This is a genomic window from Burkholderia sp. HI4860, assembly GCF_002223045.2.
Taxonomy (GTDB): Bacteria; Pseudomonadota; Gammaproteobacteria; order Burkholderiales; family Burkholderiaceae; genus Burkholderia.
On record NZ_NKFO02000003.1, the window covers coordinates 2368513 to 2594271 of the forward strand.

Sequence of the window (225759 nt, forward strand, 5' to 3'; positions counted from 1 at the left end):
GCACGGAGTTGTGGAAGCGCGTCGGCGACAACTGCCGATCGTCGCCGGCCAGCGTCTCGCAGATCGCGTGGCAATTCTGGCCGTCGCCGCCCGACGCGCTGAACACGGTTGCGAGCGTCGCGGCATCGCGTCCGCTCGCGGCCACCGCTTCGTGGCCGACCGCGAGCGCCGCGCGCACGACGGGGCCGGTGCGGCGCCGCTCGGCCGACGGCAGGCCGGCCGGCGGCGGCAGCTCGGTGCGGGCCGGCGCATACGGCACGCGGCCCGCGAGCACGTCGGCCGCGTGCGGCCAGTCGTTCAGTCCGGGCCCGATGAGGCCGATGCTTTCGATGAAGGCGGTGAGTGTCATGGCGGGCCTCAACGGCGGGCGTGGTCGGCGCGGCCGAGGATCAGGCTGCAATTCGTGCCGCCGAAGCCGAACGAATTGGACAGGACGGCGCGCACGCGCGTCGCGCGGCTCGCGAGCACATAGTCGGCGGCGAGTGCCGGGTCGGGCTGTGTCGTGTTGACACCGGCCGGCACGAACTGCTCGCGCAGCGCGAGCGCGGCGACGACGGCCTCGAGCGCCCCCGCCGCGCCGAGCGTATGGCCGGTCGCGCCCTTCGTCGAGCTGCACGGCGTGCTGGCGAACAGCGCGCCGATCGCACGGCTTTCGGCCGCGTCGTTGCTCGGCGTCGCGGTGCCGTGCAGGTTCACGTAGTCGATGTCGGTTGCGCCCAGGCCGGCGGATGCAAGCGCCTGCTCGATCGCGACGCGCGCGCCGAGCCCGTCCGGATGCGGCGACGACATGTGATGTGCGTCGCTCGATTCGCCGATGCCGAGCAGCAGGATCGCATCGGCGTCGAGTGCGGCGGGCGGGTCGGGCATGCGTTCGACGAGTGCGAACGCGGCGGCCTCGCCGATCGAGATGCCGTCGCGCGCGACGTCGAACGGCCGGCACGGCTGGCGCGACAGCAGCTCGAGCGAATTGAAGCCGTACAGCGTCGTCAGGCACAACGAATCGACGCCGCCGACGACCGCCGCGTCGATCAAGCCCGCCTCGATCATGCGGCGCGCGGAGCCGAACACTTTCGCGCCGGACGAGCACGCGGACGAGATCGCCATCGCCGGCCCGCGCAGTGCGAAGAACGCGCGCACGAACGCGGCCGGCGAATACGGGTTGTGCGTCTGCGCGTAGCGGAAGTCGGCGGGCAGCGCGCCGCTCGCCGGATCGCGGCGTTGGTATGCGTGTTCGGTCTCGAGGATGCCGGCCGTGCTCGTGCCGATGAACACGCCGACGCGCGCCGCACCGTAGCGCGCCACGGCCGCCGCGACGCGTGCGTCGAATCCGTCCTGCGTGAGGCCGAGTTGCGCGAGGCGGTTGTTGCGGCACGCGAAGTCGGCGAGATCGGCCCGCACGGGCTGCGCATCGACGCCGTCCACCGCGCCGATCCACGTGTCGAGATCCGCCCGTTCGAAGTCGCAGGGCTGGAGCCCGCCGCGCGCGTCGCGCAGCGCATCGAGGGTCGCATCGAGGCCGCGGCCGATGCAGCTGGTGGCGGTGAAGTGCGAGAGCAGGAGAGGTTTCACGAGGGTCGCATCCGGTGGCCGGAACGGGTGCCGCAGCAGGGCTGGCACGCGCGCCGTTCGAGGTCAGATTTTATCAAACGGGGGTGCCGAACCGGCCGGCTCGCCCGGCCCGCCGGGCGGCTCCGGCGCGAGCGCCGCGCGCAGCGTGGTCCAGTGCAATTGCGCATCGGCAGCCGCGCGCAGCGCCGCGTGCAGCACGTCGAGCACGACCGGTTCGCCGCGCGTGTCGCGCGCCGCGTGGCCGTCGTGCACGAGCAGGATGTCGCGTGCCGCGAGGCCGTGCAGCAGGCGGCGCGTGACGGTCGCGGCATCGCGCGCACGCGTGTCGAAGCCACGTCGCGTCCAGCTCGCCAGTTGCAGGCCGAGTTCGCACAGCACCGGCTCGAGAAACGGGTTGCGCAGGCCAGCCGGCGCGCGGAAGAACAGCGGGCGCGTGCCGGTGAGCTCGGTCAGCGTCTGCTGCGCGGCCGCGATCTCGCGCCGCAGCGCGGCGGGCCCCGACAGCGAGAACGTGTGGCGGTGCCGCTGGCTATGGTTCTCGATTGCATGACCGCGCGCGACGATCGCCTCGATCCAGCGCGGATGACGGCGCGCGAGATCGCCGATGCAGAAGAACGTCGCGCGCGCGTCGTAACGGTCGAGCAGGTCGAGCACGCGCGGCGTGACGTCCGGGTCCGGGCCGTCGTCGATCGTCAGCGCGATGCGGCGGCCGGCGTGGGCCGGCAGGCGCGTCCAGTTCGGGCCGAGCAGCGTGCTGCGCGGCCACAGGCCCGCGGCGGTCAGCGCGAGATGCGACGCGACCACGCTACCGACCGCCCACGGCCACGCGGCCGGCTGCGCGACGACGGCGGCCGCCGCGCCCGCATGCAGCGCGGCCGTGCCCGCGATCAGCGGCGTCGGCTTCCAGCGGCGCGTATCGCCGGGGCGTTGCGACGGAACGGTCGACGGCGCGTTCATGCGCGGCTTCCTCGATGACGGTCGATGGCCACAGCGTCAGCCGCGCGTGGCGCGAGAATCGCCGCGAACGCGAGCGCGAGCATCGCGCCCGGGCCGACGGTCAGCCCGAAGGTTTCGAGCAACGGCACGCGCGACAGCGCCAGCAGCCCGAAGCCGGCAACCGTGGCGAGATTCGCGATCAGCAGCGACACGAGCGTGTACGGCGTGACGGGCTGCGCGTCGTCGCGCTTGCAGAAGAACAGCGCGTAGTTCGAGCCGACCGCGACGATCAGCAGCATCCCGACGAGATGCAGGATCGTCAGCTGCACACCGGCGAGCGCGAAGCCGGCCGTCACGACCAGCACGGCCGCGACGAGCGGCGCGAGCGCGCGCATGGCGCGGCGCGGCGAGCGCAGCGCGATCAGCAGCAGCACGGAGATCGCGGCGAAACCCGCGAGCGACAGCCGGATGTCCTCGTGCACATAGCTCACGTACAGGCGATCGGCTTCGGCCTTCATGTCGACGAACAGCGCATCGGGCACGCCCGCGCGGGCGACGGCTTCGCGAATCGGCGTGGCATCGAGACTCGATGCCGGTTGCGCGGCGCGGGCGGCATCCGGCGCGCGCAGCGGCAGCATCGCGCTCCAGCGGCCGTCGCGTTCGGTCAGCAGCGCATCGACGGCGAGCGCCATCGACGTGCCGCGCAAGTCCGCGCGTGTCAGCAGCGGCGCGTGGCGCGCGGCCTCGACGTCGGTGATGAACGGTGCGAACAGGTCGGGCCTGACCGCGATCGGCTGGTTCGCGACGGCGTCGCGCATCCGCGCGGCGAGCACGTCGGCATCCGGCAGGCTCGCCTGGCGCGCGCGCTGCGCGGCGTCGCTCGGCAGGTAGCGCGCGGGGCTTTCGAAGCCGGCGAGTGCGCCCCGGTCGACCAGCGGCTGCAATTGCGCGGCGACCTTTTCGGCGCCTTCGAGCCCGGCCTGTTCGGTCGAGGCGGAAATCACGACGAGGTAGCGCACATCGGGTGCGCCGACATCGGCGCGCAGCCGCGCATCGAGCGCCTGCGCGTGCGCCGGCACGGGGCTGAGCGCGGCGAGTTCGCGGCTCCACAGGCCGTCCCGATGCAGCACGAGTGTCGCGACGGCGGCGATCACCAGCACGGCGAGCGGCCAGCGCAGCCGCGGCGCGGCGTCGGCCGCACGCGCGAGCACGGCGCTGACGCGCGACACGTCGCGGATCGCGACATGCTCGCCGCGCAGGTGCGGCAGCACGAAGCGCGTGACGAGCGCGGCGGCCGTCAGCCCGACGATCGAATACAGCCCGAGCTGCACGAGGCCCGGGAATCCGGAGAACAGCATCGACGCGAACCCGCACACGGACGTCAGCACGCCGAGCCGGATCGTCGGCCAGTACGCGGCGACCCATGCGCGCGTCGCGTCGGCCGGGCGCGCCGTGCCGCGCGTGCCGGCCTGCGCCGATTGCACGAACAGGTAGATCGAATAGTCGACGGCTTCGCCGATCAGCGTCGTGCCGAAGCCGAGCGTCAGCCCGTGGACCGTGCCGAACGCGACGCTGACGGCCGCAATCCCGGCCGCGACGCCCGTCAGCACCGGCAGCAAGCCAAGCGCGAGCGTGCGCGGCGAACGGTACAGCGTCAGCAGCAGCGCGACGATCAGCACGACGCTCGCCGTCGACAGCCGTTCGACGTCGTGCCGGATCGTGTCGCGCGTGTCGACCGAGAACACGCCGGGGCCGGTCATCGCGAGCGTGGTCGCGGCGGCATTCGGCACGGCCTGCTGCGCGGCGGCGAACGCGCGGCGCACCGTGTCGATCGCGCGGGCCTGCGCGTCGGTATCGGACCCGGCGGCGGCCGTCTGCACGACGAGCACCGCGCGCGTGCCGTCGCGCGATGCCCACACGCCGTCGCGGCTCGCCGGTTCCGCCGCGCTGTCGAACTGGTCGACGAGCGTGGCAACTTCACCGGTCGGGTCGCGCGGCAGCATCGCCTTGGCCACGAGGCCGGCCGACGAACTCAGCAGATCGAGGCTGTCGCCGAGCGCCTGATGCAGGCCGGCCGCGCTGAAGCGCTGCGGCGTGACGGCCGGGCTCAGCAGGTAGCGGTGATCGAAGATGAACTGGCGATCGCGCGCGTCGTTCGCGGCTTCGCCGTTGTGAACGGCCGCGAATTGCGGATCGGTGCGCAGCGCGCCGGCGACGCGTCGCGACAGCGCGGCGCGCGTCGTGGCATCGCCGCCGTCGATCGCGACCAGGATCAGCCGCGACACGACGCCGTCGCGCAACTGGTCGACGAGCACGCGCTGCCCGGCGCTCGGCGCGCTCGGCAGGAACGCGGACAGGTCGGCCGTGAAGTGCGCGCGCCCGATCGCGACGCCGCACGCGATGAGCGCGAGCAGCCACGCGAGCACGGCACGCTGCCGCAGCGCGGGCAGGCGGCGCGAGACCGGTGACGCGGGGGGCCGGGTGCGTTCGTCCATCAGTTCGGGTTCACCGGAACGGGTTGCAGCCGCATCACCGAGCGGTCGCCGTCCGCCTGCCGGATCGCGACGCTGCGCAATACGTCGCGCGTGCCGTCGAGCGTGATCGTGCTGACGACCTTCAGCATCCGCGAGTCGAGCGGTGTGAGCGTCAGCGTCCAGTCGTCGCCGCGCCCGGCGAGCGCGACCTTGTACACCTGTTCGAGCGCGAAGCGGTTGCCGGCGAGCGTCGCGCGGATGCTGTCGATGAACGCGCCGAGCTCCGGATAGCGTGCGAGCGCGAGCGTGAACTTGCGGTTGTTGCGCTCGACGGTGAGCATGTCGCCATCGACGACGAGGTGTTCGGGCTTCGGGCTTAGCGTGTGCTTCTCGAGATGATCGGGCGCGACGAACACGAGTTCGCCGGACGATTCGACCGGCTGCGTCGCGATCGACAGGGTCTTCGTCTCGGTGAACGTCGCGCGCCCCGACTTGTGTTGCGCAAGCGTCGACATCAACCGGTCGAGGTTCCACGCCGGCGCCGTGTCGGCCGGTTGCGCGGGCGTTGCAGCCAGCGCGGCCATGGCGGCGCCGGCCGCGACGGCGACGGCCAGCGTGCGGACGGCACGATGCAGCGTGGACGGGAGCGTGGGCAGGCAGCGGCGAACGGCGGTCATGCGTCGGAGTCCCTCGTGGCGGCCAGGCCGGCACCGGCGCATGCAGCGTCGCTGCGAGCGGTCACGGTTGCGGTCGCGGCATCGCCGCCTTGCCAGAAATCGAAATAGTTGAACCAGTTGTACGGCGCCGCGCGGCAGTATTTGTCGAGCAGCGCGACGTAGCGCGCGAGTGCCGCATCGACGGCCGCCGCGCGTGCGTCGCGCCGCACGTCGGAGAAATCGGCGAGCGTCTCGAAGTGCACATCGTAGCGGTTGCCGTCGCGATAGAGGCCCGTCATGAAGATCACCGGACGCTTCAGCATCGCGGCCATGTAGAGCGGCCCGAGCGGGAACGCGGCGGGCGCGCCGAGCAGCGGCAGCCGGCGCAGCGACGCGGCCGCGTCGTCGAGCAGCGTGCGGTCGGCGAGCATGCCGACCATGCAGTTCGCGTCGAGGCGCTCGCGCACCTTCAGCATCGAATCGACCTGCCCGAGCGGAATCACTTCCGGCTGCGCGGCGGGATTCACCGCGGCGAGCGTCGCGTTGATCTTGCGCGCGTTCTTCTCGTACATCGTCACGACCACGCGCAGGTCCGGGTGTGTGCGGCCGATCGCGCGCACGACCTCGAAGCTGCCGAGATGCGCGCCCATCAGGAACGCGCCGCGTCCGCCCGCGAGCGCGTCGTCGACGAGCGATTCACCGTGCAGCCGGATGTCGAACAGGTCGAAGCGCCCGTTCATCAGGTAGATGCGGTCGTGGATCGTCGCCGCGAACGTGAACACGTGCCGGTACACGTCGCGCCAGCGCGCGGGGCGGCCGAGCACGCGGCGCAGGTAGTCGCGCGACGCCGCGCACGCGACCGGCGAGAACAGCACGAAATACGTCGCGATCAGGTGCAGCACGACGCGCGCGCGCTGCCGGCCGAAGCGCAGCGAGATCCACGTCATCGCGCGCAGCAAGCCCGCATTGCTGCGTTCCTGGCGTTCGGCCCACGCGGTGTGCTTCATGGCTGCGCGCCATCCTGCGCGGCCGGCGGCGCGGACAGCACGCCGCTCGCGACTTCGCGCGCCCCGGTGCGCAGCGTGAAGCGGATCGAACCGCTCGCCGCGGCGTCGTACGCGAGATCGAGCGGCTCGCCGGGTGCGACCGGGCTCAGGAATTTTGCGGACCCGAGCCGCCACGTGTGCAGCGGACGGTTCAGCGCCGTGCCGATCGCATGGATCGCGTGATCGAGCAGCACGACGCCCGGCACGACGGGATGGCCGGGGAAGTGGCCGGGCAGTGCCGGGTGATCGGCGGGGATCGTGAACCCGAGCGCGGGCGCAGGCGTGCCGGCCGGGTTGCGGATGGGCGTCGGCGCGGCTGCGGTGCGCGCATGTTGCGCCACGAGCGCGGCGAGCACGTCGCGCGGCAGCTTGCCGGTTTCATTGCGCGGCAGCGCATCGACGAACACGAGCGGGCGCGGCATGAACGCGGGATCGATCCGCTCGCGCAGCGCGCGCTGCAGATCGGCGGCCGCGAGCGTCGGCGCGACGACCAGCGCGACGAGGCGCGTGACCGGTTCGAGGCCCGCGCTGGCGCGGGCGGGCGCGGCTTCGTCGGGCATGAAGAACACGCCGTCGATCACCTTCGGAATCGCATTGAGCTGATGGTTCAGGTACGCGAGCGACGTGCGCTTGCCGGCGATGTTGACGAGGTCGGCCTTGCGGCCGTGCAGCAGGAACCGGCCGTCGCCGAGCAGTTCGAGCGCATCGCCCATCGGCACCGGCGCCTCGACGTGCCCGCCCGACACCCAGATCGTCGGCTCGCCGTCGTCGCTCTCCGGTTCGTCGCGCGCATCGAGCCGGATGCCCGGGAACAACGCCCACGCCGCGCCTTGCGACGTGCGGCGGGTCGCGATCTGGCCGGTTTCGGTGCTGCCGTAGATCTCGACGAGCGGCGCGTCGAGCGCGGCCTCGGCTTCACACGCGAGCTTTTCCGACAGCGGCGCGGTGGCCGACAGCACGAGCGCGGCAGGCGGCAGCGCCTGGCCGGCCGCCAGCAGCGCACGCAGGTGGATCGGCGACGTGACGAGCACGCGCGGCTGCGGGATCGCGTCGAGTTCGTCGCGAATGTCGACCGGGTAGAACGGCTGGCGATTGCTGAACGCGAGGCCGCCGATCAGCGCGAGCAGCACCGTCGACTCGAAGCCGTACATGTGCTGCGCGGGCACCGTGCCGATCAGCGTGGCCGCGCGGCCGTCGAGCAGCCCGAGGCGGTCGGCCGCCGCGCGCACGCAGCCGACCAGGAAGCCCCAGGTCTTGCGGTGCGGCACCGGTGCGCCGGTCGAGCCGGACGTGAACACGTAGGCCATGATGCGCGCCGCATCGATCTGCGGCACGACGAACGGCGCATCGCTCGCGCGCTCGCCGCGGGCAGCATCGGGGTACGCGAAGCGCGGCAGGTCGATCGCGCAGTCGGGCGCGTCGTGCAGGCAGAACGCGTCGGGCGCGAACGATGCGAGCTGGCGAACCATTTCCGGCGTGTGCGTCGACGGCAGCAGGCTGATCTTGCCGGCAACGAGCGCCGCGCACAGGCTGACCGCGAAGCGGTAACGGTCGCGGCACACGTTGAACACATGGCCGCCGGCGGGCAGCGCGGCGGCCACGCGGGCGACGTCGGCGACGAACGCGCGCACGGTGACGGGCGCGCCGTCGCGCCAGGCGATCGTCTGGTCCGGCGACGAATGGAAAACCAGCGGGTGAGTCGGCATAAATCGGTCAAAACGGGAGCAAAGGCCGGCGCGCGGCGCCGGCCGTGAATTCATCGTGACGGCTGCGATGCGTGAGTCGTCGCGCGATACGCGCGCACCGCATCGACCATGCGCGGCCGCGGTTCGTGCGGCAGTGCGAAGCGCCGGCACGCATGCTCGGCGGCGAACATCACGGCGACGAGCGGCAGCGACAGGTAGTTCGCGAACGTCGACCACGTGACGATCGGCGCGGTCGCGAACAGCAGCGTCGACACGGCGGCGATCGCGACGAAGAACAGCGTCCACGCGAGCGTGATCTGCCGGGTGTAGCGCGCGACGGCCGGCGTGATCGCGCCGTGGATCATCGTCGCGAAGCGCGTGCACAGCGGCACCTGGCCGGCCGCGAGCGTGCGGCCGAACAGCAGCGCCATCGCGAGGTTGAAACTGGCGTGCTCCAGATACAGGCCCCATTCGAAATGCCGGGCGAGCGGCACGCGCGCGGCCCACAGCACGGCGGCGGCAAGCAGCCACGCCGGCACGAGCCATGCGCGATGCGGCGAGCGCAGTGCCGCGCCGAGCGCGAGCAGCAGCGGCGGCACCAGCGCCATCGCGAGGCCGAAGCCGTGCGCGCCGGGTGTCGCGGCCGCGTAGTGCGCGCCGGCCTGATATGCCGCGACGGCGCCGACTGCGGCGAGGCCGCGCGCGACGGGCAGCAGCCGGCTCATCGGCGGCCTCCGCGCGCGCGGCGCGCGAACGCGTGCCCGGCGGCCGGGCGGCAGCTGACGGACGGGCGAACCGGAACGGAGCGGAAGGACGGGCGCGGCATGACTGGCGACATCGGGCGGATCGTGGCCGGACGCGATGGTCGGGCCGTCAAACATCATATGAAAGGCGGCCGGGACGTAGGTCCGGGCCGGTGGTCGGGCACGCTCATTTTAGGGCCGCGGCACCGCGTGTTCGGGGCGGGCGCGAACGGGTTTTGTAACCGATTGTATGGCGCGGGACGAACGGTTTGGCGGGGTCGGTCCATTTCCATCCAAAGCGGCTCAAGCGTCTCGTGCATTCGGGTCCCGAAACGGGCCGCGGAGCCGGGTCGCCAGTCTGTAACCATTGGCGGTATACGGCCCGATACCCGTTCGTCTAGAATCCGCGTAACTTTTACAAACAATCCCCCAATAAAGCAGGCGGGGAAGCCGGCAGACGCCGGAGGGACGGAGATTCGCACGCGCCGGGCGTGCATGGCGACAGCCGTTTCCGGGCACCTTCCGCTGCCACGGGCCGCCTGCCCGCACGCATGATGAACGCACTGGAACAAGAGCTCGCCACGCTGATCATCGGCGAACTGAATCTCGAAGACGTCACGCTCGACACCGTGACGGCCGAGACCCCGCTGTATGGCGAGGGTTTCGGGCTCGACTCCATCGACATCCTGGAAATCGCGCTGCTGATCTCGAAGAAATACGGCTTCGAGCTGCGTTCGGACAATCCGGACAACCAGAAGATTTTTGCGACGCTCGGTGCACTGGCGGCGTACGTCGCCGCGCACCGCACGAAGTGACCGTGTCGCGCCACGGGCGCGACGTGCAAATGTGCAGATGATGACGGCAGGCGGCCGCGATCGGCAGACGATACGCGGCCGCGTCGATCGAGGTGGAACGCGATGAACGGAGCAATTCGATGCGCGCGCTCGTGACGGGCGGCAGCGGCGCACTCGGGCAGGCAATCTGCACGGCGCTCGCGCAGGCCGGCCATGAAGTGTGGGTGCATGCGAACCGCCATCTCGCGCAGGCGGAGGCGGTCGCGCAGCAGATCGTCGCGGCCGGCGGCACCGCGCACGCGATCGCGTTCGACGTGACCGACGCCGATGCGACGCTCGCCGCGCTGCAGCCGTTCATCGACGAGGCGCCGGTGCAGATCCTCGTCAACAACGCGGGCATTCACGCCGATGCGCCGATGGCCGGCATGTCGCGCCGGCAGTGGCACAGCGTGCTCGACGTGACGCTCAACGGCTTCTTCAACGTCACGCAGCCGCTGCTGTTGCCGATGATCCGCACGCGGCGCGGCCGGATCGTCAACATCGCGTCGGTGGCCGGCGTGACCGGCAATCGCGGGCAGGTCAACTATGCGGCCGCGAAGGCGGGGCTGATCGGCGCGACGAAGTCGCTGTCGCTGGAGCTCGCGTCGCGCGGCATCACCGTGAACGCGGTCGCGCCCGGCATCATCGAATCGCCGATGGCCGAGCACGCGTTTCCCGCGGAACGCATCAAGCAGCTCGTGCCCGCGCAGCGCGCGGGCCGGCCCGACGAAGTCGCGGCGATGGTCGCGTATCTGGTCTCCGACGCCGCGGCCTATGTGACGGGGCAGGTGCTGTCCGTCAACGGCGGGCTCGCGTGACCAAGCGCGCAGCGTCGGCGTGACGTAACGCAACGCGGCGCAGGCCGCGAGGTTGCGCGGCCTGCGCCGCATAGTGAGGAAATCGAAGTGTCCGTGCATCCAGTCGACGCCGAACGGCGCCCGTGTTCCCTGTCGTCCTCTGCCGCGCCCGTCGTGCGCGGGCAGACGGCGGCAGGGCCGGTCGCATCGCGATCGGGCGAAGCGCTCGCGCACGACGGCGAGGGTGCGCTGCGGCTCGTCCGGATGAGCCATGCGCGGCTCGCCGCGCTGCTGCACGATGCGCGTGGCCGTGGCGACGGATTCGAGCGCGCGGTTCCCGGCGCATTGGGTGCGGTATGCATTGGCGCTGGCACGGCATCGCATGCCGAATCACGCGCGGACGCGGCGGCACGGATGCTGGTCGAAGTCGTGCCCGACCTGCCGGTCGCCCCGGTGCCGATGACGCTGCTCGGCGCCGGCATCGCGCCGGACGACGCCGTCTGCGAAATCTGGCAATGCCGTGCGCGCGACCTGCGCAGCGAACGGCGCGGCGCGCTGCACTATCGGTACAGCGAAACGGCGGGCCTCGTGTTCGGCAGCATCGTCGTGCATGAAGCAGCACTCGAGGCGAACGAATCGCACGACAGCGGCACCCCGCTCGAACGCGCGACCCACGACGCGTACCGCGCACTGTTCGACGTGCTCGATTCGCTCGGCATGCCGCATCCGCTGCGCATCTGGAATACCGTGCCGGCGATCAATGCGGTGCAGTTCGGGATCGAGCGCTATCGTCAGTTCAATATCGGCCGCCAGCATGCATTCGATGCGTGCCGCCGCGCGCTGACGGGCGGCGTGCCGGCCGCATGCGCGCTCGGCTCGGTCGTGCCGGTCGCGGGGGATGCGTCGCCGGCCGCGCCGCTCGCGATTCATTTCCTCGCGAGCCGCACGCCGGCCGATCCGGTCGAGAACCCGCGCCAGGTCAGCGCGTATCACTATCCGGCGGAGTACGGCCCGCGTGCGCCGACGTTCGCGCGCGCTGCCGCATGGCCGCTACGCGATGCCGCGCCGGTGCTGTTCGTGTCGGGCACCGCGAGCATCGTCGGGCACCGCACCGTGCATCACGGCGACGTTCTCGCGCAAACGCGCGAGACGGTCGCGAACCTCGCGGCCGTGCTCGAGCAGGCCGCGCGCCAGGGGCACGGCCCGTTCTCGCTCGCCGATCTGAGCTATCGCGTCTACGTGCGCGACGCCGGCGATGCCGCGGCGCTGGCCGCGATCGAGCGCGTGCTGCGCGAGGCGGCCGGCCCCGGCGTGCGGCCGCTCGTCGTCCATGCGGACGTGTGCCGCGACGACCTGCTGGTCGAGATCGAGGCCAGCGCGGGTCATGAGGAGGCGTGGCTGTCATGAAGCGAGAAAACCTCACGATCGAGCCACCGGCCCCGCACCCGGGCGACGTCGACGAAGCCTGCCGACGGTCGCCGGCAAGTCATAAACTTTTGTCAGGATCCCCGTCTTCGCAATCGGCCGTTTCCATGTCCAAGCTGCACGCCTCGTCCACCCATCTCGTCCTGATTCCGAGCTACAACCCGGGCATCAAGGTCGACACGACCGTGCGCAATGCCCGCGCGCAATGGAATCCGGTGTGGGTCGTCGTCGACGGCAGCACCGACGGCAGCGCCGAACGGCTGCAGGCGATGGCCGAGCGCGACCCGGGCTTGCGCGTGATCGTGCTGCCGGAGAACCGCGGCAAGGGCGCCGCGGTGCTCGCCGGGCTCGACGCGGCGGCCGCGAGCGGCTTCACGCATGTGTTGACGATGGATTCCGACGGCCAGCATCCGGCCGACCTGATTCCCGCGTTCATGGCCGCGTCGCAAGCCGCGCCCGACGCGATGGTGCTGGGTGTGCCGAAGTTCGACGCGAGCGCGCCGCAGTTACGCGTGCAGGGGCGCCGGCTGTCGAACGCGTGGGCCGACCTCGAGACGCTGTGGGCCGGGATCGGCGATTCGCTGTACGGGTTTCGCGTGTATCCGGTCGCGCCGCTGGCCGCGATCATGCGCCGCCAGCCGTGGATGCGCGGCTTCGACTTCGATCCCGAGGCGGCCGTGCGGCTGTGCTGGGCCGGTGTGCGGCCGATCCGTATCGACGCGCCGGTGCGCTATTTCGGCCGCCACGAGGGCGGCGTCTCGCACTTCCGTTACGGCCGCGACAACGCGCTGCTCGCGTGGATGCACCTGCGCCTGTTCACCGGCTTCGCGGTGCGGCTGCCGATGCTGGTCGCGCGGCGGCTGACGCGCCGCCACGACCAGACGGCCTGAGCCCGCCCGTTTCCCGTTCCGGTCGTCGCCCGGTTGCGGCGATTGCTCCGTTTTCCGTCGTCAATCCCGTGCCGACGCGCCGCATCGTTGCTGTTCGTCGAGTAATCCGCATGTCATCGGATGTAAACATCTGGTAATTTTCTGCCGGATTATGCAAAATCGCCGCTCCCAAATACAACTATCGAGGGATTCCGGGATGCAACTCAAGAAAGCGGTGGCAGCGTGTAGCGTGGCGTTTCTGTTGAGCGCGTGCGGCGGGGTACAGAACCTTGACGCGAACAGCCTGACGTCGGCGGGGACCAGCCTGTACAAGGCAGCGACGCTGTCGGACAGCGACATCGCCGCACTGTCGAACGACTCGTGCAAGTCGAGCGATGCCGAATCGAAGATCGCGCCGGCGAACAGCGCGTACGCGAAGCGCCTGACGAAGGTGATGAAGGGCTTCGGCGACATGACGCTGAACGGCCAGAAGATCAACTACAAGGTCTACATGACCAAGGACGTCAACGCGTGGGCGATGGGTAACGGCTGCGTGCGCGTGTACAGCGGCCTGATGGACATGATGAACGACGACGAGCTGCGCGGCGTGATCGGCCATGAAATGGGCCACGTTGCCCTGGGTCACTCGAAGAAGGCGATGCAGACGGCCTACGCGGTCAGCGCGGCGCGCACCGCGGCCGGCGCGGCATCGCCGGGCGTGGCGGCACTGACGAGCTCGCAGCTCGGCGACATCACCGAGAAGTTCATCAACGCGCAGTTCTCGCAGACGCAGGAAAGCGCGGCCGACGACTACTCGTTCGACCTGCTCAAGCAGAAGGGCATGAACCAGAAGGGTCTGGTCACGTCGTTCCAGAAGCTCGCGAAGCTCGACGGCGGCAAGAGCTCGATGATGGATTCGCACCCGTCGTCGGCGAGCCGTGCGCAGCACATCGAGGATCGCATCGCGAAGGGCAGCTGATCGCGCAACCGGTCGCCTGCCGCGGCGGGCGATCCAGCGGCGACATGAAAAACCCCACGCTCTTCCGGGCGTGGGGTTTTGTTTTTGGGGCGGGCGCCGCTTACGGCACCATCCCCGGCAGCACGTAGGCCTGCGCGAGCGTAATCAATCCGACGATCACCGCGAACAGCACGCTGTGCCGCACCGTGAAGCGGAACAGCTCCGACTCCTTGCCGACGAGGCCCGTCGCCGCGCAGGCGACCGCGATCGATTGCGGCGAGATCATCTTCGCGGTCACGCCGCCCGTCGTGTTCGCGGCCACCGCCAGCGTCTCGGGCACGCCGAGCTGATGGGCCGTGGCCTGCTGCAGCGAGCAGAACAGCGCGTTCGACGACGTGTCCGAGCCCGTCAGGAACACGCCGAGCCAGCCGAGGAACGGCGAGAAGAACGGGAACGCGGCGCCGGTCGCGGCCAGCATCAGCGCGAGCGTCGACGACATCCCCGAGTAGTTCGCGACGAACGCGAACGCAAGCACGAGGCCGATCGACAGGATCGGGCGCGTCAGCTCCTTCAGCGTCTCGCCGAACGTGACGAGCGCGTCGCGCGGCTTCATCCGCAGCAGCGCCATCGAGATCAGCGCGGTCACGAGGATCGCGCTGCCGACCGCCGACACGAGATCGATCTTCAGCACCGCGTCGAGCGCCTTCGGCGTCGCGGCGATCGGCGCGGTCTTCACGACGAGCTGGTCGAGCCCCGCCACATGGAACTTCAGCACGGTCGACGCGAGTGCGCCGTGCGCGGCGAACAGCGCCTTGAACGGCGCGATGCTCCATACGGTGACGACGGCCGTCAGGATCAGGAACGGCGACCACGCGCGCACGGTCTGCGCGAGCGTGTACGGCGATGCCTGCCGGCTCGTGCCGGTGCCGAAGCCGCTGCGCGAGCCTGCGCCCGCGCCGCCGAAGCCCGCGAGCGCGGCGCCGCCGCCGGATGCGACGAGGCCGCCGGCCGTCTGCTTTGCGGTGCGCGGCTGCCAGACCTTCAGGAACGCGGCGAGCGCGACGAGGCTGACGAGCGACGACGTGATGTCCGGCAGCTCGGGCCCGATGTGGTTCGACGTGAAGTACTGCGTCACCGCGAAGCTGCCGCCCGCGACGAGCGCGGCCGGCCAGGTCTGCCGCACGCCGCGCAGCCCGTCCATCATGAACACGAGCCAGAACGGCACCGCGAGCGACAGCAGCGGCAGCTGGCGGCCGGCCATCGCGCCGATATGGAACGGGTCGATGCCCGTCACCTGCCCGGCGACGATGATCGGAATGCCCATTGCACCGAACGCGACCGGTGCCGTGTTTGCAATCAGACACAGTCCCGCCGCGTGCAGCGGCTTGAAGCCGAGCCCGACGAGCAGTGCCGCCGTGATCGCGACGGGCGCGCCGAAGCCGGCGGCACCTTCGAGGAACGCGCCGAACGAGAAGCCGATCAGCAGCATCTGCAGGCGCTGGTCGTCGGTGATCGACAGTACGGACGCGCGAATGATGTCGAACTGGCCGGTCTTCACGACGACCTTGTACAGGAACACGGCCGCGACGATGATCCACGCGATCGGCCAGATGCCGTACGCGAAGCCGAAGCCGGCTGCTGCGAGCGCCTGCGGCACGGGCATCCCGTACGCGAGGATCGCGACGCCGAGCGACAGCAGCAGCGTGATCGTCGCGGCGACGTGGCCCTTGAGCCGCAGCGCGGCCAGCGCGACGAAAAAGAAGATGATCGGGATTGCGGCGACGAACGCCGACAGCCCGAGGCTGCCGAGCGGCGTGTAGATCTGATGCCAGGCCTGCATGGATGTCTCCTCCATAGGTATTTGTCGATACGGCTTGAGAAACGAAACGGCTATTCGGGCTGGCCGCGTGCGCGCAGCAGGTCGGACAGGCTGCGCGGCGCCGGTTCGAGCGGCGTGCGGTGCTGCGTCCAGCCCATCTGTTTTGCGGGCGTCAGCGCACGCAGCCGCGTTGCGGTCCAGCGGAACGCGCGGTATGCACGCGGATGCGCGAACGCACCCGACCAGAAGCGCCACACGAGGTCTTCCGCGCGGTTGTAGTTCGCGCCCTGGCCGCGCAGCGGATGCGCGACGGGCTCGTCGGGCTTGCGGTTCGCTTCGGTGCGCAGCCGCACGAGCAGTTGCGGGATCGGGATCCGCACCGGGCACACCTCGCCGCAGGCGCCGCACAGCGTCGATGCGGTCGGCAGGTCGGCCGTCGCGTCGAGGCCGAGCAGATGAGGCGAGATGATCTTGCCGATCGGGCCCGGGTAGGTCGTGCCGTAGGCGTGGCCGCCGATGCGCGTATAGACGGGGCAGTGGTTCATGCACGCGCCGCAGCGGATGCACTGCAGCGTCGCGCGCAGCTGCGCGTCCGCGTAAGCCTGGGTGCGGCCGTTGTCGAGCAGCACGAGATGCAGCTCGCGCGGGCCGTCGCGCTCACCGTCGCGGCGCGGGCCCGAGATCAGGTTGAAGTAGGTCGTGATCGCCTGGCCGGTGGCCGAGCGCGTGAGCAGGCTCGACAGCGGCACGATGTGCTCCAGCTTCTCGACGACCTTCTCGATCCCCATGATCGCGACGTGCGTGTCGGGCACCGTCGTCGACAGGCGGCCGTTGCCTTCGTTCTCGACGAGCCACAGCGTGCCCGTGTCGGCCGCCGCGAAGTTCACGCCGGACAGGCCGATGTCCGCCTCGGCGAACGCGCGGCGCAGCGCGCGCCGGCCGGTCTGGATCAGCGCGTCGACGTCCTCCGTGTAGCGCGTGCCGGGGATGTGCGCCGCGAACAGTTCGGCGATGTCGCCGCGCGTCTTGTGGATCGCCGGCATCACGATATGCGACGGCTTCTCGCCCGCGAGCTGGACGATGAATTCGCCCATGTCGGATTCGATGCAGTCGACGCCGTGCTCGGCGAGGTAATGGTTCAGCTCGATTTCCTCGCTCGCCATCGACTTGCCCTTGATCACGCGGCGCGCCTTCTTCGCTTGCGCGATGCCGAGCACGATCGCGTTCGCGTCGGCGGCCGTCTCGGCCCAGTGCACGTGCACGCCGGCTTCGGTGAGCTTCGTTTCCAGCCGTTCGAGCAGGGCGGGCAATTGCGCGAGCGCGTGCTGCCGCACGGCTTCGCCGAGGTCGCGCAACTGCTGCAGCTCCGCGTCGTCGGGGAACTGCGTCGCGCGCTTGCCTTGCAGGAAGTCCATCGCGCCGCGAAAGCTCTTGCGCAGCGCGGGATCGTCGAGCGCGGCGCGCGCGCGGGCCTTGAAGTCGCCGGGGGCGACGAAGTGCAGCGTGTGATCGTTCATTGCGGGAGTACCTCGCTGGCGGTGGCGGCCGGGCCAGCGGCGGCCGTCTCGGTGACGATCACGACCCACAGGTGGCGCGGGCCGTGTGCGCCATAGGCGAGCGTCTGCTGGATGTCGGAGGTTTTCGACGGGCCCGAGACCAGCACGAGGTTGGTCGGCATGCCGGCGTGCCAGCGCTCCGCGTGCACGGCCGCGTGCAGGTCGGGGTGCAGCGTGCTCGCATGAACGAGCGCGACGTGCAGCGGCGGCACCAGCGACACCGTGCGCGGCGTGCCGGCATCGGGTGCGAGCACGACGGTGCCGGTGGCCGCGATGCCCGAGCGCGCGACGGTGAAGCCCGCGTCGATCGTGTCGAACAGTTCGGCCTTCCATGCGTCGATCGGCCGGTCGAACGGCACCGGCGCGACCGTGTCGGGCAGCGCGCGGGCGAGCGCCGCGGATTCGGCACGGGCCGGGTCGAGCAGCAGGCGGCGCACGCCGGCCTCGGCGAGCCGCGCGGCGAGCTGCGCGGGCCATTCGTCGCCGGTCGCGCACCAGACGTCTGCATGCGACGCGGCGAGCGCGGCCTGCATCGTGAGGGCAAGTGTGTGCGGATCGTGTGCCGCCTCGGCTTCCATGCGGCGTGCGTCGTAATGCGTGTCGATGCGCGCGTCGAGCGCCGGGGCGGCATCGGCGGCGACACCGGGGGCGGCGGCGCGCAGCCGCTGGAGGATGGCGTCGCGCGCGCTCATCGCTTGTCTCCGCGCAGCGATGCGGCGCCGGCCGTGCGCCGCCACAGGAAGCTGGCGAGGTGCTCGACCGGCAGCGGCGCGCCGGATTGGTCGGCCGCGTGGCCGATGTTCAGCAGGCAGCCGCAGTCGGCGGACACGAGCCGGTCGCAGCCCGTCGCGCAGGCCGATGCGACCTTGTCGCGCACCATCGCGCCGGAGATGTCGGGATGCTTCAGCGAGAACGTGCCGCCGAAGCCGCAGCACTCGGATTCGTGTTCGTGTTCGATGCGCGTCACGCCCGGCAGCGCGTCGACGAGCGCGACGCCGTGCACGCGCGTGCCCATCTCGCGGCGGGCCGCGCACGACGTGTGCAGCACCACGCGCTCGTCGGCGCCGGCCGGCGCGGCGAGCGCATCGAGCCGCACGTCGAGCACGTGTACGAGGAATTCGGTGAGTTCGTAGGTCCGTTCCGCAATCGCACGCGCCTGGGGGCCATGGACGGGATCGTCGGCGAACAGCGCCGGCCAATGGTGCCGGATCATGCCGCCGCACGAGCCGGACGGCACGATCACGGGCCACGGTTCGGCGAACAGGTCGAGCTGCGCGGCCGCGACGCGGCGCGCCTCGTCGGGATTGCCGCTGCTGTAGGCCGGCTGCCCGCAGCAGCTCTGGCCGCGCGGATAGTGGACGGTCAGGCCTTCGCGTTCCAGCAGGCGGACTGCGTCGAGCCCGGCTTCGGGGACGAACAGGTCGACCAGGCAGGTCGCGAACAGATAGACGTGCGCGGGGGCGGCGGGGTACTGCCTTGGGTTCATGTCTCGCTCCAGAGGCGCCGGCCCGGCATACGGATGCGGGACGACGATTTCGCTGCATAATTCCCGCGACGGCGCCGCAGCTCAAATTGGTTGGGCCAATCGGCGCGGAAGGCATTGCGCAGGGAGACGCGACGATGGCAGCGATGACGGCACGGGGCCGGACCGAAGTGGTGATGCGCAAGATCGAGACGGCGCTGCTCGACGGCACCTGGCCGGCCGGCGCGCGCCTGCCGGCCGAGCGCGTGCTCGCGCAGGAATACGGCGTGGCGCGCAATACGGTGCGCGAGGCGACCCAGCGGCTCGTCGCGCGCGGGCTGCTGCAGAGCCGGCGCGGCGCGGGTGTCTACGTGACCGACCAGTTGCGTGCCGGGATCGCGTCGCCGTGGGGCCAGCTGGTCGCCGATCATCCGGCGCTGCGCGACGACATCCTCGAGTTCCGCCGCGTGCTCGAAGGCGCGACCGCCTATTTCGCCGCGCTGCGCGCCGATGCGAATGACCGGCGCCGGATCCGTGCGCTGCTGCGCGAGCTCGAAACCGCGCATGCCAACGGCGCCGCGGCCGTCGAAGCCGCGACCGACGCGAAGCTGCACGAGGCGATCGCGCTTGCGTCGCACAACACGATGTTCCTGCACCTGCATACGAGCGTGATCGGGATGCTGCGCGAGCACATCTCGATCAACGTGGCGGGCATGACGACGCACGACGAGCAGGCGTCCGAGCTGCTGTTGCTGCAGCACCGCGTCGTGTGCGACGCGATCTGCGCGCAACGGCCCGAGGAGGCGCGCACCGCGATGCAGACGCATATCGATTATGTGCGCAGCCATTTCGAGCGCAGCGGCGATGGCACATGAAATTGGTTGGGCCGCTTTGGCGCGTGGCCCGTCCGGCGGGCGACTCCGGAAGGCGGGGGATCGGCGCCCGTCAGGCGGGCGGCCATCCGTGGCCTGAAGCTGCCGGCGGCGCCCCGCGCGATTGACCGGTTCATCGGGCGCCCACTAGAATCGGCCGGAACCGCGCGCCAGCCGCGCGCCGCGGCGCATGCGGGCCTTTTGTTCCGCCAGTCGAGGAAGTTTCCGTGTTCACCTCTTTGATCCGGCGCGCACCGGCCGCGCTGTCGTGGCGCGCCGCCTGCCGCCCGGCCCGCGCACTGGCCGTCGGTATGCTGTTGTCGCTCGTCGCCGCCTGCGCGACGCATCCGCCCGCCACCACGCTCGAGCGCCCGGTCTCCCACGCGTTGCCGCCCGATGCCGCGACGCCGCTGCGCGACGCGCTGGCCGCGCCCGAGGCCGCGCATCCGGGCCAGTCCGGTTTCCGGCTGCTGCCGGAAGGTGCCGAGGCGCTGCAGATGCGCATCGCGCTCGCGCGCGCCGCGACGAAGACGCTCGACATGCAGTACTACATCGCGACCGAGGACACGACCGGCAAGCTGCTGCTCGCCGCGGCGCTGTACGCGGCCGATCGCGGCGTGCGCGTGCGGATGCTGGTCGACGACCTGAACTTCCGCGACATCGATCGCATCATGGCCGCGCTGAACACGCACCCGAACATCGAGATTCGTGTGTTCAACCCGTTCGGCGCGTCGCAGCAGCGCATGGTCGAACGTACGGCCAATTTCTTCACGCGCATCGACAGCTTCACGCGCCGGATGCACAACAAGGCGATGATCGCGGACAACCAGATCGCGATCGTCGGCGGCCGCAATCTCGGCGACGAATACTTCAACGCGAGCCCGACGCTGCAGTTCCGCGATCTCGACGTGCTGGCCGCCGGCCCCGTGACGAACGACGTCTCGGCGAGCTTCGACGCGTACTGGTCGAGCGCGAGCAGCTATCCGCTGCGCGTGCTGAATCACCAGTCGTTCGATCCGAAGGACCTCGACGCGACGCGCGACGAGCTGCGCGCCCACTGGCGCACGAACGCCGATCCATACAACGCGAAGCCGCTGAACGCGACGCCGCTCGCGCAGCAGATCTCACGCGACGAGCTCGCGCTCGTGTGGGCGCCGGCCGAGTTCAAGGTCGACGCGCCGGACAAGGTCGCGCGGCCGACCGACGCTTACGTGAGCCCGCCGATGCAGCGCCTGGTGGACCTCACGCGCGGCGCGCAGCAGGAATTTCTCGCGTTCTCGCCGTATTTCGTGCCGCACGACGCGGGCGTGAAGATCCTCGGCGACGCGACCGCGCGCGGTGTGCGCGTCGCGATCCTGACGAATTCGCTCGCCGCGACCGATGCGGTCGCCGTGCAGGCCGGCTACGGTCCGTATCGCGTGCCGTTGCTGCGGCACGGCGTCGAGCTGTACGAGTTCAAGGCGCAGCCGGGTCAGCCGCGCGCGCGCCTGTTCGGGTCGCGCTCGCGGGCGAGCCTGCATGCGAAGGCGTACGTGATCGACCGGAAGATCCTCGTGATCGGCTCGATGAACCTCGATCCGCGTTCCGCGCACCTGAACACCGAACTGGCGCTCGTGATCCACAGCCCGGCGCTCGCGCAGCAGGTCGCGACGATTTTCGCGCGCGTGACCCAGCCGGATGAAAGCTACCGCGTGAGCCTCGTCACGCCGGCGGGCGGCGGGTCGCCCGAACTCGAATGGACGGGCATCGACAACGGCCAGCCGACCACCTATCACGTCGATCCGCACGCGGGGCTGCTGCGCAACGTGATGACCGGCATGTTCATGCTGCTGCCGGTGGACGACCAGCTTTAAGGGGACGGAAGCGCTCCGGCTAAACCCGCGTTTCCGGTGCGCGGGGAAGCGTGATATGGTTGTGTGCGCAACTAATGTGGCGTGCGCGACGGGGCCGCCGGGCGGCTCGCGCCACGCGTGCCGCGCACACCCGCAACCGGAGTTCCCCCATGCAACGTGTCCCGAACCAGCCGTTCACGCGTCCTGCCCGTTTCTCCGAAGCCGAATGGCAGGCGCGCGTGCAGCTCGCGGCGGCTTACCGCATCTTCGACCATCTCGGCTGGACCGAGCTGATCTACAACCATATCTCGCTGCGCGTGCCGGGCGAGGACGGTCATTTCCTGATCAACCCGTTCGGGCTCCATTACCGCGAGGTATGCGCGTCGAACCTCGTGAAGATCGACATCGACGGCAACGTGATCGGTCATTCCGACTGGCCGATCAACCCGGCCGGCTTCACGTTCCACAGCGCGATCCATGCGGCGCTGCCCGAGGCGCACTGCGTGATGCACGTGCACACGACGCCGACGATGGCCGTGTGCTGTTCGCGCGACGGGCTGTCGTTCTCCAATTTCTATTCGGCGCAGCTGTACGGGAAGATCGCGTATCACGACTTCGAGGGCATCACCGTGCATCTCGAGGAGGGGCGGCGCATCGTCGAGAGCGCCGGCGGGCGGCCGGTGCTGCTGTTGCGCAACCATGGGCCCGTGACGATCGGTGCGACGCTCGCGCAGACCTTCTCGCTGATGTGGCTGCTCAATCGCGCATGCGAGGTGCAGGTCGCCACGCATGCGATCGGCGACGCGCTGCCGATCGCGCCGCCGGTGCTCGAGGGGTGCGTGTGCGATTCGCTGAATTTCGATCCGAGGCATGGCGCGGGGCAGGACGCGTTCGACGCGCTGCAGCGGATCGTCGATCGCATCGATCCGGGCTATCGCGCGTGACGTGAAGCGGTGCGCTCGTATCGTCGTGCCTGATACGGGGTGAACCGGATCCGACGGCGGCGTGCGCAAAAAAAACGCGGCCGGGCGGCCGCGTGAATACTCGCAGACTCCTTCGGACGAAGGAAACAAGCAACTGTGAGACGAAGTGTAGCGAAAGGCCGCGCGTCGATTCAGTCATCCGGCTGCAAAGGTCCATTCCAGGTTGATGCAGACTGACGCGCCGTGGGCCGTGCGAGCGGGCCGGCCGGGCGCGGTGCGGCGATTCGCTGCATGGCCGTTCGGTCGACTCCCGGACCGGCGGCGATCGACTACCATCCTATCTGGCGCCCCCGTTCGGGCGGCGTACAACGTCGTACAAGGAGAGTCCATGCTCAAGCTGCGTTTGCTCCAGGTCGCGTTACTCGCGGGCGTGCTGGCCGCCGGCAGCGCCGCCGCCGAAACGGTGCGCCTGTCCGCCAATCTCCAGCCGTCGAGTGAGGTGCCGCCCACGGCGACCAAGGGCTCGGGCGACGCCGAGGCCACCTACGACACGGCCACGCACATGCTGCAGTGGAAGGTCACCTACGAGCACCTCACGGGGCCGGCCACCGCCGCGCACTTCCACGGGCCGGCGCCGGTCGGCCAGAACGCGGGCGTGCAGGTGCCGATTCCGAAGGAGGAGCTGGCGAGCCCGATCAAGGGCTCGAAGGAGCTCACCGACGCGCAGGTCACCGACCTGATGGGCGGCAAGTGGTATTTCAACATCCATACGAAGGAGCACCCGGCCGGCGAGATCCGCGGCCAGGTAATGCCGGCCAACTGAGTGCCGGCGTTTGATCCGTGAGCGCCGGAAACCGGCAACCGCAGGCGGCATTCCGCTGTGTCGGGTGCGGGCATGAGGGCCATGCCGATGTGGTCGATGCGATCAACATACTGGCGCGGGGGCACCGCGTTGCAGCCTGTGGAGAGCCGGTGCAGTCGGGCCGCTCCGTGAAGCAGGAACCCGCCGAGGCGATCTGAGACGAGCATCATCGTTTCAAACGCGGTAGGAATCCCGAGCCTTCAGGCGCGGGAGGATGTCAAGTAGAGGCACCTGTCGAGCGGTGCGGGAACGATCGCACGTACCATCGTCACACTGTGATTACGGAGTGCGTCCGATGAGTTGGCAAAGCAAGTTCGCCTGCTGGCTGCTGCGCCGGCAGTTTCGTCCCGAGACCACGCGTGAGGTACTCGATCCCGCCCGCGCACGGCGCTTTACCGACTTGAGAATGTATGTGCCGCGCCGTGCGCCGTCGGGCTACCGGCTGCGCCAGTGCTATGGCCCGGCCGATGCGCCGCTGCGCGGCGAATGGCTCGAACGCACCGACTCGGTTGCGGGCCGCGGCCCCGGCCGCACGCTGCTGTACTTCCACGGCGGCGGCTATTACTTCTGTTCGACGAAGACCCACCGTCCGCTCGTGTTCGGCCTGACGAAGCGCGCGGGCGTACGCTCGTTCTCGCTCGACTACCGGCTGGCGCCCGAGCACCGCTTCCCGGCCGCGCTCGACGATGCGCTGGCCGCGTACCGGCAACTGCTGGCGCTCGGCACGCCGCCCGAGTCGATCGTGCTCGGCGGCGATTCGGCGGGCGGCGGCCTTGCGCTCGCGACGCTTGTCGCGCTGCGCGACCGCGGCGAGCCGCTGCCGGCCGGCGCGATCCTGTTCTCGCCGTGGACCGATCTCGCCGCCACCGGCGCGACGCTGCGCACGAACGACGGCGCCGATCCGATGTTCGCGGGCGCGGCGCTGGCGAAGGCCGCGAAGCTGTACCTGGGCGACGAGCCGGGCACGAATCCGTACGCATCGCCGCTCTATGCGGATTTCGCGGGGCTGCCGCCGCTGTATATCCAGGTCGGCAGCACCGAGGTGCTGCTCGACGATTCGCGCCGCGTCGCCGAGAAGGCAAAGGCGGCCGGGGTCGCGGTGGAGATCGAGGTGTGGCCCGACATGCCGCACGTGTGGCAGCTGTACGCGCCGATGGTGCCGGAGGCACGTGACGCGCTCGACCGCGCGGCCGCGTTCCTGCGCCGCGTCGCGGTCGAGCGTGCGGTTCAGCGCGCCGGCGAGGCGTCGATCGCCTGATAGGCGGCCTTGACGGCCACCGAGCCGTACTTGCGCTCGAGCCGGCGCACGGTGAAGTGGCCGTGCGCCATCTGCTGGAAGTGGTCGATGAACAGCGTATTGACGGTCGCGCCGAGCACGGCGCCGATCGCCGGAATCGACTTCGCGGCCATCTGCTCGGTCACCTGCACCGAGAAGCGCGACGCCACCGTCTGCACGAGCTTGAACACGGCCGCCGAGCTGTGCGCGGCGATGCCCTTCGTCGTGATGTCGGACGACGCCTTCGAGATCGCCTGCGCGAGCGCGCCGCGCAGCACGAAATAGCCGAGATCGGCGTCCTCTTCCTGCTTGTCCGGGTTGCCGCCCATGCCAAGCACGGCCAGGCATTGCAACTGCGTATCGACCGAGCCCAGGTCTTCTCCCTCGCTGCGCGCGATGTCGCACACCGAGCGGAAGATCAGCGTCGTCGTCACCGGCAGCTCGACCGGCAGCGCGAGAAAGCCGAACGCGCCGCCCGCCGCGCCGGTCGTCGCCACCGCGAGCTTGTGCAGCAGGTTGCTCGGCTTGTCGGGTTCGGCGTCCGGCCCGGGCGGCTTGCCGAGTGTGCGCAGCGCGATGTTCAGGCACTTGCGCAGCGCGAGCTGCGTCGCGTCGTTGATCTTGCCGGTCGCGAAATCCGGCAGCCGGGCGATCATTTTCTCGACCGGCGCGCCGAGCATGCCCGTCAGCTTCATCGTCAGCGACGGGCTTTCCAGCACCTGCTTCGCGCGCCACAGCGCGTCCCGATCCTCCTGGGACAGCGTGGTCGCGGGGGTGATTGAAATCGGTTCCATCTTTCTCCTTGGCGGTCTGGTTCGGTTTGACCGTCGCCAGCCTAGATTACTCCGGCGTGCTAGAATTTTGAGATTGTTTGACTCGTCAAAAGTTGCGCCAACAAAAAATGGCCGTCCATACTGCCGCCCACCATTCGAGCGGGCAAGTCCTGCCGTTCCGCGAATCGCTGCTGGCGATGATCGGGATCTCATTTGTCACCATGCTGGTCGCACTCGACCAGACCGTCGTCGGCACCGCGTTGCCGACCATCGTCGCCGAGCTTCGCGGTTTCGACCTGTACGCATGGGTCGCGACCTCGTACCTGCTCAGTTCCGTGATCACGGTGCCGATCTTCGGCCGGCTCGGCGACTATTACGGCCGCAAGCCGTTCGTCATCGTGTCGATCGTCGTGTTCACCGGCGCGTCCGTGCTGTGCGGGATGGCGAACGACATGCTGATGCTCGTGCTCGCGCGCGGGCTGCAGGGGATCGGCGGCGGGATGCTGGTCGGCACCGCGTTCGCGTGCATTCCCGACCTGTTCCCCGATTCCGTCGTGCGCCTGCGCTGGCAGGTGCTGATGAGCTCCGCGTTTGGCATCGCGAACGCGGTCGGGCCGTCGCTCGGCGGCGTGCTGACCCAGTCGTTCGGCTGGCGCTCCGTGTTCTACGTGAACCTGCCGGTCGGCCTGCTGTCGCTGCTGTTCGTGTGGCGCTACCTGCCGCACCTGCGCCACGTCGAGCACGATCGCAAGATGCGGCTCGACTGGCCGGGCGCGCTGCTGATCGCGCTGTCGCTCGGCGCGCTGCAGCTGTTCGTCGAATGGCTGCCGAAGTACGGGGTCGCGAGCTGGGCGTCGCTGCTGCTCGTCGTCGCGGTCGCGGCCGGTTTCGGCCTGTGGCACTGGGAGAAGCGTTGCGCGCAGCCGATTTTGCCGTTCGACATGTTCGGCAACCGCGCGCTGTCGGCGCTCTTCGTGCTGGCGATCCTCGCCGGCTTCGCGATGTTCTCGCTGCTGTTCTACGCGCCGCTGCTGTTCCAGGGCGGGTTCGGGATGTCGCCGAAGGAGGCAGGGCTCGTGATCACGCCGCTCGTCGTGTTCATCACGATCGGCAGCATCATGAACGGCCGTGTCGTCACGCGCATCCGCAACCCGAATGCGATGCTGCACGTCGGCTTCGTGCTGTTCGCGATCACCTGCGCGGGCATCGTCGTGTCGACCCACACGACGCCGAAGTGGCTGCTGATGGCGCTGATGGTCGCGGGCGGCATCGGGCTCGGCTTCGTGCTGCCGAACCTCACCGTCTTCGCGCAGCAGACGGCCGGCCGCGAGCATCTCGGTATCGCGACGGCGTTGCTGCAGTCGCTGCGGATGGTCGGCGGGATGGTCGGTACCGCGCTCACCGGCACGCTCGTCAACCAGATGTATTCGAGCGGCGTGCGCGATGCGCTGTCGGCCGACCACGCGATGCAGTGGCATGCGCAGCTCGCCGATCCGCAGATCCTGATCGATCGCGCCGCGCAGGGCGGTCTCGTCGCGGAGCTGACGCGGGCCGGGCATAATGGCGCGCTGCTGCTGGAAGCGGCCCGCGAATCGCTCGTCGGCGCGATTCATCTGGGCGTCGCGATGGCGGCGGTCGTCGCCGTGGTGTCGGTGTGGCAGTGCCGCCGCGTGCCGCCGATCGCGCTGCGGCACAAGATCGAACCGCATGTCGCGGCCGACTGAACGATTGAACGAGTAGAACTGAGCGCATGGAAGAACAGGACCGCGTCGCGATCTTGCAGCAATTCGGACGCACGTATCGCGCGTTCATGATCGCGTTCGAGGCGCACGTCGGGCAACCGATGCCGCGCTGGCGCATCATGGTCGCGTTGCACACGATGGGCGGGCATTCGTCGCAGAAGAAGCTCGTCGAAGTGCTGCGCGTCGATCCGGGCGCGCTCACGCGCCAGTTGAAGTCGCTCGACGCGCTCGGCTGGATCCAGCGCGAATCCGACGCACGCGACAATCGCGTGACCAACGTGACGCTGACGGACGACGGCCGCGCCGCGTTCGACGCGTGCCTGCCGCGCCGCAAGGCGTTTCTCGAACAGACGATGGCGCAATTGCCGGACGACGTGCTGACTGCGCTGTCGGGTGCGCTGGCGATGCTGGAGTCGCGGATCGCGGACGTCGGCTCGACGCCGGTCGCACGCTGAAGCGCGGGCAGGGCGGCGCGCATCCGCCGCCGGCCCGGCCCTTCATCTCATCTCAATTCACTTACGGTCAGACGCGGGTTCAAAGCTCGATGCGCGTGCCCAGCAGCGCGAGGAACTGCGCGAGCCACGCCGGATGCGCGGGCCACGCGGGCGCGGTGACGAACGGCGCGTCGGTCACGGCCGCGTCGACCGGGATGTCCGCGTATTCGCCGCCGGCGAGCTTCACCTCGGGCGCGCAGGCCGGGTAGGCCGAGATGCGCTTGCCGCGGATCACGTCGGCGGCCGCGAGCAGTTGCGCCGCGTGGCAGATCGCCGCGATCGGCTTGCCGGCTTCGGCGAACTCGCGCACGAGCGAGATGACCTTCGGATCGAGTCGCAGGTATTCGGGCGCGCGGCCGCCCGCGATCGCGAGTGCGTCGTAGCGCGATGCGTCGACGTCGTCGAACGCCGCGTTCAGCGTGAACTGGTGGCCCGGCTTCTCGGTGTAGGTCTGATCGCCCTCGAAATCGTGGATCGCGGTCTTGATCTTGTCGCCCGCGCGCTTGCCCGGGCAGACTGCATCGACGTGGTGGCCGACGGCCTGCAGCGCCTGGAACGGCACCATCGTTTCGTAGTCTTCGGCGAAATCGCCGGTCAGGAACAGGATCTTCTTCGCGGCCATGGCTTTCTCCAGTGGAGCTGCGTTGAGGGCCCGCGCGACAGGCAAGTGCCACGCCCGCGTGGGGCCCCGAGGACGAAAGCGCAGTGTACTCCGGCCGCTTGAAGCGCGCGTGACGGCCGCCCCGCGCGAGCGGCGGGGCGGTTGTGCACGATATGTGCGATGGGCGTCAGAAGAAGGTTTCGACGACTTCCGTCACGCCGAACTGCGGATCGAGCACGAGCACCTGGCGCCACTTGTCGAACGTCAGGCACGGGTGCGAGATGTCGAACGCGACCATGTCGCCCACTTTCACGTCCGCGCCCGGCGGGATCTGCAGGTACGCGTGCTGGTCCATCATTCCGGTCACGGCCCAGCCTTCGGTGGCGGCGACGTCGCGCGGCGCGGTGTCGCGGCCCGGGCGGAAGTGGCGCGCCGGCTCCGGCAGCCCCGCGTCGAACGCCGCATCGCGCTTGCCGAGCGCGACGATCGCGCGATCCGCCTCCGGCACCGATTGCACGTAGGCCCACAGCTGCAGCGCGGGCTGCAGCCCTTCGCCCATCGTGCGTGCGATCGGGTTGCGCGCGAACACGTCGGTCTGCGCCTTCTTGTAGATGCCGACATCGTGCGTCAGGTAGCAGCCCGGACGCAGCACGACCTCCGCGAAGCCGGCGTTCGACGCCTTCGCGAATTCCTCCGCGACCACGTCGTACCACGCCGAACCGGCGCCGGACAGGATCGCCGGCGTGCGCGCGAAGCGGCCGGCTTCGGCCAGCTCGCGCGTGAGCGCGACCGCTTCCTGCAGGAACGTGCGGATCTCGCCTTCCTCCTTCAGCACGCCTTCGTAGAGTTCGATACCGGCCAGCTTCAGCGTGTCCGGATAGCGCGCGATCGCGGCGAGCACGGCCTCGCGTTGCGCGGCATCGCGCACGCCCGCGCGGCCGCCCGGCACGCCGAGCTCGAGCAGCACGTTCAGCGGCTTCTTCAGCGCACCGAAGAAGCGGCCGAGCTGGTCGACGCTCTCGGCCGAATCGACGAGACAGAAGAATTCGAAATCCGGATCGGACAGTAGCCCGGCGATGATCGTCATGTTCTGGCGGCCGACCAGCTGGTTCGCGAGCAGCACGCGGCGCACGCCGCCGTGATACGCGGCCTGCGTCTGGTGCGCGGTCGCGAGCGTGATGCCCCACGCGCCGGCGTCCAGCTGGCGGCGGAACAGTTGCGGCGCCATCGTCGTCTTGCCGTGCGGCGCGAACTTGACGCCGTACTTCTGGACGAAGGCCTGCATCCAGTTCAGGTTGTGTTCGATGCGGTCCTCGTAAAGCACGGCGGCCGGGAGGCTGACGTCTTCCGCCAGCAGGTTCCACTCGAGGCGGCCTGCGTCGCCGAGCGGCACGCTCGCGCTGGGCAGATTGCCGAGGCCCTTGCCGAACGGATCGATCGTCGCTTCCTGATAGTTTGTAACTTTCATGTCATCCCGCTCCATCATCACTATGCATTGCACTGAAGTTGACACGACGATGGTACAGAAAGTAGCATCGGCGCGGTGATGTTATTTAGTAACATCGAGCTTCGCGCCCTCGAGCTTCGCCCCTTTTTGCAGATGAATACGCCCGCCACCCCGTCCGCCCCGCTCGCAGCCGAGCTTCATCCGGCGCCGGCCGCTCCGCCGGTGCTCGACATCGTCGCGCGGATCGCCGAATGTGCGCCCGAGCTGCGCGAAGCCGAGCGCAAGGTCGCCGCGTTCATCCTCGCCGACCTGGCGCGCGCCGCGCATGCCAGCATCGGCGCGCTGGCACGCGACGCGGAGGTCAGCGTCGCGACGGTCACGCGTTTCGCGAAAGCGGTCGGTTGCCGCGACGTGCGCGAACTGAAGGTGCTCGTCGCGCAGGCGGCGGCCGTCGGCCAGCGCTTTCTGGTGCCGTCCGACGACGTGCCGGCCGACGACGCGAGCCCCGCGTCGATGGTCTACGACGAAATTCGCGTGGCGCTCGCGCACAACCATCAGTTGCTGCGCAACACGTCGTTCGACGCAGCCGCCGACCTGCTCGCCGCCGCGAAGATGACCTACGTGTACGGGCAGGGCGGCGGCTCGACCGCGCTCGCCGACGAGCTGCGCTTCCGGCTCGTGCGCTTCGGCCGGCCGGTCGCGAGCTACCAGGACAGCGTGCTGCAGCGGATGGTGGCCGCGACGCTGTCGCGCGACACCGTCGTCGTCGCGCTGTCGGTGAGCGGGCGTGTGCCCGAGCTGCTCGAAAGCTGCCGGCTCGCGAAGCGCTACGGCGCGAAGCTGATCGCGATCACCGCGCCGGCGTCGCCGCTCGCGAAGCTGGCCGACCACCTGATCCCGGTCGTCGCGTTCGAAACCGATTTCATTTACAAGCCGTCGACATCGCGTTACGCGATGATGATGGCGATCGACGTGCTCGTCACCGGAGTCGCGTTGCGGCTCGGCGATGCGGGCCGAGAATCGCTGCGCCGCATCAAGCACGCGCTCGATGCGCATCGCGGCGGCGGAGACCGTCAACCGGTAGGAGACTGACCATGCATTCGCATCCCGAAGCCGCCGATACGCTGATCGTCGGCGCGCAGCTTTACGACGGTACCGGCGCGCCGCCCGTCACGCGCGACGTCGCGATCCGCAACGGCCTGATCGCGGCGATCGGCAACCTGTCGAACTGGCTGGCCGAAAATGTCGTCGATGCGAACGGCCGCGCGCTCGCGCCGGGCTTCGTCGACGTGCACACGCATGACGACACGCACGTGATCCGCGCACCGGAGATGATCCCGAAGATCTCGCAGGGCGTGACGACCGTGATCGTCGGCAACTGCGGGATCAGCGCGTCGCCGGTGACACTCGCGGGCGATCCGCCCGATCCGATGAACCTGCTCGGCGAGCGCGGCGCGTTCCAGTACCCGACCTTCGCCGACTACGTCGCGGCCGTGAACGGCGCGCGTCCGGCGGTGAACGTCGCGGCGCTCGTCGGCCACACGGCGCTGCGCAACAACCAGATGGACCGCCTCGACCGCGCGGCGACCGACGGCGAGATCGCCGGCATGCGCGCGCAGCTCGAGGAGGCGCTCGCGAACGGCGCGCTCGGCCTGTCGTCGGGCCTCGCATATGGTTCCGCGTTCGCGGCGCCGGCCGAAGAGGTGATGGCGCTCGCCGAGCCGCTCGCGAATGCGGGCGCGCTGTACACCACGCACATGCGCACCGAGTTCGACGCGATCCTCGATGCGATGGAGGAGGCGTACCAGGTTGGCCGCCATGCACGCGTGCCGGTCGTGATCTCGCACCTGAAGTGCGCGGGCCCGTCGAACTGGGGGCGCAGCACCGAGGTGCTCGCGTCGCTCGAAGGCGCGCGCCGCTACCAGCCGGTCGGCTGCGACTGCTATCCGTACAGCCGCAGCTCGTCGACGCTCGACCTGAAGCAGGTGACGGGCGACATCGACATCACGATCACGTGGTCGGAGCCGCACCCGGAAGTGGCGGGCAAGCTGCTGAAGGCGATCGCGGCCGAGTGGGGCGTGACCGAGCAGGAAGCCGCGCAGCGCATCCGCCCGGCGGGCGCGGTGTACCACAACATGTCCGAGGACGACGTGCGCCGGATCCTGTCGCATCCCGCGACGATGGTCGGCTCCGACGGCCTGCCGAACGATCCGCTGCCGCACCCGCGGCTGTGGGGCGCGTTCCCGCGCGTGCTCGGCCACTACGTGCGCGACACGAACCTGCTGCCGCTCGAGGAAGCGATCCGCAAGATGACGTCGCTGTCCGCGCGCCGCTACGGGCTCGCGCGGCGCGGTGAGGTGCACGTGGGCTACCACGCGGATCTCGTGCTGTTCGACCCGGCGAGCGTGATCGACGCCGCGACGTTCGAGAAGCCGCAACAGCCCGCGCACGGGATCGACGCCGTGTGGGTGAACGGCGTGCTCACTTATGAAAACGGCCAGCCGACCGGCGAGCGCGCCGGCGGCTTCGTCGCGCGCGGCGAGCGCGTGCCGGCGAGTGCCGACGCCGCGTTCTGAACGCGGTGGTTGTTCCGATCTGCCGCGCGCGCCGTCGTCGGTGCGCGCATCCGTAACCGTGCGTTGCATGGGGCCGGAGCAGGCGCTGAAGCGCCGGCTCCGGCCGACAAACAAGGAGAGAAACGATGAAGCGATATGGCGTAGGCGAAGCGAAGGGCACGGGCGGCCAGGTGATGCCGTTCGCACGCGCGGTCGAGGCCGACGGCTGGCTGTACGTGTCGGGCCAGACGCCGATGGTGAATGGCGAGGTCGTCGAAGGCGGCATCGTCACGCAGTCGAAGCAGACGATCGAGAACGTGATCGCGATCCTGAAGGAAGCCGGCTACGGCCTCGAGCACGTCGTGCGCTGCGGCGTGTGGCTCGACGACGCGCGCGATTTCGCGTCGTTCAACAAGGTGTTCATTTCGTACTTCGGCGAGCATCCGCCGGCACGCGCGTGCGTGCAGTCGAGCATGGTCATCGACTGCAAGGTCGAGGTCGACTGCATCGCGTACAAGGCGCCGGCGAAGTAACGCGGCGAGGGCGGAAGCTGTACAACAAGGCCGGTGCATTGACGTGCACCGGCCTTGTTGCATTTGAGGCAGTCGATGCGAGGGCGAGCGGGCGGGCGAGGGCGTTCAAATACAACTCGGTTGAAGTAGGTATGGGCGGCACCGAAACTTTGCATTGTGTGACGAAGCTTTTCCGACGGGCCTCAACGTGACACGCCTGGCTGAGCGGGCTGCGACAGCAAGCCGCGGATGCATGGCGCGATTCGCCGGCTACAACCGCCTTTCAATCCAGAGGGCAAGGTGTTTTGATCGAAAACGTGCGTTGGGATGAGATCGAGGTCTTCGTCGGAGCAGAGGTAGGGCTTGGCAAATCGACGCCATTGTTCGTCGCCACGAGGCCTTGGGAGGATCTTGGCCAGACCGGCGACGAAGCAGACGATTTCATGGGTCGCTTTTTCGAGCGTTTTCCGTCGATGCCGGCGACTTCGATTTTCACTGGTATTTCCTGATGGAGGGCGAAGGGGGCCTCTATTCGTTGTTCCGTCGATGGGTGCTCCGAAAACCGCACGCTCTCGAACGGGAATCGATCACGCTGGCGATGCTGTACCGCGCAGCGGTTGAACGGAAATGGGATGCGCGGCAACTCACCGAGCTATCGTGAAGCGTCGAGTGAGCAGGTGCGCATGACTTCCGGAGAACTGAACGTAAGCGATAGGCGGAAAGCTCAAGGCGATATACCGTAATCAAACCGGAGAGTATTGGATGTTGTCGATTGATTCCAGCGGGATGGTTGTGACTCCGCGCGTAGTACGGGCCAGAAAAATCCAAATTGAGCGCGGTGCGATGCAGAGGATTAGTGGGATTGTCGTCCATCAAACAGGTGGTTCAACTGCGGCTTCTGCGCTCAGCAGCTATCAGAATGCGTCGGCCACTGGCGCGCATTTTCTGATTGAAAAAGATGGAACGATTTATCAGACGGCATCTTTGAAGAAGATGACTTGGCATGTTGGTCGGATCAAGGCGCGCTGTGTTGCCGAAATGCGTTGCACACCCGTCGAACTGGAGCAACTTCGCCGTTTTGACCCGCGTGGGGAAGACCGGCGGGAGATGCGCAAGGTGGTCCCGGACCGTTACCCTTCCAATACGGACAGCATTGGCGTGGAATTGGTCGGTGAAGCTCTGCCACTCAATGAGCCCAACCCTGATCGACGAACCTACGTCGCGGCGCCGGAAGCTCAGAACGATTCGTTGCGATGGCTCGTCCACGCCCTTTCCTAACGCTACGTGTTCCGGTGACAGAGGTTTTTCGTCACCCGGTAGTATCGCGGAAGAACCGGACGGAGGCGGCGAGAGTGCAATGGTGATTCGGATCGCAGTTTTGATGTTCGCGCTCGCGCTCAGCCACAGTGTGGCTGCGGGCACGCTGTCCAATAGGGTATCGCCTGGCGGCGCGGTACCCGCTGTTGTGCCGGAGTCAGTCGAAATCGTCAGGAACGGTGCATGGTCGGCTGACATCAGCGGGGACGAAACGGCGGATATGTGTCGTACGTTCGTTCTTCGGCATGCGGATGTCAGCGCATTTTTCAAGCGTGCGGACCGCGTAACAGAACGGGCGTACAGCCATGACCTGGACGCCGCGCGTTGCTATGCCGAAGGCGAAGCGCGTCTGGCGGGTGGTGGCGCGGCGAAATGGAGGATAGACCAGGCAAGGCGAGGCTTCATTTCCATGCACGATGGTCGAACAATCTACCTGTATTGTCCGAAGTGCCGGGCCGACGTATTCGCACCGAATTAGAGAAGCGCGCCTTCCGCAAGCAGGCAGTGTTGGCGGACCGAAAATGTCCGCCAACCCACTCATTTACTGCCGCGCATTACGCGCGTTATCCGGCATCGGCTGGTTGTAGTTGGTGCGGAACGGGTTGATGTCGAGCCCGCCGCGGCGCGTATAGCGCGCATACACCGCGAGCTTCACCGGTTTGCACGCGTGCAGGATGTCGAGGAAGATCCGCTCGACGCACTGCTCGTGAAAGCCCGTGTGATTGCGGAACGAGATGATGTAGCGCAGCAGGCCCGCGTGATCGATCTGCGGCCCGACGTAGTGGATCTGCACGCTGCCCCAGTCGGGCTGGCCGGTGACCGGGCAGTTCGAGCGCAGCAGGTCGGACACGAGCGTTTCCTCGACCGGCGCTTCGTCTTCAGCGGCCGACAGCAGCGACGGATCGGGTTCGTACACGTCGGTGTCGAGGTCGAGCCGGTCGAGCGACAGCCCGTCGAGCTCGTCCATCTCGAGCTTGCCGAAATCGTGCGGCGACACGAGCTGCACGGAGACGGTCGCGCCGCACGCGGCCGATACGTCGCGCTTCAGCACGTCGCGCACTGCGTCGATCGAATCGAATTTCGTCTGCGCGAACGAGCCGAGATACAGCTTGAACGACTTCGATTCGACGATGTTCGGCGATTCGGCCGGCACGTAGAACGTCGCCACCGCGATCTGCGGCTTGCCGCGCGCGTTGAGCCACGACAGCTCGTAGGCGTTCCAGATGTCGGTGCCGAAGAACGGCAGCGCCGACGTGATGCCGAGCTGCTCGCGCGCGCCGGCGCGCGGGATCGGGAACAGCAGCGACGCGTCGTACTGGGCGGCGTAGACGGTGGCCTTGCCGAGCGGGGAATGTTCGGGATTCATGCGTGACGCCTTTACGACAGGAAGAGGCGGTAAGCCGGGTTGGCGCTCTCCTCGACATACGGATAGCCGAGTGCCGCGAGGAAGCGTTCGAATTCGGCGCGATCCGCCTGCGGCACCTGCAGCCCGACGAGGATCGAGCTGTAGTCCGCGCCCTGGTTACGGTAGTGGAACAGGCTGATGTTCCAGTCCGGCGCCATCGACGACAGGAACTTCATCAGCGCGCCCGGGCGCTCCGGGAATTCGAAGCGGAACAGGCGCTCGTCGAGCGCGAGCGGCGAACGGCCGCCCACCATGTAGCGGATGTGTTCCTTCGACAGCTCGTCGTGCGTCAGGTCGACGCTCTTGAAGCCGTGCGATTCGAAGTTCGCGGCGATCTCGGCCGATTCGCCGCGGCGCTTGATCTGCACGCCGACGAAGATGTGCGCGGCCTGCGCATCGGCGATCCGGTAGTTGAACTCGGTGACGTTGCGGTCGCCGACGAGCGAGCAGAAGCGCTTGAAGCTGCCGCGCTCCTCGGGGATCGTGACGGCGAACACGGCTTCGCGCGCTTCACCCACTTCCGCACGCTCGGCGACGAAGCGCATCCGGTCGAAGTTCATGTTCGCGCCGGACGTGACCGCGACGAGCGTCTGGTTCTCGATGCCTTCGCGTTCCGCGTAGAGCTTCGCGCCCGCGACCGCGAGCGCGCCGGACGGCTCCAGCACGCTGCGCGTATCCTGGAAGACGTCCTTGATCGCCGCGCACAGTGCGTCGGTGTTCACCGTCACGACGCCGTCGAGGTATTCGCTGCAGAGCCGGAAGGTTTCCTCGCCGACCAGCTTCACGGCGGTGCCGTCCGCGAACAGGCCGACCTCGCTCAGCTCGACACGCTTGCCGGCTTCCAGCGACTGCGCCATCGCGCACGAATCCTCGGCCTGCACGCCGATCACCTTGATCTCCGGGCGCACCGCCTTCACGTAGGCCGCGACGCCGGACGCGAGCCCGCCGCCGCCGATCGGCACGAAGATCGCGTGGATCGGGCCCTGGTGCTGGCGCAGGATTTCCATCGCGATCGTGCCCTGGCCGGCGATCACGTACGGATCGTCGAACGGGTGGACGAACGTGAGGCCGCGCTCTTCCTGCACCTTGACCGCGTGTGCATACGCGTCGCTGTACGACTCGCCGGCCTGGATCACCTCGACGCTCGGGCCGCCGTGCGCACGCACCGCATCGACCTTCACCTGCGGCGTCGTGACGGGCACGACGATCACGGCCTTGACGCCCATCCGGGCCGCAGAGAACGCGACACCCTGCGCGTGGTTGCCGGCCGACGCCGTAATCACGCCGCGCGCGAGCGCTTCCGCCGGAATGTGCGCCATCTTGTTGTACGCGCCGCGCAGCTTGAACGAGAACACCGGCTGGTTGTCCTCGCGCTTCAGGTAGACGGCGTTGCGCAGGCGGGCCGACAGGTTGCGGGCGGATTCGAGTTCCGTCTCGATCGCGACGTCGTAGACGCGCGCGGTGAGGATTTTCTTCAGGTAATCGTGGGATGCCATGGGCGCTCGCGTGCAGTACGGAAAGCAGACGGTAAAGGATCAATGATAGCGCCAAGGGTCTGCCTGCACGCAAGCGGCATGCCGAGCGGGGGCTCGCGGGGCCGTGCGGGCGGGCGTCGGCGAGCGCGCGCCGCCTTTTTTACCGGCTTAACCGCACGGTTACCGACCGGACGGACGGCGAATGATCGCGCGAAATCGCGCCGAGCCAGGCCTGGCGCGGCTCGCGGGGATAGCCCCACGACCTGTCCGACGTGTCACGCGTGGCTCGATCATGGGTTAGAATTCCGTTTTGAATCAAGGATCGGAAGATGCAGAGGCACCCTCGGATCGCACCGTTGAAGCCGACGCCGCGCGCAGCCAGCCCCGCGGCCGAACGGCATGCGCGCCGCGCGCGATCGTGCTGATCGTTCCGAGTGCCGCCAGGCCCTGTCGCCGGCCAAGAGGGGCGAGTCGCCCGCTCCGGCCCCATGAAGGACAGCCGCGCGCCTGGTAACAGAACAGATTTCCCCAAGATTGCGCCCACGCGCTTGCCGACGCCCGTGCACGGTGTATCGGCCCTCCGAGTCGTCCGAACATGAACGCACCACAAGTTTTCGATCCGCATGGCGCGGCCGCCGCCGTCGCCGCCGACCCCGCGCCCCGCTTGCGCGAGATTCCCTACAACTACACGTCCTTCTCGGATCGCGAGATCGTGATCCGCCTGCTCGGCGAAGAGGCGTGGTCGGTGCTCGACGAATTGCGTGCCGAGCGCCGTACGGGCCGCTCGGCACGGATGCTGTATGAAGTGCTCGGCGACATCTGGGTCGTGCGCCGCAACCCGTACCTGCAGGACGACCTGCTCGACAACCCGAAGCGCCGCGCGCTGCTGATCGAGGCGCTGAACCACCGTCTCACCGAAATCGGCAAGCGCCGCAGCGCGGATCTCACCGAGCACCGCGACGATGCGGGCCGTGAGCGCGCGTCGCGCGTCGAGATGCTCGAAACCGCCGCGCAGCGAGCGGTCAACGAGTTCGCCGACGAATTCGAGAAGATGGCCGACCTGCGCCGCCGCGCGACCAAGGCGCTCGGCCGCTGCACGCAGAAGGACAACATCCGTTTCGACGGGCTGTCGCGCGTGTCGCACGTGACCGACGCGACCGACTGGCGTGTCGAATACCCGTTCGTCGTGCTGACCCCCGATAGCGAAGCCGAGATCGCCGGCCTCATCAAGGCCTGCTTCGAGCTCGGCCTGACCGTGATCCCGCGTGGCGGCGGCACCGGCTACACGGGCGGCGCGGTGCCGCTCACGCCGTTCTCCGCCGTCATCAACACCGAAAAGCTCGAGCAACTCGGCGCGGTCGAGCTGACCGAACTGCCGGGCGTTGCGCATAAGGTGCCGACGATCTTCTCCGGCGCGGGCGTCGTCACGCGCCGCGTGACCGAGGCGGCGGAAGCGGCCGGCTACGTGTTCGCGGTCGATCCGACCTCGCTCGACGCATCGTGCATCGGCGGCAACGTCGCGATGAACGCGGGCGGCAAGAAGGCCGTGCTGTGGGGCACCGCGCTCGACAACCTGGCGTGGTGGCGGATGGTCGACCCGGACGGCAACTGGCTCGAAGTCACGCGCCACGAGCACAACCAGGGCAAGATCCACGACATCGCGGTCGCGCGTTTCGAGCTGAAGTGGTTCGACGGCGCGTATGCGCCGGGCGAGAAGCTGCTGAAGAGCGAGATGCTCGAGATCGAAGGCCGCCGGTTCCGCAAGGAAGGGCTCGGCAAGGACGTCACCGACAAGTTCCTCGCCGGCCTGCCGGGCGTGCAGAAGGAAGGCTGCGACGGGCTCATCACGTCCGCGCGCTGGGTGCTGCACAAGATGCCCGCGCACACGCGCACCGTCTGCCTCGAATTCTTCGGCCAGGCGCGCGAGGCGATCCCGAGCATCGTCGAGATCAAGGATTACCTGTTCGAAACGTCGAAGCAGGGCGGCGCGATCCTCGCGGGCCTCGAGCACCTCGACGAGCGCTACCTGCGCGCGGTCGGCTACGCGACCAAGAGCAAGCGCAATGCCTTCCCCAAGATGGTGCTGATCGGCGACATCGTCGGCGACGATGCCGATGCGGTCGCGCACGCCACGTCCGAAGTGATCCGGATGGCGAACGGCAAGAGCGGCGAAGGCTTCGTCGCGGTGAGCGCGGAGGCGCGCAAGCGCTTCTGGCTCGACCGCAGCCGCACGGCCGCGATCGCGAAGCACACGAACGCGTTCAAGATCAACGAAGACGTCGTGATCCCGCTGAACCGGATGGGCGAGTACACCGACGGCATCGAGCGGATCAACATCGAGCTGTCGCTGAAGAACAAGCTGCAGCTCGTCGACGCGCTGGAAGCGTTTTTCCGTGCCGGCAACCTGCCGCTCGGCAAGACCGACGACGCGAACGAGATCCCGAGCGCCGAACTGCTCGAAGACCGGGTCCAGCAGGCGCTGGAGCTGCTCAAGCGCGTGCGTGCCCGCTGGGAATTCGTGCGCGACCGGCTCGACCAGCCGCTGCGCGAGGCGCAGCACTACCTCGTGCAGCTCGGCTACGAGGCGCTTGCCGAGAAGTTCGCCGATCGCGCGGACGAGCAGCCGGGCGCGACCGTGTTCCACGTCACGCAGGACCGCACGGTTCGCATCTCGTGGAAGCAGGAGATCCGCGCCGAACTGCGCGCGATCTTCAACGGCGGCGCGTTCAAGCAGATCCTCGACGAGGCGCAGGCGATCCACAAGCAGGTGCTGCGCGGCCGCGTGTTCGTCGCGCTGCACATGCACGCGGGCGACGGCAACGTCCACACCAACCTGCCGGTCAACTCCGACAACTACGAGATGCTGCAGGACGCCCACGCGGCGGTCGCACGCATCATGACGCTCGCGCGTTCGCTCGACGGCGTGATTTCCGGCGAGCACGGCATCGGCATCACGAAGCTCGAGTTCCTGACCGACGACGAGATCGCCGAATTCCGCGCGTACAAGCAGCGCGTCGACCCGAACGGCCGCTTCAACAAGGGCAAGCTGCTCGAAGGCGCCGATCTGCGCAACGCGTACACGCCGAGCTTCGGGCTGATGGGGTACGAGTCGCTGATCATGAAGCAGTCCGATATCGGCGCGATTGCCGATTCGGTGAAGGACTGCCTGCGCTGCGGCAAGTGCAAGCCGGTGTGCGCGACGCACGTGCCGCGCGCGAACCTGCTGTACAGCCCGCGCAACAAGATCCTTGCAACCTCGCTGCTGGTCGAGGCGTTCCTGTACGAGGAACAGACGCGCCGCGGCGTGTCGATCAAGCACTGGGACGAGTTCAACGACGTGGCCGACCACTGCACGGTGTGCCACAAGTGCGCGACGCCGTGCCCGGTGAAGATCGACTTCGGCGACGTCACGATGAACATGCGCAACCTGTTGCGCAAGATGGGCAAGAAGAAGTTCAACGCCGGCAATGCCGCGGGCATGTTCTTCCTGAACGCGACCAACCCGCAGACGATCAACGTCGCGCGCAGCGTGATGATGGGCGCCGGCTACAAGGTGCAGCGCTTCGCGAACGACATGCTGAAGAAGGTCGTGACGAAGCAGACGCAGCACCCGCCGGCAACGGTCGGCAAGCCGCCCGTGGTCGAGCAGGTGATCCACTTCGTCAACAAGAAGATGCCGGGCAACCTGCCGAAAAAGACGGCGCGCGCGCTGCTCGACATCGAGGACAACAAGATCGTGCCGATCATCCGCAATCCGAAGTCGACCACCGTCGATTCGGAAGCGGTGTTCTACTTCCCGGGCTGCGGCTCCGAGCGCCTGTTCTCGCAGGTCGGGCTGGCCACGCAGGCGATGCTGTGGGAAGCCGGCGTGCAGACGGTGTTGCCGCCGGGCTACCTGTGCTGCGGCTATCCGCAGCGCGGCTCGGGCCAGTACGACAAGGCCGAGAAGATCGTCACCGACAACCGCGTGCTGTTCCACCGGGTCGCGAACACGCTGAACTACCTCGACATCAAGACGGTGGTCGTGTCGTGCGGCACCTGCTATGACCAGCTCGCCGGCTACGAATTCGACAAGATCTTCCCGGGCTGCCGGATCATCGACATCCACGAGTTCCTGCTCGAGAAGGGGATGAAGCTCGATGGCGTGACGGGCACGCGCTACATGTATCACGACCCGTGCCACACGCCGATCAAGACGATGGACCCGGTGAAGCTCGTCAACGAGCTGATGGGCTCGGAAAAGGACGGCTACAAGATCGAGAAGAACGAGCGCTGCTGCGGCGAATCGGGCACGCTCGCGGTCACGCGCCCGGACGTGTCGACGCAGGTCCGCTTCCGCAAGGAAGAGGAGATCCGCAAGGGTGCCGCGAAGCTGCGCAGCATCCCGGTCGTGGCCGGCAACGCGCCGGCGCCGGCCGCCGCGGCCGCGAACGGCCCGGACGTGAAGATCCTGACGAGCTGCCCGTCGTGCCTGCAGGGCCTGTCGCGCTACAGCGAGGACGCGAACCTCGAAGCCGACTACATCGTGGTCGAAATCGCGCGCCAGGTGCTCGGCGAGAACTGGATGGCCGATTATGTCGCACGTGCGAACAATGGCGGGATCGAGCGCGTGCTGGTCTAATGCGGGCATGACGACCGCCCGACCGGGCTAGGGATGAGCGGGCGCCGGCGCGGCAATGCCGGCGCCCGTCCACATGGGAGCGACGATGGAATGCGTGTTTTGCCGTGAAGACGGCGGCGAAGTGCTCTGGCAGGACGATGCGTTGCGTGTCGTCCTCGCGACGGGCGAGCACGAGTATCCGGGCTTCTGCCGGGTGATCTGGGGCGCGCACGTCGCCGAATTCTCCGATCTCGGCGAGCCGGAGCGGGCACATCTGATGCGCGTGGTCTATGCGGTCGAGCGGGCCGTGCGCCGCGTGATGCAGCCGAACAAGGTGAATCTCGCGAGCCTCGGCAACATGGTGCCGCACGTGCACTGGCACGTGATCCCGCGCTTTTCCAACGACGCACACTTCCCGCAACCCGTATGGGCGCCGCGCCAGCGCAGCGTGTCCGAGGCGCTGCTGCGCTCGCGCGCAGCGCAGGCCTCGCTGCTGCACAATGCGGTGCGCGAGGAAATTCAACGCATGACCGATTCGAGGCAGCCATGAGCGGTTTGACTTCCACGACGCCGATTCCGTCCGGCGTCGTCGTGCACGCGGTATCACGCGTGCTCGAATTGCAGTACCCGAACGGCGACAGTTTCCGGATTCCGTTCGAGCTGATGCGCGTGTATTCGCCGTCGGCCGAGGTGCGCGGCCACGGGCCCGGCCAGGAGACGCTGCAGACGGGCAAGCGCGAAGTGACGATCACCGCGCTCGAGGGCGTCGGCCACTACGCGCTGCAGCCGACGTTTTCCGACGGCCATTCGACCGGCATCTACTCGTGGGACCTGCTGTACGAGCTGGCCACGCAGCAGGACGCGCTGTGGCGCGACTATTTCGACAAACTGAAGGCGGCGGGCGTCGAGCGCGATGCCCCGATGCCGGCGGCGAACGCGTCGCACGGCCACTGCCACTGAATTCGACGGCGCCCGCTCGGCGCCGTCTTGCCATTAACTGAGGATCAACGCGATGAGCAAAACCCACTTCGGCTTCGAAAGCGTCGAGGAAAACGAAAAAGCGAAGAAAGTGGCGGGTGTGTTCCATTCGGTCGCGAGCAACTACGATCTGATGAACGACCTGATGTCGGCGGGCATGCACCGCGCGTGGAAGGCGTTCACGATCGCGCAGGCGAACGTGCGCCCCGGCTTCAAGGTGCTCGATCTCGCGGCCGGCACCGGCGACCTGACCCGGTCGTTCGCGAAGGCGGCCGGGCCGACGGGCGAGGTCTGGCACACGGACATCAACGAATCGATGCTGCGCGTCGGCCGCGACCGGCTGCTCGACAAGGGCATCGTGACGCCGTCGCTGCTGTGCGACGCGGAGAAAATTCCCTTTCCGGACAACTACTTCGATGTGGTCACGGTCGCGTTCGGGCTGCGCAACATGACGCACAAGGATGCCGCGCTGGCCGAGATGCGTCGCGTGACGAAGCCCGGCGGCCGCGTGATGGTGCTGGAATTCTCGAAAGTCTGGGATCCGTTGAAAAAAGCGTACGATCTGTATTCTTTCAAAGTATTACCGTGGCTTGGCGACAAGTTCGCGAAAGATGCCGAAAGTTATCGGTATCTTGCTGAATCTATCCGGATGCACCCCGATCAGGACACGCTGAAGACGATGATGGAACAAGCGGGCCTCGATGCCGTCAAATATTACAATTTGTCAGGTGGCGTGGTAGCTTTACACATGGGAGCCAAGTACTAAGGGGCTCTTCCCATACATTTGTCTTACATTCGGAGAAGCTGATGTTCGAATCGCGTTCGTTGTTCAACCGTAGCAAGCCGTCGAAGCCGTGGGCTCGACGGGTCGGCACGCTGCTGATGGTCGGCCTGCTCACGGCCGGCACGTTCGCATCGCTCGACGCCGAAGCCAAGCGCATGGGCGGCGGGCGCAGCATCGGCCGCCAGAACTCCACCGTCACGCAGCGCCAGGCCACGCCGCCCGCGCAGCAGCCGATGCAGCAGGCCGCGCCGTCGCAGGCGCAGCGGGCGAATCCGGCCGCACCCGCACCGGCTGCGCAGCCTAACCGCTCGCGCTGGCTCGGGCCGATCGCCGGCCTCGCGGCCGGTCTCGGCATCGCGGCGCTGCTGTCGCACTTCGGCCTGGGCGGCGCATTCGCGAGCATGATGGCGAACGTCATCGTGATCGCACTGCTCGCGGCGGTCGGCATCTGGCTGATCCGCAAGTTCATGAACCGTCGTCGTCCGCAGGAGCCGGCGTATTCGGTTGGCGGCTCGGCGTCGTCGTCGGGCGGCTACTCGCAAAGCCCGTCGTTCCAGCAGGGCAGCACCGGCAGCAACTATGCGGGTAGCGGCAGCAGCTACGCGAACGAAGCGCAAGGCGTGTTCGGCGGCGGCGCCGCGGCTGCCGGCGCGGCAGCGGCTGCTGCGGCCGCACCGCTCCAGGTGCCGGCCGGCTTCGACACCGAAGCGTTCCTGCGCAGCTCGAAGGTCTATTTCGTGCGCCTGCAGGCCGCGTGGGACCAGGGCAACCTGGCCGACATCCGCGAGTTCACGACGCCGGAAATGTTCGCCGAGATCAAGATCGATCTCGATTCGCGCGGCAACGAGTCGAACCAGACCGACGTCGTGCAGCTCGACGCGGAACTGGTCGCGATCGAGGATCGCGGCATCGAGCAGTCGGCGAGCGTGCGCTTCCACGGCCTGATCCGCGAATCGGCGAACGCGTCGGCCGCGCCGTTCGACGAGGTGTGGAACCTGTCGAAGTCGGGCAGTCAGGGCTGGCTGCTCGCGGGCATCCAGCAGATCAACACGCACTGAGCGTGACCGGCGGCCCGCGCCGCCGGCACCCGGGCGACGGCCGCCGCACTGCGACCGCTTGCCGCCCGGGTGTGCGGTCAGGCACGGTCTGCCGACGATCCGACGTTACAATAGAAACCCGCGTGGGCGCCCGGCCTGCGCGGGTTTTTTCTTTCCCAGCCCGATGACCTTTGCCGCCAAGCCTTTTGCTGCCGCTGTCAATCACCTGCTCGCCCGCGAATCGTGGGCGCGTGACCGCCTGATTCCCTATTCGGGCAAGACTGCCCGGATCGACGTGCCCCCGGTTACGCTGACGCTGCTGGTGCAGCCCGACGGCTATCTGTCGGCCGTCGACGCGCACGATGCGCAACAGGTCGACGTGTCGATCGCGCTTGCCGGCGACACGGTCGCCGCGTTCCTGCAGGGCGGCCAGGCGGCCGTGATGAAGCACGTGAAGATCGAGGGCGACGCCGAGTTCGCCACGCAGATCGCGAAGCTGGCCGAGCACCTGCGCTGGGAACCTGAAGAAGATCTCGCGAAGCTGGTCGGCGACGCGGCGGCCTACCGGATCGCGACGGTCGTGCGCGACGCCGGCGCGCGCGCACGACGCACCGGCCGCAACGTGCTCGATTCCGTCGCCGAATACTGGCTCGACGAGAACCCGCAGGTCGTCCGGCGCGCGTCGCTCGGCGGCTTCGACGCCGAACTGGCGCGCGCACGCGATGCGCTCGCACGGGTCGAAAAGCGGGTCGAGCGACTCGAACAAAAAATCGGCGCGCGCACGGGTTCCGGCCCGCGCGGCGCGCACTGAGGGGCCGCAGGGCATGCGCATTTTCCGTTTCATCAAGATTGTCTACACCGTCATCCGCTTTGGCCTCGACGAAGTGATGCTGTCCCGGATCGACGACCGGCGCGTGAAGCTGCTGCTGCGGATCACGACGATCGGCCGCCGCTATTCCGATCCGCCTGCGGTGCGGCTGCGTCACGCGCTCGAAAGCCTCGGCCCGATCTTCGTGAAGTTCGGCCAGGTGCTGTCGACGCGCCGCGACCTGCTGTCGGTCGATTTCGCGAACGAACTCGCGAAGCTGCAGGACCAGGTGCCGCCGTTCGATTCGGCGGTCGCGATCGGGATCATCGAGAAGTCGCTCGGTGCGCCGGTCGACGAGCTGTTCGACGAATTCGAGCGCGAGCCAGTCGCGAGCGCGTCGATCGCGCAGGTGCACTTCGCGAAGCTCAAGCAGGGCCAGCACGCGGGCAAGGCCGTCGCCGTCAAGGTGCTGCGTCCGAACATGCTGTCGGTGATCGACTCCGACCTCGCGCTGATGCGCGACATCGCGATCTGGACCGAGCGCATGTGGGCCGACGGCCGGCGCCTGAAGCCGCGCGAGGTCGTCGCCGAATTCGATAAGTACCTGCACGACGAGCTCGACCTGATGCGCGAGGCCGCCAACGGCAGCCAGCTGCGCCGCAACTTCGCGGGCCTCGACCTGCTGCTCGTGCCCGAGATGTTCTGGGATTTCTCGACGTCGCAGGTGCTCGTGATGGAGCGCATGACCGGCGTGCCGATCAGCCAGGTCGAGACGCTGCGTTCGGCCGGCGTCGACATCAAGAAGCTCGCGCGCGAAGGCGTCGAGATCTTCTTCACGCAGGTGTTCCGCGACGGCTTCTTCCATGCGGACATGCACCCGGGCAACATCCAGGTGAGCCTCGATCCGAACACGTTCGGCCGCTACGTCGCGCTCGATTTCGGGATCGTCGGCGCGCTGTCCGATTTCGACAAGAACTACCTCGCGCAGAACTTCCTCGCGTTCTTCAAGCGTGACTACCACCGCGTCGCGACGCTCCACCTCGAGTCGGGCTGGGTGCCGCCCGAAACGCGCGTCGAGGAACTCGAAAGCGCGATCCGCGCGGTGTGCGAGCCGTATTTCGACCGCGCGCTGAAGGACATCTCGCTCGGCCAGGTGCTGATGCGCCTGTTCTCGACGTCGCGCCGCTTCAACGTCGAGATCCAGCCGCAGCTCGTGCTGCTGCAGAAGACGATGCTGAACGTCGAGGGCCTCGGCCGCTCGCTCGACCCCGAGCTCGACCTGTGGAAGACCGCGAAGCCATACCTCGAGCGCTGGATGACCGAGCAGATCGGGCTGCGCGGCTGGTACGAGCGCTTCAAGGTCGAGGCGCCGCAGTGGAGCAAGACGCTGCCGCAACTGCCGCGCCTGATCCATCATGCGATGGCCGCACGCCATGACGCGCCGCGTGCCGCGAGCGAAGAGCTGATGCGCCAGATCCTCGTCGAGCAGAAGCGGACGAACCGGCTGATGCAGGCGCTGCTGATCTTCGGCCTTGCCGTCGGCGTCGGGGCGCTCGTCGCGCGTGTGCTGCTGGCGCTCACGTACGGCACATGACCAAAAGGAGCAGGGCGATGTCCGATCCGAAGCAACCCGCTACACCGTCAGCCGCCGATTTCGCGACGCGCGATCCCGGCAACGCATCGTTCTGGGACGAACGTTTCGAGCGTGGTGTGACGCCGTGGGAATTCGGCGGCGTGCCCGAGGGTTTCCGCGTGTTCGCGCATCGGCTCGAGCCGTGCACGGTGCTGATTCCCGGCTGCGGCAGTGCGCGGGAAGCCGGGTGGCTGGCCGAAGCCGGCTGGCCCGTGCGGGCGATCGATTTCGCCGCGCAGGCGGTGGCGGCCGCGAAGGCGCAGCTCGCCGCGCACGCGGGCGTCGTCGAGCAGGCCGATTTCTTTACGTACCGGCCGCCGTTCGACGTGCAGTGGGTGTACGAGCGCGCGTTCCTGTGCGCGCTGCCGCCGGCCATGCGTGCCGGCTATGCGGCGCGCATGGCCGAGCTGCTGCCTGCTGACGGATTGCTGGCCGGCTATTTCTTCCTGATGGCGAAACCGAAGGGGCCGCCGTTCGGAATCGAGCGTGCCGAACTCGATGCGCTGCTCACGCCGCACTTCGAGCTTATCGAGGATTTGCCCGTGACCGATTCGCTGCCCGTGTTCGACGGGAACGAGCGCTGGCTCACGTGGCGCCGCCGCTGATGCGCGGGTATCGCGGCCATTGCCGGAGCGCGGCAGGGTTTCGGCTATAATTCAAGGTTTTGCAAGCCGTTTCCAGTTTCCGCGGGAAAAATATCATGCCGATCTACGCCTATCGATGCGAAGCGTGTGGTTTCGCGAAGGACGTGCTCCAGAAGATGAGCGACGCGCCGCTGTCGCAGTGTCCGGAATGCGGGAAGGATGCATTTCGCAAGCAGGTCACTGCCGCGGGCTTCCAGCTGAAGGGTTCGGGTTGGTATGTCACCGATTTCCGTGGCGGTTCGGGCGGCACCAGCGCACCGGCGACGGCGTCGGGCGACGCAGCCCCGGCTGCGGCAACGGACGCCGCGCCCGCCGCGGCTGCGCCGGCTGCATCGAGCAGTTCCGAAAGCACGACGACGAGCGCCGCGCCCGCCCCGGCTGCAGCGCCCGCCGCCGGCAGTTGACCGTCGCGGCCCGGCCGGGCTGCGACCAACCCGCGCCCGCCGGCGCGGTTCATTGACGGCAGATGATGAAAAAGACGACCCTGAAATCGGTGTTTCTGACCGGCCTGCTGGTTCTCGTCCCGCTCGCGATCACGCTGTGGGTGCTTGGTCTCATCATCGGCACGATGGATCAGACACTGCTCCTGCTGCCCGAATCGTGGCAGCCCGAGCGGATGCTCGGCTTCCATCTGCCGGGGATCGGCGCGGTGCTGACGCTCGCGTTCATCTTCGTCGTCGGGCTGGCCACGCAGAACTTCATCGGCCAGAAGCTCGTCACGTGGTGGAACGCCGTGGTGCGTCACATCCCGGTCGTCGGGCCGATCTACACGAGCGTCAAGCAGGTGTCGGACACGCTGCTGTCGAGCAGCGGCAACGCGTTCCGCAAGGCGCTGCTGATCGAATACCCGCGTCGCGGCTCGTATACGATCGCGTTTCTGACCGGCACGCCGGGCGGCGACGTGCTCAATCATCTGACGGAAGAATACGTGAGCGTCTATATCCCGACGACGCCGAACCCGACGTCGGGCTTCTTCCTGATGCTGCCGAAGAGCGAAGTCATCGAACTCGACATGTCGGTCGATGCCGCGCTCAAGTACATCGTCTCGATGGGCGTGGTGGCGCCCCCGGCGCCGGCTCCGGCGCCTGCACGCCGCCCCGTCGAGCCGCCGCTGTAAGTAAAGAATCATCGCCCGGGCCGCGCGTTGCGGCGCCCGTTGATCAAACCGAACGAAAGCAAACATCATGTCGATGCGTACTGAATACTGCGGTCTCGTGACCGAACACCTGCTGGGCCAAACCGTGTCGCTGTGCGGCTGGGTGCAGCGCCGCCGCGATCACGGCGGTGTGATCTTCATCGACCTGCGCGATCGTGAAGGCCTCGTGCAGGTGGTGTGCGACCCGGATCGCGCGGAAATGTTCGCGACCGCCGAAGGCGTGCGCAACGAGTTCTGCGTGCAGATCAAGGGCCTCGTGCGCAACCGTCCGGAAGGCACGGTCAACGCCGGCCTGAAGAGCGGCAAGATCGAAGTGCTGTGCCACGAACTGAACGTGCTGAACGCGTCGGTCACGCCGCCGTTCCAGCTCGACGACGACAACCTGTCGGAAACGACGCGTCTCACGCACCGCGTGCTCGACCTGCGCCGCCCGCAGATGCAGCACAACCTGCGCCTGCGCTACCGCGTGGCGATCGAAGCGCGCAAGTACCTCGACGAGCAGGGCTTCATCGACATCGAAACGCCGATGCTGACGAAGAGCACGCCGGAAGGCGCGCGCGACTACCTCGTGCCGTCGCGCGTGAACGCAGGCCAGTTCTTCGCGCTGCCGCAGTCGCCGCAGCTGTTCAAGCAGCTGCTGATGGTCGCGAACTTCGACCGTTACTACCAGATCACCAAGTGCTTCCGCGACGAAGACCTCCGTGCCGACCGTCAGCCGGAATTCACGCAGATCGACTGCGAAACGTCGTTCCTCGGCGAGCAGGAAATCCGTGACCTGTTCGAAGACATGATCCGTCACATCTTCAAGACGACGATCGACGTCGAGCTCGACGCGAAATTCCCGGTGATGCCGTACTCGGAAGCGATGGCGCGTTTCGGTTCGGACAAGCCGGACCTGCGCGTGCAGCTCGAATTCACCGAGCTGACCGACGCGATGAAGGACGTCGACTTCAAGGTGTTCAGCACGCCGGCCAACGCGAAGGACGGCCGTGTCGCGGCACTGCGCGTGCCGAAGGGCGGCGAGCTGTCGCGTGGCGACATCGACGGCTACACCGAGTTCGTGCGCATCTACGGCGCGAAGGGCCTTGCATGGATCAAGGTCAACGAGAAGGCGAAGGGCCGTGACGGCCTGCAGAGCCCGATCGTCAAGAACCTGCACGACGCATCGATCGCGGCGATCCTCGAGCGCACCGGCGCGCAAGACGGCGACATCATCTTCTTCGCGGCCGACCGCGCGAAGGTCGTCAACGACAGCCTCGGCGCGCTGCGCCTGAAGATCGGCCATTCCGAATTCGGCAAGGCGAACGGTCTCGTCCAGGCCGGCTGGAAGCCGCTGTGGGTCGTCGACTTCCCCATGTTCGAATACGACGACGAAGACGCGCGCTACGTCGCGGCTCACCACCCGTTCACCAGCCCGAAGGACGAGCATCTCGAGTACCTCGAGACGGATCCGGGCCGTTGCCTCGCGAAGGCCTACGACATGGTGCTGAACGGCTGGGAAATCGGCGGCGGCTCGGTGCGTATCCACCGCGAGGAAGTGCAGAGCAAGGTGTTCCGCGCGCTGAAGATCGGTGCTGAAGAAGCCCAGCTCAAGTTCGGCTTCCTGCTGGACGCGCTGCAGTACGGCGCGCCGCCGCACGGCGGTATCGCATTCGGTCTCGACCGCATCGTCACGATGATGGCCGGCGCCGATTCGATCCGCGACGTGATCGCGTTCCCGAAGACGCAGCGTGCGCAGGATCTGCTCACGCAAGCGCCGAGCCCGGTCGACGAGCGTCAGCTGCGCGAGTTGCACATCCGTCTGCGTCAGCCGGAACAACCGAAGGCGTAACGCGCTTTCACACCCGGTCGTGTGTGCGGTCACGCGCACACGACACCCATGAAACAGGCGCAGCGATGCGCCTGTTTCGTTTTTTGCGGTACAGTCGCAGCACTTGCCGCCCGTTCGGAGCCTTTGCCCGGCGCGCGGCCCTGCGCTGCATGAAACAACGATGACGAAGCCGCCGAAAATCCCCGAATCCGTTCTTGTCGTGATCTACACGCCCGACCTCGATGTGCTCGTGATCAAGCGTGCCGACCAGCCCGATTTCTGGCAATCGGTGACCGGCTCGAAGGACACGCTCGACGAGCCGCTCGCGCTGACCGCCGCGCGCGAAGTGGCCGAGGAGACCGGCATCGCAGTCGGCACGCCGGACGTGCCGGCCAGCGCGCTCGTCGACTGGCGCCACAAGATCGAATACACGATCTATCCGCAATACCTGCACCGCTATGCCCCGGGCGTCACGCGCAATGTCGAGCACTGGTTCGGCCTGTGCGTGCCGCATCGCGTCGACGTGACGCTGTCGCCGCGCGAGCATGTCGACCATGCATGGCTGCCGTTCCGCGAGGCGGCCGCGCGCTGCTTCTCGCCGTCGAACGCCGAGGCGATCCTGCAACTGCCCGCGCGCGTGGCACTGTCGCGCGCGCCGCACGGCTCGTCCGCATGACGGCGGAAGCCCGCAAGCGCTTCGCGCAATTGCGGCAGATGTTCCTGCAGGAACGCGGTTCCGCGTCGCGGCTCGCCTTCACGTCGGGCAATACCGTGCGATTGTGCGAGACCGGCGGCGAGTTCTTCCGGGCGCTGATCGAGCGGATCGATGCCGCCCGCGAGCAGGTGATGCTCGAAACCTACATCTTCTGCGACGACGCGGCCGGCCGGCCGGTGTCGGACGCATTGATCCGCGCGGCGCAGCGCGGCGTGCGGGTGCGCGTGATCACCGACGGCATCGGCACCGCACGCCTGCCGTTGTTCGATACGTGGGCGGCAGCCGGCGTCGAGCACTGCATCTACAACCGTTACCTGTTCGGCCGCTTCGGCTTTTCGCGCACGCATCGCAAGCTCGCGGTGATCGATCACGCGGTCGCGTTCTGCGGCGGCATCAACATCATCGACGACTACGCGCAGGGCGGCACGACGCTGCCGTTCCCGCGCTGGGATTTCGCGGTCGAGATGGCGGGGCCCGCGGTGTCCGACGTGCGCGCCGCGTTCGAACTGCAGTGGCACCGGATCTTGTTCGGCCACAAGCCGTATGCGCAATACGCGACCGGGCTGCATGGCGGCGAAGCATTTCCCGACATGTTCCGCCGCTGGATGCGCAGCCACCGGTGGATCAAGGCCGGCGCGCTGCGGGTCGTGACGGAGCCGAGCGTCGCGTTCGTCGCGCGCGACAACGTCGTGAACCGCCGCGCGATCGAGAAGGCGTATCTCGCTGCGATCGGCCAGGCCCGCCAGCGGATCCTGCTCGCCAATCCGTACTTCATGCCGGGGCGCAAGCTGCGCCGCGCGCTGACGGGCGCCGCGCGACGCGGCGTCGACGTGCGGATCCTGATCGGCCGCAAGGAATTCGCGGCCCTCGATACGGCCGTGCCGTTCCTCTATCACGCGCTGCTGCGTGCGGGCGTGCGCGTGGCCGAATACGACAAGACGATGCTGCACGGCAAGGTGGCCGTGATCGACGACAACTGGGCGACGGTCGGCTCGTCGAACCTGGACGCGCTGAGCCTGATGTTGAACAATGAGGCGAATGTCGTGCTGGTGCGCTACGATGCTGTCACGAACGAGCTGCGCGACGCGATCGCGGCCGCGTTCGCCGACGGCCGGGAAATCGACCCCGCCCGGTTCGCCGCGCGCCCGCGCCTCGAGCGCATGCTGAACTGGCTCGCCTATACGGCGTATCGTCTCGTGATGAAGGCGCTGACGGTCGGTGGTTACGACTGACGAAGACTAAGCGTTCGCTTCAAAAAATCTGTCCGCACGTTCGTGCGGAAAAGCCGCTCCGGTCCCGCCGGAATCGCGCAAAATAGCGGCTCGGTTAGACACCGGTTTCTAATAATTTCCTTGTTTCGCGAGCGGCCGCACTCAATAATAGTACGGCCGTTCGATTTTATTCGAACCCCCGAACGGTTACAGAAATAGCTATGCGAAAAGGCGAACAGACGCGTGCCGCGATACTTGAAGCTGCTTTGGACCTCGCCAGCCGTGACGGGCTGGAGGGGCTGACGATCGGCCTGCTGGCCGAGCGCATGCAGATGAGCAAGAGCGGTGTGTTCGCGCACTTCGGATCGCGTGAGGACCTGCAGGTCGAGGTCGTCCGCGAGTATCACCATCGTTTCGAAAACGAGGTGTTCTTTCCGAGCCTGCGCGAGCCGCGAGGCTTGCCGCGCCTTCGGGCGATGCTGGCCCGCTGGACGGAGAAGCGCATCCAGGAGGTGACGACCGGATGCATCTACATCAGCGGTGCGGTCGAGTACGACGACCGGCCTGACAGCCCCGTGCGCGAGCAGTTGATCGCAAGCGTGACGGCCTGGCGTGCCGCGATGCTGCGTGCCATTTCGCAGGCGAAGGAAGAAGGCCATCTGCGTGCGGATACGGATCCGGACCTGATGCTCTTCGAGTTGTACAGCTTCACGCTCGGCCTGCATCACGACGCACGCTTCCTGCATTCGCCGGACGCCGTGCGCCTCACGTGGGCCGCGCTGGAAAAGACGATTGTTTCGTATCAGAGCGAGAGCCGTTAGCGGCGCGTGATCCGCCCGCCAGGAGCTCGAGCCGTTTTGCCCACCTTTGGAGAGAGTCATGGGACAGTACGCCGCGCCGCTGCGCGACATGCAATTCGTGTTGCACGAGCTTCTGAACGTCGAAGCCGAAGTCAAGCAAATGCCCAAGCATGCGGACCTCGACGCCGACACGATCAACCAGGTCCTCGAGGAAGCGGGCAAGTTCTGCTCCGAGGTACTGTTCCCGCTGAACCAGGTCGGCGATCGCGAAGGCTGCACGTATGAAGGCGACGGCGTCGTGAAGACCCCGACCGGCTTCAAGGAAGCCTACCAGCAGTACGTCGAGGCCGGCTGGCCGGCGCTCGGCTGCGATCCGGACTACGGCGGCCAGGGCCTGCCCGCGTTCGTGAACAACGCGCTCTACGAAATGCTGAACTCGGCGAACCAGGCCTGGACGATGTACCCGGGCCTGTCGCACGGCGCCTACGAGTGCCTGCACGCGCACGGCGCGCCGGAACTGCAGCAGCGCTACCTGCCGAAGCTCGTGACGGGCGAATGGACGGGCACGATGTGCCTGACCGAGCCGCACTGCGGCACCGACCTCGGCATCCTGCGCACCAAGGCCGAACCCAACGGCGACGGCTCGTACTCGATCAGCGGCACGAAGATCTTCATCTCGAGCGGCGAGCACGACATGTCGAAGAACATCATCCACCTCGTGCTCGCGCGCCTGCCGGACGCGCCGCAGGGCACCAAGGGGATCTCGCTGTTCATCGTGCCGAAGTTCATCCCCGACGCAGCCGGCGAGCCGGGCGAGCGCAACGGCATCAAGTGCGGCTCGATCGAGCACAAGATGGGCATCCACGGCAACTCGACGTGCGTGATGAACCTCGACGGCGCGAAGGGCTGGATGGTCGGCGAGCCGAACAAGGGCTTGAACGCGATGTTCGTGATGATGAATGCCGCGCGCCTCGGCGTCGGCATGCAAGGCCTCGGCCTCACGGAAGTCGCGTACCAGAATTCGCTCACCTATGCGAAGGAGCGCCTGCAGATGCGCTCGCTGACGGGCCCGAAGGCACCGGACAAGCCGGCCGACCCGATCATCGTGCACCCGGACGTGCGCCGCATGCTGCTCACGCAGAAGGCTTACGCCGAAGGCGCGCGCGCATTCACGTACTGGTCCGCGCTGCAGATCGACAAGGAGCTGTCGCACGCCGACGAAGCGGTGCGCAAGGAAGCGGCCGACCTCGTCGCGCTGCTCACGCCGATCATCAAGGCGTTCCTGACCGACAACGCATTCGAGTCGACCAACCACGCGATGCAGATCTACGGCGGCCACGGCTTCATCTCCGAGTGGGGCATGGAGCAGTACGTGCGCGACGCGCGGATCAACATGATCTACGAAGGCACGAACTCGATCCAGTCGCTCGACCTGCTGGGCCGCAAGGTGCTTGGCGACATGGGTGCGAAGCTGAAGAAGTTCGGCAAGCTCGTCACGGAATTCGCGGAAGCCGAAGGCGTGAAGCCGGAAATGGCCGAGTTCATCAACCCGCTCGCCGACATCGGCGACAAGGTGCAGAAGCTGACGATGGAAATCGGCATGAAGGCGATGCAGAACCCGGACGAAGTCGGCGCGGCCGCCGTGCCGTACCTGCGCACCGTCGGCCATCTGGTGTTCTCGTACTTCTGGGCGCGCATGGCGCGTCTCGCACTCGACAAGGAAGCGTCGGGCGATCCGTTCTACAAGTCGAAGCTCGCCACCGCCCGCTTCTACTTCGCGCGCCTGCTGCCCGAGACGGCGGCGACGATCCGCGCGGCGCGCGCCGGTTCGAAGACGCTGATGGAAGTCGACGAATCGCTGTTCTGACGCGAGTCCGGGCGGTGCGCGCCGCGTGCCGCGCCGCCCGAACGCAACGGTTCCTGGTACTCACTTCGCCGTGCAGCCCTCACATTCCGCGCTGCACGACACTATCCGGAGACATCCCGTGAGCAATTTCCTGATTCGCAAGGTCGCCGTGCTGGGCGCCGGCGTGATGGGCGCGCAAATCGCCGCGCACCTCATCAACGCGCGCGTGCCGGTGCTGCTGTTCGACCTGCCGGCCAAGGAAGGCCCGAAAAACGCGATCGCGCTGAAGGCGATCGAGAACCTGAAGAAGCTGTCGCCCGCGCCGTTCGGCGTGAAGGACGACGCGAAGTACCTCGAGGCAGCGAACTACGAAGACGACATCGCGAAACTCGCCGAGTGCGACGTCGTGATCGAGGCGATCGCCGAGCGGATGGACTGGAAGCACGACCTGTACAAGAAGGTCGCACCGCACATCGCACCGAACGCGATCTTCGCGACCAACACGTCGGGCCTGTCGATCACGAAGCTGTCCGAAGGTTTTTCGGACGAGCTGAAGTCGCGCTTCTGCGGCGTGCACTTCTTCAACCCGCCGCGCTACATGCACCTGGTCGAACTGATCCCGACCGCGCACACGCGCCCGGAGATCCTCGACCAGCTCGAAACCTTCCTGACGAGCATCGTCGGCAAGGGCGTCGTGCGCGCGAAGGATACGCCGAACTTCATCGCGAACCGCGTCGGCATCTTCTCGATCCTCGCGGTGATCACCGAGGCCGCGAAGTTCGGCCTGCGCTTCGACGAAGTCGACGACCTGACGGGCAGCCGCCTCGGCCGCGCGAAGTCGGCGACGTTCCGCACCGCGGACGTGGTCGGCCTCGACACGATGGCGCACGTGATCAAGACGATGCAGGACAACCTCGCCGACGATCCGTTCTTCCCGGTCTACCAGACGCCTGCCGTGCTCGCCGAACTGGTGAAGCAGGGCGCGCTCGGCCAGAAGACGGGCGGCGGCTTTTACAAGAAGGAAGGCAAGGCGATCAAGGTGCTCGACGCAAAGACGGGCACCTACGTGGATTCGGGCGCGAAGGCGGACGAAACCGTCGGCCGCATCCTGAAGCGCCCGCCGGCGGAACGCCTGAAGCTGCTGCGTGAAACGGACCATCCGCACGCGCAGTTCCTGTGGTCGATCTTCCGCGACGTGTTCCACTACATCGGCGTGCATCTCGAATCGATCGCCGACAACGCGCGCGACGTCGACCTCGCGATCCGCTGGGGCTTCGGCTGGAACGAAGGCCCGTTCGAAGGCTGGCAGGCGGCCGGCTGGAAGCAGGTCGCCGAGTGGGTGCAGGAAGACATCGCGGCCGGCAAGGCGCTCGCGAACGTGCCGCTGCCGTCGTGGGTGCTCGAAGGCGCGGTTGCGGAAAAGGGTGGCGTGCACACGGCCGAAGGCTCGTGGGCGCCGGCAGCGAAGCGCTTCGTGCCGCGTTCGGACCTCGCCGTCTACGACAAGCAGGTATTCCGCGCACCGCTGCTCGGCGAAGCCGGTGCCGATCCGAAGACGTACGGCAAGACGCTGTTCGAGACCGATGCCGTGCGTGCCTGGGTCGACGACCGCGCGGGTGAAGACGACGTCGTGATCGTGTCGTTCAAGTCGAAGATGAACACGATCGGACCGAGCGTGATCGACGGCCTCGTGCAAGCCATCGAACTCGCGGAGAAGGACTACAAGGGCGTGGTGATCTGGCAACCGACGTCGCTGAAGCTCGGCACGCCGGGCGGCCCGTTCTCGGCCGGTGCGAACCTCGAAGAGGCGATGCCCGCGTTCATGATGGGCGGCGCGAAGGGCATCGAGCCGTTCGTGAAGAAGTTCCAGGAAGGCATGCTGCGCGTGAAGTACGCGAACGTGCCGGTCGTCGCAGCCGTGTCGGGCATCGCGCTCGGCGGCGGGTGCGAGCTGATGCTGCACAGCGCGAAGCGCGTCGTGCACGTCGAGAGCTACATCGGTCTCGTCGAAGTGGGCGTCGGCCTCGTGCCGGCGGGCGGCGGCCTGAAGGAAGCCGCGCTGCGCGCAGCGGACGCCGCAACGGCCGCGAACGCGACCACCGACATCCTGAAGTTCGTCACGAAGTCGTTCGAGAACGCGGCGATGGCGAAGGTGTCGGCGTCCGCGCACGATGCCCGTGCGATGGGCTACGTGAAGCCGTCCGACACGATCGTCTTCAACGTGTTCGAACTGCTCGACACCGCGAAGAAGGAAGCGCGTGCGCTGGCCGCAACCGGCTACCGCGCACCGCTGCGCGCGAAGGACGTGCCGGTCGCCGGCCGTTCGGCGATCGCGACGATCAAGGCGTCGCTCGTCAACATGCGTGACGGCCGCTTCATCAGCGATCACGACTACCTGATCGCGAGCCGCATCGCCGAAGCCGTGTGCGGCGGCGACGTCGAAGCCGGCAGCCTGGTCGACGAGCAGTGGCTGCTCGCGCTGGAGCGTCGTGCGTTCGTCGAGCTGCTCGGCACGCAGAAGACGCAGGAACGGATCATGGGCATGTTGCAGACCGGCAAGCCGGTGCGTAACTGAGCGAGCGGATAAGGCAAGGAGTCTCAAATGAGCAAACAATTGCAAGACGCATACATCGTCGCCGCCAGCCGCACGCCGATCGGCAAGGCCCCGCGCGGTGTCTTCAAGAACACGCGCCCGGACGAGCTGCTGGTCCACGCGCTCAAGTCGGCGGTGGCGCAGGTACCCGGCTTCGACACGAAGCTGATCGAAGACGCGATCATCGGCTGCGCGATTCCGGAAGCCGAGCAGGGCCTGAACGTCGCGCGGATGGGCGCGCTGCTCGCGGGCCTGCCGCAGACGGTCGGCGGCGTGACGGTCAACCGTTTCTGCGCGTCGGGCATCACGGCGCTGGCGATGGCGGCCGACCGCATCCGCGTCGGCGAATCCGACGCGATCTTCGCGGGCGGCTGCGAATCGATGAGCATGGTGCCGATGATGGGCAACAAGCCGTCGATGTCGCCGCACATCTTCGATCGCAATGAAGACTTCGGCATCGCGTACGGGATGGGCCTGACGGCCGAGCGCGTCGCGGAGCAGTGGAAGGTGAGCCGCGAAGACCAGGACGCGTTCTCGGTCGAGTCGCACCGCAAGGCGCTTGCCGCCCAGCAGGCCGGCGAGTTCAACGACGAGATCGCCGCGTACACGATCACCGAGCGTTTCCCGAACCTCGCGACCGGTGAAGTCGACGTGAAGACGCGCGAGATCAAGCTCGACGAAGGTCCGCGCGCCGATACGTCGATCGAAGGGCTCGCGAAGCTGCGCACGGTGTTCGCGAACAAGGGCTCGGTCACGGCCGGCAACAGCTCGCAGACGTCGGACGGCGCGGGCGCGCTGCTCGTCGTGTCGGAGAAGGTGCTCAAGGAATTCAACCTGACGCCGCTCGCGCGCTTCGTGAGCTTCGCGGTGCGTGGCGTGCCGCCGGAAATCATGGGCATCGGTCCGAAGGAAGCGATTCCGGCCGCGCTGAAGGCCGCCGGCCTGAAGCAGGACGATCTCGACTGGATCGAGCTGAACGAAGCGTTCGCCGCGCAATCGCTGGCGGTGATGCGCGATCTCGGCCTCGACCCGTCGAAGGTCAACCCGATGGGCGGCGCGATTGCACTCGGCCACCCGCTCGGCGCGACCGGCGCGATCCGCGCGGCGACCGTCGTGCACGGCCTGCGCCGCCGTAACCTGAAGTACGGGATGGTCACGATGTGCGTCGGCACCGGCATGGGCGCCGCGGGCATCATCGAACGCCTGTAAGCGGAGCACGACGACAAGCTGCGACGGTGCGCGGGCCACGAGCTCGCGCACCGTTTTTTCATTCCGATAGAGGAAAGTCAAAGGAGACGGTTGTGGCCGAAATTCAAGTGGAACGCGCCGATGGCGTGATGACGATCACGATCGCGCGCCCGGCGAAGAAGAACGCGCTGACGGCGGCGATGTACCAGACGATGGCCGACGCACTCGCCGAAGCGCAGGAAGACAAGGCGGTTCGCGTGATCCTGCTGCGCGGCGGCGACGGCAACTTCACCTCGGGGAACGATCTCGAGGATTTCCTGAAGTCGCCGCCGAAGGACGACACCGCGCCGGTGTTCCAGTTTCTCGCGCGGATCAGCAGCGCGAGCAAGCCGATCGTGGCCGCGGTGCCGGGCCTGGCGATCGGCGTCGGCGTGACGATGCTGCTGCACTGCGATCTGGTCTACGCGGCCGACACCGCGACGTTCTCGCTGCCGTTCACGCAGCTCGGGCTGTGCCCGGAAGCCGCGTCGAGCGTGCTGCTGCCGCGTCTGGCCGGCCATCAGGTCGCGGCCGAGAAGCTGCTGCTCGGCGAAGCGTTCGACGCGCTGGAAGCGCACCGGATCGGCATCGTCAACCGCGTGCTGCCGGCGGCCGAGCTCGACGCGTTCGCGGCGAAGCAGGCGGCAAAGCTCGCGGCGCTGCCGGCGGCATCGCTGCGTGTGACGAAGGCGCTGCTGAAGGATACGGGCGGCGTGGCGACGCAGGCGCGGATGGCCGAGGAAGCAGGCCACTTCGCTACGATGCTGCGCGCGCCGGAAGCGCGCGAGGCGATGACGGCGTTCTTCGAGAAGCGCAAGCCGGATTTCCGTCAGTTCGACTGACCGTCCGACGGAGCAGGGCGCGCCGGCGGCGGACTGCCGGCGCGCTCCCGCGATCGCGATCAGGCCGTGCCGTAGTCGACGTGGCCGGTTTCGCGGCAGAAGCTGACGAGCCGCAAGCCGGCCGCTTTCGCGATCTCGATCGCGAGCGACGACGGTGCGGAGATCGTTGCCACCAGCGGGATGCCGACCCGTGCGGCCTTGCGCACGAGCTCGTAGCTCGCGCGGCTCGACAGGAACACGAAGCCGTCGGTCGCGTCGGCGCGCGACAGCACGAGCGAGCCGATCAGCTTGTCGAGTGCGTTGTGGCGGCCGACGTCCTCGAATGCCATCCGGATCGCCCCTGTTGCGTCGCACCACGCGGCCGCATGCAGGCCGCCCGTGAGCCGCGTGAGCGCCTGGTGAACCGGCAGCGCCTGCGCCGCGCGCGTCAGCGCGTCGGGGGCGAGGCGTGCGAGAAAGCCCGTATCGGGCACGCGTTCGGGCGCGAGGTCGAGCAGGTCGATGCTTTCGATCCCGCAGACGCCGCAGCCGGTACGCCCCGCGAGCGCGCGGCGCCGGTCCTTCAGCGCGGCGAACGCCTGCTGGACGACCTCCAGGTGGACTTCCGCATGCGGCAGCGGCGCGCCGGCGTGCAGGATCACCTCGATGTCCTTGATGTCGCTGCCGCGCGCGACGATCCCTTCCGAGATCGCGAAACCGACCGCGAACGCTTCGAGGTCGCACGGCGTACACATCATCACCGCATGCGAGATGCCGTTGAAGACGAGCGCGACGGGCCATTCCTGGCCCACGTAGTCGTGTGCGGTTTCGACGGCACCGCCGCGCGTGCGGCGCACGGACAGTTCGATCGCGCCGCGCGGTTCGTCGCGCAAGTCGCCGGATTCGGTCGGATTCACGAGCACTCCCGTTGATTCGGCGCGCGGCCGGCGGCAATCGTATCCGCCACCCGCGCGCAGAGGTTCTAAAATACCCCAGGCAAGCCGGCCGCGCCGGTATCCGCCATATCAGGTCACGATCATGGGACTCAGCGACGCTCCACTGCTATTCGCCTTCGAACACGCTTCGTCGGAAAACTTCACGTACATCCCGATGATCGTGCGTTTCAATCTCGACCGGTTCGGTCTGCGGATCTCACTGGAGCAGTGGCAGTTGCTGCCGCTCGAGGACCGCAAGCTGCTCGCGCGCTTTCCGGCCGACGAGGACACCGCGATCGAGCCCAACTTCGATCACGCGCTGTTCGAAATGCTGCGTACGCACGCGGATCTGGAGCCCTCGTGGTTCCAGCCGGACGAGCAGCCGGCCTGGCGTGCCACCGACAGCGTGCCGGAGTCGCTCGTGCAGCAGAGCGCGCTGGCCGGGCTGATGGCGCCCGAGCTTGCGCAGTGGCAGCGGCTCGCGCCGTTCCAGCGCTACGTGCTGGTGAAGCTGTCGCGCAAGCCGAAGCTGAACCACGATTTCCTGCCCGCGATGCGGGAGTTCGGGCTGACGGCCACGCACTGAGGCGGCCGAAGGCGAGGGGAAGCGCCGCCGCGCGGCGCTCGTCTGTCAGAGCGGCGGCAGTTGCCGCGGCTTGCGGTCGGAGCCGGTCGCGACGTAGGTGAGCGTCGCTTCGGTGACCTTCACGACCTCGCCCATCAGGCGCATGCGCTGTGCGTACACCTCGACGTCGACCGTGATCGACGTGTTGCCGGTACGCGTGATGGTCGCGTAGAAGCTCAGCAGATCGCCGACGAACACCGGCTGCTTGAACACGAACGAATTGACCGCGACCGTCGCGACGCGACCGTTCGCGCGCTGGCTCGCGGGGATCGAGCCGGCGATGTCGACCTGCGACATGATCCAGCCGCCGAATACGTCGCCGTGGACGTTCGCGTCGTGCGGTTGCGGGACGACGCGCAGCGCGGGCTGCTTTTGCGGGAGTTCGAGGGTCGAATCGGTCATGGCGGGGGCTTTCATCCTGTAATAAATACGCCGCCACGCGCAGGCCGGCCGGCGAGGGCGCCGGCAGCGGCGCGAAGCGGCTTCTGCGACAATACAACGTTCGCAAATTGTACGAGAAAGTGAGCGAGCCGACCGCCGATGCACGCGTCCGGCACCGCCGCCGATCCTTCCCCCCATGCGCCGATTTCCTGCTTCCGGCGAGCCCGCGCCGGCTTCGACCGGGCCCCGCAACGACTGGCAAACCATCCGGTCGCTGCTGCCGTACCTGACCACCTACAAATGGCGCGTCGCGCTCGCGCTCGGCTGCCTGATCGGCGCGAAGGTCGCGAACCTCGGCGTGCCGGTCGTGATGAAGCGCATCGTCGACCACCTGTCCTACGTCCAGCAGATCACCGCGATCGGCCGCGCCGAACAGTCGGCCGGCATCGTGCTCGCGGGCGGCGTGGGGCTGCTGGTCGTCGCGTATGCGCTCGTGCGGCTGTCCACTTCACTGTTTACCGAGCTGCGCGAGATCCTGTTCTCGAAGGTCACCGAGAGCGCGGTGCGCCAGCTCGCGTTGCAGGTGTTCCGGCACCTGCACGGGCTGTCGCTGCGGTTTCACCTGGAGCGCCAGACCGGCGGCATGTCGCGCGACATCGAGCGCGGCACGCGCGGCATCCAGCAACTGATTTCGTATTCGCTGTACAGCATCCTGCCGACGCTCGTCGAGGTCGGGCTCGTGCTCGGCTTCTTCGTGGTCAAGTACGAGGCCTATTACGCGTACGTGACGTTCGCGGCGCTGGTCACCTACATCGTGTTCACGGTGAAGGTCACCAACTGGCGCACGCATTTCCGCCGGACGATGAACGAACTCGATTCGCGTGCGAACTCGCGGGCGATCGATTCGCTGATCAACTACGAGACGGTCAAGTATTTCGGCAACGAGGAGTGGGAAGCGCAGCGTTACGACGAGAACCTGAAGCGCTACCGGAAGGCCGCGATCCGTTCGCAGAATTCGCTGTCGGTGCTGAACTTCGGCCAGCAGGCCATCATCGGCACGGGGCTCGTGTTCATCCTGTGGCGCGCGACGCAGGGCGTGCTCGCCGGCAAGCTGACGCTCGGCGACCTGGTGCTGATCAACACGTTCATGCTGCAGCTGTACATCCCGCTGAATTTTCTCGGCGTCGTCTATCGCGAGCTGAAGCAGAGCCTCACCGACATGGATCGCATGTTCGGGCTGCTGTCGGCCGCGAAGGAAGTGGCCGATTTGCCCGATGCTCGGCCGCTCGCGGTCGCCGGCGCACAGGTGCGCTTCGAGCACGTGAATTTCGCGTACGAGCCGGCGCGGCAGATCCTGCACGACGTGTCGTTCACGATCGAAGCAGGGACGACGACCGCGGTGGTCGGCCATAGCGGCTCCGGGAAGTCGACGCTGTCGCGGCTGCTGTTCCGCTTCTACGATCTCGACCGGCAGGCGGGCGGGGCGATCCGGATCGACGGCCAGGACATCCGCGACGTTACGCAGGACTCGCTGCGCGCGTCGATCGGGATCGTGCCGCAGGATACCGTGCTGTTCAACGACTCGATCTACTACAACATCGCGTACGGCCGGCCCACCGCGACCCGCGACGAGGTGATCGCGGCCGCGCGTGCCGCGCACATCCACGATTTCATCGAAAGCCTGCCGAAGGGGTATGACACGCCGGTCGGCGAGCGCGGGCTGAAACTGTCGGGCGGCGAGAAGCAGCGCGTCGCGATCGCGCGCACGCTGTTGAAGAACCCGCCGGTGCTGTTGTTCGACGAAGCGACGTCGGCGCTCGATTCGCGCTCGGAGCGCGCGATCCAGCACGAACTCGACCAGATCGCGCGGCATCGCACGACGCTCGTGATCGCGCACCGGCTGTCGACGGTCGTGCACGCGCAGCAGATCCTCGTGATGGACCACGGGCGGATCGTCGAGCGCGGCACGCACGACGAACTCGTGCGCGCCGACGGGTTGTATGCGCAGATGTGGGCGTTGCAGCAGCAGCGTGCGGCGGCAGGCGGGGAAGAAGCGGAAGCCGCGTGAGCGGCGGGGCCGCGCGCGGGGTGGGCGCAGCAGGACGGGGCACGTTTGATGGGCGGGAGCCGGGCCGGCATGGCGGTCCGACACGCGCGGACCCTTTGATCGGCCACGCCAACGCCGCCAGTTCGCCGGTCAGCCAGCTAGCCAACAAGTCAGTCAGCTGACCGGTCAGTTGGTCGATCCGCCCGACGACCCGTCAGCCGGTCACTCCGCGGCGCGCAGCCGTGCATCCAGCTCGCCGAGCTGTGCGGGCGTGCCGACGTTCTCCCAGATACCTTCATACAGTTCGCCGCTCGCGCGGCCGGCCTCGATCGCCGCGCGATAGTACGGCGTCAGCGCGCGCCGCGTGCCGGGCGCGAGATCGCGGAACATCCGCGTGTCGTACAGGCCGATGTTGCCGAACGTGAAGCGCGCGGCGCCGTCGAGCGCAAGGTGGCCATCGTCGCCGAGCGCGAAGTCGCCGGCCGGGTGGAACGGCGGGTTCGGCACCATCACGAGGTGCATCGCCGGCGCGTCGAGCGCGGCCATCCGGGCGGCGCGCGGCGCGAGCGACCGGTAGTCGAACGCGCAGTAGACGTCGCCGCTGACCGCCGCGAACACGGCCGGCTGCCCGCCGCGTTCGAGCAGCGGCAACGCCTGCGCGATACCGCCCGCGGTTTCCAGCGCTTCGCGTTCGGCCGAATACACGAGCCGCACGCCCCAGCGCGAACCGTCGCCGAGCGCAGCCTCGATTTGCTCGCCGAGCCACGCGTGGTTGATCACGATCGTCTCGATGCCCGCGCGGGCGAGCGCTTCGATCTGCCACACGATCAGCGGCTTGCCGCCCGCTTCGAGCAGCGGCTTCGGGCGGGTGTCGGTGAGCGGGCGCATCCGTTCGCCGCGCCCGGCGGCGAAGATCATCGCCGTGGTCAGGGTGTTGCTCATGTTCGGCCGGGTGTCAGGAGAGTCGGAACGGATCAGAACGTATAGCCCACGTCGGCCGGTGCGTTGCCCTCGAGCTCGTCGAGCAGCTTCGCGAACGGCACGAGCGGGCGATAGCGCAGCGCGACCTTGCGCGCGTACGCGATGAAGCGCGGCAGATCGTTCAGGTAGTGCGGCTTGCCGTCACGGTAATTGATACGCGCGAACAGGCCGAGCACCTTGATGTGGCGCTGCAGCCCCATCCATTCGAGCTGGCGGTAGAACTCGCCGAAATCGGGGTCGACCGGCAGGCCGGCCTTTTTCGCCTTTTCCCAGTAGTACGCGAAGCAGTCGAGCTCGAACTCCTCGTCCCAGCTGATGAACGCGTCGCGCAGCAGCGACACGACGTCGTATGTCAGCGGCCCGTAGACGGCGTCCTGGAAATCGAGGATGCCCGGATTCGGCTCGCACACCATCAGGTTGCGCGGCATGAAATCGCGCAGCATGAAACCCTGCGGCTGCGCGTGCGCGCTGGCGACCAGCAGCGCGAAGGTGCGGTCGAGCGTGCCGCGCATCGCGTCGGTGACCGGCTTGCCGAGGTGGCGGCCGACGAACCATTCGGGCATCAGCTCCATCTCGCGGCGCAGGAATGCCTCGTCGAACGGCGGCAGCACGTCGGGCTTCGACGTGAGCTGGAAGCGGATCAGCGCGTCGAGCGCCGCGCGCATCAGCGGCTTGGCGGCGGCCGGGTCGGCCGGATCGAGCACCGAGATGTACGACGTGCGGCCGAGATCGGTCACGAGCATGAAGCCCGCGTCGAAATCGTGGGCCAGCACGTCCGGCACGTGGTCGCCGGCCGCGGCGAGCAGTTGCGCGACCTGGACGAATTCACGGCACTTCTCGGGCGGCGGCGCGTCGACGGCGATCAGCGTGCCGCCGGCGCTCGTGGCCGACGCGACACGGAAATAGCGGCGGAAACTGGCGTCCGACGAGGCGGGCGCGAGGGTCGACAGGTCGAGCGCATAGCGTTCGGCGAGCGGGTGCAGCCACGCGGTGAGCGCTTTGAGGCGGGCGTCGGGCTGGGATGCGGCGGATGGGGGCGTCATGAAACTCGGCGGAGGGGGGAACGTCTTGCCATATAATACCCCACGACTTTTTTGACGCGCCCCGCGTCAGCTTTCCGCCGTGCAGGCCCGCCGCCTGTCGCGCGGTCGCCCGAACGCCTCCCCGGTTTGCGCTCAGCCGCAGTCGCGGTGCGACGGTGCGGCCTGCCGCGCGCGCATGTGCCGCGACGGCGCGGTTGACAAGGGGCGATTCGCCAAACGATAGATGCCGCCCAAACCGCTATTCCCGAATGTTTTCCCCGGTGACGGGGCGCCGCGCAAACGGCGGCTCGCGCTCGCACTCCTGGCCGTGCCCGGCCTCGTGCCGGCCGTGTCGTACGCGCAGCTGTCGGGCGCGGCCGCGCAGCCGCAGCCGCTCGACTCGCCGTGGGATCTGCGTCTCGCGCCCCAGCTCGAGGATCATCCGCTGAAGGACGGCGCGAAGCCGGCCGCGTTCGTGATCGCCGACCACACGAGCGGTACGGCCGAGCAGGATCTCGCCGCGAAGGGTTCGGCCGAGCTGCGGCGCGGTGACGCCGTCGTGAAGGCCGACGCGATCCACTACGATCAGGATACCGACATGGCCGATGCGTACGGCCAGGTCAGGATCAACAATGCCGGCACGTCGTTCGCGGGCCCCGAGGCGCACCTGAAGATCGAGGCGAACCAGGGCTTCATGACGGCGCCGAAGTATCACTTCAACGTGACGGGCGGCTCGGGCAGCGCGGAACGCGTCGACATGGTCGACAACGAGCGCTCGGTGTTCGTCAACGGCACCTACACCGCGTGCCAGTGCTCGACGGACCCCGCGTGGTACATCAAGGGCAGCCGCTTCGACTTCGATACGGGTGCCGACGAAGGCACCGCGCGCAACGGCGTGCTGTTCTTCCAGGGCGTGCCGATCTTCGCGAGCCCGTGGATGACGTTCCCGCTGTCGGGCGAGCGGCGCAGCGGCCTGCTGCCGCCGACGTTCGCGATTAATTCGAGCAACGGGTTCGAACTGTCGCTGCCGTACTACTTCAACATCGCGCCGAACCGCGACCTGACGCTCACGCCGCGCATCATCTCGCGGCGCGGCGTGATGACCGAGGCGACGTTCCGCTACCTGTCGCCGTCGTATTCGGGCACGTTTACGGCCAACTACCTGCCGGATGACCGGCTCGAGCACCGCAACCGCTACGCGATCTACTGGCAGCACCAGCAGAATTTCGGTGGCGGCTTCGGCGGCTACGTCTACTACAACAAGGTCTCGGACAATACCTATCCCGAACAACTGGGTTCGTCGAACCAGTTCATCAACGGGACGCAGACGCTGTACCAGCAGGAAGCGGGCCTCACGTACAACAACGGCCCGTGGTCGGTGCTCGCGCGCTACCAGCACTGGCAGACGCTGCCACCGTCGATCGCGCCGTACAGTCGCGAGCCGCAGTTGAACGTGAAGTACACGAAGTACAACGTCGGCGGCTTCGACTTCGGCGCGGAAGCCGACTATTCGCGGTTCCGCATCACGACCGCCGATGCGACCGAAGGCGACCGGATTGTCTTCAACCCGTACATCGCGTACGGCGTGTACGGCCCGGGCTACTTCGTCGTGCCGAAGGTCCAGTACCATTTCGCGTCGTACGACCTGAACTACCTGTCGTCGAGCACGCCGAACAATCCGAAGCGCTTCACCGAGTCGATCCCGACCGTGAGCTTCGATTCGGGCCTGATCTTCGACCGCTCGGTGCGCCTGTTCGGCCAGGACTTCATCCAGACCCTCGAGCCGCGCCTGTACTACGTGTACACGCCGTATCGCGACCAGTCGAACGCGCCGCTGTTCGACACCGCGGAGTCGGACTTCGGCCTCGCGGAGATCTACCAGCCGAACACGTTCGTCGGCAACGACCGGATCGCCGACGCGAACCGGATCACGGCCGGCCTCACGTCGCGCTTCATCGACCCGCGCACCGGCGACGAGCGCGCGCGTTTCGTGATCGCGCAGCAGTACTACTTCGCCGATCAGCGCGTCACGCTGACGCCTGGGCAGAGCGCCGTGCTGGCGCGCCATTCGGACCTGATCGTCGGCGCCGCGCTGAAGCTCGGCTCGGGCTTCATGTCGGAGACGGCGTTCCAGTACAACCAGAACAACAACCAGCTCGTGAAATCGAGCGTCGGTTTCGGCTACAGCCCGGGCGAGCGCCGCGTGATCAACGTCGGCTACCGCTACACGCGATCGAATACCACGCTCGACAACCAGCCGATCAACCAGTTCCTGGTGTCCGCGCAATGGCCGCTCACGCGCCGCCTGTATGCGATCGGCCGCTTCAACTACGACCTCGCCGGCGATCGCGTGGTCGACGGTCTGGTCGGCTTACAATACGACGCGGATTGCTGGGCGCTCGGGGTCGGGGTGCAGCGGGCCGCGAACGGCATCAATTCGTCGGGACAGCAGAACTCGTCGACGCGAGTCATGATGCAGCTGACGCTCAAGGGCCTGTCGACCGTCGACAACGGCCTCGTGTCGGCGTTCCGCGCCGGGGTGCCGGGCTACACGCCGCTGCCGCCGCCGCCGCCGCCGATGTCCCGCTTCAGCAACTACGAGTAACGCCGGCTTGTCTGCACCGGTCAGCACGATTTCAATGGAGTTCCAGTGGCAATGAAGAAAACCCTTCGTTTCGCGGCAGTCGTGTCCAGCCTCGCTGCGGCCTCCGCGCTGCTCGCCGCCGCGCCGGCCGCGGCGCAGGCGCTCGGTTCGCAAGGTGCGCAGCTCGCCGACGAAGTCGTCGCGGTCGTCAACAACGACGTGATCACGGGCCGCGAACTCGACCAGCGTGCCGGCCTGATCGCCCGCCGGCTGCAGCAGCAGAACGCACCCGTGCCGCCGACCGACCAGTTGCGCGCGCAGGTGCTGAACCAGATGGTGCTCGAGCGTATCCAGGTGCAGAAGGCCAAGGACGACGGGATCCGCATCGACGACGCGACCGTGCAGGCCACGCTGCAGCGTCTCGCGCAGGCGAACGGCATGACGCTCGAGCAGTACCGCGCGCGTCTCGAGGCGCAAGGCGTGCCCTGGAGCATCTTCACGAGCGACGCGCGTACCGAACTGATGCTGTCGAAGCTGCGCGAGCGTGAGGTCGACGGCAAGATCACCGTGTCGGACGCCGAGGTCGCGAACTACATCGCGAGCCAGCGCGGCCCGAGCGCGTCGCAGCAGCAGGACCTGCGCTTCCAGCATATCTTCATCAAGGCGCCGACCAACGCGCCGCAGGCCGACATCGAAGTCGCGCAGAAGAAGGCGGACGCGTTGCTGCAGCAGGCGAAGTCGGGCGCCGATTTCGAGAAGCTCGCGAAGAACAATTCGGAAGCAAACGACGCGAAGAAGGGCGGCGACCTCGGCTTCAAGGCGCCGAGCGCGCTGCCGGCCGACGTCGTCGACGCCGCATCGAAGCTGCGCCCGGGTCAGGTCAACCCGACGCTGATCCGCGTGCCGGACGGCTTCGAGATCGTGCGCCTCGTCGATCGCCGCCAGAGCCAGGGCGCGTCCGCGGCCGCACCGAAGATCGTCCAGACGCACGTGCGCCACATCCTGCTGCGCGTGGGCGAAGGCAAGTCGGAAGGCCAGGCGCGCCAGCAACTGGCCGACATCCGCAACCAGGTCGAGGCCGGCGGCGATTTCGCGAAGTTCGCGCGCACCTACTCGCAGGACGGTTCGGCGTCGCAAGGCGGCGATCTCGGCTGGATCAGCCCGGGCGAGACCGTGCCGGAATTCGAACGCGCGATGAACAACCTGCAGGACGGCCAGGTCAGCCAGCCGATCCGTACCGAGTACGGCTATCACCTGATCCAGGTGCTGAGCCGCCGCGAAGCGGAAGGCTCGGTGCAGCAGCAGATGGATATCGCGCGTCAGGCGATCGGCCAGCGCAAGGCCGAGCAGGCCTATGCCGACTGGCTGCGCGAGCTGCGCGATTCGTCGTACGTGCAGTACAAGATCGGCGGCGTCGGCCCGGCGAACTGAGCGAGCTTCGGATGACCACACCCGCGCTGCAGATCGCGATCACGACTGGCGAACCCGCGGGGGTCGGCCCGGAGCTGACCGTGCAGGCGCTGCGTGATGCCGCGCAGCGCTGGCCCGATGCACATTTCACCGTGCTCGGCGATGCGGCGCTGCTCGACGCGCGTGCGGCGGCCGTCGGCGCCGACCGGGCCGCACTGGCCGGCGGCGGGCCGGTGTCGATCGCGCATCACGCGCTCGCCGTGCCCGTGCAGGCGGGCAAGCTGGACGCCGCGAACGGCCCGTACGTGCTCGGGTTGCTCGACGCGGCGATCGACGGTGCGCTGGCAGGCCGGTACGATGCGATCGTCACCGCGCCGCTGCAGAAGAGCACCATCAACGATGCGGGCGTGCCGTTCACCGGCCATACCGAATACCTGGCGGAGCGCACGCATACGCCGCGGGTCGTGATGATGCTGGCCGGTACCGGCCACCAGCCGCTGCGCGTCGCGCTCGCGACCACGCACCTGCCGCTGAAGGACGTGTCCGCCGCACTCACGGTCGACGGGCTCGTCGAGACACTCGCGATCATCGATCGCGACCTGCGGCGTGACTTCGGTCTCGCCGCACCGCGCATCCTCGTGACGGGCCTGAACCCGCACGCGGGCGAGAACGGTTATCTCGGCCGCGAGGAGATCGACGTGATCTCGCCGGCGCTGGCCCGCGCGAACGCGCAGGGCATCGACGCGCGCGGCCCGTATCCGGCCGACACGCTGTTCCAGCCGCGCCATCTCGCGGACGCCGATTGCGTGCTCGCGATGTTCCATGACCAGGGCCTGCCCGTGCTGAAGTATGCGACGTTCGGCGAGGGCATCAACGTGACGCTCGGGCTGCCGATCATCCGGACGTCGGTCGATCACGGCACGGCACTCGATCTGGCCGGCACCGGCCGCGCGGATCCGGGCAGCATGATCGCCGCGCTCGACACGGCCGTCACGATGGCGCGCCATCGCCGCACGGCCTGACGCGGCCCGGCTTCACCTCTTTCGTCGTATTTTTCGTTTTACTCAGTCGATGTCGAACAGCAGACAGCACCAAGGCCATTTCGCGCGCAAGCGCTTCGGGCAGAACTTCCTCGTCGATCACGGCGTGATCGACTCGATCGTCTCGACGATCGGCCCCGCGCGCGGCCAGCGCATGGTCGAGATCGGTCCCGGGCTCGGCGCGCTGACCGAGCCGCTGATCGAGCGCCTCGCGACGCCCGAGTCGCCGCTGCATGCAGTGGAGCTCGACCGCGACCTGATCGGGCGCCTGCAGCAACGTTTCGGCGCGCTGCTCGAACTGCACGCGGGCGACGCGCTCGCGTTCGACTTCCGGTCGCTCGCGGCGCCCGGCGACAAGCCGTCGCTGCGGATCGTCGGCAACCTGCCGTACAACATTTCCAGCCCGCTGCTGTTTCACCTGATGACGTTCGCCGATGCGGTCATCGACCAGCATTTCATGCTGCAGAACGAAGTCGTCGAGCGGATGGTCGCGGAGCCGGGCACGAAGGCGTTTTCGCGTCTGTCGGTGATGCTGCAGTACCGCTACGTGATGGAGAAGATGCTCGACGTGCCGCCGGAATCGTTCCAGCCGCCGCCGAAGGTCGATTCGGCAATCGTCCGGATGATTCCGTACGAACCGCATGAACTGCCGGACGTCGATCCCGTGCTGCTCGGCGAAATCGTCACCGCCGCGTTCTCGCAGCGCCGCAAGATGCTGCGCAATACGCTCGGCGACTATCGCGAGACGATCGACTTCGACGCGCTCGGTTTCGATCTCGCGCGCCGCGCGGAGGATGTGAGCGTGGCCGAATACGTCAGCGTCGCGCAGGCGCTCGCGGCGGTGCGCAAGGCCGGTTGAGGCCGCTCGCGCGAGCTGGACCGGATGGGAAGAAGAGGCTGCCCTGTGAGGCAGCCTCTTTATTGCGCGTACGTGTTGCGTCTGATCGTCATGTCCGCCTGCGCGGCGGCGCGTTGACGAGCGCGATGCCGGTCAGCACGAGCGCGGCCGCGGACATGAAGCGCCAGCCGACCGATTCGCCGAGCAGCAGCACACCGAACGCGACGCCGAACAGCGGCGACAGGAACGTGAAGACGGACAGCCGCGACGCGCTGTAGCGCGTCAGCAGCCAGAACCACGACAGGTAGCTAACGAACGCGACGATCACCGATTGATATGCGAGGCTCGCCACGGCGATCGGTGTCACCTGCGCGAACGACACTTGCCCGAACAGCGCGGCGAGCGCGACCAGCACGACCGCCGACACCGCGAGCTGATAGAACAGCGTCTTGCTCGCGCTCGCGCGAGCGAGCGCCGTCGAGCGCACGACGACCGTCGTCGCAGCCCACATCGCACCGCCGAGGATCCCGAGCGCGTCGCCGGCCAGGCCGGCCAGGGCCGATGCGCCGGGGGCGCGCGGCTTCAGGAAGCCGTCCGCGAATGCGAGCGCGATGCCGGCGAATGCCAGGCCGACACCGGCCCACTGCGTGCGCTGCAGCCGCTCGCCCGGTGCGAACAGATGCAGGCCGAGCGCGGTGAAGCAGGGCGCCGTGTAGAGGAAGATCGCCATGTGCGACGCACTCGTCAGCGTCAGTCCGAAGAACACGCAGATGAATTCGCCGGCGAACAGCGCCCCGGCCGCGAGGCCCGCGCCGAACGTGCCGTCCGCCTGGAACAGCGCCGTACCGCGCGAGCGGGCCCAGCCCCACAGCAGCACCGCCGCGATCACCGAGCGCAGTCCGGCCTGGAACATCGGCGCGATTGCCGCGTTCGTGCTCTTGATCGCGACCTGCTGAAAGCCCCAGATCGCGCACAGCAGCAGCATTAGGCCGACGGCGCGCGTGTCGAGCGCGCGGCGCGCGGGGGCGGCGGCGAGTGTGGTCATCGGCGAACCTCGCCGGTTCGGTACGGCGGCTGCAGGTTCGGGAAGGGCGCGCATCCGGCGCGCTCGAATCGGCGGTTTCGCACGGCAGTGTGGCTGTCTCGAGGGAGGGGTGGTCGCGTTCGGGCAGTGGGCCGCATGCCCGCTTTTGGTGCGAGGTGGGAGGATGTTACCCGATCGGCGCAGTAGCCGGGTAAGCCGGATCGTGCCGCTTTCGGTCGTTGGGCTCGCGCCGATGGGTGCCGACGGATCGTATTGGCGCACTCGGGCCAGGCATCCCCCGGCTAGGCGCCCCCGGCGAAATTCACCTGACTCTGGTAGAGTTCCCCGTTCTGGAAAGTCCCCACAGGAGTACAACACATGCGATTTCTGCATACGATGCTGCGAGTCGGCGATCTCGACCGCTCGATCAAGTTCTACACCGAATTGCTCGGCATGAAGGTGCTGCGCCGCGACGACTATCCGGAAGGCAAGTTCACGCTCGCATTCGTCGGCTACGGCGACGAAAGCGACAACACGGTGATCGAGCTGACCCATAACTGGGATACGTCGGCCTACGATCTCGGCAACGGCTTTGGCCACCTCGCGCTGGAAGTCGATGATGCGTACAAGGCCTGCGAGCAGATCAAGGCGCAAGGCGGCAAGGTCACGCGCGAAGCGGGCCCGATGAAGCATGGCACGACCGTGATCGCGTTCGTCGAGGATCCGGACGGCTACAAGATCGAGTTCATTCAAAAAAAGGCGCACTGAGCGCCGGATGAACCGCGCTGCGGCGTGCAATGTGCGCCGCAGCAGCCAAAAAGGGCGATGCGGGGTGACCCGCATCGCCCTTTTTCGTTGGCGGCGACGCCGTGCGCGTCACAGCGACGGAAGCAGCTCGGGAGGATGGTGCTTGAGTGTGTGCCGCGCTTCGCGGAACTCCGGAAAGATCGATTCGACGGTCTGCCAGAAGGCCGGGCTGTGGTTCATTTCGCGCAGGTGCGACAGCTCGTGCGCGACGACGTAGTCGATGATCGACATCGGGAAATGGATCAACCGCCAGTTCAGCCGGATCTTGCCGTCGCTCGAGCAGCTGCCCCAGCGCGTCGCGGCCGACGACAGCGCGTACATCGAATACGTGACGCCGAGTTTCTCCGCATAGACGGCGAGGCGTTCGCCGAAGATCCGCTTGGCTTCGCCCTGCAGCCAGCCCTGCACGCGATCCTTGATCTGCTGCATGTCGGCCTGCACCGGCAGCGGCAGCGAGAGCCGCAGCGCATCGGCATCGAACGCGACGGCGCCCGCGCCGAGCGCGATCGTCACCGTCTTGCCGAGATAGGGAAGCGCTGCGCCGTCGCGCCAGTCGATCTGCGGCAGCGCGCGCTGTTCGGTGCGCGTCTTCCACTCCGCGAGCTTCGCGAAGATCCAGCGCTGCTTCTCGGCGATCGCGGCTTCGATGTCGGCGAGCGTGACCCAGCGCGGTGCGGTGATCGACAGCCCGCTGCCGTCGATCGTGAAGCCGATCGTGCGGCGCGCGGAGCGCTTCAGGCGGTATTCGAGCACGCGGCTGTCGAGCGCGAACGTGCGCACGCGCGAGCGGTCGGGCGCGCGGCCCGGATCGAGGGGCGCCGCGGGTGGCGCTTCGGGCGGCGCCGGCGGCGTGGCGGGCACCGACGGTGCGGCGGCCGGCCCGTCGAAGAGCGGCAGATCCATCTGGCGATGATCGAGAGCCACGACGGCAGGCCGTGGCCGCGGACGCTGTTTCATCAGTTCGCTTCTTTTTGTCGTACGCAACGGCTGCAACCTGGGGGCGTCAGACACGCGCGGCATCGCGCGTGCCCGCATTGCCTGCCTGGCGATACGAATCGGGATCGATCCGGCGCATTTCCGCTTCGATCCATGCTTCGACCTGCGAGTTCAATGCATCGGGCGTCAGCCCCTCACTGGGAATCGGCTTGCCGATCGACACGGTGACGATACCGGGGAATTTCGTGAACGAGTTGCGCGGCCACACCCGACCTGCATTGTGCGCGATCGGCACGACGGGTGCACCGGTTTCGATCGCGAAGCGCGCGCCGCCCGTCTTGTACTTGCCCTGCTTGCCGACCGGCGTGCGCGTGCCTTCCGGGAACATGATCATCCATGCGCCTTCCGACAGGCGCTTCTTGCCCTGGCGGATCACCGACGTGAACGCGTTCTTGCCTTCCTTGCGGTTGATGTTGACCATGTGCAGCATCCCGAGCGCCCAGCCGAAGAACGGCACGTACAACAGCTCGCGCTTGAACACGTAGCAAAGCGGCCGCGGCATCAGCGCCGGAAACGCGAGCGTTTCCCACGCGGACTGGTGCTTCGACAGCAGCACCGCCGGGCCGTCGGGCAGGTTCTCGTACCCTTCGATCCGGTAGCGGATGCCGTTCAGCCAGCGCACGACCCACAGCGTCGACTTGCACCAGCCGGCCGCCATCCAGTAGCGCGCGTCGGAACGCATGAACGGAAAGGCGATGAAGCACGCGGTGGCGTACGGCACCGTGTACAGGACGAAGTAGATCAGCAGCAGCAGGGAGCGGACGAAGCGCATCGGCGTAAGTCTGGCGTTAGGGAGGATGCGCGCGGCGGCTGCATCACTCGTGTTCGTGTGAAAGGAAATCGAGCGCGAACGCGCGCAGGTCGTCGTGGACCTTCGTGCCGGGCGGCAGGTTGCCGGCGGCGAGCGTCTTCTTGCCCTTGCCGGTGAGCACGAGGTGCGGCTGGAAGCCGACCGCGACGCCGGCCTGCAGGTCGCGCAGCGAATCGCCGACGACCGGCGTGTGATCGGGATCGATCTCGAAGCGCTCGGCGATCATCTGCATCATGCCGGGTTTCGGCTTGCGGCAGTCGCAGTGATCCTCGGCCGTGTGCGGGCAGAAGAACACCGCGTCGATACGTGCGCCGACCGCGGCCGCCGCGCGATGCATCTTCAGATGCATCTCGTTGAGCGCGGCCATGTCGAACAGCCCGCGACCGATGCCGGACTGGTTGGTCGCGACGACCACGCGATACCCCGCGTGGTTGAGCCGGGCGATCGCCTCGAGGGCGCCGGGCAGCGCGATCCATTCGTCGGGCGTCTTGATGAACGCATCCGAATCGACGTTGATCACGCCGTCCCGGTCGAGGACGACGAGCTTTCGGTTGGGGCTGGTCGGCATCGTGCGGCCCTTATGCAGCGAGCTTCGAGATGTCGGCGACGCAGTTCATCTGCTGGTGCAGCGCGGACAGTAGCGCGAGACGGTTCGCGCGCAGGGCCGGATCTTCCGCGTTGACCATCACGTCGTTGAAGAACGTGTCGACCGGTACGCGCAGCGCGGCGAGCGCCGACAGCGCACCCGTGTACGCACGCGCCTCTAGTTGCGACTGCACGTGCGGCGTCACGGCCGCGAGCTGTTCGTGCAGCGCCTTCTCGGCCGCCTCGACGAGCAGCGTCGGCTGCACCGTGCCGTTCGCGCCGCCTTCCGACTTCTTCAGGATGTTCGAGATCCGCTTGTTCGCGGCCGCGAGCGCTTCGGCTTCCGCGAGGCGCGTGAACTCGCGCACCGCGTCGAGGCGCGCGACGAGATCGTCGACGCGCGTCGGGTTCAGGCTCAGCACCGCGTCGATTTCGCCGGCCGAATAGCCGCGCTCGCGCAGCAGGCCGCGCAGGCGGTCCATGAAGAACGCGAGGATCGCATCGGTCGATTCGGCCACGCCCGGCACGCCTTCGAAGCGTGCATGGGCCGTGCGCAGCAGCGACACGAGATCGAGCGGCAGTTGCTTCTCGAGCAGCAGGCGCAGCACGCCGAGCGCGTGGCGGCGCAGCGCGAACGGATCCTTCTCGCCGGTCGGCGCGAGGCCGATGCCCCAGATACCGACGATCGTTTCGAGCTTGTCGGCCAGCGCGACGGCGGTCGACACCGGCGTGGTCGGCAGGGCGTCGCCGGAGAAGCGCGGCTGGTAGTGCTCGGCGCAGGCGAGCGCGACGTCGTCGGCTTCGCCGTCGTGGCGCGCGTAGTACGTGCCCATCGTGCCCTGCAGTTCCGGGAACTCGCCGACCATGTCGGTCAGCAGGTCGGCCTTCGCGAGACGCGCGGCGCGCTTCGCGTGCGTGGCGTCGGCACCGATCGCGGGGGCGATCTCGCCGGCCAGCGCCTCGAGGCGTTCGACGCGTGCGAGCGCCGAACCGAGCTTGTTGTGATACACGACGTTCGCGAGCTGCGGCACGCGGTCGGCGAGCGGCTTCTTCTTGTCCTGCTCGAAGAAGAACTTCGCATCGGCGAGGCGCGGGCGCACGACGCGCTCGTTGCCTTCGATGATCTCGCCCGGCGTCTTCGTCTCGATGTTCGACACAATCAGGAAGCGCGAGCGCAGCTTGCCGGCGACGTCGGTCAGCGCGAAATATTTCTGGTTGGTCTGCATCGTGAGGATCAGGCATTCCTGCGGGACCTGCAGGAATTCGTCCTCGAAGCGGCACGGATAGACGACGGGCCATTCGACCAGCGACGTCACTTCGTCGAGCAGCGACTCGGGCATCACGACGGTATCGCCGTTCGCGTGTTCGTTCAGCTGCGTGCGGATCGTTTCGCGGCGATCGGCGAAGTGCGCGATCACGCGGCCCTTGTCGCGCAGCGTGTCGGCGTAGCTGCGCGCATGCTGGATCGCGACGAGGCCGTCGGACAGGAAGCGGTGGCCGAGCGTGGTGTCGCCGGCGTCGACGCCGAATGCGGTGACGGGCACGATGCGATCGTCGTGCAGCACCGTCAGGCGATGCACCGGGCGCACGAACTTCACGTCGGAGCCGTCCGGGCGCTGGTAGGTCATCACCTTCGGGATCGGCAGCTTCTCGAGCGTTTCGTCGAGCGCGGCCTGCAGGCCGTCGGCGAGCGTCGCGCCGGCTGCCGAATAGTTGATGAAGAATGCTTCGGCCTTGCCGTCCTGCGCGCGCTCGAGATCGGCGATCGACAGGTTCGGGTGGCCGAGCGCCGCGAGCTTCTTCGCGAGCGGCGCGGTCGGCCTGCCTTCGGCGTCGAGCGCGACCGACACGGGTAGGACCTTCTCGCGGACCTGCTTTTCAGGGGCGACGGCGCGCACGTTCTGCACGACGACGGCGAGGCGGCGCGGCGTGGCGTAGCGTTCGAACACGAGTTCGCCTTCGATGAGGTCGCGCGCCGCGAGGCGTTGCGCGAGACCTTCGGCGAATGCGTCGCCGAGGCGCGCGAGGGCCTTCGGCGGCAGCTCTTCGGTCAGCAGTTCGACGAGCAGGGGGGCGGGATGATTGTGCGTCATGATTGGAATGAATCTCGTCTCGTCAGTCCTGATCGATCTTGCGTTCGACCTTGAGCGGCGGCGCCCACGCCGGCTGTGCGGCGTCCTGGGCGTCGGTGGTGAGGCCCGGCACGCCCGGCGGGTTGCCGAGCATCGGGAAGCCGAGCTTCTCGCGCGAGTCGTAGTAAGCCTGCGCGACGAGACGCGACAGCGCGCGGATGCGGCCGATGTACGCTGCACGCTCGGTGACCGAGATCGCGCCGCGCGCATCGAGCAGGTTGAACGTGTGGCCGGCCTTCAGCACGAGCTCGTACGCGGGCAGCGCGAGCTGCGCGTCGATCATCTTCTTCGCTTCCGCTTCGTAGCTGTTGAAGAACGTGAACAGCAGGTCGACGTTCGCGTGCTCGAAGTTGTAGGTCGATTGCTCGACCTCGTTCTGGTGGTAGACGTCGCCGTACGACAGGCGGCGCAGCTCGGGGCCGTTCGGGCCTTGCTCTTCCCACTCGGTCCACACGAGGTCGTACACGTTCTCGACCTTCTGCAGGTACATCGCGAGGCGCTCGAGGCCGTACGTGATCTCGCCGAGCACCGGCTTGCAGTCGAGGCCGCCGACCTGCTGGAAATACGTGAACTGCGTGACTTCCATCCCGTTCAGCCACACTTCCCAGCCGAGGCCCCACGCGCCGAGCGTCGGGTTTTCCCAGTCGTCCTCGACGAATCGCACGTCGTTCTGCTGCAGGTCGAAGCCGAGCGCCTCGAGCGAGCCGAGGTACAGGTCGAGGATGTTTTCCGGCGCCGGCTTGAGCACGACCTGGTACTGGTAGTAGTGCTGCAGGCGGTTCGGGTTCTCGCCGTAACGGCCGTCCTTCGGGCGGCGCGACGGCTGCACGTACGCGGCGCGCCACGGCTCGGGGCCGACCGCGCGCAGGAACGTGTGGACGTGCGAGGTGCCCGCGCCGACTTCCATGTCGATGGGCTGGAGCAGGGCGCAACCCTGCTTGTCCCAGTAGGACTGCAGCGTCAGGATGATTTGCTGAAACGTAAGCATGAAGAGCCTTCGTGGCGCTGGCGCTCCGTTGCGGGCGGCGCTCCGGGCGGGGCCCGGAGGGTCGGCTCGCGCGGCGGCGCGGCTTGTTAGTGTGCTGAAACGCGTAATTTTACCGGATCGGCGAGCGGATGCGGCCGGAACGCGGGCGGGCACACCGTCGGCCCCGTTCGGGCGGCCCGCGCGGGCGTGACCGATGGCCGCCGGACGGCCGCGTGCGGCCTGTCGTGACGCGCGTGCCGCGCGGCTTCGCGCGGGCGTTAAGATGCGCGTATTGCGGTGCGCGCGACGTGTGCCGCGCCACCGCTAGCCGACTCCGACTGCATGGACGATCCGACCGATATTCTCATTCCGCTGCTGCCGCCTTTCCTCGCGCTGCTCGGGCAGGCCGCCGATGCGCAGGCGCGCGGCGAGCACGCCGCGCACGATCTGTGGCTCGCCGCCGCCGCGCAGCTGCATGCGGTCGACGCCGATGCGCTCGCGCAACTCACCGGCACGCTCGTCTCGCGGCAGCGTACGGCCGATGCGCTCGCGCTCGCCGAATGCGCGGCGCGCGTGCAACCGGGCGCGACCGCGTACTTCAATCACGGCTACGCACTGCAGATGGCGGGCCGCCACGCGGACGCCGTGGCGCCGTATCGCGCGGCGCTGGCGCTCGATGCCGACCGGCCGTCGCTGCGCAACAACCTCGCGATCGCGCTGCGGCTGTCGGGCAGCGGCCGCGCGGAGGAGATCGCGCTGCTCGAAGCGGCGGTGCGCTTCGATCCGCGCGACGTGCAGGCGTGGATCAATCTCGTCGTCGCGCGGCTCGCGACGCACGACCTGGACGCGGCGCTCGCGTGCGCGGCGCGGCTCGTCGAGCTCGCGCCCGACAACGCGCTCGCGATGAACAACGTCGCGCTGGCGATGAAGGAGGCGCAGCGCTGGGACGACGCCGAGCGCTACGCGGCGCGCGCGTGCGAGCTGGCGCCCGACGACGCGTCGTTCCGCTTCAACCTGGCGATCATCCAGCTCGTGCGCGGCAACGTCGCGGCCGGCTGGCGCGGCCACGAGGCGCGCTGGGACGGTGCGGGCGAGTTGCGCGGCCGCCGGCCGGCGCTGCCGGGCCCGCGCTGGCAGGGCGAGCCGCTCGCCGGCAAGACGCTGCTCGTGTGGGGCGAGCAGGGGCTCGGCGACGTGCTGCAGTTCTGCCGCTTCGTCGCGCCGCTCGCCGAGCGCGTGCATCGCGAGGGCGGCCGGCTCGTCTGGAATACGTTCCCGCTGGTCGGCGCGCTGATGCAGCGCAGCCTCGGCGCGCATGCGGATGCGTTCAGCGCGGGCGGCGGCATCGAATCGCTGCCGGCCTTCGATTACGAAGTACCGCTGATCGGCCTGCCGCTGATGCTCGGCATGGAAGCGTCGACGCTCGCGTCGTCGGTGCCGTATCTGCGGGCCGATCCGCATGCGCGCGACGCGTGGCGCGCGCGGCTCGCGGGCGACCGCCGGCTGAAGGTCGGGCTCGTGTGGACGGGCAGCGCGGGGCACCAGCGCAATCCGTTCCGGCGGGTCGGGCTCGAGCGCTATGCGGACGCGTTCCGCGGGATCGACGGCGTCGCGTTTTATTCGCTGCAGCCGGGCGCGAACGCGGATGTCGAGGCGGCGCGCGCGGCGGGCTTCGCGATCGAGGACATCACGGCGGAACTGACGAGCTTCGACGATACGGCCGCGTTCATCGGCGCGCTGGATCTGGTGATCACCGTGTGCACGTCGGTCGCACACCTGGCGGGTGCGCTCGGCGCGCGCACCTGGGTGCTGCTCGACGTGAATCCGCACTGGCCGTGGCTGCTCGAACGCAAGGACAGCCCGTGGTACCCGACCGCGACGTTGTACCGGCAACCGGTGTTCGGCGCGTGGGCGCCGGTGATGGAGGAGGTGAGCCGCGACCTGCGGCGTCTCGCCGCGCAGCCGGTTCAATCGGAGGAGTCGACCCGGCGGGCCTGAGCGGCCGCGGGCCGATGCTGCAAGTCGGATTCGGCGGCGGCCGCCACGCACTGCGCAGCGGCCGCCCGTTGCGTCATTCCGGCTGGTCGTCGCCGTTCTTCTTGCCGTTGCGCCGGCGCAGCCCGGGGCCGAACGTGAAGCCGAACGCGAGCAGCACGAGCGACACCGCGAGCACGATGTTGTTGCCGCTCGTCACGTACGGCGTGAAGCCGCTGGTGCCTTCGATCCGCACGTCGAGCGAGCCGATCGTGAACGGCTTCAGTTGCCCGAGCACGCGGCCGCGCGCATCGATCGCGGCCGTCATCCCCGTGTTGGTCGCGCGCAGCATCGGCCGGCCCGTCTCGAGCGAGCGCATCCGCGCGATCTGCAGGTGCTGGTCGAGCGCGATCGTGTCGCCGAACCACGCGAGGTTCGTCACGTTGACGAGCACGCCGGGCGGCTGCGGATTGTCGCGGATCGTCGCGGCGATTTCCTCGCCGAACAAGTCCTCGTAGCAGATGTCGGCCATCACGGGCTGGTTGTGCACGAGGAACGGCTTCTGCACGGGGGCGCCGCGCGCGAAATCGCCGAGCGGCATCTTCATCAGGTCGACGAACCACCGGAAGCCCCACGGGATGAATTCGCCGAAGGGTACGAGGTGGTGCTTGTCGTAGTGATAGATGTCGCGCGAATTCGGCGTCACGCCGTACAGGCTGTTCGTGTAGTCGACGTAGTGACCGTCCTCGGTCACCGATGCGCCGACCGCGCCGAACAGCACGGCCGAGCCCGTCGTGTCGCTGAACTTGCGGATCGCGACGGCGAACGGCTCGGGCAGCTCCTGGATCATCACCGCGATCGCGGTTTCGGGCGTGACGATCAGGTCGGCCGGCTTCTCGATGATCATCTGCGTGTACATCTTGATCGCCGCGTCGATGCCTGCTTCCTCGAACTTGATGTCCTGCTTCACGTTGCCCTGCAGCAGCCGCACGGTGAGCGGCTTGTTCGCGGGCACGGTCCACGTGACCTGCGACAGGCCGAGACCGGCCGCGATCAGCGCGAGCGCGATGCCGGCCGGCGCGGCGACGCGCACGCGCGCATCGCCGGCGCGGGGCTCGGCGAGCGGCGATGGCCGGGCGGCGGCGAGCGCCTGCACGACGAGCGCGGCGAACAGCGCGAGCACCCACGCGATCCCGTACACGCCGGCGACCGGCGCGAAGCCCGCGAACGGGCCGTCGACCTGCGGATAGCCGCTGGCGAGCCACGGGAAGCCGGTGAGGACGGTGCCGCGCAGCCATTCGCCGAGCGCCCAGGCGCTCGCGAACGCGAACGCGCCGTGCCAGGTCGGCGAGAACGGCCGCGGGTCGGGCGTGCGGCGATGCCACGCATGGCCCGCGCAGAACGACCACAGCCCGGCGGAGAACGCCGGGTACAGCGACAGGTACAGCGAGAACAGCACGAGCGCGCCGCCCGCGAGCGGCGCGGCCATCTCGCCATACACGTGCATGCTGATGTAGAGCCACCAGATGCCGGTGATGAAGTTGCCGAAGCCGAACGCGCCGCCGGTGAGCGCGGCGCTGCGCCAGCTTGCGGTGCGCGTGAGCTGCGCGAAAAACCAGACGAATACGACGAGTTGCAGCCAGCCGCCATGCGGCGTCGGTGCGAAGCTGAGCGTATTGGCTGCGCCGGCGAGCAGCGCGGCCGGGTAGTGCCAGCGCGGCAGCACGCGGCCGGAAGTCGGCGCGAGCAGGCCGCCAGCCGGGCGGGACAGGATCGGATCGTCCATGTGAAGCGGAAGTGGGCGAGCGGTTGTGGAACGCGCGGCTGGCGCGCGACGGTCAGTCCTCGTGCGAGGCTTCGGCGCGACGGCTGGCGAGTGGGTTGCGGCGCACCAGCAGTACGTGGACCTGGCGCGCATCGCCGCGCTGGATCTCGAACACGAGGTTGCCGAGCTGCAGCTTTTCGCCGCGGTGCGGGACGCGGCCGAAATGATGCGTGATCAGCCCGCCGATCGTGTCGACTTCGTCGTCGGGGAAATCGGTGCCGAACGTCTCGTTGAACTGCTCGATCTCGGTGAGCGCGCGCACGCGGTAGCGGCCGTCGGGCCCCGAAATGATGTTGCCGGCTTCCTCGTCGAAGTCGTATTCGTCCTCGATGTCGCCGACGATCTGCTCGAGCACGTCCTCGATCGTGATCAGGCCCGCGACGCCGCCGTATTCGTCGACGACGATCGCGAGGTGGTTGCGGTTCACGCGGAAGTCGTGCAGCAGCACGTTCAGGCGCTTCGATTCGGGAATGAACACGGCCGGGCGCAGCATCCCGCGCACGTCGAATTCCTCTTCGGCATAGAAACGCAGCAGATCCTTCGCGAGCAGCACGCCGATGACGTTGTCGCGGTTCTCCTCGTACACGGGGTAGCGCGAGTGCGCTTTCTCGAGGACGAACGGGATGAAATCTTCGGGCTTGTCGGCGATGTTGATCGCGTCCATCTGGGCGCGCGGCACCATGATGTCGCGTGCGCACAGGTCGGATACCTGGAACACGCCTTCGATCATCGACAGCGAATCGGCGTCGATCAGGTTGCGCTCGTGGGCGTCCTGGAGGATTTCCAGCAGCTCGCCGCGGGATTCGGGCTCGGGCGAGATGAAGTCGGTCAGGCGCTCGAGCAGCGAGCGCTTTTCTTGCGGTTTGTCGGTTAGCTTACGACTGGGATACGAATCGTTCATGGTGGTGCGCCCGGGTCATGCCGGAGCGCGCGGTCACGGAGTAGGCAAGGATACACCAAGGGCACGACGCGACCGTGTCACACCGGCCGCACGGCCAGGGTGGGCAGCTCGCGCGGGCCCCGCTCGCGGACGGCCGCGCGGGGCGCGGCATCGTCCTCGGTTCCATCCTATCTCAGAACGGCGCGGCGGGGCAGCGGCGGCAAAAAGCGGGCGGGGAAGGGGTGGGGCGCCGCTACGGGGGAAAATGCTCGGCGGCGGCCCGAAGCGGCATTCTGACGCACGCGGGTTGGGTCGCAGCGCCTCGGTTCAGAACCGCATGCCGGCCGAGCAGCCGCCGGCGGCCGCGCCGTTGGTCGCGGCGCCGCCGCAGCCCAGGATGCCGCAGCCGGACAGCGCGACGCTCGCGGCAACGAGCAGCGCGGCAATCCTGCAATGCGACCAGCGTGGCGGTTTCATCATCGGAAGTGCCCTCGTTCGAATGCATACGCAGCGCGGCAGCGCGTGGCGGCAAGCCGGGCGCCGTGCCGCGTCACCGGCATCGCGCGAGCAGCCCTTCGAGTGCGCGATCGGGGATGCCGCTCGCGCGCAGCGCGTCGACCGTGCGGCTCACGTAGTCGAGCGTCGTGCCGTAGCGGCCGGCCGCGCAGCCGAACACTTCCTTCACGACGGGATCGGTCAGCTTGCCCGTGTAGGTCGGCGCGTCGCGGCGCATCACGAACGCGAGCGCGTTCACGCGTTCGCCGCTTTCCAGCGAGCACGGCAACCACGCGGGCCGGTAAGAGCCCATCGGCATTTCGCGCTTCCACAACGTTTCGAGGTGCGGTTGCGCAGTCGGGCCGGCGAGCCGGAACGCGATGCCCGAGCAGGAGCCGCCGCGATCGAGCGCGAGCACGAGGCCCGGGCGTTCGGGCGTGCCGCGGTTCACGCGCGACCACAGGTAGAGCCCGCGGTGATAGCCGTGCACCTTGCCGCGCACCGCGGCGACGGTCGGCAACCCCGGGTTCCAGATCAGCGAGCCATAGCCGAACAGCCAGAGATCCTGCTGGCCGTCCCAGTCGCGCATCGTGTGCGCGAGCGAAGCCGCCAGCTCGTCTTCCGTCAGCAGGCGCCCTTCACCGATCGACGGCGGGTAGGCGGGCGGGAGCATCGCGGCGTTGCGCATCGTGCGAAGGGCTTACTGGTACGGGTTCGGAAAGCCCAGCTTCGCGAGGATGTCGACTTCGAGCGCTTCCATCTCGGCCGCGTCCTCGTCGCTCGTCTCGTGGTCGTAGCCCTGCGCGTGCAGCGCGCCGTGCACCAGCAGGTGCGCGTAATGGGCCGTGAGCGGCTTGCCCTGGTCGTGCGCTTCCTTCTCGACGACCGGGCAGCACAGCACGAGGTCGCCGATCACGGTGCCGTCGGGCGCCGCGTCGTACGCGAAGGTCAGCACGTTGGTCGGGTAGTCCTTGTGGCGGTAGCCGGCGTTCAGCGTGCGGCCCTCTTCTTCGCCGACGAAGCGCACCGTGAGCTGCGCGCTGGCGAACAGCGCGGGCTCGATCCATTCGGCGATCAGCTTGCGCTTGGGCAGCGTCTTGCGCACGTCGCTCGTGATTTCGTCACCGTATTGGACGGACAGGTCGAGTTCCGGCTCGCGCAGTGCGTCTTCGGCGTCGTCTTCGCGCGGGGCGGGCTCGGCACCCACGTGCAGCGTCACGCTGTCGTAGTGCTCGGGCTGCAGCGCGAGCTTCGCGCGCATGGCCGGATCGTTGTGCTGCGCGACGATCGCGACGGCGGCTTCTCCCGAACTGCCCGACAGGTCGAACATCAGGCTGCGGCCATCCGGGAAGTCGATTCGCAGCCCTTGCGCGTTGACGGTCCGGGCCTTGCCCTTCGCATCGAACAGCGAAAGGCGGGGGGAGGCGGGCGCGGCCGACTGGGCGCGCCCGGACTTGCGGGAACGGGAGGATTTCATGACGCGTACGGCGATTAGGACGCGTTGAGGATACACCAAACGGCCGATCGCACCCGAATTCGCGCAGGCGAAAAAAAGCCCGGCGCGCCGTCTGGCGGGCCGGGCCGGGCTGTCGGGCCGGGGCGGCGTACGGGCGCCGCCGGCCGGTCAGCCGTCCTGGTGCTGCGCGTGGAATTCGTCGTACGCCTCGACGATGCGCGCGACGAGCGGATGGCGCACGACGTCCGCGCTGGTGAAGCGCGTGAGCGCGATGCCGCGCACGCCGCCGAGCACCTGCTGCGCCTCGACGAGGCCGCTCTTGTGGCCGCGCGGCAGGTCGACCTGGCTCGTGTCGCCGGTCACGACCGCCTTCGAGCCGAAGCCGATCCGCGTGAGGAACATCTTCATCTGCTCGGGCGTCGTGTTCTGCGCCTCGTCGAGGATGATGAACGCGTGGTTCAGCGTGCGGCCGCGCATGTACGCGAGCGGCGCGATCTCGATCATCTGGCGCTCGAACATCTTCGCCGTCTTGTCGAAGCCGAGCAGGTCGTACAGCGCGTCGTACAGCGGACGCAGGTACGGGTCGACCTTCTGCGCGAGATCGCCCGGCAGGAAGCCGAGCCGCTCGCCGGCCTCGACGGCCGGGCGCGTCAGCACGATCCGCTTGACCTGGTCGCGCTCGAGCGCGTCGACCGCGCACGCGACCGCGAGGTAGGTCTTGCCGGTGCCGGCCGGCCCGATGCCGAACGTCACGTCGTGCGACAGGATCTGCTTCAGGTACTCGCGCTGCGCCGGCGTGCGGCCGCGCAGGTCGGCGCGCCGCGTGTAGAGCTTCGGCGCGGGCTCCTCGTCCGGCTCGCTGGCGTCGAGCTGTACGACGGGCTCGTCGAACGGATGGTCGGGGTCGCCGCGAAAGCGCACGTCGAGCGTGTCCTGGCGGCCGTTGCCGGACGTGTGGCGCACTTCGACCAGCGCGAGCTGGATGTCGTCGACCGACAGCGCATCGCGCGCGCGGTTGTAGAAGTTCTCGAGCGCGGCGAGCGCGAGCTTGGCGCCGCGCCCGCGGATCGCGATCCGGTGGCCGCGTCGCGACAGCGTGACGTCGAGCGCCTGTTCGATCTGGCGCAGGTTCTCGTCGAGCGGGCCGCAGAGGTTGGCGAGGCGCGCGTTGTCGTCGCGCGGCGCGACGAATTCCAGTGCTTGGGTCGGCTTCAAAGTGGCGTCGGGCTCCTGTTGAGCATCAGTGCGTGGCCGCGCTCGCGTCGTCGCTGACGAGCACGAGCTCGCCGCGCAGCGAATGCGGGTACGCGTGGTTGATTTTCACGTCGATCATCTGGCCGATCAGGCGCGGGTGCGACGCGAGCGGCGCCGGGAAATTCACGACCCGGTTGTTCTCGGTACGGCCCGCGAGTTCGTTCGGGTCCTTGCGCGACGGGCCCTCGACGAGGATCCGCTCGACCTTCCCGACCATCGACTCGCTGATGCGCGCGACGTTCTCCTCGATGGTCGCCTGCAGATGTTGCAGGCGTTTGAGCTTCACTTCGCGCGGCGTGTCGTCATGCAGGTTCGCGGCCGGCGTGCCGGGGCGCGGGCTGTAGATGAACGAGAAGCTCGTGTCGTAGCGCATCTCGTGCACGAGCGCCATCATCTTGTCGAAATCGTCCTCGGTCTCGCCGGGGAAGCCGACGATCATGTCGGTCGACAGCGACAGGTCCGGGCGGATCGCGCGCAGCTTGCGGATCACCGACTTGTATTCGAGCACCGTGTAGCCGCGCTTCATCGCCATCAGGATGCGGTCGGAGCCGTGCTGGACGGGCAGGTGCAGGTGGCTCACGAGCTTCGGCACCTTCGCGTAGGTGTCGATCAGGCGCTGCGTGAATTCCTTCGGGTGCGACGTCGTGTAGCGGATCCGCTCGATGCCGGGAATGTCGGCGACGTATTCGATCAGCGTCGCGAAATCGGCGATTTCCGACGAGCCGGCCGCCAGCGCGCCGCGATACGCGTTCACGTTCTGGCCGAGCAGCGTGACTTCGCGCACGCCCTGGTCGGCGAGGCCGGCCACTTCGGTCAGCACGTCGTCGAGCGGGCGCGACACTTCATCGCCGCGCGTGTACGGCACCACGCAGTAGCTGCAGTACTTCGAGCAGCCTTCCATGATCGACACGAACGCGCTCGGCCCCTCGACGCGCGCGGGCGGCAGGTGGTCGAACTTCTCGATTTCGGGGAACGAGATGTCGACCTGCGCACGGCCGCTCTCGCGGCGTGCGTCGATCATCTGCGGCAGGCGGTGCAGGGTTTGCGGGCCGAACACGAGGTCGACGTACGGCGCGCGCGACACGATCGATGCGCCTTCCTGGCTCGCGACGCAGCCGCCGACGCCGATCAGCAGGCCGGGCTTCGCTTCCTTCAGCTCGCGCACGCGGCCGAGATCGGAGAACACCTTCTCCTGCGCCTTTTCACGCACCGAGCAGGTGTTGAACAGGATGATGTCCGCGTCTTCCGGCGTATCGGTCTTTTCGAGGCCTTCGGCCGCATTCAGCACGTCCACCATCTTGTCCGAGTCGTACTCGTTCATCTGGCAGCCGAAGGTCTTTACGTAAACTTTCTTGGTCATGGGGGTTCGCCGTTCGCAGTGGTTGACCTGGGGGCGTCGTCTATAAGGTGAATCGGGACGGCCGTGCGCTGCGCGCGGATGGCGCGCATCGGACAGGAAAGGCCGTCGGGGAAGCCTTCCATTATAGCTTTTCAGGCCCCGACGGACGGGCGGCGGGTTGCGGGCACGCGACGCCGGTTTTCACGTTCCGACCCTGCATGATGGTGGGCCGGCCGTCAGCGGCACGCGTTCAGCAGGTCGTCGAGCGCGGCTTCCTCGCGCGCGAAGCGTTCGGCGAGAAAGTCGAGCAGCACGCGCACGCGCGGCGCCATGTAGCGCTTGCTGTGATAGATCGCGTGCAGCGGCGCGTCCTGGTGCCGCCAGTCGGGCAGCAGCACGCGCAGCCGGCCCGCGCGGACGTCGTCGGCAATGTCCCACAGCGACTTCAGCGCAATGCCGTGGCCGCGCAGCGTCCATTCGCGCGTGAGGCCGCCGTCGTTGGTCTCGAACGCGGTCGACACGGGCACCGTGTGGATCTGCACTTCGTCGCCGCGCGTGAAGTGCCAGGTGTTCATCGGGCCGGACGCGATCGTGATCACGTTGCAGGGAAAGCGGGCCAGATCGTGCGGGTCGGCCGGCACGCCATGGCGTTCGACGAACGACGGCGCCGCGCACAGCACGCGCCGGTTGGTCGCGAGCCGGCGGGCGATCAGCGCGCCGTCGGGCGGCGCGGCGAAGCGGATCGCGAGATCGATTTCGTCCTGCCACAGGTTCGACGATGAATCGGACGCCGTCAGCGAGAACGTGACGCCCGGATGCAGCGTCGTGAATTCGTGGAGCCAGTCGAGCAGCTGGTGGCGGCCGAAATCGGATGTCGACGACAGCCGCACCTTGCCGCTCACGACGTTGCGGCCTTCCTGCAGCATCGCGTCCGCGTCGTCGAGCGCCTGCAGCGCCTGACGGCAGCAGTTCAGGTACAGCTTGCCCTCGTCGGTGAGCCGCAATTGCCGCGTCGAGCGTTCGAACAGCCGCGTCGCGGTCTTCGCCTCGAGCTTCGCGAGCCGCGCGCTCGCGGCGGCCGGCGTGAGGTTCAGCTTGCGCCCGGCGGCGGACAGGCTGCCCAGTTCGGCCGCCTCGACGAACAGCCGGATATCGCCCAATCGGTCCATGCGATTTTCCAGAAATATTTGAAAATGGTTCAAATGCCACGCCAATTATCAAATGTAGGCGTCTTCGGGACAATGCGCGCACATCCCGCTTTCTTGTGCGGTGCGGCATCGGACTGGCGCCGCGTCCGCCGCCTTCCGGAGAACGTCATGCCCATTCCGTTACTGGCGCTTGCGATCAGCGCCTTCGCCATCGGTACCACCGAGTTCATCATCATGGGCCTGCTGCCCGAGGTCGCGCGCGACCTGGCCGTGTCGCTGCCGTCGGCCGGCCTGCTGGTCACGGGCTACGCGCTCGGTGTCGCGGCCGGCGCGCCGCTGCTCGCGGCGCTGACGAGCCGCATGCCGCGCAAGGCCGCGCTGCAGTGGCTGATGGCGATCTTCATCGTCGGCAACGTGCTGTGCGCGACCGCGTCCGGCTACGCGATGCTGATGGTCGCGCGGGTCGTCACGTCGTTCGCGCACGGGTCGTTCTTCGGGATCGGCGCGGTGGTCGCCGCGTCGCTCGTGCCCGCCGACAAGCGTGCGAGCGCGATCGCGCTGATGTTCACGGGACTCACACTGTCGAACGTGCTCGGCGTGCCGTTCGGCACCTTCGTCGGCCAGTTGCTCGGCTGGCGCGCGTCGTTCTGGATCGTCGCCGCGCTCGGTGTGCTGTCGCTCGGCGGCGTCGCCGCGCTCGTGCCGAACCGACACGACAGCGGGCCGGTCGGCCTCGGCCAGGAAGTGCGCGTGCTGAAGGAGCCGCAGGTGTGGCTCGCGCTGCTGATGACCGTGCTCGGCTTCGGCGGTGTGTTCGTCGTGTTCACGTACATCGCGCCGATTCTCCAGTCCGTGTCGGGCTATTCGCCGCGCGCGGTCGCGCTGATCCTCGTGCTGTTCGGCGCGGGGCTGACGATCGGCAACACGCTTGGCGGCAAGCTCGCCGACCGCGCGCTGATGCCGTCGCTGATCGCGATCCTCGTCGCGCTGATGGCCGTGATGGTCGTGTTCGCCAAGACGAGCCACCACCCGGTCGCGGCGGCCGTCACCGTGTTCGTATGGGGGATCGCCGCATTCGCGACGGTGCCGCCGCTGCAGGCGCACGTGGTCGAGAAGGCCGCAAGCGCGCCGCATCTCGCATCGACGCTGAACATCGGCGCGTTCAACGTCGGCAATGCGCTTGGCGCGTGGCTCGGCGGCCTTGCGCTGGAACACGGCCTGGCGCTCGATGCGCTGCCGTGGGTGGCCGTCGCGGTGACGTTCGCGGCGCTCGTCGTCACGGGGTTCGCGATGCGGCTCGACGCGCGCGGGCCGGCGCGCGGGACGGCGCCGGCGGCGCAATGAGCGGTGCAATGAGCGGTGCAACGCGCGGCGCCCGCACGACGCGATAGCGGCGGGAAAAGGTTCGCGAGGAACGCATTCCTCCGCGATGCTGATAACGGTGTGAAGATAACTTCGTTTGCCGGTGCAAGACCGGGTGATAGCGTCTCGATACGCGCCGTTGCTGGCGCAACCCGATTCCGATCCCGGCTTACCCCATACGCAGGGCTGCACCGCGGCCCGGAGGCAATGCTATGTCTTCATCCCTGGCGCTCGTGCGCGACGTGTCTTCCTTCGAATCCAGCAACGCCGCCGACGCGCGGGCTTCCGCGTCGCTCGACGTGCTCGAACAGGTCGTTGGCGTGAACCTCGCGCGGTTGCGTGCCGAGCGGCAATTGTCGCTCGATGCGCTCGCGCGGCTGTCCGGCGTGTCGCGCGCGATGCTCGCGCAAATCGAGTCGGCGCGCAGCGTGCCGTCGATCAAGGTGCTCTGCAAGATCGCCGCGGCGCTGAAGGTATCGGTTGCCGCCTTCCTGCGCCGCCATGCGGTGAACGGCTTCGAGCACCTGGCAGCCGAGCGCGCGTCGCGGGTCGTCAGCTCGAACGGCCGCTTCTCGGCGCGGGCGCTATACCCGGAAGGCGAGCCGGCCGCAGCCGAGTTCCACGAGCTGCGGATCGCGCCGTTGCATACGGAGCCCGGCGCCCGCCGCGCGCCCGGCACGACGGTCAACCTCGTCGTCAGCGAGGGCACGCTCGAAGTCAGCGTGCACGACCGCCGCCAGTTGCTCGCGACCGGCGACGCGATCGTGTTCGATGCCGACCAGCCGTACAGCCTGCGCAACCCGGGCGACAGCGAGGCGCGCGCATTCCGCGTGACGGTGAGCCCCGAGGTGCCGCCGCGCTGGCTCGTGCCCGATGCGGCGCATGCGGCACATGCCGCGCACGCGGCCGGCTGACCGCGCAACGCAGGCCGCACGGAAGCGAGCCGCGTGCTCGTCGTTAGGACGAGACCGCGGGTCGTCCGTCGGCCGTTTGGACGATGCCGTTAGACGGGGGCGTCAGTAAGGTTTTAGGCCGTGTCCGCTGCGCCGAGCGCGCAGCTGTTGTATGCTTGGCCCGCCGTCGATGGGGTTGGCCCATCCGGCAAATCAGTGCGTCTTCAGGGCGGGGTGCAATTCCCCACCGGCGGTAGGCTGGCGTAAGCCGGCGAGCCCGCGAGCGCTCGCGCATCCGCGCGGGGTCAGCAGATCTGGTCGAATGCCAGAGCCGACGGTCATAGTCCGGATGAGAGAAGATGTGCAGATAGTCATGTCCGTCAGGGCCGCTTCGCCATGGGTGCGAAGCGGGTTGTCGTTCTGTCTGTTTGCAATGCCCTGAAACGTTTTTCGCCCAAATCGTATTTGCGAGGAGCGTTTCACATGTCCTTGATGTCCGTTTCGTCGGCACCCGCCGACGCCTTTGCCGATCTCCCGTTGCTGGATTCCGAACCGGTGCCGCCGCGCATCGCCGCCGCGCTCGAAGCGATGCGCGCAGGCCGTGCCGTGGTGCTGCAGGACGATCACGACCGCGAGAACGAAGCCGACCTGATCGTTGCCGCCGAGCGCATCACGCCCGAGACGATGGCGCTGCTGATCCGCGAATGCAGCGGCATCGTGTGCCTGTGCCTGACCGACGAGACCGTGCGTGCGCTCGAGCTGCCGCCGATGGTGCAGACCAACGAGAGCCGCAACGGCACCGCGTTCACCGTGTCGATCGAGGCGCGCGAAGGCGTGCATACGGGCGTATCGGCGGCCGATCGCGTGACGACGATCCGCGCGGCGATCGCCGACGGGGCGAAGCCGCACGACATCGTGCGCCCGGGCCACGTGTTTCCGCTGCGTGCGCAACCGGGCGGCGTGCTGGCGCGCCGCGGTCACACCGAAGGCACGGTCGACCTGTCGATCCTCGCGGGCCTGAAGCCGGCCGGCGTGCTGTGCGAGCTGATGAATCCGGATGGCACGATGACGCGCGGCGACGATGTCGAGCGTTTCGCGCAACAGCACGGGCTGCCGATGCTGACGATCGCGGAACTCGTCGAGTTCCGCGAGGCGCTGGCCGCCGCGCGCGAGCGCTGCTGCGAACCGGCCTGAGTACGGGGAAGGGGAAGGCGGGTGCGTTCGCGCGCCCGTTGCACGGCGTGCGTGAACCGGTGCACGCCGGATCGGCCCGATCAGCGTGATCGGGCCGGCACGACCATCAGGACTGTACGTCCCCGAATTCGCCGCGCATGCCGGCTTCGACGAACGCCGGCAGTTCGTCCATCTTGCGCATGATCCGCGTGATGCCCATCGCGCGCAGCGCGTCCGCGTAGTTGTCGGGGATGTGGCTCGCGCCGACGAACGCGATCGTCTTCATGCCTGCCGCCCGCGCGGCATTCAACCCCGACACGCTGTCCTCGACGACGATGCAGCGCTCCGGCGCGACGCCGAGCGTGTGCGCCGCATGCAGGTAGACGTCGGGGTAGGGCTTCGGCCGCGCCACCTGTTCGGAGCTGAACACGCGATCGCCGAAGATCTCGGTGAGTGCCGCGCGCTTCAGCGAGCTGCGCACGCGCGCGAGCCGGCTGTTCGACACGACGGCCGCCGGCAGGCTCACCTTCAGCAGTGCGTCGCGCACGCCGGAGATGGGCGCGAGCGATTGCGCCAGCGCGCGCTCGATGTTGTGCTCGATGGTCTCGATGAAGTTGGCCGGCATCTCGATCCCGAAGCGGGATTCGATTCCCGCCAGGAAGCGCGACGTCTGCTGGCCGAACGCCGACTTGGCGGCGGCTTCGAAATCGAGATTCGGAAACGTGGCGGACAGCGTGTCGAGCAGGACGCGGTCGGCAATGATTTCGCTGTCGACGAGCACGCCGTCGCAGTCGCAGATGAGGTGATCGAGCATGGTGGTGAAAAAGCGGGAGGTCGGCGACACAGATCAATTCGCCATCATACGTGCATTCGCGCACACGCCGCGCGACGCTTCGGCAAATTTTCCCGACGCGGTCGCGCGCTGACTGCGTCTCGCCCGGGTGGGGTGCCGATTGTCCGGCGGCGGCCCGCTTGCGCGGTTCGTCGCCGCCTGTCACCGGTGACGTTATAGCTCTACGCGCCCCGTTTTCCACGACGTCACCGCGGCCTCGGCCAGTTCGAGCGCGGGATCGACGTGAACCCGTGGGCTGTCGCGGATGCGAGGGTGAAGCTGAAGTCGCTGATATCGGCCGAATGAGGCGGGAAGCGAAAACGAAGCGGCGCAGCGCGAGGGAAGGCGAACGAAGGAAGGAAAGCAAAACGTGCGGCGAAAATCGCCGCGCGTTTCGGTCAAGCGACGATCAGATCGTCGTGTGCAGATGCAGGTACAGGCCGGCGGCCGCGGCGCCGCCGAGCAGCGGACCGACGACGGGCACCCATGCATAGCGCCAGTCGCTGTCGCGCTTGCCGGGGATCGGCAGCAGCGCGTGCATGATGCGCGGCGACAGGTCGCGCGCGGGGCTCATCGCATAGCCGGTCGGGCCGCCGAGCGAGATGCCGATGCCGAGCACGAGCAGGCCGACGGGCAGGGCGTCGAGCGCGCCGAGGCCGACTTGCGGCGACGCGAGGTACAGCACGCCGAGGATCAGCACGAACGTGCAGATCGCTTCGGTCAGCACGTTGTGCGTGACGCTGCGGATCGCCGGCGCCGTGCAGAACACCGCGAGCTTCAGGTCCGCATCGGCTTCCTTCGCGAAGTGCTGGCGATAGGCGAGCCACACGAGCAGCGCGCCGGCCATCCCGCCGAGCATCTGCGCGAGGACATAGCCGCCGACTTTCGACCACGCGAACTTGCCCGCGAGCGCGAGACTGATGGTGACGATCGGGTTCAGGTGCGCGCCGCTGAACGACGCGGTCACGTAGACGGCGACGAACACGGCCATCGCCCAGCCCATCACGATCACGATCAGGTCCGCGCCTTTGCCCTTGGTCTTTGCAAGCAGCACGTTTGCGACCGCGCCGTTGCCGAGCAGCACGAGGATCGCTGTGCCGATGAACTCTGCAATATAAGGTGACATTGTTTGTCTCTCTTGAGTCACGGCGGACTCGCGCATCGCGCGGTCCGCCGGTGTTGTTGTATTTCGTCTGGATTGCTTGGGATTACTGGGCGTCGTCGGCCCATGCCTTCGCGGCACGCACCGCACGCTGCCAGCCCGACATGCAACGTTCGACCTGCTCCTTCGGCATCGACGGCGAGAAGCGGCGATCGAGCTGCCACTGGTCGCGCACTTCGTCGAGGTTCTTCCAGTAGCCGATCGCGAGGCCCGCGAGGTAGGCCGCGCCGAGCGCGGTCGTCTCGGTGATCTGCGGACGCACCGCGTCGACGCCGAGCAGGTCCGCCTGGAACTGCATCAGCAGGTCGTTCGCGCTCGCGCCGCCGTCCACGCGCAGCTCGCCGATGCTGATGCCCGAATCGGCTTCCATCGCGGCCAGCACGTCGAGCGACTGGTACGCGATCGAATCGAGCGCCGCACGTGCGAGGTGCGCGGAGGTCGTGCCGCGCGTGACGCCGAACACCGAGCCGCGCGCCCGCGCATTCCAGTGCGGTGCGCCGAGGCCGGCGAACGCGGGCACCAGGTAGACGCCGTCGGTGTGCGGCACGCTCGCGGCGAGCGCTTCGATTTCAGCGGCCGACTTGATGATGCCGACGCCGTCGCGCAGCCACTGCACCACCGCGCCCGCGATGAAGATGCTGCCTTCCAGCGCGTACTGCACGTTGTCGCCGATCTGCCAGGCGATCGTCGTGACGAGGTTGTTCTTCGACTCGATCGGCTTGTCGCCGGTGTTCATCATCAGGAAGCAGCCGGTCCCGTAGGTGTTCTTCACCATGCCGGACTGCGTGCACATCTGGCCGAACAGCGCGGCTTGCTGGTCGCCCGCAATACCCGCGAGCGGGATCTTCGACGCGAACACGGTGGTCTTCGTGTGGCCGTAGATTTCCGACGATGCCTTCACCTCCGGCAGCATGCTGCGCGGGATGTCGAGCATGTCGAGCAGTTCATTGTCCCACTCGCGCGTGTGGATGTTGAACAGCATCGTGCGCGACGCGTTCGTCACGTCGGTCACGTGCAGTTCGTGCTTCGTGAAGTTCCACACGAGCCAGCTGTCGACGGTACCAAACGCGAGCTTGCCCTGCTTCGCCTTCTCGCGTGCGCCCGGCACGTTGTCGAGAATCCAGCGGATCTTGGTCCCCGAGAAGTACGAATCGATCGGCAGGCCGGTCTTCGCGCGCACCTTCGCCTCGAAGCCTTGCGCCTTCAGCGAATCGCAGAAGTCGGCCGTGCGGCGATCCTGCCAGACGATCGCGTTGTAGACGGGCTGGCCCGTCTCGCGATCCCAGACGATCGTGGTTTCACGCTGGTTGGTGATGCCGATCGCGGCGATCGACGTGCCGTTCAGGCCCGTGCGCGTGACGGCTTCGGCGGCGACGCCGGCTTGCGTCGACCAGATTTCCTGCGGGTCGTGCTCGACCCAGCCGGGTTGCGGGTAGATCTGCTCGAATTCCTTCTGGGCGATCGAAACGATATTGCCCTGGCGATCGAACAGCATCGCGCGGGAACTCGTGGTGCCCTGGTCAAGCGCGAGGATGTACTGATCCTGCATGTCTCTCATCTCCATCCGTGGATTTGGCTTAGTTGTGATGCGCGCCGCATGTGGGCGGCGCGTCGGTGAGTCAACGTCGGTCAAGCAACTGCAACTGCATTCCGGTCAGGCGTGCGGCGCGTGCGCGGCGGCGAACCACGCGTCGACCGCGGCGGTCACCGCGTCGAGCGTGCCGGGCGCGACGTGCAGGCCGAGCTTCGAGCGGCGCCACAGCACGTCCTGCGCGCAAGTCGCCCATTCGGCGTCGCGCAGGTAGCGCAGTTCGGCGTCGTAGATACCCGGTGCGATTTCGGTGCCGAGATCGGCGAGCGACTTCGCGCCGTCGATCACGCGCTCCGCGCGTGTGCCGTAGGCACGGGCATAGCGGCGGGCGAGCGCGGCGGGCAGCCACGCATGGCGTTTGGCGAACGTATCGGCGAATGCGTCGAACTTCGCGTTCGCGATGTCGCCGCCCGGCAGCGCGACGCCGGCCGTCCAGGTTTTCGCGTCGTGGCCGAGCACGCTGCACAGCATGTCGCCGGCTTCTTCCGCGAGCTTGCGGAACGTCGTGATCTTGCCGCCGAACACCGACAGCAGCGGGGCGCCCGCGCCGTCGTCCAGCTCGAGCCGGTAGTCGCGCGTGACGGCCGATGCGTTCGCGGCGTTCTCGTCTTCCAGCAGCGGGCGCACGCCCGAGTAGGTCCAGTGCACGTCGGCCGGCGAGATCTTGCGCTTGAAGTAGCGGTTGATCGAGTCGCACAGGTACTGCGTCTCGTCGCGATCGATCGCGACCTTCGCGGGATCGTTCGTGTATTCGACGTCGGTCGTGCCGATCAGCGTGAAATCGTGTTCGTACGGAATCGCGAAGATGATCCGCTTGTCCGGGTTCTGGAAGATGTACGCGTGGTCGTGATCGAACAGGCGGCGCGTGATGATGTGGCTGCCCTTCACGAGCCGCACGCTGTGGTGCGCGCCGCGGCCGAGCGCGCCTTTCAGCACGTCGCCGACCCACGGGCCGGCCGCGTTCGCGATCGCACGCGCATGCACGACGCGGATCGAGCCGTCGGCGTGCTGCAGTTGCGCTTCCCATTCGTCGCCGCGGCGTTCGGCGGACACCAGCTTCGTGCGCGTCAGGATCCGGGCGCCGCGCTCTTTCGCATCCATCGCGTTCAGCACGACGAGGCGCGCGTCGTCGACCCAGCCGTCCGAATAGACGAAGCCGCGCTTGATCGAATCGATCAGCGGCGCGCCGGCCGCATGGCGGCGCATGTCGATGCCGCGCGAGCCGGGCAGCAGCTCGCGTTTCGCGAGGTGATCGTAGAGGAACAGGCCGATGCGGATCAGCCAGGCCGGACGCAGGTTCGGCATGTGCGGCATCACGAAGCGCAGCGGCCACATGATGTGCGGCGCCGCGCGCAGCAGCGTCTCGCGCTCCTGCAGCGCCTTGCGCACGAGCCCGAACTCGTTGTACTCGAGGTAGCGCAGGCCGCCGTGAATCAGCTTCGTGCTGGACGACGACGTGTGCGACGCGAGATCGTCCTGCTCGCAGAGCATGACCGACAGGCCGCGGCCGGCCGCATCGCGCGCGATGCCCGCGCCGTTGATGCCGCCGCCGACGACGAGCAGATCGTAGCGATTCGGTTGGGTCACCTGCTGTCCTTATCGTCTGAGGGAAAGGGTTGAACAGAAAATGTTCGAATTCGAAATTTAACGAACGAAATCGAAAAAGTAAAGTTCGATAAAGCGGGGCCAGTAGCGCGCGGCGCGATCCCGGACGATACTGGCGAAATCGACCGTTTCACGAGGTGAATCATGCGTATTGGGATGTGGGCCGGCGCGTGCGCCGTCCTTCTGGCGGGGTGCACTGCCGGGATGCCGCCGCTCGCCGGCAACTGGCGCACGCCGTCGTTCGCCGACCTGCAGACGTCGTGCGGCGGCACGGCGCGGGACTGGGGCACGGACGCGCAGCCGGTCTACTCGACGCTGTATGACGCGTACGTGGCGAAACGGTATCGCGGGCTGACCGAGGCGAACTATTGTGCGTTCGTAAACGAACTTTCGACGCACTATGCGGCGCCGGACGCGGCGGCGCGTGCCGGCTGGATCGCGTATTTCAACGGTGCGCGGGCGCAGGCCATCAGCTGGCGGGCGGCGGTCGATCCGACGCTGCGCGGCGGCTGAAGCAGGCTGCGGCGGGGCGGTGGGAGAGAAGCGGGAGTGACCGCGCGGCCCGGCATCCGGGCGGCGCGGTCAGGTCGGGAATGGTGTGGTTTTACGAATAGCGGTACTTGATGGATCGCAGCGCGGCGTCGCCGGTTTCGGTCACGCAGTATTTGCGTCCCGAACCGAGGCCTTCCAGACGGACGAGCTGCTGTTCGAGCAGTGCGTCGATTTCGTCCCGATCCATGTGGGTTTGATCGGGAGCGTCCTTCACAAGCAATAGCGTGGCGAATTCATGCGGACTCAGCATCGTTCTCTCCATGGCGACCAGTCAGCCCGCGCAGCCGGCGCACGGGCCGACGCGCGATACCCATCGGGGTATGGCTTGGGGGGAAAGCTGTATTCGCCGGCCATGCCATTCGTCCGCGCCCTGGCACAGGCGGAACGGTCGAAATAGGCCGGGGAACTGGAGTCTAGTCGAGCGCGCAGGCAACGACAAATCGTGCCCCGTTAATTTTCCCTTTGACAGCCGGACCGCGCGCAAGCGGTTTGCTCGCGACGCCAACTTCTTGATTTCACTTGAAGTTTTAGGTGCAGTGCAGCATCGGAACCCTCACTCGGCGACGTACACCTGGGTGCCGGCGGCCGCCACGGTGTCGGCCATCTCGGGCGGCAGCGGCTTGTCGGTGAAGAGCGCGTGCACCTGGCTCAGGTGGCCCTGGCGCACCAGCGCGGGACGGCCGACCTTCGAATGGTCGGTCACGAGATAGACGGTGCGCGCATGCTGCATGATCGCCTCGGCCACGCGCACCTCGCGTGTGTCGAAGTCGCGCAGCGTGCCGTCGGCCTCGATCGCCGACGTGCCGATGATCGCGTAGTCGACCTTGAACTGGCGGATGAAGTCGATCGCGAGTTCGCCGACGATCCCCTTGTCCCATGGCCGCACGATGCCGCCCGTGATCAGCACCTCGCAGTCGGGGTAGCCGCTCATCATCGACGCGACGTTCAGGTTGTTCGTGATCACGTGCAGCCCGTGGTGGCGGTTCAGCGCGCGTGCGACTTCCTCGGTGGTCGTGCCGAGGTTGATGAACAGCGACGCCTGGTCGGGAATGTGCGACGCCGCGAGCGCCGCGATGCGCCGCTTCTCGTCGTGGAACATCCGCTGGCGCGCGGTGTACGACACGTTCTCCGAGCTGGTCGGCAGGCTCGCGCCGCCGTGGTAGCGGCGCAGCAGGTTCAGGTCGGCCAGCCAGTTCACGTCGCGGCGGATCGTCTGCGGCGTCACCGCGAAGTGCGCGGCGAGATCGTCGACGGTCACGAAGCCGTCGCGCTGCACCCATTCGAGCAATTCCTGCTGGCGCGCGTTGAGGGTGAGGCGGGGATCTCGGGTCATGGCTCGATGGTCGTGTCGTGAGACGGAGCGGGTATTGTAAGGGCGGCAACGGCGTTCAGCCGGCCCGGCCGGCAGGGTTACCTGATATTCATGCGGAAATCATATGGATTCATGTGACAAATGAATTTGTGCGATTGTGCCGATCGCGCTGCAATGGCGGATTGCCCGCGCACGCGGGGGTGCGCGTCCGGCGCGATCATTCAGCTTTCGACGAGGTGGAACCGATGACTGGCTTCAACTGGCACAACCCGTATCCGACGACCCGCATTCCGGTGTTCGCGCGCAACGTCGTGTCGACGTCGCACCCGCTCGCCGCGCAGGCCGGGCTGCGGATGCTGTGGAAGGGCGGCAACGCGGTCGATGCGGCGCTGGCCGCCGCGGCCGCGATCACGGTCGTCGAGCCCGTGTCGTGCGGGCTCGGCGGCGACGCGTTCGCGCTCGTGTGGGACGGCGAGCGGCTGTCCGGGCTGAACGCGTCGGGCGTCGCGCCAGCCGCATGGAACGTCGACTATTTCCGCACGCGCCACGGCGACGCGGGCAACGGCATCGCGAACAAGCCGACGCGCGGCTGGGATACCGTCACCGTGCCGGGCGTGATCGCGGGCTGGGAAGCGCTGCATGCGAAGTTTGGTTCGCTGCCGTTCGCGGACCTGCTCGAACCGGCGATCGAGATCGCGGAGCGCGGCTATGCGGTGCCGCCGATCGTCGCGCACAAGTGGGCGGCCGCGGTGCCGGAACTCAAGGGGCTGCCGGGCTTCGCGGACACCTTCATGCCGCACGGCCGCGCACCGCAGGTGGGCGAGCGCGTGTGCCCGCCGGGCCATGCTCAGACGTTGCGCACGCTGCAGAAGGAGGGTGCGCGCGCGTTCTACGAGGGCGCGCTCGCCGAGCGCATCGCCGCGTTCTCCCGCGAAGGCGGTGGCGCGCTGACCGCAGCCGACCTGCAGGCGTACCGGCCGGAATGGGTCGAGCCGATCGGCAAGCGCTTCGGCCGTCACACGATCCACGAGATTCCGCCGAACGGGCAGGGCATCGCCGCGCTGATCGCGCTCGGGATTGCCGAGCACGCGGGCGTGACCGAATGGCCAGTCGATTCGGTCGACTCGCAGCATCTGCAGATCGAGGCGATGAAGCTCGCGTTCGCGGACGTCTATCGCTACGTCGCCGATCCGCGCGCGATGGAAGTCACGCCCGAGGAGATGCTCGACGACGCGTATCTCGCCGAGCGCGCGAAACTGATCGATCCCGCGCGCGCGACGCACTTCGCCGCCGGCCGGCCGCATTCGGGCGGCACGATCTACCTGTCGGCGGCCGACGAGCGCGGGATGATGGTGAGCTTCATTCAGTCGAACTACATGGGCTTCGGCTCGGGGCTCGTCGTGCCCGGTACCGGCATCGCGCTGCAGAACCGCGGGCACGGCTTCTCGATGGACCCGGCATCGCCGAACGTCGTCGCGGGCGGCAAGCGGCCGTTCCACACGATCATCCCGGCGTTCGTCACCGAGGAGGTCGACGGCCGGACCGAGGCCGTGATGAGCTTCGGCGTGATGGGCGGCGACATGCAGCCGCAAGGGCACCTGCAGAGCGTCGTGCGGATGCTCGGCTACGGGCAGCAACCGCAGGCGGCCTGTGATGCGCCGCGCTGGAAGGTCAACCGCGACTTCACGCTCGACGTCGAGGCGACGATGCATCGCGCGACCGTCGATGCGCTGGCCGCACGCGGCCATACGATCAAGTCGATCGACGATCCTTACATGGATTTCGGCTCGGGGCAGTTCATCTGGCGTCTCGATCGCGACGATCGCGAGCGCGGCTACGTGGCCGCGAGCGACAGCCGGCGCGACGGTCTGGCGGCCGGTTTCTGACGGATTCCCGGCGGCTTTCGCCGGCATGTCGTGTGCTTCGCGGGCGGCCGATCGGCCGCCCGTTTCGTTTGCGGCAAGCCGTATCACCGCGCGGGCGCAAGCGGTTTGAAGGACTCGTCTAACGAACGGCAACAGACGCCGTGGAACTGCGCTTGTCGGGTATGGTCAGTGCTTTGAAGCATGAACATCAAAGTCCGGCTAAGATGCCAGCATGGTTCGGCCGGACCAATCCACTATAAACGCAAGTAAAACGCCGCCTGCGGGATGGCCGGCGCCTGTGCCGAAGGCATGGGCCGGCCCCGCGCGACGACTGGGAGCGCACTACCATGGACACCAAAACGACGCATGTGATGCCGTGGCGAATCGAGGACATCGACCTGAACCGGATCGATCGTCAACGTGCCGCCGCGAACGAGGATCTGTTGCTGCTGCTGTGCGCGTCGTCGTTCATCGAAAGCGGCTCGGATCTCTACACGAGCAATCTGAGCCAGTTCTTCAACGACGATCCGGAAGTCTCCGCATGGCTCAACAATGCATGGGAGCACGAAGAATTGCAGCACGGGCGCGCGCTGAAGGCGTACATCGCGCACGTGTGGCCGGAGTTCGACTGGGATACCGCGTTCGCGAACTTCTTCGCCGAGTATTCGCAGACCTGCAAGGTCGAGGCGTTCGAGAAGACCCGCGCGCTCGAGATGGTCGCGCGCTGCGTCGTCGAGACGGGCACGGCCACGCTCTATCGCGCGATCAACGAGTGCTCGGACGAGCCCGTGCTGAAGGAAATCACCGACAACATCCGCACCGACGAAGTACGCCACTACAAGCACTTCTTCAAGTTCTTCAAGAAGTACAACCAGGTCGAAGGCAATGGCCGCCTTGCGGTGCTCGGCGCGCTGGCGCGCCGCGTGATGGAAATCAAGAACGAGGATTCGGAGATCGCGCTGCGCCACGTGTTCGCGGTGCGCTATCCGGATCGCGTCGGCGACAGCCAGTACAACCGCGAACGCGCCGCGCGCATCAGCACGCTCGTGCGGCGCAACCTGTCGGCCGACATGTGCGTGAAGATGCTGCTCAAGCCGCTCGACCTGCCCGCGAAGATCCAGCCGGGCGTTCACTATCCGCTCACGAAGATCACGCGGCACGTGTTCCTGCGCTGAGCGCCGCGGCGCGGCCCGACGCGCGTATGCTGCGGCTTCTTGATCCGCTTTCCACCGGGGCCACGCCATCATGACCGATACCCATCGCCACGCGCTCGAACAATGGACGTTCGACGCGTGGCCGCCGGCCGTCGTCTCGTTGTTCGACGGTACCGCGCTCGAGCGTCATGCCGACTTCGCCGCGTCGCTGATCGTCGCGACCGACGATGGCCAGTTGCGCACGACGCTGCTCGGTGTCGGCGAAATCTATGCACACGATGCGCGCACGCTGCTGCTGGCGCTCTGGCCGCAATCGCGTGCGGCGCGCGCGATCGCGCAACGGCGGTCGGCCGCGTTGACGCTGGTCGCGGACGGCGCGTTCTTTCAGGCGCAATTGAGGATGGCGCCGCTCGAAGGAGACTTCGGCGGACTGGCCGGATTCGCTGCGACGATCGCGCATGGCGATGCGCAGCGGGTCGGCTATGCGCGTCTCGCGACAGGTGTCACGTTCACGCTGGAAGGGGCGCGCGCCGAGGTGCTCGCGCGCTGGCAACGCCAGGTCGAGCACCTGCGGCGCGCAGCCGCACGGCTTCAATGACCGCGCTGGCCGCTGCGCGACGAGCGGTTGCGGTTCGCGTGCGCGGCATTGCCGTTCGCCGGGCGCGCGCTGTTGCCGCCACCGGCCGGACGTCCACCGTTGCCGCCGGCGCCACCTTGCCCTTGCGTGCGCGGCTTCGCGGCCTTCTGCTGGGTCGCCTTCGGTTGCGCACTGCCGTCGCGTTTCGCGGCCGGCTGGCCTGAGCCGCCTGCGCGCGGCTGGCGATTGCCGCCGCCACCGCCACCGCCGCGCGGCTGTTGCTGCCCGCGGCGCTGCTGGATCGGCTCCGGCTTCGCGTTCGGATCGGGTTCGAAGCCCGCGATCACTTCCTGCGGAATCTCGCGCTTGATCAGCCGCTCGATGTCGCGCAGCAGCTGCTTCTCGTCGACGCACACGAGCGACACGGCTTCGCCGGTCGCGCCTGCGCGGCCGGTGCGGCCGATCCGGTGCACGTAGTCTTCCGGCACGTTCGGCAGGTCGAAGTTGACGACGTGCGGCAGCTGGTCGATGTCGATCCCGCGCGCGGCGATATCGGTCGCGACGAGCACCTGCAGCGTGCTGTTCTTGAACTCCGCGAGCGCGCGCGTGCGCGCCGACTGGCTCTTGTTGCCGTGGATCGCCATCGCGCTGATGCCGTCCTTCGTGAGCTGCTCGGCGAGCCGGTTCGCGCCGTGCTTCGTGCGCGTGAACACGAGCACCTGGAACCAGTTGTGTTCGCGGATCAGGTGCGTGAGCAGCTCGCGCTTGCGATCGCGGTCGACCGGGTGGATCTTCTGCGCGACGCTTTCGGCGGTCGTGTTGCGGCGTGCGACCTCGATCAGCGCGGGCGAGTCGAGCAGGCTGTCGGCGAGCGCCTTGATCTCGTCGGAGAAGGTGGCCGAGAACAGCAGGTTCTGGCGCTGCGGCGGCAGCTTCGCGAGCACGCGCTTGATGTCGTGGATGAAGCCCATGTCGAGCATCCGGTCGGCTTCGTCGAGCACGAGGATGTCGAGGTCCGACAGGTCGATCGTCTTTTGTTGCATGTGATCGAGCAGGCGGCCCGGCGTCGCGACGACGATGTCGACGCCGCGCTTGAGCGCATCGATCTGCGGGTTGATGCTGACGCCGCCGAACATCACGGTCGAGCGCAGCTTCAGGTACTTGCTGTACGCACGGACGCTTTCCTCGACCTGGGCGGCGAGTTCGCGCGTCGGCGTGAGGATCAGCGCGCGCACTGCGCGCTTCGCGCCGCGATGTTCCGCGTAGAACGTATGCAGGCGTTGCAGGATCGGCAGCGTGAAGCCGGCGGTCTTGCCGGTGCCGGTCTGCGCGCCGGCGAGCAGGTCGCCGCCGCCGAGGACGGCCGGGATCGCCTGTTGCTGGATCGGGGTCGGCGATGTGTAGCCGAGCTCGTTGACCGCCTTGACCAGCGGTTCGGCCAAGCCGAGAGATTCGAAAGACATAGATACCACTCTTCAGTTTTATGATCGGCGACGTCGCGCGCGGCCCGCGCGGGAGGTGACATCGCAAAATGCAAAATGCAAAAGGGCGCGGCCGCGGTTTCCCGCAGCCGCGCCCCGTTTGTGTCAGCCGCTTCTTAGTCGAGCGGCGCGGAACGCAAGTCGCTCACCTGTTGCGGCGAGATCGGCGTACCGTTGTTGCCCCACGATACCCGGATATACGTGACGACCGCCGCAACTTCCTGGTTCGACAGCGACTGGGCGAACGGCGGCATCCCGTACGGACGCGGATTCTTGAACGTGCTCGGCGGATAGCCACCGTTCAGCACCATGCGGATCGGGTTGACGGCCGATTCCATCATGATCGAGTGGTTGCCCGCGAGCGGCGGATACGCCGGCGGCTTGCCCGCGCCGTTTTCGGCGTGGCAGGTCGCGCAGTTGTCCGCGTAGATCTTCTTGCCCTGCTCGAACAGCGCGTTGCCGAACTGCTTCGACGGCTCGTACTGCATGTTCTTCGGCGCTTCAGCCTTCTGCGGGATCGACTTCAGGTACGTCGACATTGCGCGCGTATCTTCGTCGGTCATGTACTGCAGGCTGTTGTGGACCACATCCGCCATCGGGCCGAACACCGCGCCCTTCTGCGACACGCCGGCCTGCAGCAGGTCGGACAGCTCCTGCACGTGCCAGTCGCCGAGGCCGAGTTCCTTGTCGTTCGTCAGCGACGGCGCATACCAGTTCTGCAGCGGGATCAGGCCGCCGGCGAATGCCGAGCCCGTCACCGGGCCGCCCATCATGTTGATCGACGTGTGGCACATCGAGCAGTGGCCGAGGCCTTCGACGAGGTACGCGCCACGGTTCCATTCGACCGACTTGGTCGGATCCGGCTTGTATTCGCCTTCCTTGAAGAACAGCGTGCGCCAGCCGATCAGCAGGTTGCGGTTGTTGAACGGGAACTTCAGTTCATGCGGACGGCTCGGCACCGACACCGGCGCGACCGAGCGCAGGTACGCGTAGATCGCGTCCGAATCCGCACGCGTGACCTTCGTGTAGCTCGCGAACGGGAAGCCCGGGTAGAGCAGGCTGCCGTCCTTCGAGCGACCGGTGTGCATCGCGCGGTAGAAGTCGTCCGACGTCCACTTGCCGATGCCATCCTTGTCGTCCGGCGTGATGTTCGGCGTGTACATCGTGCCGAACGGCGTCGCCATCGGCAGGCCGCCCGCGAACGACTTGCCGCCGCGCACGGTGTGGCACGCGATACAGTCGCCGACGCGCGCGAGGTATTCGCCCTTCTTGATCAGCGCGGCCTGGTCGGCCGGCGTGGCTGCGACGGCGGAGGCGCCGTGCAGCGTGTCGTTGCCCGGCCACAGGACCGGCACGAGGGCGGCAGCCGCGACGATCGCGACGGCCGAGAGTGCAAACAGGGACTTGCGTTTCATTGTGTCTGTCTCCCTTGCCTTATTGCGGTTCGCTGCCGCAGGCGAGCGGAGTCTTCATCGAACGCGCCGGAGCCGGCACGGGGTTGGCGGGCGCCGGTTGCGCGGCAAGCCATGCGGTCACGGCCGTCACGTCTTCGTCGGAAAGCTTCGAAGCGACTTCATGCATGCAGTCAGGCGCCTTCGCGTGACGGTTGCCCGAACGCCATGCGCCGATCTGCGCGCTCAGGTAGTCGGCGTGCAGGCCGACCAGGCCCGGGATCGCCGGCTGCATGCCGGTCAGCGTCGCGCCGTGGCAGGCCACGCAGGCCGGCAGCTTGCGGGACGGGTCGCCTTGCGTGACGAGCTGCTTGCCGCGCGCGAGCGTCGCGGCCGGCAGCGTCGGCTTCGCCGGCGTCGGGTACGGCGGGCGTTCGGCCGAGAAGTGCTCGGCCATTTCACGCAGGTAGTCGTCGTTCAGGTACGTCAGCAGGTAGTTCATCGGCGGGTACTTGCGCCGGCCGTCACGGAAGTTGACGAGCTGGTTGTACAGGTACTCGGCCGGCTTGCCGGCAAGACGCGGGAAGTAGTCGTTGTCCGTGCCCTGGCCGTGGACGCCATGGCAGGCCGTACAGCCGCGCACACGCTCGGCCATGGTATCGGGTGCCTTGAGCGGCGCCTGCTGGGCGTGCGCTTGCTCCGTGGGCTTGGTCTGCGCTTGGGCAGCGCTCATAAGGCCCGCGCCGCCGAACATCAGAACGGCGAGCAGCGGACGGAAGAGGCGTCTTGAAGACACACGAGACTCCATGTTTATTCGACGGGGACCTGTTGTCCGGGCTACGATCGGCTCGGCGCATGACGGCAAGGCAGCCGGGCTGCTGCGACGCGGCATTCTATCATCGATGGGTAATGACGGCTATTTGGCAAAAGGTCATCGGTTCCTGTCCGTTTGCGACTTGCGACAATTTGACGCGCATTGCGACGTGTCGGTGTGAACCGGCGTGCGTTTTCCCCATCGAAGACCGTACACTCGCGGGTCGCGCGGCGCCGCCTCCGCCGCAGGTCCAGTCATTTCTCCCGTTTCCGGATTCATCGATGACGTTTTCTACCGTGCCGTTGCCTTCCTCGCGCTGTCCATCCCGTTGTTGCCATCTCGTCGGCCTGCCGCTGTCGGGAGGGTGTGCGCGATGAAGTTCGACAGCTTGTGGATCGGTCAGGTCGCGCTCGCGGCGCTGATGGACGCGGCGTTCGCGATGGCGGTCGGCTCGGCGCTGCTCAAGGCATGGCTCGGCAAGGACGGCGCACGTCCGGTCGTCGCGCCGTCGCATCCCGCGTGGCTGCGCGCGCAACATTCGCTGGCCGCGGCGGCGCTGGCGCTGGTGCTCGCGGATCTCGGCTGGCTCGTCTATGAGGCGGCGACGATGAGCGGGGCGGGGCTCGGCGGCGCGTTCGCCGCGATTCCCGTGATGCTGATGCAGACGCATACGGGCTTCGCGTGGAGCGTCGCGTTCGCCGGCGCCGTGGTGCTCGCGATCGTCGCGCTGGCGAAGCCGGAGGGCCCGGTTGCACACGCGGTGCTGTGGCTCGCGGTGATCGTGGTCGCGGCCGGCAAGGCGTCGCTCGGCCATGCGGCCGATACGGGTGCGCTGTCCGCGGCGGTCGGCGTGCAGACGCTGCACCTGCTCGCGACGGCCGTGTGGGGTGGCCTCGTGCTCGCGGGCGGGCTCGCGGTGCTGCCGGCGCTCGGGTCGTCGGTCGCGCGCGGCGCGCTGATCCGCATCGGCCAGCGCCTGTCGCGCACGTCGATCATCGCGGTCGTCTTCGTGCTCGGCACCGGCGCGCTCAATGCGCTCCGCGGGCTCGGCGGTTCGCTCGCGCCGCTCGACGGCAGCACGTGGGGGCGCGTGTTGCTGCTGAAGCTGCTGCTCGTCGCGCTCGCGCTCGTGCTCGGCGGCCTGAACCGCTTCGCGGCGCTGCCGCGCCTGCGCCGCACCGCGTCGACCGAGGATGCGCATACGTTCCGCAACATCCTGCATCTCGAGGCGCTGACGATGATCGGCGTGTTCGTCGCGGCCGCCGTGCTGTCGTTCAGCGTGCCGGGGTTCGCGGCGATCGGCTGACGGCAGGGCGCGCGCGGCGCGATACAAGGCCGCCGTCGCGCATCCGGCACGTGCCGGGCACCGCACCGCGCATGCAAAAACGGCTGCCCGTCGGCAGCCGTTCTCGAATCGATACCGGCCGCGCGCGCCGAAGCCGCGCCCCGCGCATCGCGCTCACCACTCGGCGACGCTGCCGTCCTCGTGACGCCACACCGGGTTGCGCCAGCGGTGCCCCGTCTTCGCCATCTCGCGCACCTTCTCCTCGTTCACGTCGATGCCGAGCCCCGGGCCCTGCGGGATCGCGACGAAGCCGTCCTCGTAGCGGAACACCTCGGGGTTGCGCAGGTAGTCGAGCAGGTCGTTGCCCTGGTTGTAGTGGATGCCGAGGCTCTGCTCCTGGATGAACGCGTTGTAGCTGACCGCGTCGAGCTGCAGGCACGCGGCGAGCGCAATGGGCCCAAGCGGGCAGTGCAGCGCGAGCGCGACGTCGTAGCTCTCCGCGAGCGTCGCGATCTTGCGGCACTCGGTGATGCCGCCCGCGTGCGATGCATCGGGCTGGATGATGTCGACGTAGCCGCCTGCGAGGATGTGCTTGAAATCCCAGCGCGAGTAGAGCCGCTCGCCGAGCGCGATCGGCGTGTTGGTCTGGTTGACGATGTCGCGCAGCGCCTCGGCGTTCTCCGACAGCACCGGCTCCTCGATGAACATCAGCTTGTACGGATCGAGCTCCTTCGCGAGCACCTTCGCCATCGGCTTGTGCACGCGGCCGTGGAAGTCGACGCCGATCCCGACGTGCGGGCCGACCGCGTCGCGCACCGCCGCGACGTTCGCGATCACCTGCTCGACCTTGTCGTAGGTGTCGACGATCTGCAGCTCCTCGGAGCCGTTCATCTTCACGGCCTTGAAGCCGCGCTCGACCACCGCGCGCGCATTGTTCGCGACGTCGCTCGGCCGGTCGCCGCCGATCCACGAATACACCTTGATGCGATCGCGCACCTGGCCGCCGAGCAGCGCGTGCACGGGCACGCCGTGATGCTTGCCCTTGATGTCCCACAGCGCCTGGTCGACGCCCGCGATCGCGCTCATCGTGATCGGGCCGCCGCGGTAGAAGCCCGCGCGGTACATCACCTGCCAGTGATCCTCGATCAGCAGCGGATCGCGGCCGACCAGATAGTCGGCGAGTTCGTGCACGGCGGCCTCGACCGTGTGCGCGCGACCCTCGACGACCGGTTCGCCCCAGCCGACGATTCCTTCGTCGGTTTCGATCTTGAGGAACAGCCAGCGCGGCGGGACGACGAAGGTTTCGAGGCGGGTGATTTTCACGGTGCGAGTCTCCAGGGTTGACCGGCGCGGGCAGTCGGGCGCGGCGCACGGTCGCGTGCTTTCACGGTTATCCTAGCGCAGCCCGTTAAAAAATAGTATTAATAGCACTATTGTGCAGATAGTGGGCAGCCGGCGCGCCCGGGCACCGGCATAACGGAGAACGATCATTCGACGCGACCTGCATGGACAAACGGCCTTCCGGCTCGCCACGGCGATCCTGCGCGGCGACTACCCGCCCGAGTCGCTGCTGCCGAGGGAGCCCGACCTGATGGCGATGTACGGCGTGAGCCGCACGGTGATGCGCGAGGCGCTGCGTACGCTCACGTCGAAGGGGCTGGTCGAGTCGCGGCCGAAGATCGGCACGCGCGTGCGGCCGCGCGGCGTCTGGAACCTGCTCGATGCCGACCTGCTCGACTGGTATGCGCGTGTCGCGCCGCCGATCGCGTTCGCGCTGAAGCTGCAGGAAATGCGCGAGATGGTCGAGCCGTACGCGGCCGCGCTCGCCGCGCGCATGCATACGCCGGAGACGTTCGACGCGATCGACGGCGCGGCGCGCGCGATGGCCGCCGCGCGCAACGTCGACGAATGGGTACGCGCCGACCTGCGCTTTCACCTGAGCGTGCTCGAGGCCGGCGGCAACGAATTGCTCGTGCCGCTCGGCGCGCTGATCGATCGCACGCTCGAGGCGCAACTGCATCTGAATGCGCGCCGCGCGGACGTGTACAACGCGTCGCTCGCCGAGCACATGGCCGTCAGCGACACGATCCGCGTGCGCGACGAGGACGGTGCGCGCCGCGCGATGGCGGCGCTGCTCGCGGTGACGCGCGCACGGATCGAGATGTCGTGACGGGAGGGGCGGCGCCGTCAAGCGTTCGCGCAGCCGCCCGGCTTGTGGATGCGTTCGGTGGACGCCGGGTATTTCGCGAGCAGGCTCGCCGGCCGTCGCGGGCGCACGACCAGGTCGCCGCCGCAGTTCGGGCAGCGGCCCTTCAGCACGTCGTCGGCGCAGGTCGCGCAGAACGTGCATTCGAACGTACAGATGCGTGCATCGGCCGAATCGGGCGGCAGGTCCTTGTCGCAGCATTCGCAGCCGGGGCGCAGTTCGAGCATGACGGTTTTCCTTGGTTTGGACGGGGGTCGGGACGGGCGCCGCTCGGACATTGCGTGCGGTGCATGTGCGCGCTACTGTACCCGCTTGGATCGGCCCGGCCAACGGTGTTCCGCCGGGGCGCCGTCGATGCGCACGGGCCGCACCGGGAGACGACCATGCTTTATCGCGGAAGCTGTCACTGCGGCGACGTGAAGTTCGAGGCGGAAGGCGACCTGCAGGGCGTGATGGCATGCAACTGTTCGATCTGCCGGCGCAAGGGCGCGCTGATGTGGTTCGTGCCGCGCGACCACATGACGCTTCTCACGCCCGACGACGCTCTCGCCACCTACATGTTCAACAAGCACGTGATCCAGCACCGCTTCTGCAAGCGCTGCGGGATTCACCCGTTCGGCGAGGGCGTCCACCCGAACGGCACCGCGATGGCCGCGATCAACGTGCGCTGTCTCGAGGATGTCGATATCGACGCGCTGCCGGTCACGCACTAGGACGGCCGCTCGCATTGAGCGGCGCGTCGGCGCACGGACGGACGCGCGGCCGTCAGGACGGTTGCGGCGCGGTCGCGGCGCCCGGCGCGGGCGTTTCCGCCTGCGGGGCGGGGCCCGCGGTGCGCGTGCCGGCCGGGCGCTCGATCAGCGGCGCGAGCGCCGGCGCCATCGACTTCAGCAACTGCACGGCCATCGCGCTCGTGAAGTCGTAGCGCGCCGCATACGGCTCGTGCGCCGTGGCGGTCAGGACCCCGAAGAACCGGTCGCCGAGCACGAACACGAAGGTGCCGCTGCGGTTCACCTTGCGCGACTCGATCAGTCGCGCGCCGCGCGCATAGACGTTGAAGCGCTGGTCGCCCGTGCCCGTCTTGCCGTACACGTCGAGCGTCTTGCCGTCGGGCAGCGTGAAGCCGCCCGCGAGGCGGCGCGCGGTGCCGTTGAGCACGACGTCGCGCAGCAGCGTGTGCGCCACGTTGACGATCTCCGGCGACAGCATCGGCTGCGGCCGGGCGACCGCGCGCTCGAAGTGCGTTTCGTACGGCGTGCCCTTCGCGAAGTCGAGCCGCGTGATCGTCTCGGTCGGCGCCTTCTGGCCGCCGTTTGCGATCAGGCCGATCAGTTTCGCGAGCGCGTCGGGCTGGTCGCCCGATGCGCCGATCGCGGCCGCGTACGACGGCGTGACTTCCGCGAACGGGTAGCCGAGCGCGCGCCACGACTTCGTGATTTCCGCGTACGCGCGCAGCTCGACCATGCGGCGGATGCGACGGTCCTGGGTCGCGTGGTAGCGCGTCTTGTACAGCCACGAGTACGTGTAGAAACGCGTATCCCGGCTGTCGCGCTGGACGTCGGCGAGCGACGCCGACGGATGCGCGCGCAGGTAGTTGAGCGTCCACAGCGCGAGCGGATGCACGCTCGCGATATAGCCGCGATCGTTGAGGTTGAAGCGGTCGATCGCGTACTTCGCGTAGAGCTTCGCAAGATCGTCGTCGGACAGCGTCGCCGCCGGCGTGCCCTTCAGTTGCACCCGCATCTGCGCGTCGAACCACGCGAGCGATTCGTTCGGGGCGACGCTGCGCAGCACCGTCGCGATCTTCGGCGGCGATTTGCGCACGTCCTTCAGCATCAGCGCGAGCGCGTCGTCGGGCGCCTTGCCCGCATAGCGCGTGTAGTAGCGCTTCACGTAGACCTGGCTTTCGCCGTCGACGAACTGCTGCAGGTAATGCCGACGCTGCTCCGGATCGCCGAGCCACGATGACGACGGGCCGGCCGCCTGCAGCGTCTCGTAGTGGACGATATCGCGCATCAGCCGCACGAACACGAGGTTGACCGAATGCTCGAACGCCGTGTGCAGCGTCAGGATGCGGCCGTTGTCCGACTTCTCGAAGTTCGAGAACACCTGCGCGCCGCCGCCCGTGTAGAACACGTCGGGGCTCGCCGAATACTTGCGTTCGACGGCCGCGTCGAGCATCGCCTGCAGCGAGCGGTCGCGCGTATGCGACAGGTAGTCGAGCGCCCAGTGCGACAGCCCGTCGATCGGGTCGGGCTTCACGCGCGCCAGCTCTGCGTTCGACAGGTTCGCGTAGCGCGCATGCAGGTCGGACACGATCTGCAGGTACGTGATCAGCGTGCGCAGCTTCGCGGTCGAGCCGAGGTTGATGCGGCCGCCGCGATTCACGTCGAACGGCTCGTTCACGCTGTCGGTCTGCACGCGCAGCAGGTTCGCGCCGTTGCGGTGTTCGTACAGCGTGAAGCTGTAGGTGAGGTGCGACGGGTCGTCCTTCGGCGCGAGCATCTCGAAACCGTACAGGCCGGCCTTCTGCGCCCCGTCGCGCGTCGACGCCTGGGCGAGCCGTTCGGCGACCGCCTGCTGCACGCCGTTGTCGAGCGTGCTGGTCGCCTGCAGGTCGAACTGGTCGAGCTGGTACAGGTCGCTGATGCCGAGCGCCGACAGCAGCGACGCGCGCGCGGACGTCACGGCCTTGCGCGACACGAACGACTGCACGTGGGCGGCGGCCGGCGGCGCGCTGCGTTCGATCTGCGCGGCAAGCGCGGCGTCGCGCAGCGCGGGCGAGATCACGCCGCCGTTCGACAGCAGCCGCAGATAGCTGTCGGTCAGCTTCTGCAGGGCCGGGTAGCCGCGGTTGAGGAAGTACGACGGCGCGCGCTGCGCGATGATCAGCGACAGCACCTCGCGGAACGTCTTGCCTTGCTCGTCGACGTTGTCGCCGGTCGTCGGCGCGGACAGGATCCGGTTCACGTCGTTGAAGTCCCGGCCGTACCACGCGGCGAGACCGTCGCCGATCCCGGTGATTTCGCCGATATGCGGCCGTGCGGCGAGCGGCACCGAGTTCAGGTAGCGCACGACGATGGTGCGGCGCGCGAGCATCGTCTGGGGGCCGTTCAGGTACGCGCGCACCGACGCGGACGCGATCTGCCGCAGCTTCTCGGGCGGCGTCGCGGTACGCCCCTCGGGCGAATGGCGGAACTTCTCGATCTGCGTTGCGAGCGTGCTGCCGCCCGGGCGCGCCTGGTGGCGGTTGACGACGTGCAGCGCCTGGTCGGCGACCGCGCGGCCGAAGCGCCCCCAGTCGATCGCCGGGTTGCGGTTCGGTTCGTTCGCATCGAGCAGGTAGCGATCCTCGATGAACAGCAGCGAATCGACCACCACGCGCGGCACCAAGTCGAAGTCGGCGTAGACGCGTTGCGGGAACACGGTCGCGAACAGCGGCGCACCGGTCGAGTCGAACAGCATCAGGCCCGCCTGGTCCTTTTCTTCAAACGGGAGGAACAACCCGCGTTCGCCGAGCGACAGCATCCGCTGCGAATCGCGCGCCTGCTTGCTGACGACGAAGCCGCGCGCGAGCAGCCGCTCCTGGAACGCCGGAATCATCGCGTAGCCGAGGCGCTGGTCGTAAGGGCCGTTCGCGGGGAAGCGGATGTGATCGCTCGGGCCCGTCTCGACCGTGTAGCCGACATCGCGGGTGAGCTCGGACAGGTAGTGCGCCTGCAGCCGGGACGTTTCGATCTCGCTCTGCACGAGTCGAGCAACGATCGCCACGGCGATCAGCAGCGCGGCCAGCAAAGACCACTTGACCCACGTCCAGACCGATGCGGGACCGGTCACGCGCGGCAGGATACGATTCAGCGGCCGATTCATGGCGGCGTCTCCCTGAAGGCGCGGGCTCCGGCCGCACCCCATTAAGGATTAGTGTAGTCCTCCGCAGCGGGCTGCCAAGGGCGTTCACTACCGAGATGCGTCGGCGCAACGCGCGTGCCCGCGACGCGCTGTCACCCGCGTTGCATTGCGGTGGTACATGCCGTTGCCGCGTAACGTATGCGCGTTTCGTGCCGGGGGCGTCGTACGGCGGGGTGCGTCGTGGGCAGGCCGGACGGCTGGGTCGGCGGGGACAATGCACAGGTTTCGTGCGGCGCGGCGGAGCGACAATTGGGATCGGAACCCGACCGTAAAATTGTGTCCGGCGCACGGCGATGCTGAGGGTTTCCGTGATGGTCGCGTGTGTCGGTCACGGGTACGATCATTGGATCTGCGGCGCATTTCCGCGTTTGCCGGGAGTCCCATGCCGATCCACCCCGTCGCGCTCGGTTGCACGGCCATTCTCGGGCTGCTGCTGTTCGGGCTCGGGCTCGTCGTGTCCGTCACGCGGTTCCGGTGCACGACCGGTTCCGGGTGCGCGCCCGATCCCGCGAACGGGTTGCACAAGATCGTGCGTGCGCACGGCAACACGGCCGAATACGCGCCGTTTCTCGCGGTGCTGTTTCTCTATTTCGGCACACACGATCCATCGCGCGCGATCCTGGCGCTGATCGTCGCGGCGACCGCGTGCCGCTGCCTGCTCGTGATCGGCCTGCTTGCGTGGCCGACGATGGCCGACCCGAATCCCGTGCGTTTCGTCGGTGCGCTCGGCACGTATCTGTGCGGCGGCGCGCTGTGTCTCGCGCTGTTCGTCTGAATGGCGGCGCCGGCGGCATTCGGCACGGGTCCTGATCCGGGAGGCGGCTGCGGCGGGCGGTGATATGCTCGCGGGACGCCCGCGATCGACGGGCAGATTCCGACTGCCTGCGCGCTGCCGCGTCGCACGGCATTTCCGAGGGAAGAACCGACAACATGAGCCGCAAATTCATTCTGAAGGGTGACACGACCGACCACGGCGGCGTCGTGCTCGAAGGGATCGCCAATTCGTCGTTCGACGGGCGCGAACTCTCCTATCTCGGCGCAGCGGTGTTCTGCGCCGCCTGCAAGTCGCCGGGCGTGATCGTGTCCGACGGCGGTGAGCGGACGATGACCGTGATGGGCAAGGTCGTCGCGCTCGAACACGACCTGTGCCAGTGCCTGTGCACGCCGCAGCCGAAGCTGATCGCGTCGCAGGCCACCGGGACGATCACCGGGTGAAACCGGCCGCGCGGAGGCGGCGGTTGCCATCCGCGCGGCATCGACACCCGGCCGCGGGCCGTCAGACGCTGCCTTCGGTTTCGATCACGAGGATGCGTGCTTCGCCGAGCGGATGCGCGACGTGCTCGGTGCCGGCCGATGCGTGGAACACGTCACCCGTTTCGAGCACCGTCGCGTGCTCGGCGCCTGCTTCGCGGTAGCGCATCTCGACGCGACCGTCGAGCACCGCGAACACTTCCTCGCCATCGTTGACGTGCCACCGATACGGCTGGTCGGTCCAGTGCAGGCGGACCGTGATGCCGTTCAGGTTCGCGATGTCGAGCGCGCCCCATGCGCGGTCCGCGGTGAACGTCGCGCTGCGGATGATGTTCATCGATGTGTTCTCCCGCGCGAATGCGCGTCGTCCTCGTCTTCCAGTCTTCGAGCGTTCAAGTCAATTTTCCGGCGTCGGCATTCAGCGCGACATCGCGCGCAGCGCCTGTTCGATCGTCGCCTTGCGCGTCGCGAAACCCGCCGCCGACCGCTCGGTGACGCGCTTCACGACCGCTGCCGGTGCGGTGTCGGGCGAACCGGCATCGAACGGCGGTGCCGGCGCGTACTCGAGTTGCAACTGGATCGCCTGCGCTGCTTCTTCGCCGGCCAGCTCCGCGGCGATCGTCAATGCGAAGTCGATGCCGGCCGTGACGCCGCCGCCCGTGATCAGGTTGCCGTCGCGCACCACGCGCTCGTGCACCGGCACTGCGCCGAGCGGTTCGAGCAGCGAGTGGAACGCCCAGTGCGTCGTCGCGCGCCGCCCGCGCAGCAGGCCGGCCACGCCCAGCAGCAGCGCACCCGTGCACACCGACGTCACGTAGCGCGCGGCGGCCGCGCGCTGCTGCACGAACGCGATCGTTTCGGCATCGAGCAGCAGCGCGTTGATCCCGATCCCGCCCGGAATGCAGATCACGTCGAGCGGCGGACAGTCGTCGAACGTGCAGGTCGGCGCGAGCGCGAGCCCGCTGCTCGACGCGACGGCGTCGCGCGACTTCCAGACCAGATGAACGGTGGCGTCGGGCAGCGACGCGAGCACGTCGTGCGGGCCGGTGAGATCGAGTTGCTGGACGCCCGGAAACACGAGAAAGCCGATATGCAGGGACATGCGAAGACTCCGATTGGATGGGGCGGGCCGTAGCTTGTACGGGATGGACAGGTCGATTCTAGGCGCGTAGTGTTTGGCGAAATTGCCATATCACCCACTTTTTCAGCCAATCATCATGCCTGCCGCCCCGCGTTCGATCCTAGTCCTCGCGTTCCCTCGTGCCCAACTGCTCGACGTGTCGGGGCCGCTGCAGGTGTTCGCGTCCGTCAACGAGCTGGCGCAGGAGCGCGGCCAGCCGGCGCCGTATGCGCCGCGCGTGATCGCGGCCGAGGCGGGGCCCGTCGAGACGTCGTCGGGTCTGGTCGTGATGGCGGAATCGCTGCGCGCGGCTGCGCGCCATCCCGACACGCTGATCGTCGCCGGCGGCAAGGGCGTGCATGCGGCATCGAAGGATGCGCGGCTGGTGCGCTGGGTGCGGCAGCAGGCGGCGCGCACACGGCGCGTGGCATCGGTTTGCACCGGCGCTTTCCTGCTCGCCGAGGCCGGCCTGCTCGACGGGCGGCGTGCGGTCACGCACTGGGCGCGCTGCGACGAATTCGCGGTACGCTATCCGAATGTGCGCGTCGAATCCGATCCGATCTTCATCCGCGAAGGTGCGTTGTGGACGTCGGCCGGCGTGACGGCCGGCATCGATCTCGCGCTCGCGCTGGTCGAGGAGGATCTCGGGCGCGCGACCGCCCTCGACGTCGCGCGCGAACTCGTCGTGTTCCTGAAGCGTCCGGGCGGGCAGGCCCAGTTCAGCACGATGCTGTCGATGCAGCGCACCGACGACCGGTTCGGCGAACTGCACGCATGGATGGCCGAGCACCTGACGGCCGACCTGTCGGTGCCGGCGCTGGCCGAGCGCGTGCGCATGAGCGAGCGCAGCTTCGTGCGCCACTACCGCGCCGGAACCGGCCGCACGCCCGCGCGCGCGGTCGAGCAGATCCGCGTCGAGGCCGCGCAACGCCTGCTCGGCGAAACGGCCTGGCCCGTCAAGCGGATCGCCGCGCGTTGCGGCTTCGGCTCGGAGGAGACGCTGCGCCGCTGTTTCGTGCGCGTGCTGGGCGTGTCGCCGCAGGGGTATCGCGAGCGATTCGTGCGGTGATGCGCGGCGTGTGACCGGCGGGGCCGAAACGATCGCCGCGTGGGACTGGACGGAAATCGATCGCTTTCCAATGCGAAACGCCGAAACTATTCAGGATCGGAGAACAATGGGTGGGGACTTGTGCCGCGCCCGGCGTGCGCTCTATTCTGTTCCGTTGGCGATTCGAAGGGGGAGCAGCATGGACCGAATCCAGGCAATGGAAGTTTTTACCCGCGTGGTCGACGCGAACAGCTTCACGCGCGCGGCCGACACGCTCGCGATGCCGCGTGCGTCGGTGACGACCATCATCCAGAATCTCGAGGCGCTGCTCGGCGTGCGCCTGATGCATCGTACGACGCGCAGGCTGTCGCTGACGCCGGAAGGTGCGGCGTACTACGAGCATTGCATGAAGATCATCTCGGAGATCGCGGAGGCCGACGCGAGTTTCCAGACCGGCAACCGCAAGCCGAGCGGCGTGTTGCGCGTTCACATGCCGAGTTCGCTCGGGCGACGCATCGTGCTGCCGTCGCTGTCGATTTTCCGGCAGCGCTACCCGGACATCACGCTCGAACTGGGGCTCTCCGACCGCTACGTGGATCCGGTCGAGGAGGGGATCGACTGCATGATCCGGGTCGGGCCGCTGGAGGATTCGTCGATGGTCGCGCGGCGCATCGGGATGCTGAAGCGCGTGACCTGCGCATCGCCCGACTACCTCGCGCGTCACGGCGAGCCGCACGAGATTGCCGATCTCGCCGAACATCACGCGGTGAATTTTCGATCGAGCCACGGCGCGCGGGCGATTCCGTGGGTGTTCATGATCGACGGCAAGCCGTTCGAGGTGCGGATGAACGGGAGCGTCACGGTCAACGATTCGGATGCCTATGTGACGTGCGGGCTCGAAGGGTTCGGGATGATCCAGCCGACGCTGTTCATGGTGCTGCCGCACCTGCTCGACGGCTCGCTGGTCGAGGTGCTGCCGGACTGCAATCCGAAGCCGAAGCCGATTTCGATCGTCTATCCGCACAACCGGCATCTGTCGCAGAAGGTGCGCGTGTTCGCCGACTGGATCGCGGAGGTGTTCGAGTCGACGCCGTCGCTGGAGGGCGGGGAGAACTGGCGCGGGCGGGTGGGGGCGCAGGCGGCGCGAGAGCCGCGCAGTTCGGTGGCGGCGTAGCCGCGCGCGGCGAGACCGGCCGAGCGAGTCGCATCCGATCAGATCGGTAGCATGCCGATGCGCGGATTCAGGCACGCATAGACGAGGCTGAAGGCGAGCAGCGCGAACAGCAGCGACGTGACGATACGGGCGACTGTGCGCGTGCGTTCGATCCGGATGAAGAGCGTGCCGCCGACGAGCATCAGCGCCGCGCCGACGTAGAAATCGTTGGCGAAATCGCCGAGGTCGCGTTCGACGCGGCTGTCCGCGAAGCTCATGTAGTCGTAGCTCAGCAGGCGATGCAACTGGTCGGGCGTCGACAGGTTGACGAACGTGCCGGCGACGGGCACGAGCCCGATCAGCGTGAACAGCGTGGCGATGACGATCATGATGCGTTGCTTCATCGGTCAGCCCACGTTGTAAAACGCCTGGATTTGCGCGTTGACGAGCACGATCAGCATGACGACGGCCCAGCCGAGCACGAGTGCGAAGCGCCTGCGGCTGCGGTGGGCGTCAAGTGCAAACAGCGCGGCCATGGCGTTGAGTGAGGCCAGCACCAGCACGTAGAAGCGGCTGGCGAACAGGTCAGCCTCGGGGGTCGCGCGGTCGACGTGATTGACCCAGTGATAGGTGATCGGCTTCAAGGCGAGGCCTTCGCCGATCACGGCGGGGTCGAGCAGGCGGGAGAGGGGCGGCGCACCGGCGGCGGCATAGCAAAGCACGACGGCCGCGAGTGCGAGAGCGGCGGTGCGCCATGGCTTGTCGGGGGTGGTCGGGATCATCGGGTGACGTCGGCCGTGTGATGGACGGCGTCATTGTGCCTGTGAAGCAGGGCGGTGTTGATGCACGACTGAGGGGCGGCGAAAGCTGGCTCGTGAAAGCGGAACCGGCGCATCGGAAGATGCAAATGAAAAAGCCGCTGTTTCTTTCGAAACAGCGGCTCTCGCATTTGGTGGCGAATCAGGGATTCGAACCCCGGACCTGCGGATTATGATTCCGTCGCTCTAACCGACTGAGCTAATTCGCCGAAGACTTGAATTATGTCGATCACCCGGCCGGCTGTCAATACCTTTTTCCATCTTTCCCGAAAAAAGTTGCCGGCGGCCCATGCCGGCTTTCATTGCGGGCGGGAGCCGGTCCTCGGAAGGAGGCCTTCCGCCGACCGTCCCCGCTGCGCAGCCGCCATCAATCCTGCGCGTAGATGTTCGAGTCCTTCGTCTCCTTGACGAACAGCAGGCCGATCACGAACGTGGCCAGCGCGATCACGATCGGATACCAGAGGCCCGAGTAGATGTTGCCCTTCGCCGCGACGATCGCGAACGCGGTGGCTGGCAGGAAGCCGCCGAACCAGCCGTTGCCGATGTGATAGGGCAGCGACATCGACGTGTAGCGGATCCGCGTCGGGAACATCTCGACCAGCATCGCCGCGATCGGGCCGTAGACCATCGTCACGTAGATCACGAGGATCGTCAGGATCACGATCGTCATCGGCCAGTTGAGCTGCGCCGGGTCCGCCTTCGCCGGGTAGCCGGCCGCCTTCAGCGTCGACGCGAGCGTCTTGTCGAACGCTGCGCCCTGCGCCTTCGCGTCGGCCGCCTTGCCTTCATAGGCGGGGATCACCGTGTCGCCGACCTTGATCTGGGCCGTCGCGCCAGCCGGTGCCGCGACGTTCTCGTAGTTCAGGCCGGCCTTCGCGAGCGCGCTCTTGGCGACGTCGCACGAGTTCGTGAACTTCGACGTGCCCACCGGGTTGAACTGGAACGAGCAGGCGGCCGGATCGGCGATGACCGTGATCGGCGCCTTCTGCGTCGCGATCTCGAGCTGCGGGTTCGCGTAGTGCGTGAGCGCCTTGAACAGCGGGAAGTAGGTCAGTGCCGCGATCAGGCAGCCCGCGAGGATGATCGGCTTGCGGCCGATCTTGTCCGACAGCGAACCGAAGAACAGGAAGAACGGCGTGCCGATCAGGAGTGCGATCGCGATCAGGATGTTCGCACTCGCACCGTCCACCTTCAGCGTCTGCGTGAGGAAGAACAGCGCGTAGAACTGGCCCGTGTACCACACGACGGCCTGGCCTGCGGTCAGACCGACGAGCGCGAGGATCACGATCTTCAGGTTCTTCCACTGGCCGAACGCTTCGGTCAGCGGCGCCTTCGACGTCTTGCCTTCCGCCTTGATGCGCAGGAACACCGGCGATTCGTTCAGCTGCATCCGGATCCACACCGACACCGCGAGCAGCAGGATCGACGCGACGAACGGCACGCGCCAGCCCCAGCTGCCGAACGCTTCCTCGCCGATGAACGTGCGCACGCCGAGGATCACGAGCAGCGACAGGAACAGGCCGAGCGTGGCGGTCGTCTGGATCCACGCGGTGTAGAAGCCGCGACGGTTGGCCGGCGCATGCTCGGCGACGTAGGTCGCCGCGCCGCCGTACTCGCCGCCGAGCGCGAGGCCCTGCAACAGCCGCATCGCGATGAAGATCACGGGGGCGGCGATGCCGATCGACGCGTAGCCGGGCAGGAAGCCGACCACGAACGTCGAGATGCCCATGATCACGATCGTCACGAGGAACGTGTGCTTGCGGCCGACGAGATCGCCGAGGCGACCGAACACGATCGCGCCGAACGGCCGCACCGCGAAGCCGGCCGCGAAGCCGAGCAGCGTGAAGATGAAGGCGGCGGTCGGATTGACGCCGGAGAAGAAACTCTTGCTGATGTAGGCCGCGAGCGAGCCGGCCAGGTAAAAGTCGTACCACTCGAACACGGTGCCGAGCGACGACGCGAAGATCACTTTCTTCTCTTCGCCCGTCATCGGCGAGTGGGAAATTTGCCCGCCTAACGTTGCCATGAGTCGTCTCCAAGTCCCTTGATATAGATGTGCGGCCGCCTTGGGTGGGCGGGCCTGTCGAGGATTATTGGTACGGAAACTTACGGCCGACTGACTCGCGCGTGCAAAACGACTGCAGGTTAACCCGCGCCGAACCGGTGGTTTTATGCGTCCATCGTGCAGTGAAGTGCTTTGATTTTCTGCTAAATCGCCGGTTTTGGCTCAATCGTGGCGTGCTGCGGCGGCGCCCGTCAGGGTTAATCCGGGGCGGCTTCGGCCAGCGGCAGGCTGACGCGCACGAGTGTGCCGGCGAGGCGCGGTGCGTGCTGGTAGACGTGATCGTCGAGCGTCAGCGTGCCGCCGTGCTGCGTGGCGATCTCGCGCACGATCGCGAGCCCGAGGCCGCTGCCGTCGCCTTCGCGGCCGAGGATCCGGTAGAAGCGCTCGACGACGCGCTCGCGTTCGGCGGCCGGGATGCCCGGCCCGGTGTCCTCGACTTCGAGATGCACGAGCCCCGCCGCGGGCTCGGCGCGCACGCGCACCGTGATGCGGCCGCCGTCCGGCGTGTAGCGGATCGCGTTGTCGATCAGGTTGCCGAGCATCTCGCGCAGCATCACCGGATTGCCGTCGACGTCGAGCCCCGCGTCGTCGGGCGGATCCGGCGGGCCTTCGTAGCCGAGATCCATCCGTTTCGCGAGCGCGGCCTGTACCCAGTCGCGCACCGCGCGCCGCGCGAGCGTGGCGATCTCGACCGGCTCGAACGTCAGCCCGCTCGCGCGGTTTTCGGCGCGCGCCAGCGCAAGCAACTGCGTGACGAGCCGCGCGGCCTGCTCGGAGCTGGTCGCGATCTGCTCGAGCGAGCGCTGCACGTCGGGCGGCACGGGGTGGCGCAGCGCGAACTCGGCCTGCGTGCGCAGGCCCGCGAGCGGCGTCTTCATCTGATGGGCGGCGTCGGCGATGAAGCGCTTCTGCAGCGCCATGTTCTGTTCGAGGCGCGCGAGCAGGTCGTTGAACGACGTGACGAGCGGCTCGATCTCGGGCGGCGCGCGTTGCGCCTCGACGGGCGACAGGTCGTCGGGCCGCCGCGCGCGGATGTGCGCCTGCAGCGCGTTGAGCGGCGCGAGCCCGCGCGACAGCCCGAACCAGACCAGCAGGATCGCGAGCGGCAGGATCACGAACTGCGGCAGGATCACGCCCTTGATGATGTCGTTCGCGAGCGCGTTGCGCTTGTCCAGCGTTTCGCCGACCTGCACGAGCACGGGCTGCGGGCTGCCCGCTTGCGGCAGCGCGACCGTCGTATATGCGACGCGCACGTCGTTGCCGCGCAGCAGGTCGTCGCGAAACATGACGACGCCCGGCGGCGGGCGGTCCTCGTCGCGCGGCAGCGGCATGTCGGCTTCACCCGCAACCAGCTCGCCGCGTGTGCCGAGCACCTGGAAGTACACGCTGTCGACGTTGTCCGCGCGCAGGAAGTCGCGGGTCTGCTCCGGCAGCGTCAGCTCGGCGACACCGTTCACCGGATGGATCTGCCGCGCGAGTACATAGGCGTTGGTCTCGAGCGCGCGGTCGAACGGGCCGTTCGCGATCGTCTTCGCGACCAGATAGGTGACGGCGATGCTCATCGGCCACAGCAGCAGCAGCGGCGCGAGCATCCAGTCGAGGATTTCGCCGAACAGCGAGCGCGGGCGCGGCGCCTCGGGCGTGTCGGTTTCGTCAGGCGGCGCGAACGGGTTCTCGTAGCGCGCGTCGCGCGCCTCGTCGGCGGCCGACGACGGCGCGCCGGTCGGATGGCGGGGGTGGGCCGGCGTGGCCATCGCGGCGACGCCCGGGTTCAGCGCAACGGCGTGCCGGCCACCGCGGGCTGGGGCGCTGCCGTGTCGGCCGGCGCGGCGGGCGCGACCTTCTCGAGGCAATAGCCGAGGCCGCGCACGGTCGAGATCCGTACGCCGCTGGGTTCGATCTTCTTGCGCAGCCGGTGCACGTAGACTTCGATCGCGTTGTTGCTGACTTCCTCGCCCCATTCACAGAGATGGTCGACGAGCTGTTCCTTCGACACGAGCCGGCCGATCCGCTGCAGCAGCACCTCGAGCAGGCCGAGTTCGCGGGCGGAAAGGTCGAGCACGTGATCGTTCGCATACGCGATCCGGCCGACCTGGTCGAACGCGAGCGAGCCGTGGCGCACGACGGTCGGGCCGCCGCCCGCGCCGCGCCGGGTCAGCGCGCGCACACGCGCCTCGAGCTCGTTGAGCGCGAACGGCTTGGCCATGTAGTCGTCGGCGCCGAGGTCGAGCCCCTTCACGCGCTCGTCGACGCTGTCGGCGGCCGTCAGGATCAGCACGGGGAGGTTGGAATTGCGGGCGCGCAGGCGCTTGAGCACGTCGAGCCCGGGCATTTTGGGGAGCCCGAGATCGAGGATCAGCAGGTCGAATGTCTGCATCGACAGCGCGGTATCGGCGTCGACACCGGTCTTCACGTGGTCGACCGCATAGCCCGATTGGCGGAGTGACCGGGTGAGGCCGTCCGCGAGTATGCTGTCGTCTTCCGCGATGAGAATTCGCATGGTGCTGACCGATGGCCGGCGGGGCGTTCACACCGGCCGGCTGTCTCCGAAGTTATTCGTGTACAACGCTCTGCATTGCGGGCTTGCACAAAACACTGTTTTTTTATACAGTGTCTGCATTCGTGGGCAGCGCTTGAAAGTGGCGCGCCTCTAACAGACGCTGCTCATCATAGCAAAGGACGATTCATGGAAGATAGCAAGAAGGGCTCCGGGATGACCGCCGAGAAGAGCAAGGCGCTGGCCGCCGCGCTTGCCCAGATCGAAAAGCAGTTCGGCAAGGGTTCGATCATGCGCATGGGCGACGGCGAGGCGACCGAGAACATCCAGGTCGTGTCCACGGGCTCGCTCGGTCTCGATATCGCGCTCGGCGTCGGCGGCCTGCCGCGCGGCCGGGTGGTCGAGATCTACGGTCCGGAATCGTCCGGTAAAACCACGCTCACGCTGCAGGTCATTGCCGAACTGCAGAAGCTGGGCGGCACCGCGGCGTTCATCGACGCCGAGCACGCGCTCGACGTTCAATATGCGGCGAAGCTCGGCGTGAACGTGCCGGAGCTGCTGATCTCGCAGCCGGACACCGGCGAGCAGGCGCTTGAAATCACCGACGCACTGGTGCGCTCGGGCTCGATCGACATGATCGTCATCGACTCGGTCGCGGCGCTCGTGCCGAAGGCCGAAATCGAAGGCGAGATGGGCGATTCGCTGCCGGGTCTGCAGGCCCGCCTGATGTCGCAGGCGCTGCGCAAGCTGACCGGCACGATCAAGCGCACGAACTGCCTGGTGATCTTCATTAACCAGATCCGGATGAAGATCGGCGTGATGTTCGGCAACCCGGAAACCACGACGGGCGGCAACGCGCTGAAGTTTTACTCGTCGGTGCGTCTCGACATCCGCCGGATCGGCTCGATCAAGAAGAACGACGAGGTGATCGGCAACGAAACCCGCGTGAAGGTCGTCAAGAACAAGGTGTCGCCGCCGTTCCGCGAAGCGATCTTCGACATCCTGTATGGCGAAGGCATTTCGCGTCAGGGCGAGATCATCGATCTCGGCGTGCAGGCGAAGATCGTCGACAAGGCGGGCGCTTGGTACAGCTACAACGGCGAGAAGATCGGCCAGGGCAAGGACAACGCGCGTGAATTCCTGCGCGAGAATCCGGAAATCGCACGCGAGATCGAGAACCGCATTCGCGAATCGCTTGGCGTGGTCACCATGCCCGACGGTGTAGTCCAGGACGAAGCCGAGGCGATGGACGAAGAAGAGTGATGGTCGGGCGCCGAGGTCAGGCTGGCGAGCCGGAGGAGAGCGACGCGCCCGAAACGGCGGGTCGCTCCGGCCGGCGAACCGAATCCTCGGGCGCCGAACGGCGGGGCGCAGGCAGCGATGCCGCGAACCGCACCGCGACGAGGGCATCCGACGATGCCCTCGTTTCGTTTGAGATTGCCGCACCGGACGATCCGTTCGACGACGATGAATCGTTCGACGCGCACGACCGCTCCCGCCGTCGTGTTTCCGGTGTCAGCTTTCCGGGTGATCGCGCAGCCGATGCATCGGCGCTGGCCAGGGAAGATGTTTATACGCGCAGCAGCCAGCATCCGCGCCGCACACGTCGCGCGTCGGGAGCTTCTTCCAGCACTGCATCAGGTGACGCTCCGGGCGCGACCGAGCGCAAGTCGTCGAAGCCTCAACGATCGCTGAAGGGCCGCGCGCTCGGCTATCTATCCCGCCGTGAATACAGTCGCACGGAACTGGCGCGCAAGCTCGCGCCCTACGTCGGCGAAGACGAATCCGTCGCCCCCGTGCTCGATGCGCTGGAACAGGAAGGCTGGCTGTCCGATGCGCGCTTTGCCGAGAGTCTCGTGCATCGTCGCGCGTCGCGTGTCGGCGTCGCACGCATCGTCAGCGAGCTGAAGCGACATGCGGTGGGCGACACGCTCGTCGAAGAGGTGAATGCGCAGCTCCGCGAGACCGAATGGGCGCGTGCGCAGGCGGTCTGGCGCAAGAAATTCGGTGCACTGCCGCAAACGCCGGCCGAGCGTGCGAAGCAGGCGCGCTTTCTCGCCGCGCGCGGCTTCTCGAGTGCGACCATCGTGAAGTTGCTGAAGGTCGGCGACGATTTCCTGGTCGACGACTGACCGCGCCGATCGCGCGCGTGGCGCGCGATTTTGCTGCAACGCAACCGCTTCTGGACAGGCGGGAATACCCGCCGTTGCGTCAAACTGTCTCAAATACCCAATATGCTAAAATCCACGGGTTTTCCTCTTCGGCCTCAACCTCCAGCATGCCGCTATCCGAGCCCGTGCCCCGTCAGTTGCGACATCAACGCGCAATCCGAGCGGAAGCTTACGAGCGCGGCGACGGCTTGTGGGACATCGAAGCCTGCCTGACCGACCACAAGCCGCGCGATGTCGCGCTTGCGTCGGGCATCCGGCCCCAGGGCCTGCCGATCCACGAACTCTGGCTGCGCGTGACTATCGATCGTGACCTCAATGTCGTCGACGCCGAAGCGTCTTCGGAATGGGTTCCCTATCCCGGTCACTGTCAATCCGCCGCTCCCGCCTATCGGGCCCTCATCGGGCTCAATCTCTTCCGCAATTTCCGCCGCAACGCGAACCGGCTGCTCGCCGGCGTCGCAGGCTGCTCCCATCTCACCGAATTGTGCGCCGTGCTGCCGACGGCAGCGATCCAGGCGTTCGCCGGTGACGTGTGGAACGTGCGCGAGGAGGGGGGCGAAGGGCCGGATCATGACGGCGTGCACGACGAAGCGCCTTTCCAGCTCGGCCGCTGCCGGGCGTTGCGGTTCGACGGCGAGGTCGTGCGGCAGTACTACCCGCGCTGGTATGGCGCGAGCCGGCCGGACGTGCCCGGTGAAGGCAGCACGAAGGAATGAACGGAAATCATTCGAAGAAGCGTCTAAAGCGACTTTTCATCCAACTCTCAGACTGAAGGGAATCACGCATGAAGATTCACGAGTACCAGGGTAAGGAAATCCTGCGGAAATTCGGAGTCGCGGTACCGCGCGGCAAGCCGGCGTTCTCGGTTGACGAGGCCGTCAAGGTGGCAGAAGAGCTCGGCGGCCCGGTATGGGTCGTGAAGGCTCAGATTCACGCAGGTGGCCGTGGCAAGGGCGGCGGCGTGAAGGTGGCGAAGTCGATCGAGCAGGTCCGCGAATACGCGAACCAGATCCTCGGCATGCAGCTCGTCACGCACCAGACGGGCCCGGAAGGCCAGAAGGTCAACCGTCTGATGATCGAAGAAGGCGCCGACATCAAGCAGGAACTGTATGTCAGCCTCGTCGTCGACCGCATCTCGCAGAAGATCGTGCTGATGGGTTCGAGCGAAGGCGGCATGGACATCGAAGAAGTCGCCGAAAAGCACCCGGAACTGATCCACAAGGTCATCGTCGAGCCGTCGACGGGCCTGCTCGACGCGCAGGCCGACGACCTCGCCGCGAAGATCGGCGTGCCGGCTGCTTCGATTCCGCAAGCACGCGCGATCCTGCAAGGCCTGTACAAGGCATTCTGGGAAACCGATGCATCGCTGGCTGAAATCAACCCGCTGAACGTCTCCGGCGACGGCAAGGTCACCGCACTCGACGCGAAGTTCAACTTCGACTCGAACGCGCTGTTCCGCCACCCGGAAATCGTCGCTTACCGCGACCTGGACGAAGAAGATCCGGCTGAGATCGAAGCGTCGAAGTTCGACCTCGCGTACATCTCGCTCGACGGCAACATCGGCTGTCTCGTGAACGGCGCAGGCCTGGCAATGGCGACGATGGACACGATCAAGCTGTTCGGCGGCGAACCGGCGAACTTCCTGGACGTCGGCGGTGGCGCGACCACCGAGAAGGTCACGGAAGCGTTCAAGCTGATGCTGAAGAACCCGGATCTGAAGGCGATCCTCGTGAACATCTTCGGCGGCATCATGCGCTGCGACGTGATCGCGGAAGGCGTGATCGCCGGTTCGAAGGCGGTGAACCTGAACGTGCCGCTCGTCGTGCGCATGAAGGGCACGAACGAGGACCTCGGCAAGAAGATGCTGGCCGATTCGGGCCTGCCGATCATCTCGGCGGACAGCATGGAAGAAGCTGCGCAGAAGGTCGTCGCGGCAGCCGCAGGCAAGTAAGCGCGCGCTAATGAACACGCATGGCGGCGCGGTTCATACGCGACGCCAATCGAACAGAGGTCAAAATACATGTCGATTCTGATCAACAAGGACACGAAGGTCATCACGCAGGGCATTACCGGCAAAACCGGTCAGTTCCATACGCGCGCCTGCCGTGAATACGCAAACGGCCGCGAAGCATTCGTCGCGGGCGTGAACCCGAAGAAGGCCGGCGAAGATTTCGAAGGCATTCCGATCTACGCGAGCGTCAAGGAAGCGAAGGCCGAAACCGGCGCGACCGTGTCGGTCATCTACGTTCCGCCGGCAGGCGCAGCCGCTGCGATCTGGGAAGCGGTCGAAGCCGACCTGGATCTCGCGATCTGCATCACGGAAGGCATCCCCGTGCGCGACATGATCGAAGTGAAGGACCGCATGCGTCGCGAAGGCCGCAAGACGCTGCTGCTCGGGCCGAACTGCCCGGGCACGATCACGCCGGACGAACTGAAGATCGGCATCATGCCGGGTCACATCCACCGCAAGGGCCGCATCGGCGTCGTGTCGCGTTCGGGCACGCTGACGTATGAAGCGGTTGCCCAGCTGACGGCACTCGGCCTGGGCCAGTCGTCGGCAGTCGGTATCGGCGGCGACCCGATCAACGGTCTGAAGCACATCGACGTGATGAAGATGTTCAACGACGATCCGGATACGGACGCAGTCGTGATGATCGGCGAAATCGGTGGTCCGGACGAAGCCAATGCGGCAGAGTGGATCAAGGACAACATGAAGAAGCCGGTGGTCGGCTTCATCGCTGGCGTCACGGCGCCTCCGGGCAAGCGCATGGGCCACGCCGGCGCGCTGATCTCGGGCGGTGCGGATACGGCCGAAGCGAAGCTGGAAATCATGGAAGCGTGCGGCATCACCGTGACGCGCAACCCGTCGGAAATGGGCCGTCTGCTGAAGAAGGCGCTGTAATATTTCCCCTGGGTTCGTCCTGCAGAAAACGCCGGCTTTGCCGGCGTTTTTTGTTATGCTCGCGCAATGAATTCGTAAGCACCGGGCATGCATCGCGCATGTGCCGGCGATGAACCGGGCCGCCCGCCGGCGGCCGCCGTCCTGCCCGTCACGCCATGCTCGAATTCCTGACGTCGCTCCACTGGGGCGCCGTTCTCCAGATCATCATCATCGATATCCTGCTCGGCGGCGACAACGCGGTCGTGATCGCGCTCGCGTGTCGCAACCTGCCGCCGAACCAGCGGTTGCGCGGCGTCATCTGGGGCACCGCGGGGGCGATCCTGCTGCGTGTCGCGCTGATCACGTTCGCGGTCGCGCTGCTCGACGTGCCGTTCCTGAAGCTCGGCGGCGGGTTGCTGCTGCTGTGGATCGGCATCAAGCTGATGGCGCCGGCCGGCGACGCGCACGACGACATCAAGCCGGCCAGCCGGCTGTGGGACGCCGTGAAGACGATCGTGATTGCCGATGCGGTGATGAGCCTCGACAACGTGATCGCGATCGCGGGCGCGGCCGAACAGGCCGACCCGTCGCACCGGATCGCGCTCGTGATCTTCGGGCTCGTCGTCAGCGTGCCGATCATCGTGTGGGGCAGCACGCTGGTGCTGAAGCTGCTCGACCGCTTCCCGATCTTCGTGGCATTCGGCGCCGGCCTGCTCGGCTGGATCGCGGGCGGGCTGATCGTGAATGACCCGGTGGGCGACCGCTGGCCGGTGCTCGATACGCCGGAGGCCCTCTATGGTGCGAGCATCGCGGGCGCGCTGTTCGTCGTGGCGATCGGTTACACGCTCAGGAAGCGCCGCGACGTACCGCGCGCGCACTGACATTGGCCGTCCGGCCGACTGCCGGATTCACGGCCCGCTGGCTACGATCGAGACGCCTGCCTTTACCGGCAGGCGTTTTTCGTTTCCGGAGCCTGCCATGTTCGAAGCCTTTTCCATTTCCCTGTTCCGTCGCGTGGCCGCCGATCTGCGGCGCGCGAACCGGCCGTCGCCGCGCTGGCGGCCGGCCGGCTTCACGCTGATCGAACTGATGATCGTGCTGGCGATCGTCGGTGTGATCGCGGCCTATGCGATTCCCGCGTACCAGGATTACCTTGCGCGCTCGCGCGTCGGCGAAGGGCTCGCGCTTGCGTCGTCCGCGCGGCTCGCCGTCGCCGACAACGCCGCAAGCGGCGCGAGCCTCGACGGCGGCTACAGCCCGCCGGCCGGCACCCGCAACGTCGAATCGGTTGTGATCGACGGCGAGACCGGCCAGATCACGGTCGCGTTCACCACGCGCGTCGCCGCTGCCGGCAGCAATACGCTGGTGCTCGTGCCGTCCGCGCCCGACAAGGCCGACGCGCCCACCGCGCGCGTGCCGCTCAAAAAGGGCGCGATGCAGGCCGGCACGATCGCGTGGGAGTGCTTCGCCGCCGGCAAGGGGGCGTCATCGCTGCCCGCGCCGGGGGCCGGGCCGCTGCCGGGCGACGCGGCGACGCTGCCCGCGAAATATGCGCCGGCGGAGTGTCGCGCTTAGTGTCGGTAGGGGGAGCCGGGCGGCGCGGGCAGCGTGCCGGCCGCCTCGTCAGCTGGCCGGGGCGGCCACCCGGCGTCGGGGCGCGGCGCGAAGGCCCCGCACAGAGGAGGGAAAGTTTTGTATAGTGCGCCGGTTGCTGACATCCGGTTCGCTCATGCCTTCTACTTTTTCCCGTTCGTTGCCGCTCGTTGCGCTGGCTGTCGCCCTGATCGTGCCGTACGCGATCACGAATCACACGTATCCGATCCCGACCTTCTATTCCGAGTTTTCCGCGCTGGTGCTGTATCTGCTGGTGGGGGTGTCCGTCGTGCTGCTCGCGCGCACGGGCCGCCCGGCCGAGCCGTTTGCGGCGCCGGCCGCGTTCGTCGCACCGCTCGGGTTCGCGGTGGTACTCATCGCGCAGGTCGCGCTGATCCCGCTCAAGGTGCCGTCGATGAACTGGCTGGCGGTCGGCTATCTCGCCGCCGCGCTGGTCGCGATGCAGGCCGGCTATGCGCTCGCGCGCGACGGGCTGGCCGAGGCCGTGTCGCGGATGATGGCCGGCGCGCTGCTCGTCGGCGGCGTGTTCGCGGTCGGAACGCAGATCGTGCAGTTGTTCCACCTCGAGTCGGCGCTGTCGCCGTTCGTCGTGGTGTACAACGTCGCGGTCGATCGCCGTCCGTACGGCAACATGGCGCAGGCGAACCATCTGGCCAGCTACATCGCATTCGCGCTCGCGGGCGCGCTGTATCTCGTGCAGACGCGTCGGCTCGCGGTATGGGCGTGGCTCGCGCTGTCGATCGTGCTGTCCGTCGGTCTGGCGCTGACGGTGTCGCGCGGGCCGTGGCTGCAGGTCGCGGTGATGGTCGTCGCGGGCTTCTGGATGGCGTGGCTCGAATCGCGCCGCGCGCCGGGCAATGCGCGTGCGTGGGCGATCCCGGTCGTGCTCGCGGTGGCGTTCATCGCGGTGAACGTCGCGGTGCGCTGGGCGAACGTCCACTACCACCTGGGTCTCGCGGAATCCGCGGCCGACCGGATGCGTGACGCGGGACAGATCGCGCCGCGCCTCGCGCTGTGGAAGTACGGGCTCGCGATGTTCCGCGAACATCCGCTGCTCGGTGTCGGCTGGGGCGAATTCCCGTCGCACCAGTTCGCGCTCGTGCGCTCGCTCGGCGGCGTCGAGATCGCGAACAACTCGCACGACATCTTCATCGACCTGCTCGCGAAGTCCGGCCTCGTCGGCCTGGGCGTGCTCGTCGTCGCGCTCGTGACGTGGTTCGTGCGCGCGGTGCGCGCGCCGCAGTCGAGCATGCGCGTGTTCGGCTTCGCGCTGATCGGCATCCTGCTGATGCATGCGCTGGTCGAGTATCCGCAGCAGTACATGTTCTTCCTGTTGCCGGCCATGTTCGTGATCGGGCTGCTCGAGGTGAAGTCGCTGCGCATCCTGCCGGGGCGTGCGGCATTCGGGCTGTTCGCAGTGTTGTCGGTCGGCGGTGTGCTGGCAGCGGTGCCGGTGCTGCGCGACTACCAGCGTGCGGAAGTGCTGTATTACGGCAGCGATCCGGCTGCGCAGTACCGCGATGCGCCGTCGCTGCTGTTTGGCGCGTGGGGTGAATACGGTGCGGCCACGCTCCTCCCGATTTCCGCGGACGATCTGCCGGCCAAGCTTGCCGCCCATGAGCGCGCGATCGCGCTGCTGCCCGGGGAGACGGTGCTGCGCCGCTATGCGGTGCTGCAGGCGCTGGCCGGCCGCGAGGCCGACGCGCTCGACACCGTCGCGCGCCTGCACGTGTTTGCGAAGGAGTTGAAGGACTGGCCGCAGCAACTAGCCGCGCTGTACAAGCTGTGCGATGCGCAGCCGGCGCTGAAGCCGTTCAAGGCGGCGGTCGTCGCGAAATACGGCGAAGTTCCGGCCGATGCGGCCGATGACGAGGACGACGACGATTCGGATTGATGCGCGCAGCGCCTGCCGGAACGGGGAATTCCGGCATGTGCCGCGCCGTGCGGGAGCAGCGGTGCGCGTCGGGCATTGCGCCCGGCGCGAACCCGGCGATTTCGGCCGCACATCGATTACCTCGCGGATCGCGTGGATTCGGGCCGAAGGCCCGGCGATTCGCGTCAACCATTGTCAAATCGCCGCCGCTCGCCGGGCCGCGCGTGCACAATGCGCGAAAGCGCTTGCTTGCCGATCCGTGTGAGGCGAGGGCAGCGCGAACACAGGCAACATCCCGGTCACCCGGGAAGTCCGCCACGCAGGATCGCGGCCGAGCATCGATCGGCCGTGCGGCCGTAACGGGGCGCCGGTCCGATGGCCGCGGCGCAGTGTGACGCATGCGGTGCGGCCGGGCGACGTGTTCCGGTGCGCGGCGCGTGCGTTCGGAACAGTGCTGAAGAACGATATTCGACCATGGCTATTCGCTCGACCTACCTGATCCTGCCCGCCGTCGCGATGCTGTTTTCCGGCTGCGCGATGCTGACGTCGTCGCAGGAAAGCAAGCTGACGTGCCATATTCCGCGCGCCGTCTATCCGGAAACCGCGAAGCCGCTCACGCGCCCGGCGACCGTGCTCGTGCGCGCGCTGATGACGACGTCCGGCGAAGCGCAGAACGTCACCGTGACGACGAGCAGCCGCAATGCGGCGGCCGACCGTGCGGCTGTCGACGCGATGACGCACGCGACCTGCGTGCAGACGGGTGCGACGGCGAACCCGTTCCTGCTGACCCAACCGTTCGTGTTCGAGCCGCAGCGCGGCCAGTGATGCGTGGGCACCGTGGCCGGCGGAGTGCGTGCGGCCAAGGCCATCGTGCGCGAGACAGGTCGCTGCGGTTCGCGATCGTGACGATCGCGCAGCCTCGGTGAGGGCCGGCCGCCGAGGCGGCTGGCGGGCGATCAGAAGGTCCGTTTCTTCAGCGTATAGGCGTGCAGCCAGTACAGCGTGTTGGTCTGCGCGTCGAAGTAGCCGCCCTGTGCGGTCTTGTCTGTCGTTTTATTCCATGACTTGCCGGCGTCGGTGCTGCTGAACGTCAGGTCGATCGGTGCGCCGCCGCCGGTACCGCCGCTTCCGGAGTTCGGATCGGTTGCATAGACGAGCAGGAGGCCGTTTCGACCGATGCTCATGCTGTCGAGCGTGAGCTTCTCGTCGAAGGTGCGCAGTTGCTGCACGGACTCGGGATGGTCGTTCGTCCACGTGGAAATGGCGCCTGTCCGGCGGCCGTTGTCGTGATCCTCGCCGTTTTGTGGCGCGTCGAGATGCGACAGCGTGTACACCGAATAACGTGATCCCGATTCCGGCGTAGTGTCGAGCGCAGTGATGACCTGACCCGGCAGTACGGTATCCGTCACGAATGCGTGCTGCCCCCAATCGAGCCGGTCGACTACGCTGTGAGCCGGTGCTTCGGCAGTCTGTCCGACATGGTAGGCGATTCGCAGAACACCGTCCGGGCCGAGGCTGATTGCATTGAAATCGTGGCGCGTCTCGCTGCCGACGTGTGCATTGGCCGGCACATCGATCGCCTGCCACGTGTTTCCGCCGTCCGAAGTCCGCCATACGCGTGGCCCCCAGCCGGCCGCGTAGCCGCGCTGTGGATCGAGAAAGAGCAGGCGGCCGATGTTCTGGTTTGCAGGCCATGGCAGTTGCGACCAGGTCCGGCCGCCATTGGTCGATTTCCACAGCCGGGTGGTTTGCGGCGCGTCGCCGCCTTGTGCCTCGGGAGCCTTGTAGTTCATCCATGACGTACTGATGAACTGAACGGTCCAGTCGGGCGAGTACCACCAGGCGGCATCCTGGCCGACCTGCTGGAATTGGCGCTTCATCCCGCCGTCGATGGTGCCGCGGAAGAAGCTGATCGTCATGCGGTTCAGCAACTCGCCGGTGTCGTTCATCCACGCTTCGGTCGGCTCGGGCCGCTGCGGCTCGTTCGATTCGGCCTGGGGCTTGAACGTCACTTCGGGATTGGCGAGCTTGACACTCATCACCTCATTGCCCTTGATGCGGAAGTTGCCGCCACCATATGGCGCGTCGTCCCGCATGAAGCTTGTCGATATCGTCTCCCAGCCTGTCGTCATGTTTAAGTACCCGTATGTTGCAATGGCCAGGGCAACGAGGCCACCGGCGATCCATTTCCAGCGCTTGTGTTTTCGCATGTCACTTTTTCAGCAAACGTTCGAGCGCGCGGTTGACTTCATCGGCCGCATCCGTGCCCCACTCGCGTGCCTTGTCGACCGCATCCTGGCTCCATTCGCGCGCTTTTGCCTTGGCGACGGGGATGCCCGCGTCCAATGCCTGTTGGCGCGTGCGCGCGTCGCCCCATTCCTCGATGTTCGGCCGCCTGCCGATCTTGACTAGATCCGAGACCGGCAGGCCGGCCAGCCCTCCGTCCAGATACGCCAATGGGTGAGTGACGAAGGCGAAGGTCTTGAACGTTTCTCCGTCCTTGTCCAGTTCCAGTTCGTATCGCTTCACCTGCATCGAGAGCTTGCCGTTTCCTGGTTTCGCGCTTTTGATTGCGATCTGGTTTCCCTGCATGTTCTGGTACAGCCCGATCTCGATGTATTTCTGGAGCCACCACCGCGCGCTATCCAGCCATTTCTTTCCTTTTGCCGTGAGGGTGGGGTAGAGATTGGTGCCGTAATCCGAGCAATAGTAGTAGCCGTAGCTCACATAGTAAGCAGGCGGCTTATGCCCGCACCCGATATGACGCATCATGAAATTGCCGTGGCGGGACCAGTCCGAATCGATGCTTTTCGGCTTGAGCAGGTTCTCCCGCCGGTGCAGCAGTTCATGGACGACTTTCTTGTCTTTCCACGGATCCCATGACGTGGCAAATTTCTTGACGGTCTCCCATGCGCTCGACATGCTGACCTTCTCGACCGTTTCCCAGTACTCGCCGTGAAGCGGAAGGTAGTAGAACGGGCAAGTGCCAATGATGGAATCGGCGGCCGGCGTGACATGCTTGTCGCAGATGCTGATCTGCACCTTCGGCCGATCCTTGTACCCGGTCGGCGTCAGCATCCCCGCGCCGGTACCTAGCACGTTGTCCTTCTGTTGTCCGTCAGCCATTCGATTTCCCTAGAAACTTGACGACGACGTCATGCGGCACGTGGCTCTGCGTGAGCCCCGTCTCGCCTGCCGCGTTGGTGACGCCTTCCGAGATCAGCGTGCCGTTCGAGAACATCTGGTATCGCGTGTTCGCGACCGGAATGTCGGTTCCGGCCCAGTGCGCGATGAACGCCTGGTCGTAGTTGCCGCTCGAGTTCGGCAGCGTCGGCATGGTTTGCGACAGGTGGGTGGGGCCGCTGAACGCATGCTGCGCGCCCTTGATGTCGATCTTGCCGGGCGCGTGCACCTCGATGTTGCCGTTCGCGATGCGGATATAGGCGCCGCCGGACGTCAGCAGGATTTCCTTCGCCGCGGCACCTTCGATCGATTGCGTGACGGCGATCAGCTTCAGCGCCTTCTGCGCGGTCAGCTCGATGTTGTCCGCGTGCGCCTGGATCTCCACCTTGCCCTTGCCGGCGAACAGCTTCATCCCCGCGTTCTGCGCGAACAGGCTGATCCGGTCGAGGACGCTCGCGATCAGCGACTTCCCGGCCGCGACGTGCGTGCTCTGTCCGCTGACGAGGTTGACGTGCTGGTCCGCGGCGAACTGCACCGATTGCTGGGTCGACAGCGCGATGCCGGCCGGGCTGCCGAACAGCATCACGGGTTCCTTGAACGCATTGGCGCTGCCGGTTCCGCCGCCGCCGGTTCGCCCGCCCGACGCGCTGCCGCTCATGCTGTTCTGCGTCGCATCGGTGAACTGCTTCAGCGCCGCATGACCGGGGTCGAGGGACTCGCCCTGATGCTGCACGCTGACCCCCGACATCGCTTCCATCAGGCTTTCCGCGGTGACGAGCTGCTGTTGCGTCTCCTGGACGTCGAGCGGCTGGCTTGCCGGTTGTTTCGGATGCGTGGTGACGTACAGGCCGCGGTTCGCCCGAACCGCGCCGAAGGCGTCGGAGCGCAGGTCGAACCCGCTGCCGAGGTAGCTGCCGCGGTTGTTGCCCGTGTGGTCGATCAGGTAGCCGAGGTGCAGGTGCGTGTTGGCCTGGCTGCTGTACAGGTGCACGCGGTTCTGCGCGGTCGCGTCGTCGAGCACCAGCTGGTTGTAACCGGCGCCCGCGTATTCCTTCGATCGGTACCCGGACAGGATGCCGTTGCTGTGCCATTGCGGGCGCGTTGCCCCGTTGTACAGCTTCCCGACGACGATCGGACGGTCGCAGTCGCCGCCGAGGAAATCGACCAGCACTTCCTCGCCGCTGCGATGGGGGTGCACGGCGCCATAGCCGTTGCCCGAATCCGATGCCGCGGCGCGCAACCAGCACGAGGCCTTCTCGTCGCCGTCGTTGACGCGATCCCAGTGGAAACGGACCTTGATCCGGTTGAGTGCGTCGGTATGGACTTCCTCGCCTTGCGGCGCGACGACGATCGCTGACTGCAGATGCATCGGCGGTTTAGGGTGTTCGAACGGGCTGCGGAACGGTACCGTGGTGCGCTGCGCTTCGATGCTGACCTGGAAAACGCCCGCGCTGCCGTCCGGATGCCGGACATGCAGCAGGTCGGCGCCGCCGGCCTGCACGAGGTCGTCGATTTCGGCCTGCAGGCTGTGCGGGAATCCGGCCTGTCGATCAGAGACGGGCAGGTTGTTCGCGATCAGCCACGCCGTTTCGATCACCGCGAAGCGGCGCTGGCCGGCATCGTCCTTGTCGTGTTCGGGGTGATCCGCCAACTCGAACGTGCGTCCCGCGTCCATGCGCCGGACGCCACCGATACCGTGAAAACGCTTCGCGAACGACTCCTGTTCCTCCATCCAGATCTTGGAAAGATGGTCGCCGCGAGACTGTTCGGGGTACGTGTACGCCCCGGTGTATTCGTAGATTTCGAGTTGCTGCGGCAGGTCGCCCTGGTTCGCGATCGTCGGCAGGTGGGTCGCCTTCGGATTCGATGCGGTGGGCGGCTGCTTGTAGTCGAACGTGCGCGTCGTGCGCGCAACGCTGCGCAGCGTGCGCGTGCCGGAGAACTGGACGAGCGTGTCGGCTTCGTCGTGTGCGCCGGCGTGATGAAAGCGCAGGGTCTGCGGCGCCAGGGCGGGCAGTGCGTCGATCCGGTCGACGATGACGAGCTTGTGCGACTTGCCGTCCTGCGCCTGCTCCCAGAAACCGTACAGGCCTTCCGATTCCATCAGGCGGTGCACGAAGTTCCAGTCGTCCTCGTATTGCATGCAGAACGAACGGGACGGCAGCGGCTGGTAAAGCCTGAAGTCGAAACAGCCCTTGGCCTGCTGATGCTGGTTCAGGACGTCGGCGATGATCTCGTCGGCGGACTTGTCCTGCCAGATGCGCTGGTCGCGACGGAACTTCAGGAAGTGCAGGAACGATGCGAAGACGAGCTGGTAGTGCGTGAGCCCGCTGTCCGACCCGAGCCGGCGGGCAGCGTGCACGTACCCGTGGTGCGGCGCGTACGACTTGTCGGCCTGCTGGATCCGCAGCGTCACCGGCTGTGCGATCAGCTTCTTGAGTTCGATGTCATCGGATACCGACACGGCGTCGACCGTAAACTCGAAATGACGCCCGAGCCGGGATCGCCCCTTGACGCGGTGGGGCAGCAGGACGTCGGGGCCGAGCGGCGTCTCCAGTTTGACGAGTCGCTCGTCCTGGATCGGCCCGGCCAGCAGTGCGCTTCTCAATGCTTGCGAATTCATCACCCGTGCTCGCTTTTTTGATACTGGGTCGCACGCTCTCTCGTGCGGAATCCGGTAATTGTATGAGATAAGCGACGGATATCTCGAATTTGCCCTTCAACGGCATTTCAAATTTGGTCGGATCATCGGCCCGACGGGCAAGGCGCGCAGGTTATCAGGCCGGGCAATGGCAGGCCGTTAGCGGTTCTGGCCGGATCGACCGCCGCAGGGCCGCTCAACCCGCCGGTTCCTCAGCCTTCCAGTCCCCCGACTTCCCGCCGCGTTTCTCGCGCACGCTCACGTCGGTGATCACCATCCCGCGATCGACGGCCTTGCACATGTCGTAGACGGTCAGCAGCCCGACCTGCACGGCGGTCAGCGCTTCCATCTCGACGCCGGTGCGCCCGAACGTCTCGACCTGCACAACGCAGTGGACGCCCAGCAACGCGTCGTCGAGTTCGAACTCGACGGCCACGCGCGTCAGCGCGAGCGGATGGCACAGCGGGATCAGGTCGGCCGTGCGCTTGGCGCCCTGGATGGCCGCGATGCGCGCGACGCCGAGCACGTCGCCTTTCTTGGCCTTGCCGTCGCGGATCAGCGCGAACGTGGCCGGCAGCATCCGGATCGTGCCGCGCGCGATCGCGATGCGTTGGGTTTCCTGCTTGCCGCCGACGTCGACCATGTGCGCATGGCCGGCGGCGTCGAAATGGGTGAGTCCTGACATGTCTTCCTCTAGTGGAACGGCGGGCGCGAGCACGTACCGCGATCGCGCATCGCGATTGGCCGGGGCCTCGCATCCCGTCTCTGCGCCCCGATCCGATCCAACGGTTCAACGGGCGCCTATCATAGCAGTGGCATTCTCGGCGCCGGGTGTGCAGATGGCGCCGATGCCGCACGGGACAGTCACGCTGCCGCCGGTACAATGACCCGAATATTCGGACCAAACGCCGCGATGCGCGCCGGGCGCGCGGGACGGCGTCGCTTTCATCCTGCCATGCGTGTCAAACAGTTGCTTGCCGTGTCGCTGTCGGTGGCGCTCGCATGGCCGCCGAGCGGCCATGCGCAGAGCGCGTCCGCGCCGCCGCTCGAATCGGCGGCCGGCGGCGCGCGGTCGATTTCCACCGTGCCGTCCGGCATCGCGGCCGGCGTGTTCGGTACCTACGGCGGCGCGGAGAGCCGGTTTTCGGACGTGGGCGGCGCGTCGGCGCCGGCCGCGAGCCTGCGCGCGCCGCTTCGCGCGCTGGAGTTGCCCGACCTGGGCGACGGCTCCGGCGGTTCGCTGACGCCTCAGGCCGAGCGCCGGCTCGGCGAGCGCGTGATGCGCGAAGTGCGGCGCGATCCCGACTATCTCGACGACTGGCTCGTGCGCGACTACCTGAACGCGATGGCGGCGCGGCTCGCGGCCGCAGCGGCCGCGCGCTTCATCGGCGGCTACACGCCGGACTTCGACCTGTTCCCGGTGCGTGATCCGCAGATCAACGCGTTCTCGATGCCGGGCGGCTTCATCGGGATCAACAGCGGCCTCGTCGTCACGACACAGACGGAGTCGGAACTCGCGTCGGTGGTCGGCCACGAGATGGGGCACGTGCTGCAGCGGCACATCGCGCGGATGATCGGTGCGAACGAGAAGACCGGCTATACGGCGCTCGCGACGATGCTGCTCGGCGTGCTGGCCGGCGTGCTCGCGAGAAGCGGCGACCTCGGCAGTGCGATCGCGGTGGGCGGGCAGGCATATGCGGTGGACAACCAGTTGCGCTTCTCGCGTTCGGCCGAGCGCGAGGCCGATCGCGTCGGCTTCCAGTTGCTCGCGGGCGCGGGCTATGACCCGTACGGGATGCCGGGCTTCTTCGAGCGGCTCGACCGCGCGTCGATGGGCGATGCGGGCGTGCCGGCGTACGCGCGCACGCACCCGCTGACCGGCGAGAGGATCGCCGACATGGAGGATCGCGCGCGCCGCGCGCCGTACCGGCAGCCGCGCCAGTCGCCCGAATACGGGTTCGTGCGCGCGCGGCTGCGCGTCCTGCAGAACCGCGCGCCGACCGACATCGCGGCCGAGGCGCGGCGGATGCAGGTCGAGATCGACGATCGCACCGCGCCGAACGTCGCGGCGAACTGGTACGGCATCGCACTCGCGGATGCGCTGCTCGGCGAGTACGACGCAGCCGGCAAGGCGCTCGCGTCGGCACGCAGTGCGTTCGACGCGCGCGAGCGGCGCGAGGACGATCCGGCGACGAGCTCGCCGAGTCTCGACGTGCTGGCCGCCGACATCGCGCGTCGCGCGGGCCGGGCCGACGAGGCGGTGCGGCTCGCGGCGCTCGCGCAGCGGCGCTGGCCGGCGTCGCACGCGGCGATCGTCGCGCATCTTCAGGCGCTGATCGCCGCGCGCCGCTTCGCGGAAGCGCAGGCGCAGGCCCGCGCGCAGGCGAAGGCCGACCCCGAGCAGCCGGACTGGTGGGACTATCTCGCGAAGGCGAGCGACGGCAAGGGTGACCTGCTGGCGCGGCGCCGCGCACTCGCGGAGAAGCTCGCGCTCGACGGCGCGTGGCCGTCGGCGATTCGCCAGCTGAAGGAAGCGCGCGACGCGAAGGACGTGTCGTTCTACGAGCAGTCGATGATCGGTGCGCGGCTGCTGGAATTCGAGGCGCGCTACAAGGAAGAGCGCGAGGACGAGAAGAACGGCCGCGGGTAGCGGCCGATACGCGGGAAGCGCGGGCGCGGCCGCTACCGCTGCGGGTCAGTTGCCGCCGTCAGCCGTATTGCGGGCCTGTTGCGCCGGGCTGGCGACGTAGCCGAACCGCGCCGGCACGTCCGCACCGACGATGCTGCCGAGCGGCAGTGTGCGGCCGTCGCGCCAGTGCAGCACGGGCGGCGCGGCATCGAAATCGGCGTGATCGGCGAACAGCCCGAGATCGTGATCGTGCAGCGCCGCGATGCGCGGCGGCGTGCCGGCCGCGCGAAACAGCACGCCGCCTGCGTCGTCGAGCCAGGCTTCGTCCGGTTCGAACGGCATGCCGGTCTGGTCGGTGAGCGTGAGCTGCCCGTCGCGCTCGGCGAGCCGGACGACCCACGGCGTATAGGCGAGCTCGACGTACACGCGCTGCGGCCCGTTCTGGAAGAACCACTGGCCCTGTGCATCGCATTCGTAGTTGCGGCCGATGAACGCGTTCAGCGCCGCATGCCGGATCGGCGAGCCGAGTTCGCCCGCCGCCTGCGCCGCGTCGTCGCGCAGCCGCCATTCGCCGCGCCGGTCGAGCAGCAGCCAGCCGGTGCAGTGCGGCACGTTCGGCCACTTGGCGAGGGCCTGCCTGACGATGTCATCCATGGTCGACGAATTTGGAGCAATAGCCGAACACCCGCGCCGACAGCCAGTCGAGACGGCCGGGAAACGGCCCGGTCATGAATCCCGCGTGCCCGCCCGCCGCGGGCTGGTCGAGCTCGACGGCCGGCGAGACGTCGGCCGGGCCCGGTAGCGCCGATTCAGGCAGGAACGGGTCGTTGCGGGCGTTGAGGATCAGCGTCGGCACGTCGATCGCCGGCAGCAGCGGCCGTGTCGTCGCTTTGGTCCAGTAGTCGTCCGCGTTCGCGAAACCGTGCAGCGGCGCGGTCACGATCTCATCGAAGTCACGCATCGTCACGGCCTGCAGCATCGCTTCGCGGTCGAACAGCCCCGGGTACTGGTCGAGCTTCGCGAGTGCCTTGCGCTTGAGCGTCTTCAGGAAGCTGCGCGTGTAGACCATCGCAAAGCCTTGCGACAGCGCGCGCCCGCCGGCGTGCACGTCGATCGGCGTCGAGATCGCAGCGGCCGCCCGCACGATCGACGTGTCGCTGCGATGCTCGCCGAGCCAGCGCAGCAGCACATTGCCGCCGAGCGACACACCGGCCGCGACGAGCGGCCCGCGATGCTGCGCGGCAAGCCGGCGCAGGATCCAGTCGACCTCGGCGCTGTCGGCGAGATGGTAGAAGCGCGGCTGGCGGTTGATCTCGCCGCTGCAACTGCGGAAATGCGGCACGACGGCGTGCCAGCCCTTCGCGCGCGCGGCGGCCATCATCGCGAGCGCGTAGTGCGAGCCGGAGCTGCCCTCGAGGCCGTGGAACAGCACGAACAGCGGCGCATCGGGCCGCGGCGCGGCGCTGTCGAGATGCGCGACCCAGTCGAGATCGATGAAGTCGTGATCGGGGGTTTCCCATCGCTCTCGTCGGTAAGCGACGACGGGACGCCGCGCGAACAGCGCGGGCACGATGGTTTGCGCATGGCTGTTGGGCAGCCAGCGTGGTGCGCGATAGCGCAGTAGGTCGTCGTCGGGGGCCGGGGCCCCGGTCAGCGGCGAGGTGGGCGGAGAAGCCGTACTCATGATCGCCCCGCGTATGCGTTGCTTCGTCTTTTCGTCAGTGCAGCGGACCCTGCCCATGACGGATCTTCGCGGCGAATTGTCCGGCCGCCTGTTCGGGAATCGGGCTCGCGTGAATATGCGCGATACGCCACTCGCCACGCTCGTGAATCATCACGTACGTCGCGAACACCATGTCGGGTTCGGCCGTCAGGTCGGCCTGCTGATGCGCTTCGGCGATCGTATAGACGACCGTGCCGAGGCTATCGTACACGCGGATGTCGAGCGGCTCGATCGTCACGGGGCGCGTGGCGAGCCGGTTGGCGAGCCCGCTGCGGATCTGGTCGAGGCCGTGCAGATGCTCGCCGTCCGCCCATACGCAGCTGGCGAAATCCTCGTCGATCCACAGTCCCAGCAGCGCGTCGAGATTGGCATCGGCGACGGCCTGGTAGTAGGCGTTCAGCGTATCGGCGGCGGCTTCGAAGAGGCGGGCAAAACGTGGCATCGGGGTTATCTCTCGCGCGCGTCGCGCGCCGTATTCAGCACGGCGGCCCGGATGGAGCCGCCGTACACCGGTGAATCGGATTGCCCGGCGCGCCGTGCGACGCTGCCGGCCAGGGTCAGCGCTGCCCGACGAGCATGCCGCGCAAATCGCCGAATACCTGCTCGGGACCGAGTTCGCGCAGGCACTTCAGGTGGCCGAGCGGGCACTCGCGTTCGAAGCAGGGACTGCATTCGAGATGAAGCCATTGTACCTTCGCCAGGTCCGACAGCGGAGGGGTGTGGCGCGGATCGGTCGATCCGTACAGCGCGACGAGCGGCCGGCGTAGCGCGGCGGCAACGTGCATCAGCCCCGAATCGTTGGTCACCACCGCGTTCGCGCGCGCGATCAGCGCGCACGCCTCCGACAGCGACGTCTGTCCGCACAGGTTGCGCACGTTCGGCGCGTGGTCGGCGATCGCCTGCGCGGCCGCGGCGTCCTTCTGCGAGCCGAGCGCGACGATCTGCGTGTACGGGAACGACTGGTGGACGATGGTGGCGAGCGACGCGAAGTGCTCGGGCGGCCAGCGCTTGGCCGGGCCGTATTCCGCGCCCGGGCAGAACACGACGAGCGGCTTGCGCGTATCGAGATTGAAACGGGCGGACACGCGCGCCGTCTCGTTGAGATCGGCGTCGAGGCGCGGCGCGGGCAGCGTCTTCATCGACTCGGGCAGCTTCGCGCCCGGCGCATACGCGAGCGCCGCATAGTGGGCCGTCATCGGCGGCCGCTCGCCCGATTTGTCCGGGTTCGCGTGCCGCACGTTCAGCAGCCCGTAGCGGTGCTCGCCCGTGTAGCCGACCCGCAGCGGGATGTTCGCGAGCCACGGGATCACCGCGGATTTCAGCGAATTCGGCAGCACGTACGCCGCGTCGTAGCCGACGTCGCGCAGGTCGCTCGCGAGCTGCCAGCGGCGCAGCAGCTGCAGCTTGCCGTGCGCGAGATCGGTCGCGTAGACATCGTGGATCTCGGGCATCCGCTCGAGCACGGGCGCGACCCACGAGGGCGCGACGGCATCGATCGCGATGCGGGGATGGTTTTTCTTCAGCAGCGCAAAAAGCGGCTGCGCCATCAATGCGTCACCGATCCAGTTCGGTGCGATAACCAGCGCTCGACGCATCAGGTCGACTTCCGATGTCGTAATGAAGCACGGCGCCCAGGCGCCGTGTTCGGGTTGCCAGAATGGAGAACGGCGGCGCGCCGGCAATCCGGCTGCGCCGCCTGGGCGATCGGCGGGCCTGCATCAGCCTGCAGGCCCGGCCGCCGGGGCTCAGTGGCCCTTGACGACCTCGCCGTCACGCAGCTTGTAGCGCGTGCCGCAGTACGGGCAGCGTGCCTCGCCGTGCGAGACGTCGATGAAGACGCGCGGGTGGGCGCTCCAGCGCGCCATGGCCGGGTTCGGGCAGTACGCGGGAAGATCCTTGGCCGTCAGCTCGACCAGCGGCATTTCCTTGATTTCACTCATGAGACTTTCTCTTATCACTCTTTTGTGGGGCGGTCGGTGGCGCAGCGCGCTCAGACCTTCGTCAGCCAGTTCGCGTACTTCGCGTTCTTGCCCGACACGATATCGAAAAACGCCGACTGGAGCTTTTCCGTGACGGGGCCGCGCGCGCCGCTGCCGATCGTGCGGTTGTCGAGCTCGCGGATCGGCGTGACTTCAGCGGCCGTGCCGGTGAAGAACGCCTCATCGGCCGTGTAGACCTCGTCGCGCGTGATGCGCTTCTCGATCACCTCGATGCCGGCGTCCTTCGCGAGCGTGATGACGGTATCGCGCGTGATGCCGTCGAGGCACGACGACAGGTCGGGCGTGTACAGCTTGCCGTTGTTCACCAGGAAGAAGTTCTCGCCGGAGCCTTCCGACACGTAGCCGTCGACGTCGAGCAGCAGCGCTTCGTCGTAGCCGTCGGCGGTGGCTTCCTGGTTCGCGAGGATCGAGTTCACGTACCAGCCCGACGCCTTCGCGCGCACCATCGACACGTTCACGTGATGGCGCGTGAACGACGACGTCTTCACGCGGATGCCCTTCGCGAGGCCTTCCTCGCCGAGGTAGGCGCCCCACGGCCAGGCGGCGATCGCGACGTGGATCGTGTTGCCCTTCGCGGCCACGCCGAGCTTTTCCGAGCCGACCCAGATGATCGGGCGCAGGTAGCACGACTCGAGCTTGTTCTCGCGCACGACTTCGAGCTGCGCGGCTTCGAGCGTTTCCCGGTCGAACGGCACGTCCATCTGGAAGATCTTCGCCGAATTCAGCAGACGTTTCGTGTGCTCGTACAGGCGGAAGATCGCGGTGCTGCCGTCGGCCGACTTGTACGCGCGCACGCCCTCGAAGACGCCCATGCCGTAGTGCAGCGTGTGGGTCAGGACGTGGATCTTGGCGTCGCGCCAGTCGATCAGCTTGCCGTCCATCCAGATCTTGCCGTCGCGGTCGGCCATTGACATAGATTTCTCCTGGGATGCGGTTGTATGCAGCGTTGAGCCGGAAAGACGCTTATTTTAGCGTCATTTGAAGGCGATCCGGTCGGTCGGCGCGGGGCCGGCGCTATAATCGCCCGGTACCGATTCCAATAACGACGGGTCGACCCGGCAGGAGGCGCCGGCGCCCCGACGAACCGCCCGCTGCGGCCCGCTTCCCATGCTCGCTCGATTGTCCGCCACCGACCGCTTCGCGCTGATCCAGGGCGCGCGCGACTATTCCCCGACGCTGATGGCGATTTTCTCGTGGGGGCTCGTCACCGGCATCGCGATGAGCAAGTCGGTCATGACACTCTGGCAGGCGAGCGCGATGTCGCTGCTGGTCTACGCGGGCTCGTCGCAGCTCGCGGTACTGCCGCTCCTCGCGGCGAAGCTGCCGATCTGGACCATCCTGCTCACGGCCGCGATGGTCAACACGCGCTTCGTGATCTTCAGCGCCGGGCTTGCTCCCCATTTTTCCTACCTGCCGCTGTGGCGGCGCCTCGCGATCGGCTATTTCAACGGTGACGTGATCTACCTGCTGTTCCAGAAACAGGGCTTCGCGTACGGCCACGTGCCCGGCAAGGAAGCGTACTTCTGGGGGATGGCGCTCGCGAGCTGGCTGTCGTGGCAGGTGTCGTCGCTCGCCGGCATCCTGCTCGCGAGCTTCTTTCCCGCGAGCTGGGGGCTGGAACTGGCCGGCACGCTCGCGCTGATCCCCATCATGGTGTCGGCGGTCGCGAACCGCTCGACGCTCGCGGCCGTCGCGGTCGCCGGCATCGTGTCGCTCATCGCGTTCGACCTGCCATATCGGCTCGCGCTGCCGCTCGCGGTGCTCGCCGCGCTCGCGGCCGGCTGCACGGCCGATTTCTTCGTCGAGCGGGCCGACTGGCGGCGCATCCGCACCGAAACCGTGCACGAAAAGGAAATCGATTGACGTCCTCCGCCGCCTAAAGGGGGCGGATTCCCACAGCTGGCGATGCACGTCCGCATCGGAGAATGTTCAAAGCAGCGTTGGTATCTCGATCATGCACGACACCACAGCCATCGCAGGCCCACTCTCTTACTCGCAGTCCCGCGATACCTTTCGGCCGCGTCGTGCTGTCTTTCGACCCGCACGCCGAACAGGACTGGGTGGAACCGCTTTCGTCGACTTCCTCGAACGTGGCCCCGTGCGCGATCGCCTTGTAACGGAGCTTGTTTCGGAAGGACGACCAGGATGCGTCGTAGACGCTCTTCGCCATCCTGGTTCTGGGGAGCTTCGCGGCCGACACGTCGCCGACCGCGATGTAATCGAAGCGCCGCACCAAATCGAGCGCCAACCTGTGCTGGAAATCAGCACGCGCATTCGCCACCTTGGCGTGCAATTTCGCGATATGTCGCTTGTGCTTTCGCGCTCGCTGGGCCTTTGCCAGCTTATCGGCCGCTCGCTGGCCGAACCGGTCGTTCGGCAGCTTCTCGCCCGTCGAAAGTGTGGCGAAGTCTTTCAGGCCGAGATCGATGCCGACGCCGGAACGGATCGGGCGGGCCTGAACATCTGGCATCTCGATCACGATGTTCAAGAACCAATTGCCGCGCGCATCCTGCGCAAAGTTGGTTCCGTCCTTGATCTTGCCTTCGGGAAGCGGTCGGCTGTTGAACACGCGAAAGGTGCTGCCGGCAAAGCGAAATGCGTCGCCTTCGCGCTTCAGGTCACGCCCCTTCAACGGCACCCAGCCAAGAGATTTCTTGCCGCGATAGCGCAAGTAAGGCCGACGGCGCTGATTGCGCGACTTCGCGTATTGCTCGCACGTTGCGTTGACCGTGCCGGAGTGGATGCCGAGTATCTTGCTGCAGCCCGTCGTCAGTACGTTCAGATCGAAACCCGTCGGCCACCTCTTGTTCCACTTGAGGGCGTGTTTCTGCGTGTCGTTGCAGAAGTTCCAGACATAGTTCACCGCACGGCTCTGCTGGTTCAGGAGGCCGTTGAGCGACTTCACCCGGTAGCGATAGACAAGAATCATGCCGGTGATCCTAGTCGATGGAAGAAGCTGCCTGTCAAGGGTATGTCTTTCTTGCCCGCCATCGATGGCAACATTTCAAGGAGTAGTTGATGAGCGCGACGGAAATCTGGATCGTCATCATCGGGATGACGATCGTCACGGCCGTCACGCGCGCGCTGTTCCTGATCGGCGGCGAACGCACCGTGCTGCCCGAGCGCGCGCAGCGCGCGATGCGCTACGCGCCGGCGGCCGCCTTGGTCGCCGTCGTGCTGCCCGACGTGCTCGAAACGCCGGCCGGGCTGTCGTTCGCGCTGTCCAACCATCCGTTCTACGCGGCGCTCGCCGGCCTCGGCTGGTTTTTGTGGCGGCGCAGCATGCTCGGCACGATCGTCGTCGGGATGCTCGTCTTCACCGCGCTGCGCCTGGTCTTCTGATGGGCCGTCGTTCAGGCCCGCCGGGTACCGGCCGCCTGCGCGCGTGCATTGCTGCGTTGCGGCAATGGGTCCGTTCCCGCGCGCGATCCCAAATAGGCGGAATTCGCCGCCCGCGGGTCAGTCTGCCGGGTGGATCGGCTAGAATGCCCGTTCGAGATTTTTTACCCGTGCGCGTCATGCGAACCGCCAGCCACGGCCGCATCCGGCGCCCTTTCGCGGCAGCCCGCGCACGTCCAGCGTGAACCCCCTTTCCCCATCCACTACTTCAATTTGTTCAACATGAGCCAAGTCAAGCGTCTTACCGACCTGATCGCCGCCGGCCAGCTCGCCGGCAAGCGGGTATTCATCCGTGCCGACCTGAACGTCCCGCAGGACGACCAGGGCAACATCACCGAAGACACGCGCGTGCGCGCGTCCGTGCCGGCCATCCAGGCCGCGCTCGACGCCGGCGCGGCCGTGATGGTCACGTCGCACCTCGGCCGTCCGACCGAAGGCGAATTCAAGCCGGAAGATTCGCTCGCGCCGGTCGCGAAGCGCCTCGCCGAGCTGCTCGGCCGTGACGTGCCGCTCGTGTCGAACTGGGTCGAGAACGGCGTGAACGTCGCGCCGGGCCAGGTCGTGCTGCTCGAGAACTGCCGCGTGAACAAGGGCGAGAAGAAGAATTCGGACGAGCTCGCGCAGAAGATGGCGAAGCTCTGCGACGTGTACGTGAACGACGCGTTCGGCACCGCGCACCGCGCGGAAGCGACCACCCACGGGATCGCGAAGTACGCGCCGGTCGCGTGCGCGGGCCCGCTGCTGGCCGCCGAACTCGATGCGCTCGGCAAGGCGCTCGGCAACCCGGCCCGCCCGCTGGTGGCGATCGTCGCCGGCTCGAAGGTGTCGACCAAGCTCACGATCCTGAAGTCGCTCGCCGGCAAGGTCGACCAGTTGATCGTCGGCGGCGGCATCGCCAACACGTTCATGCTCGCGGCCGGCCTGTCGATCGGCAAGTCGCTCGCGGAAGCCGACCTCGTCAACGAGGCGAAGGCGATCATCGACGAAGCGCGCGAGCGCGGCGCGTCGGTGCCGATCCCGACCGACGTCGTGACGGCCAAGGAATTCTCGCCGACGGCCGCGGCCACGGTGAAGCAGGTCGCCGACATCGAAGCGGACGACATGATCCTCGACATCGGCCCGGATACCGCCAAGGCGCTCGCGAGCCAGCTCGAGAAGGCCGGCACGATCGTGTGGAACGGCCCGGTCGGCGTGTTCGAGTTCGACCAGTTCGGCAACGGCACCAAGACGCTCGCGGAAGCGATCGCCAAATCGTCCGCGTTCTCGATCGCGGGCGGCGGCGACACGCTCGCGGCCATCGCGAAGTACGGCATCCATGACCAGGTCAGCTACATCTCGACGGGCGGCGGCGCCTTCCTCGAGTTCCTCGAGGGGAAGAAGCTGCCGGCGGTGGAAGTGCTGGAAACGCGGGCGGCCTGAGCGTGGCGGCGCGCGCAGGGGTGACGAAGGCCGCGCGCTCCGCGAAAGCGGAGCCGACGGCCGGCGCGGGCAAGCGCAAACGCGCGCCCGCGCGGGCGAACACCGCCCCGCGCGCACCGGCGGCCGCCGGCGACGCGGCCGAGCAGCACCACGAGATTCAGAACAAAGCGATGCCGGGCGCAAGCACCGGCACGCCCCCCGGAGCGGCGGCCGCTGGGCCTGCCGCTTCCGGCTCTCGCAGCGTTTCACCCAGCGCATCCACCTTGATCCAGATGAGGAGTTTCATGCAGCGCGCCACCAAGATAGTCGCCACGATCGGCCCGGCTTCCAGTTCGCCGGAGATTCTGCTGCAGATGATGCAGGCGGGCCTCGACGTCGTGCGGCTCAATTTTTCGCACGGCACGGCCGACGATCACCGCCAGCGCGCCGAGATGGTGCGCGAGGCCGCCCGCAAGGTCGGCCGCGAGATCGCGATCATGGCCGACCTCCAGGGCCCGAAGATTCGCGTCGGCAAGTTCGAGAACGGCAAGACGACGCTCGAGCCGGGCCAGGCCTTCATCCTCGACGCGGGCTGCGAGCTGGGCAACGACGAGCGCGTCGGGCTCGACTACAAGGAGCTGCCGCGTGACCTGCGCACGGGCGACCTGCTGCTGCTGAACGACGGCCTGATCGTGCTGACCGTCGAGCGCGTGCTCGGCGACGAGATCCACACGATCGTCAAGGTGGGCGGCGAGCTGTCGAACAACAAGGGCATCAACCGCCAGGGCGGCGGCCTGTCGGCGCCCGCGCTGACCGCGAAGGACATGGAAGACATCCGTACCGCGATGTCGCTCGGCGCGGACCTGGTGGCGGTGTCGTTCCCGAAGAACGCGACCGACATGGAAATGGCGCGCCAGCTCGCGAACATCGCGGGCGCGCCGTACGGCATCAAGCCGAAGATGATCGCGAAGATCGAGCGCGCGGAAGCGATTCCGGCGCTGCAAAGCATTCTCGACGCGTCCGACGGCATCATGGTCGCGCGCGGCGACCTCGCGGTGGAAGTGGGCAACGCGGCCGTGCCGGCGCTGCAGAAGCGGATGATCCGGATGGCGCGCGAGTCGAACAAGCTCGTGATCACCGCGACGCAGATGATGGAATCGATGATCCACGCGCCGGTGCCGACCCGCGCGGAAGTGTCGGACGTCGCGAACGCGGTGCTCGACGGCACCGACGCGGTGATGCTGTCGGCCGAGACGGCTGCCGGCAAGTACCCGGTCGTCACGATCGAGACGATGGCGGCCGTGTGCGTCGAGGCGGAAAAGTCGGAAGAAGTCGAGCTGGACAAGGATTTCCTCGACCGCACGTTCACGCGGATCGACCAGTCGATCGCGATGGGCGCGCTGTTCACCGCGTACCACCTGGGGGCGAAGGCGATCATCGCGCTGACCGAATCGGGTGCGACCGCGCTGTGGATGTCGCGTCACTACACGCACGTGCCGATCTTCGCGCTGACGCCGCGCGTCGGCAGCGAGCGCACGATGGCGCTGTACCGCAACGTGACGCCGCTGCACGTCGACTTCAACAGCGACCGCGACTCGGCGCTGCAGGCGGCGCTCGAGATCGTCGTCAAGCAGGGCTACGTGCAGCACGGCGACATGGTCGTGCTGACCGTGGGCGAGCCGATGGGGCAGGCGGGCGGCACCAACACGCTGAAGATCGTGCGGGTCGGCGAGCACTATTGAGCGCCCGCTGAATCTCGGGCCGGCCTGCGAGCCGGCGGCCCGGATCGGCTCAAAAATCGATCCGGCACCGTTTTTCGCGCAAAAGCCGCGTGGGGTCCGAAGCCCCGCGCGGCTTTTTTTCTCATTTTTGCCCGCATTGTGCCGTGCGAACGTAACAAATTGCGAGTCGGCGCCACCGGGCGGTCGGAATCGGAGGCGCTTCGCGATAAAATGCGGCTATTCGACGCTCAGCCGCGCCGCGCCACCCCGGGTTCGACCGGGAGCGAGCGCCGCGCCGGCGTCAGGGCGCACCGGTTTTCATTCCATGGAGTTCCACAATGCCTCTCGTATCAATGCGTCAATTGCTGGACCACGCGGCAGAGCACGGTTACGGCCTGCCGGCCTTCAACGTGAACAACCTGGAGCAGGTCCAGGCGATCATGGCGGCGGCGGACCAGGTCGGCGCGCCCGTGATCATGCAGGCATCGGCCGGCGCGCGTAAGTACGCGGGCGAGCCGTTCCTGCGCCACCTGATCGAAGCAGCAGTCGAGTCGTACCCGCACATCCCGGTCGTGATGCACCAGGATCACGGCCAGTCGCCGGCAGTCTGCATGGCCGCGATCCGCAGCGGCTTCACCAGCGTGATGATGGACGGTTCGCTGGAAGCCGACGGCAAGACGGTCGCATCGTACGAGTACAACGTCGACGTGTCGCGCAAGGTCGTCGAGATGGCGCACTCGATCGGCGTGACGGTCGAAGCCGAACTCGGCGTGCTCGGCTCGCTCGAGACGATGAAGGGCGACAAGGAAGACGGCCACGGCGCGGAAGGCACGATGACCCGCGAGCAGTTGCTGACCGATCCGGAGCAGGCCGCCGACTTCGTGAAGCTCACGCAGTGCGATGCGCTCGCGATCGCGATCGGCACGTCGCACGGCGCGTACAAGTTCTCGAAGAAGCCGACGGGCGACATCCTGTCGATCCAGCGCATCAAGGAAATCCACGCGCGCATCCCGAACACCCACCTGGTGATGCACGGTTCGTCGTCGGTGCCGCAGGAACTGCTGGCCGAGATCCGCGAATTCGGCGGCGACATGAAGGAAACCTACGGCGTGCCGGTCGAGGAAATCCAGGAAGGCATCAAGCACGGCGTGCGCAAGATCAACATCGACACCGACCTGCGTCTGGCGATCACCGGCGCGATCCGCCGCTACCTGTTCGAGAACCCGGGCAAGTTCGATCCGCGCGACTACCTGAAGCCCGCGCGCGAAGCGGCGAAGCAGGTCTGTGTCGACCGTTACCTCGCGTTCGGTTGCGAAGGGCAGGCCGGCAAGATCAAGCCGGTGGCGCTCGACAAGATCGCCGAGCAGTACAAGTCCGGCGCGCTCGCACAGGTGGTGCGCTGAGACTGTAGTACGATTGCCGCGCCCGATGTGGGCAACGGCAAGGCTGTCCGGCCGGATCTGATCCGGCCCCGCAGCCGCTCCGTCCGGCCGAACGAGGGCCGGCCGGCAACCGCCCGGGCGCCGTCGCCCGGCGGTTCGCCGACGTATTGCAAGACCGCCGTTCCCGCCTGCCGCGGGGAACGGCGTTTCCCTTTTTGTTTGGCTCCTTATCTGCGAAAAGACGATGTCTACCCTCTACGAATCCACGCTCCGCTCGCTGCCGCTCCTCGGTCGCGGCAAGGTCCGCGATAACTACGCGGTCGGCAACGACAAGCTCCTGATCGTCACGACCGATCGTCTGTCGGCATTCGACGTGGTGATGGGCGAGCCGATTCCGAACAAGGGTCGCGTGCTGAACCAGATGGCGAACTTCTGGTTCGACAAGCTCGCGCACATCGTGCCGAACCACCTGACGGGCGACGCGCCGGAAGCGGTTGTCGCGGCCGACGAGGTCGAGCAGGTGAAGGGCCGCGGCGTGGTCGTCAAGCGCCTCGAGCCGATCATGATCGAAGCAGTCGTGCGCGGCTACCTGGCCGGCAGCGGCTGGAAGGAATACCAGGCGTCGGGCGCCGTGTGCGGCGTGCAGCTGCCGGAAGGCCTGCAGAACGCGCAGAAGCTGCCCGAGCCGATCTTCACGCCGGCCGCGAAGGCCGAGATGGGCGAGCACGACGAGAACATCACGTTCGAGGAAACCGAGCGCCGCATCGGCACCGAGCTGGCCGCGACGATCCGCGACATCTCGATCAAGCTGTACAAGGAAGCGGCCGACTACGCGGCCACGCGCGGCATCATCATTGCCGACACGAAGTTCGAATTCGGCCTCGACAACCACGGCAAGCTGTACCTGATGGACGAAGTGCTGACCGCCGATTCGTCGCGCTTCTGGCCGGCCGACCAGTACGAAGTCGGCACGAACCCGCCGTCGTTCGACAAGCAGTTCGTGCGCGACTGGCTCGAGGCGCAGCCGTGGGGCAAGACGGCGCCGGCGCCGGCGCTGCCGGCCGACGTCGTCGAGAAGACGGCCGCGAAGTACCAGGAAGCGCTCGAGCGCATCACGGGCCAGTCGCTCGCCTGACCAGAGGGAACGCACGAAATGAGTGAAGTCCAGACCGCCCACACGCACAGCGCACCGCTCGTCGGCGTGCTGATGGGTTCGAGTTCCGACTGGGACGTGATGAAGCACGCGGTCGCCATCCTGCAGGAATTCGGCGTGCCGTACGAAGCGAAGGTCGTGTCCGCGCACCGGATGCCCGACGAGATGTTCGACTATGCGGAGAAGGCGCGCGAGCGCGGGCTGCGCGCGATCATCGCGGGCGCCGGCGGCGCCGCGCACCTGCCCGGCATGCTGGCCGCGAAAACCACGGTGCCGGTGCTCGGCGTGCCGGTCGCGAGCAAGTACCTGAAGGGTGTCGATTCGCTGCACTCGATCGTGCAGATGCCGAAGGGCGTGCCCGTCGCGACGTTCGCGATCGGCGAGGCCGGCGCGGCGAACGCCGCGCTGTTCGCGGTGTCGATCCTGTCCGGCAACTCGGTCGACTATGCGAACCGCCTCGCCGCGTTCCGCGTGCGCCAGAACGAAGCCGCGCACGCAATGGTGCTGCCGCCGCTGGAATGACGGCGCACCGGCGGCCGCCCTGCCATTCGAGCGGCTGCCTGACCTCCCCACTTGCGGCGGGCAGCGCCCGCCGCGACCGACCACTGACATGACCGCAACTCCTGATTCCGTTTCCCCGATCCTGCCCGGCGCGTGGCTTGGCATGGTCGGCGGTGGCCAGCTCGGCCGCATGTTCTGCTTTGCCGCCCAGTCGATGGGCTATCGCGTCGCCGTGCTCGATCCCGATCCGACGAGCCCCGCCGGCGCGGTCGCCGACCGCCACCTGCGCGCGGCCTATGACGACGAAGCCGCGCTCGCCGAACTGGCCGACCTGTGCGACGCGGTATCGACGGAGTTCGAGAACGTGCCGGCCGCGAGCCTCGATTTCCTCGCGCGCACGACGTTCGTCGCACCGGCCGGCCGCTGCGTCGCGGTCGCGCAGGACCGGATCGCGGAGAAGCGTTTCATCGAAGCGTCGGGCGTGCCCGTCGCGCCGCACGTCGTGATCGAATCGTCGGCGGCGCTCGCCGCGCTCGACGATGCCGCGCTCGACGCGGTGCTGCCGGGTATCCTGAAGACGGCGCGCCTCGGCTACGACGGCAAGGGCCAGGTGCGGGTGAGCACCGCGCAGGAAGTGCGCGACGCGCATGCGGCGCTGAACGGCGTGCCGTGCGTGCTCGAAAAGCGCCTGCCGCTGAAATACGAAGTGTCGGCGCTGATCGCGCGCGGCGCGGACGGCCACTCGGCCGCGTTCCCGCTCGCGCAGAACGTGCACCACAACGGCATCCTCGCGCTGACCGTCGTACCCGCGCCGGCCGCCGATGCCGCGCGTGTCGAAGAGGCGCAGCAGGCCGCCGTGCGGATCGCCGATACGCTCGGCTACGTCGGCGTGCTGTGCGTCGAATTCTTCGTGCTGGAAGACGGTTCGTTCGTCGCGAACGAGATGGCGCCGCGCCCGCACAATTCCGGCCATTACACGGTCGATGCGTGCGCCACGAGCCAGTTCGAGCAGCAGGTGCGTGCGATGACGCGGATGCCGCTCGGCAACCCGCGCCAGCATTCGCCGGCCGCGATGCTGAACATCCTCGGCGACGTGTGGTTCCCGAACGGTGCGGCCGGCGTCGGTGCGGCGGCCGATGCCGTCACGCCGCCGTGGGACACGGTCGCGGCGATGCCGACCGCGCACCTGCACCTGTACGGCAAGGAAGAGGCGCGCATCGGCCGCAAGATGGGCCACGTGAACTTCACGGCCGAAACGCGCGACAAAGCCGTCGCCGCGGCCACCGCGTGCGCGCAGCTGCTGCGCGTACCGCTCGACTGAGACGCCGCCGATGTCCATCGATCTCCCGAACGCCGTGACGGCTGCTCAGATCGACGCGGCCGCCGCGTTGCTCGACGCGGGCCAGCTCGTCGCCTTTCCGACCGAAACCGTCTACGGGCTCGGCGGCGATGCGGCGAATCCCGAGGCCGTCGCGCGCATCTACGCGGCGAAGGGGCGGCCCGCGAATCATCCGGTGATCGTGCACCTGCCGCCAGGCGGCGACCCCGGCTACTGGGCCGCCGATCTGCCGGCCGACGCGCAGGCGTTGATCGATGCGTTCTGGCCGGGCCCGCTGACGCTGATCCTGAAGCGCCACGCGCGCATCCCGGACGCCGTGAGCGGCGGCCAGGATTCGGTCGGGCTGCGCTGCCCGTCGCATCCGGTCGCACAGGCACTGCTGGCCGCATTCAGCGCGCGGCGCGGCGGGCATGGCGGCGTGGCTGCGCCGTCCGCGAACCGGTTCGGCCATGTGAGCCCGACCACCGCGCAGCATGTGCGCGACGAATTCGGCGACACCGTGCACGTGCTCGACGGCGGCGCATCGGAAGTCGGTATCGAATCGACGATTCTGGACCTGTCGCGCGGTTTCCCGGCGCTGCTGCGCCCGGGGCACGTGACGCCGCAGCAGATCGCCACCGTGCTCGGCCGCGCGCCGCAACTGCCGGACGGCAGCGACGCGACCGCGCCGCGCGCGTCCGGCACGCTGAAGGCGCATTACGCGCCGCGCACGCCGCTCGCGTTGCTGCCGTTCGATGCGCTCGAGCCGTTGCTCGCGGCCGCGCAAACCGATGGCGAACGCGTCGCGCTGGTCGCCCGCGCGTCGCGCGCGGGGCAGTGGGCACAGGCCGACGGCGTGCATTTCGTCGCGGCGCCGGAAGATCCGTCCGCGTATGCGCGCGAGCTGTACGGAATGCTGCGTGCGCTCGACCGCGCGCAGGTCGCGCGCATCCTCGTCGAAAAGTTGCCGGAGACGGTCGAATGGATCGCGGTCAACGATCGGCTGGGCCGCGCCGCCGCGGCGTTCGAAGCGACCGAATGACGAAGGCGCGCGGCTGACGCGACCGTCGCCGCGCCGGTTTCCCGCACATGAAAAAACGCCCGACCGGCAAACCGGTCGGGCGTTTTCGTTTGGGCGCGTGGCCGGCGGCTTACTTGCCGACGCCGGACTTCGCGATCTGCTGTTCGACGAACTGTGCGAACAGCGCATGCAGGCGCGTCGTCGGGTGGACCGTGTCGGCGAACATGTAGGTTTGATCCGCGTTCGCGACCGTGTAGGTCTGCGGCGAGCAGAACAGCGACGAGCCGAATGCGGTTGCGTTCGCGACGCCGTACTGCGTGGCGGCCTGGACCATCGCCTTCAGGTTGCAGGCGGTGTCGGTGTTCGACACGGTGAAGCCGTTTGCCTTGTAGTTCGCGAGGATGCCGTCCTGCCACGTGAACGTGTCGAGCAGCACGTACTTGGTCGTGTCGACCTTGAGTGCCTGCAGCGTTGCGGCGAGCGTGCCGTTGAACAGCATCGACAGTTGCGTGAGGGTCGTCTGCGAACCGCCCTGGAGCGCGAGCGGCGTGCCGCCGATATCCGGCACGTTCGAGACGAACACGTGCGTCGCGCCGGCGGCGACGATCTGCTGCACGATGCCCGCGAGCTGTTGCGCGGCGGCGCCGATGTTCTGCTGCAGCTGCGTCGGCGTGATCGCGCCGGCCTGCAGTGCCGCGACCTGGTAGAAGATGTCGTTCGCGCCGCCGTTCAGCAGCACGATCTGGCCGGCGTTGAAGCTGCCGTGCTGCGACACGTACTGCTTGACCTGGTCGGCGATCGGCGTCGTGGTCGCTTGCGCGTAATCGGGGTTCGGCACGCTGGCGTCCGCGTGGCCGATGCCCGGCTGCTGCGTCACGCGCGAGCCGCCCTGAGCGTAGCCGAGGCCGCCGGTGGCCTGCAGCGGAATGCCGAAGCCGCCCTGGTTCGCGGGCTGCAGCGTGTCGCCGTAGTACTGCGCGACGTTCTGCGTCCACACCTGGCCCGGGTTGGTCGTGAAGCGGCCGCCGCCGAAGCCGAGCTTGATCTGCGAGTAGGTGCCCGCGTCGGACAGGCTGTCGCCGAACGACACGACCTGCATTTTCACGCCCGACGGCGGCGTGTTCGATGCGCTGTTGTTGTTGTCGTCACCGCCGCCGCCGCACGCGGCGAGCAGCGCGAGCGCGGCGCCGGCGATCGCGAGTTGCGCGGTGCGCAGCATGCGCTGACGGGTGCGGGCGGGTGCGTGTTGTTGTGTCTGCATCGTTCGATCTCCTCGTAGATATGGCCTGATGTGTTTCTCATCTGCCGCGTGCCTGCTCGGTTCCGGGCTGCGCGGCGGCCGTTGGCTGAAACGGTTTATTGGTCTCGCGCGGCCGCGAGCGGCACCATGCGCGGATCGGGGTTCGCGGCCTCGGCAATCTGCGCATGATAAGCGCTCGCCCATTCGGGCGGGCCGAAAATCGCGCGCAGCTTGTTGCGCCAGCCGTCGACGCGCAACGCGTCGCCGGCCATCGACACCCACTCGTGGAACGTCGCGACGAGCGGGTTGTTCGAGCCGAGCCGCTCGACGATTCCGTACTGCGGCGGATCGTCGGGCGTTTCCTCGACATAGCTGCCGAACAGGCGATCCCAGATCACCAGGACGCCTGCGTAATTGCGGTCGATGTAGCGCGGGTTGCGCGCATGGTGCGCGCGGTGGATCGACGGCGTGTTCAGCACGTATTCGAGCCAGCCGAGCTTGCCGATCGCCTGCGTGTGCACGAAGAACTGGAACGCGAGGTTGATCAGCACGATGCCGACGACCTGTTGCGGCGGAAAACCGGCGAACGCGAGCGGCAGCCAGAACACCCACATCCCCGCGACCGGGTACATCAGGCTCTGGCGGAACGCGGTCGAGAAATTCATCCGCTCGGACGAGTGGTGCACGACGTGCGCGGCCCACAGCCAGCGCACGCGATGGCTCGCGCGATGAAAGACGTAGTAGAGGAAATCCTGCGCGACGAACAGCACCGCGAACGACAGCCAGCCGTCATGCCACGTGAACAGGCGATAGTGCTGGTAGCAATACGCATAGACGGGGATCACGAACAGCCACGCGAGCTTGTCGGCGCCCTGGTGCATCAGCGCGAGCGCCGCGTTGCACAGTGTGTCGCGCCACGCATAGACAGCGTCCTGCGCACGGGTGCGGGCGAGGTGCCAGGCTTCCCACGCGATGCAGAGCAGGAAGACGGGCGCCAGCGCGAGCAGAAGCAATTCGACGTCGAATCGCATGGGCGTGTCTCCTTCTTTCCCCTGCAAGCCTTGAGGCCGGGCGTATGGCCCGTTGTAGATATCGGTCAGGCCAACAGCCTACGCAATCGCCAAGCGCTAGGCGAGGGGGCAGCGTAGAGGGTTCCCTCTGAGGACAGGGTTTTTACGGAAGCCGCGCGGCACGGGGGCGGGCGGTGTGGCCCTGTTTTGCGGGCGGGGGTGGCGCGCGGTGTGTCGCGCGCCGGTGGCGTCCGGCGTTTCAAACCGGAGAGGGCGGGATTCGGTGTGCGCAGGCGCCGGCAGGCGGCCCCGGCGGCGCGTCAGGGCGGCCCGCTGCGCGGTGCCGCCCGATGCCGAGGCGGGCCGACGCGCGCCGGCAGCAGGCCGCCGGGGTGCTTTATGTCGCGGCGCGCGGCGACGTCAGTGCGCGCCGGCGTAGATCCACTCGAGCAGCGAGTCGTGCGCGGCGCGCGCGGCTTCCGCGTGGTCGTTGTTGATGAAGCTCACGACGATGTAGCTCTGGCCGTCCGCACCGGCGACGTAGCCGGCGATCGCGCGCACGTCGCGCAGCGTGCCGGTCTTGATGTGCGCGTTGCCGAGCACGCCGGCGTTGGTGAGGCGGTTCTTCATCGTGCCATCGATGCCGGCGATCGGCAGCGAATCGACGAACGCCTGCGCGACCGGGCTCGCGTTCGCGGCCTGCAGCAGCGCGGCGAGCGACAGCGCGCTCACATGTTCTTCGCGCGACAGGCCAGAGCCGTTCTCGAGCACGAGGTCGGGCATCGCGATGCCGTTCTTCTGCAGGAACGCCTGGATCACGCGGCTCGACTGCTCCGGCGTCGCGGGCGGCTTGCCGCTGACCGCGCCGATCGTCAGGAACAGGTTGCGCGCCATCACGTTGTTGCTGAACTTGTTGATGTCGTAGACGATGCTGCCGAGCACCGGGCTGTGATGCACGGCGAGGGGCCGCGCGGCGGTCGGCACCTTGCCCTCGCTCACGGGCCCGGCGATCGTGCCGCCGTCCTGCTGCCACAGCGCGAGGAAGCCGCGCGCGAAGAACGTCGTGTGATCGAGGATCGCGAGGTTGGTCGTGTGCGCGCCGCAGCGCAGCGGGTAGTCGCCCACGAACGAGGCGGTCATGATCCCGCCGCCGGCCGTCAGCGTCGGGCGCGCGGCCGCGGCGGCCGCGCTGCACGAGCCCGAGCCTTCGACCAGCTGGTTGTCGATCGACAGGTCCGCGAGCGGCGGCAGCACGTCGACGGCCACCTTGCCGTCGTCGCCCGGCGTGACCGTGAACGACACGGCCTTGAATGCGTACAGCAGCGGATCGGGGCCGACGTTGTACGGCGCGCTCGCATCGTCGTCGAACGAAGGGAGATCGCGCGTCGACGTCGCGAAGTAGCTCTTGTCGAGCACGAGGCCGCCGGCCACGCGCTTGACGCCGGCCTTGCGGAGCTTGTCGACGAGATCGATCAGCTCTTCGGGCACGAGCTTCGGATCGCCGGTGCCCTTGATGTACAGGTTGCCCTGCAGCGTGCCGTCCGGGTCGACGGTGCCGTCCGTGTAGGCGGTCGTGCGCCAGCGGTAGTCGGGGCCGAGGATCGACAGGCCCGAGAAGGTCGTCACGAGCTTCATCGTCGAGGCCGGCATCATCGGCCGGCTCGCATTCCACGCGATCAGCGGTTCGGGATCGCCGACGCGCTCGACGACGACGCTCATCGCCGACGCCGGCACCTTCGCGCGCTGCAGCGCGACCAGCACCGACGCCGGCAGGCCGGCTGCGCGCGCGGCAGGCGACACGACGGCCGTCTTGCGTGCTTCCTTGTGGGATTTCTTGCGGGCCTGCGCGGGCGGCGCGAAGGCGAGGGCCGTGCAGGTGGCGACGATGGCGGCCGCCTTCAGGCAGACGCGGGCACGGGGGGCGAACCGGGTGGAAAGATCGGAAATCGGCATGAGCGAATACGGGGGAAGCACGACGTTCGGGCAGGGCGCGCGCGGCGCCAAAGCGCACATTGTAGAGACAAGTCCGGACAGCCCCCTTGCAATCCGCCTTTCTGTTGCATTGCACGGTGCCGCGCGCCCGGTTCGCGGCGCTACAATGGTCGGCGTGTTTGACTCGCCCCATGGATGCCTGTCCCGATGCGGATTCTGCTTGTCGAAGATGATCGAATGATTGCCGAAGGCGTGCGCAAGGCGCTGCGCTCGGACGGCTTCGCAGTCGACTGGGTGCAGGACGGCGACGCCGCGCTGACGGCGCTCGGCGGCGAGACGTACGACCTGCTGCTGCTTGATCTCGGCCTGCCGAAGCGCGACGGCATCGACGTGCTGCGCACGCTGCGCGCACGCGGGCTGGCGCTGCCGGTGCTGATCGTCACCGCGCGCGACGCGGTGGCCGATCGCGTGAAGGGGCTCGACGCGGGCGCCGACGACTACCTCGTCAAGCCGTTCGACCTCGACGAACTGGGCGCGCGGATGCGCGCGCTGATCCGCCGCCAGGCCGGGCGCAGCGAATCGCTGATCCGCCACGGCGCGCTGACGCTCGATCCCGCTTCGCACCAGGTGACGCTCGACGGCGCGCCCGTCGCGCTGTCCGCGCGCGAATTCGCGCTGCTCGAGGCGCTGCTCGCGCGGCCCGGCGCGGTGCTGTCGAAGAGCCAGCTCGAGGAGAAGATGTACGGCTGGGGCGAGGAGATCGGCAGCAACACGGTCGAGGTCTACATCCACGCGTTGCGCAAGAAGCTCGGCTCGGACCTGATCCGCAACGTGCGCGGGCTCGGCTACATGGTCGTCAAGGAAAGCTGACGCGTGAGGTCGATTCGTCATCAATTGCTGATCTGGCTGCTCGCGATCGTCGTCGCGGGCGTGGGCCTCGCGGGCTGGCTCATCTACCGGCAGGCGCTCGCCGAAGCGAACGAACTGTTCGACTACCAGTTGCAGGAAATCGCCGCGGCGTTGCCGTCCGAGCCGTTCTCGCAGGTGTTCGGCTCGCGCACCAACGGCGACGAAGGCATCGTGATCCAGATCTGGAACCGCAACGGCGTGCTGATGTACTTCTCGCATCCGCGTGCGCCGATCGCGCCGCGCGCGGAGCTCGGCTTCTCGACCGAACGCACCGATCGCGGCGAATGGCGCGTGTACGGCGCGATCGTCGGCGACAACGTCGTGCAGCTCGCGCAGCCGCTGTCGGTGCGCAACCGGCTCGCGGCGAACGTCGCGCTGCGCACGCTGTGGCCGCTGATCGTGCTGTTGCCGTTCCTCGGCGCGGCCGTGTGGGTGATCGTCGGTCGCGGGCTCGCGCCGCTCGGCCGCGTGACGCGCGCGGTCGAGGCGCGCCGGCCGGAAGCGCTCGATGCGCTGCCCGATGCGCGCCTGCCGCTCGAGGTGCAGCCGCTCGTCCGCGCGCTGAACGGCCTGCTCGCGCGGCTGGCGGCCGCCCTCGACACGCAGAAGGCCTTCGTGGCCGATGCCGCGCACGAACTGCGTACACCGCTCGCGGCCGTGCAGATCCAGGCGCAGCTCGTCGCCCGTGCGAAGGACGACGCGTCGCGCCGCGAGGCGATCGCCGATCTCCAGGATGGCGTGTCGCGTGCGACGCGCCTCACCGAGCAACTGCTCGCGCTCGCCCGCGCCGAACCGGATGGCGCGACGATGCGCGAGCCGGTCGACCTGCAGGCGCTGCTCGCCGAATGCGTGGCCGCGCTTGCGCCGCTCGCGCAACGGCGCGACATCGATCTCGGCTTCGAGGAGACGCGCGCGGCGAGCGTCGTCGCGGACGTCGGCGCGCTGCGCGTGATGTTCGGCAACCTGCTCGACAACGCGGTGAAGTACACGCCGGACGGCGGCCGCATCGACGTATCGCTGACCCGCGACGCGGCCGGCCGCGCGTGCGTGCAGATCGGCGACAGCGGGCCCGGCATTCCGGCCGACGAGCGCGAACGCGTGTTCGACCGCTTCTACCGCGACAGCTCCGCGCGGGCGCGCACCGACGTGTCGGGCAGCGGGCTCGGGCTCGCGATCGTCAAGCGCGTGGCCGCGCAGCAGGGCGCGACGGTGTCGCTCGGCGACGCGGCCGCGGGTGGCCTGCTCGTCAGCGTCGTGTTTCGCGATGCCGAGATGCCGGCGGAGGCGCCGCAGCCGTCCGAGTCCGTGTGAAGCACGACCCTGCGCGGGCGCCGGGAGCCGCTTAAGCCCCGCTTAAGGCTGATTAAGCCTCCTTTAAGTCAGGGTCGTTACGCTGCGTCCTAACAAAGAGGAGGTCCTACGATGAACACCCGATTCCTTGCGCGCGGCGCCGTCGCGGTCGCCGTGGCGGCCGCCCTGTCCGCCGGTTATGTCGCCGGCACCCACCGCGCCGATCCGCAGATCATCACGCCCGCGCAGGCCGCCGCATTGATGCCGGCCGAAGCGGCCGCGAAGACCGGCATCCCCGATTTCTCCGGGCTCGTCGAGACCTACGGCCCGGCGGTCGTGAACATCAGCGCGAAGCACGTCGTGAAGCAGGTGTCGCGGCGCGTGCCGCAGCCGCAGCTGCCGATCGATCCGAGCGACCCGTTCTACCAGTTCTTCAAGCACTTCTACGGCCAGGTGCCGGGCATGGGCGGCGACGCGCAGCCGGACGACCAGCCGAGCGCGAGCCTCGGTTCCGGGTTCGTCATCAGCTCCGACGGATACATCCTCACCAATGCGCACGTGATCGACGGCGCAAACGTCGTCACGGTCAAGCTGACCGACAAGCGCGAATACAAGGCGAAGGTCGTCGGCTCCGACAAGCAGTCCGATGTCGCGGTGCTGAAGATCGACGCGAGCGGCCTGCCGACCGTGAAGATCGGCGACCCGGCGCAGAGCAAGGTCGGCCAGTGGGTCGTCGCGATCGGTTCGCCGTACGGCTTCGACAACACGGTCACGTCGGGCATCATCAGCGCGAAGTCGCGCGCGCTGCCGGACGAGAACTACACGCCGTTCATCCAGACCGACGTGCCGGTGAACCCCGGCAACTCGGGCGGCCCGCTGTTCAACCTGCAGGGCGAGGTGATCGGCATCAACTCGATGATCTACTCGCAGACGGGCGGCTTCCAGGGCCTGTCGTTCGCGATCCCGATCAACGAAGCGATCAAGGTGAAGGACGAACTCGTGAAGACGGGCCACGTGAGCCGCGGCCGCCTCGGCGTCGCCGTGCAGGGGCTGAACCAGACGCTCGCGAGCTCGTTCGGGCTGCAGAAGCCGGACGGCGCGCTCGTCAGCTCGGTCGATGCCAACGGCCCGGCCGCGAAGGCCGGCCTGCAGCCGGGTGACGTGATCCTGTCGGTCAACGGCTCGCCGGTCGCCGATTCGACGTCGCTGCCCGCGCAGATCGCGAATCTGAAGCCGGGTTCGAAGGCCGACCTGCAGATCTGGCGCGACAAGTCGAAGAAGTCGATCAGCGTGACGCTCGGCGCGATGGCCGACGCGAAGCTCGCGTCGAACGACGGCGGGCCGGTCGAGCAGGGGCGCCTGGGCGTCGCGGTGCGTCCGCTGTCGCCGCAGGAGCGCAGTGCCGCCAACCTGTCACATGGCCTGATCGTGCAGCAGGCCGGCGGGCCGGCCGCCAACGCGGGCATCCAGCCCGGCGACGTGATCCTCGCGGTCAACGGCCGTCCGGTCACGAGCCCCGAGCAGTTGCGCGACGCGGTCAAGGGGGCGGGCAACAGTCTTGCTCTGCTGATCCAGCGCGATAATGCACAGATCTTCGTGCCGGTCGACCTGAGCTGACCGGCGACGGCCGATGGCCGGCCAGGCCGGCCAGGCCGGCCGCGGCGGGCGCCGCCGCCGTACTGAAGGTGTGGCGCGGCGCCCTGTATGTGTTCCGACCCCAAGGAGAGAGCCATGCAATATCTACGCAACGTGTCCCGATTTGCCGTCGCCGCGGCGCTGGCCGCCGGCCTCGCAGCCGGAGCGACCGGCGCGTACGCGCAGTCGGACGGCTTGCCCGCCGCGCGCCAGCAGGGCGACGTCACCTTCGTGTCCGGCGGCGTCGGGCTGGACGAATCGACGGCGTTCCAGCGCAACGAGCCGAATTGGCCGCTGGCGCTGCGGTTCACCGGCAAGGGCGGTGAGTTCCTGGCCGACGTCCACGTGCGGATCGTCGACGGCAAGGGTACCGAAGTGCTGAAAACTGACGCGCGCGGGCCGTACATGCTCGTGAAGGTGCCGCCGGGCCGCTATACGGTGCAGGCGTCGTACCAGGGCAACGAGGAATCCCACGCCGTCACGGTCGGCGCGAAGGGCGGCGCGAAAACCGCCTTCCAGTGGAGCGCGCAGTAGCCCGCCGCGCGCGGCCCCGGCCGGGGTTGCGCATTCGGCGGCGGTTTCGCCCATAATGAAAGCCACGGCATCCGTGCCGTGGCTTTTTCGTTTCCTGAGCCCGGCTTGGCCTGGCCGCCCCAAGGAGAAACGATGTCCGACGCAGCCGACCCTCGCCTCGAAATCGTGCCGAACCGCCATCGCGTGCGTGTGATCCATCGCGGCATCACGTATGCCGATTCGCACGGCGCGCTGACCGTGCGCGAAACGGGTCTGCCGGACACCCACTACCTGCCGCGCCGCGACGTCAACATGCGCCGGCTCGTGAAATCAGGCGTCACGTCGACCTCCCCGTTCAGGGGCGAGGCCGTGCACTTCGACTTGCAGACCGAGGACGGCGTGATCGAGAACGCCGCATGGAGTTACGAGGAACCGAAGGAGGCCGCGTCGGCGCTCGCGCAATACGTTGCCTTCGACGCTGCACGGATCGACAGTCTCGTCGAGACGTCCTGATGCGGCGCGTGTTCATCGGGGAGGCGTCATGGAACTGAACGACACATTGCGCATACCGCTCGCCCCGCCCGTCGTGCGGGAGGCATTCGAGGATCTCGCGTTGCTGCGCGCGAGCTTCGAGCATTGCGAATCCTTCGAGAAGCTTGCGCCTGGCGCGTTTGCGCTGACGATCACGGTGCCGCTCGGCCCGCTGCGTGCCCGCTACGACGTGCGTGCGCATGCGGCCGCGGAGCAGGGCGACGCGGAAGGGCAGCCGCGCCGCGTGCTCAACTTCAAGGCGCGGGCCGACGGGCTCGGCGCGCTGCGCGGCCAGGTCGAACTCGTGCTGATGCCGGATGACGACGCGAACGCCACGCGCATCGAGTACGTGGTCTGGGCGACGGCGAGTGGCCCGCTCACCGAGCTGCCGGGGCGGCAGATCGAAAACACGCTGCGCGAATGGACCGACGATTTCTTCCGCGAATTCTGCGCGGTCGTGCAGGCGAAGCACGGGCTTGCACCGAATCGCGCGCGCTCGGCCGCGCCACGGCGCCAGCACGTGTTCCTGCGGCCGGCGTCGCTGGTGGCCGCGACGAAGCGTGCGTTGCCGCCACACTTTGGCAGTGCGCTGACCGGGCGTGCCGCCGGCGCGCTCCCGCATCGCAGCGCCGGCACGGTGCCCGTGTGGGCGTGGGTCGCGATGATCGTCTTCGTCGCGCTGCTGCTTTACGCGGCGCGCTGGTTCAACGGCGGCTGAGCGGCCGGCCGGTTCCGCCGCGAGGCCTGCTCGCCGCGCGCGTTACCGCGCGACATCGGCGCCGGCTCCGGCGCCGCGAAATTCCCTTCGATATGCCGACGGCGACGTGCCGAGCGCGCCCGCGAAATGCTGGCGCAGCGACACGCTCGACCCGTAGCCGGCCGCCTGCGCGATCGCATCGATCGATTGCCCGGTGGTTTCCAGCAGATGCTGCGCGCGCGCGAGCCGCTCGGCCTGCAGCCACGCGGTGACGGTCGTGCCGGTCGCCTGGCGGAAGTGGCGCGTGAACGTGCGCCGGCTCATCAGCACGCGTTCGGCGAGCGAATCGACGCTGTGTGCGGCGTCGAGGTGGGCGCGCACCCAGTCGAGCAGGCCCGCGAGCCGCGCATCGCGCGGGTGCGCGGCCACCGGCTGCGGCACGTACTGCGCCTGCCCGCCCTGCCGGTGCGGCGGGATCACGAGGCGGCGCGCGATCTGGTTCGCGGCGTCCGAGCCGAAGCGCAGCCGGACGACGTGCAGGCAGCAGTCGAGCCCGGCGGCCGTGCCGGCCGACGTCATCAGGTTGCCGTCGTCCACGTACAGCACGTCCGGATCGAGCTTCACGCGCGGAAAGCGTTGTGCGAAGTCGTCGGCCCACGCCCAGTGCGTGGTGGCCGGGCGGCCGTCGAGCAGGCCGGCCGCGGCGAGCACGTAGGCGCCGAGGCACAGCCCGACGAGCTGCGCGCCACGCGCGGCGGCCGCGCGGACGGCGTCGAGCAGCACGTCGGGCGGCGCTTCGTCCGGGTCGCGCCATGCCGGCACGATGACGATGTCCGCGTCGTCGAGCCCATCGAGCCCGTACGGCGCGGTGATCGTGAAGCCGCCCGTCGTTGACAGCGGGCCACGTTCGGCCGAGCAGACGCGGAACTCGAACGCGGGCGAGGCGGCCGCGTCGCGTTCCTTGCCGAATACGACCGACGGCACCGAGAGATGGAACGGGCTGATGCCGTCATATGCGATCACGGCAACGACGGTCGGAGCAGGCTGGGCGGTCCGGGTGGGCGAGGCAGCGGCAGTCATGGCGGGCTCCGGAATGGCGATGGCCCGATTCTATCGAAGAATGGCTATCGGGCCACTGTCCCCGTGAGCGATGCGCGCCGACAATGCATCGCATCGCGCCGCTGGCCGTCCCGTTCCGGGGCGGGGCCGCGCCACCGCACCAGGAGCCCGTCATGTCGAACGTCGTCCCGCCTTCCGCTTCCCAAACCGTTCCCCGTCGCGCACTGATCGTGATCGACGTCCAGAACGAATACGTGACGGGCAACCTGCCGATCGACTATCCGCCGCTCGACGTGTCGCTCGCGAACATCGGCCGCGCGATCGATGCCGCGCATGCGGCCGGCGTGCCGGTGATCGTGGTCCAGCACGTCGCACCGGCCGGCGCGCCGATCTTCGCGCCCGGCTCCGACGGCGTCGCGCTGCACGCGGTCGTTGCCGGCCGGCCGTATGCGCACCTGATCGAGAAGAGGCTGGCAAGCTCGTTTGCCGGTACCGACCTCGCCGCGTGGCTCGACGCGCACGGGATCGACACGCTCGCGGTGGCCGGCTACATGACGCACAACTGCAATGCGTCGACGGTCTATCACGCGGCGCACGCGGGGCTGAATGTCGAGTACCTGAACGACGCGACGGGTGCGCTGCCGTACGAGAACGAAGCAGGCGCGGTAAGCGCCGAGGAGATTCACCGCACGTACGCGGTCGTGTTCCAGTCGAATTTCGCGGCCGTGATGTCGACCGACGCGTGGATCGCGGGACTGGCCGGTGCGCCGATGCCGACGCGCGATTCGGTCGTCGCGTCGAACCGGCGGGCCCGCGCGCAGCGCGCGACGGCGGCCTGAAACGCAAGGGAGAGGGAGAGGGCGCGGGCAGCGCGTTGGCGCGGCCCGGCGCGCCGCCCGATGAAACAAACCACCCCGCAAGCGAGCGCTCGTCGCGCGGTCAGTCGCCGTCCTTCAGCATCGCCGGGCTGAAGCGCAGCATGTCGAAACAGCCGTCGACGAGCTTTTCCGCATGCTGCTCGGCGTCGATTTCGTCGGGCAGCATCAGCATGTCGCGCACGAAACCGCTGACGAGCGTGTGCAGCATCAGCGTCGCGCGCCACGTATCGAGCCGCTCGGGCAGCAGCTTGAGCCGCACGGCCCCCGCGAGATCGGCATCGATCGCGTGCAGCGCCTCGCTCATGCCCGCACGGTTGCGCTGGAGCAGCGGCTCCAGATCCGCGACGTACTCGCACTTCATGAACAGGATGCTGAACACGCGGCGCAACTGCGCGTCGCGCTGCACGCCGAGCAGGCACCAGATCAGGATCTGCCGGATCTTCTCGAGCGGATTGCCGCCCGGCGCGTCGAGCGGCATCCGCTTCAGCTCGTCGATCGGCAGAAACACGCGGTCGAACATCGCGTCGAAAAGTTCGCTCTTGTTCGCGAAATGCCAGTAGATCGCACCGCGCGTCACGCCGGCGTGCTGGGCGATGTCCGCGAGCGACGTGTGCGACACGCCCTTCTCGAAGAACACGTGTTCGGCGGCGTCAAGAATGCGGTTACGCGTCTCGAGCGCCTCCTCCTTGGTACGTCTGACCATGTGCAGGCCTGATTGGAATGATCGTAGGTGAATATAGGGTCTGCAACCCTCTGCGCAGTCATATAGACTGGCTATGCTTGCGGCTGGTAACAATCTGTAAGACTGGACAGCGGGCGGGGCACAAACTGGCTTTTTACATACATTCATGAATGTATATACAATACCACCCTACGATCGAATGACCCAAGTGGCAATCAGTTAATATCCCACTCTGCTGATTCCCGCCAAAGTTCCAGTCCGCAGTGCGGGGCAACCTGTCGGCACGGAGGTTTCGTGCCGCTTGCTGTATCTAGCAGTCCAGTATTTCAGGTGTTCGATCTGCGCCGTGAGGCGCATCCGTGTCGCGCTCCCTCCGGTGGGGTGCGGCACTTATTCCATTGGTTATACACAGAGGTCGCTCCATGCGCGTCGAACGGGTTCCATACCGCTTAATCACTGTCGCGACGGCCGCCGTTTTCCTGGCCGCGTGCGGGAAAAAAGAATCGGCACCGCCGCCGCAAACGCCGGAAGTCGGCGTCGTCACCGTCCAACCGCAAGCCGTACCGGTCTTCAGCGAACTGCCGGGCCGCACCAGCGCATTCCTCGTCGCGCAGGTGCGCGCACGAGTCGACGGCATCGTGCTGCGTCGTGAATTCACCGAAGGCACCGACGTCAAGGCCGGCCAACGCCTGTACAAGATCGATCCGGCGCCGTACATCGCCGCACTGAACAGCGCGAAGGCAACGCTCGCGAAGGCGCAGGCGAACCTCGTCACGCAGAACGCACTGGTCGCGCGCTACAAGGTGCTGGTGGCCGCGAACGCGGTCAGCAAGCAGGACTACGACAACGCAGTGGCCACGCAGGGCCAGGCCGCGGCGGACGTCGCGGCCGGCAAGGCGGCGGTCGATACCGCGCAGATCAACCTGGGCTATACCGACGTCGTGTCGCCGATCACCGGCCGTGTCGGCATTTCGCAAGTGACGCCGGGCGCCTACGTGCAGGCGAGCCAGGCGACGCTGATGTCGACGGTGCAGCAGCTCGATCCGGTGTACGTCGACCTCACGCAGTCGAGCCTCGAAGGCCTGAAGCTGCGCCAGGACGTGCAGAGCGGCCGCCTGAAGACGAGCGGCCCGGGCGCCGCGAAGGTGTCGCTGATCCTGGAAGACGGCAAGACCTACTCGGAAGCCGGCAAGCTGCAGTTCTCGGACGTGACGGTCGACCAGGCCACCGGCTCGGTGACGATCCGCGCGGTGTTCCCGAACCCGGGCCGCGTGCTGCTGCCGGGCATGTTCGTGCGCGCACGGATCGAGGAAGGCGTGAACGAGAACGCGTTCCTGGTGCCGCAGATCGGCGTCACGCATGACCAGAAGGGCCAGGCGATCGCGATGGTGGTGAACGCCAGCAACAAGGTCGAGCCGCGTCCGCTGAAGACTACCGGCATGCAGGGCCCGAACTGGATCGTCGAAGGCGGTCTGCAAGCGGGCGACCACGTGATCGTGCAGGGCGGCGAGAAGGTGCGCCCGGGTGCGACCGTGAAGTCGGTACCGGCACAGCTCGCACCGGCGGCCGGAGCCGCAACGGGCGCCGCCGCCGCCACCGCCGCGCCGGCTGCCGCCGGTTCCGGCGCCGCTGCCGCTTCCGGTGCTGCCGCATCGGGCGCCGCGCCGGCGAGTGCTGCCGCTGCTTCGAGCGCGCAATAACAGGGAGCCTGTTTCATGGCAAAGTTTTTTATCGATCGCCCGATCTTCGCGTGGGTGATCGCCATCATCCTGATGCTGGCCGGGGTTGCGGCGATCTTCACGCTGCCGATCTCGCAGTATCCGACGATCGCGCCGCCCTCGATCCAGATCACCGCGAACTACCCGGGCGCTTCCGCGAAGACGGTGGAAGACACGGTGACGCAGGTGATCGAGCAGCAGATGAGCGGTCTCGACAACTTCCTGTACATGTCGTCCACCAGTGACGACTCGGGCAACGCGACGATCACGCTGACCTTCGCGCCGGGTACCAACGCCGACATCGCACAGGTCCAGGTGCAGAACAAGCTGTCGCTCGCGACGCCGATTCTGCCGCAGGTCGTGCAGCAGCTCGGCCTCTCGGTGACGAAGTCGAGCAGCAGCTTCCTGCTGGTGCTCGCCTTCAACTCCGAAGACGGCAGCATGAACAAGTACGACCTCGCGAACTTCGTGGCGTCGCACGTGAAGGACCCGATCAGCCGGTTGAACGGCGTCGGTACCGTCACGCTGTTCGGCTCGCAGTACGCGATGCGGGTCTGGCTCGATGCGACGCGCCTGACGAACTACGGCCTCACGCCGGTCGACGTGTCGACCGCGATCTCCGCACAGAACGTGCAGATCGCAGGCGGCCAGATCGGCGGCACGCCGTCCACGCCGGGCACGATGCTGCAGGCGACGATCACCGAATCGACGCTGCTGCAGACGCCCGAGCAGTTCGGCAACATCCTGCTGAAGGTCAACCAGGACGGCTCGCAGGTTCGCCTGAAGGATGTCGCGAAGCTCGAACTCGGCGGCGAAAACTACAACTTCGACACGAAGTACAACGGTCAGCCGACCGCGGCACTCGGTATCCAGCTCGCGACCAACGCGAACGCGCTCGCCACCGCGAAGGCCGTGCGCGCGAAGATCGACGAACTGGCGCCGTTCTTCCCGCACGGCCTCGTCGTGAAGTACCCGTACGACACGACGCCGTTCGTGAAGCTGTCGATCGAGGAAGTGGTCAAGACGCTGCTCGAAGGTATCGTGCTCGTGTTCCTCGTGATGTATCTGTTCCTGCAGAACCTGCGGGCGACGATCATCCCGACGATCGCGGTGCCGGTCGTGTTGCTCGGCACGTTCGCGATCATGTCGATGGTGGGCTTCTCGATCAACACGCTGTCGATGTTCGGCCTCGTGCTCGCGATCGGCCTGTTGGTGGACGATGCGATCGTGGTGGTCGAGAACGTCGAGCGGGTGATGGCGGAAGAGGGCCTGTCACCGAAGGAGGCGACCCGCAAGGCGATGGGCCAGATCACCGGCGCACTCGTCGGCGTGGCACTCGTGCTGTCGGCGGTGTTCGTGCCGGTGGCGTTCTCGGGTGGCTCGGTCGGCGCGATCTATCGTCAGTTCTCGCTGACGATCGTGTCGGCGATGGTGCTGTCGGTGCTCGTCGCGTTGATTCTGACGCCGGCCCTGTGCGCGACGATCCTCAAGCCGATCCCGCAAGGGCATCACGAAGAGAAGAAGGGCTTCTTCGGCTGGTTCAACCGCACGTTCAACAACAGCCGCGACAAGTATCACGTCGGCGTGCACCACGTGATCAAGCGCTCGGGCCGCTGGCTCATCATCTACCTCGTCGTGATCGTCGCGGTCGGCCTGCTGTTCGTGCGCCTGCCGAAGTCGTTCCTGCCGGATGAAGACCAGGGCCTGATGTTCGTGATCGTGCAGACGCCGTCGGGCTCGACGCAGGAAACGACCGCGAAGACGCTCGCGAACATTTCCGACTACCTGCTGAAGGACGAGAAGGAAATCGTCGAATCGGCGTTCACGGTGAACGGCTTCAGCTTCGCCGGCCGCGGCCAGAACTCCGGTCTCGTGTTCGTTCGCCTGAAGGACTACTCGCAGCGTCAGCATGCGAACCAGAAGGTGCAGGCGCTGATCGGCCGGATGTTCGGGCGCTACGCGGGCTACAAGGACGCGATCGTGATCCCGTTCAACCCGCCGTCGATTCCTGAACTCGGCACCGCTGCCGGCTTCGACTTCGAGCTGACGGACAACGCGGGTCTCGGCCACGACGCGCTGATGGCCGCGCGTAACCAGTTGCTCGGGATGGCCTCGAAGGATCCGACGCTGCAGGGTGTGCGTCCGAACGGCCTGAACGATACGCCGCAGTACAAGGTCGACATCGATCGCGAGAAGGCGAACGCGCTCGGCGTGACGGCGGATGCGATCGACCAGACGTTCTCGATCGCCTGGGCGTCGAAGTACGTGAACAACTTCCTGGATACCGACGGCCGGATCAAGAAGGTCTACGTGCAGGCAGACGCACCGTTCCGGATGACGCCGGAAGACCTGAACATCTGGTACGTGCGCAACGGGTCGGGCGGGATGGTGCCGTTCAGTTCGTTCGCGACCGGTCACTGGACGTACGGTTCGCCGAAGCTCGAGCGCTACAACGGTGTGTCGGCGATGGAAATCCAGGGTCAGGCCGCACCGGGCAAGTCGACCGGTCAGGCGATGGCTGCGATGGAACAGATCGCGAAGAAGCTGCCGGTCGGTATCGGCTACTCGTGGACGGGCCTGTCGTTCCAGGAAATCCAGTCCGGTTCGCAGGCGCCGATCCTGTACGCGATCTCGATCCTCGTCGTGTTCCTGTGTCTCGCGGCGCTGTATGAAAGCTGGTCGATCCCGTTCTCGGTGATCATGGTGGTGCCGCTCGGCGTGATCGGCGCACTGCTTGCGGCAACGATGCGCGGCCTCGAGAACGACGTGTTCTTCCAGGTCGGCCTGCTGACGACCGTGGGCTTGTCCGCGAAGAACGCGATTCTGATCGTGGAGTTCGCGCGCGAACTGCAGATGACGGAGAAGATGGGGCCGATCGAGGCCGCGCTGGAAGCGGCGCGCCTGCGGCTGCGTCCGATCCTGATGACGTCGCTCGCGTTCATTCTCGGCGTGATGCCGCTCGCGATCAGTAATGGCGCGGGTTCGGCCAGCCAGCACGCAATCGGTACGGGCGTGATCGGCGGGATGATCACGGCGACGTTCCTCGCGATCTTCATGATCCCGATGTTCTTCGTGAAGATCCGCGCGATCTTCAGCGGCGAGAAGGAAGACGTCGACGAGGCGCTGCGCTTGGCTCAGGAGCACTCGCACCACGAAGAGAAGCCGGGCAACGGCGACGAAGGCAACAAGGGACAGTGATGATGCAAAAACACGCTTTGACTGCAATCGCGGTCGCGCTCTTTGCCACGGGCTGCACGATGGCGCCGCATTACAAGCGGCCCGACGCGCCCGTCGCGCAGGCGTATCCGGCCGGTGGCGTCTACGCGACGCAGCCGGGTGCGGCCGGCGCGCGCAGCGCGAACGGGCAAGCCGCAACCGCCATCGGCTGGCGCGAGTTCTTCGTCGATCCGCGCCTGCAGCGGCTGATCGAGATCGCGCTGAAAAACAACCGCGACCTGCGCGTGTCGGTGCTGAACATCGAGGCGGCGCGTGCGCAGTACCAGATCACGCGCGCGGGCTTGTTCCCGACGCTCAGCGGTACCGGTACGGGCACGATCCAGCGCTATCCGCAGGGTGTTTCGCCTACTCAGCAGGCGACCATCTCGCGCACCTACAACGTCGGCCTGTCGGCGTCGTGGGAACTCGACCTGTTCGGCCGCGTGCAGAGCCTGAAGGACCAGGCACTCGCGCAGTACCTGTCGACCGCGTATGCGCGGCAGGCGTCGGAGATCTCGCTGGTGTCGCAGGTGGCTGACCAGTATCTGACGTTGCTGTCGACCGACGATCTGCTGAAGATCACGGAGAACACGCTGAAGACGGCGCAGGACTCGTACAACCTGACGAAGCTGCAGTTCGACAACGGCACGGGCTCCGAGCTCGAGCTGCGTCAGGCGCAGACGGTGGTCGAGCAGGCGCTGTCGAACCAGCAGGCGCAAGCACGGGCACGCGCGCAGGCGTTGAATGCACTGGTGCTGCTGATCGGCGAGCCGCTGCCGGACGATCTGCCGGCTGGCATGCCGCTCGACGCGCAGAACCTGCTGACGGACGTGCCCGCTGGCCTGCCGTCGGATCTGCTGACGCGTCGTCCGGACGTGATGCAGGCCGAGCAGACGCTGCTGGCCGCGAACGCGAACATCGGTGCGGCGCGCGCGGCGTTCTTCCCGAAGATCTCGTTGACGGCCGCGTTCGGCACCGCGAGTCCGACGCTTGGCGGCCTGTTCAAGGCCGGCACGGCGGCGTGGTCGTTCGCGCCGAACATCGCGTTGCCGATCTTCGAAGGCGGCTCGAACATCGCGAACCTCGATCTTGCTCACGTGCAGAAGCGCATCGAGATCGCGAACTACGAGAAGGCGATCCAGTCGGCATTCCGCGAAGTGTCGGATGGCCTCGCCGCACGCGGCACGTACGACCAGCAGATCGCCGCGCTCGAGCGCAACGAGCATGCGCAGCAGCGACGCTTCGACCTGTCGGACCTGCGTTACAAGAACGGTGTCGACAGCTACCTGTCGGTGCTGACCGCACAGACGGACCTGTACTCGGCGCAGCAATCGCTGATCAGCGCACGTCTGGCACGCTGGACCAATCTGGTCGACCTGTATCGCGCCCTGGGCGGCGGCTGGATCCAGCGCGCCGGCGAAACGCCGCGCGCGCCGGATGCACCGGTCGACTACGACAAGGCCGCTGCTCCGGCGCCAGCGTCGGCAACGGCGACGAACGGTTAAGCGCAAGGAGGGGCCGGCGTGGTTTCGATCGCGCTTGTCCTTCGAACCGGCTGGTTGCGGAATCGAAAACGCCACGGACGAAAGTCCGTGGCGTTTTCTTTTGCGTAGTCGATTCGTGCGGCGCGAAGACGGTTGGGGTGACGATGCGCGTATCGGATTCCGGTGCCGCTTATTGCGCCGGACCAACCATCCTGCTTGGCCAACCGGCATCATCGCGCCGCGCCCGCGGGCGACCCGCTTTCACGCGCCATGACCGGCTGTTCCGCCGTTCGACCGTCCAGTTGTCCGCCTGTCCGAACGCCCGGCTGTCCGACCGATCATCGCGCAGCTTCCCGCTCCCGCAAAACAAAACGCCACGGCATGCCGTGGCGTTTTTCGTTACCGCTTGTCCGCGCCGTTGCCCGGCGCGAGGCGATCAGTGGTGCACGTCGGCGGGCCGCCCGTCGAAGTCGTGCCCCGCGCGCCGAATCTCGCAGCGCGCATCCTTTTCGCCTTTCACGCCGTTGAACACGATGTTCAGGATCACGGCAGTCGCCGATGCCAGCAGGATGCCGCTGTGCAGGATCGGGGCGAGGGCCGGCGGCAGCTTCGAGAAGAAGTGCGGCGACACGACCGGCACGAGGCCCATGCCGACGCTCACGGCGACGATGAACAGGTTGTGCGTGTTGTTCACGAAGTCGACCTTCGACAGCACCTTGATGCCGTTCGCCGCCACCATCCCGAACATCACGATGCCCGCGCCGCCGAGCACGGACGGCGGCACCGATGCGACGACCTGCGCCATCTTCGGGAACAGGCCGAGCAGCACGAGGATCACGCCGCCGGTGGCGCACACGAAACGGCTCTTCACGCCCGTCACGCCGATCAGGCCGACGTTCTGCGAGAACGACGTATGCGGGAACGAGTTGAAGATGCCGCCGATCAGCGTGCCGAGGCCGTCGACGCGCAGGCCGCGCACGAGGCGCTCCTGGTTGACCGGGCGATCGACCATGTCGCCGACCGCGAGGAACATGCCGGTCGATTCGATGAACGTGACGAACATCACCGTGACCATCGTCACGATCGACAGCGGGTCGAAGTGCGGCAGGCCGAAGTGGAACGGCATCACGAAGCCGACCCACGGTGCGTGCGCAACGCCGTCGGTATTCACGCGGCCGATCGCGAAGGCGATCGCGAAGCCGGCGACGATGCCGAGCAGCACCGAGATGTTCGCGACGAAGCCGCGGCCGTACTTGTTGATCAGCAGGATCAGCGTGAGCACGAGCAGCGACAGGCCGAGATAGACGGGGCTGCCGTATTCGGGGTTGCCGACGCCGCCGGCCGCCCAGTTGATGCCCACTTCCATCAGCGACAGCCCGATCACCGCGATCACGGTGCCGACGACGACGGGCGGGAAGAACCGCAACAGCTTGCCGATCATCGGCGCGAGCACGATGCCGATGATGCCGGCCGCGATGGTCGAGCCGAAGATGTCGAGGATACCGAGCCCGGGGTTGGTGCCGATCGCGATCATCGGGCCGACTGCCGCGAACGTGCAGCCCATGATGACGGGCAGGCGGATCCCGAAGATCCACAAGCCGAGCGTCTGGATCAGCGTGGCGATGCCGCACGAAAACAGATCGGCGCTGATCAGGAACGCGATCTGGTCTTTCGGCAGCTTGAGCGCGGCGCCGACGATAAGCGGCACGGCGACAGCGCCGGCGTACATGACGAGGACGTGCTGCAGGCCAAGCGTTACCAGCTTGCCGGTCGGCAGCACCTCATCGCACGGATGGACCGTGTTCGATTGCATCTGTCTCACTCCATGATCTTGTTTTCGGGGTGATACGAAATTATTCGGAATGAATCCATGCAACAAGAGTGCTGGGTTCTATTCCGTTCTTTGCTGGTTCGATATGCCATTTCGGCATGGAACAGGGTGTCGATCATCGGGAAACAGCCGCAGGAGTGAGGTTCCCCGGTTTTATAGCCCTTCAAAATAGCGCTGGCCCCCGTGTCAAATATAGGCCGCTTTATGGTGTGTATCGGGCGGCCGGCATAGTGGAAAAAAGTGCCTGGGAAAAATCGTGCCGGGTTAACCCGCGAACGGCCGCTTTTGCCCGCAAGGTGCAGCCGGGTGGAACCCGGCCGGCGACCGCGTTTTCGGCCTGCCGCGGTGGCGGCAAAAAGCGGGGCGCGCATCACGATCCCGTTATCATCGACATCCGTTCATTCGAATTCGCCCTCACGTCATGCGCCTGCTCGGAATCGACCTCGGCACCGGCTCCGTCAAACTCGTCACGCTCGATGCCGACGGCGTCGAGCGGGCGGTCGCGAGCGAACCTTATGCGCTGTTGTCGCCGCAGCCCGGCTGGGCGGAGATCGCGCCGGACACGTGGTGGCAGGCGCTCGTGCGCGCGGCCGCGCGGCTGCCGGCCGACGAGCGCGCGCAGGTGGCGGCGATCGGGTTCTCGGGGCAGATGCACGGTGTCGTGCTGATCGACGCGGCCGGGCAGCCGGTGCGGCCCGCGCTGCTGTGGCCCGACACACGCGCGGTGCGCGAAGCGGAGGCGGGCGATTGGCACACGGACGGCTTGCCCGTCGCACCCAACCCCGTTGCACCGGGCATGGCCGGCCCGTTGTTGCGCTGGCTGGCCACGCATGAGCCCGAAGCGCTCCGCACCGCGCGCTGGGCCGTGCAGCCGAAGGACTGGTTGCGCATCGCGCTGGGCGGCGACGTCGCCGCCGATCCGAGCGACGCGTGCGCGACCGCGCTCGCGACGCCCGACGGTGAGTGGGATCTCGCGATGATCGACGCGCTCGGCTTGCCGGCCGACCGGTTTGCGCCGGTCCTTCCGTCGACGGCGCGCTGCGGCGTGCTCGGCGCGCAGGCTGCCAAGGCACTCGGCCTGCCGGCCGGCGTGCCGCTGGCGACGGGCGCGGCCGACACCGCATGCGCGGCGCTCGGCAGCGGGCTCGCCGCCGCCGGCGACGCGCTGCTGACGACCGGCAGCGGCGGCCAGATCGTCGTGCTCGCGGATGCGCTGCCGCCCGCGCGACGCGGGCTGCATCGCTATCGCGCGGCGGCCGGAGGCGGCTATTACACGATGGCCGCGATGCAGAACGTCGGGCTCGCGCTCGAAGCCGTGCGCGGCTGGCTCGGCTACGCGCAGTGGGCCGATGCGTATGACGACGCGTTCGCCCATGCGGCGTCGGAACGCCTGTGCTTCCTGCCGTACCTGACGGGCGAGCGTTCGCCGTGGATGAACCCCGACGCACGCGGCGGCTGGCTCGGCCTCGGGCTCGGCGACACGCGCGGCGCGATGATGCGCGCCGCGTTCGAAGGTGTCGCGTTCGCGTTGCGCGCCGGGCTCGATGCGATTCGCGATGCCGAGCGCGGCGATCCGGTCGCGATGCTGCGTCTCGCGGGCGGCGGCTCGGTCGATCCGCGCTGGCGCCAGCTGCTGGCCGATGCGCTCGGCGCGTCGCTCCATGCGATCGACTGCCCGAACGCCGCGACGCGCGGCGCCGCGCTGCTCGCGGGCGTCGCGATCGGGCACTGGCGGGAGGATGCGCTGCACGCGCTGGCGCCGGCCGCGTCGCCGGTTGCCGCGCCGCGCGACGATCGCGCGCTGGCCGCGCGCCACGCACGCTTCGTCGATCTGTATGCGCGAACGGATGCATGGTTCACGACGGGCGTTTAAACTCGAACACTTGTTCTTTTGCGCCAGCGATGACGCATCGTGGCAAGCCGGCGACCGTTTCCCGCACGCGATGCGCGGCGGGACCGGCCATCATGGCGAGCACGAGATTCTTTCGCCGTGCCGTGCGCGATGCCGCGCGGCACGGCTTCGACCGCTTTGCCTGGAACCCGGTGAAGCATGGAACCGGCGTCGGTGCTCGCGCACCCGCGCCGGCCGACATGAGCGCTGACGCGCCGACCCGGGCCGACCTCACACACAGACAGGAGTCACACGATGAAGACGAAAGCAGCGATTGCATGGAAGGCGGGCGCGCCGCTGACGATCGAGGAAGTCGATCTGGAAGGGCCGCGCGCCGGCGAAGTGCTGATCGAGGTGAAGGCGACGGGCATCTGTCACACCGACTACTACACGCTGTCGGGCGCCGATCCGGAAGGGATCTTCCCGGCGATCCTCGGCCATGAAGGCGCGGGCGTCGTGGTCGACGTCGGCCCCGGCGTCGGCACCGTGCGCCAGGGCGACCACGTGATTCCGCTCTACACGCCGGAATGCCGCGAGTGCAAGTTCTGCCTGTCGCGCAAGACCAACCTGTGCCAGAAGATCCGCGCGACGCAGGGCAAGGGCCTGATGCCCGACGCGACGTCGCGCTTCTCGCTCGACGGCAAGCCGCTGTTCCACTACATGGGCACGTCCACGTTCTCGAACTACATCGTCGTGCCGGAAATCGCGGTGGCGAAGGTGCGCGAGGACGCGCCGTTCGACAAGATCTGCTACATCGGCTGCGGCGTGACGACGGGCGTCGGCGCGGTCGTGTACTCGGCGAAGGTCGAGGCGGGCGCGAACGTCGTCGTGTTCGGCCTCGGCGGCATCGGCCTGAACGTGATCCAGGGCGCGAAGATGGTCGGCGCGGACAAGATCATCGGCGTCGACATCAATCCGAAGCGCGTCGAGCTCGCGAAGAAGTTCGGGATGACGCACTTCATCAACCCGAACGAAGTCGAGAACGTGGTCGACCACATCGTGCAGCTGACCGATGGCGGCGCCGACTACTCGTTCGAATGCGTGGGCAACGTGAAGCTGATGCGCCAGGCGCTGGAGTGCACGCACAAGGGCTGGGGCCAGTCGTTCATCATCGGCGTGGCCGCAGCGGGCGAGGAAATCAGCACGCGTCCGTTCCAGCTCGTGACGGGCCGCGAATGGAAGGGTTCGGCGTTCGGCGGCGCGCGCGGCCGCACCGACGTGCCGAAGATCGTCGACTGGTACATGGAAGGCAAGATCAACATCGACGACCTGATCACGCACACGCTGCCGCTCGAGCGGATCAACGAAGGCTTCGACCTGATGAAGGCCGGCGAGTCGATCCGCTCGGTCGTGCTGTACTGACCGGGGGCGCACCGCGATGCTCGAACTCGTTTCCTCGCATGCGTGCCACGGCGGCGAGCAGCGTTTCTACCGTCACGATTCGGCGGCCATCGGCCTGCCGATGAAGTTCTCGGTGTACCTGCCGCCGCAGGCCGCGCACGGCCGGGTGCCGGCGCTGTTCTATCTCGCGGGGCTCACGTGCACCGACGAGACGTTCGCGATCAAGGCCGGCGCGCAGCAATACGCGGCGCAGCACGGCCTCGCGCTCGTGATGCCCGACACGAGCCCGCGCGGCGCGGGCGTGCCGGGCGAGACCGATGCGTGGGACTTCGGCGTTGGCGCGGGCTTCTACGTCGATGCGACCGAGGCGCCGTGGTCCGCGCATTACCGGATGGAGTCGTACGTGACCGGCGAGCTGCGCGAGATCGTCGCGGCCGAGCTGCCGATCGACGGCGCGCGATTGGGGATCTTCGGCCACTCGATGGGCGGGCACGGTGCGCTGACGCTCGCGCTGCGCCATCCGGGCCTGTACCGGTCGGTGTCGGCGTTCGCGCCGATCGCCGCGCCGACGCGCTGCCCGTGGGGCGAGAAGGCATTCTCGGGCTACCTCGGCGCCGATCGCGAAGCGTGGAAGGCGCACGACGCGAGCGAACTCGTCGCGCGCGCCGATGCGCCGAAGTTCGCGGACGGCATTCTCGTCGATCAGGGCCTCGCCGACCAGTTCCTCGCGAACCAGCTGAACCCCGACGTGTTCGAAGCCGCGTGCGAGAAGGCTGGCCAGCCGCTGACGCTGCGCCGCCATCCGGGCTACGACCACGGGTACTACTTCATCTCGACGTTCATCGCCGATCACATCGCGCATCACGCGCGCGTGCTCGCACGATGAGCGGGAAGGGAAGCAGGTAGCGCACACGACGGCACATGCCGCACCGCGCGATCGCGGGCGCATAAAAAAACGCCGGCGCTGCCCTCGGGCACGCCGGCGTTTTTTATTACCTACCTCGAGATGGTGATCTGCCGCGGGGCGCTCAGTGGCGCCGCAACAGGCTCGCGCCGTACACGAGCGCCGACAGCGCGGTGATCCAGAAGCTCGTCGGCCAGTCGGTGTGATACGCGAGCACGATGCCGAGCCACGCTTCGAACAACGCGAACAGCGCGGCGAGCAGCACGCCGGTCGACAGCCGCGTCGTCACGTTCTGCGCGGCGGCGGCCGGCCCGACCAGCAGCGTGAACACCAGCAGCACGCCGACGATCTGCGTCGCGGCGGCCACCGCGAGCGCGCACACCGCGAGGAACAGCATCGACACCGTGCGCAGCGACACGCCCTTGGCTTCGGCCAGTTCAGGCTGCAGCGACGCGAACAGCAGCGGCCGTGCGATCAGCGCGAGCGCGAGCAGGCTCACCGCGCCGATGCCGGCGAGCACCGCGAGCGTGTCGTGGCTCACCGCGAGCACGTTGCCGAACAGCAGTGCGGTGACCTGCGTCGCGAACGACGTATAGAAATGCAGGAACAGCAGGCCGGAGCCGAGCGCACCGGACAGGATCACGCCGATCGCGACGTCGCGGCCCGCGAGCTTCTCGCCGAGCGCGCCCATCCCGATGCCGGCCGCGAGCGTGAAGCCGACCATCCCCCAGATCGGCGAGATGCCGAGCAGCACCGCGCCCGTCGCGCCGGTGAAGCCGACGTGCGACAGCGCATGGCCGGCGAAGGTCTGCCCGCGCAGCACCAGGAAGTAGCCGACGATGCCCGCGAGCACCGCGACGATCCCCGACGCCGCGAAGGCGTTGATCATGAAGTCGTATTCAAACATCGTGCGAATGCCCGGGATGAGCGTGTCCGTGGTGGTGATGGCCGTGGCCGCCGCCACCGCCGTGCGAGTGACCGTCGTCGTCCTCGTGTTCGTGATCGTGCTTCTCGATCTCGACGTCGCCCGACATCACGAAGATCTTGCCGTTCACGCGCATCACGTCGATCGGCGAACCGTAGAGCCGTGACAGCACCGGCTTCGTGATCACCTCGTCGACGGTGCCGAGCGCGGCAACGCCGTTGCCGAGATACAGCACGCGGTCGAGCGCGTTCAGCAGCGGATTCAGTTCGTGCGCGGAGAACAGCACGGTGATGCCGAGCTCGCGCTGCACGTTGCGCACGAGTTCGACGACGCCGCGCTGGTGGTTCGGGTCGAGGCTGATCAGCGGCTCGTCGAGCAGCAGCAGCTTCGGGTTGCCGAGCAGGCATTGCGCAAGCAGCAGGCGCTGCCGCTCGCCGCCGGACAGTTCCGACAGCGGCCGGCGCGCGAGCGTCGTGCCGCCGACGAGGTCGAGCACGCGGTCGACGTCGCGGCGCGTCGCCGCGTTCGTGTGCGGCAGCCCCCAGCGGTGGCCGTCGGCGGCCATCGCGACGAAGTCGTAGCCGCGCATCCGGCGGTTCGCGAGGCCGCTCCTGATCTGCGGCATGTAGCCGATCGACGCGTTGCCGCGCACGACCGGCACACCGCCGACGGACAGCGTGCCGGCCGACACGGGCACGAGGCCGAGCACCGCGCGCATCAGCGTCGTCTTGCCCGCGCCGTTCGGCCCGAGCACGCCGACGAATTCGCCGGGTTCGATCGAGAAGCTGACGTCGCGCAGGATCGTGCGTCCGCCCAGTTCGAGCGTGACGCGATCGACGGCGAGTGCGTGAGGAGTGGCGGTCATTTCGTTACGGAGTGTTTATTTCTTGCCGGCGGCCAGCGCGGTCGAGAGCGCGTCGAGCTGGCCGCTCATCCATTGCTGGAAGGTCTTGCCGGCCGGCTGCGTCTCGGTGACGCTGACGGTCGGCACGCCGCCGTCGCGCGCGATCTTCAGCATGCGCTTGGTCATCGGTTCTTCAGCCTGGCTGTTGTAGATCAGCACGCGCACCTGCTTCTTGCGCAGGTCGTTCTCGAACGCGGCGACGTCCTGTGCGCTCGCCTCGGTGTCGTTCATCGTCGCGAGCTGGAAGCGCTGGTTGCGCATGTCGAGGCCAATCGCGTCGGACATGTAGCCGAACACGGGCTCGGTGGCCGTGACCGGCACGCCCTTGTACTGCGCGCGCAGCGCGGCGACCTTGTCGTCGACGGGCTTCAGCGACGCGACGAACTTCTGCAGGTTCGCGTCGTATTCGGCCTTGTTCGCCGGGTCGGCGCGGCCGAGCTCGGCCGCGATCGCGCGCGCGGTGGCCGGCATCGTCGCCGGGTCGTACCACAGGTGCGGGTTGTCGCCGGCCTTCTTGCCGACCAGATCGGCGACGACGATCGTCGCGCGCTTCGCCTGCTTCGACGCGCCGAGCAGCTTGCTCATCCACGGATCGTAGTTGGCGCCGTTGTAGATCACGACCTGCGCGTGCTGGAGCGCGCGGGCGGTCTTCGGGCTCGCTTCGAACAGGTGCGGATCCTGGTCCGGATTGCTGAGGATGCTCGTCACCGCGACATGGCTGCCGCCGATTTGCGACGCGACGTCGCCGTAGAAATTCTCGGCCGCCACGACGTTGACGGTCGCGGCCTGTGCGAACGCGGGCGCCGCGAGCGACAGGGCGGCGACAGCGGCGGCGAGCCAGCGGACAGGCGACAAGGCACGCCGCGGCGCGCGCTTCAGGGCATTGGACATGGGACTCCTCGTTGGAAGGGGCGGCGCGTGCGCCGCACGAAACGCGTCAGCGTTGCACGGGCTTGTGCTTGCAGTGCCCGCACAGGCCGCTCAGCTCGACGACCTGGTGGTGGACTTCGAAACCGTGCGCGGGCTCGCTCGCGGACAACTGCTTCGCGAGGTCGCCGCCGGGAATCTCGACGGTGTCGCCGCACGAGTCGCAGATCAGGAACTGGCCTTCGTGCGGCACGCCGATCTCGCAGCACGCGAAGAACGCGTTCTTCGATTCGATCCGGTGGATGAAGCCGTGCTCGACGAGGAAATCCAGTGCGCGGTAGACGGTCGTGGGCGGCACGCGGCCGCGCTGCGGCTCGAGCTCGGCGAGCAGGTCGTACGCGCCGATCGGGCGCTGCGCGGCCAGCACGCGTTCGTAGACCTGGCGGCGCAGCGGCGTCCACGCGAGCCCGTGCTCGGCGGCGAATGCGTCGGCCCGGGACAGCCGGGCGTCAATGGACGATGAGGTAGCCATGGCGTGAAGCAGCGCGATGAAACAAAGTATGGCGATGATATAACGTATCGCCGCGCCGTGCAGCGCGAAATCCCGTTTCCGTCCTCGCTCCGTCCCCTTCATCACCGATCCGGCTGCGCCGCACCGTGCGCGCCGCGCCTTGCCGGGCGTGCGCGGCGGGCCGCCATGCTGCGCCGTTGTGCCGCAGCGCGTCATAGAAAGCCGTCACGTTGCCTTGACAGCGCGAATCGCGTATCCGATCATTCGATCACCAACAGAGCAATTGATCGGTTGGCGAGCGTTCGCTCACCTCGCAACCGTCGACACGCAGAACGAACCGGAGACAGCCAGTGAGACTGGAAGACAAGGTCGCGATCCTGACGGGCGCCGCAAGCGGCATCGGCGAGGCGGTCGCGCAACGCTATCTGGACGAGGGCGCACGCTGCGTGCTCGTCGACCTGAAGCCGGCAGGCGGCTCGCTCGCGCGGCTCATCGAGGCGAACCCCGGCCGTGCGGTGGCCGTCACCGCGGACGTCACGCGCCGCGACGACATCGAGCGGATCGTCACCACGACGGTCGAGCGCTTCGGCGGCGTCGACATCCTGTTCAACAACGCCGCGCTGTTCGACATGCGGCCGATCCTCGACGAATCGTGGGACGTGTTCGACCGGCTGTTCTCGGTCAACGTGAAAGGGCTGTTCTTCCTGATGCAGGCCGTCGCGCAGCGGATGGTCGAGCAGGGCCGTGGCGGCAAGATCATCAACATGTCGTCGCAGGCCGGGCGTCGTGGCGAGGCGCTCGTTTCGCACTACTGCGCGACCAAGGCCGCGGTGATCAGCTACACGCAGTCGGCCGCGCTCGCGCTCGCGCCGCACCGGATCAACGTGAACGGCATCGCGCCGGGCGTCGTCGACACACCGATGTGGGAGCAGGTCGATGCGCTGTTCGCGCGCTACGAGAACCGGCCGCTCGGCGAGAAGAAGCGGCTCGTCGGCGAAGCCGTGCCGCTCGGCCGCATGGGCGTGCCGGGCGACCTGACGGGCGCCGCGCTGTTCCTCGCGTCGTCCGACGCCGATTACATCACCGCCCAGACGCTGAACGTCGACGGCGGCAACTGGATGAGCTGACGTGATGTCGCTCGCACGCGCCACCCGCCGGCCGGCCTGCGATGAGGTGGCCGCCCCGAACGTCGCGGCCGCCGTCGAACGAGGAGGGTTAGCCTGATGGCCGAGATCGTCGTGGCCGGCGAACTGCTCGCCGAATTCGTCGCCGCCGAGCGCGGTCAGGGTTTCGATACGCCGGGCCTGCTCGAGGGGCCGTTCCCGAGCGGCGCGCCGGCGATCTTCGCCGACCAGGCCGCGCGGCTCGGCGTGAGCGTCGCATATGCGGGCTGCGTCGGTCGCGACGCATTCGGCGACGCGATCGTCGCGCGGCTCGAACGCGACGGTGTCGACGTCGCGCGCATCCGCCGCGTCGCGCGCCCGACCGGCACCGCGTTCGTCGCGTATCGCGACGATGGTTCGCGCAGCTTCGTGTTCACGCTGTCCACCAGTGCGGCCGCGTGCGTCGATGCGTCCGATGTCGATACCGCGATGTTCGACGGCTGCCGCTACTTCCACGTGATGGGTTCGTCGCTGACGAGCGAATCGGCGATCGCGGCCGTGCAGCGCGGCGTGATCGAGGCCGCGCGCGCCGGCGCGAAAGTGTCGTTCGATCCGAACGTACGGCCCGAGATGCTGAGTTTCCGCCCGATGCGCGCGGCGCTCGACGAGATGCTCGCCGCGTGCCACCTGTTCCTGCCGAGCGAAGCCGACCTGCCGTTCTTCTGCGGGCCGCAGCCGGCCGAGCGCGCGATCGCGGGCCTGCTCGCGACGCATCCGCTGCTCGAGCGCGTCGTGCTGAAACGCGGTGCGCACGGCAGCGTCGCGTTCGATCGCGCGAACTGTGTGCAAGCGCCGGCGTTCCAGGTCGACGAAGTCGATCCGACCGGCGCCGGCGACTGCTTCGGCGGCACGCTGGTCGCGAGCCTCGTCGCCGGCGTGCCGATCGAGGTCGCGCTGCGCCGCGCGAACGCGGCCGGGGCGATCGCGGTCACGCGGCGCGGCCCGATGGAGGGCAACAGCAGCGCGGCCGAAATCGACCGTTTCCTGACCGAACGAGGTATCGCATGTCCGGCCTGACGACCTTCGCCGAACGTTCGCGCCCCGCGCACGCGGACGCCGTGCTGCGGATGATCTTCGACGCGAACCGCGCGGATGCGCAGCGCGGCATCTATTCGATCTGCAGCGCGCACCGGCTCGTGCTGGAGGCCGCGTGCGAAGCGGCGCGCGCGGACGGTTCGCCGCTGCTGATCGAGGCGACCTGCAACCAGGTCAACCATCTCGGCGGCTATACGGGCATGACGCCCGCCGATTTCCGCCGCGACGTGGACGCGATCGCGCAGCGTTGCGGGCTGCCGCCGTCGGCGCTCGTGCTCGGCGGCGACCACCTCGGCCCGAACCCGTGGCGGCATCGCCGCGCGGCCGACGCGATGCGCGAAGCGTGTGCGATGGTCGCCGCGTACGTCGAAGCCGGCTTCGAAAAGATCCACCTCGATGCGAGCATGGCGTGCGCGGACGATCCGGCGCGGCTCGACGATCACACGATCGCCGCGCGCGCGGCCGAGCTGTGCCGCGCGGCTGAAGACGCGGCGGCGCGCGCCGGCATCGCGCCCGTCTACGTGATCGGCACCGAGGTGCCGACGCCGGGCGGCGAAGTCAGCGGCAGCGGCGACGATGGCGACGCCGCGATCGCGCAGATCGCGGTCACGCGCAGCGACAGCATCGCGGCGACGCTCGACGCGCACCGCCACGCGTTCGCGGCGGCCGGGCTCGACGATGCGTGGACGCGCGTCGTCGCGATCGTCGCGCAGCCAGGGGTCGACTTCGACGATCGCCACGTGCTCGACTACGACAGCGCCAAGGCCGCGTCGCTCGGCGCGAGTATCCTGCAGACACCGGGCCTCGTGTTCGAGGCGCATTCGACCGACTACCAGACCGAGGGTGCGCTCGCCGCGCTCGTGCGCGACCACTTCGCGGTGCTGAAGGTCGGCCCCGCGCTGACGTTCGCGCTGCGCGAGGCGCTGTTCGCGCTGACCTTCATCGAGGACGCATTGATCGACGACGTCGCGCAGCGCTCGCGGTTGCGCGACGTCGTCGACGCCGCGATGCGCGCGCAGCCCGAGCACTGGGCACCGTACTACCGCGGCGACGAAACCGCGCAGCGGCTCGCGCGCCAGTTCAGCTACAGCGACCGGATCCGCTACTACTGGCTGCAGCCGGCCGTCGCGGCCGCGGTCGAGCAACTGTTCGACAACCTCGCGCGGCAGCCGGTGCCGGAAACGCTCGTCGCGCAGTGGTTGCCGGACGTGTACGCGGCCTGCCGCGCGGGCGGCCTCGCGAAAGAGCCGCGCGCGTGGGTGCGCCACCGGATACGCGACGTGATCGCGCACTATGCGCGCGCGTGCGGAATGCAGCGGCCGGCGTGACGGGCCGCGAAGGAAACGCAGTACCGACGACACTTCGAACAAACACAGGAGACATGCCATGCAACGAAAGATGCTCGACGCCGCCGCACGCTGCTTCGCCGGAGCCGCGCTCGCGACGGCGGCCTGCGCCGCGTCCGCCGGCACGCTGACGATCGCGACGCTGAACAATCCCGACATGATCGAGCTGAAGAAGCTGTCGCCGGCCTTCGAGAAGGCGAACCCGGACATCAAGCTGAACTGGGTGATCCTCGAGGAGAACGTGCTGCGCCAGCGCGCGACGACCGACATCACGACCGGCAGCGGTCAGTTCGACGTGATGGCGATCGGCACCTACGAGACGCCGCAGTGGGGCAAGCGCGGCTGGCTCGCGCCGATGACCGGCCTGCCCGCCGACTACGACCTGAACGACATCGTGAAGACCGCGCGCGACAGCCTGTCGTACAACGGCCAGCTGTACGCGCTGCCGTTCTACGTCGAAAGCTCGATGACGTTCTACCGCAAGGACCTGTTCGCGGCGAAGGGGCTGAAGATGCCCGACCAGCCGACCTACGACCAGATCGCGGAATTCGCGGACAAGCTCACCGACAAGGCGAAGGGCACCTACGGGATCTGCCTGCGCGGCAAGGCGGGGTGGGGCGAGAACATGGCGTACGTGTCGACGGTCGTGAACACGTACGGCGGGCGCTGGTTCGACGAGAACTGGAACGCGCAGCTGACGTCGCCGGAATGGAAGAAGGCGATCAATTTCTACGTGAACCTGCTGAAGAAGAACGGCCCGCCGGGCGCCAGCTCGAACGGCTTCAACGAGAACCTGACGCTGACCGCGTCCGGCAAGTGCGCGATGTGGATCGATGCGACGGTCGCGGCCGGCATGCTCTATAACAAACAGCAGTCGCAGGTGGCCGACAAGATCGGCTTCGCGGCCGCGCCGGTCGCCGCGACGCCGAAGGGTTCGCACTGGCTGTGGGCCTGGGCGCTGGCCGTGCCGAAGACGTCGAAGCAGCAGGACGCCGCGCGCAAGTTCATCGCGTGGGCGACGTCGAAGCAGTACATCGAGATGGTCGGCAAGGACGAAGGCTGGGCGTCGGTGCCGCCGGGCACGCGCACGTCGACCTATCAGCGCGCCGAGTACAAGGCCGCCGCGCCGTTCTCGGACTTCGTGCTGAAGGCGATCGAGACGGCCGACCCGAACGCTCCGTCGCTGAAGAAGGTGCCGTACACGGGCGTGCAGTACGTCGGGATTCCTGAATTCCAGTCGTTCGGCACGGTGGTCGGCCAGTCGATCGCGGGAGCGGTGGCCGGCCAGATGACGGTCGACCAGGCGCTGGCTGCCGGGCAGGCCGCCGCCGACCGCGCGGTGCGGCAGGCCGGCTACAAGAAGTAACGCGGCCCGCACCGTGCGCGGTGGCGCACGGTGCGCGTCGTCGAAGCTGACAGGCGGGCAGGCCTTCGCGCCCGCGCATCAACCGGAGGGACTCCGATCATGCGTCACCTGCGTCTTCCCCTGAGTCACGCTCACGCGCCGTCGGTCGGCGACGCGTCGTCGCCGCCCGGCGCGCCGCGCCGCGCGCGCGGCGGTGCGAGCTGGCTCGTCTCGCCGTCCGTCGCGGTGCTGCTGCTGTGGATGTCGATTCCGCTCGCGATGACGATCTGGTATTCGTTCTCGCGCTACAACCTGCTGAACCCGGACGTGAAGGGCTTCGCCGGGCTCGACAACTACCGCTTCCTCGCGACCGATCCGTCGTTCCTGCCCGCGATCTGGCACACGCTCGTGCTGATCGGCGCGGTGCTCGCGATCACGGTGATCGGCGGCGTGCTGATGTCGGTGCTGTTCGACCGCAAGTTCTACGGGCAGGGCGTCGCGCGCCTGCTCGCGATCGCGCCGTTCTTCGTGATGCCGACGGTGTCCGCGCTGATCTGGAAGAACATGATCCTGCACCCGGTGTACGGGCTCGTCGCGAACGCGATGCGCGCGCTCGGGATGACGCCGATCGACTGGTTCGCCGACTACCCGCTTACCGCCGTGATCGTCATCGTCGCGTGGCAGTGGCTGCCGTTCGCGTTCCTGATCCTGTTCACCGCGATCCAGTCGCTCGACCAGGAGCAGAAGGAAGCCGCGCGCATCGACGGCGCGGGCCCGATCGCGATGTTCTTCTACATCACGCTGCCGCACCTGAAGCGCGCGATCGCCGTGGTCGTGATGATGGAGACGATCTTCCTGCTGTCGATCTTCGCGGAGATCTACACGACGACCGGCGGCGGCCCCGGCAACGCGACGACCAACCTGTCGTACCTGATCTACGCGCTCGGCCTGCAGCAGTTCGACGTCGGCCTCGCGTCCGCGGGCGGCATCATCGCCGTGGTGGTCGCGAACGTCGTGTCGTTCTTCCTCGTGCGGATGCTCGCGCGCAACCTGAAGGGAGAGTACGAGAAATGAGCGACCTGACCTTCGAAGGCCGGCGCGTGCCGGCCGTGTTCGACCTCGTGCGGCGCGCGCTGCCCGGCACGCTCGCGTGGCTGATCGCGCTGCTGCTGTTCTTCCCGATCTTCTGGATGGCGATCACCGCGTTCAAGACCGAGCAGCAGGCGTATGCGTCGTCGCTGTTCTTCATCCCGACGCTCGACAGCTTCCGCGAGGTGTTCGCGCGCAGCAACTACTTCGCGTTCGCGTGGAACTCGGTGCTGATCTCGGCGGGCGTCACGGTGATCTCGCTGCTGTTCGCGGTGCCGGCCGCGTACGCGATGGCGTTCTTCCCGAACCATCGCACGCAGAAGGTGCTGCTGTGGATGCTGTCGACGAAGATGATGCCGTCGGTCGGCGTGCTCGTGCCGATCTACCTGCTGTGGAAAAACGCGGGGCTGCTCGATACCGTGTCGGGCCTCGTGATCGTCTACACGCTGATCAACCTGCCGATCGCGGTGTGGATGACCTTCACGTACTTCAACGAGATCCCGAAGGACATCCTCGAGGCCGGGCGCATCGACGGCGCGTCGACGTGGCAGGAGATCGTCTACCTGCTGATGCCGATGGCGCTGCCGGGGCTCGCGTCCACCGCGCTGCTGCTCGTGATCCTGTCGTGGAACGAGGCGTTCTGGAGCATCAACCTGTCGAGCTCGAACGCGGCGCCGCTGACCGTGTTCATCGCGTCGTACTCGAGCCCCGAGGGGCTGTTCTGGGCGAAGCTGTCCGCGGCGTCGCTGCTCGCGGTCGCGCCGATCCTGATCGTCGGCTGGCTGTCGCAGAAGCAGCTCGTGCGCGGGCTCACGTTCGGAGCCGTCAAATGACCGCGACGAACGTCCTGATCTGCGATTGCGACGGCGTGCTGATCGACAGCGAGGCGGTGGCGGCCGACGTGCTCGTGCGCGAACTCGATGCCCGCTGGCCGGGCGCGGATTCGCGGCCGGCCGTGATGCCGCTGCTCGGGCTGCGCATCGAGCGCGTGCTGGCCGGCGCGAGCGACGCGCTCGGCCGCACGCTGTCGAACGACGACGTCGTGGAGATCCGCGCGGCGGTCGAGGCGGCGGCCGTCAAGGCGCCGATGGTCGACGGCATCGATGCGGCGCTGGCCGCGATCGAGCTGACGACGGCCTGCGCGAGCAACAGCTACCGCGCATACGTCGAGGCGGCGCTCGCCCGCACGGGCCTCGCGCGCTTCTTCGGCGACCGGCTGTTCTGCGCGGACGCCGTCGCGCGGCCGAAGCCGGCGCCCGACGTGTATCTCGCGGCGGCGCGCACGCTCGGCGTCGCGCCGGCCCAGTGCCTCGTGGTCGAGGACAGCGTGACCGGCATCACCGCGGCCGCCGCGGCCGGCATGACCGTGCTCGGCTTCGTCGGCGGCGGGCATGCGTCGGCCGCGCAGATCGACGCGCTGCGCGGCATCGGCGCGCGGCATGTGTTCGACGACATGCACGAGCTGCCCGGCTACGTCGCGCGCTGGCAGGCGACCGGCGCGGTGCTGCCGAACTAGCCACCCCGAATGATTGCGCGCCGCGTTCGACGCGGCGCATCACGAACGAACGGAGACAGATCATGGCAAGCGTGCTCCTGCGCAACATCGCGAAGCGCTACGACGACACCGAAGTGCTGCGCAACGTGAACCTCGACATCGCCGACGGCGAATTCGTCGTGTTCGTTGGCCCGAGCGGCTGCGGCAAATCCACGCTGATGCGGATGATCGCCGGCCTCGAGGATATTTCGAGCGGCGACCTGGTGATCGACGGCGCGAAGGTCAACGACGTGCCGAGCGCGAAGCGCGGCATCGCGATGGTGTTCCAGTCGTATGCGCTGTACCCGCACATGACGCTGTACGACAACATGGCGTTCGGCCTGAAGCTCGCAGGCGCGAAGAAGCCGGAGATCGACCAGGCCGTGAAGCAGGCCGCGAAGATCCTGCACATCGACCACCTGCTCGACCGCAAGCCGAAGCAGCTGTCGGGCGGCCAGCGGCAGCGCGTCGCGATCGGCCGCGCGATCACGCGCAAGCCGAAGGTGTTCCTGTTCGACGAGCCGCTGTCGAACCTCGACGCGGCGCTGCGCGTGAAGATGCGGCTGGAGTTCGCGCGGCTGCACGACGAGCTGAAGACGACGATGATCTACGTGACGCACGACCAGGTCGAGGCGATGACGCTCGCCGACAAGATCGTCGTGCTGTCGGGCGGCGCGGTGCAGCAGGTCGGGACGCCGAACGAGCTGTACCACGCGCCGGCGAACCAGTTCGTCGCGGGCTTCATCGGCTCGCCGAAGATGAACTTCCTGAAGGGCACCGTCGAAGCGGTCGACGCGGGCGGCGTGCTCGTGCGTTTCGACAGCGGCGAGACGCAGCGTGTCGCGGTCGACGCGGCGGGCTTGCAGCGTGGTGCGGCGGTGACGGTCGGCGTACGGCCCGAGCATCTGGTGGTCGATGCGGCGGCGGCGGGCGTCGCCGCGCGGACGATGGCCGTCGAGTCGCTCGGTGACGCCGCGTATCTGTATGCGGAGTCAGCGGTCGCGCCGGACGGGCTGATCGCGCGGATTCCACCGCTCGACACGTACCGCACCGGCGAGGCGCTGCATGTGCATGCGCAGGCCGAGCACTGCCATCTGTTCGACGAGCACGGGCAGGCGTTCCGGCGGTTGAGCGTGCACGCGAAGGCGGCGTGACGCGTCGGCACGTGCGCCTGCGGTGCTCAGAGGCGCAGGTGCTCGGCCACGTAGTCGACGAACGCGCGCAGCTTCGGCGTCGGGTGGCGGCCTGACGGCCACAGCACGTAGAACGGCGTGCGGCTCTCGACGTGTTCGTCGAGCACCGTGCGCAGCGTGCCTTCGGCCAGCGCGTCGTGGACGAAAAACTCCGGCAGGCAGGCGATGCCGAGCCCGCGCAGCGCGAAGCACAGCCGTGTTTCCGCGTTGTTGCTGACCATCGATACGGGCACCTCCGGCGGCGTGCCGGCGCGCGATGCGCGCAACGGCCAGATTTCGAGCCGGCCGCTGCTCGGGAAGCGGTAGTGCAGGCAGCGGTGCCGCGCGAGATCGGCCGGCGTGCGTGGCGCGCCGTGCCGTTCGAGATAGTCGGGCGACGCGACGAGGTGCTGGCGGAAATGGCCGAGCAGCCGCGACGACAGCCGCGAATCCGACGGCTGGCCGGTGCGCAGCACCGCGTCGAAGCCTTCGTCGACGACGTCGACGAGCCGGTCGCTGAAATCGATGTCGAGCTCGATCTCCGGATACGCGGCCATGAAATCGGCGAGCACCGGCAGCAGCAGTGTGCCGATCGCCGGCAGGCTCACGCGCAAGCGCCCGCGCGGCGCTTCGGCGCTGTGCGTCAGTTCCTGTTCGGCCGCGTCGATCTCCGCGAGCACGCGCCGACACCGTTCGAGAAAGCGCGCGCCTTCGGCCGTCAGCGTGATGCTGCGCGTGCTGCGGTGAAAGAGTCGCACGTTCAGGCGCGCCTCGAGCCGTGCGATGCGCTTGCCGATCGCCGACGCCGATAACCCGAGCGCGCGGCCGGCCGCGACGAAACTGCGCGTTTCCGCGACCTGGACGAACACGACAAAGCCGCCGAGATTTTCCATGCGAGTTCCCGATTGCGGACGCTGGCGTCCGGATTGTCAGGAACTCTACCCCGGTTTTTCTTCGGGCGCCGGCTCCCTACGATGGGCGTTCCTTCACTGTTCGAGGTCACGCCATGTCATTCCTGCCTGTCACCGCCCGTCGCGTCGATGCCGGGAGCGCGTCATGAGCGACTGCCCGTCGATGGACGGCCGGGTTGCCGGCCAGCCGCTGCAGGCGGCGCAGCGCCTGCCGGTCGCGAACCTGCTGGCGCTCGCGACGGCCGGCTTCATCACGATCCTCACCGAAGCGCTGCCGGCCGGCCTGTTGCCGCTGATGAGCGCCGACCTGCGCGTGACCGAGGCGCTGATCGGCCAACTGGTGACCGTCTACGCGCTCGGCTCGATCGTCGCGGCGATTCCGCTCGTCGCCGCGACGCGCGCGGTGCGCCGGCGCCGGCTGCTGCTTGCTGCGCTCGCCGGCTTCGTCGTATCGAATGCGCTGACGGCCGCATCGCCGTACTACGCGCTCACGCTGGCCGCGCGCTTCGTCGCCGGGATGTCGGCCGGGCTGCTGTGGGCGCTGCTGGCGGGCTACGCGAGCCGGCTGGTCGACCCGTCGCTGCGCGGCCGCGCGATCGCGGTTGCGATGCTCGGCATACCGACGGCGATGTCGATCGGCATTCCGGCCGGTACCGCGCTCGGTGCGATGTTCGGCTGGCGCATCGCGTTCGCGGGGATCACGGTCGCGGCGCTCGTGTTGATCGGCTGGATCCGCTGGCGCGTGCCCGACTATCCGGGCCAGCAGGCCGGCGCACGCGAGCCGGTGCTCGGCGTGATGACGCTGCCCGGCGTGCGGCCGGTGCTGACCGTGATGTTCGCGTACGTGCTCGCGCACAACATGCTGTACACGTATGTCGCGCCGTTCCTCGCAGGCGTACGGATGGGCGCGCAGGTCGACGTGGTGCTGTTCGTGTTCGGCATCGCGTCGCTGGTCGGCATCGCGCTGACGGGCGCGTGGATCGGCGCCGCGCAGCGCCGGCTGACGCTCGCCAGCATCGCGCTGTTCGCGATCGCCGCGGCGATGCTCGGCGCCGGCTCCGGCATGGCGATCGTCTACGCGGGCGTCGCGCTGTGGGGGCTCGCGTTCGGCGGTGCGCCGACGCTGTTCCAGACCGCCGCCGCGAACGCGGCGGGGGAGGCGGCCGACGTCGCGCAGTCGATGCTCGTGACGGTGTGGAACCTCGCGATCGCGGGCGGCGGCATCGCGGGCGGGATGCTGCTCGGTGCGACGGGCGCCGGTGCGATTCCGTGGGTGCTCGTCGTGCTGCTGGCGGCCGCGTGGGTCGGTGCGTGGCGTGCGCGCCGGCACGCGTTTCCGGCGCTGCACGCGGCCTGAGCATTCGACGGCCGCGCGCGGTGCGCCGAGCGCGGCTTCGGCGTCAGGCCGCTTACGCGTCGAGCGCGGCGCGTGCGCAGGTTTCGTCGGTGACGAGCCCCGACAGCCAGCCGCCGCGCAAGGCGGCGATCACCGCGTCGCGTTTCTTCGGGCCGCCGGCGAACGCGATCGTCGGGCGCTTCGGCGGCGTCGCGAGCGCGACGCTCGTCACGCGCGCGCTCGTCGATACGGCGATCTGCGTGCCCTGCGCGTCGATCGGCACGCCGAGCAGCTCGGCCACCGCGCCGAGCGCGGTCATCTCGTCGCGCTCCTGTTCGGTGATGAAGCCGTCTTCGTAGAGCGGGCAGTGCGGGCCGATGTTGCCGATCCCGACGAACGCGACATCGGCCTTGCCCGACAGCGCCTCGACGATCCGGTACAGCCGGTGATTGCACCACTGCGCGCGCTCGGCGTCGCTGTCGGCGAACAGCGGCGCGGGCAGCAGGAAGTGCTTGCTGCCGGTTTTTTCGGAGATGTACTGCGCGACGTCGTAGCGGTTCGACGAGCCGTCGGCGGCGATCGCGCCGACCATCGACACGAGCCGGTGCTGCGGGCGGTCGATCTGCGCGATCTGCGCGACCGCGGCCTTCAGCGTCCGGCCGCTGCTGACCGCGATCACCATCGGCCGCGTTTCGTTCAGGTAGCGCTCCATCACCTGCGCACCGGCGACCGCGAGCTTGCGGTCGATCGCGTCCGGCGCATCGGCATCGACGGGCACGACTTCGCACATCGCGAGGCCGTAGCGCTTCGACAGCTGCGCGCCGAGATCGAGACAGTCGGCGAGCTGGTGGTCGACGCGCACGCGGATCAGGTTCTTCTCGACCGCGAACGCGACGAGACGCTGCGCGACCGGGCGCGACACCTGCAGCTTCTCCGCGATTTCGTTCTGCGTGTCGCCCGCGACGTAGTAGAGCCACGCGGCACGCGTGGCGAGATCGAGTTTTTCTGAGGACTTGGACACGATAGCGATTCGGTTCGGATCTGGGGGGGCCGCCCGGCGGGCCGCCCCGCGGGCCTGTGGGCCGCATGGCGGCATCCACTGTACCGCATGCCGCGCACGCGGCCGACGGCCGCCACGCGCGGCGTGCGGCGCTTATGCGAGCCGTGCGCGCGACGGTTCGTACAGCGGCTGCACGTGACGGTACAGCGCGCGGAACGCATCGAGGCGTTCGCGCAGCAGCGCATGGCGGGCGGCATCGGGCGTGTATTCGGCGCGCACCGGCGGCTTGGTCAGCACCGCATGCGGATCGCCGCCGACGGCCAGCCAGCCGAGCCGTGCCGCGCCGAGCGCCGCGCCGGTTTCGCCGCCGCCGTGCTGGCGCGTGCGCACGTTCAGCGCGTCGGCGATCAGCTGCGCCCAGAACGCGCTGCGCGCGCCGCCGCCGATCAGCGACAGCTGGTCGGTTTCGACGCCGGCCGCATGCAGCGCGTCGAGACCGTCGGCGAGGCCGAGCGTCACGCCTTCGAGCACCGCATAGCCGAGGTGCGCGCGTTCGGTCGCATGCGTCATTCCGAAGAACACGCCCTGCGCGTACGGGTCGTTGTGCGGCGTGCGCTCGCCGGACAGGTAGGGCAGGAACAGCGGGGCCGTCGCGAGCGCGTCGGCGTCGAGCGTTTCGATTTCCGCGAGCAGCGCGGGCTCGTCGGTGCCGGTCAGCTTGCAGACCCAGCGCAGGCAGCTCGCGGCCGACAGCACGACGCTCATCAATTGCCAGCGATCGGGAATCGCGTGGCAGAACGCATGGACGGCCGACGCGGGGTTCGGCATGAAGCGATCGCCGACCACGCTCAGCACGCCGGAGGTGCCGAGCGACACGAAGCCGTCGCCCGCGTGGATCGCGCCGATGCCGAGCGCGCTTGTCGCGTTGTCGCCGCCGCCGCCGGCCACCACGACGGCTTCCGACAGCCCGAGTTCGCGTGCGATATCGGCGCGCAGCGTGCCGGACGGCGCGTTGCCTTCGACGATGCGGGGCATCTGGTCACGCGTCATCCCGCACGCGGCGAGCAGCGCATCGGACCAGTCGCGGCGCGCGACGTCGAGCCACAGCGTGCCGGCGGCGTCCGACGGATCGGACACCTTCGCGCCGGTCAGCCGGAACCGCAGGTAGTCCTTCGGCATCAGCACGCAGGCGGTCGCCGCGAACACGTCGGGTTCGTGCTTCGCGACCCACAGCAGTTTCGGCGCGGTGAAGCCCGGCATCGCGAGATTGCCGGCCAGTGCATGGAGATCGGGCGCGCGTTCGGTGAGCAGCGCGCATTCGTCGGCGCTGCGCATGTCGTTCCACAGGATCGCGGGGCGCAGCACGCGATCGTCGCGGCCGAGCAGCACGGCGCCGTGCATCTGGCCCGACAGACCGATGCCGCGCACGGCCGCGAACGCGTCGCGGTGCCGTTCGCGCAGCGCCGCGAGCGCGGCGAGCGTGCCTTGCCACCAGTCGTCCGGATGCTGTTCGGCCCAGCGCGGATGCGGCCGCGACACGGTGAACGGCGAGCCGGCGGTGCCGACGACCGTGCCGTCCGGGGCGAGCAGCAGCACCTTCACTTCCGAGGTGCCGAGGTCGATGCCGAGATACATGAGCGATCCGTTCCGTCAGTGGGGAGTCGCTACTTTAGCCGCGTGGCCGCGCCCGTGCCAAGGCAGGTTCGCCCGGATGCGCGTCAGCGTGCCGCGAGCCATGCGTCAACTCGCGCGAGCCCGGCGCGCAGCGCCTCGAACAGCGCCGCGTTGCCGGCGAGCGAGCCCCACAGCGCGCGGCTGGCGCCGAGCGCGACAACCGGGTCGTCGGCCTGGACGATCGCGCGCGCGGTGCTTTCGTCCATCACGCCGTCCTGGTACGCGTACGGCAACGCGCCGCGCGCCCAGCGTTCGAGAAAGCGCAGGAACAGCGCGGGCAGCACGGCGGTGGCGGCCGGCGCCGCGCCGCGTGCGAACGATTCGACGAGCGTCGGCGCGATGAAGCCGGGGATCTTCGAGAAGCCGTCGGCCGCGACACGCTGGTTCGTGTCGAGCACGTACGGGTTGCCGAAGCGTTCGAGCACGACGTCGCGGTAGCGCGCGAGATCGAGCGGGCTCGGCGTGAGGCACGGGATCACGTCCTGCGTCACGTAGTCGTGCGCGAAGCGGCGGATCGCCGCGTCGTGCGTGCCTTCGTGGATATACGTATGGCCCGCGAGCGTGCCGGCCCACGCGATGCAGCTGTGTGTCGCGTTGAGGATGCGGATCTTCGCTTCCTCGTACGGGTGCACGTCGTCGACGAGTTCGGCGCCGGCCACTTCCCACTTCGGACGGCCGGCCGCGAAGCGGTCCTCGATCACCCACTGGATGAACGATTCGCCCATTACCGGGCATGCGTCGTCGAAGCCGGTGGCGGCCAGCACGCGCTCGCGCACGTCGGCGGTCGGGCGCGGCGTGATGCGGTCGACCATCGCGCTCGGTGTCGCGACGTTCGCATCGAACCACGCGAGCAGATCGGCCTGACCGCGCCGTTCGAGGAATTCGCGCATCCCCGCGCGAAAGCGCGCGCCGTTGTTGCGCAGGTTGTCGCAGCTCTGCAGCGTGAGCGGGCCCGCGCCGCGCTTCACGCGTTCGGCGAGCAGCGCCGCGAGCGCGCCGTACAGCGTCGTGCGCGCGCCCTGCAGGTCGGCCGCGAGATCCGCGTTCGCGAGGTCGAGCCGGTTGTGTTCGTCGAGGTAGTAGCCGCCTTCGGTCACGGTGAACGACACGATCCGGCAGGCCGGGTCGGCGCCGGCGTCGATCAGTGCGGCGAGGTCGATCGACCACGGCAGCACGCGCGTGATCGCGCGGATCGTCTCGTACGCGCGCTCGCCTTGCGGCGTGACGGTTTCGAGCGTGTAGGCGCCGTGCTGCGCGGCGAGTGCGTCCATCGTCGCGTGCATGTCGTCGCGGATGTTGCCGACGGTCAGCGACCAGCGCTCGTCGGCCGGGACGGCCGCGTTCACGCGATGCAGATACCACGCCTGGTGCGCGCGGTGAAACGAGCCCGCGCCGATGTGCAGCAGCACGGGCGTGCGGGCGGAGGGCGATGCGCTCATCCGGTGTCTCCTGTTCGTGCCTGACAGTCCTGTCGAATACGATCATTTGCTCTTTGTGTGAGCGAATGATCGTATTCGGGCGAGCGAAAGTCAAGGCGGGGAAACGGCATTTCGATGGTGCGCTGCGGCGGCGTTCGGGCAGCGCGGGGAGGGCTCGAACGGGCGGCCGGCGCGGAAAGTGTTGTCAGCGTCCTTCGCGGGTCAATGCGACGAGTTCCTCGAGCAGCTTGCCGGCCGGCCCCGGCAGGATGCCGTGACGGCGCCGGAACGCGGTAAGCGTACGCACCGCGACGACCTCGCGCACGGGCAGCGTGTCGATCGTGCCGGCGCGCTGTTCGGCGCCGTACATCGGCTCGGCCATCCAGCTCAGGAAGCCGGCATGCGCGACGAGGCTTTTCAGCGTCGTCACCGAGCGTGTCTCGACCGCGATGTCGGGCAGCGCAAGCCCGTGCGCGTCGAAGGTCGCGCGCATGTGGTCGAACGGCGCGGTGCCACGCGGCGGAATCGCCCAGCGCGCATGCAGCGTATCGGCGAGCGTCGGCGCGCGGCCGAGCGTGCGCAGCGGATGGTGCGGCGCCGCAACGATGTGGCTGCGATCCTCCCAGCGGCACTCGGGAATCGCGACGATCTCGTCGGTGTCGGGCCCGTGCGCGGACAGCGCGAGATCGATCTCGTGCTTGTTCAGCCCTTCCGCGAGCCGGTCCCACACGCCTTCGATGATCTCGACGCGCAGGTTCGGCCAGCGGTCGAGCACATGGCCCACCGCAACCGGCAGCACGAGGCTCGCGATGCTGCCCACCGTGCCGACCTTGATCGTGCCCTTCGCAAACCCGCGCATCGCGTCGAGCTCCTCGCGCGCGTGCTCGGCCTCGTGCTGCAGCAGCGTCGCGTGCGGCAGCAGCGCCTCGCCGAACGCGGTGAGCTGCACGCCCTTCGAATGGCGCTCGAACAGGGGCGCGCCGACCTGGTCCTCGAGCCGCTTCAGGATCCGGCTCAGCGCCGGCTGCGTCACGTGCAGTGCGTCGGCCGCGCGGCCGAGGCTGCCGCACGCGACGATCGTCGTGAAGGCGCGCAATTGTCGGAGATCGAAACTCATGTCGAAACGGTATGGCTTATCGCAAAAAATACAGTATCCGAGAATGACTCGCGCTTCGATACTGTGGAAACCGCCAAGCCATCGAGGAGACGCCCGAGCATGTCCGGCCCTACGCCCCCTTCCGCCGCACCGATCACCGTTCGCGATGCGGTGATCGACCTGCTTCGCCAGTTCGGCATCGACCGCGTGTTCGGCAATCCCGGCTCGACCGAGCTGCCGATGTTCCGCGACTTCCCGGACGATTTCCGCTACGTGCTCGGCTTGCATGAAGCCGTCGTGGTCGGGATGGCCGACGGCCATGCGCAGGCCACCGGCAATGCGGCGGTCGTCAACCTGCATTCGGCGGCGGGCGTCGGCAACGCGATGGGCAATCTCTTCACCGCCTTCAAGAACCGCACGCCGCTGATCGTCACCGCGGGCCAGCAGGCACGCGCGATTCTGCCGTTCGACCCGTTCCTCGGCGCGACGCAGGCCGCCGAGCTGCCGAAGCCGTACGTGAAGTGGAGCATCGAGCCCGCGCGTGCGCAGGACGTGCCGGCCGCGATCGCGCGTGCGTACCGCATCGCGATGCAGGAACCGCGCGGCCCCGTGTTCGTGTCGATCCCGGTCGACGACTGGGACCAGCCGGCCGAGCTGCTGCCGCGCCGCGACGTCAGCAGCGTCGTGCGGCCCGACCCGGACGCGCTCGCGCGGCTCGGCGATGGGCTCGACGCCGCACGGCGTCCGGCGTTCGTGGTCGGGGCGGCCGTCGATCGCGCCGGCGCGTGGGACGACGTCGTGCGGCTCGCCGAGCGGCACCGTGCGCGCGTGTACGTCGCGCCGATGTCGGGGCGCTGCAGTTTCCCCGAGGACCATCCGCTGTTCGCCGGCTTCCTGCCCGCGATCCGCGAGAAGATCGTCGCGCGGCTCGACGGGCACGATCTCGTGTTCGCGTTCGGCGCGCCCGCGTTCACCTATCACATCGAGGGCTTCGGCCCGCACGTGCCGCCGGGCGCGACGCTCGTGCAGCTCGTCGACGATCCGGGCATCGCCGCATGGACGCCGTCGGGCGATGCGGTCGTCGGCAACCTGCGGCTCGCCGCGCGCGACCTGCTCGCGCGCCCGGCGCCGCCCGAGCGGCCGATGCCCGCGCCGCGGCCGCCGCGTGCGCGCGTCGAACCGCCGGCCGCCGGCGAGCGCATGTCGGTCGCGTTCGCGCTGCAGACGCTCGCGGACGTGCGCGACACGCACGACATCGTCGTCGAGGAAGCGCCGAGTGCACGGCCCGTGATGCAGGAACACCTGCCGTTCACGCGCAGCGGCACGTTCTACACGATGGACAGCGGCGGGCTCGGCTACGGGATGCCGGCCGCTGTCGGCGTCGCGCTCGCGCAGCCGGGCCGGCGCGTGATCGGGCTGATCGGCGACGGGTCGAGCCTGTATTCGATCCAGGCCCTGTGGAGCGCCGCGCAGCTGAAGCTGCCGATCACGTTCGTGATCCTCAATAACCGGCGCTACGCGGCGCTGCAGGATTTCGCGCCGGTGTTCGGCTTCGGCCCGGACGATCCCGTGCAGGGCACCGATCTGCCGAACCTGGATTTCGTCGCGCTCGCGCAAGGGATGGGCTGCCGGGGCGTACGCGTGACCGATGCCACGCGCCTGCGCGACACGTTGACCGACGCGCTGCGTGCGGCGACGCCGGTCGTCGTCGAAGTCGAAATTGCCTGAATGACGTGATGCGCAATACGCGTCCTGCCGGAGACTCCATGCAAACCGTATCGATGCTGATCGGCGGCGAACGCCGTCACTCATCCAGCGGCGCGACCTTCGCGCGCCGCAACCCGCTTGATGGCGAAGTCGCGTCGGAAGCGCCCGCGTGCACCGTCGACGATGCGCGGGCGGCGGCCGACGCCGCCGCCCGCGCGTTTCCCGGCTGGGCCGCGCTCGGCCCCGGCGCACGCCGCGCGCTGCTGCTGAAGGCGGCCGCCGCGCTCGAAGCGAAGCACGAGCAGTTCGTCGCCGCGATGGCGGCGGAGACGGGCGCGTCCGCGCTGTGGGCCGGCTTCAACGTGCAGCTTGCCGCGAGCGGGCTCATCGAGGCCGCGTCGCTCACCACGCAGGTCGGCGGCGAGCTGATCCCGTCCGACGTGCCCGGTTCGCTCGCGATGGGCGTGCGGCAGCCGGCCGGCGTCGTGCTCGGCATCGCACCGTGGAATGCGCCGGTGATCCTCGCGACGCGCGCGCTCGCGCTGCCGCTCGCATGCGGCAACACCGTCGTGCTGAAGGGCTCGGAGCTGTGCCCCGTCACGCACGGGCTGATCGTCGAGGCGCTTCAGGAGGCCGGGTTGCCGCCTGGTGTCGTCAATTTCGTGACCAACGCGCCCGAGGATGCGGGCGCCATCGTCGATGCGCTGATCGCGCATCCGGCCGTGCGCCGCGTGAATTTCACGGGCTCGACGCGCGTCGGCCGGATCGTCGCCGAAGCCTGTGCGCGCCACCTGAAGCCGTCGGTGCTGGAACTCGGCGGCAAGGCGCCGTTCGTCGTGCTCGACGATGCCGATCTCGATGCGGCAGTCGCGGCGGCCGCGTTCGGCGCGTTCGCGAATTCCGGGCAGATCTGCATGTCGACCGAACGCATCGTCGTCGACGCGTCGATTGCCGATGCGTTCGTCGCGAAGCTCGCCGACAAGGCCGCGTCGCTGCCGCTCGGCGATCCGCGCAACGGGCCCGTCGTGCTCGGTTCGCTGATCGACATGAAGGCCGTCGAGCGCTGCAACGCGCTGATCGACGATGCGCTTGCGCACGGCGCGACGCTCGTGTGCGGCGGCAAGGTCGACAGCACGCTGTTCCCGGCCACGCTGCTCGACCATGTGACGCCGGCGATGCGCATCTATGCGGAGGAGTCGTTCGGGCCGGTGAAGGGCATCGTGCGCGTCGATGGCGAGGACGCCGCGATTCGCTGCGCGAACGACAACGCGTTCGGGCTGTCGTCGGCCGTGTTCAGCCGCGATGTCGCGCGTGCGATGCGCGTCGCGGCCCGCATCGAATCGGGCATCTGCCACGTGAACGGTCCGACCGTGCACGACGAGGCGCAGATGCCGTTCGGCGGTGTGAAGGACAGCGGCTTCGGCCACTTCGGCGGCAAGGCCGGCATCGCGGCGTTCACGGACCTGCGCTGGATCACGGTGCAGACCGCACCGCGCCACTATCCGTTCTGACGAGGCCGACGACGATGAGGATTGCGATTCTGGGCGCCGGCGCGATGGGCTCGCTGTTCGGCGGGCGGCTGGCCGAAAGCGGCGAGGCCGTCACGCTGATCGACGTCAACGATGCGCATCTCGATGCGATTCGACGCGACGGATTGCGTATCGACGACGATCGGGGTGAACGACGCATCCGTACGTTGCAGGCCATGCGGCCGGAAGTGGCGAATGCGGCTGCGGCCGCATCGCCCGATGCATCGTTCGACCTGCTGATCGTTTTCACGAAATCGCTGCATACGTGCGCCGCACTCGACGGCGTGCGCGCGCTGCTCGAGCGCGGCACGCACGTGCTGACGCTGCAGAACGGGCTCGGCAACGTCGAGACGCTGAATGCGTTCGTGCCGCTCGAACGCATCCTGGTCGGCGTGACGACGTGGCCGGCCGACGCGGCGGGGCCAGCGCACGTGCGCTCGCACGGGGCAGGCGCGATCCGCATGATGACGGCCGACGGCGCGGCGCGCCCGTTCGCGGCGACGGTGGCCGATACGCTGTCGCGCGCGGGGCTCGCGTGCACGCTGGACGCCGACGTGTGGGCCGCGATCTGGGAGAAGGTCGCGTTCAACGCGGCGCTCAACACGCTGTGCGCGGCGACGGGCTGCACGGTCGACCAGCTCGGCAATCATCACGACGGGCCGCGGCTCGCGCTCGCGATTGCAGCCGAGGTGGCCGCCGTTGCCCGCGCGAAGGGCATCGCGGTCGACGGCGAACGCATCGCGCACAACGTCGAGCATGCGATCCGCGCGCATCGCGGCCATCGCCCGTCGATGCTGCAGGACGTGCTCGCGGGCCGCCGCACGGAAATCGAAGCGATTAGCGGCAAGGTCGTCGCGGCCGCGCGCGAAGCGGGTGTCGCGGTGCCGCACGCGGAAACGCTGCTCGCGCTGGTCCGGCTGATCGACGCGCGGATGAACTGAGCATCAGTCGTGCGGCGTGGTATGTGCCGCACGACGGGACGAGCGCGTCGCGCGCAGGCGACGGCGCCGGATCGGGACGGGTTGGACGAGACACCGGAGGCGGCGCCGCTGCGTCGACACCGGCCGCCTGCGCAGCACGAGATCCGGGCACGCGCGCACCGCGCCAGCCCGGGCAACCGGAGACGCCATGAACGCCATCGAATGCCGTTGTCTTGCCGCGCGCCGCTTGCGCATGTTGCCGCCTGAGCGCGGCGCACGGGAGGTCGCATGAGTACGCGCGACGGATTGTTGCCTCCGTCCGTCGACATCGGCGCGACGCTCGACGACGGGCCGTTCACGACGATGCAGCGCTGCGTGGTGCTGCTCGCCGCGCTCGCGATCGTGCTCGACGGCTTCGACGGCCAGCTGATCGGCTTCGCGATTCCGGTGCTGATTCGCGAATGGGGCATCACGCGTGGCGCGTTCGCGCCGGCGGTGGCGGCCGGGCTGGTCGGGATGGGCATCGGCAGCGCGTGCGCGGGGATCGTCGCCGATCGCTTCGGCCGCCGCCAGGCCGTGATCGGCAGCGTGTTCCTGTTCGGCATCGCGACCTGCGCGATCGGCTTCGCGCCGGACGTCACGGCGATCGCGGTGCTGCGCTTCATAGCAGGCCTCGGGATCGGCGGCGCATTGCCGACGGCGACGACGATGACGGCCGAATACACGCCCGCGCGGCGTCGCACGATGATGGTGACCGCGACGATCGTCTGCGTGCCGCTCGGCGGGATGCTGGCCGGCCTGTTCGCGCACGAGGTGCTGCCGCGCTACGGCTGGCGCGGGCTGTTCTTCGCGGGCGGCGCGTTGCCGCTCGTGCTCGGCTTCGTGCTCGTGCGTGCGTTGCCCGAATCGCCGCGCTACCTCGCGCGGCGCCCCGCGCGCTGGCCGGAGCTCGGCGCGCTGCTCGCGCGGATGGCGCGGCCCGTCGCGCCGGGCACCGCCTTCACCGACCTGCGGGACGCACGCGCGGCAGGCAGCCGCGGCGGCTTCGGCGCGCTGTTCGCGAGCGGCCAGGCGCGCGACACGATCGCGTTGTGGTGTGCGTTCTTCATGTGCCTGCTTGCCGTGTATGCGGCGTTCAGCTGGCTGCCGACGATGCTGGCGGCGAGCGGGCTGAGCGTGTCGGTCGCGGGGACGGGGCTCACCGCGTACAACCTCGGCGGCGTGATCGGCGCACTGTTGTGCGCATGGACGATCGCGCATGCCGGGTCGCGCTGGCCGCTCGTGCTGTGCAGTATCGGCGGCGCGGCGAGTGCGGTATGGCTGATGGGTGTCGATGCGAGCCGCCACACGGGCTGGCTGATCGTCGGGCTCGGCCTGCACGGATTGTTCGTCAACGCGGTGCAGTCGACGATGTATGCGCTCTGCGCGTACATCTACCCGACGGCCGTACGCGCGACCGGCACCGCGAGCGCGCTCGCGTTCGGCCGGCTCGGCGCGATCCTCAGCGCGTTCGCGGGCGCGACCGTGATCACCACGGGCGGCGCCACGGCTTATCTGACGATGCTGGCGGTTGCGATGGGGGTGGTCTGCGTCGCGCTGCTCGTCGTGCGACGGCACATTCCGCGACTGTCGCGCGCGGCCGTGCAGCCGCGCGAAGGGGAGGAGCTGGCCCGCACGTCGTCGTGACGGCGGGCGGGCCCGCGGGCGCGTCGCGCGTTACAGCGTGGTGCGCACGTGCCAGAGCTCGGGGAACAGCACGACGTCGAGCATCTTGCGCAGGTACGGCGCGCCGCTGGTGCCGCCGGTGCCTTGCTTGAAGCCGATGATGCGTTCGACGGTCGTCACGTGACGGAAGCGCCACTGGCGGAACGCATCCTCGAGATCGACGAGTTCCTCGGCCATCTCGTAGAGTTCCCAGTGCTGCTGCGGATGACGGTACACCTCGAGCCACGCGGCTTCGACCGTCTCGTCGTGCCGGGTCGGCTGGGTCCAGTCGTGCTCGAGCCGCTCCGCCGCGATCGGGAAGCCGCGCCGCGCGAGCAGGCGCACGACTTCGTCGTAGAACGACGGCGCCTCGAGCGTCGCACGCACCTGTTCGAGGATGTCGGGCCGGTGCGCATGCGGCTGCAGCATCTGCACGTTCTTGTTGCCGAGCAGGAATTCGAGTTGCCGGTACTGATAAGACTGGAAGCCCGATGATTGCCCGAGATACGGGCGCATCGCCGAATACTCGGACGGCGTCATCGTCGACAGCACGTTCCACGCCTGCACCAGTTGCTCGAGGATGCGCGACACGCGGGCGAGCATCTTGAACGCAGGCGGCAGCGCGTCGGTGCGCACCGCGTCGAGGGCGCCGCGCAGTTCGAACAGCGCGAGCTTCATCCACAGCTCGCTCGTCTGATGCTGGATGATGAACAGCATCTCGTTGTGATCGGGCGACAGCGGATGCTGCGCGTCGAGGATCGAATTCAGCGACAGGTAGTCGCCGTAGCTCATCGACTTCGAGAAATCGAGCTGCGCGTTGTGCCAGCCGGCATCGCCGGGCACGTGCGACGCTTCGTGCGCGGCCGGGGCCGCTTGGGCCGAATGTGCTGCGCGTGCGCCCGAGAACGGGCAGCCCGCCGGCGCGTCGCCGCCGGGTGGCTGCATATGACCAGAATTCACGACTTTCTCCAGATTTGAATGACGGGGGCGCGGCGCGCGGCTTGCGCGCACCGGGCAAGGCCGATCAGGTCACCGCGCCGCGCTCGGCGAACTCGGGCGCCTTCCACGCGTCGGTGGCGAGGATGTCGCGCAGCGTCTCGACGGCATCCCACACGTCGGCGAAGCGCGTATAGAGCGGCGTGAAGCCGAAGCGCAGCACGTACGGCTCGCGATAGTCGCCGATCACGCCGCGCGCGATCAGCGCCTGCATCACTTCGTAGCCGTGCGGATGCTCGAAGCTCGCCTGCGAGCCGCGCTGATGATGCGCACGCGGCGTGACGAGCTTCAGCGACAGGCCCGCGCAGCGTGCTTCGACGAGCGCGATGAATGCATCGGTCAGCGCGAGCGACTTGCGGCGGATCGCGTGCATGTCGGTCTGCAGGAACACGTCGAGCCCGCATTCGACCATCGACATCGACACGATCGGCTGCGTGCCGCACAGGAAGCGCGCGATGCCCGGATCGGGCGCGAAGCCCGGCTGCATCGCGAACGGTGCGCGGTGGCCCCACCAGCCGGACAGCGGCTGCGAGAAGTGCGCGTGATGACGCTGCGGCACCCATACGAAGGCGGGCGAACCGGGGCCGCCGTTCAGGTACTTGTACGTGCAGCCGACCGCGCCGTCCGCGCGCGCACCGTTCAGGTCGACCGGCACCGCGCCGGCCGAGTGCGCGAGATCCCACAGCATCAGCCCGCCTGCGTCGTGCACGAGCTGCGTGACGGCCGGCATGTCGTGCATGTAGCCGGTGCGGTAGTTCACGTGCGTGATCATCGCGACGGCCGTGTCCGCGCCGAGCGCATCAGGCAGGTCGGCCGGGTCGTCGATCAGGCGCAGTTCGTAGTCGCCGCCGAGCTGTTCGATCAGCCCCTGCGCGATATACAGGTCGGTCGGGAAGTTCGAGCGCTCCGACACGATCACGCGGCGCTCGGGCGCGCGCCCGGCCTGGTGGCGCACCATCGCCGACAGCAGCTTGAACAGGTTGATCGAGATCGTGTCGGTCACGACCGTCTCGCCGGGCGCGCCGCCGATCAGCGTCGCGAGCTTGTCGCCGAGACGGCGCGGCAGCGCGAACCAGCCGGCCGTGTTCCAGCTGCGGATCAGGCCTTCGCCCCATTCGGCGCCGATCACCTGCTGCGCACGGGCGGCCGACGCGCGCGGCTGCGCGCCGAGCGAATTGCCGTCGAGGTAGATCACGCCGTCGGGCAGGGAGAACTGGTCGCGCAGCGGGGCGAGCGGATCGTCGCGGTCGAGCGCGAGCGCGTCTTCACGGGTCTTGATCATGATGTGGGGTTGTCAGTCGGGGGAATCAGGAAGCACGCGCGGGCAGCGCGCGCAGCACCGCGCGCACCGGGCTCGCGTCGAGCGTCGCGAACTTCAGCGGCAGTGCGATCAGTTCATAGTCGCCGGGCGGCACGTCGTCGAGCACGATGCCTTCGAGGATCGCCATCCGGTGCGCGCGCACGCGGTGATGCGCATCCATCGTCTTCGATTCCTGCGGGTCGAGCGACGGCGTGTCGATGCCGATCAGCTTCACGCCATGCGCGGCGAGCAGGTCGATGGTCTCCGGCGCGACCGCGCAGAAGTGGCTGTCCCACTCATCGACGCTGGCACGCGCACAGGTGCGCAGCAGCACGCGCGGCCGCACGCCGTCGAGCGCGGCCGCGACATCGGCCGGCTGCACGACCGGCGATGCGCCGATGCAGTGGATCACGCGGCACGGGCCGAGGTAGGTGTCGAGCGGCACGGCGCCGATCGGCGCGCCGTCGGCGTCGTAGTGCAGCGGCGCGTCGCAGTGCGCGCCCGTGTGCGGCGACAGCGTCAGGCGTGCGACGTTGACCGGCGAGCCGGCCTCCATCCGCCACACGCGTTCGACGGAAACCGGCGTGTCGCCCGGCCACACGGGGGTGGCGGGGCTGACAGGCGGCGAGATGTCCCAGAGGGTGTCCATGGCATGACGATTCGGTGAGTCGATCCTTCGAATGATAGGTGGACGCTCGCAGAAAGTGCTTGCGAAATAAACATGGACAATCCGCCGGATTGGCAGATAATTCGACTCAGAGGGAAAACGGGGACCAAAAATGCACGCGATCACGCTCGATGCCACCGACTGCCGGATTCTGGCGGTACTGCAGGAAGAGGGCAGAATCAGCAATCTCGACCTGGCGGAACGGATTTCGCTTTCGCCGTCCGCCTGTCTGCGCCGCATGCGCCTGCTCGAGGAGCAGGGCGTGATCGAGCACTATCGCGCGTGCCTGAGCCGCGAGAAGCTCGGCTTCGAGCTCGAGGCGTTCGTGCAGGTGTCGATGCGCAACGAAGAGAATCAATGGCACGAGCGCTTCGCGGAAGCGCTGCGCGAATGGCCGGAGGTGGTCGGCGCGTTCGTCGTGACGGGCGAGAGCCACTATCTGCTGCGCGTGCTCGCGCACAACCTCAAGCACTATTCGGATTTCGTGCTGAACCGGCTCTACAAGGCGCCGGGCGTGATGGACATCCGTTCGAACATCGTGCTGCAGACGCTGAAGGATGAAGCCGGCGCGCCGGTCGGGCTGGCGCGCACGGGAGCGATCAAAGCGGTGTAAGGCCGTGGAAGCCGCCGCCGTGGAACACGAGCGGCGGGGCCGTGTCCGATTCCGCGCGCACGCCGCAGCGCTCCACTTCACCGACGAAGATCACGTGGTCGCCTTCATCGTAGCGGCTGCGGTTGTGGCATTCGAACCACGCGAGCGCGCCGTCGAGCACGGGCATCCCCGAGTTGCCGGCCGCATGCGCGATCCCTTCGAAGCGGTCGCCCTTGTAGGTCGAGAAGCGCTTGCACAGGTCGAGCTGCGAGGCCGCGAGCACGTTCACCACGTAATGGCTGTTGCCGCGGAACACGGCCGTCGACGCCGATTTGTGCGCGAGGCTCCACAGCACGAGCGGCGGATCGAGCGAGACCGAGTTGAACGAGCTGGCGGTGATGCCGATCAGCTGGCCGGACGGCGCGCGTGTCGTGATCACCGTCACGCCCGTGGCGAACTGCCCGAGGGCTTGCCGGAAGGCGGCCGAGTCGAAATCCGGAGGATTGGCGTGGCTCATCGCGCGGCCATCCGGAACGAGACGGGCAGGCGCGGCGCGACGCGGGTGGGGCGGGCACGGCGGACGAAAGGCGACAAGGCGGTCGAGAGGGAAGGGGTGCGCATGGCCCGATTTTAGCGGAATCGGGGCCGCCGGGCCCGGCCAGGCGGCGCATTGCGGGGGCAGGGTGACGTAGCGAACACTGCGGCGCGTGCCCGGATGCGCAAGGGCACGCTGCCGGCACGGCCGTTCTGTTGCGTTTTTTGTGCGGGTCCGCCGCGGCGCCCGGCACCCGCGCTCGACATCGGCCGCAGCTTCCCCCGCACTATCGCGCCGCCGCCAGCCCGAGCGACAACGTGCCCGTCACGATCAGGCTCGACGCCCACACCGCGTCGAGATTGAACCAGCTTCGCGATACGAACTTCAGCCCGAGATAGCGGTACACGAGCCACGCGAGCCCGCCGCCGGCGCCGATCATCGCGATGGCATGCACGGCCGCGACGACGAGCGCCATCCCGAGATGCGCATCGACGAGCGTGGCCGCCGCACGATGGCCGGCGTCCCGGTCGAGCCCGCACAGCCCGAGGTAGATCGGTACCAGCATCAGCCCGGCACCATGCGCGATCGCGACCGCGAACGACCACAGGCCGAGCCGCGCGGGCGGAATCCGCGCGAGCGCCCGCGGATGCCGGCGCCGGATCAGCAGCACGGCGCCGAAGCCGATCACGAGCGCGCTCGCACCGATCCGGATCGCCGTTTGCCACGCGAGCAGCGCGGCGAGCAGCCCGAACGGCAGCATCACCGCGAAGACCGCGAGCGCATGGCCGAGCGCGAGATAGCCGAGCGCCGCGACGAGCGCGCCGCCGCGGCGCGTCATCAGCGCGTTCGACACAGCGAGCGGCCAGCCCATCGCGGGGTTGAGCCCGTGATACACGCCGCTCGCGAGCACGGCCGCCCACAGTGCGAACGGGGCGTGAAAGCCGGCGTTCAACGCTTGACCGACGGATAGCAGAACGAGTCGGTCGAGCAGTCGCCGCCTTCGAGCCGGATCTGGTGCGCGCGATAGCCGTCGGGGAACTCGACCCAGTAATCGTCGGCGAGCGTCAGCCCGCCCTCCGGCCCCACGTGCGCGAGCACCTGCGCGCCCGGCACGCCGTCCGGATAGAACTGGTCGTCCCACGTCGAATAGAGCGAGTTGGTCCAGTACACGCGTTTTCCGTCGCGGCTGATCTCGACCATCTGCGGGCCGCCGGCGAACGTGCGGCCGTTCGAGTGCGGCGCACGGCGCGCGATGCCGCCGATCCGGACCGACCCCGCGAGCACCGGGTTGTGCGGGTCCGACACGTCGTACTGGCGCATTTCGCCGGTGCCCCAGCACGACACGTAGAGGAAGCGATCGTCGAGCGACAGGTCGATGTCGGTCACGAGCGGCGGCACCGCGCCGAATCCCTTGAGCAGCGGCGGCAGTTCGTCGGCCGCGGCCGGCTCGGCCGGAATCGTCGCGGTTTTCTTCACATGGAACTTGCCGCCTTCGCGCCACCAGGTCCAGATCGAGCCTTCGAGATTGGTCGTGTCGACCACGACGCCGACGAACCCGTATTCGCGCGCGGGGTCGTGCGCGGGCCGCACTTCGAGCGCCATCTGATGCTGCGCGCCGAGATCGATCGTCTGCACGTTGCGCCGCGCGCGCAGGTCCCAGAAATGCAGCCGGTGCCCGTATTTGTTCGCGAGCAGGTCCTCGGGCACGATCCCGTTCTCGAATTGCGGCGGCAGCGCCCATTCGCTCGACACCATGTAGTCGCGCGGCAGGTTCCACCAGAAGTCGTAATGCTTGTCCTGCGGGCCGCGATCGATCTCCCAGCGGCCGAGCACGTCGAAGGTCTCGCAATCCATGATGAAGATGCCGGGCGCGCCGTCGGTGCCGTCCTGGCCCGCGCCGCCGAGCGTGCTCACATAGATGCCCTCGGGCCCGCAATGAACGGTGTGCGGCCGCGAATAGCCGGTCTTCGAGAAGACCTCGTCGGGCTCGATGATCTTGTGGATGCGCGCCTGCGTCGGATGCGGCTTCGTGTCGATCACGTAGATGCGCGACGAGCGCAGGCCGGGGATGATCAGGAAGCGGCGTTCGAGGAACGCATGGCCGGTCAGCGGCGACAGTGACGACGAACAGGCATTCCAGCCGAAGTGGTGAAATTCGTCGCCGGCGTTCGGCATCGTCACCGTGTGCACGATCTTTCCGTAGGTCGGCGAGCCAGGCTTCACGTCGATCACGGCGAGCGCGTCGGGTCTGGAAAAATCGGGGCTCAGCAACAACGTATAGGCAAACTCTTCTGCCGGTGCCTGCATCGCAAGCTCGGGGGAAGCGTGAAACGTCGGGTCAGGCCGCATGCTCATGGTGATGCCCTCTCGATGGTGTCGGATCGGGGTCGCACGGCCGTTCGAGGTGGGCGTGCGAGTCGGGGTTGCCGCACGGCGTGCATCATGCCGGCGGGAGCGATCGGCAGGCGGACGCACGCGTCGGCGCGCATGCGACGCCGTGCATCAGATCGTGAAAGCGGACAAAGGCGGTGTGCCGGATCGCCGCGCGCGGAGCGAGACGGATGCATGGCAAGGAGGTGAGGCAATCGAAGCCGCGGCCCGCGACGCGGCGACGTCCGGGCGAGTGACGCGGGTGATGTCTGTTAAGGCATGCATAGCGATGTTCCGGCAGATGATGTTTGCATCAGGGTCGGGCATGCATCGGGCGCGTTGCGCGAGTCAGCGGGTTTGCCGCCGCGCTCGCGCGTGCCTAAGTGTAGTCGAGAAAACGGGCGGCCGGTCGCGCGCGGCACCTGTGCACTCTGTCAGGTTCGCGCGCGAGTGAGATACTTGCCGACGTGCCGTTGCGACCCGCGCGCGGGTGGGCAGCGGCGAGACGGAACGGTGGCGCCGGCGCATGCGTGCCGGCTGCCGACATCAACGAGGGACTGATTTCATGGTGAACGAGATGCTTGAAACCGCGACATTGGGAGGCGGGTGTTTCTGGTGCACGGAGGCGGTGTTTCTCGACGTCGACGGCGTGACGGCCGTCCAGTCGGGCTACGCGGGCGGCCATACGCGCAGTCCCGGCTATCGCGACATCTGCGAAGGCGACACGGGCCACGCGGAAGTCGTCAACGTGACGTTCGATCCGGCGCGCATCGGCTATCGCGAGATCCTCGAGATCTTCTTTGCAACGCACGATCCGACCCAGTTGAACCGGCAGGGCAACGACGTCGGCACGCAATACCGATCGGTCGTGTTCACCCATTCGGACGCGCAGCGCGACACGGCGCTCGACGTGATCCGCGAACTGGAGCGCGAGCAGGTGTTCGGGCAGCCGATCGTCACGCAGGTCGTGCCGCTCGACGGCAACTACTGGCCGGCCGAGGACTATCACCAGAACTATTACGCGCGCAATCCGGGGCAGGGCTACTGCTCGGTCGTGATCGGGCCGAAGCTCGCGAAATTCCGGCAGAAGTTCTCGCACCGGCTGAAGTCGCTGCGCGGCGCGTAAGCGTCGTGACCGTGGCCGGCGCAAGCCGGTATCACGCGGGTATCAAGCGGGTATCAAGCCGCCTCGTTGCGCCACTGCGCGCACGCGGCGGCGATCTCGCGCGCAAGCGCGATGCACGACAGCGGCGCGGAGCCTTCCGCCTTGTTGTTGATCGTGATGATCACCGGCTGTCCGGCCAGCGCATAGCGCGCGGCCAGTTCGGCGAGCGCCGAGCGCGTGGCCGGATCCTCGTCGACGAGCTTGTCGAACGGCTCGTACTTCGCTTTCGCCTGTTCATACTTGAAGCCGCCGTGCAGGCTCCAGCGCACGATCAGCGGGCCCGGCGCGTCGCCGTCGAGCAGCGCGAGCGCGGCCGCCTGGCGCAGCGGGTCGGGCATCCGCGCGTGCAGGCCGACGCAGTAGCGCACGCCGAGTGCGGCGAGCGCACGGATGAAGCGCGGCGTGAGCAGGCTCGCGTCGCGAATCTCGATCGCGTAGCGGCTGCCGTCGGCTTCCGGCGGCAGCGGCGGTAGCGCCGCGAAGAACGCGGCCAGCCGGTCGATCAGTTCGGCCGGCCGGGCAAGCAGCGTGTCGGGCAACGGCGAGAACTGGAACACGAGCACGCCGGCTTTCCGGCCGAGCCCTTCGACGCACGGCTGCACGAATTCGCGGGTGGCGAGATCCGCGTCGAGGAAGGTCGGGTTCGGTCCCGACGGTTCGCCGCGCCGGCCGCGGATCACCGCATCGGTCACGGAGGCCGGCGCCTTCACGACGAAACGGAAATCGTCGGGCACCTGCTGCGCGTAGCGCAGGTAGTCGGCCACCGACAGCGGGCCGTAGAACGACCGGTCGAGGCTCACGCTCTTCAGCAGCGGATGCGCGCCATACGCTTCGAGCCCTTCGCGGGAGAGTTTCGTCTGAGCAAAATCGCCGTCGTAGACGATGCCGTCCCAGCCCGGGAAAGTCCACGACGATGTGCCGAGCCGGACGTTCGGCGGCAGGCCCGCCGCTGCGTCGGCCACATCCGGTGCGATCGGTGCGGGCAGCACGCCGCGCCGGCGCCGGCCCTTCTTTGGCGGCTCAGCGGGCGGGGACGGCTCGTCCCACAGCAAGCCGGAAGCGGCGGGAGGTGTTTCGTCTGAAGAACGGGGGTGGGTGGGGGGGCGCGGTGCCGGCTGCGTGTCGTTATGCGCGTCCGGTTTCAGCAGTTCGTCGGAATCGGCAGGCGGGCCATCGTTCGCGGGCGACGCGCGTGCGGCGTCGGCCGGCACGCCGAACAGGTCGAATTGTCCGTCGGCGTGCGGCGCGTTCGCGTCGTCGCGCTGCTGTCGTTCCGGCGGCGTCTTGCGCCGCGTCCTGCCGTCACCCATGCATGCCCAGCGTGAAGCGCCGCCTAGCGCGGCAGCGCGTGTTCGTACATATAGCGCCGCGACCACGGCAGCGTCTTCGCGCTCTGCCCGGCCTTGCGGCACACGATCTGGAAGATCGACACGTCGTCGTGCTCGAATGCATACGCGCAGCCGGCGAGATACACGCGCCAGATGCGGAATTTTTCGTCGTCGACGAGTTGTCGCGCGGCGTCGGCCTTCGCCTCGAAGTTTTCCGTCCAGATATCGAGCGTGCGCGCATAGTGCCGGCGCAGGCTTTCGACGTCAATCGCTTCGAGCCCGCCGCGCTGCGCGGCTTCCAGCGCGAGACTGATGTGCGGCAACTCGCCGTCCGGGAACACGTAGCGATCGATGAACTCGCCGCCGCCGAGCGCCGTCTCGCCGCTTTCCGCGTCGGTCGACGTGATCCCGTGGTTCATCGCGATGCCGTCGTCGGTGAGCAGGTCGTGGATTCGCGAGAAATAGAGCGGCAGGTTCTTGCGCCCGACGTGCTCGAACATCCCGACGCTCGTGATGCGGTCGAATTGCCCGTCGATCTCGCGGTAGTCCTGCAGCCGGATCTCGATTTTGTCTTCCAGCCCGGCGGCCTTCACGCGCGCGGTCGCGAGGTCGAACTGGTTCTGCGACAGCGTGACGCCGAGGCACTGCGCGCCGAACTTCTGCGCGGCGCGCAGCACGAGCGCACCCCAGCCGCAGCCGATGTCGAGCAGGCGCTGGCCGGGCTGGAGCCGGATCTTCGTGAGGATGTGGTCGATCTTCTTGATCTGCGCGGTGGCGAGATCTTCGTCGCCATTCTCGAAGTACGCGCACGAGTACACCATGTTCTCGTCGAGCCACAGTTTGTAGAACTCGTTCGAGACGTCGTAGTGATACTGGATCGCCTTCTTGTCGGTGCTCTTCGAGTGATTGAAGTAGCGCTTCACGCGCGCCAGCTTGCTCGCGCTCGTCACCGTGCTGCGCGCGAGCGAGTAGCCGATGTTGATGATGTCCGACAGCTTGCCTTCGATGTCGATCTTGCCCTTCACGTACGCCTCGCCGAGATTGTCGAGGCTCGGTTCGAGCAGCAGCGGCAACGCCGACGCGCTGTTGACCTTCAGCGTGACCTGCGGCGCGCTGAAGGTGCCGAAATCGAGTTGATCGCCGTTCCACAGCACGAGGCGCGCCGGTATGTTCGCTTTCGCCCGTACTTCGTCCGCCCACTGTGCCAGCTTCTTTTCCCAGAACATTTGGATTCTCCGTTTGTTCGTTGAATCGAATACAGCCAAGTATCTTGACCGGCGCCCGCCGCTTGCGAGGCGGGCGCCCGAATGCAACACGAGACACGACCGGCGCGCGCCGGCGCCGCGCTTACGGCGACAGGCGCGAAATCGACCAGCCCGTCGACGTGCCGGCGTCGCGCGTATAGAGCAGGCGGTCGTGCAGCCGCGACGGGCGGCCCTGCCAGAACTCGATCGAGTCGGGCACGAGGCGGTAGCCGCCCCAGTGCGGCGGGCGCGGCGGGTTGTCGCCGTAGCGTTCGCTGGCGGCCTTTTCCTGCGCTTCGAGCGTCGCGCGGCTGTCGATCACCGCACTCTGCTCCGACGCCCATGCGCCGATGCGCGAGCCGAGCGGGCGCGACGCGAAATAGCGGTCGCTTTCTTCTGCGGTGGTTTTCTCGATCCGGCCTTCGATGCGCACCTGGCGCTCGAGCTCGATCCAGTAGAACAGCAGCGCGGCCTGCGGGTGCGCGGCAAGATCGCGCCCCTTGCGGCTTTCGTAATTGGTAAAGAAGACGAACCCGCGTTCGTCGACGCCCTTGATGAGCACGATGCGTGCCGACGGCCGGCCGTCGGCGCCGACGGTCGCGAGCGTCATCGTGTTCGGCTCGGGCAGCTTGGCGGCGAGCGCCTCCTTGAACCAGCGGTCGAACTGGGCGAAGGGGTCGTGGGCGACATCGGCTTCGTCGAGCGAAGCACGTGAGTAATTGATGCGGAGATCGGCGAGAGTCGTCATGTTATGCAAACGCTTCAATCTGGAACCATTGTAGCCAACGCGCAGGAAACGTGCGTGCACAGTGGCGCGTGCGAGCGAGGAGTTCAGGCAAAATAGAGGGCTGCACGACTTACGTTTTCCTTGCTGCCATGTCCGTCGCCGACGCTGCCCCGCCCAGTTCCTCTGATCTTACCCCGACCCCGGAAATCCAGCTTGACGTGGATCGCGCGCGGCGTTTCGGCGGCGTGGCGCGCCTGTACGGCGCGCCGGCCGCCGCCGCGTTCGAGCGTGCGCACGTCGCGGTGATCGGGATCGGCGGCGTCGGCTCGTGGGTGGCCGAGGCGCTCGCACGCAACGCGGTCGGCACGCTGACGCTGATCGATCTCGACAACGTCGCCGAAAGCAATACGAACCGGCAGATCCACGCGCTCGACGGCAATTACGGCAAGCCGAAGGTCGACGCGATGGCCGAGCGGATCGCGCTGATCGATCCCGCGTGCCGCGTGAACCGGATCGAGGATTTCGTCGAGCCCGACAACTTCGACGCGCTGCTCGGCGGCGGCTTCGACTACGTGATCGACGCGATCGACAGCGTGCGCACGAAGGTCGCGCTGATCGCGTGGTGCGTCGCGAAGCGCCAGCCGCTCGTCGTGGTCGGCGGCGCGGGCGGCCAGCTCGACCCGACGCGCATCCGGATCGACGATCTCGCGCTGACGATCCAGGATCCGCTGCTGTCGAAGGTGCGCGCGCAGTTGCGCAAGCAGCACGGCTTTCCGCGCGGGCCGAAGGCGCGTTTCAAGGTCAGCGCCGTGTATTCGGACGAGCCGCTGATCTATCCGGAAGCCGCCGCGTGCGATCTCGAGGACGGCACGGAGCCGTCCGCAGCCGCGCACGTCGCGGGGCTCAACTGTGCGGGGTTCGGTTCGAGCGTGTGCGTGACCGCGAGCTTCGGCTTCGCGGCCGCCGCGCATGCGCTGCGCGCGATCGCGGCGCAGGCGGCGGGCTGAGCCGCTGCGAATCGCGGTCGTCGTGCAATGCGGCGACGCGTGACACGCGCCGTGCTTGACGTGGTGATCCGGCAGCCGGGCCGTTGCAGCCCGGCCGGTCCCACGTCAGTTCAGTTGAGCGCCATGCTCAGCCTGCGCCGCCACCCGGCGACGAGGTCCGGGCGATCGCCGGCCAGCTCGAACACCGAGATCAGCGTGCGGCGGCCGAGATCGTCGCCGTACGCGCGGTCGCGCGTGACGATTTCCAGCAACTGCTCCACCGCGCCTTCGTACGCGCGCCGCGCGATCAGGCTCTGCGCGAGGTCGAAGCGCGCGTCGAGATCGGCCGGGTTCGCCGCGATGCGCGCCTCGAGCGCGTCGGTCGGCGGCAGGTCGGCCGTCGCGTCGAGCGCGTCGAAACGGGTCTTGATCGCCTGGTAGCGCGGATCGCCGTTCTGCACGGTCTGCGGCGACAGGCGCTCGGTCTCGGCGCGCGCGGCGTCGACCTGGTTGTTCGCGAGCAGCAGTTCGATCAGGTCGAGGCGGGCGTCGTCGAAGCCCGGGTTCAGCGCGAGCGCCGCTTCGAGGTGCGTGAGCGCGTCGTCGTAGCGCGCCTCGGCCATCGCATCCTGCGCGGCACGCCGTTCGGCTTCCTCGGGCGCCGGCAGCAGCCGGTCGAGGAAGGCGCGCAGCTGGCCTTCGGGCAGCACGCCGACGAACTGGTCGACGGGGCGCCCGTCGGCGAACGCGATCACGTGCGGGATGCTGCGCGTCTGGAAGTGCGCGGCGAGTTCCTGGTTCTCGTCGACGTTGACCTTCACGAGCTTCCAGCGGCCTTCATAGTCGCCTTCGAGCTTTTCCAGCAGCGGGCCGAGCGTCTTGCAGGGGCCGCACCACGGCGCCCAGAAGTCCACCAGCACGGGTGCGTCCAGCGACGCCTCGATGACGTCTTTCTCGAATGTGGCAAGCGTGGTGTCCATGTCGTTCTCTTCCGTTCGAATGTCGTCAGGATGGGGGCGGCGCGCCCCTTTTTCAACGCGGCTTCGACTCGGGCAGCGGAATCCACTCCGTTTCGCCCGACACCTTGCCCATTTCCTGGCGCGTCCAGGCTTGTTTCGCGCGCTCGATCGCCTCGCGGCTGCTCGCGACGAAATTCCATTCGATGAAGCGCTCGCCGTCGATCCTGTCGCCGCCGAGCAGCATCGCACGTGCGCCGCTGCCGCTCGTCAGCGTGACCGCGGCGCCGGGCGTGAGCACGGCCATCTGCTCGGCCGGCACCGGCGTGCCGTCGATCGCAAGCTCGCCGTCGACCACGTAGACCGCGCGCTCCTCGTGCGACGCGTCGAGTGCGAGGCGGCCGCCGGCCGCGAATTCGGCCGCGACGTACAGCGTGCGCGAGAACGTCGTGACCGGCGAGCGCAGCCCGAACGCATCGCCGGCGATCACCGTCAGCGCGACGCCGTCCTCGTTGCGCTTCGGCAGCGTGTCGGCCGCATGGTGCTCGAACGACGGCTCGGTCGTCTCGTGCGCGCGCGGCAGCGCGACCCAGGTCTGGATCCCGTGCACGGTGTGGCCGTTTTCGCGCTGCGCGTCGGGCGTGCGTTCGGAGTGGACGATCCCGCGGCCGGCCGTCATCCAGTTCACGTCGCCCGGCACGATCTCCTGCAGCGAGCCGAGGCTGTCGCGGTGCAGGATCGCGCCGCCGAACAGGTAGGTGACGGTGGCGAGGCCGATATGCGGATGCGGGCGCACGTCGAGCCCCGTGCCGGGCGGCAGCGTGGCGGGCCCCATGTGGTCGAAGAAGATGAACGGGCCGACGAGGCGGGCGGCGAGTGCGGGCAGCGTGCGGCGCACCTGCAGGTTGCCGATGTCGCGCACGTGCGGCTTCAGCAGGGCTTTGATCGGAGCGGTCATGGCGGATCCTGTGGGGCGGCGGGGGATGCCGGTCATTGTACTGGCCGTCCGCCGCCGATTCCATGCGCGCCACGCGGGTATCGGGCCGGGGGCTGAAACCCGGTAGACTGACCGGCTTCCCAGAGGAAAACGCCGGGCCGCCCCGGTTTTTCCGCCTCGCAGCAAGTTTTCTCGGGACGCCCGCCGCAAAGCGACAGGGAAAGCGACAGGGCCTGAGCGCACCGTGCACGACCATTCGACAATCGAGGAGACGCCGATGATGGCCCCGAAGGACTTGCTGCTTGCGCTGGTCGTGATCCTGGCGTGGGGCGTGAACTTCGTCGTGATCAAGGTCGGCCTGCACGGCATGCCGCCGATGCTGCTCGGCGCGCTGCGCTTCACGCTCGCGGCCGTGCCCGCGGTGTTCTTCGTGCGCCGGCCGCAGATTCCATGGCGCCTGCTGGTGCTGTACGGCGCGACGATCCAGCTCGGCCAGTTCGTGTTCCTGTTCACCGGCATGTACGTCGGCATGCCGGCCGGCCTCGCATCGCTCGTGCTGCAGTCGCAGGCATTCTTCACGCTCGTGTTCGCGATGCTGTTCCTCGGCGAGCGGCTGCGCGTGCAGAACCTGCTCGGGCTCGCGATCGCCGCGGGCGGGCTCGTCGTGATCGCGGCGCAGGGCGGCCGCGCGATGACGCTCGCGGGCTTCCTGCTGACGATCTGCTCGGCCGCGATGTGGGCGTTCGGCAACATCGTCACGAAGAAGGTCGGCCGTGCGAACCTCGTGTCGCTCGTCGTGTGGGCCAGCCTCGTGCCGCCCGTGCCGTTCTTCCTGCTGTCGCTGTGGTTCGAAGGGCCGCAGCGGATCGCGACCGCGCTCGCCGGGCTGAACGGCGCGTCGAACTTCGCGGTCGTCTATCTCGCGTTCGTCGCGACGCTGCTCGGCTACGGGCTGTGGAGCCGTCTGCTGTCGCGCTATCCGGCCGCGCAGGTCGCGCAGTTCTCGCTGCTGGTGCCGATCGTCGGGCTCGCGTCGTCGGCGCTGCTGCTCGACGAGCATCTGACGCGCCCGCAGCTGATCGGCGCGGCGCTCGTGATGGGCGGGCTCGCGGTGAACGTGTTCGGCGGGAAACTGATGCGCCGCTTCGCGGCGTCGTGACGCGCCGGCACGCACTGCGTGCCGGCGGCGGGGCGGGGTGGCCGGGTACGGCCGTCAGGCCATCCGGCTCTTCGCGAGCGGCGGATTCGCGGCGAAATAGCGCTTGATGCCGCGGAAGATCGCGTCGGCCATCTGGTCGCGATAGCCGTCGTCGTTCAGCCGGCTCTCTTCTTCCGGGTTGCTGATGAAGGCCGTTTCAACGAGGATCGACGGAATGTCGGGCGCCTTCAGCACCGCGAACCCGGCCTGCTCGACCGAGCCCTTGTGCAGCTTGTTGATGCCGCCCACTTCCTTCAGCACGTAGTTGCCGTAGCGCAGCGAATCGCGGATCTGCGCGGTCGTCGACATGTCGAACAGCGCGCGGTTCACGGCCGCGTCCGCCGTCTTGATGTTGATGCCGCCGATCAGGTCGGACGAGTTCTCCTTGTTCGCCATCCAGCGTGCCGCGGCACTCGTCGCGCCGTGGTCGGACAGCGCGAACACCGACGAGCCGCGTGCGGACGGCGTCGTGAATGCATCGGCGTGGATCGACACGAACAGGTCGGCGCCCACGCGGCGCGCTTTTTGCACGCGCACGTTCAGCGGCACGAAGAAGTCGGCGTCGCGCGTCATCATCGCGCGCATGTTCGGCGCGCCGTCGATCTTCGCGCGCAGCTTCTTCGCGATGTCGAGCGCGATGTGCTTCTCGTACGTGCCGCCGCCGCCGATCGCGCCCGGATCCTCGCCGCCATGGCCCGGATCGATCGCCACCGTCAGCAGGCGGACGGTGCCGCCCTTGCCGGATTTCGGCGCGGTGAACTTGTAGGTGTCGCCATCGTCGTCGCTGTCGTCGCGGCGTGCGATGACCGGCGGCGGCTTGACGGCCGGCTTCGCGGGCGTCGAAGGGGTGGCGGGCGGCGTGTGCGGCGTGGCCGGCGTGTTCTGCGCGAAGCGCTGGAAGAACGCGTCGCTGTTGTCGCCCGCGGCGGGCGGCGGGGTACCGGGGCCGGCCAGCGTGGTCGGCGGCTGCATCTGCTGCGCACGTGCCGTGTCGTTGAGCGCCTGCTCCTTGCGTTCCGTCTGCGCGATCAGGTCGGACAGCGGATCGGGCGCGACGGCCGGATACAGGTCGAACACGAGCCGGTACTTGTAGGTGCCGACCGGCGGCAGCGTGAACACCTGCGGCTTCACCGAACCTTTCAGGTCGAACACCATCCGCACGACGTGCGGCTGATACTGGCCGACGCGCACCGACTGGATCTGCGGATCGTTCGGCGCGATCTTCGACACGAGGTCGCGCAGCGCCTGGTCGAGGTCGAGGCCGGTCAGGTCGACGACGAGACGGTCGGGACCCTGCAGCAGCTGTTGGCTATTCTGCAGCGGCTGGTCGGATTCGATCGTGACGCGCGTGTAATCGCGTGCGGGCCACACACGCACGCCGAGCACCGACGACGCGCGCGCGAGCCGCGGTGCAACGAGACCGAGCACCAGCGTCGACGCGCCCGCGCACAGGATCTGGCGGCGCCGCCAGTTGTGCGTCGCGGTGGCCGCCGATTCGATCGAGCGGAACGGTTTGATCAACATCTTTCGAGACATGCCTTTCCTGAAGCGCTGTACGCCCGGACGGTGAGGGCGCGGCCGTCGCCGTCCACGTCGAGCGAGAAAACCAGATCGGGTACGCCGAGCAGCGTGCCTGCCTGTTGTGGCCATTCGACGAGGCAGATCGCGCTGGAATTGAAATATTCGCGAAAGCCTGCGTCGGACCATTCGGCCGGATCGTTGAAACGATACAGATCGAAGTGATAGACCTCGAGTTCCCCATCGTCGCGTTCGAGCGCGTACGGCTCGACGAGCGTATAGGTCGGGCTGCGCACGCGCCCCGTGTGGCCGAGGCCACGCAGGATCGCGCGCACGAGGGACGTCTTGCCCGCGCCGAGATCGCCGACCAGCTGGATCTGCAGCCCGTCGAACGCATGCGCGCGGGCAAGCTCGGTGCGCGCCGCGTCGAGCGCGTGCGCGAAGCGGGTGCCGAAGGCCTCGGTCGCCGCTTCGTCGGCGAGCGCGATCACGCGCTCCGCGAGCGGGGCGGGCAGCATGGCGTCGTGAGGCGGATGGCTGGGCGTGGCTGGCATTCTCGTAAAATAGTGCGATGAACCGATTACCGGAACTCGCCGCATCCGACAGACCTTCGACTCTTGCCGAAGGCGCGGCACCGTGCGCGCTCGACGATGCGGCGTTGACTGCGCTCGCCGCGCGAATCAGGGCGTGGGGGCGCGAATTGGGTTTCGGGGCGATCGGCATCAGCGATACCGATCTCTCGGATGCCGAAGCAGGCCTCGCCGCCTGGCTGGAAGCCGGATACCACGGCGAAATGGATTATATGGCGAAACATGGGATGAAACGCGCGCGTCCGGCCGAACTTGTGGCCGGTACGCGACGTGTGATCTCCGCCCGGCTCGCCTATCTGCCGGCCGAAACGCTGGCCGCCGACGCGCCTGAAAGCGAGCCGGGCGCGCTCGTGCCGCACGACTGGCGTGCGCGCGAACGGGCCCGGCTCGACGATCCGCAGGCGGCCGTCGTGTCGATCTACGCACGCGGCCGCGACTATCACAAGGTGTTGCGCAACCGCCTGCAGACGCTCGCCGAGCGCATCGAGCAGGAGATCGGTGCGTTCGGCTACCGCGTGTTCACCGATTCGGCGCCCGTGCTCGAGGTCGAGCTCGCGCAGAAGGCCGGCGTCGGCTGGCGCGGCAAGCACACGCTGCTGCTGCAGCGCGATGCGGGCTCGCTGTTCTTCCTCGGCGAGATCTACGTCGACGTTCCGCTGCCGACCGATGCGCACACGTCCCCCGACACCGCGCCCGAGACGCCCGGCGCACATTGCGGCAGCTGCACGCGCTGCATCGACGCCTGCCCGACCGGCGCGATCGTCGAGCCGTACCGCGTCGACGCGCGCCGCTGCATCTCGTACCTGACGATCGAACTGAAAGGCAGCATCCCGGAGCCGCTGCGGCCGATGATCGGCAATCGCGTGTACGGCTGCGACGACTGCCAGCTCGTGTGCCCGTGGAACAAGTTCGCGCAGGCCGCGCCCGTCGCCGATTTCGACGTGCGGCACGGCCTCGATCGCGCGACGCTCGTCGAGCTGTTTGCGTGGGAGGCGGACGCGTTCGATACACGGATGCAGGGCAGCGCGATCCGGCGCATCGGCTACGAAAGCTGGCTGCGCAATCTCGCGGTCGGGCTCGGCAATGCGCTGCGCGCGGACGCGGGCCGGCTCACGCCGCAGGCGCGCGACGCGATCGTCGCCGCGTTGCGCGCGCGGGCCGACGATCCGTCGCCCGTCGTGCGCGAGCATGTCGAATGGGCGCTGCGTGCTGCATGAAGGCGGCGTAAAGTGTCGTCGGCGCGCGGTGGTGCCGCGCGCATCCATCGGTCAGGAGAGGGCCATGTTCAATGCAGTCATCGACGCACCGTTCGGCAAGGTCGGCATCCGCACGGATGCCGCAGTGGTGCGCGAGATCGTCTATCTGCCCGAATCGGTGAAGTCGGTCGATCCGGATTCGCCGCTCGCGCAGCGCGCGGTCAAGCAGATCGAACGTTATTTCGAGCGTGCGTCGGCGCGCTTCGACCTGCCGCTCGCCGAAGTCGGCAGCGCGTTCCAGCACCGCGTGTGGGACGTGATCAGCGATATTCCGCCCGGCACGGTGCTGACCTACGGGCAGGTCGCGAAGCGGATCGGCAGCGCGCCGCGCGCGGTGGGCCAGGCGTGCGGCGCGAACTACTTCCCGCTCGTGATCCCGTGCCATCGCGTCGTCGCGGCGGGCGGACTCGGCGGCTTCGCGAACCACGACGACAACGGTTATTACCAGAAAGTGAAGCGCTGGCTGCTGGCGCACGAAGGCGTGCCGTACTGATGAGTGAATCGCTGATGTCCCCCGAAGTCGACGGCGATGCCGTCGAGGTGTCCCCCGCGCTGCTCGCGAGCCGCGCGTCGATCGACGTGTTTTGCGA

206 protein-coding genes, 1 tRNA gene, 1 pseudogene and 1 riboswitch (2 of these 209 cut by a window edge) are annotated in these 225759 nt (G+C 68.0%); of the genes and pseudogenes, 113 read left to right on the plus strand and 95 right to left on the minus strand.

What is annotated here, in order from left to right:
• From CFB34_RS26285 to CFB34_RS26320, 8 genes are all read right to left on the minus strand, one after another.
• Nucleotides 1-349 carry the 5' portion of a beta-ketoacyl synthase chain length factor gene (locus CFB34_RS26285; protein ID WP_089441022.1) on the minus strand. 467 nt of this gene lie to the left of the window's left edge, so 349 of the gene's 816 nt are visible here — the first part of the coding sequence; it begins with the start codon at nt 347-349; the stop codon falls past the left edge of the window.
• Nucleotides 350-357: 8 nt separating this feature from the next.
• Entirely contained in the window at nt 358-1569 is a 1212-nt protein-coding gene (locus CFB34_RS26290) for a beta-ketoacyl-[acyl-carrier-protein] synthase family protein (protein WP_089441021.1), read from the minus strand.
• A gap of 63 nt (nt 1570-1632) precedes the next feature.
• Nucleotides 1633-2526: a polysaccharide deacetylase family protein gene (locus tag CFB34_RS26295; protein WP_089441020.1), complete on the minus strand. Its 894-nt coding sequence runs from the start codon at nt 2524-2526 to the stop codon at nt 1633-1635.
• Nucleotides 2523-5000 carry an MMPL family transporter gene (locus CFB34_RS26300; RefSeq protein ID WP_089441019.1) on the minus strand — a complete coding sequence of 826 codons (2478 nt, stop codon included), beginning with the start codon at nt 4998-5000 and terminating at the stop codon, nt 2523-2525. The genes CFB34_RS26295 and CFB34_RS26300 overlap by 4 nt, the downstream gene beginning before the upstream one ends.
• Nucleotides 5000-5656, minus strand: a complete 657-nt coding sequence (locus tag CFB34_RS26305; protein ID WP_089441018.1) for an outer membrane lipoprotein carrier protein LolA — start codon at nt 5654-5656, stop codon at nt 5000-5002. The genes CFB34_RS26300 and CFB34_RS26305 overlap by 1 nt, the downstream gene beginning before the upstream one ends.
• Nucleotides 5653-6642, minus strand: coding sequence for an acyl-CoA synthetase (locus tag CFB34_RS26310; protein WP_089441017.1), 990 nt, complete (start codon nt 6640-6642; stop codon nt 5653-5655). The genes CFB34_RS26305 and CFB34_RS26310 overlap by 4 nt, the downstream gene beginning before the upstream one ends.
• Nucleotides 6639-8387 (minus strand): acyl-CoA synthetase family protein, encoded by a 1749-nt coding sequence (locus CFB34_RS26315; RefSeq protein ID WP_089441016.1) that lies wholly within the window; start codon nt 8385-8387, stop codon nt 6639-6641. The genes CFB34_RS26310 and CFB34_RS26315 overlap by 4 nt, the downstream gene beginning before the upstream one ends.
• A 50-nt stretch (nt 8388-8437) precedes the next feature.
• A complete protein-coding gene (locus tag CFB34_RS26320; protein ID WP_089441327.1) occupies nt 8438-9091 on the minus strand; it encodes a hypothetical protein in 654 nt (217 codons plus the stop codon).
• Between the two features lie 572 nt (nt 9092-9663).
• On the opposite strand from CFB34_RS26320, the gene CFB34_RS26325 reads away from it, so the two are divergent.
• The 5 genes from CFB34_RS26325 (at nt 9664) to CFB34_RS26345 (ending at nt 14012) form a co-directional block, all read left to right on the plus strand.
• Nucleotides 9664-9924: a phosphopantetheine-binding protein gene (locus CFB34_RS26325; RefSeq protein ID WP_069249366.1), complete on the plus strand. Its 261-nt coding sequence runs from the start codon at nt 9664-9666 to the stop codon at nt 9922-9924.
• 119 nt (nt 9925-10043) lie between these two features.
• Complete coding sequence (fabG, locus tag CFB34_RS26330; RefSeq protein WP_089441326.1) at nt 10044-10760, plus strand: 3-oxoacyl-ACP reductase FabG; 717 nt, start codon at nt 10044-10046, stop codon at nt 10758-10760.
• A gap of 87 nt (nt 10761-10847) precedes the next feature.
• Nucleotides 10848-12146 carry an endoribonuclease L-PSP gene (locus tag CFB34_RS26335; RefSeq protein ID WP_089441015.1) on the plus strand — a complete coding sequence of 433 codons (1299 nt, stop codon included), beginning with the start codon at nt 10848-10850 and terminating at the stop codon, nt 12144-12146.
• 125 nt (nt 12147-12271) lie between these two features.
• Nucleotides 12272-13054, plus strand: coding sequence for a glycosyltransferase family 2 protein (locus CFB34_RS26340; protein WP_089441014.1), 783 nt, complete (start codon nt 12272-12274; stop codon nt 13052-13054).
• 196 nt (nt 13055-13250) lie between these two features.
• Entirely contained in the window at nt 13251-14012 is a 762-nt protein-coding gene (locus CFB34_RS26345; RefSeq protein WP_089441013.1) for a M48 family metallopeptidase, read from the plus strand.
• Nucleotides 14013-14112: 100 nt separating this feature from the next.
• Here CFB34_RS26345 and CFB34_RS26350 read toward each other — a convergent pair whose 3' ends face one another.
• The 4 genes from CFB34_RS26350 to CFB34_RS26365 are packed head-to-tail and all read right to left on the minus strand — an operon-like array spanning nt 14113 to nt 18852.
• On the minus strand, nt 14113-15831 hold the full coding sequence (locus CFB34_RS26350) for a lactate permease LctP family transporter (protein WP_089441012.1): 1719 nt from the start codon (nt 15829-15831) through the stop codon (nt 14113-14115).
• A 50-nt stretch (nt 15832-15881) separates the two neighbouring features.
• Nucleotides 15882-17327, minus strand: coding sequence for a LutB/LldF family L-lactate oxidation iron-sulfur protein (locus CFB34_RS26355; RefSeq protein ID WP_089441011.1), 1446 nt, complete (start codon nt 17325-17327; stop codon nt 15882-15884).
• Complete coding sequence (locus CFB34_RS26360) at nt 17324-18058, minus strand: lactate utilization protein C (protein WP_089441010.1); 735 nt, start codon at nt 18056-18058, stop codon at nt 17324-17326. The genes CFB34_RS26355 and CFB34_RS26360 overlap by 4 nt, the downstream gene beginning before the upstream one ends.
• Entirely contained in the window at nt 18055-18852 is a 798-nt protein-coding gene (locus CFB34_RS26365) for a (Fe-S)-binding protein (protein WP_089441009.1), read from the minus strand. Before CFB34_RS26365 ends, CFB34_RS26360 begins: the two co-directional genes overlap by 4 nt.
• Nucleotides 18853-18986: 134 nt before the next feature.
• Between CFB34_RS26365 and CFB34_RS26370 the strand changes: the two genes are divergently transcribed.
• The 6 genes and pseudogenes from CFB34_RS26370 to CFB34_RS26395 all read left to right on the plus strand — a co-directional run bounded on the left by CFB34_RS26370 (nt 18987) and on the right by CFB34_RS26395 (nt 24575).
• Nucleotides 18987-19703: a FadR/GntR family transcriptional regulator gene (locus tag CFB34_RS26370; protein WP_089441008.1), complete on the plus strand. Its 717-nt coding sequence runs from the start codon at nt 18987-18989 to the stop codon at nt 19701-19703.
• Between the two features lie 224 nt (nt 19704-19927).
• Nucleotides 19928-21553, plus strand: a complete 1626-nt coding sequence (locus tag CFB34_RS26375; protein WP_089441007.1) for a phospholipase D family protein — start codon at nt 19928-19930, stop codon at nt 21551-21553.
• 149 nt (nt 21554-21702) lie between these two features.
• Nucleotides 21703-22476: a class II aldolase/adducin family protein gene (locus CFB34_RS26380; protein WP_089441006.1), complete on the plus strand. Its 774-nt coding sequence runs from the start codon at nt 21703-21705 to the stop codon at nt 22474-22476.
• A 367-nt stretch (nt 22477-22843) separates the two neighbouring features.
• Nucleotides 22844-23278: a CHRD domain-containing protein gene (locus CFB34_RS26385; RefSeq protein WP_089441005.1), complete on the plus strand. Its 435-nt coding sequence runs from the start codon at nt 22844-22846 to the stop codon at nt 23276-23278.
• A 17-nt stretch (nt 23279-23295) separates the two neighbouring features.
• Nucleotides 23296-23475, plus strand: a pseudogene (locus tag CFB34_RS26390) (cytosine methyltransferase); the annotation flags it as partial.
• Between the two features lie 137 nt (nt 23476-23612).
• Complete coding sequence (locus CFB34_RS26395) at nt 23613-24575, plus strand: alpha/beta hydrolase (RefSeq protein WP_089441004.1); 963 nt, start codon at nt 23613-23615, stop codon at nt 24573-24575.
• Here CFB34_RS26395 and CFB34_RS26400 read toward each other — a convergent pair.
• A complete protein-coding gene (locus tag CFB34_RS26400) occupies nt 24545-25387 on the minus strand; it encodes an EcsC family protein (RefSeq protein ID WP_046544431.1) in 843 nt (280 codons plus the stop codon). The two genes, CFB34_RS26395 and CFB34_RS26400, sit on opposite strands and share 31 nt — an antisense overlap.
• 107 nt (nt 25388-25494) lie before the next feature.
• Here CFB34_RS26400 and CFB34_RS26405 point away from each other — a divergent pair, with 107 nt between their 5' ends.
• Both CFB34_RS26405 and CFB34_RS26410 read left to right on the plus strand, forming a co-directional pair.
• Nucleotides 25495-27090: an MDR family MFS transporter gene (locus CFB34_RS26405; protein ID WP_089441003.1), complete on the plus strand. Its 1596-nt coding sequence runs from the start codon at nt 25495-25497 to the stop codon at nt 27088-27090.
• Nucleotides 27091-27116: 26 nt separating this feature from the next.
• Complete coding sequence (locus CFB34_RS26410) at nt 27117-27563, plus strand: MarR family transcriptional regulator (protein WP_089441002.1); 447 nt, start codon at nt 27117-27119, stop codon at nt 27561-27563.
• 79 nt (nt 27564-27642) lie between these two features.
• Here CFB34_RS26410 and CFB34_RS26415 read toward each other — a convergent pair whose 3' ends face one another.
• Together CFB34_RS26415 and CFB34_RS26420 are read right to left on the minus strand one after the other, a co-directional pair.
• Nucleotides 27643-28224: a DJ-1/PfpI family protein gene (locus CFB34_RS26415; RefSeq protein ID WP_021161332.1), complete on the minus strand. Its 582-nt coding sequence runs from the start codon at nt 28222-28224 to the stop codon at nt 27643-27645.
• A 166-nt stretch (nt 28225-28390) separates the two neighbouring features.
• The gene (locus CFB34_RS26420) at nt 28391-29671 is read right to left on the minus strand and encodes an amino acid deaminase (protein WP_089441001.1); all 1281 of its coding nucleotides are present in this window, start codon (nt 29669-29671) and stop codon (nt 28391-28393) included.
• Nucleotides 29672-29803: 132 nt separating this feature from the next.
• Between CFB34_RS26420 and CFB34_RS26425 the strand changes: the two genes are divergently transcribed.
• The 7 genes from CFB34_RS26425 to CFB34_RS26455 all read left to right on the plus strand — a co-directional run bounded on the left by CFB34_RS26425 (nt 29804) and on the right by CFB34_RS26455 (nt 34512).
• Nucleotides 29804-30742, plus strand: a complete 939-nt coding sequence (locus CFB34_RS26425) for a MurR/RpiR family transcriptional regulator (protein WP_089441000.1) — start codon at nt 29804-29806, stop codon at nt 30740-30742.
• Nucleotides 30743-30744: 2 nt separating this feature from the next.
• A complete protein-coding gene (locus CFB34_RS26430; protein WP_089440999.1) occupies nt 30745-32226 on the plus strand; it encodes a D-aminoacylase in 1482 nt (493 codons plus the stop codon).
• A gap of 125 nt (nt 32227-32351) precedes the next feature.
• Complete coding sequence (locus CFB34_RS26435; protein WP_011353171.1) at nt 32352-32738, plus strand: RidA family protein; 387 nt, start codon at nt 32352-32354, stop codon at nt 32736-32738.
• Nucleotides 32739-33022: 284 nt separating this feature from the next.
• Nucleotides 33023-33226 carry a DUF1493 family protein gene (locus tag CFB34_RS26440; protein ID WP_242808704.1) on the plus strand — a complete coding sequence of 68 codons (204 nt, stop codon included), beginning with the start codon at nt 33023-33025 and terminating at the stop codon, nt 33224-33226.
• Nucleotides 33226-33378 (plus strand): hypothetical protein, encoded by a 153-nt coding sequence (locus CFB34_RS26445; RefSeq protein ID WP_242808705.1) that lies wholly within the window; start codon nt 33226-33228, stop codon nt 33376-33378. The genes CFB34_RS26440 and CFB34_RS26445 overlap by 1 nt, the downstream gene beginning before the upstream one ends.
• Before the next feature lie 101 nt (nt 33379-33479).
• The gene (locus CFB34_RS26450) at nt 33480-33995 is read left to right on the plus strand and encodes a peptidoglycan recognition family protein (protein ID WP_306427078.1); all 516 of its coding nucleotides are present in this window, start codon (nt 33480-33482) and stop codon (nt 33993-33995) included.
• A gap of 79 nt (nt 33996-34074) precedes the next feature.
• Nucleotides 34075-34512: a hypothetical protein gene (locus CFB34_RS26455; protein WP_143060012.1), complete on the plus strand. Its 438-nt coding sequence runs from the start codon at nt 34075-34077 to the stop codon at nt 34510-34512.
• Nucleotides 34513-34575: 63 nt separating this feature from the next.
• Here the strand turns inward: CFB34_RS26455 and queF are convergent, their stop codons facing one another.
• The gene (queF, locus tag CFB34_RS26460) at nt 34576-35400 is read right to left on the minus strand and encodes an NADPH-dependent 7-cyano-7-deazaguanine reductase QueF (protein WP_089426312.1); all 825 of its coding nucleotides are present in this window, start codon (nt 35398-35400) and stop codon (nt 34576-34578) included.
• An 11-nt stretch (nt 35401-35411) separates the two neighbouring features.
• The gene (gene ilvA, locus CFB34_RS26465) at nt 35412-36935 is read right to left on the minus strand and encodes a threonine ammonia-lyase, biosynthetic (protein ID WP_089440998.1); all 1524 of its coding nucleotides are present in this window, start codon (nt 36933-36935) and stop codon (nt 35412-35414) included.
• 574 nt (nt 36936-37509) lie between these two features.
• Here ilvA and CFB34_RS26470 point away from each other — a divergent pair.
• The 18 genes from CFB34_RS26470 to CFB34_RS26555 all read left to right on the plus strand — a co-directional run bounded on the left by CFB34_RS26470 (nt 37510) and on the right by CFB34_RS26555 (nt 59598).
• Nucleotides 37510-41535, plus strand: coding sequence for a DUF3683 domain-containing protein (locus CFB34_RS26470; protein ID WP_089440997.1), 4026 nt, complete (start codon nt 37510-37512; stop codon nt 41533-41535).
• A gap of 85 nt (nt 41536-41620) precedes the next feature.
• The gene (locus CFB34_RS26475) at nt 41621-42064 is read left to right on the plus strand and encodes an HIT family protein (protein WP_059465769.1); all 444 of its coding nucleotides are present in this window, start codon (nt 41621-41623) and stop codon (nt 42062-42064) included.
• Nucleotides 42061-42474, plus strand: a complete 414-nt coding sequence (locus tag CFB34_RS26480) for a DUF971 domain-containing protein (RefSeq protein ID WP_089426307.1) — start codon at nt 42061-42063, stop codon at nt 42472-42474. The genes CFB34_RS26475 and CFB34_RS26480 overlap by 4 nt, the downstream gene beginning before the upstream one ends.
• Before the next feature lie 52 nt (nt 42475-42526).
• Nucleotides 42527-43258, plus strand: a complete 732-nt coding sequence (gene ubiE / locus CFB34_RS26485) for a bifunctional demethylmenaquinone methyltransferase/2-methoxy-6-polyprenyl-1,4-benzoquinol methylase UbiE (RefSeq protein WP_039360112.1) — start codon at nt 42527-42529, stop codon at nt 43256-43258.
• Between the two features lie 41 nt (nt 43259-43299).
• Nucleotides 43300-44334, plus strand: coding sequence for a TIM44-like domain-containing protein (locus CFB34_RS26490; protein ID WP_089440996.1), 1035 nt, complete (start codon nt 43300-43302; stop codon nt 44332-44334).
• Nucleotides 44335-44497: 163 nt separating this feature from the next.
• A complete protein-coding gene (locus CFB34_RS26495; protein WP_069248831.1) occupies nt 44498-45124 on the plus strand; it encodes an SCP2 sterol-binding domain-containing protein in 627 nt (208 codons plus the stop codon).
• Between the two features lie 13 nt (nt 45125-45137).
• Complete coding sequence (ubiB, locus tag CFB34_RS26500) at nt 45138-46715, plus strand: ubiquinone biosynthesis regulatory protein kinase UbiB (protein WP_089440995.1); 1578 nt, start codon at nt 45138-45140, stop codon at nt 46713-46715.
• Nucleotides 46716-46732: 17 nt separating this feature from the next.
• A complete protein-coding gene (locus tag CFB34_RS26505) occupies nt 46733-47359 on the plus strand; it encodes an SAM-dependent methyltransferase (protein ID WP_089440994.1) in 627 nt (208 codons plus the stop codon).
• A gap of 95 nt (nt 47360-47454) precedes the next feature.
• On the plus strand, nt 47455-47802 hold the full coding sequence (locus tag CFB34_RS26510; RefSeq protein WP_089440993.1) for an FmdB family zinc ribbon protein: 348 nt from the start codon (nt 47455-47457) through the stop codon (nt 47800-47802).
• 62 nt (nt 47803-47864) lie between these two features.
• The gene (locus tag CFB34_RS26515; protein WP_069248829.1) at nt 47865-48515 is read left to right on the plus strand and encodes a DUF502 domain-containing protein; all 651 of its coding nucleotides are present in this window, start codon (nt 47865-47867) and stop codon (nt 48513-48515) included.
• A gap of 67 nt (nt 48516-48582) precedes the next feature.
• Nucleotides 48583-50385 (plus strand): aspartate--tRNA ligase, encoded by a 1803-nt coding sequence (aspS, locus tag CFB34_RS26520; RefSeq protein ID WP_089440992.1) that lies wholly within the window; start codon nt 48583-48585, stop codon nt 50383-50385.
• Between the two features lie 160 nt (nt 50386-50545).
• On the plus strand, nt 50546-51040 hold the full coding sequence (gene nudB / locus CFB34_RS26525) for a dihydroneopterin triphosphate diphosphatase (RefSeq protein ID WP_089440991.1): 495 nt from the start codon (nt 50546-50548) through the stop codon (nt 51038-51040).
• Nucleotides 51037-52311 (plus strand): cardiolipin synthase ClsB, encoded by a 1275-nt coding sequence (gene clsB, locus CFB34_RS26530; protein ID WP_089440990.1) that lies wholly within the window; start codon nt 51037-51039, stop codon nt 52309-52311. The genes nudB and clsB overlap by 4 nt, the downstream gene beginning before the upstream one ends.
• A gap of 200 nt (nt 52312-52511) precedes the next feature.
• Nucleotides 52512-53111 (plus strand): TetR/AcrR family transcriptional regulator, encoded by a 600-nt coding sequence (locus tag CFB34_RS26535; RefSeq protein ID WP_006751498.1) that lies wholly within the window; start codon nt 52512-52514, stop codon nt 53109-53111.
• A 58-nt stretch (nt 53112-53169) separates the two neighbouring features.
• A complete protein-coding gene (locus CFB34_RS26540; protein WP_089440989.1) occupies nt 53170-54957 on the plus strand; it encodes an acyl-CoA dehydrogenase C-terminal domain-containing protein in 1788 nt (595 codons plus the stop codon).
• A gap of 118 nt (nt 54958-55075) precedes the next feature.
• Nucleotides 55076-57511 carry a 3-hydroxyacyl-CoA dehydrogenase/enoyl-CoA hydratase family protein gene (locus CFB34_RS26545; protein ID WP_021158421.1) on the plus strand — a complete coding sequence of 812 codons (2436 nt, stop codon included), beginning with the start codon at nt 55076-55078 and terminating at the stop codon, nt 57509-57511.
• A gap of 27 nt (nt 57512-57538) precedes the next feature.
• Nucleotides 57539-58738, plus strand: coding sequence for an acetyl-CoA C-acyltransferase (locus CFB34_RS26550; RefSeq protein WP_039360089.1), 1200 nt, complete (start codon nt 57539-57541; stop codon nt 58736-58738).
• Between the two features lie 92 nt (nt 58739-58830).
• A complete protein-coding gene (locus CFB34_RS26555; RefSeq protein WP_089440988.1) occupies nt 58831-59598 on the plus strand; it encodes an enoyl-CoA hydratase in 768 nt (255 codons plus the stop codon).
• A gap of 59 nt (nt 59599-59657) precedes the next feature.
• On the opposite strand, the gene fdhD is transcribed toward CFB34_RS26555, so the two are convergent.
• Nucleotides 59658-60494 carry a formate dehydrogenase accessory sulfurtransferase FdhD gene (gene fdhD, locus CFB34_RS26560; RefSeq protein WP_089441325.1) on the minus strand — a complete coding sequence of 279 codons (837 nt, stop codon included), beginning with the start codon at nt 60492-60494 and terminating at the stop codon, nt 59658-59660.
• 121 nt (nt 60495-60615) lie between these two features.
• On the opposite strand from fdhD, the gene CFB34_RS26565 reads away from it, so the two are divergent.
• Entirely contained in the window at nt 60616-61098 is a 483-nt protein-coding gene (locus CFB34_RS26565) for a nitrate reductase associated protein (protein ID WP_089440987.1), read from the plus strand.
• 45 nt (nt 61099-61143) lie between these two features.
• On the opposite strand, the gene CFB34_RS26570 is transcribed toward CFB34_RS26565, so the two are convergent.
• Nucleotides 61144-61539 (minus strand): acyl-CoA thioesterase, encoded by a 396-nt coding sequence (locus CFB34_RS26570; RefSeq protein ID WP_089440986.1) that lies wholly within the window; start codon nt 61537-61539, stop codon nt 61144-61146.
• A gap of 175 nt (nt 61540-61714) precedes the next feature.
• Between CFB34_RS26570 and CFB34_RS26575 the strand changes: the two genes are divergently transcribed.
• Entirely contained in the window at nt 61715-63586 is a 1872-nt protein-coding gene (locus CFB34_RS26575) for an ABC transporter ATP-binding protein/permease (RefSeq protein ID WP_089440984.1), read from the plus strand.
• Nucleotides 63587-63787: 201 nt separating this feature from the next.
• Here CFB34_RS26575 and murU read toward each other — a convergent pair whose 3' ends face one another.
• A complete protein-coding gene (gene murU / locus CFB34_RS26580) occupies nt 63788-64507 on the minus strand; it encodes an N-acetylmuramate alpha-1-phosphate uridylyltransferase MurU (protein ID WP_089440983.1) in 720 nt (239 codons plus the stop codon).
• 32 nt (nt 64508-64539) lie between these two features.
• The gene (locus CFB34_RS26585) at nt 64540-65589 is read right to left on the minus strand and encodes a phosphotransferase (protein ID WP_089440982.1); all 1050 of its coding nucleotides are present in this window, start codon (nt 65587-65589) and stop codon (nt 64540-64542) included.
• A 223-nt stretch (nt 65590-65812) separates the two neighbouring features.
• On the opposite strand from CFB34_RS26585, the gene CFB34_RS26590 reads away from it, so the two are divergent.
• The 4 genes from CFB34_RS26590 to rsmA are packed head-to-tail and all read left to right on the plus strand — an operon-like array spanning nt 65813 to nt 71461.
• Nucleotides 65813-68173, plus strand: a complete 2361-nt coding sequence (locus tag CFB34_RS26590; protein WP_089440981.1) for an LPS-assembly protein LptD — start codon at nt 65813-65815, stop codon at nt 68171-68173.
• A gap of 51 nt (nt 68174-68224) precedes the next feature.
• Nucleotides 68225-69583, plus strand: a complete 1359-nt coding sequence (locus tag CFB34_RS26595; RefSeq protein ID WP_089440980.1) for a peptidylprolyl isomerase — start codon at nt 68225-68227, stop codon at nt 69581-69583.
• A gap of 11 nt (nt 69584-69594) precedes the next feature.
• A complete protein-coding gene (gene pdxA, locus CFB34_RS26600) occupies nt 69595-70584 on the plus strand; it encodes a 4-hydroxythreonine-4-phosphate dehydrogenase PdxA (RefSeq protein ID WP_089440979.1) in 990 nt (329 codons plus the stop codon).
• A gap of 49 nt (nt 70585-70633) precedes the next feature.
• Complete coding sequence (gene rsmA, locus CFB34_RS26605; RefSeq protein WP_089440978.1) at nt 70634-71461, plus strand: 16S rRNA (adenine(1518)-N(6)/adenine(1519)-N(6))-dimethyltransferase RsmA; 828 nt, start codon at nt 70634-70636, stop codon at nt 71459-71461.
• Nucleotides 71462-71549: 88 nt separating this feature from the next.
• On the opposite strand, the gene CFB34_RS26610 is transcribed toward rsmA, so the two are convergent.
• A complete protein-coding gene (locus tag CFB34_RS26610; protein ID WP_089440977.1) occupies nt 71550-72485 on the minus strand; it encodes a DMT family transporter in 936 nt (311 codons plus the stop codon).
• A gap of 357 nt (nt 72486-72842) precedes the next feature.
• Between CFB34_RS26610 and gloA the strand changes: the two genes are divergently transcribed.
• Nucleotides 72843-73232, plus strand: coding sequence for a lactoylglutathione lyase (gene gloA, locus CFB34_RS26615; RefSeq protein ID WP_089440976.1), 390 nt, complete (start codon nt 72843-72845; stop codon nt 73230-73232).
• Nucleotides 73233-73340: 108 nt separating this feature from the next.
• Here gloA and CFB34_RS26620 read toward each other — a convergent pair whose 3' ends face one another.
• From CFB34_RS26620 to glyQ, 5 genes are read right to left on the minus strand one after another with little or no spacing between them, the layout of a single operon-like run.
• Complete coding sequence (locus CFB34_RS26620) at nt 73341-74228, minus strand: SprT family zinc-dependent metalloprotease (protein ID WP_089440975.1); 888 nt, start codon at nt 74226-74228, stop codon at nt 73341-73343.
• 46 nt (nt 74229-74274) lie between these two features.
• Nucleotides 74275-75039, minus strand: coding sequence for a lysophospholipid acyltransferase family protein (locus CFB34_RS26625; protein ID WP_089440974.1), 765 nt, complete (start codon nt 75037-75039; stop codon nt 74275-74277).
• A gap of 43 nt (nt 75040-75082) precedes the next feature.
• Nucleotides 75083-75646 carry a D-glycero-beta-D-manno-heptose 1,7-bisphosphate 7-phosphatase gene (gmhB, locus tag CFB34_RS26630; protein WP_089426288.1) on the minus strand — a complete coding sequence of 188 codons (564 nt, stop codon included), beginning with the start codon at nt 75644-75646 and terminating at the stop codon, nt 75083-75085.
• Nucleotides 75647-75656: 10 nt separating this feature from the next.
• Nucleotides 75657-77756 carry a glycine--tRNA ligase subunit beta gene (glyS, locus tag CFB34_RS26635; protein ID WP_089440973.1) on the minus strand — a complete coding sequence of 700 codons (2100 nt, stop codon included), beginning with the start codon at nt 77754-77756 and terminating at the stop codon, nt 75657-75659.
• 22 nt (nt 77757-77778) lie between these two features.
• A complete protein-coding gene (gene glyQ, locus CFB34_RS26640; protein ID WP_011885965.1) occupies nt 77779-78783 on the minus strand; it encodes a glycine--tRNA ligase subunit alpha in 1005 nt (334 codons plus the stop codon).
• 321 nt (nt 78784-79104) lie between these two features.
• Between glyQ and CFB34_RS26645 the strand changes: the two genes are divergently transcribed.
• On the plus strand, nt 79105-80760 hold the full coding sequence (locus CFB34_RS26645; protein WP_089440972.1) for a hypothetical protein: 1656 nt from the start codon (nt 79105-79107) through the stop codon (nt 80758-80760).
• Nucleotides 80761-80833: 73 nt separating this feature from the next.
• Here CFB34_RS26645 and lnt read toward each other — a convergent pair whose 3' ends face one another.
• The 8 genes from lnt to CFB34_RS26685 form a co-directional block, all read right to left on the minus strand.
• Nucleotides 80834-82522, minus strand: a complete 1689-nt coding sequence (lnt, locus tag CFB34_RS26650) for an apolipoprotein N-acyltransferase (RefSeq protein ID WP_089440971.1) — start codon at nt 82520-82522, stop codon at nt 80834-80836.
• 52 nt (nt 82523-82574) lie between these two features.
• Nucleotides 82575-83462, minus strand: a complete 888-nt coding sequence (locus CFB34_RS26655; protein ID WP_039360042.1) for a transporter associated domain-containing protein — start codon at nt 83460-83462, stop codon at nt 82575-82577.
• A 306-nt stretch (nt 83463-83768) separates the two neighbouring features.
• A complete protein-coding gene (locus tag CFB34_RS26660) occupies nt 83769-83921 on the minus strand; it encodes a hypothetical protein (RefSeq protein ID WP_179243649.1) in 153 nt (50 codons plus the stop codon).
• A gap of 70 nt (nt 83922-83991) precedes the next feature.
• On the minus strand, nt 83992-84624 hold the full coding sequence (locus CFB34_RS26665; protein WP_089440970.1) for a gamma-glutamylcyclotransferase: 633 nt from the start codon (nt 84622-84624) through the stop codon (nt 83992-83994).
• Between the two features lie 12 nt (nt 84625-84636).
• On the minus strand, nt 84637-85413 hold the full coding sequence (gene ybeY / locus CFB34_RS26670; RefSeq protein WP_089440969.1) for an rRNA maturation RNase YbeY: 777 nt from the start codon (nt 85411-85413) through the stop codon (nt 84637-84639).
• Between the two features lie 147 nt (nt 85414-85560).
• The gene (locus tag CFB34_RS26675) at nt 85561-86607 is read right to left on the minus strand and encodes a PhoH family protein (protein WP_089426281.1); all 1047 of its coding nucleotides are present in this window, start codon (nt 86605-86607) and stop codon (nt 85561-85563) included.
• A gap of 25 nt (nt 86608-86632) precedes the next feature.
• Nucleotides 86633-88006: a tRNA (N6-isopentenyl adenosine(37)-C2)-methylthiotransferase MiaB gene (gene miaB, locus CFB34_RS26680; protein WP_089440968.1), complete on the minus strand. Its 1374-nt coding sequence runs from the start codon at nt 88004-88006 to the stop codon at nt 86633-86635.
• 215 nt (nt 88007-88221) lie between these two features.
• On the minus strand, nt 88222-89154 hold the full coding sequence (locus tag CFB34_RS26685) for a LysR family transcriptional regulator (protein ID WP_089440967.1): 933 nt from the start codon (nt 89152-89154) through the stop codon (nt 88222-88224).
• Between the two features lie 147 nt (nt 89155-89301).
• On the opposite strand from CFB34_RS26685, the gene CFB34_RS26690 reads away from it, so the two are divergent.
• The 3 genes from CFB34_RS26690 (at nt 89302) to ribB (ending at nt 92582) form a co-directional block, all read left to right on the plus strand.
• Entirely contained in the window at nt 89302-90477 is a 1176-nt protein-coding gene (locus CFB34_RS26690) for an MFS transporter (RefSeq protein WP_089440966.1), read from the plus strand.
• A 230-nt stretch (nt 90478-90707) separates the two neighbouring features.
• Entirely contained in the window at nt 90708-91409 is a 702-nt protein-coding gene (locus tag CFB34_RS26695) for an XRE family transcriptional regulator (RefSeq protein WP_089440965.1), read from the plus strand.
• A gap of 195 nt (nt 91410-91604) precedes the next feature.
• A riboswitch (FMN riboswitch) is annotated at nt 91605-91753 on the plus strand.
• 118 nt (nt 91754-91871) lie between these two features.
• Complete coding sequence (gene ribB, locus CFB34_RS26700; protein WP_089440964.1) at nt 91872-92582, plus strand: 3,4-dihydroxy-2-butanone-4-phosphate synthase; 711 nt, start codon at nt 91872-91874, stop codon at nt 92580-92582.
• Nucleotides 92583-92688: 106 nt separating this feature from the next.
• On the opposite strand, the gene CFB34_RS26705 is transcribed toward ribB, so the two are convergent.
• From CFB34_RS26705 to glpD, 4 genes are all read right to left on the minus strand, one after another.
• Complete coding sequence (locus CFB34_RS26705; RefSeq protein ID WP_089440963.1) at nt 92689-93375, minus strand: HAD family hydrolase; 687 nt, start codon at nt 93373-93375, stop codon at nt 92689-92691.
• Between the two features lie 427 nt (nt 93376-93802).
• Nucleotides 93803-94519: an MIP/aquaporin family protein gene (locus CFB34_RS26710; protein ID WP_006484467.1), complete on the minus strand. Its 717-nt coding sequence runs from the start codon at nt 94517-94519 to the stop codon at nt 93803-93805.
• Between the two features lie 82 nt (nt 94520-94601).
• Entirely contained in the window at nt 94602-96104 is a 1503-nt protein-coding gene (gene glpK, locus CFB34_RS26715; RefSeq protein ID WP_089440962.1) for a glycerol kinase GlpK, read from the minus strand.
• Nucleotides 96105-96209: 105 nt separating this feature from the next.
• Nucleotides 96210-97733: a glycerol-3-phosphate dehydrogenase gene (gene glpD / locus CFB34_RS26720; RefSeq protein WP_089440961.1), complete on the minus strand. Its 1524-nt coding sequence runs from the start codon at nt 97731-97733 to the stop codon at nt 96210-96212.
• Between the two features lie 162 nt (nt 97734-97895).
• Between glpD and CFB34_RS26725 the strand changes: the two genes are divergently transcribed.
• Complete coding sequence (locus CFB34_RS26725; RefSeq protein WP_089440960.1) at nt 97896-98264, plus strand: hypothetical protein; 369 nt, start codon at nt 97896-97898, stop codon at nt 98262-98264.
• A gap of 91 nt (nt 98265-98355) precedes the next feature.
• On the opposite strand, the gene CFB34_RS26730 is transcribed toward CFB34_RS26725, so the two are convergent.
• Together CFB34_RS26730 and CFB34_RS26735 are read right to left on the minus strand one after the other, a co-directional pair.
• Nucleotides 98356-98553 (minus strand): hypothetical protein, encoded by a 198-nt coding sequence (locus CFB34_RS26730; RefSeq protein ID WP_011353109.1) that lies wholly within the window; start codon nt 98551-98553, stop codon nt 98356-98358.
• A gap of 303 nt (nt 98554-98856) precedes the next feature.
• Complete coding sequence (locus tag CFB34_RS26735; RefSeq protein WP_006493999.1) at nt 98857-99636, minus strand: DeoR/GlpR family DNA-binding transcription regulator; 780 nt, start codon at nt 99634-99636, stop codon at nt 98857-98859.
• A 224-nt stretch (nt 99637-99860) separates the two neighbouring features.
• Between CFB34_RS26735 and CFB34_RS26740 the strand changes: the two genes are divergently transcribed.
• The 3 genes from CFB34_RS26740 to CFB34_RS26750 all read left to right on the plus strand — a co-directional run bounded on the left by CFB34_RS26740 (nt 99861) and on the right by CFB34_RS26750 (nt 103232).
• The gene (locus tag CFB34_RS26740; RefSeq protein WP_089440959.1) at nt 99861-101501 is read left to right on the plus strand and encodes a gamma-glutamyltransferase family protein; all 1641 of its coding nucleotides are present in this window, start codon (nt 99861-99863) and stop codon (nt 101499-101501) included.
• Nucleotides 101502-101827: 326 nt separating this feature from the next.
• Complete coding sequence (locus CFB34_RS26745) at nt 101828-102655, plus strand: ferritin-like domain-containing protein (protein WP_039360322.1); 828 nt, start codon at nt 101828-101830, stop codon at nt 102653-102655.
• 70 nt (nt 102656-102725) lie between these two features.
• Nucleotides 102726-103232: a hypothetical protein gene (locus tag CFB34_RS26750; RefSeq protein WP_089440958.1), complete on the plus strand. Its 507-nt coding sequence runs from the start codon at nt 102726-102728 to the stop codon at nt 103230-103232.
• On the opposite strand, the gene CFB34_RS26755 is transcribed toward CFB34_RS26750, so the two are convergent.
• From CFB34_RS26755 to CFB34_RS26765, 3 genes are all read right to left on the minus strand, one after another.
• Nucleotides 103226-104674: a DEAD/DEAH box helicase gene (locus tag CFB34_RS26755; RefSeq protein ID WP_089440957.1), complete on the minus strand. Its 1449-nt coding sequence runs from the start codon at nt 104672-104674 to the stop codon at nt 103226-103228. The two genes, CFB34_RS26750 and CFB34_RS26755, sit on opposite strands and share 7 nt — an antisense overlap.
• 134 nt (nt 104675-104808) lie before the next feature.
• Nucleotides 104809-106107 (minus strand): cytochrome c, encoded by a 1299-nt coding sequence (locus CFB34_RS26760; protein ID WP_089440956.1) that lies wholly within the window; start codon nt 106105-106107, stop codon nt 104809-104811.
• 19 nt (nt 106108-106126) lie between these two features.
• A complete protein-coding gene (locus CFB34_RS26765; protein WP_027789194.1) occupies nt 106127-106891 on the minus strand; it encodes a c-type cytochrome in 765 nt (254 codons plus the stop codon).
• Between CFB34_RS26765 and CFB34_RS26770 the strand changes: the two genes are divergently transcribed.
• On the plus strand, nt 106890-107078 hold the full coding sequence (locus tag CFB34_RS26770) for a hypothetical protein (RefSeq protein ID WP_146126476.1): 189 nt from the start codon (nt 106890-106892) through the stop codon (nt 107076-107078). The two genes, CFB34_RS26765 and CFB34_RS26770, sit on opposite strands and share 2 nt — an antisense overlap.
• Nucleotides 107079-107270: 192 nt before the next feature.
• Nucleotides 107271-108203 (plus strand): CopD family protein, encoded by a 933-nt coding sequence (locus tag CFB34_RS26775; protein ID WP_089440955.1) that lies wholly within the window; start codon nt 107271-107273, stop codon nt 108201-108203.
• A 153-nt stretch (nt 108204-108356) separates the two neighbouring features.
• Here CFB34_RS26775 and dgoD read toward each other — a convergent pair whose 3' ends face one another.
• On the minus strand, nt 108357-109505 hold the full coding sequence (gene dgoD / locus CFB34_RS26780; RefSeq protein WP_039359979.1) for a galactonate dehydratase: 1149 nt from the start codon (nt 109503-109505) through the stop codon (nt 108357-108359).
• 163 nt (nt 109506-109668) lie between these two features.
• On the opposite strand from dgoD, the gene CFB34_RS26785 reads away from it, so the two are divergent.
• Nucleotides 109669-110352 (plus strand): FCD domain-containing protein, encoded by a 684-nt coding sequence (locus CFB34_RS26785; RefSeq protein ID WP_089440954.1) that lies wholly within the window; start codon nt 109669-109671, stop codon nt 110350-110352.
• A 17-nt stretch (nt 110353-110369) separates the two neighbouring features.
• Here the strand turns inward: CFB34_RS26785 and CFB34_RS26790 are convergent, their stop codons facing one another.
• Nucleotides 110370-110615: a DUF1272 domain-containing protein gene (locus CFB34_RS26790; protein ID WP_069248784.1), complete on the minus strand. Its 246-nt coding sequence runs from the start codon at nt 110613-110615 to the stop codon at nt 110370-110372.
• A 156-nt stretch (nt 110616-110771) separates the two neighbouring features.
• Here CFB34_RS26790 and CFB34_RS26795 point away from each other — a divergent pair, with 156 nt between their 5' ends.
• The gene (locus tag CFB34_RS26795; RefSeq protein ID WP_089440953.1) at nt 110772-111101 is read left to right on the plus strand and encodes a GFA family protein; all 330 of its coding nucleotides are present in this window, start codon (nt 110772-110774) and stop codon (nt 111099-111101) included.
• 52 nt (nt 111102-111153) lie between these two features.
• Here the strand turns inward: CFB34_RS26795 and CFB34_RS26800 are convergent, their stop codons facing one another.
• Nucleotides 111154-114258: a transglycosylase domain-containing protein gene (locus CFB34_RS26800; protein WP_089440952.1), complete on the minus strand. Its 3105-nt coding sequence runs from the start codon at nt 114256-114258 to the stop codon at nt 111154-111156.
• A gap of 421 nt (nt 114259-114679) precedes the next feature.
• Between CFB34_RS26800 and CFB34_RS26805 the strand changes: the two genes are divergently transcribed.
• Nucleotides 114680-115072, plus strand: a complete 393-nt coding sequence (locus CFB34_RS26805; RefSeq protein WP_089440951.1) for an MAPEG family protein — start codon at nt 114680-114682, stop codon at nt 115070-115072.
• Nucleotides 115073-115227: 155 nt separating this feature from the next.
• Nucleotides 115228-115512: a PAAR domain-containing protein gene (locus CFB34_RS26810; protein WP_089440950.1), complete on the plus strand. Its 285-nt coding sequence runs from the start codon at nt 115228-115230 to the stop codon at nt 115510-115512.
• Nucleotides 115513-115573: 61 nt separating this feature from the next.
• Here the strand turns inward: CFB34_RS26810 and CFB34_RS26815 are convergent, their stop codons facing one another.
• The gene (locus CFB34_RS26815) at nt 115574-115885 is read right to left on the minus strand and encodes a cupin domain-containing protein (RefSeq protein ID WP_089440949.1); all 312 of its coding nucleotides are present in this window, start codon (nt 115883-115885) and stop codon (nt 115574-115576) included.
• A gap of 81 nt (nt 115886-115966) precedes the next feature.
• Nucleotides 115967-116650, minus strand: coding sequence for a DJ-1/PfpI family protein (locus tag CFB34_RS26820; RefSeq protein WP_089440948.1), 684 nt, complete (start codon nt 116648-116650; stop codon nt 115967-115969).
• Between the two features lie 115 nt (nt 116651-116765).
• Between CFB34_RS26820 and CFB34_RS26825 the strand changes: the two genes are divergently transcribed.
• Together CFB34_RS26825 and CFB34_RS26830 are read left to right on the plus strand one after the other, a co-directional pair.
• A complete protein-coding gene (locus tag CFB34_RS26825) occupies nt 116766-117737 on the plus strand; it encodes a GlxA family transcriptional regulator (protein WP_089440947.1) in 972 nt (323 codons plus the stop codon).
• A gap of 178 nt (nt 117738-117915) precedes the next feature.
• The gene (locus CFB34_RS26830) at nt 117916-118890 is read left to right on the plus strand and encodes a LysR family transcriptional regulator (RefSeq protein ID WP_089440946.1); all 975 of its coding nucleotides are present in this window, start codon (nt 117916-117918) and stop codon (nt 118888-118890) included.
• 38 nt (nt 118891-118928) lie between these two features.
• Here CFB34_RS26830 and CFB34_RS26835 read toward each other — a convergent pair whose 3' ends face one another.
• The 6 genes from CFB34_RS26835 to CFB34_RS26860 all read right to left on the minus strand — a co-directional run bounded on the left by CFB34_RS26835 (nt 118929) and on the right by CFB34_RS26860 (nt 124252).
• Nucleotides 118929-119273, minus strand: a complete 345-nt coding sequence (locus CFB34_RS26835; RefSeq protein WP_089440945.1) for a hypothetical protein — start codon at nt 119271-119273, stop codon at nt 118929-118931.
• Nucleotides 119274-119276: 3 nt separating this feature from the next.
• On the minus strand, nt 119277-119651 hold the full coding sequence (locus CFB34_RS26840) for a hypothetical protein (protein WP_089440944.1): 375 nt from the start codon (nt 119649-119651) through the stop codon (nt 119277-119279).
• Between the two features lie 168 nt (nt 119652-119819).
• Nucleotides 119820-119896, minus strand: a tRNA-Met gene (locus tag CFB34_RS26845).
• 158 nt (nt 119897-120054) lie between these two features.
• Nucleotides 120055-121713 (minus strand): MFS transporter, encoded by a 1659-nt coding sequence (locus CFB34_RS26850; RefSeq protein ID WP_089440942.1) that lies wholly within the window; start codon nt 121711-121713, stop codon nt 120055-120057.
• Nucleotides 121714-121949: 236 nt separating this feature from the next.
• The gene (locus CFB34_RS26855) at nt 121950-123506 is read right to left on the minus strand and encodes a sensor histidine kinase (RefSeq protein WP_089440941.1); all 1557 of its coding nucleotides are present in this window, start codon (nt 123504-123506) and stop codon (nt 121950-121952) included.
• Nucleotides 123507-123523: 17 nt separating this feature from the next.
• The gene (locus CFB34_RS26860; protein ID WP_041492943.1) at nt 123524-124252 is read right to left on the minus strand and encodes a response regulator transcription factor; all 729 of its coding nucleotides are present in this window, start codon (nt 124250-124252) and stop codon (nt 123524-123526) included.
• A gap of 186 nt (nt 124253-124438) precedes the next feature.
• On the opposite strand from CFB34_RS26860, the gene recA reads away from it, so the two are divergent.
• The 9 genes from recA (at nt 124439) to CFB34_RS26905 (ending at nt 133613) form a co-directional block, all read left to right on the plus strand.
• Nucleotides 124439-125512 (plus strand): recombinase RecA, encoded by a 1074-nt coding sequence (gene recA / locus CFB34_RS26865; RefSeq protein WP_089440940.1) that lies wholly within the window; start codon nt 124439-124441, stop codon nt 125510-125512.
• Complete coding sequence (gene recX / locus CFB34_RS26870) at nt 125512-126381, plus strand: recombination regulator RecX (RefSeq protein WP_089440939.1); 870 nt, start codon at nt 125512-125514, stop codon at nt 126379-126381. The genes recA and recX overlap by 1 nt, the downstream gene beginning before the upstream one ends.
• Nucleotides 126382-126527: 146 nt before the next feature.
• Complete coding sequence (locus tag CFB34_RS26875; RefSeq protein WP_089440938.1) at nt 126528-127136, plus strand: DUF2889 domain-containing protein; 609 nt, start codon at nt 126528-126530, stop codon at nt 127134-127136.
• Nucleotides 127137-127204: 68 nt separating this feature from the next.
• Complete coding sequence (sucC, locus tag CFB34_RS26880; RefSeq protein ID WP_006477915.1) at nt 127205-128371, plus strand: ADP-forming succinate--CoA ligase subunit beta; 1167 nt, start codon at nt 127205-127207, stop codon at nt 128369-128371.
• 69 nt (nt 128372-128440) lie between these two features.
• Nucleotides 128441-129322, plus strand: coding sequence for a succinate--CoA ligase subunit alpha (gene sucD / locus CFB34_RS26885; RefSeq protein ID WP_006477916.1), 882 nt, complete (start codon nt 128441-128443; stop codon nt 129320-129322).
• 155 nt (nt 129323-129477) lie between these two features.
• Nucleotides 129478-130182, plus strand: coding sequence for a TerC family protein (locus CFB34_RS26890; RefSeq protein ID WP_089440937.1), 705 nt, complete (start codon nt 129478-129480; stop codon nt 130180-130182).
• A 97-nt stretch (nt 130183-130279) separates the two neighbouring features.
• Nucleotides 130280-130876: a pilin gene (locus CFB34_RS26895; protein ID WP_089440936.1), complete on the plus strand. Its 597-nt coding sequence runs from the start codon at nt 130280-130282 to the stop codon at nt 130874-130876.
• Between the two features lie 154 nt (nt 130877-131030).
• Nucleotides 131031-132809 carry a Wzy polymerase domain-containing protein gene (locus tag CFB34_RS26900; RefSeq protein WP_089441324.1) on the plus strand — a complete coding sequence of 593 codons (1779 nt, stop codon included), beginning with the start codon at nt 131031-131033 and terminating at the stop codon, nt 132807-132809.
• Between the two features lie 453 nt (nt 132810-133262).
• Nucleotides 133263-133613 carry a TonB family protein gene (locus CFB34_RS26905; protein ID WP_089440935.1) on the plus strand — a complete coding sequence of 117 codons (351 nt, stop codon included), beginning with the start codon at nt 133263-133265 and terminating at the stop codon, nt 133611-133613.
• A gap of 131 nt (nt 133614-133744) precedes the next feature.
• Here the strand turns inward: CFB34_RS26905 and CFB34_RS26910 are convergent, their stop codons facing one another.
• The 4 genes from CFB34_RS26910 to moaC form a co-directional block, all read right to left on the minus strand.
• Nucleotides 133745-134920, minus strand: coding sequence for a glycosyl hydrolase (locus tag CFB34_RS26910; protein WP_089440934.1), 1176 nt, complete (start codon nt 134918-134920; stop codon nt 133745-133747).
• A 79-nt stretch (nt 134921-134999) separates the two neighbouring features.
• Nucleotides 135000-135914, minus strand: coding sequence for a hypothetical protein (locus CFB34_RS26915; protein WP_089440933.1), 915 nt, complete (start codon nt 135912-135914; stop codon nt 135000-135002).
• A complete protein-coding gene (locus CFB34_RS26920; RefSeq protein WP_089440932.1) occupies nt 135907-138594 on the minus strand; it encodes a type VI secretion system tip protein VgrG in 2688 nt (895 codons plus the stop codon). Before CFB34_RS26920 ends, CFB34_RS26915 begins: the two co-directional genes overlap by 8 nt.
• Nucleotides 138595-138808: 214 nt before the next feature.
• Nucleotides 138809-139297 (minus strand): cyclic pyranopterin monophosphate synthase MoaC, encoded by a 489-nt coding sequence (moaC, locus tag CFB34_RS26925; protein ID WP_089440931.1) that lies wholly within the window; start codon nt 139295-139297, stop codon nt 138809-138811.
• A gap of 270 nt (nt 139298-139567) precedes the next feature.
• On the opposite strand from moaC, the gene CFB34_RS26930 reads away from it, so the two are divergent.
• Nucleotides 139568-141262 (plus strand): M48 family metalloprotease, encoded by a 1695-nt coding sequence (locus CFB34_RS26930; RefSeq protein ID WP_089440930.1) that lies wholly within the window; start codon nt 139568-139570, stop codon nt 141260-141262.
• Between the two features lie 45 nt (nt 141263-141307).
• On the opposite strand, the gene CFB34_RS26935 is transcribed toward CFB34_RS26930, so the two are convergent.
• The 6 genes from CFB34_RS26935 to CFB34_RS26960 form a co-directional block, all read right to left on the minus strand.
• Nucleotides 141308-141895: a DUF2946 family protein gene (locus CFB34_RS26935; RefSeq protein WP_089440929.1), complete on the minus strand. Its 588-nt coding sequence runs from the start codon at nt 141893-141895 to the stop codon at nt 141308-141310.
• Nucleotides 141888-142925, minus strand: a complete 1038-nt coding sequence (locus CFB34_RS26940) for a hydrolase (RefSeq protein ID WP_089440928.1) — start codon at nt 142923-142925, stop codon at nt 141888-141890. Before CFB34_RS26940 ends, CFB34_RS26935 begins: the two co-directional genes overlap by 8 nt.
• 34 nt (nt 142926-142959) lie before the next feature.
• The gene (locus CFB34_RS26945; RefSeq protein ID WP_006749968.1) at nt 142960-143406 is read right to left on the minus strand and encodes a nuclear transport factor 2 family protein; all 447 of its coding nucleotides are present in this window, start codon (nt 143404-143406) and stop codon (nt 142960-142962) included.
• 115 nt (nt 143407-143521) lie between these two features.
• Nucleotides 143522-144559, minus strand: a complete 1038-nt coding sequence (gene waaF / locus CFB34_RS26950) for a lipopolysaccharide heptosyltransferase II (RefSeq protein ID WP_039360609.1) — start codon at nt 144557-144559, stop codon at nt 143522-143524.
• Between the two features lie 150 nt (nt 144560-144709).
• Nucleotides 144710-144904 (minus strand): zinc-finger domain-containing protein, encoded by a 195-nt coding sequence (locus CFB34_RS26955; protein WP_006749970.1) that lies wholly within the window; start codon nt 144902-144904, stop codon nt 144710-144712.
• 50 nt (nt 144905-144954) lie between these two features.
• A complete protein-coding gene (locus tag CFB34_RS26960) occupies nt 144955-145878 on the minus strand; it encodes a branched-chain amino acid transaminase (protein ID WP_083265912.1) in 924 nt (307 codons plus the stop codon).
• A gap of 193 nt (nt 145879-146071) precedes the next feature.
• Between CFB34_RS26960 and CFB34_RS26965 the strand changes: the two genes are divergently transcribed.
• Nucleotides 146072-146827 carry an AzlC family ABC transporter permease gene (locus tag CFB34_RS26965; protein ID WP_089440927.1) on the plus strand — a complete coding sequence of 252 codons (756 nt, stop codon included), beginning with the start codon at nt 146072-146074 and terminating at the stop codon, nt 146825-146827.
• A gap of 13 nt (nt 146828-146840) precedes the next feature.
• Here CFB34_RS26965 and CFB34_RS26970 read toward each other — a convergent pair whose 3' ends face one another.
• The gene (locus CFB34_RS26970; RefSeq protein WP_089440926.1) at nt 146841-147893 is read right to left on the minus strand and encodes an RNA-guided endonuclease TnpB family protein; all 1053 of its coding nucleotides are present in this window, start codon (nt 147891-147893) and stop codon (nt 146841-146843) included.
• A gap of 89 nt (nt 147894-147982) precedes the next feature.
• Between CFB34_RS26970 and CFB34_RS26975 the strand changes: the two genes are divergently transcribed.
• Nucleotides 147983-148306, plus strand: a complete 324-nt coding sequence (locus tag CFB34_RS26975; protein WP_069248754.1) for an AzlD domain-containing protein — start codon at nt 147983-147985, stop codon at nt 148304-148306.
• A 279-nt stretch (nt 148307-148585) separates the two neighbouring features.
• Nucleotides 148586-149782, plus strand: a complete 1197-nt coding sequence (locus tag CFB34_RS26980) for a phosphoglycerate kinase (protein WP_069257480.1) — start codon at nt 148586-148588, stop codon at nt 149780-149782.
• Between the two features lie 157 nt (nt 149783-149939).
• Here the strand turns inward: CFB34_RS26980 and CFB34_RS39090 are convergent, their stop codons facing one another.
• Nucleotides 149940-150068 (minus strand): hypothetical protein, encoded by a 129-nt coding sequence (locus CFB34_RS39090; protein WP_256093618.1) that lies wholly within the window; start codon nt 150066-150068, stop codon nt 149940-149942.
• On the opposite strand from CFB34_RS39090, the gene pyk reads away from it, so the two are divergent.
• The 6 genes from pyk (at nt 150067) to CFB34_RS27010 (ending at nt 156878) form a co-directional block, all read left to right on the plus strand.
• Nucleotides 150067-151503 (plus strand): pyruvate kinase, encoded by a 1437-nt coding sequence (gene pyk, locus CFB34_RS26985; protein WP_039360687.1) that lies wholly within the window; start codon nt 150067-150069, stop codon nt 151501-151503. The two genes, CFB34_RS39090 and pyk, sit on opposite strands and share 2 nt — an antisense overlap.
• Before the next feature lie 317 nt (nt 151504-151820).
• Entirely contained in the window at nt 151821-152885 is a 1065-nt protein-coding gene (fba, locus tag CFB34_RS26990) for a class II fructose-bisphosphate aldolase (protein WP_034189083.1), read from the plus strand.
• A gap of 223 nt (nt 152886-153108) precedes the next feature.
• The gene (locus tag CFB34_RS26995) at nt 153109-153999 is read left to right on the plus strand and encodes a phosphoribosylaminoimidazolesuccinocarboxamide synthase (protein WP_039360621.1); all 891 of its coding nucleotides are present in this window, start codon (nt 153109-153111) and stop codon (nt 153997-153999) included.
• 18 nt (nt 154000-154017) lie between these two features.
• Nucleotides 154018-154539, plus strand: a complete 522-nt coding sequence (gene purE, locus CFB34_RS27000; protein WP_039360624.1) for a 5-(carboxyamino)imidazole ribonucleotide mutase — start codon at nt 154018-154020, stop codon at nt 154537-154539.
• A gap of 88 nt (nt 154540-154627) precedes the next feature.
• Nucleotides 154628-155839 carry a 5-(carboxyamino)imidazole ribonucleotide synthase gene (locus tag CFB34_RS27005; protein ID WP_089440925.1) on the plus strand — a complete coding sequence of 404 codons (1212 nt, stop codon included), beginning with the start codon at nt 154628-154630 and terminating at the stop codon, nt 155837-155839.
• A 10-nt stretch (nt 155840-155849) separates the two neighbouring features.
• Nucleotides 155850-156878 carry an L-threonylcarbamoyladenylate synthase gene (locus CFB34_RS27010; protein WP_089440924.1) on the plus strand — a complete coding sequence of 343 codons (1029 nt, stop codon included), beginning with the start codon at nt 155850-155852 and terminating at the stop codon, nt 156876-156878.
• Between the two features lie 109 nt (nt 156879-156987).
• On the opposite strand, the gene CFB34_RS27015 is transcribed toward CFB34_RS27010, so the two are convergent.
• The 3 genes from CFB34_RS27015 to dacB all read right to left on the minus strand — a co-directional run bounded on the left by CFB34_RS27015 (nt 156988) and on the right by dacB (nt 161060).
• Nucleotides 156988-158118 carry an SGNH/GDSL hydrolase family protein gene (locus CFB34_RS27015; protein WP_089440923.1) on the minus strand — a complete coding sequence of 377 codons (1131 nt, stop codon included), beginning with the start codon at nt 158116-158118 and terminating at the stop codon, nt 156988-156990.
• 95 nt (nt 158119-158213) lie between these two features.
• Nucleotides 158214-159128, minus strand: coding sequence for a sterol desaturase family protein (locus CFB34_RS27020; RefSeq protein WP_089440922.1), 915 nt, complete (start codon nt 159126-159128; stop codon nt 158214-158216).
• A 399-nt stretch (nt 159129-159527) separates the two neighbouring features.
• On the minus strand, nt 159528-161060 hold the full coding sequence (gene dacB, locus CFB34_RS27025) for a D-alanyl-D-alanine carboxypeptidase/D-alanyl-D-alanine-endopeptidase (protein ID WP_089440921.1): 1533 nt from the start codon (nt 161058-161060) through the stop codon (nt 159528-159530).
• Between the two features lie 186 nt (nt 161061-161246).
• On the opposite strand from dacB, the gene CFB34_RS27030 reads away from it, so the two are divergent.
• The 6 genes from CFB34_RS27030 (at nt 161247) to CFB34_RS27055 (ending at nt 166635) form a co-directional block, all read left to right on the plus strand.
• Nucleotides 161247-161909, plus strand: coding sequence for a response regulator (locus CFB34_RS27030; protein WP_021164091.1), 663 nt, complete (start codon nt 161247-161249; stop codon nt 161907-161909).
• 3 nt (nt 161910-161912) lie between these two features.
• Nucleotides 161913-163259 (plus strand): ATP-binding protein, encoded by a 1347-nt coding sequence (locus tag CFB34_RS27035; protein WP_089440920.1) that lies wholly within the window; start codon nt 161913-161915, stop codon nt 163257-163259.
• A gap of 111 nt (nt 163260-163370) precedes the next feature.
• Nucleotides 163371-164855, plus strand: coding sequence for a DegQ family serine endoprotease (locus CFB34_RS27040; RefSeq protein WP_089440919.1), 1485 nt, complete (start codon nt 163371-163373; stop codon nt 164853-164855).
• Between the two features lie 114 nt (nt 164856-164969).
• Nucleotides 164970-165407: a carboxypeptidase-like regulatory domain-containing protein gene (locus tag CFB34_RS27045; protein ID WP_089440918.1), complete on the plus strand. Its 438-nt coding sequence runs from the start codon at nt 164970-164972 to the stop codon at nt 165405-165407.
• A 132-nt stretch (nt 165408-165539) separates the two neighbouring features.
• Complete coding sequence (locus CFB34_RS27050) at nt 165540-165899, plus strand: DUF427 domain-containing protein (protein ID WP_089440917.1); 360 nt, start codon at nt 165540-165542, stop codon at nt 165897-165899.
• Nucleotides 165900-165927: 28 nt separating this feature from the next.
• Entirely contained in the window at nt 165928-166635 is a 708-nt protein-coding gene (locus tag CFB34_RS27055) for an SRPBCC domain-containing protein (RefSeq protein WP_089440916.1), read from the plus strand.
• 42 nt (nt 166636-166677) lie between these two features.
• Here CFB34_RS27055 and CFB34_RS27060 read toward each other — a convergent pair whose 3' ends face one another.
• Nucleotides 166678-167694, minus strand: a complete 1017-nt coding sequence (locus tag CFB34_RS27060; RefSeq protein ID WP_089440915.1) for a helix-turn-helix domain-containing protein — start codon at nt 167692-167694, stop codon at nt 166678-166680.
• A 152-nt stretch (nt 167695-167846) separates the two neighbouring features.
• Between CFB34_RS27060 and CFB34_RS27065 the strand changes: the two genes are divergently transcribed.
• Complete coding sequence (locus CFB34_RS27065; protein ID WP_089440914.1) at nt 167847-168512, plus strand: cysteine hydrolase family protein; 666 nt, start codon at nt 167847-167849, stop codon at nt 168510-168512.
• 100 nt (nt 168513-168612) lie between these two features.
• On the opposite strand, the gene CFB34_RS27070 is transcribed toward CFB34_RS27065, so the two are convergent.
• On the minus strand, nt 168613-169254 hold the full coding sequence (locus CFB34_RS27070; RefSeq protein WP_089426224.1) for a TetR family transcriptional regulator: 642 nt from the start codon (nt 169252-169254) through the stop codon (nt 168613-168615).
• A gap of 401 nt (nt 169255-169655) precedes the next feature.
• On the opposite strand from CFB34_RS27070, the gene CFB34_RS27075 reads away from it, so the two are divergent.
• From CFB34_RS27075 to CFB34_RS27085, 3 genes are read left to right on the plus strand one after another with little or no spacing between them, the layout of a single operon-like run.
• Entirely contained in the window at nt 169656-170933 is a 1278-nt protein-coding gene (locus tag CFB34_RS27075) for an efflux RND transporter periplasmic adaptor subunit (protein WP_089440913.1), read from the plus strand.
• Nucleotides 170934-170948: 15 nt separating this feature from the next.
• Complete coding sequence (gene bpeB, locus CFB34_RS27080; protein ID WP_039368427.1) at nt 170949-174149, plus strand: efflux RND transporter permease BpeB; 3201 nt, start codon at nt 170949-170951, stop codon at nt 174147-174149.
• Nucleotides 174149-175672 (plus strand): efflux transporter outer membrane subunit, encoded by a 1524-nt coding sequence (locus tag CFB34_RS27085; RefSeq protein WP_089440912.1) that lies wholly within the window; start codon nt 174149-174151, stop codon nt 175670-175672. The genes bpeB and CFB34_RS27085 overlap by 1 nt, the downstream gene beginning before the upstream one ends.
• Before the next feature lie 415 nt (nt 175673-176087).
• Here the strand turns inward: CFB34_RS27085 and CFB34_RS27090 are convergent, their stop codons facing one another.
• Nucleotides 176088-177464 (minus strand): nucleobase:cation symporter-2 family protein, encoded by a 1377-nt coding sequence (locus CFB34_RS27090; protein ID WP_179243658.1) that lies wholly within the window; start codon nt 177462-177464, stop codon nt 176088-176090.
• Between the two features lie 439 nt (nt 177465-177903).
• Here CFB34_RS27090 and CFB34_RS27095 point away from each other — a divergent pair, with 439 nt between their 5' ends.
• From CFB34_RS27095 to fghA, 3 genes are all read left to right on the plus strand, one after another.
• Nucleotides 177904-179355 (plus strand): FGGY family carbohydrate kinase, encoded by a 1452-nt coding sequence (locus CFB34_RS27095; protein ID WP_089440910.1) that lies wholly within the window; start codon nt 177904-177906, stop codon nt 179353-179355.
• 273 nt (nt 179356-179628) lie between these two features.
• Nucleotides 179629-180735 (plus strand): S-(hydroxymethyl)glutathione dehydrogenase/class III alcohol dehydrogenase, encoded by a 1107-nt coding sequence (locus tag CFB34_RS27100; protein ID WP_089440908.1) that lies wholly within the window; start codon nt 179629-179631, stop codon nt 180733-180735.
• Between the two features lie 16 nt (nt 180736-180751).
• Nucleotides 180752-181600, plus strand: a complete 849-nt coding sequence (gene fghA, locus CFB34_RS27105) for an S-formylglutathione hydrolase (RefSeq protein ID WP_089440907.1) — start codon at nt 180752-180754, stop codon at nt 181598-181600.
• 142 nt (nt 181601-181742) lie between these two features.
• Here fghA and CFB34_RS27110 read toward each other — a convergent pair whose 3' ends face one another.
• Genes CFB34_RS27110 through CFB34_RS27125 form a run of 4 tightly spaced genes read right to left on the minus strand, consistent with a single transcriptional unit; the run spans nt 181743 to nt 184846 of the window.
• Nucleotides 181743-182525: a metal ABC transporter permease gene (locus CFB34_RS27110; protein ID WP_089441323.1), complete on the minus strand. Its 783-nt coding sequence runs from the start codon at nt 182523-182525 to the stop codon at nt 181743-181745.
• Nucleotides 182518-183408: an ABC transporter ATP-binding protein gene (locus CFB34_RS27115; protein WP_089440906.1), complete on the minus strand. Its 891-nt coding sequence runs from the start codon at nt 183406-183408 to the stop codon at nt 182518-182520. Before CFB34_RS27115 ends, CFB34_RS27110 begins: the two co-directional genes overlap by 8 nt.
• A 15-nt stretch (nt 183409-183423) precedes the next feature.
• Nucleotides 183424-184338 (minus strand): metal ABC transporter solute-binding protein, encoded by a 915-nt coding sequence (locus tag CFB34_RS27120; RefSeq protein WP_089440905.1) that lies wholly within the window; start codon nt 184336-184338, stop codon nt 183424-183426.
• A 46-nt stretch (nt 184339-184384) separates the two neighbouring features.
• Nucleotides 184385-184846, minus strand: a complete 462-nt coding sequence (locus tag CFB34_RS27125) for a Fur family transcriptional regulator (RefSeq protein ID WP_011353040.1) — start codon at nt 184844-184846, stop codon at nt 184385-184387.
• Nucleotides 184847-185175: 329 nt separating this feature from the next.
• Between CFB34_RS27125 and CFB34_RS27130 the strand changes: the two genes are divergently transcribed.
• The 8 genes from CFB34_RS27130 (at nt 185176) to ugpC (ending at nt 193491) form a co-directional block, all read left to right on the plus strand.
• Nucleotides 185176-185952, plus strand: a complete 777-nt coding sequence (locus CFB34_RS27130) for an L-iditol 2-dehydrogenase (RefSeq protein WP_089440904.1) — start codon at nt 185176-185178, stop codon at nt 185950-185952.
• Between the two features lie 96 nt (nt 185953-186048).
• Nucleotides 186049-187005 (plus strand): sugar kinase, encoded by a 957-nt coding sequence (locus CFB34_RS27135; RefSeq protein WP_089440903.1) that lies wholly within the window; start codon nt 186049-186051, stop codon nt 187003-187005.
• Complete coding sequence (locus tag CFB34_RS27140) at nt 186993-188351, plus strand: D-tagatose-bisphosphate aldolase, class II, non-catalytic subunit (RefSeq protein ID WP_089440902.1); 1359 nt, start codon at nt 186993-186995, stop codon at nt 188349-188351. The genes CFB34_RS27135 and CFB34_RS27140 overlap by 13 nt, the downstream gene beginning before the upstream one ends.
• A gap of 58 nt (nt 188352-188409) precedes the next feature.
• Entirely contained in the window at nt 188410-189735 is a 1326-nt protein-coding gene (locus CFB34_RS27145) for a sugar ABC transporter substrate-binding protein (protein ID WP_089440901.1), read from the plus strand.
• A gap of 99 nt (nt 189736-189834) precedes the next feature.
• Nucleotides 189835-190788 (plus strand): sugar ABC transporter permease, encoded by a 954-nt coding sequence (locus tag CFB34_RS27150; RefSeq protein ID WP_089440900.1) that lies wholly within the window; start codon nt 189835-189837, stop codon nt 190786-190788.
• Entirely contained in the window at nt 190785-191636 is an 852-nt protein-coding gene (locus CFB34_RS27155; protein ID WP_089440899.1) for a carbohydrate ABC transporter permease, read from the plus strand. The genes CFB34_RS27150 and CFB34_RS27155 overlap by 4 nt, the downstream gene beginning before the upstream one ends.
• Nucleotides 191633-192319, plus strand: coding sequence for an HAD-IA family hydrolase (locus tag CFB34_RS27160; protein ID WP_089440898.1), 687 nt, complete (start codon nt 191633-191635; stop codon nt 192317-192319). Before CFB34_RS27155 ends, CFB34_RS27160 begins: the two co-directional genes overlap by 4 nt.
• 62 nt (nt 192320-192381) lie before the next feature.
• Entirely contained in the window at nt 192382-193491 is a 1110-nt protein-coding gene (gene ugpC / locus CFB34_RS27165) for a sn-glycerol-3-phosphate ABC transporter ATP-binding protein UgpC (RefSeq protein ID WP_089440897.1), read from the plus strand.
• Nucleotides 193492-193517: 26 nt separating this feature from the next.
• On the opposite strand, the gene CFB34_RS27170 is transcribed toward ugpC, so the two are convergent.
• Nucleotides 193518-194402, minus strand: a complete 885-nt coding sequence (locus CFB34_RS27170; RefSeq protein WP_089440896.1) for a LysR family transcriptional regulator — start codon at nt 194400-194402, stop codon at nt 193518-193520.
• A gap of 163 nt (nt 194403-194565) precedes the next feature.
• On the opposite strand from CFB34_RS27170, the gene CFB34_RS27175 reads away from it, so the two are divergent.
• Entirely contained in the window at nt 194566-195777 is a 1212-nt protein-coding gene (locus tag CFB34_RS27175; protein ID WP_089440895.1) for an MFS transporter, read from the plus strand.
• A gap of 52 nt (nt 195778-195829) precedes the next feature.
• Here CFB34_RS27175 and CFB34_RS27180 read toward each other — a convergent pair whose 3' ends face one another.
• The 4 genes from CFB34_RS27180 to CFB34_RS27195 form a co-directional block, all read right to left on the minus strand.
• Nucleotides 195830-196777: a sugar-binding transcriptional regulator gene (locus CFB34_RS27180; protein WP_089440894.1), complete on the minus strand. Its 948-nt coding sequence runs from the start codon at nt 196775-196777 to the stop codon at nt 195830-195832.
• 132 nt (nt 196778-196909) lie between these two features.
• Nucleotides 196910-198391: a xylulokinase gene (gene xylB, locus CFB34_RS27185; protein ID WP_089440893.1), complete on the minus strand. Its 1482-nt coding sequence runs from the start codon at nt 198389-198391 to the stop codon at nt 196910-196912.
• Nucleotides 198392-198474: 83 nt separating this feature from the next.
• The gene (gene dalD, locus CFB34_RS27190; protein WP_089440892.1) at nt 198475-199869 is read right to left on the minus strand and encodes a D-arabinitol 4-dehydrogenase; all 1395 of its coding nucleotides are present in this window, start codon (nt 199867-199869) and stop codon (nt 198475-198477) included.
• Between the two features lie 184 nt (nt 199870-200053).
• Nucleotides 200054-200965 carry a LysR family transcriptional regulator gene (locus CFB34_RS27195; RefSeq protein ID WP_179243657.1) on the minus strand — a complete coding sequence of 304 codons (912 nt, stop codon included), beginning with the start codon at nt 200963-200965 and terminating at the stop codon, nt 200054-200056.
• Nucleotides 200966-201064: 99 nt separating this feature from the next.
• On the opposite strand from CFB34_RS27195, the gene mdlC reads away from it, so the two are divergent.
• The 4 genes from mdlC to CFB34_RS27215 all read left to right on the plus strand — a co-directional run bounded on the left by mdlC (nt 201065) and on the right by CFB34_RS27215 (nt 206786).
• Nucleotides 201065-202672 (plus strand): benzoylformate decarboxylase, encoded by a 1608-nt coding sequence (gene mdlC / locus CFB34_RS27200; RefSeq protein ID WP_089441321.1) that lies wholly within the window; start codon nt 201065-201067, stop codon nt 202670-202672.
• A 38-nt stretch (nt 202673-202710) separates the two neighbouring features.
• Nucleotides 202711-204162, plus strand: a complete 1452-nt coding sequence (locus CFB34_RS27205) for an aldehyde dehydrogenase (protein WP_089440891.1) — start codon at nt 202711-202713, stop codon at nt 204160-204162.
• Between the two features lie 14 nt (nt 204163-204176).
• The gene (locus CFB34_RS27210; protein WP_089440890.1) at nt 204177-205121 is read left to right on the plus strand and encodes a 2-dehydropantoate 2-reductase; all 945 of its coding nucleotides are present in this window, start codon (nt 204177-204179) and stop codon (nt 205119-205121) included.
• Between the two features lie 267 nt (nt 205122-205388).
• A complete protein-coding gene (locus CFB34_RS27215) occupies nt 205389-206786 on the plus strand; it encodes an MFS transporter (RefSeq protein ID WP_089440889.1) in 1398 nt (465 codons plus the stop codon).
• 30 nt (nt 206787-206816) lie between these two features.
• Here CFB34_RS27215 and kynA read toward each other — a convergent pair whose 3' ends face one another.
• The 3 genes from kynA to kynB all read right to left on the minus strand — a co-directional run bounded on the left by kynA (nt 206817) and on the right by kynB (nt 209749).
• Nucleotides 206817-207749 carry a tryptophan 2,3-dioxygenase gene (kynA, locus tag CFB34_RS27220; protein ID WP_089440888.1) on the minus strand — a complete coding sequence of 311 codons (933 nt, stop codon included), beginning with the start codon at nt 207747-207749 and terminating at the stop codon, nt 206817-206819.
• Nucleotides 207750-207828: 79 nt separating this feature from the next.
• On the minus strand, nt 207829-209079 hold the full coding sequence (gene kynU / locus CFB34_RS27225) for a kynureninase (RefSeq protein ID WP_089441320.1): 1251 nt from the start codon (nt 209077-209079) through the stop codon (nt 207829-207831).
• Nucleotides 209080-209107: 28 nt separating this feature from the next.
• Nucleotides 209108-209749: an arylformamidase gene (gene kynB, locus CFB34_RS27230; protein WP_089440887.1), complete on the minus strand. Its 642-nt coding sequence runs from the start codon at nt 209747-209749 to the stop codon at nt 209108-209110.
• 130 nt (nt 209750-209879) lie between these two features.
• Between kynB and CFB34_RS27235 the strand changes: the two genes are divergently transcribed.
• Complete coding sequence (locus CFB34_RS27235; RefSeq protein WP_006477992.1) at nt 209880-210380, plus strand: Lrp/AsnC family transcriptional regulator; 501 nt, start codon at nt 209880-209882, stop codon at nt 210378-210380.
• Here the strand turns inward: CFB34_RS27235 and CFB34_RS27240 are convergent.
• From CFB34_RS27240 to CFB34_RS27250, 3 genes are all read right to left on the minus strand, one after another.
• Nucleotides 210367-210876 carry a flavin reductase family protein gene (locus CFB34_RS27240; RefSeq protein WP_089440886.1) on the minus strand — a complete coding sequence of 170 codons (510 nt, stop codon included), beginning with the start codon at nt 210874-210876 and terminating at the stop codon, nt 210367-210369. The genes CFB34_RS27235 and CFB34_RS27240 overlap by 14 nt on opposite strands.
• Nucleotides 210877-211180: 304 nt before the next feature.
• Nucleotides 211181-211846 carry a hypothetical protein gene (locus CFB34_RS27245; RefSeq protein WP_089440885.1) on the minus strand — a complete coding sequence of 222 codons (666 nt, stop codon included), beginning with the start codon at nt 211844-211846 and terminating at the stop codon, nt 211181-211183.
• Nucleotides 211843-213249, minus strand: coding sequence for a selenium-binding protein SBP56-related protein (locus tag CFB34_RS27250; RefSeq protein WP_089440884.1), 1407 nt, complete (start codon nt 213247-213249; stop codon nt 211843-211845). The genes CFB34_RS27245 and CFB34_RS27250 overlap by 4 nt, the downstream gene beginning before the upstream one ends.
• A gap of 580 nt (nt 213250-213829) precedes the next feature.
• Here CFB34_RS27250 and msrA point away from each other — a divergent pair.
• Complete coding sequence (gene msrA / locus CFB34_RS27255) at nt 213830-214390, plus strand: peptide-methionine (S)-S-oxide reductase MsrA (protein ID WP_089440883.1); 561 nt, start codon at nt 213830-213832, stop codon at nt 214388-214390.
• 53 nt (nt 214391-214443) lie between these two features.
• On the opposite strand, the gene CFB34_RS27260 is transcribed toward msrA, so the two are convergent.
• From CFB34_RS27260 to pdxH, 3 genes are all read right to left on the minus strand, one after another.
• A complete protein-coding gene (locus CFB34_RS27260; RefSeq protein ID WP_089440882.1) occupies nt 214444-215739 on the minus strand; it encodes a DUF72 domain-containing protein in 1296 nt (431 codons plus the stop codon).
• Between the two features lie 23 nt (nt 215740-215762).
• Nucleotides 215763-216983 carry a cyclopropane-fatty-acyl-phospholipid synthase family protein gene (locus tag CFB34_RS27265; RefSeq protein WP_089440881.1) on the minus strand — a complete coding sequence of 407 codons (1221 nt, stop codon included), beginning with the start codon at nt 216981-216983 and terminating at the stop codon, nt 215763-215765.
• Between the two features lie 121 nt (nt 216984-217104).
• Nucleotides 217105-217749 carry a pyridoxamine 5'-phosphate oxidase gene (gene pdxH, locus CFB34_RS27270; RefSeq protein ID WP_089440880.1) on the minus strand — a complete coding sequence of 215 codons (645 nt, stop codon included), beginning with the start codon at nt 217747-217749 and terminating at the stop codon, nt 217105-217107.
• A 128-nt stretch (nt 217750-217877) separates the two neighbouring features.
• Between pdxH and CFB34_RS27275 the strand changes: the two genes are divergently transcribed.
• Nucleotides 217878-218735 (plus strand): tRNA threonylcarbamoyladenosine dehydratase, encoded by an 858-nt coding sequence (locus CFB34_RS27275; RefSeq protein WP_069248702.1) that lies wholly within the window; start codon nt 217878-217880, stop codon nt 218733-218735.
• A gap of 110 nt (nt 218736-218845) precedes the next feature.
• On the opposite strand, the gene trxA is transcribed toward CFB34_RS27275, so the two are convergent.
• Together trxA and CFB34_RS27285 are read right to left on the minus strand one after the other, a co-directional pair.
• A complete protein-coding gene (gene trxA, locus CFB34_RS27280; protein ID WP_089440879.1) occupies nt 218846-219694 on the minus strand; it encodes a thioredoxin in 849 nt (282 codons plus the stop codon).
• 52 nt (nt 219695-219746) lie between these two features.
• Nucleotides 219747-220628, minus strand: a complete 882-nt coding sequence (locus CFB34_RS27285; RefSeq protein ID WP_089440878.1) for a pirin family protein — start codon at nt 220626-220628, stop codon at nt 219747-219749.
• A gap of 259 nt (nt 220629-220887) precedes the next feature.
• On the opposite strand from CFB34_RS27285, the gene CFB34_RS27290 reads away from it, so the two are divergent.
• Nucleotides 220888-221766 carry an EamA family transporter gene (locus CFB34_RS27290; protein WP_179243671.1) on the plus strand — a complete coding sequence of 293 codons (879 nt, stop codon included), beginning with the start codon at nt 220888-220890 and terminating at the stop codon, nt 221764-221766.
• A gap of 54 nt (nt 221767-221820) precedes the next feature.
• Here CFB34_RS27290 and CFB34_RS27295 read toward each other — a convergent pair whose 3' ends face one another.
• Nucleotides 221821-223341: an N-acetylmuramoyl-L-alanine amidase gene (locus CFB34_RS27295; protein ID WP_089440877.1), complete on the minus strand. Its 1521-nt coding sequence runs from the start codon at nt 223339-223341 to the stop codon at nt 221821-221823.
• On the minus strand, nt 223323-223877 hold the full coding sequence (tsaE, locus tag CFB34_RS27300; RefSeq protein WP_089426181.1) for a tRNA (adenosine(37)-N6)-threonylcarbamoyltransferase complex ATPase subunit type 1 TsaE: 555 nt from the start codon (nt 223875-223877) through the stop codon (nt 223323-223325). The genes CFB34_RS27295 and tsaE overlap by 19 nt, the downstream gene beginning before the upstream one ends.
• Before the next feature lie 17 nt (nt 223878-223894).
• Here tsaE and queG point away from each other — a divergent pair, with 17 nt between their 5' ends.
• From queG to xerD, 3 genes are all read left to right on the plus strand, one after another.
• Nucleotides 223895-225130, plus strand: coding sequence for a tRNA epoxyqueuosine(34) reductase QueG (gene queG / locus CFB34_RS27305; RefSeq protein ID WP_089440876.1), 1236 nt, complete (start codon nt 223895-223897; stop codon nt 225128-225130).
• Nucleotides 225131-225194: 64 nt separating this feature from the next.
• Entirely contained in the window at nt 225195-225662 is a 468-nt protein-coding gene (locus CFB34_RS27310) for a methylated-DNA--[protein]-cysteine S-methyltransferase (RefSeq protein ID WP_089426179.1), read from the plus strand.
• Nucleotides 225662-225759, plus strand: the 5' portion of a protein-coding gene (gene xerD / locus CFB34_RS27315) for a site-specific tyrosine recombinase XerD (RefSeq protein WP_089440875.1). 853 nt of this gene lie beyond the right edge of the window; only the first 98 of its 951 coding nucleotides appear in the window; the start codon lies at nt 225662-225664; the stop codon falls past the right edge of the window. The genes CFB34_RS27310 and xerD overlap by 1 nt, the downstream gene beginning before the upstream one ends.

Bases quoted from the DNA above. Each gene is read 5' to 3' on its own strand.
- CFB34_RS26295 (WP_089441020.1), bottom strand. From the start codon at position 2,526: ATGAACGCGCCGTCGACCGTTCCGTCGCAACGCCCCGGCGATACGCGC.
- CFB34_RS26300 (WP_089441019.1), bottom strand. From the start codon at position 5,000: ATGGACGAACGCACCCGGCCCCCCGCGTCACCGGTCTCGCGCCGCCTG.
- CFB34_RS26305 (WP_089441018.1), bottom strand. From the start codon at position 5,656: ATGACCGCCGTTCGCCGCTGCCTGCCCACGCTCCCGTCCACGCTGCAT.
- CFB34_RS26310 (WP_089441017.1), bottom strand. From the start codon at position 6,642: ATGAAGCACACCGCGTGGGCCGAACGCCAGGAACGCAGCAATGCGGGC.
- CFB34_RS26315 (WP_089441016.1), bottom strand. From the start codon at position 8,387: ATGCCGACTCACCCGCTGGTTTTCCATTCGTCGCCGGACCAGACGATC.
- CFB34_RS26320 (WP_089441327.1), bottom strand. From the start codon at position 9,091: ATGAGCCGGCTGCTGCCCGTCGCGCGCGGCCTCGCCGCAGTCGGCGCC.
- CFB34_RS26325 (WP_069249366.1), top strand. From the start codon at position 9,664: ATGAACGCACTGGAACAAGAGCTCGCCACGCTGATCATCGGCGAACTG.
- fabG (WP_089441326.1), top strand. From the start codon at position 10,044: ATGCGCGCGCTCGTGACGGGCGGCAGCGGCGCACTCGGGCAGGCAATC.
- CFB34_RS26340 (WP_089441014.1), top strand. From the start codon at position 12,272: ATGTCCAAGCTGCACGCCTCGTCCACCCATCTCGTCCTGATTCCGAGC.
- CFB34_RS26345 (WP_089441013.1), top strand. From the start codon at position 13,251: ATGCAACTCAAGAAAGCGGTGGCAGCGTGTAGCGTGGCGTTTCTGTTG.
- CFB34_RS26350 (WP_089441012.1), bottom strand. From the start codon at position 15,831: ATGCAGGCCTGGCATCAGATCTACACGCCGCTCGGCAGCCTCGGGCTG.
- CFB34_RS26355 (WP_089441011.1), bottom strand. From the start codon at position 17,327: ATGAACGATCACACGCTGCACTTCGTCGCCCCCGGCGACTTCAAGGCC.
- CFB34_RS26360 (WP_089441010.1), bottom strand. From the start codon at position 18,058: ATGAGCGCGCGCGACGCCATCCTCCAGCGGCTGCGCGCCGCCGCCCCC.
- CFB34_RS26365 (WP_089441009.1), bottom strand. From the start codon at position 18,852: ATGAACCCAAGGCAGTACCCCGCCGCCCCCGCGCACGTCTATCTGTTC.
- CFB34_RS26370 (WP_089441008.1), top strand. From the start codon at position 18,987: ATGGCAGCGATGACGGCACGGGGCCGGACCGAAGTGGTGATGCGCAAG.
- CFB34_RS26380 (WP_089441006.1), top strand. From the start codon at position 21,703: ATGCAACGTGTCCCGAACCAGCCGTTCACGCGTCCTGCCCGTTTCTCC.
- CFB34_RS26385 (WP_089441005.1), top strand. From the start codon at position 22,844: ATGCTCAAGCTGCGTTTGCTCCAGGTCGCGTTACTCGCGGGCGTGCTG.
- CFB34_RS26395 (WP_089441004.1), top strand. From the start codon at position 23,613: ATGAGTTGGCAAAGCAAGTTCGCCTGCTGGCTGCTGCGCCGGCAGTTT.
- CFB34_RS26400 (WP_046544431.1), bottom strand. From the start codon at position 25,387: ATGGAACCGATTTCAATCACCCCCGCGACCACGCTGTCCCAGGAGGAT.
- CFB34_RS26405 (WP_089441003.1), top strand. From the start codon at position 25,495: ATGGCCGTCCATACTGCCGCCCACCATTCGAGCGGGCAAGTCCTGCCG.
- CFB34_RS26410 (WP_089441002.1), top strand. From the start codon at position 27,117: ATGGAAGAACAGGACCGCGTCGCGATCTTGCAGCAATTCGGACGCACG.
- CFB34_RS26415 (WP_021161332.1), bottom strand. From the start codon at position 28,224: ATGGCCGCGAAGAAGATCCTGTTCCTGACCGGCGATTTCGCCGAAGAC.
- CFB34_RS26420 (WP_089441001.1), bottom strand. From the start codon at position 29,671: ATGAAAGTTACAAACTATCAGGAAGCGACGATCGATCCGTTCGGCAAG.
- CFB34_RS26425 (WP_089441000.1), top strand. From the start codon at position 29,804: ATGAATACGCCCGCCACCCCGTCCGCCCCGCTCGCAGCCGAGCTTCAT.
- CFB34_RS26430 (WP_089440999.1), top strand. From the start codon at position 30,745: ATGCATTCGCATCCCGAAGCCGCCGATACGCTGATCGTCGGCGCGCAG.
- CFB34_RS26435 (WP_011353171.1), top strand. From the start codon at position 32,352: ATGAAGCGATATGGCGTAGGCGAAGCGAAGGGCACGGGCGGCCAGGTG.
- CFB34_RS26445 (WP_242808705.1), top strand. From the start codon at position 33,226: ATGGAGGGCGAAGGGGGCCTCTATTCGTTGTTCCGTCGATGGGTGCTC.
- CFB34_RS26450 (WP_306427078.1), top strand. From the start codon at position 33,480: ATGTTGTCGATTGATTCCAGCGGGATGGTTGTGACTCCGCGCGTAGTA.
- CFB34_RS26455 (WP_143060012.1), top strand. From the start codon at position 34,075: ATGGTGATTCGGATCGCAGTTTTGATGTTCGCGCTCGCGCTCAGCCAC.
- queF (WP_089426312.1), bottom strand. From the start codon at position 35,400: ATGAATCCCGAACATTCCCCGCTCGGCAAGGCCACCGTCTACGCCGCC.
- ilvA (WP_089440998.1), bottom strand. From the start codon at position 36,935: ATGGCATCCCACGATTACCTGAAGAAAATCCTCACCGCGCGCGTCTAC.
- CFB34_RS26470 (WP_089440997.1), top strand. From the start codon at position 37,510: ATGAACGCACCACAAGTTTTCGATCCGCATGGCGCGGCCGCCGCCGTC.
- CFB34_RS26475 (WP_059465769.1), top strand. From the start codon at position 41,621: ATGGAATGCGTGTTTTGCCGTGAAGACGGCGGCGAAGTGCTCTGGCAG.
- CFB34_RS26480 (WP_089426307.1), top strand. From the start codon at position 42,061: ATGAGCGGTTTGACTTCCACGACGCCGATTCCGTCCGGCGTCGTCGTG.
- ubiE (WP_039360112.1), top strand. From the start codon at position 42,527: ATGAGCAAAACCCACTTCGGCTTCGAAAGCGTCGAGGAAAACGAAAAA.
- CFB34_RS26490 (WP_089440996.1), top strand. From the start codon at position 43,300: ATGTTCGAATCGCGTTCGTTGTTCAACCGTAGCAAGCCGTCGAAGCCG.
- CFB34_RS26495 (WP_069248831.1), top strand. From the start codon at position 44,498: ATGACCTTTGCCGCCAAGCCTTTTGCTGCCGCTGTCAATCACCTGCTC.
- ubiB (WP_089440995.1), top strand. From the start codon at position 45,138: ATGCGCATTTTCCGTTTCATCAAGATTGTCTACACCGTCATCCGCTTT.
- CFB34_RS26505 (WP_089440994.1), top strand. From the start codon at position 46,733: ATGTCCGATCCGAAGCAACCCGCTACACCGTCAGCCGCCGATTTCGCG.
- CFB34_RS26510 (WP_089440993.1), top strand. From the start codon at position 47,455: ATGCCGATCTACGCCTATCGATGCGAAGCGTGTGGTTTCGCGAAGGAC.
- CFB34_RS26515 (WP_069248829.1), top strand. From the start codon at position 47,865: ATGATGAAAAAGACGACCCTGAAATCGGTGTTTCTGACCGGCCTGCTG.
- aspS (WP_089440992.1), top strand. From the start codon at position 48,583: ATGTCGATGCGTACTGAATACTGCGGTCTCGTGACCGAACACCTGCTG.
- nudB (WP_089440991.1), top strand. From the start codon at position 50,546: ATGACGAAGCCGCCGAAAATCCCCGAATCCGTTCTTGTCGTGATCTAC.
- clsB (WP_089440990.1), top strand. From the start codon at position 51,037: ATGACGGCGGAAGCCCGCAAGCGCTTCGCGCAATTGCGGCAGATGTTC.
- CFB34_RS26535 (WP_006751498.1), top strand. From the start codon at position 52,512: ATGCGAAAAGGCGAACAGACGCGTGCCGCGATACTTGAAGCTGCTTTG.
- CFB34_RS26540 (WP_089440989.1), top strand. From the start codon at position 53,170: ATGGGACAGTACGCCGCGCCGCTGCGCGACATGCAATTCGTGTTGCAC.
- CFB34_RS26550 (WP_039360089.1), top strand. From the start codon at position 57,539: ATGAGCAAACAATTGCAAGACGCATACATCGTCGCCGCCAGCCGCACG.
- CFB34_RS26565 (WP_089440987.1), top strand. From the start codon at position 60,616: ATGGGACTCAGCGACGCTCCACTGCTATTCGCCTTCGAACACGCTTCG.
- CFB34_RS26570 (WP_089440986.1), bottom strand. From the start codon at position 61,539: ATGACCGATTCGACCCTCGAACTCCCGCAAAAGCAGCCCGCGCTGCGC.
- CFB34_RS26575 (WP_089440984.1), top strand. From the start codon at position 61,715: ATGCGCCGATTTCCTGCTTCCGGCGAGCCCGCGCCGGCTTCGACCGGG.
- murU (WP_089440983.1), bottom strand. From the start codon at position 64,507: ATGAGCAACACCCTGACCACGGCGATGATCTTCGCCGCCGGGCGCGGC.
- CFB34_RS26585 (WP_089440982.1), bottom strand. From the start codon at position 65,589: ATGACGCCCCCATCCGCCGCATCCCAGCCCGACGCCCGCCTCAAAGCG.
- CFB34_RS26590 (WP_089440981.1), top strand. From the start codon at position 65,813: ATGCCGCCCAAACCGCTATTCCCGAATGTTTTCCCCGGTGACGGGGCG.
- CFB34_RS26595 (WP_089440980.1), top strand. From the start codon at position 68,225: ATGAAGAAAACCCTTCGTTTCGCGGCAGTCGTGTCCAGCCTCGCTGCG.
- pdxA (WP_089440979.1), top strand. From the start codon at position 69,595: ATGACCACACCCGCGCTGCAGATCGCGATCACGACTGGCGAACCCGCG.
- rsmA (WP_089440978.1), top strand. From the start codon at position 70,634: ATGTCGAACAGCAGACAGCACCAAGGCCATTTCGCGCGCAAGCGCTTC.
- CFB34_RS26610 (WP_089440977.1), bottom strand. From the start codon at position 72,485: ATGACCACACTCGCCGCCGCCCCCGCGCGCCGCGCGCTCGACACGCGC.
- gloA (WP_089440976.1), top strand. From the start codon at position 72,843: ATGCGATTTCTGCATACGATGCTGCGAGTCGGCGATCTCGACCGCTCG.
- CFB34_RS26620 (WP_089440975.1), bottom strand. From the start codon at position 74,228: ATGAAACAGCGTCCGCGGCCACGGCCTGCCGTCGTGGCTCTCGATCAT.
- CFB34_RS26625 (WP_089440974.1), bottom strand. From the start codon at position 75,039: ATGCGCTTCGTCCGCTCCCTGCTGCTGCTGATCTACTTCGTCCTGTAC.
- gmhB (WP_089426288.1), bottom strand. From the start codon at position 75,646: ATGCCGACCAGCCCCAACCGAAAGCTCGTCGTCCTCGACCGGGACGGC.
- glyS (WP_089440973.1), bottom strand. From the start codon at position 77,756: ATGACGCACAATCATCCCGCCCCCCTGCTCGTCGAACTGCTGACCGAA.
- glyQ (WP_011885965.1), bottom strand. From the start codon at position 78,783: ATGCTTACGTTTCAGCAAATCATCCTGACGCTGCAGTCCTACTGGGAC.
- CFB34_RS26645 (WP_089440972.1), top strand. From the start codon at position 79,105: ATGGACGATCCGACCGATATTCTCATTCCGCTGCTGCCGCCTTTCCTC.
- lnt (WP_089440971.1), bottom strand. From the start codon at position 82,522: ATGGACGATCCGATCCTGTCCCGCCCGGCTGGCGGCCTGCTCGCGCCG.
- CFB34_RS26655 (WP_039360042.1), bottom strand. From the start codon at position 83,462: ATGAACGATTCGTATCCCAGTCGTAAGCTAACCGACAAACCGCAAGAA.
- CFB34_RS26660 (WP_179243649.1), bottom strand. From the start codon at position 83,921: ATGATGAAACCGCCACGCTGGTCGCATTGCAGGATTGCCGCGCTGCTC.
- CFB34_RS26665 (WP_089440970.1), bottom strand. From the start codon at position 84,624: ATGCGCAACGCCGCGATGCTCCCGCCCGCCTACCCGCCGTCGATCGGT.
- ybeY (WP_089440969.1), bottom strand. From the start codon at position 85,413: ATGAAATCCTCCCGTTCCCGCAAGTCCGGGCGCGCCCAGTCGGCCGCG.
- miaB (WP_089440968.1), bottom strand. From the start codon at position 88,006: ATGACCAAGAAAGTTTACGTAAAGACCTTCGGCTGCCAGATGAACGAG.
- CFB34_RS26685 (WP_089440967.1), bottom strand. From the start codon at position 89,154: ATGGACCGATTGGGCGATATCCGGCTGTTCGTCGAGGCGGCCGAACTG.
- CFB34_RS26690 (WP_089440966.1), top strand. From the start codon at position 89,302: ATGCCCATTCCGTTACTGGCGCTTGCGATCAGCGCCTTCGCCATCGGT.
- CFB34_RS26695 (WP_089440965.1), top strand. From the start codon at position 90,708: ATGTCTTCATCCCTGGCGCTCGTGCGCGACGTGTCTTCCTTCGAATCC.
- ribB (WP_089440964.1), top strand. From the start codon at position 91,872: ATGTCCTTGATGTCCGTTTCGTCGGCACCCGCCGACGCCTTTGCCGAT.
- CFB34_RS26705 (WP_089440963.1), bottom strand. From the start codon at position 93,375: ATGCTCGATCACCTCATCTGCGACTGCGACGGCGTGCTCGTCGACAGC.
- CFB34_RS26710 (WP_006484467.1), bottom strand. From the start codon at position 94,519: ATGTCACCTTATATTGCAGAGTTCATCGGCACAGCGATCCTCGTGCTG.
- glpK (WP_089440962.1), bottom strand. From the start codon at position 96,104: ATGCAGGATCAGTACATCCTCGCGCTTGACCAGGGCACCACGAGTTCC.
- CFB34_RS26725 (WP_089440960.1), top strand. From the start codon at position 97,896: ATGCGTATTGGGATGTGGGCCGGCGCGTGCGCCGTCCTTCTGGCGGGG.
- CFB34_RS26730 (WP_011353109.1), bottom strand. From the start codon at position 98,553: ATGCTGAGTCCGCATGAATTCGCCACGCTATTGCTTGTGAAGGACGCT.
- CFB34_RS26735 (WP_006493999.1), bottom strand. From the start codon at position 99,636: ATGACCCGAGATCCCCGCCTCACCCTCAACGCGCGCCAGCAGGAATTG.
- CFB34_RS26740 (WP_089440959.1), top strand. From the start codon at position 99,861: ATGACTGGCTTCAACTGGCACAACCCGTATCCGACGACCCGCATTCCG.
- CFB34_RS26745 (WP_039360322.1), top strand. From the start codon at position 101,828: ATGGACACCAAAACGACGCATGTGATGCCGTGGCGAATCGAGGACATC.
- CFB34_RS26750 (WP_089440958.1), top strand. From the start codon at position 102,726: ATGACCGATACCCATCGCCACGCGCTCGAACAATGGACGTTCGACGCG.
- CFB34_RS26755 (WP_089440957.1), bottom strand. From the start codon at position 104,674: ATGTCTTTCGAATCTCTCGGCTTGGCCGAACCGCTGGTCAAGGCGGTC.
- CFB34_RS26760 (WP_089440956.1), bottom strand. From the start codon at position 106,107: ATGAAACGCAAGTCCCTGTTTGCACTCTCGGCCGTCGCGATCGTCGCG.
- CFB34_RS26770 (WP_146126476.1), top strand. From the start codon at position 106,890: ATGTTTATTCGACGGGGACCTGTTGTCCGGGCTACGATCGGCTCGGCG.
- CFB34_RS26765 (WP_027789194.1), bottom strand. From the start codon at position 106,891: ATGGAGTCTCGTGTGTCTTCAAGACGCCTCTTCCGTCCGCTGCTCGCC.
- CFB34_RS26775 (WP_089440955.1), top strand. From the start codon at position 107,271: ATGAAGTTCGACAGCTTGTGGATCGGTCAGGTCGCGCTCGCGGCGCTG.
- CFB34_RS26790 (WP_069248784.1), bottom strand. From the start codon at position 110,615: ATGCTCGAACTGCGCCCCGGCTGCGAATGCTGCGACAAGGACCTGCCG.
- CFB34_RS26795 (WP_089440953.1), top strand. From the start codon at position 110,772: ATGCTTTATCGCGGAAGCTGTCACTGCGGCGACGTGAAGTTCGAGGCG.
- CFB34_RS26800 (WP_089440952.1), bottom strand. From the start codon at position 114,258: ATGAATCGGCCGCTGAATCGTATCCTGCCGCGCGTGACCGGTCCCGCA.
- CFB34_RS26805 (WP_089440951.1), top strand. From the start codon at position 114,680: ATGCCGATCCACCCCGTCGCGCTCGGTTGCACGGCCATTCTCGGGCTG.
- CFB34_RS26810 (WP_089440950.1), top strand. From the start codon at position 115,228: ATGAGCCGCAAATTCATTCTGAAGGGTGACACGACCGACCACGGCGGC.
- CFB34_RS26815 (WP_089440949.1), bottom strand. From the start codon at position 115,885: ATGAACATCATCCGCAGCGCGACGTTCACCGCGGACCGCGCATGGGGC.
- CFB34_RS26820 (WP_089440948.1), bottom strand. From the start codon at position 116,650: ATGTCCCTGCATATCGGCTTTCTCGTGTTTCCGGGCGTCCAGCAACTC.
- CFB34_RS26825 (WP_089440947.1), top strand. From the start codon at position 116,766: ATGCCTGCCGCCCCGCGTTCGATCCTAGTCCTCGCGTTCCCTCGTGCC.
- CFB34_RS26830 (WP_089440946.1), top strand. From the start codon at position 117,916: ATGGACCGAATCCAGGCAATGGAAGTTTTTACCCGCGTGGTCGACGCG.
- CFB34_RS26835 (WP_089440945.1), bottom strand. From the start codon at position 119,273: ATGAAGCAACGCATCATGATCGTCATCGCCACGCTGTTCACGCTGATC.
- CFB34_RS26840 (WP_089440944.1), bottom strand. From the start codon at position 119,651: ATGATCCCGACCACCCCCGACAAGCCATGGCGCACCGCCGCTCTCGCA.
- CFB34_RS26850 (WP_089440942.1), bottom strand. From the start codon at position 121,713: ATGGCAACGTTAGGCGGGCAAATTTCCCACTCGCCGATGACGGGCGAA.
- CFB34_RS26855 (WP_089440941.1), bottom strand. From the start codon at position 123,506: ATGGCCACGCCGGCCCACCCCCGCCATCCGACCGGCGCGCCGTCGTCG.
- CFB34_RS26860 (WP_041492943.1), bottom strand. From the start codon at position 124,252: ATGCGAATTCTCATCGCGGAAGACGACAGCATACTCGCGGACGGCCTC.
- recA (WP_089440940.1), top strand. From the start codon at position 124,439: ATGGAAGATAGCAAGAAGGGCTCCGGGATGACCGCCGAGAAGAGCAAG.
- recX (WP_089440939.1), top strand. From the start codon at position 125,512: ATGGTCGGGCGCCGAGGTCAGGCTGGCGAGCCGGAGGAGAGCGACGCG.
- CFB34_RS26875 (WP_089440938.1), top strand. From the start codon at position 126,528: ATGCCGCTATCCGAGCCCGTGCCCCGTCAGTTGCGACATCAACGCGCA.
- sucC (WP_006477915.1), top strand. From the start codon at position 127,205: ATGAAGATTCACGAGTACCAGGGTAAGGAAATCCTGCGGAAATTCGGA.
- sucD (WP_006477916.1), top strand. From the start codon at position 128,441: ATGTCGATTCTGATCAACAAGGACACGAAGGTCATCACGCAGGGCATT.
- CFB34_RS26890 (WP_089440937.1), top strand. From the start codon at position 129,478: ATGCTCGAATTCCTGACGTCGCTCCACTGGGGCGCCGTTCTCCAGATC.
- CFB34_RS26895 (WP_089440936.1), top strand. From the start codon at position 130,280: ATGTTCGAAGCCTTTTCCATTTCCCTGTTCCGTCGCGTGGCCGCCGAT.
- CFB34_RS26900 (WP_089441324.1), top strand. From the start codon at position 131,031: ATGCCTTCTACTTTTTCCCGTTCGTTGCCGCTCGTTGCGCTGGCTGTC.
- CFB34_RS26905 (WP_089440935.1), top strand. From the start codon at position 133,263: ATGGCTATTCGCTCGACCTACCTGATCCTGCCCGCCGTCGCGATGCTG.
- CFB34_RS26910 (WP_089440934.1), bottom strand. From the start codon at position 134,920: ATGACGACAGGCTGGGAGACGATATCGACAAGCTTCATGCGGGACGAC.
- CFB34_RS26915 (WP_089440933.1), bottom strand. From the start codon at position 135,914: ATGGCTGACGGACAACAGAAGGACAACGTGCTAGGTACCGGCGCGGGG.
- CFB34_RS26920 (WP_089440932.1), bottom strand. From the start codon at position 138,594: ATGAATTCGCAAGCATTGAGAAGCGCACTGCTGGCCGGGCCGATCCAG.
- moaC (WP_089440931.1), bottom strand. From the start codon at position 139,297: ATGTCAGGACTCACCCATTTCGACGCCGCCGGCCATGCGCACATGGTC.
- CFB34_RS26930 (WP_089440930.1), top strand. From the start codon at position 139,568: ATGCGTGTCAAACAGTTGCTTGCCGTGTCGCTGTCGGTGGCGCTCGCA.
- CFB34_RS26935 (WP_089440929.1), bottom strand. From the start codon at position 141,895: ATGGATGACATCGTCAGGCAGGCCCTCGCCAAGTGGCCGAACGTGCCG.
- CFB34_RS26940 (WP_089440928.1), bottom strand. From the start codon at position 142,925: ATGAGTACGGCTTCTCCGCCCACCTCGCCGCTGACCGGGGCCCCGGCC.
- CFB34_RS26945 (WP_006749968.1), bottom strand. From the start codon at position 143,406: ATGCCACGTTTTGCCCGCCTCTTCGAAGCCGCCGCCGATACGCTGAAC.
- waaF (WP_039360609.1), bottom strand. From the start codon at position 144,559: ATGCGTCGAGCGCTGGTTATCGCACCGAACTGGATCGGTGACGCATTG.
- CFB34_RS26955 (WP_006749970.1), bottom strand. From the start codon at position 144,904: ATGAGTGAAATCAAGGAAATGCCGCTGGTCGAGCTGACGGCCAAGGAT.
- CFB34_RS26960 (WP_083265912.1), bottom strand. From the start codon at position 145,878: ATGTCAATGGCCGACCGCGACGGCAAGATCTGGATGGACGGCAAGCTG.
- CFB34_RS26965 (WP_089440927.1), top strand. From the start codon at position 146,072: ATGCTCGCTCGATTGTCCGCCACCGACCGCTTCGCGCTGATCCAGGGC.
- CFB34_RS26970 (WP_089440926.1), bottom strand. From the start codon at position 147,893: ATGATTCTTGTCTATCGCTACCGGGTGAAGTCGCTCAACGGCCTCCTG.
- CFB34_RS26975 (WP_069248754.1), top strand. From the start codon at position 147,983: ATGAGCGCGACGGAAATCTGGATCGTCATCATCGGGATGACGATCGTC.
- CFB34_RS26980 (WP_069257480.1), top strand. From the start codon at position 148,586: ATGAGCCAAGTCAAGCGTCTTACCGACCTGATCGCCGCCGGCCAGCTC.
- pyk (WP_039360687.1), top strand. From the start codon at position 150,067: ATGCAGCGCGCCACCAAGATAGTCGCCACGATCGGCCCGGCTTCCAGT.
- CFB34_RS39090 (WP_256093618.1), bottom strand. From the start codon at position 150,068: ATGAAACTCCTCATCTGGATCAAGGTGGATGCGCTGGGTGAAACGCTG.
- fba (WP_034189083.1), top strand. From the start codon at position 151,821: ATGCCTCTCGTATCAATGCGTCAATTGCTGGACCACGCGGCAGAGCAC.
- CFB34_RS26995 (WP_039360621.1), top strand. From the start codon at position 153,109: ATGTCTACCCTCTACGAATCCACGCTCCGCTCGCTGCCGCTCCTCGGT.
- purE (WP_039360624.1), top strand. From the start codon at position 154,018: ATGAGTGAAGTCCAGACCGCCCACACGCACAGCGCACCGCTCGTCGGC.
- CFB34_RS27005 (WP_089440925.1), top strand. From the start codon at position 154,628: ATGACCGCAACTCCTGATTCCGTTTCCCCGATCCTGCCCGGCGCGTGG.
- CFB34_RS27010 (WP_089440924.1), top strand. From the start codon at position 155,850: ATGTCCATCGATCTCCCGAACGCCGTGACGGCTGCTCAGATCGACGCG.
- CFB34_RS27015 (WP_089440923.1), bottom strand. From the start codon at position 158,118: ATGCAGACACAACAACACGCACCCGCCCGCACCCGTCAGCGCATGCTG.
- CFB34_RS27020 (WP_089440922.1), bottom strand. From the start codon at position 159,128: ATGCGATTCGACGTCGAATTGCTTCTGCTCGCGCTGGCGCCCGTCTTC.
- dacB (WP_089440921.1), bottom strand. From the start codon at position 161,060: ATGCCGATTTCCGATCTTTCCACCCGGTTCGCCCCCCGTGCCCGCGTC.
- CFB34_RS27030 (WP_021164091.1), top strand. From the start codon at position 161,247: ATGCGGATTCTGCTTGTCGAAGATGATCGAATGATTGCCGAAGGCGTG.
- CFB34_RS27040 (WP_089440919.1), top strand. From the start codon at position 163,371: ATGAACACCCGATTCCTTGCGCGCGGCGCCGTCGCGGTCGCCGTGGCG.
- CFB34_RS27045 (WP_089440918.1), top strand. From the start codon at position 164,970: ATGCAATATCTACGCAACGTGTCCCGATTTGCCGTCGCCGCGGCGCTG.
- CFB34_RS27050 (WP_089440917.1), top strand. From the start codon at position 165,540: ATGTCCGACGCAGCCGACCCTCGCCTCGAAATCGTGCCGAACCGCCAT.
- CFB34_RS27055 (WP_089440916.1), top strand. From the start codon at position 165,928: ATGGAACTGAACGACACATTGCGCATACCGCTCGCCCCGCCCGTCGTG.
- CFB34_RS27060 (WP_089440915.1), bottom strand. From the start codon at position 167,694: ATGACTGCCGCTGCCTCGCCCACCCGGACCGCCCAGCCTGCTCCGACC.
- CFB34_RS27065 (WP_089440914.1), top strand. From the start codon at position 167,847: ATGTCGAACGTCGTCCCGCCTTCCGCTTCCCAAACCGTTCCCCGTCGC.
- CFB34_RS27070 (WP_089426224.1), bottom strand. From the start codon at position 169,254: ATGGTCAGACGTACCAAGGAGGAGGCGCTCGAGACGCGTAACCGCATT.
- CFB34_RS27075 (WP_089440913.1), top strand. From the start codon at position 169,656: ATGCGCGTCGAACGGGTTCCATACCGCTTAATCACTGTCGCGACGGCC.
- bpeB (WP_039368427.1), top strand. From the start codon at position 170,949: ATGGCAAAGTTTTTTATCGATCGCCCGATCTTCGCGTGGGTGATCGCC.
- CFB34_RS27085 (WP_089440912.1), top strand. From the start codon at position 174,149: ATGATGCAAAAACACGCTTTGACTGCAATCGCGGTCGCGCTCTTTGCC.
- CFB34_RS27090 (WP_179243658.1), bottom strand. From the start codon at position 177,464: ATGCAATCGAACACGGTCCATCCGTGCGATGAGGTGCTGCCGACCGGC.
- CFB34_RS27095 (WP_089440910.1), top strand. From the start codon at position 177,904: ATGCGCCTGCTCGGAATCGACCTCGGCACCGGCTCCGTCAAACTCGTC.
- CFB34_RS27100 (WP_089440908.1), top strand. From the start codon at position 179,629: ATGAAGACGAAAGCAGCGATTGCATGGAAGGCGGGCGCGCCGCTGACG.
- fghA (WP_089440907.1), top strand. From the start codon at position 180,752: ATGCTCGAACTCGTTTCCTCGCATGCGTGCCACGGCGGCGAGCAGCGT.
- CFB34_RS27110 (WP_089441323.1), bottom strand. From the start codon at position 182,525: ATGTTTGAATACGACTTCATGATCAACGCCTTCGCGGCGTCGGGGATC.
- CFB34_RS27115 (WP_089440906.1), bottom strand. From the start codon at position 183,408: ATGACCGCCACTCCTCACGCACTCGCCGTCGATCGCGTCACGCTCGAA.
- CFB34_RS27120 (WP_089440905.1), bottom strand. From the start codon at position 184,338: ATGTCCAATGCCCTGAAGCGCGCGCCGCGGCGTGCCTTGTCGCCTGTC.
- CFB34_RS27125 (WP_011353040.1), bottom strand. From the start codon at position 184,846: ATGGCTACCTCATCGTCCATTGACGCCCGGCTGTCCCGGGCCGACGCA.
- CFB34_RS27135 (WP_089440903.1), top strand. From the start codon at position 186,049: ATGGCCGAGATCGTCGTGGCCGGCGAACTGCTCGCCGAATTCGTCGCC.
- CFB34_RS27140 (WP_089440902.1), top strand. From the start codon at position 186,993: ATGTCCGGCCTGACGACCTTCGCCGAACGTTCGCGCCCCGCGCACGCG.
- CFB34_RS27145 (WP_089440901.1), top strand. From the start codon at position 188,410: ATGCAACGAAAGATGCTCGACGCCGCCGCACGCTGCTTCGCCGGAGCC.
- CFB34_RS27150 (WP_089440900.1), top strand. From the start codon at position 189,835: ATGCGTCACCTGCGTCTTCCCCTGAGTCACGCTCACGCGCCGTCGGTC.
- CFB34_RS27155 (WP_089440899.1), top strand. From the start codon at position 190,785: ATGAGCGACCTGACCTTCGAAGGCCGGCGCGTGCCGGCCGTGTTCGAC.
- CFB34_RS27160 (WP_089440898.1), top strand. From the start codon at position 191,633: ATGACCGCGACGAACGTCCTGATCTGCGATTGCGACGGCGTGCTGATC.
- ugpC (WP_089440897.1), top strand. From the start codon at position 192,382: ATGGCAAGCGTGCTCCTGCGCAACATCGCGAAGCGCTACGACGACACC.
- CFB34_RS27170 (WP_089440896.1), bottom strand. From the start codon at position 194,402: ATGGAAAATCTCGGCGGCTTTGTCGTGTTCGTCCAGGTCGCGGAAACG.
- CFB34_RS27175 (WP_089440895.1), top strand. From the start codon at position 194,566: ATGAGCGACTGCCCGTCGATGGACGGCCGGGTTGCCGGCCAGCCGCTG.
- xylB (WP_089440893.1), bottom strand. From the start codon at position 198,391: ATGTATCTCGGCATCGACCTCGGCACCTCGGAAGTGAAGGTGCTGCTG.
- dalD (WP_089440892.1), bottom strand. From the start codon at position 199,869: ATGAGCGCATCGCCCTCCGCCCGCACGCCCGTGCTGCTGCACATCGGC.
- CFB34_RS27195 (WP_179243657.1), bottom strand. From the start codon at position 200,965: ATGAGTTTCGATCTCCGACAATTGCGCGCCTTCACGACGATCGTCGCG.
- mdlC (WP_089441321.1), top strand. From the start codon at position 201,065: ATGTCCGGCCCTACGCCCCCTTCCGCCGCACCGATCACCGTTCGCGAT.
- CFB34_RS27205 (WP_089440891.1), top strand. From the start codon at position 202,711: ATGCAAACCGTATCGATGCTGATCGGCGGCGAACGCCGTCACTCATCC.
- CFB34_RS27210 (WP_089440890.1), top strand. From the start codon at position 204,177: ATGAGGATTGCGATTCTGGGCGCCGGCGCGATGGGCTCGCTGTTCGGC.
- CFB34_RS27215 (WP_089440889.1), top strand. From the start codon at position 205,389: ATGAGTACGCGCGACGGATTGTTGCCTCCGTCCGTCGACATCGGCGCG.
- kynA (WP_089440888.1), bottom strand. From the start codon at position 207,749: ATGCAGCCACCCGGCGGCGACGCGCCGGCGGGCTGCCCGTTCTCGGGC.
- kynB (WP_089440887.1), bottom strand. From the start codon at position 209,749: ATGGACACCCTCTGGGACATCTCGCCGCCTGTCAGCCCCGCCACCCCC.
- CFB34_RS27235 (WP_006477992.1), top strand. From the start codon at position 209,880: ATGCACGCGATCACGCTCGATGCCACCGACTGCCGGATTCTGGCGGTA.
- CFB34_RS27240 (WP_089440886.1), bottom strand. From the start codon at position 210,876: ATGAGCCACGCCAATCCTCCGGATTTCGACTCGGCCGCCTTCCGGCAA.
- CFB34_RS27250 (WP_089440884.1), bottom strand. From the start codon at position 213,249: ATGAGCATGCGGCCTGACCCGACGTTTCACGCTTCCCCCGAGCTTGCG.
- msrA (WP_089440883.1), top strand. From the start codon at position 213,830: ATGGTGAACGAGATGCTTGAAACCGCGACATTGGGAGGCGGGTGTTTC.
- CFB34_RS27260 (WP_089440882.1), bottom strand. From the start codon at position 215,739: ATGGGTGACGGCAGGACGCGGCGCAAGACGCCGCCGGAACGACAGCAG.
- CFB34_RS27265 (WP_089440881.1), bottom strand. From the start codon at position 216,983: ATGTTCTGGGAAAAGAAGCTGGCACAGTGGGCGGACGAAGTACGGGCG.
- pdxH (WP_089440880.1), bottom strand. From the start codon at position 217,749: ATGACGACTCTCGCCGATCTCCGCATCAATTACTCACGTGCTTCGCTC.
- CFB34_RS27275 (WP_069248702.1), top strand. From the start codon at position 217,878: ATGTCCGTCGCCGACGCTGCCCCGCCCAGTTCCTCTGATCTTACCCCG.
- trxA (WP_089440879.1), bottom strand. From the start codon at position 219,694: ATGGACACCACGCTTGCCACATTCGAGAAAGACGTCATCGAGGCGTCG.
- CFB34_RS27285 (WP_089440878.1), bottom strand. From the start codon at position 220,628: ATGACCGCTCCGATCAAAGCCCTGCTGAAGCCGCACGTGCGCGACATC.
- CFB34_RS27290 (WP_179243671.1), top strand. From the start codon at position 220,888: ATGGCCCCGAAGGACTTGCTGCTTGCGCTGGTCGTGATCCTGGCGTGG.
- CFB34_RS27295 (WP_089440877.1), bottom strand. From the start codon at position 223,341: ATGTCTCGAAAGATGTTGATCAAACCGTTCCGCTCGATCGAATCGGCG.
- tsaE (WP_089426181.1), bottom strand. From the start codon at position 223,877: ATGCCAGCCACGCCCAGCCATCCGCCTCACGACGCCATGCTGCCCGCC.
- queG (WP_089440876.1), top strand. From the start codon at position 223,895: ATGAACCGATTACCGGAACTCGCCGCATCCGACAGACCTTCGACTCTT.
- CFB34_RS27310 (WP_089426179.1), top strand. From the start codon at position 225,195: ATGTTCAATGCAGTCATCGACGCACCGTTCGGCAAGGTCGGCATCCGC.